The organism is Curtobacterium sp. Curtsp22 (genome assembly GCF_059492135.1).
This window is the reverse complement of record NZ_CP168519.1, coordinates 1,476,752-1,700,430: the sequence shown is the minus strand read 5'-3', so window position 1 is coordinate 1,700,430 and position 223,679 is coordinate 1,476,752. Positions and strand designations below refer to the sequence as shown.

Here is a 223,679-nt window from a genome sequence, read left to right as displayed (position 1 = left end):
CTCGGTCAGGATCGGCGTCAGGACGTCCGCCCAGGCGAGGTGCTTCTCGAGGTTGCGGGCGCGGAGCGAGGGCGTCGACATCATGACGCGGACCGACCGCCGACCGGACTCGGGGTCCTCGTCGGCGCGGACCATCATGCCGACGAACGCCTCGCGCAGCGCGGTCCAGGCCGGTTCGTCGTCCGGACGCTCCCGGAGCGCCTCCGCGAGCGCACCCCGGTGTCGCAGTGGATCGCCGATGACGGCGTCCTCCTTCGCCGGGAAGTACCGGTGGAAGCTCCGCGCCGAGATGCCGACCTCGGCCGCGATCTGCTCGACGGTGACGGCGTCGAACCCGTCGCGGTCGAACCGGGCGACGGCGACCGCCGCGATCCGCGCGCGCACGGCTTCGCGCGTGATGTCCCGCAGTCCGGTCCGCGCGCTCGTCTCACCCACGACGGCATCGTACCGAGGGAGGCGGAACATGACCAAGTTGTCAGAGACTGACAGAAAGGGCGTACAGTGTCATCCGCATCGCCAGACACGACGGAAGGACGGCACATGCAGCAGCGCACTCTCGGGACCCAGGGCCTCACGGTCGGATCCATCGGCTACGGCGCGATGGGGACGGTCTTCGCGTACGGGCCCGCCGACGACACCGAGTCCATCGCGGCGATCCGTCGCGCGCACGACCTCGGCGTCACCCACTTCGACACCGCCGAGATGTACGGGTGGGGTGCCGGGGAACGACTCCTCGGTGCGGCCTTGGCGCCCGTCCGCGACGAGGTCACCATCGCCACCAAGTTCGGCTTCACCGCGGACGACTGGGCGCCCGACTCCCGCCCCGAGCACATCCGCGAGGTCGTCGACCAGAGCCTGCGGAACCTCGGCACCGACTCGATCGACCTCCTCTACCAGCACGTCCACGATCCGGCGGTGCCGATCGAGGACGTCGTCGGCGTGATGGCGGAGTACGTGCAGGCCGGCAAGGTCAAGTACCTCGGGCTCTCGAACACCGACGGCGACCAGCTCCGCCGGGCCCACGCCGTGCACCCGATCTCGGCGTTCCAGACCGAGTACTCCGTGTTCGCCCGGGAGTCCGAGGAACTCTTCCCGCTCGTCGACGAGCTCGGCATCGGGCTCGTGGCCTACTCGCCGCTCGCGCGCGGCTTCCTGGGCGGGGCTGTCCAGCCGCGGTCTGCCTACCCCGAGGACGACATCCGGCACATGCTCGAGTGGTGGGCGCCGGAGCACTTCGACCAGAACGTCGCGGTCGTCCGGGCACTGACCGCGATCGCCGACGAGCACGGCGTCTCGCTCTCGCAGCTGTCCCTCGCGTGGATCCTGGCGCAGCGGGACGACGTCGTCCCGATCCCGGGGTCGAAGAACCCCGACCGGGTCGCGCAGAACGTCGCGGCGGCCGGTGTCGTCCTCACGGCCGACGACCTGGCGCGCATCGACGCACTCTCGCGCGACGTGCGTGGCAAGCGCATCGAGAGCCGGGTCTGACGGGCGTCGGTGGGCAGTGGGCGCGACCGGTGACGGACGGGAGGCGCGGTGCGGGCCCGCACCGTCCCTCCCGTCCGTCAGCCGAACAGCGCGAGGGCCTCGTCGACGACGTCCTCCGGGCGGCCCTCGCCGTGCGTCGCCCACCACGTGAGCGCCGTGCTCGCCGCCGCCGCGAGGGCGTGTGCGCGGACCCGCGTCGCGAGGTCGTCGACCGAGCCGCCGTCCCGCTCGGCCATGAATCGCTCGATCACCCCGGTCAGGGCCGTGGACGCGGCCTCCCCACCGCGCTCGAGGGAGGGGTTCGCGCGGATGACCCGCAGGCGGTGGCGGGTGATCTCGATCGTGTCGTCCGGGAACGTGGCACCGACCCGGTACGCGGCGCGGAGCGCGACCCACGCGGACTCGGACGCCGGTCGGAGGCGGAGCTCGTCGGTGAAGCGCACCGCGAACTCGTCGAGGCCGCCCCACACGAGCGAGGCCTTGCTCGGGAAGAGCCGGAACAACGAGCGGCGGCTGACCCCGGCGGCCGTCGCGACGTCGTCCATCGAGACGGCGTCGAAGCCCTGCTCGTCGAAGAGCCGCAGGGCCACGAGCGACACCGCGGCGGGGTCGATCGTCCGCGGGCGTCCGGTCGGCCGGTCGCTCGTCGAGCTCATGGATTCCTTTCGGCACTGAGTGCTACAACTGTGGTGGCGCAGCGAGCGCCTCTCAGTGAGGAGACGACATGACCGACACCACCGCCGGACGGTTCACCGGCAGGACCATCATCGTCACCGGAGCGGGTTCCGGCATCGGACGCGCCACGGCGACGCGCATCGCGAACGAGGGCGGGCGCGTGATCGCCACCGACGTCGTCGCCGAACGACTCGGTGCGTTGCACACCGAACTCGTGGACGCCGCCGGCCTCGACGTCGAGACCGTCGTCGGCGACGTCGCCGCGCCGGAGACGATCGACGCGCTCCTCGCCGCCGCGGGCGAGCGGGTCGACGGGCTCGCGAACGTCGCCGGCATCATGGACGCGTTCCTCCCGCCGAGCGAGGTCGACGACGCCACCTGGGACCGCGTCTTCAGCGTGAACGTCACCGGGCCGATGCGGCTCACCCGAGCGGTCCTGCCGCTGATGATCGCCGCCGGACGCGGTGCGGTCGTGAACGTGGCGTCCGAGGCGGCGCTCCGGGCGTCGGCCGCGGGTGCTGCGTACACGGCGTCGAAGCACGCGATCGCCGGGTTCACGAAGAGCGTCGCGTTCTTCCACGGGCCGCAGGGCATCCGCGCCAACGCCGTCGCGCCCGGTGCGGTGGCGACGAACATCGAGGCGCCGATGCGCAGCGAGTACGCGGCCGGACGGGTGGGGCCGATCATGCAGACGACGATCCCGCCGGTGGCGCAGCCGGAGCAGCTCGCGGCGGCGATCACGTGGTTGCTCAGCGACGACTCGGCGAACGTGAACGGCGCGGTGCTGCCGAGCGACGGCGGGTGGTCGGTGGTCTGAGCGGGGGAGTCGACCGCGAGGGGTGGTGCCTACGTCTCGCTGTCGCGGACGAACGCTGCGAACCCCGGGATCGTGAACTCGAGGGTGCCGCGGTCGGCGGGCTGGATGAGTCCCTTGTCGATCAGTCGTGCACGGGGCGTGGAGAGCTGGTTGCTGCCCGTGTTGAGCGATGCCGCGATCGCAGCGCGCGACACCGGCCCGTCCCCGTGTTCAGCGATGGCTGCGAGCATGCGTCGTTCCGACGGAGAGCACGCAGACCATCGTGCTCGGAACAAGGCATCGAGATCCGCCTGCATCGCGTCGCGTCCGTGCTCGACCGCGCTGAGCTCGATGGCGCTTCCCGGATCGGGCCGTCCTGCAGCCGTCCAGGCCGCATCCGCGATGAGTTGCACGAAGTAGGGGTATCCCTGCGCGATCGCGAGCGCACGGTCGACCGCGGGCTGCGTCCAGTGGACCCCGAGTGCGCGAGCGGGTCCGATGAGCGCGATCTCCTCGGCCTCGCGGTGGAGCGGCCCGAGCGGGCGGTACGCAAGCCGTTCGCTGAACGTGACGATCCCGGCGATGGTCTCGGGTGCGTTCGGGAGCCCTGCAGCGAACACGGCTGCCGGGACGTCCGCGCCTTCGGCTTGGAGATGCTGCCAGGCGTACACCAGTGTCCGGAGCCCCGAGGGATCTGCGGACTGGATCTCGTCGATCAGGATCACCAGTGGTCGCTCCGCGACGGCCGCCCGGATCACTGCCTCGAGAGCGCGCGCTCCGGACTGGTCCGGACGGTCACCGTCGGTCGGTGGTCGGAACGTGCTGGTCGCGGTCGCGATGCCGGGGACCCCGACCGAGAGCTGCAGTGTCTCGATCCGTTCCCGCAGCCCGGTCCTGACGTGCTCGGCCAAGCCGTCCGTGATGGTGTGGACACTCGCTGCGATCTGCGCGATGAGTCCTTGCTCCTCGCCCGCGGTCACCCACACCGTCGCCGCGCCGCGGGCCGACGCGCGCCGCTGGTACTCGCGGAGCAGCGACGTCTTCCCGAATCCTCGGGCGGCGTGGTCGACGCGGATCCGTCCGACGAGCCGCCCGAGGTCGATGAGGGTCGAGAGGCGTTCGTCGACCTCGGCGAGCTGCCGGGCGCGACCGGGCACGATCCGTGCGACTTCTCCGGGCGTGTACGGACTCGGCTGCATCAATCCTCGATCGTTTGTTATGAAACTGCTCTTTCATAACAGTGTATCGGCGCGGGTGACGCCGCCTACACTGCCGACATGACCGAGGTCCCCGACGCCCGCTCCGACTGGGGCCGGTTCGCCCCCGACTCCGTCGAGCGGCGGATGCTCGACGACACCGGGACCGCACTCGGGCTCGTCCTCCGTCCCCGCACCGTCGTGCTCGACCGTGCCCGGGTCGAGGTCGAGGGCATCGACGCCGATGACCGCGTGGTCGTGCAGCTCGTGGCGAACCAGGGCGCCTACAAGCCGGCCTGGCGCAACAAGGTGATGGCCGACCTGTTCAAGCTGCTGTGGCTGCGGCAGTCCGTCCCCGGGGCCGAGCGGGCCGTCCTCGTCGTCGCCGAACCGGCAGCGCGGGCGCTCGCCGGGTGGGTCTCGGTGGCCGCCGAGGACCTCGGGATCGAGGTGCTCGTCTGGGACGGGCGGACGGCGGCGCCCTCGCAGCGCTGACCCCGCGCAGTCGTTCACACGTTCGCAACACATGTGGCCCGACTCCGTAACACGAGCGTCCTAACCTCATCACCAGCAGCGGATTTCCGCGTCGCAGACGAACCCGAGCTCGCGACGCACGCTCTCCGCCATACGAGACCGAGCCTGCGGGCTCGCCGACGGTATGGAGGAACGGATGACCACAGCAGCGGTCCGGGTGGACGCGGTGCGCAAGGTGTACGGCAGCGGTCCGAGCGCCATGGTGGCCCTCGACGACGTCGAGCTGACGATCGAGCCCGGGAAGTTCGTGTCGCTCATCGGCCCGAGCGGCTGCGGGAAGTCGACGCTGCTGCGGCTCGTCGCCGGCCTCGAACCCGCCGACCGCGGCGACGTGCAGGTCCACGGCGTCACCCCGGCGCAGGCGTGCGCGGCGAAGCTCATCGGCCTCGTGCCCCAGACGCCGGCGCTGCTGCCCTGGCTCACCGTGCTGCAGAACGTCTCCCTCGCCGGACGGGTCAACCCCGGTGCCGGGCGTCGACGCGCCGCGATCGAGGACCTCGCGGAACGCGGTGCGGACAGCGGCCCGGACATGCGACAGCTGCTCCGGATGGCCGGGCTCGGCGAGGCGGAGGACAAGCTGCCCGCCCAGCTCTCCGGTGGCATGCAGCAGCGTGCGGCGATCGTCCGGGCGTTCGGCCTGCGGCCGGACGTGCTGCTCATGGACGAGCCGTTCTCGGCCCTCGACGAGTTCACCCGCGAGGCCCTGCAGGACCAGCTGCTCGACCTCTGGGACGAGCTGCGGACGACGGTGCTCTTCGTCACGCACTCGGTGTCCGAGGCGGTCCGGATGTCGGACACCGTGGTCGTGATGGCGCCGCGTCCCGGGCGCATCGTCGACGTCATCGACATCGACCTGCCGCGACCGCGGAACCAACGTCTGTTCGAGGAACGGCGCTTCCACGAGTACGAGGACCTCGTCCGCACGCGGTTGCACAGCGCGTGGCGTGCGACGGACGCGGCCTGAGGGAGACGACACGATGACGACCACCAGCACGACCTCCACCGCCTCCGCCACGACCACCACCGCCGAGTCCGAGGCCGCAGCGACCCGTCGACCACTCCCCGGTTGGATCCGCCCGACGGTCTGGGCGCCCCTCGTCGTGATGCTCGGCGTCCTCGCCGTGCTCTGGCAGATCGGCGCGACGACGATGCCGTACCTGCTGCCGCCGCTGCCCGCGGTGGGGGAGACCCTCGCCACGCAGCTGCCCTACTACCTGCAGAACGCCGGGATCACCCTCGTCGAGTCGCTCGTCGGCCTCGGCATCGGGTTCGTGGCCGCGTTCGTCCTCGCCGTGCTGACGAGCGAGCTGCCGATCGTCCGCCGCGCGGTGATGCCGATCGCGATCGTCCTCAACGTGACGCCGCTCGTCGCGATCGCCCCGGCCCTGGTGGTGGCGTTCGGGTTCGGCCCGCTGCCGAAGCTCGTGATCACGGCGCTCATCTGCTTCTTCCCGATCCTCATCAACACCGCGGCCGGGCTCCGGTCCGTCCCGCAGCCCGTGCTGCAGGTGTACCGGACGATCGACGCGTCCCGCCTCGAGATGCTCGTGCACCTGCGCATCCCGAACGCCCTGCCGTTCGTCTTCGCGGCGCTCCGCATCGTGTTCCCGCTGTCGATCATCGGCGCGGTCGTGGCGGAACTCTCCGCGTCGGGGTCGACGGGCGGGCTCGGCACGGTGATCAGCACGGCGTCGTCGATGAACCAGCTCGCCGTGGTGTACGCCGCGATCGCGATCCTCGCGGTGATGGGCGTGGTCCTGCTCGGACTCATCTCGCTCGTCGAGCGGCGGGTCCTCCGCTGGCACCGCACCGCGAACGACTGACGGCGACCGCCGCCCGACGCCCCGCCACCCGACCACCGCCCCGCCACCGCACCGCCCGGCCACCGCACCGCCCGGCCACCGCACCGCCCGGCCACCGCACCGCCGCCCCGCGGCCCAGCAGCACCACCCGTCGGCGCGAGCCTGCCCACGCGACGCCACCCGCGCCTCCAGGCCGACACCCGACGACCACCCCGACCCACACCCCGCCCCCGCCCCGCCCCCGCCCTGCACCACCCATCCCTTCCCACAGGAGTGACCATGCAGCACCGCACCCACCCGCACCGCACCCGCCCGCACCGCACCACGGCCGCGCTCGCGGCCCTCGCCGCCACCGCCGCCGTGGCCCTCGCCCTCACCGGCTGCAGCACCGGCTCGAGCGCGGGCACCGGCTCGTCCGAGGGCAGCGCCATCTCGGCCGAACGTTGCAAGGAGAACAAGGCCGCTGGCCCCATCACCTACCTGTCCGGCTACCAGTACCAGTCCTCGGCGTCGATCCTCGAGTACATCGCGGCCGACGAACTGGGCTACTTCAAGGACCTCTGCCTCGACGTCACCCTCAAGCCCGGGTCGGGCGACACCGCGCAGAACACCAAGCTCCTCGCGAGCGGCCAGGCGACCGTGTCGGCCGTCGCGGAGCAGGACCTCATCCAAGCCCGGGCAAACGGCATCGACATCACCGGCATCTCGTCCTACTCGAACGCCGGGCTCGACATCCTGATGACGAACAAGGACATCACGAAGCTCCCGCAGCTCGACGGGAAGGTCGTCGGCCACAAGGGCTACGTCCCCGCCTCCGTCCGGGCGATGATGGAGAAGGCCGGGGTGGACTGGGACTCGCTCACCCTGGTGAAGGAGGGCTACGACCCCTCGGTCCTGCCGCGCAAGCAGAACGGTCTCGAGGCCCTCACCGGCTTCGTGTCGAACGAGCCGAACCTGCTCAAGGCCGCGGGCGACGACGTCACCGTGTGGCAGCCCGTCGACTACGGGATCCCCTCGTCGATCGGCGCGATGGCCGTGAACCCCGCGTTCGCGAAGGCCCACCCGACCGCCGTCGAGGACGTCCTGCGCGCCGCCCTGCACGCGTACGACTTCTGCGCGTCGAGCGCCGCGAAGACCAAGCAGTGCGTCGGGTACGCCGCGAAGCTCTCCGGCGCGACCTACGACGAGGCGCAGAACGCGAAGATCTGGACGACCGAGACGAAGGTCATCGCGGACAACCCGACGCCGGGCCAGCCGCTCGGGGGGATCGACCCCGAGAACGTGTCGAAGCTCGTCGACATGCTGCACCAGTTCGACATCGTGAAGAGCTCGGTGACCGCGGACGACGCGAAGAGCTGGTTCACGAACGAGTACATCGACGCGATCACGAAGGACGGCGAGACCGTCTGGCCCGCGCCGTGACCACGGTGGGTCGCGCGGACGCGCGACCCACCCCGCACGACGTGACACGCACCGAGCAACGACCAGAGAGGCGGCGCACCATGCCCGCGAAGGAGTACGGGATCTTCCTCCCGATCGGCAACGGCGGATGGATGCTCTCCACCACCGCACCCCACCCCGAGGCGACCTACGCCTGGAACAAGCGCGCAGCCCTGCACGCCGAAGCGATCGGCCTCGACTTCGTGATGTCGATGGCGAAGTGGCGCGGCTTCGGCGGGAGCACCGACCACTGGGGACGCTCCCTCGAGTCGATGACGATGATGGCCGGGATCGCCGAGGCGACCGAGCGTGTGAAGATCTGGGCGACCATGCACGCGAACGTCCACAACCCGGCGGTCGCGGCGAAGATGTACACGACGCTGCAGGACCTCTCCGGGGGTCGGGCGGGCATGAACATCGTCAACGGGGCCTACGCGGCCGAGTTCGAGCAGTTCGGGATCTGGGACGCCGGCCTCAGCCACGCCGACCGCTACCGGATGACCGAGCTCTGGACCGAAGCGGTCACCCGCCTCTGGACCGAGGACAGCGTCACGATGCAAACGCCGTACTTCGACCTCGACGCCTGCGAGTCCCGCCCGCACCCGGCCAGCAGACCGACGATCATCAGCGCCGGCAAGTCCGAGGCCGCTCGCGCGTTCCAGGCGAAGTACGCCGACGGTGCGTTCCTCGCGGCGGACAGCCTCGACGAGATGCGCGACCTGTCCCGCGACGTCCACGACCGCGCGGCCGACGAGGGTCGGGTGTGCCGGACCTACTCGATGCTCACCGTCGTGCAGGACGAGACCGACGAGGCCGCGCAGCGGAAGGTGCGTGAGTGGGGTGCCGGCGTCGACCGCGAGGCACTGGCCTCGATGCGGGCGTCGTGGGGCGTCCCCGCCGAGCAGGCCCGTGCGTGGGCGGACGGTGCTGCGGGTGAGGACGCGTTCCAGACCGCGTACGTCGCCGGTTCCGCCGAGACCGTCACGGAGCACATCGAGTACATCGTCGACCGGGGCGAGCTCGACGGCCTCATGCTGATCTTCCCCGAGTACGACCAGGACATGGTGCGCTTCGGCGAGACCGTCCTGCCGGCACTCCGCCAGCACGACGCGGCGGTCGTCCGGTGACCGGCGGCAGCAGCGGGCTCGACCCGCGACTCGCCCGGTTGCTGGACGGACCCTCGTCGTCCGGTGCTGGTGGCCGCACGCCGGCGCTCGTCGTCGTCGACGTGCAGCGCGACTTCGGTGAACCCGCGCGCATCGCCGGCTACGGGCTCGACGACCGTGCGTTCGCCGCGGTGGACGCCGCGATCGTCCGGATCGGCGCCCTCGTCGACGAGGCGCGAGCCACCGGCGTCCCCGTCGTCTGGGTCGAGCTCGGCAGCGACCCGTCCGCCCCGTGGCACAGCAGCACGTGGCTGCGCGGCGGTGCGCTCGACGGACCGATGCCGGAGGACGAGCCCTGCCGCATCGGCACCGCCGGCGCCGAGTGGTACCGCACGGCGCCGGCGCCTGGTGAGACCCGCGTCGTCAAGCGCGGCTACAGCGGGTTCCTCGGCACGGACCTGGAGGCGCGGCTCACCACCGCCGGGATCGGCTGGCTGACCGTCGTGGGACTCACGTCCGAGTGCTGCGTCTTCGCGACGGCGCAGGACGCGATGCAGCTCGGCTGGCCCGTCGTGGTGCCGTCGGACGCCACCGCCGCCTACGACATCGACGTGCACGACGCCGCGCTCACGATGATCGAGCTCAACGTCGGTGTCGTCACGGACGCTGCCGAGACCACCGCGCTGTGGCAGGCGTGGGCGGCGTCGCCGGTGGCTGCCTCGTGAGCGGCATGCACATCGCCTACGACCTGTCCTTCACCCACACCGAGGGGCGCTGGGCGGCACCCGGCAGCTGGGTCGGCCAGGACTTCCCCGACGTCCGCATGTACATGGAGGTGGCCCGGACGGCCGAGCGCGCCGGCGTCGACATGCTGTTCTTCGGCGACGGCTCCGGCGTCCCGAGCACGTGGCGCGGCAGCATCGACCCGGCGGTCGAGTGGGGGATCCAGTGGCCCCGGCAGGACATGTCGCCGGTCATCGCGGCGATGTCGACGGTGACCGAGCACATCGGGTTCGGACTCACCTACTCGTCGACCTTCACGCACCCGTTCTCCACCGCGCGGCTGCTCAACTCGCTCGACCACGTCACGGGCGGCCGGATGGCGTTCAACGTCGTCGCGTCCTCGCGGGGTGCGGACGCCGCGAACTACGGCTCCGACCACCTGATCGACCACGACCTCCGGTACGAGCGGATGGAGGAGTTCATCGGCGTCTGCCGTGCGCTCTGGGACTCCGTCGCGCCGGACGCGATCGTCCGCGACCGGGCGACCGGGCGCTTCGCCGACCCGTCGCGCGTGCACCCCATCGACCACGACGGCCGGTTCTTCAAGGTGCGGGGGCCGCTCGCCAGCGTCCCGAGTCCGCAGCGCCACCCGGTCGTCGTGCAGGCCGGCAACTCGCCGCGGGGCATCGCCGCGAGTGCGTCGTTCGCCGACCTCGTGTTCGGGTTCGGGGCGAGCGTCGCCGGGCAGCTCCGACACCGGAACGCCCTCGACGCGGCACTGACGGACGCCGGACGGGACCCCGCCGGGGTCGGGATCCTCTGGGCGACCCAGGTGATCGTCGGCGCGACGGTCGCCGAAGCCCAGGCCCGACGGGACTCGCTCCTGTCGTTCTGGAACCGCGAGGCCGTCGGGACCTTCATCTCGCACAACGCCGGGTACGACTTCTCGACGCTGCCGGCCTCCTTCCGGCTCGGGGACCTGCGCGACGAGGTCGTCGCCGCCCAGGCGAGCCCGGCCGGACTCGTCGGCAGCCTGGTCGCCGAGTTCGGGGAGGACCACACGATGGACCGCGACGACTTCTTCGAGCACGGGTGGCGCGCGGCGACCGGCCTCGACCACATGCTCGTCGGCGACGCCGCGGGGGTGGCCGACGCGCTCCAGGAGAACTTCGCCGCCACCGGTGGGCGGGGCGGCTACATGCTGTCCAGTCCGCTCGGGATGCCGTCCGGGTTCGCCGACCTCAGCGAGCTGCTCGTGCCGGAGCTCCGCTGCCGCGGGGCCCTCGCGCCGCGGTACCCGGGGGCCACGCTCCGCGAGAACCTGGCGGTGTGAGGTGACCCCGGCCCGTCGGTGGCTCGCGCTCGGCGGGCTCTGCCTCGGCTTCTTCATGCTGCTGCTCGACAGCACGATCGTGTCCGTCGCCCTGCCCGACCTCGGGCGTGACCTCGGTGCCGACGCGTCGACGTCGGTGTGGGTGAACAGCGCCTACCTCTTCGCGTTCGCCGTCCCGCTGCTCGTGGCGGGCCGGCTCGGCGACCGGTTCGGACACCGGCGCGTGTACCTCGTCGGGCTCGCGGTCTTCACGATCGCCTCGGTCGGGTGCGCGGCCGCGCCCGGGATCGGCGCCCTCGTCGCCTGGCGTGCGGTCCAGGGCCTCGGCGCGGCGCTGCTCACCCCGCAGTGCCTGACCGTGATCCGGTCGCTGTTCGAACCGCCGAGGCTCGCCGTCGCGCTCGCCGTCTGGAGCGCCGGCGGCGGGGCGGCGACGGTCGCCGGGCCGATCGTCGGCGGGCTGCTCGTCGAGGCGTGGGGGTGGCCGTCGGTGTTCCTCGTGAACGTGCCCGTCGGGATCGTCACGGCGATCGCGGTCCTCCGCTTCGTGCCCGTCTCCCGGCGCATCGCGGTCCCGTTGCCCCTGTTCGCCGTCGTCGGCGTGACCGTCGGGGTCCTCGGCGTGGTCGTCGGCGTGCAGGGCACGGACACCGGGCTGCTCGCCGACCCGGCCGCCCGTGGCGGTGCGGTCCTGCTCGGCGCCGCGGTTGTGGCGGCCGTCCTCGTCCGGCAGCGGCGTGCCGGCGACCGCGCCCTCGTGCCGCTCGCCCTCTTCCGCGACCGCGGTTTCGTGACCGGGTCGTGGGGCGCCACGGCCGCGTCCTTCTGCGTCGGGTCCGCCCCGATCCCGCTCATGCTCGACCTGCAGCAGACCCGCGGGCTGAGTGCGGGATCGGCGGCCCTCGTGCTCGTGCCGATGGGGGTCGCGTGCCTCGCCTCGGCGCCGTTCGTGGGCCGCATGACGAACACCGCCGGCCCTCGGGCGACCGCGACGGTCGGAGCCGTCCTGCTCGTCGTGTCCGTGGCACTGACCGCGGTGCTCGTCGGTGCCGCGGCGCCCCTCTGGACGATCGCCGCGGCCTTCACCGGGTTCGGGATCGCGAACGCGTTCGTCTGGTCGCCGTTCTCCCTCGCCGCGGTCCTCGGCGCGGGGCCCGCGACGGTCGGGGCGGCATCGAGCGTCTTCAACACCGTGAAGCAGCTCGGCGCCGTGCTCGGCAGCACCGCGACGGCCGTGCTGCTCGCCACGGCGGGAGACGCGGTCGCGCTCGGTGCGCTCGCGCTCGTGGCCTGCGGTGCCGTGGTCGCCGCGCGTGCGCTGTCCGGCCGTCCGGGGGCCCCGGTCGTCCTGACCGGCGTGATCGTCCACGGTGCAGGGGTCGGGCACGACCTGGGGTTCCCCACCGCGAACCTGCGGCCCGAGGACGAGTCTGCTACTCCGGTCCCCGTCGACGGGGTCTACGTCGGATGGCTCGCGGCTCCCGTCGGCGCTCCGCCACGGCAGGCCCTCGTGTCGATCGGCAGCAACAGCACCTTCCCCGACCGACCGCGCACGGTCGAGATCCACGTGCTCGACTTCGACGGCGACCTGTACGGCTTGGTCGTCGATCTCACCGTCGGCCGGCGCATCCGACGCCAGCGCACGTTCCGCGGGCCGGACGCGCTCGTCACCGCGATGCGGTCCGACGAGCGTCGGGCCCGTGCGGTGCTCTCCCGCTCCTGACCGTTCGTCCCCGACCGCTCGTCCCCGACCACTCGTTCCCCGAGGAGGACCCCGTGCACGACCACTTCATCGAGGACCCGCTCGACATCCGTGAGGCCATCGCCGAGGTGCCCTCCGTCGTGGCCGCGATCGCCGCGTGCGTCGACGGTTCCCCCGTGGTCATGGTGGCGACGTCCTTCACCGTCGGCGTCTCCTACGACCCGCCGCTGGCGACGATCGCCGTGCAGCACTCGTCCACGACGTGGCCCGACCTCGCAGCAGCGCCGACGCTCGGCATCTCGGTGCTCGGCGACGGACACGGGCCGCACACGGCGCAGTTGGCGTCCCGGGACCGTGCGCGGCGCCTGCACGGCATCGAGTACGCCACCGCCGGGTCCGGTGCGGTCTTCCTCGACGGTGCCCACTCGTGGTTCGAGTGCTCGGTCGAGGGTGTCCACCGCGCGGGCGACCACGACATCGTGGTGCTCCGTGTCCTCCGGGTCGCGCGGGATGCCGCACGGTCGGCGCTCGTCTGGCACCGGCCGGCGCGCTCGGCCGATCACCCCCGGACGGGGGCGCGTGCCGGAGTGAGCACTCCTCCGTAAGATGAAACAATGTCAGCAGCGCCCGCAGGTTGGTACGACGACCGTGACCCAAGGTTCGTCCGCTACTGGGACGGGCAGGCCTGGACCGAGCACGTTCAGCTCAAGCGGTCAACGCAGGGGGACCCCGGTGCCCGTATTCCGGACGCTGACGATACGGCCGCGCCTCGGACCCGTCGGGACGCTCGAGCGGCCGATCGGTCGAGGCGAACAGAATCTCCCGGAGACGGGCCCAAACCGATCGACAAGCTGTCGAAACGTGAGGCGCGAGAGCGGTTGCGCGCCGCGGAGGAGCGAATCGAGGCTGGCGAAGCAGTCGTTGCACGCTACAAGATGCGCGCTTTCGACGATGTTGACGAATACCGGGCCGAGCAGGAACGCCAGATCACCACCCTTCGAGCCCAACTCGCGACTGAGCAAGCGGAAGCGCGCGACCTGTTGGCGAAGGAGCTTGCATCGGCTCGCGAGCGATTTGCGGCTGAAGAGGCGGTGGAGCGGCGCAAATCCGAAGAAGCGGTCACCAGCGCCGAGGACCGTGTCCGCGAGGCTGTTCGACAGGTTGCTGACGCCAAAGCTGCTCAGGAAAGGCTCAACGCGGACATCAGCGTTCGAAGAGCCGAACTCGTGGACCTCGACGCAGCAGTGGAACTACAAGAGGTCGGGCTCTTCGATTTCGACAACCCCGCCGCATCGTCGACGGAACTGGCAGCGAAGCTGGAGGCACTGCGCTACCGCATCAAGAACGCCGTCCGCGACAAGAGAGCGGTGACGACGGCGCCACGCTTCACGTTCAACAGCTCAGAAGCGCAGGGTCGAAAATTCATGACGGACATGGCGAAGGTGCTGCTGCGGGCGTACAACGCGGAAGCCGAAAACGCCGTGAAGGCGACTCGCGCAGGCAACCTGCACGTCGCCCAGACGCGACTGAGTAGGGCTGCGGAGCAGATCGCCAAGAGCGGCACGATGATCGACCTCCGCATCGAGCCGAGCTACCACCGGATGCGGCTTGAGGAAATTGCTCTTGCGAAGGAGCACCTCCGGACCGTGCAAGCAGAGAAAGAGCGTGAACGGGAGCGTCGAGCGGACCTCCGCGAGCAGCAACGAGCTGCTGCTGAGTTACAAGCCGAGCACGACCGCCTGGAGAAAGAACGTCAGCACTACTTGTCCACGCTCGCGGCCTTGCAAGCCAACGGTGACACTGAAGGTGCCGCTCGTGTTCGGGCCAGACTGGAGGATGTCGATCGCGCAATCACCGACGTGGACTACCGAGCAGCGAATGTGCGAGCCGGTTACGTCTACGTCATCTCCAACGTCGGCGCGTTCGGAGAACGCATGGTGAAGATCGGCATGACGAGAAGGTTGAAGCCGATGGATCGCGTCATCGAGCTCGGAGATGCATCGGTGCCGTTCCGCTTCGACGTGCACGCGTTGTTCTTCGCTGACGATGCGGTGGGGGTCGAGACGATGCTGCATCAGGCCTTCGCGAAGCAGCGGGTGAACAAGGTCAACCTGCGCCGTGAGTTCTTCTACGTCACGCCGTCGGAGGTTCTCGATGCTCTCAAGAGCCACTCGGTCGAGGTGGTTGAGTACACCGTTGAGCCCGCCGCGGAAGAGTTCCGTACGAGCGAACTTGCGGTGGACGCGTTCACGCCGGCGCTAGTGGAGAACGCGACGATGCGGAATGCAGCGTCAGTCGCTTCCACTGGAGACTGATGTTCGCATTGTGTTGAAGGGAAGTGCTCACCCGCCGATTCTCCCAGCCCCTGTGATGCCTCCGCGAGGTGCCATGAGGAGCTGGCAGGCGCGGGGCGTTGCGTGTCTTTCCGATGGTCCACGAATGAGAACGGAGCCGCATTGAACGCACTCCCACTCGTCCTCGGGCTCGTGCTGGTGGTCGGCGGATTGGCGTGCATCCCGTGGGTGGTGCAGCGGAATCGCAACCACCCGCCCTCCGACCGTGGACGGCTGATCGCAGTCGTGATCGCACTCGTCATGCTCGTCGCCGGCGCGCTGCTCCTCCGGTGAACGTCGTTGACTGACTCGCTGGCGCTCTGGGTCCTCGGCGGCGCCTTCGTGCTCCTCGGCTGCGCGACCGCGGTGTCGCCGGAGGCGATGCACGACTTCCTACAGCGGCAGATGCGCATCGTCCAGGGCAAGAAGGCAGCTGATCGTCACGCCCAGTTGCCCACGGCACTCTTCCGGGCCCTGGGCATCGCCATGCTCTGCGTCGGCATCGTGCTCGGCGTGTTCGCCGCGACGGGCGGCTGAGCGCCGCAGGACCCGCTCAGCCCCGCACGACCGCCGCCACCGTCGCCACGACGACCTCCCGCCGCCGCGCCGCCCCCACCTCGTCCGTCAGTCGGGCGTACTCCGGCGTCGCACCGCTCCACAGCGCAGCGGTGTGGATGACGATCCCGAGGAGCTCCGCCGCCGAGAACGTCGTCGGCAGCCGTCCGTCCCGCTGCGCGTCCTCGATCGCCCGGAGCTTGGCGGCGTTGCTCTGCACAACGGCGTCGATCGGGTGCGAGGTGTCGCCCCGCTCGAGCCGGTACCAGGTCGCCAGGCGCTGCACCCCGGGTCGGTGTGCGTAGGAGTCGTGCAGGCGTCCGGCGTACTCGGGCAGGTCGTCGGCGTCGATCGTGACCTCGTCGAGCGTCTCGGCGACCATCGCGTCGAAGACCGCGTCGAACAGGCCGTCCTTACTGCCGAAGTAGTGGTAGATCTGCGCCTTGTTGCTCGCGGCGGCGGCGGCGATCCGGTCCACGCGCGCGCCGGCGATCCCGACCGCGGCGAACTCGTCGCGGGCGGCGACGAGGAGTCGGGCGCGGGTGGCGTCGGCGTCGCGGGGCATCGGCATCCGCCCACGTTATCAACCGGGCGGTTGACAAGCGAGCGACGGAGGTATTCCATGGGGTGTATCTACCAACCAGTCAGTTAGGAACACCATGTCCGTCATCCTCGTCACCGGTGCCTCGCGAGGCCTCGGCCGCTCGATCGTCACCGCAGCCCTCGCCGCCGGTCACCAGGTGGTCGCCGGGGTCCGGGACCTCCACGCCCTCGACGACCTCACCAGCGCGGAGCTCGTCCCCGTCGCGCTCGACGTCACCGACCCCGACGCCGCCCGTGCAGCCGTCCGCACCGCGGTCGAGCGCTTCGGCCGGCTCGACGTGCTCGTGAACAACGCCGGGTACGCGAACCTCGCCAGCATCGAGGACGTCGACCCCGCCGACTTCCGCGCCCAGGTGGAGACCAACCTGTTCGGCGTGGTGACCCTCAGCCAGGAGGCCGTGCACGTCATGCGTGAGCAGGGCTCCGGGCACATCGTGCAGGTCTCGTCCGTCGGCGGGCGCATGTCGACGCCGGGGCTCGGCGCGTACCAGACCGCGAAGTGGGCCGTCGGCGGGTTCTCCTCGGTGCTCGCGAAGGAGGTCGGGCCCCTCGGCATCCGCGTCACCGTCCTCGAGCCGGGCGGCATGCGCACCGACTGGGCGGGGTCGTCCATGACGGTCGCGCCGGTCCGGCCGGAGTACGAGGCGACCGTCGGGGCCTCCGCACGGATGCACGGGGGCACGAGCATCGGTGCGAGCGACCCGGACCTGGTCGCCGAGCTCGTGCTGCAGGTCGTGGCGATGGACGAGCCGCCGCTCCGCCTGCTCGTCGGCCCGGACGCGTTCGAGCACGGGACGGCCGCCGGCCGCGCGCTCCTGGCCGAGGACGAGCGGCACGAGGCGCTCAGCCGGTCGACGCAGGCGGCCGATGCGACCCCGGAGCAGCTGGACCCGCTGGCACGCGCCTGAGACGCGACCACCTGACGGACGGGAGGCGCGGTGCGAGCCTGCACCGTCCCTCCCGTCCGACAAGCGGTACCGTCTCCACGCGCTGGGCGACAGTCCACGGGCCGGTGCGCGCGTGAACTGTCGATGAGCGCAAGAACACACCTGCGTGGTCGCTCCGCGACACGCGCCGTTGCGCGCCGCGGGGCGAGTGGCCGGCCGTCGGGTGCGGCCGGTGCGAGGAGCGTAGGCCGGCTTCGCACCCGGTGGGGGGAGTCCTGCGGGATGCCGAACCCGGCCTGCGGGTCCACGCAGGCAGACGTCCGGTCAGGCGGACGCGAGCGCACCCATCTCGCCGACCACGGCGCGCAGTCGGACCGCGAGCTCGTCCGGGCCGCCGACGGTCTCGCGGTGCGCCACCTCGGACAGCGCGGACATGACGAGGGCCACCGCGGTGCGGGCGGTCTGCTCGTCGGTCCGCGTACCGACCGTGGCGAGCAGGGACTGCCGGGACTCGGCCATCCACTGCATGACCATCGGGGCCATCTCCGGGCGGAGCACGAGCAGCTCCTTCATCCGGCGCCGGTCCTGCGAGAGCGGAACGGTCGCGGCGACGAGGCTGCACAGGTCGTCGATGAAGCGCCCCTCGGCGGTGGCGAACCAGGTCGCGGCGGCCGGCGGGACCTCGACGGTGTCGAGGCCGAGCGCCGCGTGTGCCTTCGAGGAGAAGTAGTTGAAGAAGGTCCGGGGGGAGACATCGGCGTCGGCGCAGATCTGCTCCACGGTCACCCCGTCGAGTCCGTGCGCCGACACGAGCGTCAAGGCGGCGTCGTGCAGCGCCGAGCGGGTCTGCTGCTTCTTCCGTTCACGCAGCGAGCACGGCTCCGTCGCCGTCGTCGTCGCGGGGGTGGTGGTCACGGTGGCTCCTGGTGCTGGTGGGGTGGGGCGCCCGTCCACGAAGGGGGACAGTGGACGGGCGCCCCGGTCGGTCATCGGCGCTGCGCGGGCTGCGTCGGGGTGGATCCGGTCATCGGGCCGGTGAAGGAGCCCGCCTCGGCGGCGGCCAGGCCGGCGGCCGTCTCGAGCTCGTCCTCCGCCGAGAGCCCGTCGTCGTCGGCGCGCTGCGCACCCGCGGCGTCCGCACGCTCCTGCAGCGCCGAACGCTGACGGAGCGGCGGCACCCGGAAGAACCAGGTGAGGACGAAGGCGAGCAGGATCACGCCGAGACCGACCCAGTAGATCGTCACGGACGAGGCGTTGAAGCCCGCCATGAACGGCCGGGTGAGCCGGCTGTCCGCACCGGTCAGGAACGAGGTGTCGTTCGTGCTCATGGTGCTCGACCCGGAGCCGCTGCCGTCGGAGACCTGCTTCGCCACGGCCGGGGTGAGCTCGCCCACCCAGTAGGACCGCTGCGCCGCGTCCGACCAGTCGACGACGAGCTTGCCGTCCTGCACCGATGCGTGGGCCTGGTCGGCTGCCGCGGCGAGGGCCTGGGCCTGCACGGCGGCCGGGGCGCTCGCGGTCGACTGCTGCACCTGGGCGGTGACGTCGTCGAGCGAGGCCTGCACGTTCTGCTCGATCGGGGTGACGATCGGCGTCCAGATCTCGTCCATGACGCCCCGGTTCGCGGGCGCGGTGGCCACGGTCGGGTTCGTCGCCGCCTCGAGGGCGGAGCGCAGGTCGGTGCGGTCCGCCGTGGCGTGCAGGATGTTCGACGGCATCACCGAGAACAGGATGGACAGGAGCACGGCCGTGCCGAGCGTCCCACCGATCTGGCGGAAGAACGTGGCGGACGACGTGGCGACGCCCATGTCCCGGGCCTCGACCGAGCCCTGCGACGCGAGGGTCAGCGACTGCATGACCGATCCGAGCCCGAGTCCGATGAGGAACATGCCGATCATCAGGAACCAGAGCGGCTTGTCGATGCTCATGAACGTCAGGACGACGTAGCCCGAGGACACCAGCGCCGTGCCGATCACCGGGAAGATCCGGTAGCGGCCGACCCGGGCGACGATCTGGCCGCTCGTGATCGACGCGATCATGAGCCCGCCGACGAGGGGGAGCGTCGCGAAGCCGGACTCGGTCGGGGTCAGGCCGACGACGATCTGCAGGTAGAGGGGGATGGTCAGCATGGCGCCGAACATCGCGAAGCCGACCAGGAACCCGATGACCGTCGCCATCGAGAACGTGCCGGAGCGGAAGAGCTTCAGCGGGATGATCGCGGCGTCGCCCATCTTCGACTCGATGAGCAGCAGCGCGACGAGGCCGACGACGCCGATGACGTAGCAGGCGATCGCGGCGGCCGAGCCCCAGCCCCAGGTGCGGCCCTGTTCGGCCACGAGCAGGAGCGGGACGAGCGTGACGATGACGGCGGTCGCGCCCCACCAGTCGACCTTCGGCTTCGCGGTGTCGCCACCGTGCACCTTCGGCAGGTGCAGGAAGACGAGCACCATGACGAGGGCCGCGATGCCGATCGGCACGTTGATGAGGAGCACCCAGCGCCAGCCGGTGATCCACAGGATCTCGGAGGAACCGGCGAGCAGGCCGCCGATGAGCGGGCCGATCACGGACGAGATGCCGAACACGGCGAGGAAGTAGCCCTGGTACTTGGCACGTTCGCGCGGAGCGAGGATGTCGCCCATGATCGCGAGCGGCAGCGACATGAGCGCACCGGCACCGATGCCCTGCACGGCGCGGAAGCCGGCGAGCATGAGCATCGAGGTCGACATCGACGAGAGCACGGCGCCGAGGATGAACACCACGATGCCGAAGATGTAGAGCGGCCGGCGCCCGAAGATGTCGGAGAGCTTGCCGTAGATCGGCGTCGCGATGGTCGAGGTGATGAGGTACGCGGTCGTCACCCAGGCCTGCTGGTCGAGCCCGTGCAGGTCGTCACCGATCGTCCGGATCGCCGTGCCGAACACCGTCTGGCCGAGCGAGGACAGGAACATGCCCGCCATCAGCCCGTAGATCACGAGGAGGATCTGGCGGTGGGTCATCAGCGGCTGCTGGCCGGGTGCGGCGGAGTCCGTGGGGACCCCGGCTGCGCGTCGGCCGTGCTGCACCGGGACGGGTGCGGTGGCGGTCATCGAGCTCCTTGCTTCGTGCTGTGTTTCCTGCTGTGAAAGTTTGCAGACCGCGCAACGATACATCCATTGCTTCCGACAAGCAACTAAATGTGGGCGCTACGCTGTCCGGCATGACCGAGGACCGGGACGACGCCGAGCGACTGCTGCGCGCGCAGCTCGACCGGCTGTGGGTCCGGCAGACCCTGCGGTCGTCGCTCATCGAGTCGCGCGGGGGACTGGACCCCACGGCGCGTGTGATCCTGCGGGCGGTCGACCACTTCGGAGCGGTCCGGTCGATGGCGATCGCGGACGCCACGGGGTTGTCGCGCCCGGTGATCAGCCGCCGCGTGGCGTCGCTCGTCGAGTCGGGGTACCTCGGCACCGAGCCGGACCCGGCCGACGGGCGCGCCAGCCTCGTCTCGATCGCCCCGGCCGGCCGGACGCTGCTCGACACGCTCGACGTCGCCGGCGCCGAGGTGTTCGACGACCTCACGGGGGCGTTCGCCACGGGGGAGCTGCACACCCTCGCCGGGCTCCTCGCCCGGCTCAACGACCGCGCCGACGCGGTCCTCGGGATCGGCGCCACGGACCGGCGCGACGCGTCCTGACCACGCGGCACGCGCCGAGACGTGACCGGGAGGCGGCCGGGAGGCGCGGTGCGGGCCCGCCCCGATCCTCCCGTTCGTCACTGCTCGCGCCGTATTCGAGATACCGTTTCCGCATGAGCACGGACACCGCCACCACCACTGAGACCCTCGACGACGGGCCAGTGGTGACCTTCGCCGACCTCGGCCTGAGCGATGCTGTGCTCAAGGCCGTCAAGGACATCGGCTACGAGACCCCCTCCGCCATCCAGGAGGCCACGATCCCGACCCTGCTCGAGGGGCGCGACGTCGTCGGCCTCGCGCAGACCGGAACCGGCAAGACCGCGGCGTTCGCGCTGCCGATCCTGTCCCGCATGGAGGCGGGCAGCAAGGTGCCGCAGGCGCTCGTGCTGTCGCCGACCCGCGAGCTCGCTCTGCAGGTGTGCGAGGCGTTCGAGCAGTTCGCCTCCCACATGAAGCACGTGCACGTCCTGCCCGTCTACGGCGGCCAGGCGTACGGCGTGCAGCTGTCCGCCCTGCGCCGCGGCGTGGACGTCGTCGTCGGCACGCCCGGTCGCATCATGGACCACATCGCCAAGGGCACGCTCGACCTGTCCGAGCTGAAGTACCTCGTGCTCGACGAGGCCGACGAGATGCTCAAGATGGGCTTCGCCGAGGACGTCGAGACGATCCTCGCCGAGACCCCGGACGACAAGCAGGTCGCGCTGTTCTCCGCGACGATGCCGGCCCAGATCCGCCGCATCTCGCAGCAGTACCTCACCGACCCGGCCGAGATCACGGTCAAGACGAAGACGAAGACCGCGGCGAACATCACGCAGCGGTACCTGATGGTGTCGTACCCGCAGAAGGTCGACGCGCTCACCCGCATCCTCGAGGTCGAGGACTTCGAGGGCATGATCATCTTCGTCCGCACGAAGAGCGAGACCGAGACCCTCGCCGAGAAGCTCCGCGCCCGCGGGTACGCCGCAGCGGCCATCAGCGGTGACGTCGCCCAGGCCCAGCGCGAGCGCACGGTGAACCAGCTGAAGTCCGGCAAGCTCGACATCCTCGTCGCCACCGACGTCGCCGCCCGCGGCCTCGACGTCGACCGCATCACGCACGTCGTGAACTACGACATCCCCGTCGACATCGAGTCCTACGTGCACCGCATCGGCCGCACGGGTCGCGCCGGCCGCTCGGGTGACTCGATCAGCTTCGTCACCCCGCGCGAGCGACGCCTGCTGTCCGCGATCGAGCGGCACACCAAGCAGCCGCTCACGCAGATGCAGCTGCCGACGATCGAGGACGTCAACGAGACGCGCCTCACCCGCTTCGACGACGCGATCACCGCGGCGCTCGAGCAGCAGGACCGCATCACCGCGTTCCGCGACATCATCGCCCACTACGTCGAGCACCACGACGTCCCGGCCGACGACGTCGCCGCCGCGCTGGCCGTCGTCGCGCAGGGTGAGGACCCGCTGCTGCTCGACCCGAAGGCCGACGAGCTGCGGAACCGCGTCGACCGCGACGGCCGGAGCAGCGACCGCCGCGACCGTGACGACGACCGCGGCGCCCGTGGCGACCGCGCCGACCGTGGCCCGCGCCGCTCGCAGCCGATGACGGCATACCGCATCGAGGTCGGGCGTCGGCACCGCGTCGAGCCGCGACAGATCGTCGGGGCCCTCGCGAACGAGGGTGGTCTGCGCCGTGACGACTTCGGGGCGATCCAGATCCGCCCGGACTTCTCGATCGTCGAGCTGCCCGCCGACATGGACGCCGGGGTGCTCGACCGGCTGACGGACACCCGGATCAGCGGGAAGCTCATCGAGATCAAGCCGGACCGCCGTGGTGGCGGCGGCGGGGCGCGCCGGTACGACCGCGACGACCGTGGGCCGCGTGCCGGTGGTCGGGACCGCGACGACCGCGGGCCGCGTCGGTACGACCGCGACGACCGTGCGGAGCGCAAGCCGCGTCACTGACGCGCGTTCTTTTCACGGGAGGCGCGGTGCCAGCTGGCACCGCGCCTCCCGTCGTTCCCGGGTTGCGGGATGACGCATGAGGGCCTGCACGGCCCGCACGATCCCGGCGCCGACGGGTCCGCGAGGTCCGACCGGTGCTCTGATGTCCGTAGTCGTGGCGCATGGACCACGGGACGAACAGGGGAACGCACGTGTTCAGAGCCGTACTGACCGCCGCAGCCGCGGTGGCGCTCGTCATCGGGGGAGCCGCGCCGGCGACGGCCGCACCCTCGTCGGTGCCCGGCGCACCGACCTCCGTCCGCGTCACCGGAGCCGCGGACAGCGCGACCGTGACCTGGGGGCTCCCGAAGTCCGGCGCGAAGGTCACCAGCTGGCGCGTCACCGTCTCGCCCGCGCAGCAGCAGCCGGACGCCGGCGTCGACCGGCTCCCGGCCAGCGCGCGGTCCGACCGGTTCGGCAACCTGACCGCGAGCACCGCGTACACGTTCTCGGTCCGTGCGGTCGGGACCCGGGGCACGGGCAAGGCCGTCTCGGTGCGGTACACCGCGCCCGGGTCGGTCCAGACCGTGCAGTCCCTGTTCGCCCTCGACGGCGCGGGCTCGGTCGTGCGGTTCCCGACCTCCGGCACGTCCGCCCCGACCACGATCGCGCCGAACGCCGCCGGCTTCACGGCGGACGACGTGGGCGACGTGTTCGTGCCGTCGGCGGACCGCACCTCGATCGTGATGTACCCGGCCGGCGGCGCCGCTGCCCGGACCGTGGCGACCGGCCTGCACCTCACGGCGGACCTCCGCTCGGACGTCGCCGGCAACCTGTACTGGGTCGACTCGGTCTCCGGTGCGATCACGAAGCTCCCGGTGTCCGGGGCAGCACCGACGGCGATCATCCCCTCGGCCGGCTCCGGCTGGGCGGTCGGACGCGACGGCACGGTCTCGGCCGTGACCTTCGGGACCCAGGGCGCCGCGACGAAGGTCGTCTCCGTGTCCCCGACGGGCGTCCGGACCACCCGGTCGATCCCCGAGACCGGCTACCGGATCTTCGCGGCGGTCATCGCGGACGGCGGCGGGAACCTCTACGTCAACTACCTCTCGACCGGCGCGTCCGGTGCGAGCGGCTGGGTGCTGCTGGCGAAGGGCTCGAGCGAGCTCGTGTCGGCCGAGTCCCGGATCGGCTTCACCTACGCGGCGACGAACGGCCGCGCGCTGGTGTCCGCCAAGTCCGCCGGGTGGTGCGCCGCGCCGAGCGAGGGCAGCCCCGGCGGCTGCACCGCCGACAAGACGATCACCTCGCTGTCCTCGCGGACGGCCGACGGGACGACCACCGAGCAGACCACGAGCGGCGTGACCGCCGAGGGCCGTGGCGTGTGGATCGGTGCGGCGGACGAGGCGGGCGACCTGTTCTTCGACGTGAGCGCCGGCCCGACGACCGGCCTCTGGCGGCTGGACGCCGCAGGCGGCGTGGCGCAGCGGCTGTCCGCCGGACAGTTCTCGCGGTTGCTGGTGATCTGAGGTCGGACCCGACCAGGTGACTGACGGGAGGCGCGGTGCGGGCTCGCACCGCGCCTCCCGTCATGCAGTGCGCAGCCGGTCAGGCGACGCCCTCGACGGTCCGTCGGCACACCTCGTCCCACGGGGTCGGCTCGATGCCGAAGTGGGCTCGGGCCGCCGAGTCGTCGACCACGTACGGGGCCGTCCACTGGTAGCTCATCTCGGCGATCTCGCGCATCATCGGTGAGAACAGGCCCATCGCGCGGAGCATGCCGGCGGGGAGACGCCGGACGGTCACAGGGGGCTTCCCCGCCGCGGCCAGCACCTCGGTGAGGGCCTGCACCTGCGACCGCGGGGCGTTGCTCGGCACCATCCAGGTGCGTCCGTGGGCGGTCTCGTCCGCCGCGGCCGCGACGAGCATCCGGGCGACGTCGAGCACGTCCGTGAAGGTGTGCGGCAGGTCGGTCCGGCCGATCATCGACACCGCCTTCCCCTGCAGCGCTGCCGGCAGGACGCGCGTGATGTGGCCGTTCTCGCCGATGCCGGCGCCGACGTAGTCCGAGGCGCGGACCTCGACGGCACGCACCCGGCCCGCTTCGTGCGCCGTGCGTGCGTCGGCCCAGAGCCGTGCCCGCAGGATGCCCTTGTGGTCCGTCGCGGCGTCCGGCAGGGTCTCGCGCATCGGTCCGTCGACGGGTCCGTAGGGGTAGAGGTTCCCGGTGATGGCGTACACCGCGCCGGTCCGCTCGGCGGCGGTGAGCAGCGCGGTCGCGAGCGGCGGCCAGGTCTGCTCCCACTGCGTGTAGTTGCCGGGGTTGGCGCAGTTGTAGAGGGCAGCGGCCCCCTCGGTCGCCCGGGTGAGCGCGTCGGCGTCCGAGGCGTCCAGGGCGAGGTGCTCGACGCCGGAGACACCCGTGTCCCGGCCGGATCGGGTGGCGACGGTGACCCGCTCGCCCCGTTCCGCGAGGAGTGCGGCGACGTGACGGCCCACCGGACCGGCACCGATGACGACGTGGTGCTGCGACATGGCTTCCTGCTTTCGTCTGTTTGCGAGAGCACCGCTCTCGGTTCTCAGCATGCACGAGCCGTCGCCGAATTGCAAGAGCAGTGCTCTCGATTGTGTGCAGTGCTCTCTCGTGTCATGGTGGAGGCATGACGGACAAGGCGCCCACCGCACGATCCCTCGCACGCGAGACCGTGCGGGCCGGCATCCTCGCCGCTGCCCGTGTCCGGCTCACCGAGGAGGGGCCGTCGCAACTGAGCCTCCGCGCCGTCGCCCGTGACGTCGGGATGGTGTCGTCTGCCGTCTACCGGTACTTCCCGAGCCGCGACGACCTGCTCACGGCGCTCCTCATCGCCGACTACGACGAGCTCGGCGGCGCGGTCGAGGCAGCCGAGGCGGCAGCGGGACCGGCACCCGGGGCTCGGTGGGTCGCGGTGTGCCGGGCGATCCGGACGTGGTCGATCGCGCACCCGGGGGACTTCGCGCTCCTGTTCGGCTCGCCGGTGCCCGGGTACGTCGCGCCGCGGTCGACCGTGGACCCGGCGTCGCGGACGACGCTCACGATCGTGCGGGTGGTCGCGGACGCGGTGGCGGACCCGGGGTACCGCGCACCGCTCCCGGCCGGATCGGGTCCGGGGCTCGTGGCTGCGGCGGTCGCGGACGGGGTGGCGTCCCTGCGGGCGTTCGGCACCGAGCTGCCGGAGGAGGTCCTCGTCCGCACGCTGATGGCCTGGACGACGGTGTTCGGCACGGTGTCGTTCGAGTTGTTCGGGCACTTCGTCGGTTCGGTGTCGGACGGTGCGGCGTACTTCGACGAGGTCGTCGCACGGCTGGCCGAGGGACTCGGGTTCGTCGCCGAGTTCGACTGACGGGGTCGCGCTGCGGGCTGCGTCGTCCGTCGGTCGCGGGTCGCGTCGTCCGTCGGCCGCGTCCTGTTGTCCCCAGAGCGGGGTGCCGGTCTGACAGAGGGCCCGTTCCTGCGGTAGACAGGTCGTGGGCCCCGGTCGTACCCGACGACTGAGCCCACGCTCGGGACGGCACACCTGGAGTCTCCCCGGACGGACCACCACCCTCGGGCGCGCGCCGCGGCCGGGGGCCGACGGATCAGGGAGGCTCGCTTGCGACGCAGCACGTTCGGCGACGCCGTCGTCGGGGGCACCCGGTGACCGCGCTCGACGTCAGCCGGCAGGACCGCCGCCGTCTCACGACCGGGACACCCCGGAAGCGCCTCGTCGCCGTCCGGACCGTCGCCCTGCTCGCCTCGATCGCCGGCGTGAACTACATCGTCTGGCGCTGGGCCGCCTCGGTGAACTGGCACTCGTGGTGGATCGCCGTCCCGCTGATCCTCGCCGAGACGTACAGCGTGATCGACTCGCTGCTCTTCGCGTTCGGGGCCTGGCGGCTCCGTGAACGCGGGGAACCGCCGGCCCCGCCGCAGGACCCCGTGACCGTCGACGTCTTCATCACGACGTACAACGAGCCCGTCGACCTCGTCGTCCGCACCGCGACGGCGGCGAAGGCGATCACTCACCCGCACACCACGTGGATCCTCGACGACGGCAACCGTCCGGAGATGCGCGCCGCCGCCGAGTCGCTCGGGATCGGCGTGATCACCCGGGGCGCCGACTGGATCGACCGGCCGCGGCACGCCAAGGCGGGGAACCTCAACAACGCCCTGCTCGCGACCCAGGGGGAGTTCCTCCTCATCCTCGACGCCGACCAGGTCCCGGAACCGTCGATCCTCGACCGCACGCTCGGGTACTTCAAGGACTCGCGGATGGCGCTCGTACAGACGCCGCAGTGGTTCGAGAACGTGCCCGAAGCCGACCTGCTCGGCAGCCAGGCGCCCCTGTTCTACGGGCCGATCCAGCAGTCGAAGGACGGGTGGAACGCCGCGTTCTTCTGCGGGTCGAACGCGATCCTCCGGCGCGAGGCGCTCATGCAGCTCGGGGTCACCCGGTACGTGCGCGAGGTCGAGGCGTCGGTCGCGCGGACGATCAAGACCTCCCGGAAGCTCCTCGCCCGTGCACGCGAGACGGAGACCGACCCGCGGGTGCTCGGGGCGCTCGACGAGGCCGAGGCCGTGGTCGACCGCGCCCGCGACCAGGTCCAGCGGGGCGAGCCGCTCGGCGACGTCACCTACGACTTCCAACGGGGCATCGACACGATCTCCTACCGGTTCGCCGCGTCCGACCTCGAATCGGTCCGCAACGACCTGCAGGAGCTCGCGGCGATGTCGACCGACGCGAACACCTTCGCGGGGCTCGACGACGCGGCGCTCGACGTCCTCGGCCGCCGCGATGCCTCACCCGTCGCCGCGATCGAGTCCATCGCCGTGCTCACCCGGGCGCTCGACGTCAACCGTGACGACGAAGCCCAGCCGATCATGCCCCTGGCGACGATCTCGGTGACCGAGGACATGGCGACCGCCATGCGCCTGCACGGCCTCGGCTGGAAGTCGGCCTACCACGACGAGATCCTGGCGAAGGGCCTCGCACCCGAGGACCTGCCGACCATGCTCGTGCAGCGGCTCCGCTGGGCGCAGGGCACCATGCAGGTCTTCTTCCGCGAGAACCCGCTCGTGCAGAAGGGCTTGTCGTGGGGGCAGCGGCTCATGTACTTCTCGACGATGTGGAGCTACCTGTCCGGCTTCGCCGCGATCGTCTACATCGCGGCCCCGGTGCTCTGCCTGTCCTTCGGTGTGGTGCCGGTCCAGGCGTACAGCGTCGACTTCTTCGCCCGGCTCATCCCGTTCCTCGTCCTCAACCAGCTGCTCTTCTGGGTGGTGGCGGCCGGCAGACCGACGTGGCGCGGGCAGCAGTACTCGCTGGCGTTGTTCCCGGTCTGGATCGAGTCCGTCACGAGTGCGTTCGAGAACGTGTTCCGGGGCAAGCCGCTGGGCTTCCGGGTCACCCCGAAGGTCCGTGACGAGTCCGAGCAGAAGCCGCGGTGGGACCTCGTGAAGCCCCAGCTCATCGCGATGGGGGCCCTGGTGGCGGCGCTGATCCTGATCGGCATCCGCTACCTGACCGGCCAGGCGTCCGGAATCGCGCCGCTCGTGAACACCGCGTGGGTCGTGTTCGACCTGTTCATCTTCAGCATCGTCATCCGGGCCGTGCTCTACCGAGGACCGGGCACGGCGCAGTCCGAGCACGAGTCGAGCACGGCCGGGGGACCCCTGTGAGCCCGGCGCGGGTCGAGTTCGACGTCCCGGCGGTGCCGGCGTCCCTCGACGAGGTGCAGGACCGCTTCGCCGCGTGGTGGGACACCCTCGGCATCGACGACGTCCGGCTCCGCTTCGGTCTCGAGACCGCCCTCGCCGAGATCGCCGCGAACATCGTCGAGCACACCCGACGCGCCGACCAGGAAGCCGGCCGGCGCTACACCGTGGAACTCGACGCGACCGACCACGAGCTCGTCGCCGTGCTCACCGACAACGGGCTGCCGGTCGACATCGACCTCGCTGCCGTGACGATGGTCGACGCCGACGAGGAGAGCGGTCGAGGCCTCGCGCTCGCGATCGCCGCGCTCGACCGGCTCGAGCACCGACACGAGGGCGGTCACAACGTCTGGACCCTGGTGTGCGCACGGTGAGCCGGACCGCTGCGCGGCTCGTCGCGTTCCTGGTGGTGCTCGCGACGTTCGCCCTGGGCGGCGCGCTGCCGGCGTCAGCGGTGCAGGCGGCCGCGACGAGCGGTGCGTCGATCGCGCCGTCCGACGGGAAGACGTGGTTCGGACCGGACATCGACTGGGGCGACGACGCTCCGGCCGGGTACGCGGGACGACTCGGCGCGACACCGTCGATGTACGGCGTGGAGATCCAGTACCCGCTCGACCGCAGCGCCCGCAAGGAGTTCCTCCGGGCCACCCGTGCTGCGGCGACGCAGGGCGCCGTCCTCGTGGTGAGCCTCGAGCCCGACCAGTCGCTCCGGTCCCTCACCGCGGCCGACGCCCGCGCGGCGAACGCCCTGCTGGAAGAGGTCCACCGCCAGTACGACACCCAGGTGCTCGTCCGGTTCGCCCCGCAGATGAACGGCACGTGGGTGCGGTGGGGGCAGCAGCCGACGCAGTTCGTCACGGCCTTCCGGGCGCTCGCGACCGCGGTCCACGGCGGCAGCTCGGACGCGCTCATGGTGTGGTCCCCGTCCTACGGTGCGGGCTACCCCTTCGGCGAGTCCGCCGGCCGGCTGCAGGACCTCTCCGCGACCGACGTCTCGAAGCTCGACACGAACGGCGACGGACAGCTCACCGCGGCCGACGACCCCTACGAGCCGTACTGGCCCGGGGACTCCTCGGTCGACTGGGTCGGGCTGTCGATGCTGTACTTCGGCAAGGGCAAGGCGACCGAGGCAGCCGGCCGGGACGTCCCGCTCACCCGGAACGACGTCCCCGAGGCCGGCGAGGTCACCGCTCGCTTCGACGAGACCTGGGGCTACGAGCAGCGACAGCAGGGGAGCTTCTACGAGCGCTTCGCCGTGGCCGACGACCGGCCGATGCTGCTCGACACCGGGGCGCTGTACGACCACTCGCTCCGGGGCGCCGACGAACTCCCGGTGAAGCAGGGCTGGTGGCGACAGGTGATCGCCGCCGTGCAGGACCGCCCGTTGATCCGTGGCGTGACGTTCCTCGAGACGAACCGCCGCGAACCCGAGGCCGGCAACCGCGTGGCCGACTGGCGCGACACCGCCGTGCCCGGCATCGCCGGCTCGTTCCGCACCGACCTCGAGCGCGCGGGCGACTTCGTGTTCGGACCGGTGACGGACGAGGTCACGCCACGGGACGGCGCCGCGGCGACCGACCAGCAGTACGACACCGGCGGCGACCAGATGGCCTGGATCGTCTGGTGTGCCGTCGGCCTCGCGGTCGTGTTCCTGCTGAGCGGCCTGTTCGGTCGGCTGCTGCCGAGCTGGCGCTACCCCGACGACGGCAAGCCCGGGCGCGACCTGCGGCTCGACCTGTTCCGCGGGTTCATCATCCTCGCCGTGGTGATCACCCACATCGAGATCGGCGGACCGTACTCGTACATCACGCTGCACGCCGTCGGCGCGATCACCGGCGCGGAGATGTTCGTGTTCCTGTCCGGCATGGTCCTCGGCATGACCTACCCGTTCGCCATCAAGAAGTTCGGCGAGTGGGCGGCCGCCATCGGGGCGTGGAAACGTGCGCGGAAGCAGTACCTCGTCACGCTCGGGGTGATCCTCGTCGTCTTCGCGCTGAGCTTCGTGCCCTTCCTGAACACCGACGCGATCACCACCTTCACCGACCGGGGGACCGGCACCGGGGGAGTCGGCGCCGAGGGGCGCGTCTACGACCTCTACCCGAACGCGATGCAGCTGCTGGCGTACCCGCCGCCCTGGTACGCGATCCGGCAGTTCCTGCTACTCGAGATGGGCCCGTGGCCGTTCAACATCATGGGCCTCTTCGTGGTGCTGAGCCTGTTCATCCCGGCGTTCATGTGGGTGATCCGCCGCGGGTTCTGGTGGGCCCTGCTCATCGTCAGCTGGGCGCTCTACGTCTACCAGGCGCTCAACCCGGAGTTCCGGCCGCTGAACTCCCAGTTCGAGGCCGTCTTCCCGCTCCTCACCTGGCAGGTCGTGTTCACCCACGGACTCGTGCTCGGGTACTACCGCCGGCAGATCATCGGCGCACTGACCGGTCGCCTCGGCAAGGTCCTCGTCGGGGTCGGCATCGGCGGGTACGCGCTGTTCCTGGTCTACGTCTGGGCGGGCGACCACTTCGGGTTCACTCCCGTGCCGTTCCCAGCGACGATGTACGACCAGCTGTACAACACCGCCTACCAGCGCGTCGACCTGCAGTGGGGGCGCCTGCTCGACATCGCCTTCTTCGCGATCGTGTCGTACGCGATCCTCACCGTGTTCTGGAAGCCGATCGCGAAGGCCATCGGATGGCTGTGGATCCCGATCGGGCAGGCGAGTCTCTACGTGTTCGTCTGGCAGGTGTTCTTCGCGCTGGCGATCGCGTCGATCCCGGGTGTCGACTGGGGCAACGGCTGGATCGGCTTCGCGACCCACACCCTGCTCATCCTGCTGGCCTGGTACATGGTGCGGAAGCGGTTCCTGTTCTCGGTGATCCCGCGCTGACGCGCTGCATGACGGACGGGAGGCGCGGTGCGGACCGGCACCGCGCCTCCCGTCCGTCAGCCGGTCGCGGTGCGCCCGTGTCTGGAAAGCTGGTCGTGTGGGGTTGATGAGACGGTGGCCGTGGTGGTTGGCTGCGCTGGCGCTCGCCGTCGCGTTCGGCGGCCTGTGGTTCCTGGTGACGATCGTCGTGATGCCGGAGCTCAACGTTGTCGAGCGAGCCGTGATCTCCGCCATCACGGGTTCCGCGTACGGCATCGTCATGGCGATCTTCCTCATCCGGCTGCGGCGCGGGTACGGCACCGTCCTGCAGGACGCGGGCTTCCGTCGCGCAGTCCGCCGCGGGGTCGTCCCGCCCGACGTCGACATCGAGGGATGGCGACGTGCGGTGCAGCAGCACCGGAACCAGTACCGCTCGCTGCGATGGGCGGCCCCGCTGCTGTACGTTCCGATGACCGGCCTCTCCGTCTGGCTCGCAGTGTCCGGACAACCGCTCTCCTGGATCTTCGTCGGCCTCTTCCTCGTCATGCTGGTCGCCTCCCTGATCGTTGCCCCTCGAGCGGTCCGCCGGACGGACGCGATGCTGACCGAACTCGACCGCCGTGCGCGGTCGATCCAGTGAGACGCGATGGGCGACCGCGACCCCCGCTAGCAGCGGGGGTGGTCCTGGTCGTGACCGTCCCACAGGTCGCCGCACTCGACGGGTTCCGCGCTCGACGACGCGAGCCACGGCCCGGCGCCGTGCGCGGGATCGTGGGACAGCGCGGCGACCAGCGCGGCGCGGTGCTCCGAGCCGACGACCACCGGGTGTCCCGGTACGCCGTGGTGGACCGCGCGGCGGAGCGCCGCCGGGTGGTCACCGTCGCCGATCACCCGCCGGACGGCCGACGCGGGGAGGCCGGGCAGGTCGACGAGGGAGACGCACGCCGTCGCCGGACCGGTGACGGCCGCGAGCCCGACGGCGAGCGACGCGCCCGGACCCGCTGCCCAGTCGTCCGCGACGACGACGGTGACCCCGTCCACGGCGGGCATGAGGACCCGCGCCCGGTTGGCGGCGGCGCCGAGGACGACGACGACCCGGTCGCAGCCGCCCACCAGGAGCGCGTCGACGCCGAGGTGCAGCCAGGGGGTGCCGTCCGGCTCGGCGACCAGCGCCTTCGGCCGCCCCATCCGCGTCCCCGCACCGGCGGCGAGCAGCACGCCCACCACGTCGGTCACACGAACGCCGGCACCGACGTCCACGCGGCCGGGGCCTCGGCGACGCCGTCGCGCACGACGGTGCCGGAGATGAGGCCGTAGGGCCGGTCGGCGGCGAAGAACACCTCGCCGGGGTTGTCCAGGCCGAACGGTGCGAGGTCGACCAGGAAGTGGTGCTTGTTCGGCATCGAGAACCGCACCTCGGCGATCTCCGGGAACGCCTCGATCGCCGAGCGGCCCATCGCGAACAGAGTCTGCTGCAGCGCCAGGGAGTGCAGCTCGGCGAAGGTCGCGAGCATCCGGTCGAGGACGCCCGCGTACACGGCGTCGTAGTCGATGCCCGCCGCCACCGCCTCGGGCGTGTAGCGCCAGCGGGCCGTCACCGAGGTCGCGAGGATCCGGTCGTCGGTCTCCGCGAGCGTCGTGTACCCGTCGCGCGGGAACCCGTGGAACTCGCTGCCCGTCGACTTCAGGACCGTCAGGTCGGTGACCCCGGCGAGCACGTGCACGTCGTCGCCGTCGACCTGCACCACAGCCGTGCGGGTCCCACGGCCGGCCCGGACGAACGAGTGGTCGTGCTCCCGGCCGTCGACGACGATCCGCTCCCACGTGTACTGCTCGGCGGACAGGGTGGAGCCGTCGTACCAGTCGAAGGCGGTGCTGAAGTGCCGGCCGAGTCGCAGGAGGAACTCCTCCGGCGTGCCCACCCCGTGCTCCTTCGCGAAGGCGTAGACCGTGTTCTTCTGCGTGTCCGTCGCGACGACCTTGGCGTTGTCGCCCTCGGTGTACGAGTCGGCGAGCGCCGCACCGCGCAACTGCGTCGTGACGGTCAGGTCCTCGATCTCGTGCCGGTCGGTGTCGCGCGTCACCCGGACGAGCCGGACCTCGGCCTTGCCGTACTGGTTCGCACCGAGGTGGACGGTCGTGGTGGTCGGGACTGGCTGGACGTCGGTGATCTCCATGGAGGCGACGATGACACCCGCGTGTTTCGGCGGTGGGTCGAACAGGTCACGAGCTCCGTCAGCGGCCACGGCCCGGTCGTGACGCAGCCGTCGAACGCCCGTAACCACACGGAAACACCCGTTCCATAGCGTTGCCGCCACGACGCACCCGATCGAGGAGGGCCCCGTGGCGCACACATCCGCACCCCGGCGGTCCTCGGCGTGGAACCGCGGGATGATCGCGCACGGACGACGGTCCGACGGCGCCACCGACACCCGTCCCACCATCCCGATCGGACCCTGCAATGGACCTCGTCACCGTCCGCACCGTGCGGACACCGTCGCACCGCGACGACCTCTCCTTCGGTCCCGGTGAGCATCCCCTCGCCGGTGGCACCTGGCTGTACTCGGAGGAGCAGCCGGGCCTGACCGGGCTCGTCGACCTCACTGCACTGGGGTGGCGCGACACCGAGCGCAGCGCCGGAGGGCTCCGGATCGCCGCGACGTGCACGATCGCGTCGCTGCTGCGCGTGGCGCCCGAGGACGACTGGCGTGCCTGGCCGCTCGTCGACCGGTGTGCCAACGCGTTGCTGGCGTCGTTCAAGGTGTGGAACCAGGCGACGGTCGGCGGCAACGTCGCGGTCGCCCTGCCGGCGGGGGCGATCACCGCGCTGCTCGTGACGCTCGACGCGATCGCGGAGGTCTGGACGCCGGACGGCGGGGAGCGCCGGGTCCCGGTGGCGGACCTGGTCACCGGGCCGCGGACGACCGACCTGGCGCCGGGTGAGGTCATCCGGGCGTTCGACGTGCCACGTGCGGCCCTCGTGGCGCGCACCGGGTTCCGCCGGGTGTCCCTCAGCCCGCACGGCCGGACCGGCGCACTCGTCACGACGCGGTGGTCGGCGTCGGGCTTCGTCCTCGTCGTGACCGGGGCGACCCCGCGGCCACTCGTGCTCCGTCACGCCGGGGTCCCGACCGCCGCGGAGGTCGACGCACGGCTCGAGGCACACGACGCCTGGTACGACGACCCGCACGGATCCCCGGACTGGCGGCGCGCGGTGAGCCGGCGGTTCGCGGCGGAGCTCGTCGCCGAGGCGCTCGGGACGACGGGCGGTGCGGCATGAGGTTCGAGGTCGACGGCGTGACGGTGGACGCCGAACCGCAGCCCGGTCAGGTCCTCCGCACCCTGCTCCGCGAGCACGGGGTGACGTCCGTGAAGAAGGGCTGCGACGCGGGCGACTGCGGTGCGTGCTCGGTGCTCGTCGACGGTGTGCCGGTCCACTCCTGCATCACGCCGGCGCACCGGATGGCGGGGCGTGCCGTCACCACGGCGGCCGGGCTCGGCACGCCGGAGGACCCGCACCCCGTGCAGCGCGCGTTCGCCGAGGCGCCGGGCTTCCAGTGCGGCTTCTGCACCGCCGGGTACGTCGTCACGGCCTCCACGCTCGACGAGGACGCGCTTGCTGACCGGCACCGCGCGTTGAAGGGCAACCTCTGCCGGTGCACCGGGTACCGGGCGATCGAGGACGCCCTGGACGGGGTCGCGAACACGGCGTGCGCGGCGGCCGGTCAGGCGATCGGCACGTCGGTCGCCGCCCCGGCCGCGATGGCGATCGTGACCGGACGCGAGGAGTACACGCTCGACGTGCGGCGGACCGAGGGTCTCCTGCACCTCGCGGTCCTCGGCAGCCCGCACCCGCACGCCCGCATCGTGTCGATCGACACGGCGGAGGCCGAAGCCCTCCCGGGTGTGCACGCCGTCCTCACCCACTACGACGACCCCGGCGTGCTGTTCTCCACCGGTCGGCACGAGTCCCGCCTGGACGACCCGGACGACACCCGGGTGCTCGACCGGGTGCTCCGTTTCCGTGGGCAGCGCGTGGCCGCCGTCGTCGCGGACAGCGTCCGGATCGCCGAGCAGGCCTGCGCCCTCGTGCGGGTGCGCTACGAGGTGCTGCCGAGCGTGCACGACCCGGACGCGGCCCGTGCCGCCGGTGCTCCGCTCCTGCACGCCGACAAGACGACCGAGGAGCACCGGATCGCCGAGCCGGGCCGCAACGTGGTCGCCGCCCTGCACGGCGAGACGGGCGACGTCGACGGAGCCCTGGCGACGGCCGCGGCCACCGTCGAGGGCACCTGGACGACGGGCCGAGTCTCGCACGCCGCGCTCGAGACCCACGCGACCCGCGGGTCCGTCGACCGGGACGGGCGGCTCGTGCTCCGGACCGCGACGCAGGTCCCGTTCCTGGTGCGGGACGAGATCGCGCAGGTGTTCGGCCTCGACCCGAGCCGAGTCCGTGTCATCGCGAAGCGCGTCGGCGGTGGGTTCGGCGGGAAGCAGGAGTTGCTGACCGAGGACCTGGTCACCCTCGCGGTGCTGCGGACCGGTCGCGCGGTGCAGTACGAGTTCAGTCGGCGAGACGAGTTCACGATCGCCCCGACCCGGCACCCGATGCGCGTGCGGGTCCGGCTCGGTGCCGACGCTGAGGGGCACCTGACGGCACTGCACGTCGACCAGACCATGGACACCGGCGCGTACGGCAACCACGGGATCGGTGTCATGTTCCACTCCGTCAGCGAGTCCGTCGCCGTCTACCGGTGCCCGTCGAAGCGTGTGGACGCGGAGTCCGTGTACACGAACAACCTGCCGTCCGGGGCGTTCCGCGGGTACGGGCTCGGCCAGGTCGTCTTCGCGATCGAGTCCGCCATGGACGAGCTCGCCCGGGAGCTCCGCATCGACCCGCTCGACCTGCGGCGGCGGAACGTCGTGGTCCCCGGAGACCCCCTGGTGGTCACGGACCCGGACGAGCAGGACGACCTGCGCTGGGAGGGCAGCTACGGACTCGACCAGTGCATCGACCTGGTGGAGGACGCCCTCCGCGCACCGGTGCCCGAGGTCCCCCGGATGGACGGTCCGCCGCTGGACGACTCGGGCGACTGGGCGTTCGGCACCGGGGTCGCCCTCGCGGCGATCGCCACGATGCCGCCGCGTGGGCACCACGCGCACGTGTCGGTCGAGGCCACGGCGGAGGGCCGGTACCGCATCGGCGTCGGCACGGCCGAGTTCGGCAACGGGACGACGACGGTGCACACGCAGCTCGTCGCCACCGCCCTCGGCACCACCACGGACCGGGTCGACGTGCACCAGTCGGACACCGACGCCGCCCGGCACGACACCGGGGCGTTCGGGTCCGCCGGGGTCGTCGTCGCCGGCAAGGCGCTGTACGCCGCGGCGCAGGCACTGCGGGAGGACATGACCGGGCGTGCCCTCGGGATCGTCGCCGCCCGGACGCCCCGGACCGCGTCGGGTCCGCTCGGGCCGGCGGTCTCGATCGGGCCGGACGGCGTCCGCGTCGGCGAGGAGCTCGTCGGGCACGCCGAGCTGCTCGCCGACGGCCCGCTCGTCGCGCACGGCAGCCACGACGGCACGCCACGGTCGCTCGCGTTCACCGTGCACGGCGCCCGGGTGGCGGTGCACCGGCCGACGGGTGAGGTCCGCGTGCTGCACAGCGTGCAGGCGGTGGACGCCGGCACCGTCCTGAACCCGGAACAGCTCCGCGGTCAGGTGGAGGGCGGCGCCGCGCAGGCGATCGGCTCGGCGCTGTACGAGGAGGTCGTGCTGGACGAGACCGGTCGGGTGACGACCGACGCGTTCCGGGCGTACCGGGTGCCGAAGATCTCCGACGTGCCCCGCACCGAGGTGCGCTTCGCCGACACGCACGACCCGCTCGGCCCCCTCGGCGCGAAGTCGATGAGCGAGGCGCCGTACAACCCGGTCGCGCCGGCCGTCGCGAACGCGGTGCGCGACGCCGTCGGCGTGCGCCCCCACCGGCTGCCGATGACGCGCGACCGGGTCTGGGCGATGCTCCAGGACGCGACCGACGACGGGGGTGCGTGATGTTCGAACTGGCACCGCGCCTCCTGGCCGCCCTCGACGCGGGGGACCCCGTGGTCGTCGCGACGGCCGTCGCGATGACGGGCAGCGCGCCGACCGGCGTCGGCTCGTCGATGGCCGTCCTGCCCGGCGGTCAGGTCGTCGGCACCATCTCCGGCGGGTGCGTCGAGGGGGCGCTGTTCGACACGGCGGAACAGGTCCTCGAGACCGGCGAGGCGGTGCTCGAACGCTTCGGGTTCGACGACGACCCGGACGACGTCGACGCGATGTGGGCACCCGCGCTCCGCTGCGGCGGTCGCGTCGAGGTCCTGGTCCGTCGCGTCAGTCCCGACGACGTCGACGTCGTGGACGCGCTCCGGCGCGCGGCGTCCGGGGTGCCGACGTCGCTCGGCCTCTCGCTCGACCCGGCGACGCTCGGCGCGGTCGTGCACGTCCCCGACGGCTGCGGCGGCCGGCTCTTCGTGGAGCGGGCCGACGTGCGGCCGCGGTGCATCGTGGTGGGCGCGGTGGAGTTCGCCGTGGCCCTGACGAACACGGCGGCGGTGCTCGGCTACGCCGTGACGGTCGTCGACCCGCGGCCGGTGTTCCTGACCGACGAGCGCTTCCCGGCCGCCGACGAACGCATCGTGGGCTGGCCGACGCGTGTGGTCGAGGCGTTGCCGGTGGACGCGACCACCGCCGTCGTGGTGCTCTCGCACGACGACCGGTTCGACGCCGCCGTGGTCGACTCGGCGCTCCGACGGGGTGCCGGGTACGTCGGGGCGATGGGCTCCCGCACGACGAACGCACGTCGGATGGCGGAGCTGCGGGCGCTCGGGACGCCGGACACCGACCGGCTGCGGTCCCCGATCGGGCTCGACATCGGTGCGACGACGCCGGCGGAGATGGCGGTCGCGATCATGGCCGAGGTGATCGCGGTCCGGACGGGCGCCGGCGGCGGTGCGCTCGTCGACGGCGCCGGTCCCATCCACCGCCGGGCGGTGTCCGCGAGCTGAGCCGGCGGCGCACGATCGGGTCAGGCGACGGCGGGTGTCCGGGCCAGTCGTTCGGCGAGCCGCGCGGCGATCTCCCGCTCGTCCGCCGCGACGAGCTCCCCGTCGCGCACCACCACGCGCCCACCCACGACGACGTGTCGGGGCCGCCGCCCGGGGGCGGCCCAGAGGAGTCCCGCGACGGGGTCGGCGACTCCCGCGTCCGCCACCCCGGAGACGTCCCACACGCACAGGTCGCCCGCGCTCCCGGCGCCGAGGTGCCCGAGCTCCGGGCGCCCGAGCCCCGCCGCGGAACCCTCCGTCGCCGCGCCGAGCACGTGTCGCGCCGGCAGCTGCGGCCCGACGAGCGCCGACACCTGCATGGCGAGCCGGGCGTCCGCGAGCAGGTGTCCGGCATCGTTGCTGCCGCCGCCGCTCGTGCCGAGGCCGACCGGGACCCCGGCCGCGGCGAGCCGTGCGACGGGAGCGATGCCCCAGCCCATCGGCACGTCGCACCCGGGTGCGTGCGTGGCGGTGACGCCCGCTGCCGCGAGCCGGGCGATCTCGTCGTCGGTGACGTCGCAGAGGTGCGCGATCGTGACGTCCGGCGCGAGCCACCCCCATTCCTCGAGCAGGTCGAGCGGACGACGGCCGTAGCGCTCGAGCGCGATCGCGGTGTCGACCTGTTCGTTGGCCTGGGTCCGCCGGCGGAGTCCGTGTCGCGCCGCCACCTCGCCGAGCGCGCGGAAGGTCGCCTCGCCGTCGGAGTGCACGCCGGCCGGACCGACAGCGACCTGGAGCCCGCCGTCCGGGTCCACGCCGCCGACGGCGTCGTCGTGCAGCAGTCGTGACGCGATCGCGTCCGCCGAGGCCGCCGCGCGGTCCGGGTCGTCCCGTGCCGAGCCGCGGACGAAGACGACCCGACCGCCGAGGCCGCGGACCGCGCCCACGGTGGCCGCGGCGAGCGCGACGGTGTCGTCCGTGGTCGCCTTCGCGGGCCAGTTCAGGTGGTGGTCGGCGATCGTCGTGACGCCGGACAGGAGGCCCTCCGCGGCTCCGGCGGACGCCGCCAGTGCGTACAGTTCGGGGTCGTGCCCCACCCGTCCGTACGCCGCGGCCATGGTCGCGAGCCAGTCCGCCATCGGCACGCCGCGGGTCCCGGGCAGGGTGCGGAACGCGGTCTGGAGGAGGTGGTGGTGCGCGTTGACGAGGCCGGCCGTGACGACGCACCCGGACGCGTCGAGGGTGGTGGCGAGGCCGCTGCCGTCGTCGACGACGACGTCGCCCTCCCGTTCGGTCCGGGGGTCGACGAGGACGCGGAGGGCACCGGTGACGGTCAGCATGGTGGTGTTTCTAGCAGTCCCCTGTTTCCGGTCCGTGACGGGGTGCGCTCGGACGGGGTGCGCACGGACGGCGTGGCTGCTCGGTCCCGGCGTTCCAGGACCCTCGGTCGGCATCGCGGGGTAACCGGGCGGAAACACCCGGGGAACACGCGGACCGTAGGTTCGCCCCATGACGCAGACCCTGATCCGCGCCGGATGGGTGCTCACCGCAGCACCCGACGGCGCTGCCACGCCCGCCGCGATCCGCGACGGAGCCGTGCTCCTCGACGGCGACCGGATCGCCGCGGTCGGCACGTACGCCGACCTCGCCGCGGCCCACCCGGACGCGCCGGTGCGCGGCGGTGCGTACGACATCGTCACGCCCGGCTTCGTGAACACCCACGGCCACTTCAGCGAGGGGCTCATCACCGGGATCGGTTCGCAGTACACGCTGTGGGAGTGGCTCACGGCGTTGATCGGGCGCGTCAACCCGGTGATGACCCGGGACAAGGCGTACGCGGGCACGGTGCTGCAGGGCATCCAGCTGCTCCGGAGCGGGGTGACGACGGCGAACGACATGTTCTGCGCCGACCCGGTGCCGGACGAACCGGCGACACCCGGCGTGGTGCAGGCGCTCGAGGACCTCGGGCTGCGCGGGGTCGTGTCGTTCGGCTCCGGCGACGTCGACCGCGACTTCGGCGCGACGCCCATCCTGGAGGAGTTCGAGGCCCTGCGCGAGGCCGCCGCCGCCAGCCGGTACAGCACGTTCCGGGTCGGCGTCTCGTCGATCGGGCGGTACACGGACGACACCTGGCAGGAGCACGTCGACTACGCGGTCGCCGGCGGCCACGGCGTGCACGTGCACTTCCACGAGGTGCGCGAGGAGGTCACCGCGGCCCGGCAGCGCACCGGACGGACGGCCATCGGGCACGCCGAGGCGACGGGCATGTTCCAGGTCCCGGTGATCGCCGCGCACAGCGTCTGGGTGGACCGCGAGGACCGGGAGCGGTACGCGGCCCACGGCGTCGGCGTGGCCCACAACCCGGTCGCGAACGGGATCCTCGCCAGCGGCATCGCCCCGATCGCGGAACTCCGTGCGCTCGGCGTCCCGGTGGGCATCGGGGTCGACGGCCCGGCGTCGAACGACTCCCAGGACTTCCTGCAGGCGATGAAGACGGCCGCGCTGCTCGCTCGGGTGCGGGACCTGCAGGCCACCGCGATGAGCGCCCGCGAGGCCTTCGAGATGGGGACGATCGGCGGCGCCCGTGCCCTGCGCATGGAGGACGAGATCGGCTCGCTGGAGCCGGGCAAGCGCGCGGACCTGGTCGTCCTCGACGGCGACTCCCCGACCCTCGCCAACGTCCACGACCCCTACCAGGCGGTGGTCTTCGTCGCCGGCAGCCGCGAGGTCCGCGACGTCTGGGTGGACGGCGAGCTGAGCGTCGCGGACGGCGACGTCACCCGGGTGGACGTACGTGAGGCGGTCGAACGGGCGCGCCCGCTCGCCCGGCAGCTCGTGGCCGAAGCGGGCCTGGAACGCCTGTCCGCGCTCACCGGCGGCCCGCTCGACGGCACCGAGCGTCCGTAGTCCGTCCGGTCAGAGTTCGAGGACCAGTCGCGGGCAGCCGCGCCGGGCGCGGGACACGCAGACCATCATGGTGCGGTCGTCGGCCTGCTCCTCGGGGCTGAGCACGGTGTCCCGGTGCTCGACCTCGCCCTCGAGCACGGGGGTCTCGCAGGTGCCGCACGTGCCCTCCCGGCAGGACGAGAGCACGAAGGCGCCGGCGTCCTCCGCGACCTCGAGCAGGGTCCGGTCGGCTGGCACCGTCACGGTGACGCCGGTGACCGTGAGCTCGACCTCGAAGGCCTCGCCGGGGGCGTCGACGTCCGCGGCGGGCTCGAAGCGCTCGACGCGGACGCTGCCCGCCGGCCAGTGCTCGGCGGCGGCCTCGACCGCGTCCATGAGCCCGCGCGGCCCGCAGCAGTACACGACCGCGTCGCGCGGTGCGGCGAGGAGCGCGTCGACGTCGAGCCGGACGCCCTCGTCGGCCGCCGCCACGACGACCCGGTCGGGGTGCGCGGCGACGAGCTCGTGCACGAACGCCATGCGGTCGCGGGACCGCCCCGCGTAGTGGAGCTCCCACGGGGTGCCGGCGCGTTCGGCGGCGGCGATCATCGACCGGATCGGCGTGATCCCGATGCCCCCGGCGACGAAGACCGCGGGGCGCGCCGGGTCGTGGCCGAAGTGGTTCCGCGGCCCGGCCACCACGACCTCGTCGCCGACCGCCAGGCCCTCGTGCACGGCGACCGATCCGCCGCGGCCGTCGGGCTCGCGGAGCACGGCGATGCGCCAGTGCCCGTCGGCCGTCGTCGTGACGAGCGAGTACTGCCGCTCGGTCCCGGGGGAGACCTCGAGGTCGACGTGCGCCCCGGGTTCCCAGTCCGGCAGCGCCGGGCCGTCGACCGGGGCCAGGTCGAGTGCGACGACGTCGGTGGCGACCTCGTGACGGGCGGCCACGCGCAGCCGCCGACGCTCCGGCACGGCGTTCACGCGATCGCTCCGGCGCGCGGGGTCTCCTTGACCACGATCATGTGGAAGCGGGTGCCGTCCGTGCTGCACCACCGGTGGCCGGTGCCGCCGCGGTAGTACGCCGAGTCGCCGGGCCCGAGGTCGAGCGGTTCCCGTCCGCGCAGGTCGAGGTGCACGCGGCCGGCGAGCACGGTGAGGAACTCGTCCTCGTGGTGCTCGAAGTACTCGCCGAGGTCCGTGTTGTCGCCGACCCACTCCAGCGGCTCGAACGCGTGCGGGCCGGCGTGCACGAGCAGCCGGGCCTCGCCGCTCGAGAACGGTCCGCGCGCGCCCTCGCCGGCACGGATCACCTCGGGCAGGCGGACTTCGTGCTCCGGTCGCTCGGGGGCACCGGCGGCGAGCAGTTCGACCTGGGTCGTGCCGAGCGCCGCGGCGATCTTCTCGAGGGACACCATGCTGGCGCGGGAGTGCCCGCGCTCGACCTGGCTGAGGAACGGGTGCGACAGCCCGGTCAGTTCGGCGACCTGCACGAGCGTCAGTCGTGCGGCGCGTCGGCGGGCACGGATGTGCTCACCGATCCGCTGGGTCTGGTCGTCGACGACGCGGTCGGTCTCGGTGGTGGTGCCGGTGCTCACGCGCACTCCTCTCGTCCTCGGTGGGGCCGTCCCGACCGGTTTGTCGGAACGCTCGTTCCCGCTCCCGGTCGCGTCGGGGCGGGCGTCACACACGGCAACCGCCTCGAAACGAGAGGGAAACACTGCCGCCCTAGCATCGGAGATGTTGATGCGATCAACATTCTCACACACGATCGAGAGGCTCCGGATGGACTCGTCAGTGCCCCGCCCGATCGCCCTCCTGCGCTCCGCGCTGCTGCCGGACGGCCGGTCGGTCGACGTCGCGATCGACGGCGAGACCGTCTCCACCGTGGCCCCGGCCGGCACCCTCGCGGCGCCGGCGGAGGAGACGATCGACCTCGGCGGCCGGCTGCTCCTGACCGCACCGGCAGAACCGCACGCCCACCTCGACAAGGCCCTCAGCGCCGACGTCATCCGGCCGCCGCTCGGCGACCTCGGTGCCGCGATCGCCTCGTGGACCGCGCACGCGACCACCATGACCGTCGAGGACATCGCCGACCGGGCCCGGACCGCCGCCCTCACCCTGCTCGCCGCCGGCACCACGGCCGTCCGGAGCCACGTCGACGTCCTCAGCGGCCGACACAGCGCGGCGGACCGGCCCGCCACCACGGAGCAGGCCCTGCGCGGCGCCCGAGCCCTCGTGCAGGTCCGCGACGAACTCGCCGACCTGATGGACATCGAGCTCGTCGCCCTCGCCGGCCCGCTCGCCCCCGACGAGCACGTCGAGGCGGTGCTCGACCTCGGCGTGGACCTGGTCGGCGGCGCCCCGCACCTCGCCGAGGACCCCCTCGCGGACGTCGACCGGCTCCTCGCCATCGCCCACCGACGGGGCCTCGGGGTCGACCTGCACGCCGACGAGAGCCTCGACGGTCCGGTGACCCTCGACCACTACGCCCGGGCGTCCCGCTCGCTGCGACGGGACCGGCAGTACTCCGCCGGGCACTGCGTCCGGCTCGGCACCCTGGGGCCGGAGCGGCTCGCCGAGGTGGTCGCCGACGTCGCCGCAGCCGACCTCGGGGTGATCACGCTCCCGATCACGAACCTGTACCTGCAGGGTTGGCAGTACCCGGTCGCCACGCCGCGGGGACTGACCGCGATCCAGGCGCTCCTCGACGCCGGCGTCCGCGTCGCCGCCGGCGCGGACAACGTCCGCGACCCCTTCAACCCGGTCGGCCGGAGCGACGCCTTCGAGACCGCATCGCTGCTCGTCTCCGCCGGCCACGTGACGCCGGACCAGGCGTACGCGATGGTGAGCGACACCGCCCGGAGCGTGATGGGCCTCCCGGCCGCCGGTCCCGTCCCCGGGCGTCGCGCCGACCTGCTCGCCGTGGCCGCGACGAGCGTCACCGACGCCGTCGCGAACGCCCCCGCCGACCGCATCGTCCTGTCCCGCGGGCGACTCGTCGCCCGCACCGAGGTGCGACGGACCGTCGCCGCGCCGTCCGCAGCAGCGGCCGCCGTCCCCGCCTGACCCCTCCGCCCGCCCGCACCGAGAACCCGAGGTGATCGTGACCACCACCGCCCCGCCACCCGTCGCCACGACGGACACGCTGCTCGACTTCCGCAACGTCGAGATGACCTTCCCGAACGGCACCATCGCCCTGCAGGGCGTCGACCTCACCGTGGACCGCGGCCAGTTCGTCTCGGTCGTCGGCCCGTCCGGCTGCGGCAAGTCCACGCTGCTCCGCATCGCCTCCGGCCTCGAGACCGCGTCGGACGGGTCGGCCGGTGTCGCGGCCGACCGCATCGGCTACGTCTTCCAGGACGCCACGCTCCTGCCCTGGCGCACCGTGCAGGGCAACGTCGAGCTGCTCGCCGAGCTCGGACACGTGCCGAAGGCCGAGCGAGCTGCCAAGGCCGCCCACGCCATCGAGCTCGTCGGCCTGAACGGCTTCGAGACGAACCTGCCGAAGCAGCTGTCCGGCGGCATGCGGATGCGGGTCTCGCTCGCCCGGTCGCTCACCCTCGACCCGGAGCTCTTCCTGTTCGACGAGCCGTTCGGTGCCCTCGACGAGATCACCCGCGAGCGCCTCAACGACGAGCTCCTCCGGCTCTTCGTCGAGCAGCAGTTCGCCGGGCTCTTCATCACGCACTCCGTGTCCGAGGCCGTGTACCTCTCCACCGAGGTGATCGTGATGTCCGGGCGCCCCGGCAGCATCGTCGGCCGGTTCGACGTGCCGTTCCCGATGCCCCGCGACCCCGACATCCGCTTCACACCCGAGTTCGCCGAACTGGTCGGCGAGGTCTCGCACGCGCTCCGGGAAGGACACCGCTGATGGTCACCCTGCAGGAGGCCGCCGAGACCCGCGCGGTCCGGGCCGCCGCCCGTCGCGCCGCTCCTCGGGCCCGCCGCGGCATCGCGTGGTGGCAGCCCGTCGTCGTCCTCGCCGTGCTCGTCGGCATCTGGTACGCCGCGGCCGCGTACTACGACCACGTCCGGGGCCTGGCCTTCCTCGTGCCGTACCCGCACCTCGTGGCGAAGGCGATCGTCGCGCCGACGATGCCGGACGGGTCGCCGTCCACGTTCGGCTCCGACCTCTGGTCCGCCCTCGGACGAACCACCGTCGTCTCGCTCACCGGCCTCGGCTTCGCGATCGTGATCGGTGTCGTCTGGGCGATGGCGATGGCGCAGGCGAAGTGGCTCGAGAACTCGCTGTACCCGTACGCGGTGGTGCTGCAGTGCGTGCCGATCCTCGCCCTCGTGCCGCTCATCGGCGCCCTGTTCGGCTACGAGTTCGTCAGCCGCGTGATCGTCACCGTGATGATCGCGCTGTTCCCGATGGTGTCGAACACGCTGTTCGGGCTGCAGTCCGCCGACCGCGCGCAGCGTGAGCTGTTCCAGCTGCAGCGTGCCGGCCGGTTCGCCCAGCTCGTCAAGCTGCAGTTCCCGGCCGCGCTGCCGTCGATCTTCGTCGGCCTGCGCACCTCCGCCGGGCTGAGCGTCATCGGGGCGATCGTCGGCGACCAGTTCTTCCAGCGCGGCAACCCCGGGCTCGGCGTCCTCATCCAGGTGACCGCATCGCGCCTGATGGGCCCCGAGCTGTACGCGACCATCCTGATCGCCTCGCTCTACGGCGTCGCCGTCTTCCTCGTGTTCGGCCTGATCGGCCGCCTGGCCGTCGGCCGCTGGCACGACTTCAGCTGACCCCCCCCGAACCCACACCCCTTCCCACCACAGCACCACGAGACCCGCACCACGAACGGAGCCTCCATGCGCACCACCTCCCGCCTCGGCGTCGCAACCGCCGCCCTCGCCGCCACCGCCATCGCCCTCACCGGCTGCGCGGCGGGGTCGTCCGGCAGCACCGGGACGACCGCCGCGACCTCGTCGACCGCCTCCGGGCCGAAGGTCGACCTCGCCGGCGCGTGCCCCGCGACCGTCGTCGTCCAGACCGACTGGAACCCCGAGGGCGAGCACGGCCACCTGTACCAGATGCTCGGCCCGAACCCGGTGATCGACTCCTCCGGCAAGACCGTCACCGGCGACCTCTACGCCAACGGCAAGAGCACCGGCGTCAAGCTCGAGATCCGTGCTGGCGGCCCGGCCATCGGCTACACCAAGGTCGCGTCGCAGATGTACCAGGACAAGGACATCACCCTCGGGTACATGTCCACGGACGAGCAGGTGCAGTTCTCCGGCAACCTGCCCACCACGGCGGTGTTCGCCGAGAACGACCAGTCCCCGATGTCGATCATGTGGGACCCGAAGACGTACCCGGAGGTCGACAGCATCAAGAGCCTCGGCAAGGCACTCGAGAAGGACGGCGGCGTCGTCCGCTACTTCAACGGTGCCGCGTACATGACCTACCTGGAGCAGTCCGGGATCCTGCCGAAGAAGGTCCTCGACGGCAGCTACGACGGCACCCCGTCGAAGTTCGTGTCCGCGGGCGGCAAGGACGCCCAGCAGGGCTTCGCGACCGCCGAGCCGTACATCTACCAGAACCAGGTCGCGGCCTGGGGCAAGAAGGTCGACTACGCGCTCGTCTCGAGCACGGGGTGGAACCCCTACCCCGAGGCGATGTCGGTCCGTACCGGTGACCTGAAGAAGCTCGAGCCGTGCCTGCAGAAGCTCGTGCCGGTCATGCAGCAGGCCGACGTGGACTACCTGAAGTCCCCGGGCGCCACGAACGACCTCATCACGAAGCTCGTGCAGCAGTACAACAACGGCTGGACCTACGACTCGAAGGTCGGCGCGTTCGCCGCGGCCCAGATGGTGAAGCTCGGCCTCGCGAAGGACACCGACGGCTACATCGGGTCGATGGACGAACAGCGGATGCAGGACTTCATCGCCAAGGCGACGCCCGTCTTCGCCGGCACCGGTGACGTCAAGAGCGGCCTGAAGCCCTCCGACCTGTACACGAACGAGTTCCTCGACAAGTCCATCGGTCTGGGTTCCTGACACCGGTCGGCTCCCGTCGAACGGGAGCCGACCAACAAGCGGACGGGAGGCGCGGTGCCACGCCCCGCGCGCCTCCCGCCCCTCGTCCCCGCACCACCCACCCACCAGGAGTGAGCATGACCACCGTCACCCCCACCTCCGTCGAGGCGCTGCGCGCCGAGCTCGTCGCACTGCTCGGTGAGCGCGGCGTGAGCGTCGACGAGCGCACGCGGGCCCGCGCCTCCGTCGACGAGGCCACCATGAGTCCCATCCTCAGCGAGCAGCTGCCCCTGGGCCTCGCCGACCTCGTCGCGTCGCCGGCCAGCGCCGACGACATCGCCGCCACCCTGCAGGCCGCGGTCCGGCACGGCGTCCCCGTCACCACCCGCGGGAAGGGCACCGGCAACTACGGCCAGGGCATCCCGCTGCACGGCGGCCTGGTCCTCGACACGTCGCGGGCACGCGCGGTCGTCGAGGTCGGCGACGGCTGGATCACCGCCGAGGCCGGTGCGTCCATGGTCGCCCTGGAGCAGGCGGCCGCCGCCACGGGCCAGCAGCTCTGGATGTACCCGTCCACCGCGCAGTCGACCATCGGCGGCTTCCTGTCCGGTGGTTCCGGCGGCACCGGGTCGATCGCGCACGGGTCGAACTGGCAGGGCTTCGTCACGGCGCTCGACGTCGCGCTCCCCGGCGCCGACGAGCTGCTGCACGTCGAGGGCGACGAGGCGCAGCCGTTCGTGCACACCTACGGCACCGCCGGCGTCATCGCCCGCGCCACCGTCCGGCTCGAGCCGCTGCAGGAGTGGCGAGCCGTCTACGCGGCGTTCCCCACCTTCGAGGACGCGCTCGTCGCCGTCCGCACGCTGCGCGGACTCGACCCGGTGCCGCGGCTGGTGAGCGCCGACCGCGCCGAGATCGCCGCGACGCTGCCGTCCGACCTGGCCGTCCCGGACGACCGGGCGAGCCTGCGAGCGATCATCGACGACGTCGTGCTCGACGAGGCGCGGGCACGCATCGAGGCCGCCGGCGGTGAGGTCCTCGACGTCCGCGAGGGCCTGCAGCAGACCACGAAGGTGTCGATGCTGTCGTACAACCACCCGATCTGGTGGCTGAAGCGGAACACGAGCGACACCGAGTACTTCCACGTCGAGGTCGGCGGTGAGGCGCTCATCGACCGGATCGCCGAGGTCGAGGCCGTCTACCCCGGCGGCATGCTCCACATCGAGGCCGCGCACGCCGGACCGATCGGGATGCTCACCGCGCCGTACACCGGGGCCGAGGACGTCTACGCCGGCTACCCGGTGCTCCGCGGACTCGGCGTCCGGGTGCACAGCCCGCACCAGTACTACGTCGACCACGGCGTCGAGGAGCTCGTGGCGCTGAAGCAGCGCACCGACCCCGCGGGGCTGCTCAACCCCGGGCACGTCATCGACCCGTCGCTCGTGGTCAGCGGTGGCTCCACCGCGTCCGCGCAGCCCGTCGTCCCCGGGTTCGGCAAGTGAGCGCCGGCATCGGCACGGTCCGCTCGCGTCGGCTCGCGGAACTGTCGGGTCCGGCCGTCGCGGCGGGCTTCGGACCGGACACGATCGTCGTGCAGCCCACCGGCGCCGTCGAGCACCACGGCCCGCACCTGCCGCTCCTGACCGACCACCTCCTCGCCGAGCACATCGGCGGGGCGGCGGTCGAGCAGGCGGCCGCCGAGGGGCTGGACGTCTGGCAGCTCCCGACGCTGTCGTTCACGAAGTCCGACGAGCACAGCTGGGCGCCCGGCACGGTGTGGCTCGACAGCGACACGATGTTCGACACCGCGGTCCAGATCGGCCGCGCGGTCGCCCTCACCGGTGCCGGCACCCTGGTGTTCGCCAACGGGCACGGCGGCAACGTCGCGCTGCTGCAGGTCGCCCTGCGTGAGATCCGGAAGCGCTACGGGTTGAAGACGTTCCTCATGCCGACCCTCGCCCGCGTCCCCGGCCCGGACGGCGAGGACGCGGACGAGCTCGGGCTGGGGATCCACGGCGGCGCCGCGGAGACGTCGATGATCCTGCACCTGCGTCCCGACCTGGTCGACATGTCGCTCGCGGAGCGATGGGTGCCGGAGCACATCGCCGGCTTCGAGAAGATCGCCTTCAACGGTGGCCCGGTGTCGTTCGGGTGGTTGTCCGACGACTTCGGGACACCCGGGGTCGTCGGCGACGCCAGCCGGGCCACGGCGTCGTACGGTGCCGTCCTGTGGGAGCACTCGGTCGCCGAGGCCGTGGCGTCGCTGCACGAGATCGCACGGTTCGACCCGGCGGTGAGTCGTCCGGCGGCGGCCCGCCCCGCCGACGCTTCGGTCTCGTGACCGTGCCGCGAGGGGTCGACGATGCGCCCGTGCCGACGGACCCGTTGGCCCTCGCGGCATCCTGGCTCCCTGCGGCGGCGGACGCCCCGGGTCCGACCATGACCCTCTCCACCGTCGGGCTCGACGGCTACCCCGACGCCCGGACGGTCCTGCTCTCCCTGTTCGACGGGGAGCGCCTGCACTTCCACACCGACTCGCGCAGCCGCAAGGCCGCCGAACTCGCGGCGGTGCCCCGTGCCGCGGTGACCCTGCACTGGCCGGAGGCCGCGCGCCAGCTCGTCGTGGTCGGTGACGTGGCGCCCGTCTCCGACCACGAGGCCCGCTCGGCCTACGCGGCCAGGACGCGGTACCTGCAGGTGCTCGCGTGGGTCAACGACCACGCGTCCGCTGCGGACACGCCGGCTCGGCGCCGGGAGGCCTGGGCGGCGTTCGGCCGCGAACGGGCCGGCACGGACCTCGAGCCGCCGAGCACGTGGGCGGGGTTCGCACTCACACCGGTGCGGATGGTGTTCTGGCGCGGGGCGACGGACGCGGCCAGCAACCGGCTCGCCTACCAGCGGCGCGCGGACGGGTCGTGGTCGCGGGAGTCCTGGCCGGGGTGACCACCCCTGTGTCGGGTGGAACCTTCCTAGCGAACGCTGGCGCTGGGCAGTGGAGACCACGCAGCGACGACGACGGCGGCCGCGAACACGACCGTCACGGCGAGCAGCGCGAAGCCGTCCCCGGTCAGGGTCACGAGGGCACCCCCGCCCACTGCTCCCACCGCCGCGAGCGTCCGATTCGCGCTGCGCATCGTGCCGTTCACCCGGCCGAGGAGGGCGTCCGGTGTGACGGTCTGGCGGAGGACCATCTCGTTCGCGTTCTCGCAGCCTGCTGCGGCACCGTGCAGGGCGAAGGCGACGAACAGGACCACGACCGTCGTCGGCCGTGCTGCACCGCCGGTACCGAGCGTCACGAGCGTGATGGCCGCCCAGGCGATCGGGTAGGCGGCTCGTGCGGCGATGATCGTCCGGCCGGCACCGAACCGGGTGCCGAGGCGTGTCGCAGCGGTCGCGCCGACGAGCATCGCGATCCCGCTGACGGCGATGACGGCTCCGTACAGCGCTGCGGGGAGCGCGAGCGTGCGGAGCGCGAGGGTCGCGAACACCGTCAGGCCGGCGGCGTTGGCGAGGAACCAGACGTGGGTGGACAGGGCCAGCGGCCTGAGCACTGCGTTGCCGTACGTCCAGCGCAGACCGTCCACGATGTCACTCCGGAGGCTCGTCCTGGCCGGCCGCGCCGGCTGGTGCTCGACGACGCGGACCCGGGCGATGAGGAACGCGTCGACGAAGTAGCTCACCGCGTCGAGCGCGATCGCGACCGGCGCCGTCACGATGCTGACCAGGACCCCGCCGAGCGCCGGGCCTGCCGTCTGCGCCGCCGCGTCGCTCTGGTCCACCCGCGCGTTCGCTGCCAGGAGGAGCGGGCGCGGCACGATCCTGGGGAGGAGCGACTGCGTTGCCGCGAACCCCACGACGGACAGGATGCCGAACACGAACAGCACCGCCGCAGTCGCCCACAGGTCCAGGATCCCGGTGGACCACAGCACCGGGATCGCACCGAGGCTCACGCCGCGACCGATGCTCGCCGAGATCAGCAGCGGCTTCCGCCGGAAGCGGTCGACGGAGGCGCCGACGACCAGACCGAACACGGCGTAGGGGAGGAACTGGGCAGCGTTCACGAGACCGAGCTCCAACGGACTGGCGTGCAGCACGGTCACCACGAGGACCGGCACGGCGACCGCGCTCACGACTGATCCGAACGACGAGACGGTCGCGGCCGACCAGTAGGGGAGGAAGCCCGGCACCCGACGGAGCGTGGTCACGTCGTCGCCCATGTCCCAACGCTGTCAGACCGTGACACCGCGAGCAAGGGCGTGGTCTCGTCTCCCCGCACCCGGATCCTCGTGGGCACGGAGCGAACGCGCGCATCTCACCCTCCCTGGGTGAGACCCGTGATGAGGTTGATGGCGACCGCGACCACGAACGTGCCGAAGAAGTAGGACAGCAGCGCATGGCCCATGGCGATGCGGCGGGAGGGAGTGGACGACTGGACGATGTTGCCCGGGCTGTAGGCCATCCCGATGGAGAACGCGGTGTACGCGAAGTCGCTGTAGGACGGGTCCTCGTCCTGGTCGAAGTCGAAACGGTGCCTGTCGTCGATGTAGTACATGCGCGCGTACTTGAACGCGTAGACGGTGTTCATGACCGCCCAGGCCGCCACGACTCCGACCACTGCGAGGATCGCGGCGGCCGAGCCGACCGCGTCGTGCTGCTGGCTCCGGAAGAGCGCGAAGACCACCAGGACCAGGCTGAGGAACGTCGCGACGATGATGAGCACGTCGACCATCCGTCGCGAGCGATCCTCGTGACGAGCGAGGGAACGGGTGCGTTCGGGGCCGGCCGGCCAGGCCGTCGACCACGCCCAGACGAGGAACACCAGCGCGGCGGTCGACCACCCGAGGAGCGCCGACAGGTCGGGGACACCGAGCAGCCCGGCGATCACCGCGACCGCGACGCCGACGACCACGGCGATGCAGGCCTTCACGGACAGGTGTGACATGACTCTTCCCTTCTGGACGGCGGCCGCTCGCGACGGTCCCGCTTGCGCTTCGGCTGCGCTGCGATCCGGTCAGCCGTGCCGTGATCCGGACAGGGGGACGTAGAGGCCGGCACGCTCGGCCCGGACGGCGGCGAGCGTGCGTGACGTGGCGTCGAGCTTGACCAGGATGTGCTCGAGGTGCGCGGCGACCGTGCGGGGAGCGATCCTCAGCGCCCGGGCGATCTCGACGTTGGAACACCCCTCGATCACGTGTCCGAGCACCTCGAGCTCCCGTGGCGTCAGCCCCCGCCGGTCCGGGGCCGACGACAGCAGCACCACACCGCGGACCACGGCGTGCGAATCGCTGCCGCAGCCCAGTACCGTCACCCGCTCGTAGCGGTCGGGCGACCGACGGCTCCCGAGCGGCCACAGGAACACCGCATGGTCCTGCCCGTCGTCGATCGCGTCCCTGGCCGCGTCGATCAGCGCCGAACCGGTGGTCAGGAGTCCGTCGTCCGACAAGCCCGGGAGGCGCATGACGCCGTGCCCGGGAAGGAGGACCGCCCCTGCTCGGGCCCCGTCGACGAAGGCCGCTGATGCTGCGAGCGTCCGCAGCGGGTCGAACCCCGCCGCGAGGACCGGGACGATGCGAGCGAGGCGTCGGCGGAGGGACCGTGCGGGCGGCTCCGGGCTCTGGAACAGCACGGTCATGAAGCCCACGTGTCGCCCCCGACGCTCGTACAGCGCGACGGACAGCGCCTCGTGGAACCCCGCGGACAGACAAGCGGCCCGACTCTGCAGGTCGCGGGACGACTCGGGAAGGTCCGACATGCTGGTGGGCGGCCGCTCACGATCGAGCCCGGCCATCTCGATGTCGCGTGCCATCTCGGGGCCGCTCATGTAGCGGACGCTCGACTCCGCGAGGTCGGTGCTCGCCACCGAGTTGTAGGCGGTACCGCCCTGTTCGGCCAGCGCCATCCACGCGCCGTCGAACGGGATCTGGGTGCGCACCTCGTCCAACATGGCCTGAGCCCGCTCGTGGACGGAGGACGGGCGCGCAGCGATGTCAGCGAGCTCGATCGCACCGGTGCGTGACACGGGACTCGACCACCTCAGGACCATCGCCAGCAGGAGTGAACGGAACTGTCCGAAAACGTCTTCCCTCGGTCTACCACCGTCGGTCGGTGGGGGTGCGTCCCGAGCCCGCCGGACGCATGGGCATGTCTGCCGATGGTGTGTCCTCGGTGCCAGGCGTGTCATGGCCCTGCCGAGCGGTCGACGGGACCGCGCGTGTTCGAGGCATCCGCACAGAGGAGACGATCATGAGGGCAGTTGTGTACGAGGGGCCGCGCAGCGTCGCGGTGCGAGACGTCCCGGATGCGCGCATCGAGCGCTCCACCGACGTGCTCGTACGGATCACGACGACGAACATCTGCGGGTCGGACCTCCACATGTTCGAGGGCCGCACCAGCTTCGAGACCGGACGGTGGTTCGGTCACGAGAACAGGGGTGAGGTGATCGAAGCCGGCGACGGCGTGGACAAGATACGGGTCGGTGACCACGTGGTCCTCCCCTTCAACGTGGCGTGCGGTCACTGCAAGAACTGCGAGCGCGAGTTGACGAACTACTGCCTCACCGCGCAACCCGTGCCGGAGTGGGCGGGAGCGGCGTACGGGTTCGCGGACATGGGACCGTGGGCGGGCGGACAGGCCGAGCTCCTTCGCGTCCCCTGGGCCGACTTCAACTGCCTCCGCCTGGGCGAGGACGCGGAGGAGAAGTCCGCCGACTACGTCATGCTCGCCGACATCTTCCCGACCGGTTACCACGCGACCGAGATGGCTGGGGTGGGGCCGGGGGACCAGACGGTCATCTACGGTGCCGGACCGGTCGGCTTGATGGCTGCTCTGTCCGCCACCATCCGCGGTGCGAGCAAGGTCATGGTGGTGGATCGGCATCCGGACCGCCTCCGCCTGGCTGAGTCGATCGGTGCGATCCCCATCGATGACTCGAAGGTCGATCCGGTGGAAGCCGTGCTGGAGCAGACGATGGGGCTCGGAGCGGACAACGGCTGCGAGTGTGTCGGGTACCAAGCGCACGACCCCGTCGGCGACGAGCAACCGAACCTCACGCTCAATCGACTGGTCCAGTCGGTGCGGTTCACCGGACGGATCGGCACCGTCGGCGTCTTCGTGCCGCAGGACCCGGGCGGACCCGACGAACTGGCGAAGCACGGGCGCATCGCGTTCGACATGGGACTGCACTGGTTCAAGGGCCAGACGATGGGGACCGGGCAGGCGCCCGTGAAGAAGTACAACCGTCAGCTCCGCGATCTCATCGCTGCTGGCAAGGCGAAGCCGTCGTTCATCGTGAGCCACGAGCTGCCGCTCGCTCAGGCGCCGGATGCCTACGAGCACTTCGACAACCGCGATGCCGGGTGGACGAAGGTCGTCCTCAAGCCCGGCGAGGCGGCGTGACCATGGCGGGTCGAACGGCCGCGGTCGTCGGTGTCGGCGTCGCGGGCATCGCGGCGGGCCTCGTCGCCCGGTCGCTCGTGAAGCGGGAACGGGAGTCGGACGGGGACGGAACACACCCGCAGGGGTGCAAGGCGGTCACCGTCCTGGGCTCGGCCGAGCGTTTCGAGAGCGGTGGCTACCCCGAGCCGTTGCAGCGCCTTGCTGGGCTGCTGGAGATCCGGATCGAGCCTGCGTCCGGAGGCAAGGGGTTCGAAGTGCACGCTCGCTTCCGGGACGGCGGCGAGGTCCCGGTGGACGGTGACCCGAACATGCTGTTGCGGGAGGCTCTGCGCGATGCCAAGCAGGTCTTCGAGACGGGCGAGGTGCTGCGTGCGACCCCACGGCCGCACGGACGTCGTCCGAGCACCCTGCTGGGGCGCGCGGTCGACACCGCGGAAGACGAGGCCAGGGGTGGGGGTGTGCTGTGAAGGCGCTGTGCTGGACCGGAGTGAACGAGCTCGCGGTGGAGGACGTGCAAGACCCTCAGATCCTCAACGCGCAGGACATCATCGTGAAGGTGACGCTGAGCACGACCTGCGGATCCGACCTCCACCTCCTCGGCGGATACGTCCCGACCATGCGGGCAGGCGACGTACTGGGGCACGAATTCCTCGGCGAGGTCGTCGAGATCGGGTCGGCGGTCAGGAAGCACGACGTCGGCGAACGTGTCGTGGTCTGCTCGTTCATCAGCTGCGGCAACTGCTGGTACTGCCGCCATGAGCTGTACTCGCTCTGCGACAACGGCAACCCCAACGCGGGCATACCCGAGATGCTCTGGGGCCAGGCACCCGGAGGCTGCTACGGGTACTCGCATGCACTGGGCGGGTGGGCGGGGAGTCATGCCGAGTACATCCGCGTGCCCTTCGCCGACCAGGGCGCGTTCACCGTGCCTGAAGGGGTGAGCGACGAGCGGGCGCTCTTCGCCTCTGATGCCGCTCCGACAGGATGGATGGGAGCGGAGCTCGGCGGCGTCCGTCCAGGAGACACAGTCGGGGTGTGGGGCGCGGGAGGCGTCGGACAGATGGCGGCACGCGCCTCGCTGCTGCTCGGCGCCGAACGCGTCATCGTGATCGACCGCTTCCCGGAGCGACTGGCGCAGGTGGAGCAGGTCATCGGCGCGGAGACCATGAACTACGAGACGAGCGAGGTGACAGCCGAACTCCGTGAGCTCACGGGCGGCCGCGGTCCCGACGTGTGCATCGAGGCGGTCGGGATGGAGGCACACCGCGACGGACCAGACTTCGCGTACGACCAGCTGAAGCAGCAACTGCGACTGCAGACCGACCGGCCCACAGCCGTGCGAGAGGCGATCTTCGCCGCACGCAAGGGCGGCAGCGTCTTCGTCCTGGGCGTGTTCGGGGGCTTCGTCGACAAGTTCCCCCTCGGGGCGGTGATGAACAAGGGCCTCACGCTCCGCTCCGCACAACAGCACGGGCACCGGTACATCCCCATGCTCCTCGAGCGGATGGCCCACGACGAGATCCTCACCGAGCACCTCGCCACCCACGTCATGCCCCTCGAGGAAGGACCGGGCGGCTACGCCATGTTCAAGGACAAGACGGACGGGTGTGTCAGGGCCGTGTTCCGTCCCTGACCGGCCGCGAGCCGCTCGAGGTTCCTCGCGCGTGGGCCAGACTGTCCGGTCCTAGGCTGGGGCTGTGTCGAAGGTGCTGATCACCGGGATGTCGGGAACCGGGAAGTCGTCCGCGCTGGTGGAGCTCGCGAAGTACGGCTACCGGGCCGTGGACACCGACGACCCGGGATGGCGTGAGTACCGCCCCTTGCCTGACCCACCCGACGAAGCGCACCAGGGCGAGTGGATGTGGGTCGAGGCGAAGATCTCCGGGCTCCTCGACGCGGCGGAAGACCGGTCGCTGTTCGTCCAGGGATGCGTGCGGAACCAGTCCGAGTTCTACGAGCGGTTCGATGCGATCGTGCTCTTGACTGCTCCGCTGGACGTGATGCTCGATCGGGTCACGCGCCGCACGACGAACCCCTACGGGAAGACCGCTCTCGAGCGTCGGATGATCGAGGCGGATCTCGTCGAAGTGCAGCCGCTGCTCCGCGCCGGATGCACGCACGAGCTCAACGCTGCTCGACCGCTGTCCGAGGTGGTGTCCGACTTGATCACCATCGTTTCATCCGCGGAGGGCGGCGGCGTCCGCCGCGCGTTCCGTGAGTCCGGGCCGCCATACTCGTGACATGACCCGTGCTCTCGTCCTCGTCGACATCCAGCTCGACTACTTCCCCGGTGGTGCGTTCCCACTCGTCGAGCCCGTTGCCGCGGCGACCGCTGCCCGAACCGTCCTCGACGCGTTCCGCAGGTCGGGCGAGCTCGTGATCCACGTCTTCCACGTCAGCACGGACCCCTCGGCCACCTTCTTCCGGCCCGGGACGCCGGGGCTGGAGTTCCACCCGTCCGTCCGACCCACCGCCGGCGAGGTCGTGCTCGAGAAGCACCATCCGAACAGTTTCACCGAGACCGGACTGCAGGGCATGCTTGACGATGCAGGGGTCACCGAGCTGGTGATCGTCGGGATGATGAGCAGCATGTGCATCGACTCGACCACGCGGGCCGCGCACGAGCTCGGCTACACGTGCACCGTCGTGTCCGACGCCTGTGCCGCTCCCGACCTGCGGCACGGGGACACCGTCGTTGCCGGTCCGGTCGTGCACGCCGCGTTCATGGCCGCCCTCGACGGCAGCTTCGCGACGGTGACCGACAGTGCCGTGATCGTCTGAGGGCGCTGGACGACGCGTGCCGATGATGCATGCGAGCAGGGTGGTCGCGAGGTCGTTCCTGGCGATGTCCGACGGGAGCCTGTCTGCGGCGTAGTGGGAGCCAGTCGGGCGCCCCAGCCCGGCCGTTGCTCGCGCCGCTGATGACCGTCCTCCGCCGGGACCCCACTCGGCCGGCATCGGTGACCGCCCGGACGAGACCGTTCCGGTGTGCCCGGTCCGTCCGTGGCCGCGCCCCCTTGACGCAGTCGCTCCGGCCTGCTTTGCTCTTTCAACAGGTGCAAACAAGTTGCATCAGATGAAATGACCCTCAACGGAGAGTGAGTCGCACATGGGTTTGGCCGTCTGGGCGTTGATCGCCTACATCGGCACGATCGTGGTCTGGAGCGTCGCGCTCCGCCGTGGGATCGGCGAGGGCATGGTCGTCGGTTTCCTCGTCGTCTGCGCGTTCGGCGGGACGCGGTTCCTCGAGCTGCTCGTGGTCGGGCTGCAGGACGCCTTCAACGAGGAGATCGTGTTCGCCGCGTTGGCCTTCACGTTCATCGGGTTCCTGCTGGCGTCGACCGGCGTGATCGACCGGCAGGTGGAGATCCTCAACTCGATGCTCGGCCGGCTCCCCGGCGGCGCCGGGTACGTCGCGACCGTCGGCTCGGCGCTGTTCGGATCGGTGGCGCACTCCGGATCCGCGAACGCGGCGACCCTCGGCACCGTCACCATCCCGTGGATGAAGCGCTCGCAGTGGCCCGCACCGGTCGCTGCCACCGTCGTGGCGGGGAACGCCGGCAACGGCACGGTGATCCCGCCAAGCGCCTCGTTCTTCATCCTCATCGGCACCGCGACCGTCGCGCCGCTCGTCACGGTCGGCGAACTCCTGCCCGCGATGTTCGTCGCTGCCGCATGGTGCGTGCTGTGGCGCCTCATCGTGATCGCGTACTTCGTCCGTCGGCACCGCATCCAGCGTGTCCCGGCTGCGGACATCCGCCCCTTCCGTCAGTCCTTCCGACACGGGTGGACGTCGCTGCTCGTGTTCCTCGGCATCCTCGTCCCGGTCTTCGTGACCCTCGGTCCGAGCGGTGCGTTCGTGACCGGTGCCCTCGGCGAGGAGGCGGCGGACACGATCAGCATCGTCGTCTGGATCCCCGTGCTCCTCGGGCTGCTGGCCCTGCTCCTCGGTCGGAAGAAGCTGCCGAAGGGTGCCCGCGGCTGGTACGACTTCGTTGCGAAGACCGCCCCGCGCTACCGCGACATCGGGGCGACGCTCGTCTTCGCCTTCGCCGGTGGAGCGGTGCTGACCGAACTCGGACTCGCGGACCAGCTCGCCGCCGTGCTCAACGGGCTGGACGCGTCCCCGGTGGTGATGAGCGTCATCGTCGCCGTCATGGTCGTGCTGGTCGCCGGGCCGCTCAGCTCGACCGCGACCATCGCCACGATCGGCGGGATCGGCTTCAGCGTCCTCGTCGTCGCCGGGGTCGACCCCGTGCTCGCCGCGTGCGTCGTGCTGGTGGCCGCATCGACCGAAGGTGCCTCACCGCCCGGGGCCTCGGCCATCTACATCGCGACCGGGATCGCGGGGGTGAACCCGGTGAAGACCTTCGTCCCGCTGGTCGTCCTGTACGTGATCCCGATCCTGCTCATCGCCGCGCTCATCGGGCCGGGCTGGCTGCCCGTCCCGCACTGAGCCCGGCCCCACCGATCGGAAGGACTGCACCTTGGCAGACTCCACGGGACCCGCGATGGGTCCGACCCGGCAGCGAATCGCCGCCGGCATGACGACGGTGTTCGTCGTCCTGCTCGTCTCGATGCTCGCGCTCGGCACCGTCATGGTGCTGCTGCAGCTCGTGGGCGTCCTGGTCCTGAACGCCGCGCTCGTCTCCGGCGTCGTCTCCGTCCTCGCTCCGTGGACGTTCGGTGTCGGCGGCGCCCTCGGGATCTGGACCCTGCTCCTCGCCTACGCACACGGATGGAAGTCGAACGAATGACCGAGCACACCCACCAGCCCGTGACCCCGGACGTCGTCCAGCGACTCGGCGCACTCCCGGTCGCGAACATCGGCGACGCCATGCAGCGCCTCGGGGTCGTCGAGGCCGAGATCGGAGCCGTCTGGCGCGGAGCGCGGACCGCCGGCACCGCCCGGACGGTCGAGGTCGCGGGTGGCGACAACGCCGGCGTCCACGAAGCGATCGAGACCCTCCGTCCCGGTGACGTGCTCGTGGTGAACGGCCACGGTGTCCGCGACCGAGCCCTGGTCGGCGAGCTCATCGCCGAGCGTCTCCGCGCACGGGGCTGCGTCGGACTCGTCATCGACGGCGCCGTCCGTGACGTCGGCGACCTCGAGGAACTCGGCTTCCCGGTGTTCGCCCGCGCTGTCACACCAGCCGGTCCCTACCGGAACGGACCCTTCCGCGTCGGGGTCCCGGTGGCGATCGGCGGTGTCGTCGTCCACCCCGGAGACGTCATCGTCGCCGACGGGGACGGTGTCGCGGTGGTGCCGGCAGCCGAAGCGGCCGCGGTCCTGGACCGCGCGGAGGCCAAGCACGCCGACGAGACCCGGATCCGGAACGAGATCGTCGCCTCGGCGAGGTCCGTGTGACGGTCCAGCAGGGCGGTCCGCCACAATGGCGTCATGGCAACCGACGGGCACACCACCCAGCCGACGGTCCGCAGCGTCGAACGCGCGCTCGACGTGCTCGAACTGCTGGAACGGAGCGACCGTCCGCTGCGTCTGGTCGACCTGAGCCGAGGCACCGGCTTGCACGCCGCGACCGCCCTGCGGATCGTCGGGGTGCTGCAGCGCCGCGGCCTCGTGCAGCAGGAGGGCGGGGAGTACCGGCTCGGAGCGGGGGCGCTCGGTCTGGCCCACGGCTACCTCGTCGGGGACCCACTGACGACCCGCGCACGCGCAGTGCTCCAGCAGCTCGCCGACTCGACACACCTGACCACGTCGCTCTACGTCCGGACCGGCCAGGAGCGCATCCTGACCGCGCGGGTGGACGGTCGGGATCCCCTCCGCTACCAGTTGCCGGTCGGTCGACGGCTGCCGCTGGTGGTCGGCGCCGGCAAGACGATCCTCGCGTTCACCTCGCCGGCGGAACGGGACGACATCCTCGCGCACCACGGCGACACGACGGACGGGAACGGACGCACGGTGAGCGCGGAGGAGCTGCGCTCGTCGCTCGACGAGATCCACCGGAACGGCTTCCACGTCTCCATCGCCGAGCGTGACGTCGCCGTCGCCGCGGTCAGCGCGCCGGTCTTCGACCAGCACGGAGCCGTGATCGGATCCGTGTCGGCGTCCGGACCGGCAGAACACAACGACAGAGCGGGACTGGAGGCACTGGTCCCGGAGATCCGTCGGGCCGCGCAGGCGGTCGGTCGGTAGGACGCGAGCCACGGCTCGCAGGAGAGGAACACCATGCGAGTCGGGTTCATCGGCCTCGGCGAGGCCGGAGCCATCTACGCGGCTGCTGTCGTCGCCGCCGGCCACCGCGTCCGCGGTTTCGATCCCGCTCCGACGCCGGCACCGAGCGGCGTCGACCGGCTCGCTTCGGTCGAGGAGGTCGTCGCCGCGAGCGAGGTGACGATCGTCCTGACCGGAGCCGCACTCAGCCGGTCGATCGCGGAGACCGCTGCGGGGGCGATCAGCCCCGGCGCGGTCTACGCGGACTTCACGACCGCCTCGCCGGAGGACATGCTCGCCGCCGAGGACGGCATCGTCGCAGCCGGAGGTCGCTTCGCGGACGTCGCGATCCTCGGACCGGTGCCGCTCAAGGGTGCCGCGACGGAGACGATCGTGTCGGGCGGCGCCGCGAACATCATCGGGGAGCTGCTCACCTCCCTGGGCTCCGAGGTCGAGTACGTCGACGGTCCGGCCGGCACCGCGACCTCCCGGAAGCTGCTCCGGAGCGTGCTCATGAAGAGCCTGGCGACCGTCGTCGTCGAGGCGCTCGAGGCCGGACGCGCCGCGGGGTGCGAGGAGTGGGTGCACGCCCAGATCGCGGCGCAGCTCTCCGGGGACGCGGACGCGAAGATCGAGCGGTACGAGTCGGGCAGCAGGAAGCACGCCGTGCGACGGGCGCACGAGATGCAGTCCGTGTCGGAGTACCTGGAGCGCCTCGGCGTCCGCCCCGAGATGTCCTCCGCCGCTCGCCGCGTGCTCGAGCGACTCGCCGCCGAGTAGCGGTCGCGGTGCACCCGTCGGTGCGCGAGCACTCAGCGCGACGCTGCCTCCGGCACCGTTCCACCCCACCCGTTGAACCCGCCGAACACGACCCTCACCGGGACGGCCTGCGCCCGGTCGGTCACGTACCGGTACACGCCTCCCGGACGGCCGAGCCACAGGACACGCGACGGCGTCGTGGTCGTCGCCGTCGTCCGGAGCTCGACCACGTACTGCCCGGAGGGGATCTGGAACTGGGCCGTCTGCTCGTCGTCGAGCAGCGTCGAGAACCGGGTCGAGAACGACGCCCCGCTCGTCGCCTCCGTCACCACGACGCTCGCGCCACTGAGCTGCGGCGACGGGGTGCGGGACGCCGTGTTGGCGAAGACGGCCAGGTCGTAGTCGCTGTGCGCGTAGTGCTGCGACAGCGTCACCTGCGATGCCGGGAGCGCCCCCCGCTGCTGGTACACCCGCGTCTTCCACACGGCGGGCGAAGCCGTGCCGCTGGCGTACGCCTCGATGCGGTACTGACCGGTGCTCAACCCGAGGAACCAGTACCGTCCCGCGCTGTCCGAGGTCGTCCGGAACACCTGCGAGGTGTCCTCGTTCCACGCGTACATCAGCCGTCCGGCAGCGGGACCCGAGGGGCCGACCACCCCACCCTGCACGGTGGCACCACGGACGAGCGGCACGGTCACCGCGACCGTCGTGCCACCGCGGACCGCGATGTCCGAACGGAGTCCGGGGGCGTAGGTCTCCGTCCCGCGCGGCGGAAGTTGCCGTGTGGTGACCGTCACGGTGTCCGGGGCGGGGATGCCGGCGAACGTCGCGGTGCCGTCGACGTCGGTGGTGGCGGTCCCGACGACGGCGTCGAAGCCGATCGCGGCGAGTTCGACGTCCGCCAACCGGATCGGGGTGCCGTCCGGCGTCGCGAGCTGCACGGCGATGGTGCCCGATCCGGCCGCGTTCGCCGGCGGCGCCACACCGATCAGTGCGGCCGCTGCCAGCGCCACGATGAGTGTCGTCCCGATGATCTGTCGCATCGCGTTCCCCGATCGCCCGCCAGCCCGGTGTTGCGTGGGACGGTACACGCACGGGAGGCGCGGTGCTGGTCCGACCCGCACCGCGCCTCCCGTGCCTCCCGCGCGCTCCGTCCGCGTCAGCGGACCGCGACCACCAGCGGCTGCGGGTCCACCGGGTCCGGCGGCACCGGCAGGGAGCCACGGACCTGGTTCTGCGCCTGGCACTGGCTCGTGCAGTTCGTCGCACCCTGTGAGAGCTCCACGGCGTCCTCGCCGAGCACCCCGCCCATGCGCCCGCCGGGCTGGACGGTCCACGTCGTCGTGGTCGCGGTCTGCGAGGTCTTCGTCGCGACCTGCGGGCTGTCCTTGCCGAGCAGCATCTGGTGCGCGCCGCTCCCGGAGGCCACCGCGGGGGTGCCGTCGCCGAAGTTGATCTTTCCCGTGTACGGGTTGGTGAAGTAGAAGAGCCCGGCGCCGAGCGTGTGCGTGAACGTCACCGGCTGGGCGAACTCGGTCTCCATCTGGAAGATGCCGCCTTGCGCGCCGTCCTTCGCCTGGACCTTGAGCTTGCCGGCACCGGTGGCGAAGATCGCGACGAGGGTGTCGTCCTTGACCTCGAGCGAGGACAGCTTCGTGCTGGCGAGCTGCGCTGCGGTCAGCGAGGGGACCTTCGACGCGAACACGACGGTGGGCTTCGTCACCATCCGCTGGGTGTCGGGCGCGCCGGTGAGCGTGTAGTCGTACACGCCGAGGTCGGCGATGCGGATGTCGAACCCGTTGTGCTTGCCGCGGACCGCGATGGTGCCCGAGACGGCGACGTCCTTGAGCTTGACGTCCTTCCCGACCGAGGGGTTGGTGGTGGTGCCGTTGACGGTGACGGCGTAGTCGCCGCCGGTCGAGGTCTTGCCGGATGCGTTCGCGGGGGCCACCCCGGCGAGTGCGACCGCTGCGACGACGCCGGCCGTGACCGCGGCGACGATGCCGATCCGCCGTCCGTGGCGCTGGTGCGTGCTGGACATGGTGTGCCTCCTGGTGTGCTGGGGTGCGTACCCCTCGACACCGATCGTCGCCGCCCGACCGGGACCGCACCATCGGACCTTGGTACTAGTACCCGTGGTCCCTGCCCCAGAGCGCCGCGCTCGTGCGGTCGGCCACCCCGATGCGCCGGAAGAGGCTGCCTGCGTGGACCTTCACGGTGCGTTCGGCGATCCCGAGTTCGGTGGCGATCTGCCGGTTCGACAGGCCCCGGGCGATCCGGACGAGGACGTCGCGTTCGCGTGGCGGCAGTCGGACGTCGGTGCTCGTGTCCGCCGTGCCCCCGGGGAGCAGGGCCCGGGCGACCCGGGGGTCGATCGGTGTCTCGTCGCGGGCTGCTGCGCGGACGGCGCGGACGACCTCGTCCGGGGCCGCGTCCTTGAGCAGGTACCCGGTCGCCCCGGCCGCGAGGGCAGCGCGGACCCGCCCGTCGTCGGCGAAGGTGGTGAGGACGAGCACCCGGACGTCGGGCATCGCCGACCGCAGCGCCGCCGTGGCCGCGACCCCGCCGGCACCGGGCATCGACAGGTCCATCACGACGACGTCCGGGTGGAGCTCCCGCGCGAGCGCGACGCCCTCCTCACCCGTGGCGGCCTCGCCGACGACCTCGCAGTCGTCCGTCGCCGCTAGCACGGCGCCCAGCCCGCTCCGGACGAGGGCGTGGTCGTCGACGACGAGGACCCTCACCGCAGTGCCTCGGTGTCGACCGGTACGGTCAGCCGCCAGGTGGTGCCGGCGCCGGGCTCGGTGTCGAGTTCGAGGGAGCCGCCGGTGTCCTGGGCGATCTCGCGCAGGAGCGTGGTGCCGAGGTGCCCCGGCCGGTCCTGGTCCGTCGCGCGCGTCGCATCGAACCCGACACCGTCGTCCGTCACGGTGACGACGAGCCCGCGGCCCGGAGCCGCGTCAGCGCTCGGGCCGGGCCCGGTGGTACCGACCTGCACGTCGACGACCGAGGCGTGTGCATGCGTCACGACGTTGGCGACCGCCTCGCGGACGAACCGCACGACGGCGAGTAGGGCTGCCGGCGATGCGTCGACCGACTCCGGCACGTGGACGCTCGTGGTGAGTCCGGCGGCGCGTGCCCGTGCGCACACGTCGTCGAGCGCCGCACCGAGGCCGTCCCGCTCGGGCGCCGCGGGCCGGATCGCGGACATCGAGCCGCGGAGCGAGGACACCGCCCGACGGAGCGCGGCCGCGGCGTCCGTCGTGGCGGGGTCCGCCCCGAGCGACAGGGCGAGGCCCGCGACGTCCTGCACCGGGCCGTCGTGCAGGTCGGCCGCCATCCGTCGGCGTTCGGCGGCCTCGGCGTCGAGCGCACGACCGAGCAGGCGCTCCCGAGCGCGCTGCCCGGACCGGATCCGGAGGAGGAGCCAGAGCAGCAGGGGCACGAGCAGCGCGAGCACGACGGCGACCGTCCCGAACGCGAGCGCGGCGAACGCTCCGCGGAGGTCGGCGGCCCGGGCGACCACGTCGTCGTACCGCTCGTACGCCTCGAACAACAGGGCCCGGCCGGACGGGGTGTGGACGGCCTGGTACGCCTCGAGCAGGGGACCGTGCCCGCGCTCGTAGCGGTTCTCGGGCTCGGTGAGGTCGGACACCTCGGCGTCGGACCGGTCGGTGTCGAGCGCCTGGAGGTCCTCGTCGCCCAGCGGGAACCGTTCGCCGACGAGCCGCGGTTCGTCGGACCACAGGACCGTCCCGTCCGCCGCCCAGAGCTTCATCCGGACCGCGGAGCCCGCCCGCAGCTCGCCGGCGACCGCGTCGGCCAGTCGTGCGCGCGCTGCGACCCGTTCGGACTCGGGAGCGTCGGGATCGGCGATCGCGTCCACCAGGGCCGGTTCGACGACGACCCGCGCCAGTGCGGCGGTGTCCGACGTCGCGTCACGGACGGCGAAGCCCTCCGCGATGCGCTGCGAGACGAGCGTGCCCGCCGTGGCGACCGCCGCGCCCCCGACGAGGGCGGCGATGACGACACCGACGAGGACCCGGCCCCACGGCGTCCGCCCGGTGCGACGGCGGGGGTCGGCCGCGACGAGCAGCAACGGGGTCCCCGCCGCTGGGGTGTCCGACGACCGTTGTCCACGCACACGGCCACCGTAACGGTGACGGGTCGCCCCCGGTGCGCACGGTGGACGGACGGGAGGCGCGGTGCGGGTCCGACCCGCACCGCGCCCGGCGCGACGGTCGCGTCGCGACCCGCACCGCGCCTCCTGGACCGCCTGCGTCGCTCAGCCGAGCGCGGCCGTGTCCGGCGACCCCGTCGCGAGCGCGCTGCGCACCGAACCCCACGACGCGAGCCGCTCCCGGATGGCTTCGTCCTGCTCGTCCTTGAGCGCCGTGGCGTGGGCCTGCTCGAGCACCTCGTCGATGACGATGCGCCGCCCCGTGCGGGCGGACGCGATCGCGGCGTCCACCATCGTGAGGCTCATCACGTTGCCGTGCACCTCGCCGTCGGGGCGCTCGCCGGAGCGGACAGCACGGACGAAGGACGCGAGGGCACCGGCGATCTCGTTGCCGACGCTCGGGGCCGCGTCCGGTGCGCCCGGCGTGCCGTCGAGGTCGCTCCACGGGTCGTGGTCGCCGTCCCACAGCGCCGTGCCCGCGGGTCCGGAGGCGCGCCAGTCGCCGTTCCACGAGGTCTCGGCACCCGGTGCGCACCACGAGCCGTCGTACACGTAGCGGACGTCGTCCTCGAACGTGAAGACCGCGGCGGCCGCGGCGTCGCCCCGGTACCAGGACCACGCCGGGTTCCACGACTCGCAGTACACCGACACCGGGTCCCGCTCGAGCACGTAGCGCGCGGAGTCGAACGCGTGGATCGCCATGTCGAGCAGGAGGACGTCGTCCATCTCCTCGCGGAAGCCGCCGAAGTGCGGGGCCTTGGCGAAGCGCGTGCTCAGCCCGCCGACGCCCCCGAGCCCACGGACGTGCTGCCGGAAGGCGACGAGGTGGTCGTTGTACCGCCGGGACTGCGACACCATGAACAGCTTGCCGGTGGCCTCGGCGGCGGCCGCGAGCGACAGCGCCTCGGCGACCGTCTGCGCCGCGGGCTTCTCGCCCAGGACGGGGAGTCCGGCGCGGAGGGCCTCGAGCGTGACGGGGTGGTGCGCGACCGGGACGGTGATGTCGAGGACGGCCTCGGCACCGGTCTCGGTGGCGAGGGCGGTGAGGTCGGTGCCGACGGGGATCGTCGGGTCGCCGGCGACCGCTGCTCCGGCCCGGGCGGCGTCGAGGTCGAGGTCGACGATGCCGACCAGCTCGACGTCCGGGTCGGCCGCGACGGTGGCGAGCCAGGCGCGGCCCATGCCGCCGGCGCCGACCTGCACGACGCGGAGGGTCATGCCTGTGCCCCTTCGTGCTCCTCGACCGGTGCGTCGTCGAACGGGCCGCGGTAGTGCTGGCCGTCGAAGTACTCGCCGAGGTCGTACCGGCGCAGTGTCGGGATCTCCCGCTCACGCTCCGGCCGCGCCCACTCGGTGGCGTTCGCGATCACGCGTCGGACGTCCTTGTGGTGGTACACGGGGAAGTCCTGGTCGCCGGGGGAGAAGTAGAAGATCTTCCCGAGACCGCGGCGGTAGGTCATGCCGCTCCGGAACACCTCGCCGCCGGTGAAGCCCGAGATGAACACGAGTTCGTCGGGGGTCGGGACGTCGAAGTACTCGCCGTACATCTCCTGCTCGGGGATGACGATCGGGTTCGGGACGCCGCGCGTGATGGGGTGCTGCGGGTTCACGGTCCAGACGAGCTCCTGGTCGTGCTCGCTGCGCCACCGGAGCGTGCAGGTCGTGCCCATCAGCTTCCCGAAGATCTTCGACCAGTGGCCGGAGTGCAGCACGACGAGGCCCATGCCGGACAGGACGTGCTTGTGCACGCGGTCGACGACGGCGTCGTCCACGTCCTGGTGTGCGGCGTGGCCCCACCAGGTGAGGACGTCGGTCTGGGCGAGGACCTCGTCGGTGAGGCCGTGCTCGGGCTCCTGCATCGTGGCGGTGCGGACGACGGCGTCCGGGAGGTTCTCGCGGATGCCGTCGGCGATGGCGCCGTGCATGCCGTCGGGGTACCGCTCGGCGACGTGCTGCTCGACCTGCTCGTGGACGTTCTCGCCCCAGACGGTGATGCGCAGCGGGGTGGTGGTCATGGTGTGCCTTTCTGGCTGGGGTTCGTGGTCGTCGCCGGCAGCCCGGCGTGGGCTGCCGTCACTTGACGGCGCCGCCGAGAGCGCCGGCGGAGATGTACCGCTGGGCGACGATGAGCAGCACGGCCGCCGGCAGCGACGCGAGGACCGACGTCGCCATGACGGGCCCCCAGTCGGTGACGTTCGAACCGATGTAGTTGTAGATGCCGAGCGTGATCGGCCGGACCGCGGTCGTCGACGTCAGGGTGAGCGCGATGAGGAAGTCACCCCAGGCGCCGAGGAACGTGAAGAGCGCCGCCGTGACGATGGCGTTCCGGCTGATGGGCAGGACGATCGAGATGAACGCCCGGAAGTCGTTCGCGCCGTCGACGAGCGCGGCCTCGACCAGGCTCGGCGGGATCGACTCCATGAACGCACGCATGAGCAGCACGGCGAACGGCACCTGGACGGCGCTGTCGGCCAGGATCAGCCCGATGTAGCTGTTCAGCAGCCCGACGTTGTTGAACAGCGTGTAGAGCGCGTTCGCGATGACGATCGCCGGGATCATCTGCGTGATGAGCAGCACGAGCAGGAACACCCGGGTGCCGCGCATCTTGAACCGAGCCAGCCCGTAGGCGGCCGGGGTCGCGATCGCCAGGGTCAGCACGACGGTGCCGAGGCCGATGATCATGCTCGACAGGAAGTTCTGCCCCTGCTGGGCGAACGCGGTCTCGTACCCGCGGAAGGTGGGGGAGAACGGGAACCAGGTCGCAGTGGCGGCCCCGGACGTGGCCTGCAGGCTCGTGTTCACCATCCAGTAGACGGGGAACACCATGATCGCGAGGAACACGCAGCCGAGGATCGTGAGCGGGATGCCCTTGACGCCGCGCTTCGGTCCGGGGACCCGTGCACTGCGCTTCGTGGTGATCGCCCGGGTGGCGGTGACGGTCTGGTTCGCGAGTCCGACGCTCATTCGTCGACCGCCTTCCTGGAGATCGCGATGTAGACCATCGCGAAGACGAACGAGACGACGATGAGCACGTTGCTCACGGCGGCTCCGATGCCGAACTGGAAGTTGATGAAGGACTGGTGGTAGGCGTTCGTGGCCAGGGTCTGCGTGGAGTTCGCCGGGCCGCCACCGGTGAGGCCGAGGATGATGTCCACGACCTTCAGCGTGTAGACGACCCCGAGCACGATCACGACGCTCACCACGCTCCGGATGCTCGGCCAGGTGATGTACCAGAACGCCTTGAAGCCCGTGGCGCCGTCGAGCGCGCCGGCCTCGTACAGCTCCGGCGGCACGGACTGCAGCCCGCTGTAGAGGATCGTCGTGTTGAAGGGGATGCCGAGCCAGACGTTCACGCCGATGACGGCGATGAGGGCGAGGCTCGGGCTGACCAGCCACGGCACCGGCGCGATGCCGACCACGCCGAGGAGCTGGTTGAGCGCGCCGCTGTCCTGGTCGAGGAGCCACTTCCAGACCGCGCTGGACGCGATCAGCGGGAGCAGCCACGGCAGGAGGAGCAGTCCGCGCAAGAACCCCGACAGCGGGAAGTGCCGCCGGAAGAACAGTGCGAGGGCGAGGCCGATCACGAACTGCAGGATGATCGAGCCGGCGGTGAACAGCGCGGTGTTCACGACGCTCGTCGCGAAGACCGAGCTCTGGAACACCTGGATGTAGTTGCCGAGCCCGACCCACGGGGCCTCGCCCGTGAAGAAGGTCTTGGTCGTGTAGTCCTGGAAGGACATGATGATGTTCTTCACGACCGGGTAGCCGAAGAACACGGCCACGAAGAGTGCGGCCGGGATGACGAAGAGCCATCGGGTGATCCCGATCCGCATGCGCGCGCGGCGCTGGCCGGGTCGTGGTGGTGGGACGGACGCCTGGGTCCGTGGTCGGGTCTGTGTCGTGGCGCTCATGCCGGAACCGCTCCTTCCGAGGGTGGGGAGGGAGCCGGCCGGGTGGCCGGCTCCCTCGTGCACTACTGGCTCTGGGACTGCGCCTGCTCGAGCGCTGCCTCGGGGTCGGCCTTGCCCGTCAGGGCGAGCTGGACGGCGGTGTAGATCTTCGTCGCGGCCTTGGGCCAGTCGGGTCCGAGCTCACCGGTGCGGGCACGGGCGGTCTTCACCGTCGTGACGAACGAGGCCACCTGCGGGTGGTCGGACGCCCATGCTGCGCCGGCCTCGAGGTTCGTCGGCACGTTGCCGCTCACCTCGGCGAGGGCCTTCTGCGTCTTCTGCGAGTGGAGGCAGCCGACGAACTTGGCGGCGAGCTGCATCTTGTCCTTGTCGCCGGTCTGCGGGACGGTGAACGCCTCGCCGCCGAGCGGTGCGACGGTCTCCGAGCCGGTGCGGGTCGGGATCGGGACGCTGTCGAACTCGAGGCCCTTCTTCGCGTTCAGGGCTGGCAGCTGCCACGGGCCGTTGATCATCATCGCGGCCTTGCCGGCGAGGAACTGGCTGTTCACGTCGGCCTGGGCCCAGTTGATCGAGCTCTTCGACATCGAGCCGTCGTTCTGCAGGTCCTCGACGAGCTGCAGGGCCTGCGCGGCCTCGGGCGTCGCGATGTCCTTCTCGTCACCGCCGTTCGACCAGAAGAACGGCAGGAACTGCCAGGTGCCCTCGTAGGTGTTGATGTTGCTCATCGCGAAGCCGTACGTGGACCCGGAGGTGAGCTTCTTCGCGGCGGCCTTCAGCTCGTCCCAGGTCTTGGGCGGCTGCACGCCGGCGTCCGCCAGCAGTTTCTTGTTGTAGTAGAGCGCGATGGAGTTCGTGTTCGACTGCAGGCCGTAGAGCTTGCCCTTGTAGGTGCTCGCCGCCTTCACGCCGGGGACGTCGCCCTCGGCGCTGAGGCCGTAGTCGCTGAGGTCGGAGAGTGCCCCGGAGGCCGCGATCTGCTGCACGTCGGGGTTGTCGAGCATGAGCACGTCGGGCAGGGTCCGCGAGGATGCCTGCTGCAGCACCTTCGAGATCAGACCGGCACCGGCGACGTGGTTGATCGTGACCGTCGCGTCGACGTCCTTCGCGCACTGCTTGTACACGGGGTTGTAGGTCGCGTCGTAGTAGTCCTCGATCGTCAGGGCCTTGCTCCCACCGGACGAGGCCGATCCGGAACCGGAGCACCCGGTGAGGACCAGGGGGATCGTGGCGAGCACGGCGACCGCGCCGACGAGGGCGCGGGTCCGGCGCGACGGGGAGGGGAATCTTTGCTTCATTGCAGAGCTCTTCTCTTGACGGATGCAGGGGGCAGGCGCGCAACCACGAATCCGCTGACGTCATCGTCGCTGTGTTCCTTGGGGCGAGAAGCTAACAGAAAAGCGCTTCACCTGTAAAGCGCTTTTTTCGCATCCCGGACGGTAGGCTGAGCGGCATGGCCACGATGCAGCAGGTCGCCGATCGGGCGGGTGTGTCGATCGCCACCGTGTCCTTCGTCGTGAACGGCACGAAGTACGTCACTCCCGCGACGACCGCCCGCGTGCAGGCGGCGATGCGCGAGCTGAAGTTCCGCGGCAACGTCGTCGCTCGGGCGCTCGCGAGCCGCCGCACCCGGATCATCGCGCTGCTGTTCCCGACCACCGGCAACCGCTTCAGCCCGACCACCTCGCAGTTCTTCATGAGCGCTGCCGAGCGGGCGTCCGAGCGCGGCTACCATCTCGTGCTCTGGCCGGTCGACCCCGCCGGCGACGATCTCGACGACCTCGTCTCCGGGGGACTCGTCGACGGTGTGATCCTCATGGAGGTGCGGATGGACGACCCCCGCGTCGCCGTCCTCACCGCGCTCGACGTGCCGTTCACGCTCATCGGCCGCACCCGGGACAGCAGTGGTCTGCCGTTCGTCGACATCGACTTCGAGACCACGATCGAGTCGAGCATCGACCACCTGCAGTCGCTCGGGCACCGGCGGTTCGCGCTCGTGCTCGAGGACCTCGAGGGCACGCCGATGGCCGGCTACGCGCCGCACCTCCGCGCCGAGGCCACCTTCCGGCAGGTGACGGCCGCGCGGGGGCTCGGCGGCACCGTGGTCACCGCGGGTCCGGGGAGCGACGGCGGGCGTGCCGCGGCGAGCGAGATGCTCGCCCTCGACCCCGGCGTGACGGCGGTGCTCGTGATGAAGGACGACTCCTCCGCCGGGCTGCTCGTCGGCCTGTACGCGGCCGGGCGCCGGGTACCGGAGGACGTCTCGGTGCTCAGCATCGCCTCGTCCGAGGCCAACGCCGACCAGCACTACCCGCGGCTGTCGACGATGGTGGCTCCGGGGCGCGAACTCGGGACCCGTGCGGCGGACGCGCTCATCGACCAGCTCGACGGGAAGTCCGACGAGCTGCCGCACTTCCTGCTGCCCTGCACCCTCCGCACGGCTGAGTCGACGGCACCCGCGCCCGCCTGACCGGCGCGCGGGGCGCGCAGGGCGCTCGGGGCGCTCGCCGAGTCTCGCCTGTGCGGACACGTTCGCGGCTCCGACACCGCGAACGTGTCCGCATGGCCGAGTCTCGGGGCCTCGCCGCGGCCGGCCGCGACCACCCGACGGACGGGAGGCGCGGGTCGGCCCCGCACCGCGCCTCCCGTCCGTCGCACCCACCGGGCACCCAGGGTCGGTTTGGTTGTGTGGATGTACAGGTTCGCACCAGGGGACGTCGAGGAGGACGTGATGGCGATCGACCGCAGGATGTTCCTGCTCGGGGGAGCGGGGGTGCTGCTGCTCGCCGGCTGCTCCACCCGACCCGAGCGCACCACGGTCCAGGAGTGGCCGACCGACCCTCCCGAGGGTGACGTCACGATCAGCTGGTGGGCCGGCCAGGTCGCGTCGAAGGACGGCGGGGACCTGCGGCGTCGGCTCATCGCCGAGTTCCAGAAGGAGCACCCGAACATCCGGGTGCGCATCGTGAGCGCCCCGAGCGACACCGACACGAACCGCACCAGCCTGACCACCCAGATCGCCGCGGGCAGCAGCACCCCGGACGTCTACCTCGGGGACGTCGCGTGGCCGGGGCAGTTCGCGAAGAACAAGCTCGCGACCCCGGTGAACGAGCTCGTCGGTGCGGACTTCTTCGACCAGTTCCCCGAGGGGCTCCGGCAGGCCGCGAGCGTCGACGGCACGTACTACATGTTCCCGCTCTACATCGACGAGTCGTTCTTCCTGTACCGGAAGGACCTGCTCGCCAAGCACTCCCTGCAGGTTCCGGGGTCGTGGGAGGAAGTGCGCGAGACCGCGGCGAAGCTCGTCGACACCGGCGACGTCAGCTACGGGTTCGCGTTCCAGGGCGACGTGTACGAGGGCCTCACCTGCAACGTCACCGAGTTCGTCGCGGACGCCGGCGGCTCGCTGCTCAACGACGACCTGACGAGACCCGAGACCACGAGCTCGGAGACGAAACGTGCGTTCGAGTTCATGCGGTCCCTGATCACCGACGGCGCCAGCCCGCGCGCCACCCTGACGTACCAGGAGCAGGACACGAACGACGCGTTCTCGGGCGGCCGAGCGGCGTTCCTCCGCAACTGGTCGTACGCGTGGGGCATCGCGAACGGGCCGGACAGCCAGGTCGCCGGCAAGGTCGGACTCGCCGCGCGGCCGACCTTCGACGGGCAGGACGAGCACCACTCGACCATCGGCGGGTGGGGCAACTACATCAACCCGCACACGCAGCAGCCCGCAGCGGCGCTGACGTTCGCGAGCTGGATGTCGAGCGAGACGGCGCAGCAGTTCCTCACCCGCGAGGGCGGGGTCCTGCCGGCCCGGAGCGAGTCGCTCACGAGCGAGGACGCGAAGCGCCAGCAGCGCCCGACGTACGACACCGCCGCGGGCATCACGCTCGTGCCCCGTCCGACGTCGACGGCGTACTACCCGAAGGTCTCGCAGGGTGTGTACCAGAACGGCAACAGCATCCTCGGCGGCCAGGCGTCCGTCGACGGCGGCACGAGCACGATGGCGTCGGCCATCGCGCTCGCCCTGAAGGGTGAGGCACTGTGAGCGCCGGCACCGCGACCCGGTCGTCGACTCGTCCAGGAGGCGCGGGTCGCCTCGACCCGCCGTCCCGCCTCAGCGGGCGGTCGCGTCTCGACCGCATCCGTGCGCGGGGCGCGTGGGGCTTCGCGGCCCCGGCACTCCTGGTCGTCGCGGCGGTGACGATCTTCCCGGTGGTCTACTCGATCGTCCTGAGCTTCGCGGACGTCGAGGTCGGCTACGAGGGGTTCACGATCCGGTCGTTCGGTCTCGGCAACTACGCGGCCCTGCTGCAGAGCGCGGACTGGTACCGGGCGCTCGGGTTCACCGTGCTGTACACGGTCGTGACGGTGTTCGTCGAACTCGTGCTCGGCATGCTCGTGGCCCTCGTGCTCGAGCGGCTCGGGGCGACCCGGGGCTGGATGCTGGCGCTGATGCTCATCCCGTGGTCGCTCGTCACGATCGTGAACGCGCAGCTCTGGAAGTACATCTACGACTCGACCTACGGCGTCGCGACCTGGTTCTTCGGGCTCTTCGGCGAGGCCCCGGTGATCCTCGGCGAACCGGTGCCCGCGATCACCGGGCTGATGGTCGCGGACATCTGGAAGACGACGCCGTTCGTGGCGATCATCCTGCTCGCGGGGCTCGTGCAGATCTCCGAGGACCACTACGAGGCGGCCGAGCTCGACGGCGCGAGCACCTGGCAGACGTTCTGGCGGGTGGTGCTCCCGCAGCTCACGCCGACCCTGACGATCGCGGTGCTGTTCCGCATCCTGCAGGCGTTCGGCGTGTTCGACCTGCCGTTCGTGCTGACGAACGGCGGTCCGGGCACCGCCACCCAGTCGCTCGCGATCATGGGCTACAAGGTGCTCTTCCAGGACATCAACATCGGCCCCGGTGCGGCGATCGCGACGTCCACGGCGATCATCGTCGCGGCGGGGTGTCTGCTGTTCCTCCGGGCGTTCCGGAACCAGGCGAAGGGAGGGGATGCCTGATGCCCCGTCAACGCGTCCGCAAGGGCTGGCGGAAGTGGGTCAACACCGTCAACGTCAGTGGTGTCGTCATCGCGGTGCTCACCGCGCTGCCGCTGTACTGGCTCGTGTCGACGTCGCTCAAGCCGGCGTCCGAGATCGGGCAGTCGCCGCCCACCGCCTTCCCGCAGTCGTTCACCCTCGACAACTTCGTGGTGGCCTTCCGCGACAACGCGCTCGGCCAGTACATGGTGAACAGCGTCATCGTGTCGGTGTCGACGACGGTGATCGTGCTCGCGCTGTCGTTCCTCGCCGGGTACGCGCTCGCCGGGCGGTGGATCCGCGGGCGGACGGCGATCATGACCTCGTTGCTCATGCTCTCGGTGTTCCCGGCGATCGCCGTGCTGACCCCGCTGTACCTGCTCGAGCGGAACCTCGGGCTGCTCAACTCCTACCCGGGACTGATCGTGCCGTACGTGGCGTTCAACCTGCCCTTCGCGATCTGGATCATGCGGAACTACCTCGTCGGGATCCCCTCGACGATCGAGGAAGCCTCCGAGATCGACGGCGCCGGAGCCTGGCGCACGGTGCTCTCCGTGATCCTGCCGATGGCGAAGCCGGGGCTCTTCACGGTCGGGGTGTTCACGTTCACGGCGTCGTGGAGCGAGTTCCTGATGGCGCTGACGTTCAACAGCGAGAACTCGTTCCGGACGATCCCGGTCGGGATCGCCCTGTTCGGGACGCAGTTCACCGTGCCGTTCGCCCAGATCTTCGCGGCGAGCGTGGCGGCGACGGTGCCGATCGTCATCCTCGTGCTGGTGTTCCGCCGGTCGATCGTGTCCGGTCTGACGTCGGGCGCGGTGAAGGGCTGAACCGGGCCCGGAACGGGACGGGAGGCGCGTGGCGGACCCGCCACGCGCCTCCCGTCCGACCGCGACCCGTCGTCAGCGGCGACGCGGGTCGCGATCGGTGTCGGTGAAGAAGTCCTCGTAGAGGCCCGCACCGTCTTGCAGCTCGCCGTACTTCCACCGCTTGCGCATCCGACGGAACGTCTCGATGCGCACCGGGTCGACGCCCTGCTGGGATTCGTACTTGCCCATGGTTTCCTCCCCGTCGTCCTCGTACCCCCGATCGGGGGCGTCCCCTCGTGACGGTACGGGCGAGAGCGTTCCGCGTCCGGCAAAGTAGGTCGGGAATTTACCTAAGTGCGCTTGGTGGACAAACGTTCGAGGTGCGCTCGCCAGCGCCCGTACTCTGCCGTCAAGGGGTCGGGGCGCCGAACTCGAGCGCCTGGATGACCCTGTCGATGACCCGGACGTACTTCGCCCGCTCCCGATCCGTGAAGGAGGACAACAGCTCGTGCAGATGCTCGTTCGTGCTGTCCATCGCCGACGCGTACGCACGCTCGGTCTCGGGGGTCAGCTCGATGTACCGGCTCCTGCCGTCGTCCGGGTTCGGGACACGGCACAGGTGTCCCGCCCGTTCGAGCCGATCGACCGTGCCCGTGACTGCCGGGCCACTCAGGCCGAGGTGCGACGCGAGGTCCTTCACCCGCACCTTCCGCTCGGCGGCCTCGGCGCGGGCGACGAACTGCAGCACGGTCAGGTCGGAGCCGGAGACCGACAGGTGTTCGCGGAGTCGACCGCGGAGCGCTCCCATCGCGGCTTCGAGCCGGGTGACGGCGGCCATCAGGTCGATCTCACTCACGCGGTCGCCCCTTCGGTGCGGATCGGTTCCGCGCAACGATACGCCGCGCTCACCAGACCAGCGTATCCAGATAACGAGGGGTGGCACGGAATCCGGACAACCGCAGTGCGGGAGGTTGCATGGCTGACCCGCTGACCGACGACTTCGGCGACGAGCAGACCGCGACACCTGCGACCGTCCGGTTCGAGGTGTCCGGCGGCCGTCCGGAAGACGCCGCGCGCGATCTCGGCGCGGTCTACCGCGGGGAGCGGTGGGACGCGCGAGTGACCGAGGCGCCGTTCGACTACCGGTACACGGCGATCGGCGACGCGGAGGTGACCATCCGCCGGTCCCAGTTGCGCGGCGCCCTCTCCGGGGTGGTGCCGGCCGGTGGCGACTACGTCGTGACCTGGATCAGCTCCGGCACCGCCGAGATCGAACGGTCGGGGGAGCGGTACGTCCTGCCGCTCGACGCCCCGGCGCTCTTCCCGCCGGACCACGACTACGCCTTCCGCACCGCGGACTACGACCAGCGGGTCGTGCACCTCGATCGAGCGTTCGTCCGCCGGGTCGCCGTGACGCGCACCGACGTCGGCGACCACGCGCTGCGCTTCGACGACCGGCACGTGCCGGGGTCCGAGACGGCGCGGCGCTGGCAGGGGGCGTTGACGGCGCTCGCACGGTCGCTGCGCGTCGGCGGCACGGACTCCGTCGCCTGGCAGGCCGCCAAGGTCACCGCTGCCGAGGTCTTCCTCGACATGTTCCCGCCGAAGCTCGACGACCTGCCCGCCGTGCTCGGGCAACCGCGCAACGCCCGGCTCCGTGCCGCGGTCGAGTACGTCCACGACCACGCCGCGGAGCCCGTCACGATCGGCGACCTGTCGGCGGCGTCCGGGTTGAGCGTGCGCTCCGTGCAGGAGTCGTTCCGTCGGGTGTTCGACGTGTCCCCGCTGACGTACCTGCGGCAGGTGCGCCTCGACCGGGTGCGCGCCGAGCTGCTGGACACCGATCCGCTCGCCGGGGCGGTCGGGGACGTCGCGCGCCGGTGGGGGTTCGCGCACCTCGGGCGGTTCTCGGCGGCGTACGCGGAGCGGTTCGGGGAGTACCCGAAGCAGACGCTGCGGCGCTGACGGTCGCGGTCCGCCGCTGACGGTGCGGCGTTGACGGTGCGGTCCGCCGCGCGGTGTCAGCGGTCCGCGGGCACCGGTCCGGTGCTCCGGCGCACGCGCAGGGTCGTCGGCAGCCGGACGTGGTCCGACGTCGGCTCGCCGCGCAGCATCGTGAGGAGCATCTCGACCGCCCGCGAGCCGAGCTCGACGAGGGGCTGTGCGACGGTGGTCAGCGGCGGCGTGGTGGTCGCGGCCTGGGGCACGTCGTCGAACCCGACCACCGACAGGTCCCCGGGCACGTGGAGTCCGAGCTCGGCTGCGGCACGGAGCACACCGACCGCCGACGAGTCGTTCGCCGCGAACACCGCGGTCGGACGGTCCGGTCCGGCGAGCAGGTCGCGGGCGACCTCGGCCGAGCGGTCCTCCTGGTAGCCGCCGTCGCGGACGAGTGACTCGTCCACCGACAGGCCCGCTGCCGCCAGTGCGCGCCGGTAGCCGGCCTCGCGCAGCTGTGCCGACGCCAGGTCCGGACGACCCCGGAGGTGCGCGATCCGGGTGTGCCCGAGCGCGACGAGGTGCTCGACGGCCTGGACGGCCCCGGCCTCGTTGTCGGAGTCGACCGTGGCGTGCCCCTCGGGGCCGGTGTGCGGGTCGATCGCCACGACCGGGATCGACGAAGTCGAGAGCGCCGTGCTCGGGGTCACCACGATCGCGCCGTCGATGAGCGTGCCGGACAACCGCGAGAGCGACCGGCGTTCCCATCCCTTCTGCTCGGCACCGGTCACGAGCCCGGCGTAGGCGAGCAGTTCGTACCCGGTGCCGGTCGTGGCGCCGGACACCCCGCGCAGGAGCTCGGTCGAGAACGGCTCGAACTCGGTGACGAGGATGCCGATGACGTTCGTCCGCGAGCTGCGGAGGCTGCGTGCGACGAGCGAGGTCTCGTAGCCGAGCTGCTCGACGACCTCCTGCACGCGCAGGATCGTCGCGGGGGCGACGCCGTCGCGTTGGTTGATCACCTTCGACACGGTCGGGATCGAGACCCCGGCAGCGCGTGCGACGTCCGCGATGGTGACCCGGCCGGCTCCGGGACGCATGCCGAGGGCCGTGTCCATGTGCACACCGTACCGCTGAGCTGACGCGCAAATTGGTAAAGAAAACGTTATCGATATCGATTGACATGGCTCGATGGCACCTGGCACGCTCTCCGCAGCGGCAGTCGATGCCGCTGATTGTCAACGACGACACTTCAGGAGATCCACGATGACGAGGAAGATCCGTGCCACGGCAGCCATCGCGCTGATCGGGGCGACAGCACTGGTGGCCGCAGGCTGCTCGGCCGGCAGCGACGCCGCCGGGGGCGACAGCGGCGACGGGAAGGTCTCGATGACCTTCTGGAACAACTCGACGACCGGGCCGGGCAAGGCCTTCTGGCAGGACACCGTCAAGGCGTTCGAGGCGAAGAACCCGAACGTCACGATCAAGATCCAGGCCATCCAGAACGAGGACCTGGACGGCAAGCTCCAGACCGCCCTCAACTCGAACTCCGCCCCGGACGTGTTCTCGCAGCGCGGCGGCGGCAAGATGGCCGCGATGGTCAACGCCGGCCAGCTGCTGGACATCTCCGACTCGATCGGCTCCGGTGCCAAGAGCGGGATCAGCGACGGATCGTTCAAGGCCTTCGAACTGAACGGCAAGACCTGGGCGATGCCGACGAACGTCGACCCCGAGGGCATCTGGTACAGCCAGGACCTCTTCAAGGAGGCCGGTATCGAGGGCACGCCGACCACGATGGACGAGCTGAACGCCGACATCCAGAAGCTCAAGGACAAGGGCATCCAGCCGGTCGCCGTCGGTGCGAAGGACGCCTGGCCCGCGGCGCACTGGTACTACAACTTCGCACTGCGGGCCTGCTCGTCGAACGTGCTCAACAAGACCGCGCAGGACCTGAAGTTCGACAACAAGTGCTGGAAGCAGGCCGGTGAGGACACCAAGGCCTTCTTCGACACGAAGCCCTTCAACGACGGCTTCCTGACCACCTCGGCCCAGCAGGGCGCCGGCAGCTCAGCCGGTCTCGTCGCGAACCACAAGGCCGCGATGGAGCTCATGGGCGCCTGGGACCCGGGCGTGATCTCCTCGCTCACCCCGGACGGCAAGCCGCTGCAGGACCTCGGCTTCTTCCCGTTCCCGGAGGTCTCCGGCGGCAAGGGTGCGCCCGGCTCGATGATGGGCGCCGTGGGCGGGCTCTCCTGCTCGGCGAAGGCCCCGAAGAAGGCCTGCACCGACTTCCTCAACTTCGTCACCACGAAGAGCGTGCAGGAGAACTACTACAAGGCGTTCAACTCGATCCCCGCGAACAAGGACGCGCAGTCGGTCGTGACCGAGCCGTACCTGACCACGGTGCTCAAGGCGTACAACGACGCCCCGTTCGTCTCGAACTACCTCGACACGCTCTACGGCCAGAACGTCGGCAACGCGCTCAACACCAGCGTCGTCAACCTGCTCGCCGGCAAGGGGTCCGTCTCGGACATCGTGTCGACCGTCAACCAGGCCGCGGCGAAGGGCTGAGACACATGACCACCTCCGTCGCACCGCGCTCGAACGAAGCGCCGGCCGGGACGGGGCGTCGCACGGGCGGGGCCGACGGTTCGCCGTCGGCCCCGGCCCGCCGGGCCTGCAAGGGCACCGACGTCCGCACCCGGGTCGAGATCGCCGTCCTCGCCGGTCCGGCGGTGATCATGTTCGTCGGGTTCGTCATCCTGCCCGTCGCACTCGCCGCCTACTACGGCTTCTACAAGTGGCAGGGCTACGGCGCCCCGGTCGACTTCGTCGGCCTGCAGAACTACACGGTGATCTTCACCGACCCCGACTTCCGGGCGGTGCTCTGGCACAACCTGTTCATCGTCATCGGCTCGCTCGTCGTGCAGGGTCCGATCGCGATCGTGCTCGCGCTGCTGCTCAACCAGCGCATCCGCGGCCGCGGGCTCATCCGCGTCCTCATCTTCCTGCCGTACGTCATCTCCGAGGTCATCGTCGGCACCGGGTGGAGCCTCATGCTCCAGTCGAGCGGTGCCCTGAACGACCTGCTGCAGAGCATCGGTCTGGGCGGCCTGCGCAACGACTGGCTGTCGAACCCGGACATCGCGCTGTGGACCCTGCTCGGGATCATCTCGTGGAAGTACATCGGCTTCGCGGTGATCCTCTTCCTCGCCGGCCTGCAGAGCATCCCCGAGGAACTGTTCGAGGCCGCGCAGCTCGACGGCGCGAGCTACTGGCAGATCCAGCGACGCATCACGCTGCCGCTCCTCGGACCGACGCTCCGCATCTGGGCGTTCCTGTCGATCATCGGGTCGCTCCAGCTGTTCGACCTCGTCTACATCATCTGGGGGCAGTACATCGCCTCGACCGCCGGGACCTCGACGATGGCGACCTACATGGTCGGCAACGGCCGCCTGTCCGGCAACTACGGGTACGGCAACGCCGTCGCCGTGGTGATCTTCCTCATCTCGCTGGTCGTCGCCCTCGTCTACCAGCGGTTCGTCCTGCGCCGCGACACCGCCGGCGCCCTGACCGAGAAGAGCGACCGATGACCGCCACCGCCTCCATCGTCGCGCCGAAGCGCCGCCAGCGTGACACCGGACCCGTCCGGCGTGAGCGCAACCTCGGCACGTACTTCATCGCGCTGCTGTTCATCGCCGTGTGCATCGGGCCGGTCGCGTACATCGTGCTCGGCGGGTTCCGCACGAACTCGCAGATCACCGCGAGCCCGGCAGGGCTGCCGAACCCGTGGCAGATCGGCAACTACGTCAACGTCCTGACGAGCGGCGTGTTCTGGCAGCAGCTCGGCAACTCGGTGATCGCCGGCGTCACCACCACCCTCGGCGTGGTCGTGCTCGGCCTCATGGTGAGCTTCGTGCTCGCCCGGTACCGGTTCCGGGGGAGCGGCGCGCTCTACTCGCTGTTCGCGGCCGGTCTGATGTTCCCGATCACGGTCGCCATCACGCCGCTCTACATCCTCGTGAAGGACCTCGGCCTGACGAACAACCTGGCGGGCGTGATCCTCCCGCAGATCGCGTTCGCCCTGCCGACGACGGTCATCATCCTGGTGCCGTTCCTCCGGGCGATCCCGGACGAGCTCGAGGAGGCGGCTGCCATCGACGGCGCGAGCAAGCTCGGGTTCTTCTTCCGCATGGTCGTCCCGCTGTCGCTCCCCGGCGTCGTGACGGTCGGCATCCTCGCGTTCATCGGCAGCTGGAACAGCTACCTCCTGCCGCTGTTCATCCTGAACGACGCGTCGACCTACACGCTGCCGCTCGGGGTCCAGGCGTTCGCGTCCCAGTACTCGGTCGACACCGCCCGGGTGCTCGCGTTCACGTCGCTCTCGATGATCCCGGCGCTCGTGTTCTTCGCGATCTTCCAGAAGCGCATCGTCGGCGGCCTGACCGGGGCGGTGAAGGGGTGACGGCGACGGACGCGACGCGGACCGTCGGGCGTCAGCCGCGCCTCCAGTCCGACCCGCGCCGTGTCGAGGACGCGACCGGCGCGGACCGCGCGACCGCCCTGCTCGCCGCCATGACGCTCGAGGAGAAGACCGCGCAGCTCGTCGGCTACTGGCTCGACCAGAACGGCGTGGTCGCCCCGATGCAGGGGGAGATGGCGGCGCACGACGACGCCGACGGCCGCACCCTGGCCGACGTCACGCGCCACGGCCTCGGGCAGTTCACCCGCGTCTACGGCACCCGCCCCGTCGAGCCGGACGAGCGCGCAGCGTGGTTGTGGTCGGAGCAGCGACGGCTCAAGCGCGAGACGCGACTCGGGATCCCGGCACTCGTGCACGAGGAGTGCCTCACCGGGCTCGCCGCCTGGAAGGCCGCCACGTTCCCCACGCCGCTGGCGTGGGGCGCCGCCTTCGACCCGGAGCTCGTCGAGCAGGTCGGCGAGGCGATCGGCGACTCGATGCGACAGCTCGGCGTGCACCAGGGCCTCGCCCCGGTGCTCGACGTCGTCCGCGACCCGCGGTGGGGACGTGTGGACGAGTGCATCGGCGAGGACCCGTACCTCGTCGGGACGATCGGCACCGCCTACGTCCGGGGCCTGCAGCGCGCCGGGGTGGACGCGACGCTCAAGCACTTCCTCGGGTACTCCGCGTCGCAGGCGGGGCGGAACCACGCTCCCGTGCACGCCGGGCCGCGCGAGGTCGCGGACGTCTTCCTGCCGCCGTTCGAGATGGCACTGCGCGACGGCGGGGCCCGGAGCGTCATGAACTCCTACGCCGAGGTCGACGGTGTGCCGGTCGCTGCGAACGGTGACCTGCTGACCGACCTGCTCCGCGGCCGCCTCGGGTTCGAGGGCACGGTGGTCGCCGACTACTTCTCGGTCGCGTTCCTCGAGGTCATGCACGGCGTCGCCGCCGACCGTGGAGAAGCGGCCGCACTCGCACTCACCGCGGGCATCGACGTCGAGCTGCCCACCGGGGACGCCTACCTCGCGCCGCTCGTCGACCGTGTCCGCTCCGGTGACGTCGACGAGGCGCTCGTCGACCGCGCGGTGCTCCGCGTGCTCCGGCAGAAGGAGCGGCTCGGGCTGCTCGACCCGGACGCGTTCGAGGACGAGCCGCCGACCGGGATCGACCTCGACACCCCTCGGCACCGGGCGCTCGCGAAGGCGCTCGCGGCGCGGTCGCTCGTGCTGCTGTCGAACGGACCCGAGGCCCCGGTCCTGCCCCTGGCCCCGGGGGCGTCGGTGGCGCTGATCGGGCCGAACGCCGATCGCGCCGAGGCCCTGCAGGGGTGCTACTCCTTCGCCAACCACGTGCTCGCCGCGCACCCCGACCTGCCGCTCGGCGTCGCCATCCCGACCGTGCGCGAGGCGCTGACGGAGTCGCTCGGGGCCGACACCGTCCGGTTCGCCGCGGGCTGCTCCGTGACCGGCGACGACCGCTCCGGGTTCGACGACGCGGTCGCGGTCGCGGAGCGCTCCGACGTCGCGGTGGTCGTCGTCGGCGACCAGGCCGGACTGTTCGGCCGCGGGACCGTCGGCGAGGGGAACGACACCGAGTCCCTCGACCTGCCGGGCGTCCAGCGCGAGCTCGTCAAGGCGGTGGTCGCCACCGGCACGCCGACCGTCGTCGTGCTCCTGACCGGACGGCCGTACGCCATCGGGTGGGCGCTCGACGGCGACGCTCCCCGTCCGGCCGCGGTGGTGCAGGCGTTCTTCCCCGGCGAGGGCGGTGGTCTCGCGATCGCGGAGCTCCTCACCGGCGCCGCCGCACCGTCCGGTCGCCTGCCGGTCTCGCTCCCGCGGGCTGCCGGTGCCCAGCCGTACACGTACCTGCACCCGCGCCTCGGCGGGCCGTCCGACGTGACCGCGACCGACTCGACGCCCGTCCGGCCGTTCGGGTTCGGGCTCTCGTACACCTCCTTCGCGTACGAGGACCTCGTCGTCGACCCGACCGTGTCCAGCGCGGGGGCCTTCGACGCGTGGGTGACCGTCCGGAACACCGGGGAGCGTGCGGGCGAGGACGTGGTGCAGGTGTACGGGCACGACGTGCAGGGGAGCGTCACCCGGCCGGTCGCCCAGCTGCTCGGGTACGCCCGGGTCGCGCTCGGCCCGGGGGAGTCCGTGCGCCTGCGGTTCAGCGTGCCCGTCCAACGCTTCGCGTTCACCGACCGCGCCCTGCGGAAGGTGGTCGAACCCGGGGACGTGGAGGTCTGGATCGCGTCCCACGCCGCGGCGTCCGGACCGACCGGTGGGGTGCGCGCCGACGGGATCGTCGCGGTGGGCGGCGGGACCGGCCCCGCGCCCGTCCCCGGGTCCGCCACGGCGCGTGCGGTCGTCCGCGTCACCGGGCCGGTGCGCGAGGTCGAGCCGTCCGACCGGCGCACGGTCACCTGGGAGCGGGTCTGACCGCACCGACGACGGGACGGACGGGAGGCGCGGTGCGGGCTCGCACCGCGCCTCCCGTCCCGTTCGTGGCCGGTGTCCGGATCAGAGCATCCCGGTGAGCACCCCGCCGTCGGCGCGGACCGCCGCCCCGTTCGTGGCGGACGCCCGCGGGCTGGCGAGGTAGGCGACGAGGTCCGCGATCTCCTCGGGCCGGATGAACCGTTCGAGCAGGGTCGTGTGGTTCTGCCCGATCACCGCGGCCTGCACGGCCTCGACCGGGGCGTCCTGCGCGGCCGCGATCGTCTCGATCGTGGCCGCGACCCCGTCGGACCAGGTCGGGCCGCCGAGGACGGTGTTCACGGTGACGCCGGTCCCGCGGGTCCGCTTCGCCAGGCCGTTGCCGAGCGCGATCACGGCGGCCTTCGTGACGCCGTAGTGCACCATGTCGACGGGCACGTTCACGCCGGACTCGCTGCCGACGAACACGATCCGGCCCCAGCCGCGCTCGAGCATCGGGTCGAGCAGTGCCCTGCACAGCCGGACGCCACTCATCAGGTTGACGTCGAGGTACCGCTGCCACTCGGCGTCGTCGACCGATCCGAAGTCGGCCAGGCCGAACAGTCCGACGTTGTTCACGAGCACGTCGACCTCCGGGAGCTGCTCGAGCAGCGCGTCCACCTGCGCCGGGTCGGCGAAGTCCGCCGGGATCCCGGACACCTCGGCGCCGGGAAGTGCCGCTCGCAACCGGGCGACGGCAGCGTCGACCCCCGTGCGTTCCCGTCCGTTCAGCACGACGCGGGCTCCCTCCGCCGCGAGGGCTGCTGCGACGGCGTACCCGATGCCCTGCGTCGAGCCGCTGACGAACGCCGTCCGGCCTCTGATGTCGAGATCCACGTCGTACTCCTGTCGTGTCAGTTCACTTGCCTGGGCAAGTCAATGTACGCAGGTTCACTTTCCTGAGCAAGTCATGCTGGTACGCTCTCCCCATGCTGGACGACGCCACCACCACCGGGCTCACCGCTGAGGAGCTCGAGGTCTGGGTCGCCCTCGCGACCGTGCTCGAACGACTGCCGACCGCGCTCGACGCGCAGCTGCAGCGTGACGCCGGCCTGACGCACTTCGAGCACGGCGTCCTGTTCGCCCTCGACAGCGAACCCGACCGGACGCTGCGGATGAGCGTGCTCGCCGCCGCCGCGAGCTGCACCCTGTCGCGGCTGTCCCGCGCGGTGACGCGGCTGGAGCAGAAGGGGTGGGTCCACCGCGTGGTCGACCCGACCGACGGGCGGTTCACCCTCGCCGTGCTCACCGACAGCGGGCACGAGCGGGTCGTGGCGTCCACGCCGGCGCACCAGGCGCTCGTCCGGCGGGTGGTCTTCGACGCGCTCACGCCGGCCCAGGTGCGGCAGCTCGGCGCGGTCAGTCGACGCATCGCCGAGGCCGTCGGCGGGACACCGGTCTGGTCCCCGCCAGCGCGGTGAGTCAGGGGCGCGGCGGAGCCGTGTAGGACCCGTTCCGGACGTCCTCGACGAGTGACCGCTCCGACGGGTCCCAGCCGTAGGTGGCCCGTGCCTTCGTCGCGAGGAGGTGCGTGGACGTCGTCAGCGTCCGGACCGCCGGGCCCATCTGCGCCTCGGCGACCTCGAGCGGGACGGAGACGCTCGGGGTGCCGGTGAGGGTGCCGATCGCCTCCGCGAGTTCCCGGAAGGTGAACGGCACCGAACCGACCGCGTTGACGACGCCGGCGACCGGGTGCTCGATCGCCCGGACGTACAGGTCGGCGAGGTCGTCGACGTGCACGGGGTACCAGGCGTTCGTACCGTCGCCGATGTACGTCGCGGCGCCGTTCGTGACCGCGGCCTCGATGAGGCCGGTGACGAGCCCGGTCCCGCCGCGACCGAAGACGAGCCCGGCGCGGACGGCGATCCCGGTGATGCCCGGCGCGCCGAGCACGATGCGTTCGGCCTGTGCCTTGACCGGCTGGGCGCTGACCTCGGGGAGCACTGCGTCCTCGGTGACGTCCGTCGGGTCGAAGCCGTAGACGAGTCCGGTGGAGGTGTAGACGACGGGCTTCGGGGCGGTGCCCGAGGTCCCGGTGGTTCCCGGCGTTCCGTTCGTTCCGGCGGGTTCTGCTGCTCCGGCGGTGACGGCGCGGACGGCCGCGAGCTCGTCCTCGGTCGACTGCGCGGTCGGTGCGTAGTCCGAGGCGGCGTACACCACCGCGTCGGCCGCCGCGGCTGCGGTGCGGAGCACCTCGGTGTCGGTGATCGAGCCGGCGACGGGTACTGCGCCGGCCGCTCGCAGGCGGGCGGCGCTCTGCTCGGAGCGGGCGAGCGCGGTGACGGAGTGGCCGGCGGAACGGAGGTGTTCGACGAGGACCGAGCCGAAGTAGCCGGTGCCGCCGATGACGAAGATCTGCATGGACGGCACGCTAAACTCTGACATCAGTGTCAAGGTCAAGCGAGGAGCAGCGACGATGCAGATCGGCGATCTGAGCCGGGCCAGCGGGGCGAGTGCGCGGTCGCTGCGCTACTACGAGCAGCTCGGGTTCATCCGACCGGAGCGCCGGGCCAACGGCTACCGCGACTACGACGAGTCCGACGTCGAGACCGTCGGCACGATCAAGATGCTCCTCGACCTCGGGCTGCCGACGGCGCTCATCGAACAGGTCCTGCCGTGCACCCGCGGCCGGAAGGTCGAGGACCAGTGCCCGGGCATCATCGACCAGGTCGTCGCGATCCGGGACGACATGGACGCGCGGGCGCAGCGGCTCCTCGCGACGAGGGACGCCCTGTCGGAGTCGCTCTCGCGCGTCGGACGCTGAACCGCTCCGCAGGCGGATTCCGCACGCGTGCAGCGACCGTCCCTAGGGTGACGCCATGCATGACGAACCTGACGGGGGCCAGCACCCGATCGTGCCGACCGAGCGCGGTGCCGTGCGACACGGTCGCCAGCGGCGCGCAGCCCGCACCCTCTTCCCGGCGATCGGCGGCGTCCTCGCGATGGCACTCGTGCTCACGGGCGGGTACGCGGCCTGGTCCTACGCGCAGCTCGACAGCGCCGTGACCAAGGTGCACGTGGCGCTCCCGCACCCCTCGGCGTCCGCCGACGTCGACGGGTCGGCCGAGAACATCCTGCTCGTCGGGGACGACCACCGTCCGGCCGACGCCACCCCGCAGGAGCTCGCCGAGCTCGGCACGCAGCTCGACGACGGGGCGACGAACACCGACACCATGATCGTGCTGCACATCCCCGCGGGCGGGGGCAGCGCGACGATGATCTCGTTCCCGCGCGACTCGTGGGTGCCGATCCCCGGCCACGGCACGTTCAAGCTGAACAGCGCGTTCTCGGACGGCGCGGCGAACGGCGGCGGCGACGCCGGGGGCATGCGCCTCCTCATCCAGACCATCGAGAACATCAGCGGCCTGCAGATCGACCACTTCGTGCGCGTCTCGCTGCTCGGCTTCTACCAGCTCGTGAAGGCGCTCGGGCCAATCCAGGTCTGCCTGAACGAACCCGCCCACGACCCGAACTCGAACGTCGACCTCCCGGCGGGGAACTCGACGCTGAACGCCTCGCAGGCGCTCTCCTTCGTCCGGCAGCGCGACGGGCTCCCGCGCGGTGACCTCGACCGCGAGGTCCGCCAGCAGTACTTCCTCTCGCAGGAGGCCCGCAAGGTCCTCTCCGCCGGCACCCTCCTCAACCCGGTGAAGGTGTCCGACCTGCTGCACGGTGTCGGGGACGCCGTGCAGATCGACGACGGCCTGAGCATCCCGAGCCTCGTCAACACGTTCCGCAGCATCGACCTGTCGAGCATCCGGTCGACGACCATCCCCACCGCGGGGACCCCGACCATCGACGGCTACTCGACGGTGGCGGTGGACTTCGGCGCGGTGCCGGCGTTCATCCAGGGCATCGTGGGCGCGCCCGCGGCGTACACGGCGGCAAAGGCGGCGTCCCCGTCGAGCGTGCACGTGTCCGTGCAGAACGGCGGCTCCCTGCCGGGAGGTGCGACGGCCGCCTCGGCAGCGCTCACGGCGAAGGGGTTCGTGGTCGGGGCGCCGAGCGACACCACCACCACGGCGGCCACGGTCGTCGAGTACCCGAAGGGCGCCGAGGCCGCCGCGAAGGCCGTCGTCGCGGCGGTCCCCGGAGCCACGGCGGTCCGCTCGACCACGGTGTCGGGGGTGACGCTCGTGCTCGGGACCGACGGGCGCACGGTCGGGGCCGCGGGGGCTGCCGGGTCCGGTTCCGGCGCGGGTTCGGGTTCGCCCGGCTCCGGCTCTACTGGCTCGGTTTCGGCTGGCTCGGGCGCTCGCTCCGGGTCGTCCGGCTCCGGCGCCTCCGGTTCGTCCGGTGCCGGGTCGTCCGCGCCCGCGGCCACCCCGTCGTCCACCCCGGTCGGCAACGCGTACGGCAAGCAGGGCACCTGCATCAACTGATCGCACCCCCGGCCACCGCGCCGTGTCAGCATGGAGCGTGCTGACCGTCGGGATCCTCGTCGTCGCGGGCGTGGTGGCCGGGGTGATCGGCACCGCCGGCGGCATCACATCGCTCGTGGCCTACCCGGCGCTGCTCGCCGTCGGGGTCCCACCGCTCGCCGCGAACGTCACGAACTCCGTCGCGCTGATCGGCAGCGGTGCGAGCTCCGCGTTCCGGGCTCGTCACGAGGTCCGCGCCGAACCCGCGGTCCTGCGTCGCTGGATGCCGACGACCGTCGCCGCCTCGCTCGCGGGCGCGGTGCTCCTGGTCGTCACACCGGCACACCTCTTCGACCGCATCGTCCCGTTCCTCGTGCTCGCCGGGGGACTGCTCCTGCTGCTGCAGCCGTTCATCGACCGTCGTCGTGCCCGGGCCGCCGGTGACGCCGCGGGTGGGCACGGCACCGCCGCAGCGGCCGGGATCGTCGGGGTCGGCGTCTACAACGGGTACTTCGGCGCCGGGTCCGGTGTGCTCATGATCGCCGTGCTGCTGCTCACCGGGGAGCCGTCCCTGCACCGTGCGAACGCCGTGAAGAACGTGCTGCTCCTCGCCGCGGACCTGTTGCCGGCGGTCGTGTTCGCGGTGTCCGGGCACGTCGTGTGGTCCGCCGCCGTGGCCCTGGGCGCGGGGGCGGTGGTCGGCGGTCTCATCGGACCGACCGTCGCCCGGCGGGTGCCGCACGGGGTCCTCCGCGTCGCGATCGCGTGCTGCTCGGTCGCGCTCGCCGTGTACCTGTTCGTCACGGTGGCGTCGTCCTGATCCGCGGGGACGGTGGTCGCTGACGCCCCGGGACGACCGTCCGGATCGGTACGGTGGTCGGCATGGCACGATTCACGCCCCCAGCCGCCGACGCCGTCCGCGCACGCCTCCTGCTCGCCGCGCGCGACGAGTTCGCCGCGGCGGGGCTCGTCGGCGGCAAGGTCGAGCGGATCGCCGCCGCCGCGTCGAGCAACAAGGCGCAGGTCTTCCACTACTTCGGCAGCAAAGAAGGGCTGTTCGACGCCCTCGTCGAGCAGACCGTTGCCGAGACCTTCGACCTCGTCCCGCTCGACACCGACGACCTGCCCGGGTTCGCCGGCCGGTTGCACGACTCGTGGACCGAGCGGCCCTGGGCCCAGCGGCTGGCGACCTGGCACCGGCTCGAGCGTGCGGCGGCCGCTCCGCTCGAGGCGATCGTCGAACGCCGGACCACGATGGTCGCCGAGGTCGAGCGGGCGCAGCGGGCCGGCGTCCTGCCGCGCAGCTACCGACCCGCGGTGCTGCTCGGCCTCGTGCTGCACCTCGCGGCGTTCTGGAGCGAGGCCTCCGCGGAGTCCGAGGCCCTGACGCGCGCGGTGGTGCCGACGCGGCGACGGCAGATCGTCGTCGACGCGGTCACGTCACTCGTCGGTAACTGACGGTCAGGAGCCCTCGCCGAACGGCAGGCCGAGGGCGAAGGGCACGCCCAACCCGAGGAAGCCGGACGCGGCGACGGCGGCCGGCAGCACGACCGTGACGAGCGTCAGCGTCGCGCCGATGAGCACCGCCGCGAAGGCGAGGCCGTCGCCGCGCTCGCCGGTGCGCCGGACCTCACGGCGGGCGATGAACCCGACGATGACCCCGCCGATCGGCGCGACGAAGGCGAGCGCGATGGCCACGACCGCGATGAGGCTCAGCGGAGCGACCGCGGTCGGAGCACCAGCGGTCGGCGCGGCGTCGGGTCGGGTGGCGGGCACGTGGGCTCCGGGAGCGATGTCGGTCACGGCGACCGAGCCTACGAGTGCGACGACCGACGGGGGAGTACCCAGTCCTGGTGGCGTGGAGGCACTCCGGTGTGCCACGCTCGGTCCGTGGATGACGGACTCCTCTACGACCTCTGCAGCCGGGCGCGGCGCGTGCAGATGCGAGCCGGCGGGTCGGAGCCGGCGCTCCGCGGGCTGACGGACTTCATCTCCGCCGCAGCCGACCCCCGGGGTACCTACTCCGACGCAGCCCTCGTGGCGCTCGTCGAAGCGGCGCCGGACCCGGTCGGGTTCCGGTGGGGGTTGGAGCGGCTCGAGGCGGTGAGCGCCATCCGGACCGTCCCGCCGTCGGACTACTCCGCCGACGAGGTGGCCGAGTACGAGGATGCCCAGGCGGCCCTGCTGCGCCGGATCGGCCGCGACAGCGGGGAGCCCACGTCGGGCCCGGTCCAGGTGGTGAAGAACGTCCTGGAGCAGTTCGTCCGCCGCTGGTACTGACCCGCGCGTCGCCCGGCCGCTCAGTCCCGCTCGCGCAGGAACGCCACCTGCCGCTCCCAGTGCGCGAACCCACCACCCTCGTGCCCGTTGTACGGGTACACCTCGATCGCCTTGTCCACCGAGCCGAGCGCGTTGTACGCCGCGAAGGTCGTCCGCGGCGGGACCACGTCGTCCATGAGCGCGACGGAGAACAGCGCCGGCGCGGTGATCCCCGCCGCGAAGTGCACCCCGTCGAAGTACGCGGCCGTGTCCCACACGGTGTCGATCGCGTCGCGGTGCACGGACAGGTACCGCGCGAGCTCGAGGTACGGACCACCCACGGCGACGGCGGTGCCGTTCTCCCAGTCGCTGAGGAACGCGACGTCCGGCAGGAGCGCCGTGATCGGGCCGACGTGGGCCTCGACGAGCGCGGCCGCGGCGATGGTGATCCCGCCGCCCTGGCTCCCGCCGGTCAGCGCGATGCGGTCCGGGTCGATGCCGGGCAGTGAGCGGACGGCGTCGACGAGTCGGACGGCGTCGGTGTACACGCGCCGGTAGTAGTGGTCGGCGGGGGACCCGATGCCGCTCGTCATCCAGCCGCCGATGTGCGGGCCGGAGCCGTGCGGGTCCGGGGTGTCGCCGCCGGAGCCCCACCCGCTGCCCTGGCCGCGGGTGTCCATCACGACGTGCACGTACCCGGCGAGGGCCCACGAGACGCGTTCGCCCGGCAGCCCGCGACCACCGTTGTAACCGAGGAACTCGACGACGACCGGCAGCGGCCCGGCGGCGTCGACCGGCCGCGAGACCCAGGCCCGGACGGGGTCGCCGGCGAAGCCCGGGAAGGTGAGGTCCTCGATGACGAGTCCGGTCACCGGGGTGTCGGCGGCGGCGAGGACGGGGTCGGTGCCCGACCCGGCGGCCCGGGCGTCGGCGACGGTCTCGGTCCAGAAAGCGTCGAAGTCGTCCGGCCGGCGGATGTCGGGTCGGTAGGCGCGCAGGGCGTCGAGGGGCAGGTCGGTGTACGGCATGTGGTCTCCTCCGGGGACGATGATGCCCCCGACGCCGTGGTGGACGGCGTCGGGGGCGGGAGTGTCCGCGAACGGACGAACGGACGAGCAGCCGCTCAGCGCGCGGCGGCCCGGTACTGCTCGAGAACCTCGGGGTGCGGGTCGCCGGCCACGACCGTGGTCGCCGTCTCCCACGCCGGCAGGCTCCCGGTGAACACCCACGCCGCCTGCTTCGCCGCGCCGGCAGCCACGTACTCGCCCGGCTCCGGCACGAGGACGTCACGACCGAACACCTGCGCAGCGACGACCCGCACGGCCTCGTTGCGCGCCGCACCGCCGATGAGCAGCAGCCGCTCGACGGTGACACCGGTGCCCTCGACCGCCGCGAGGCCGTCCGCGAGCGCGCACAGCATCCCCTCGACCGCGGCCCGGGCGAGGTGCGCCCGGTCCGTCGTCCCCGGCGTCATGCCGAGCAGCGACGCCGTCGCGTCCGGTCGGTTCGGCGTGCGCTCGCCGACGAAGTACGGCACGAGCACGAGCCCGTCGGCACCCGCCGGCGCCTGCAGCGCCAGCTCGCCGAGCGCGTCGTGGTCCACGCCGAGCAGGCCGCCGATCACCTCGAGCACGCGCGCCGCGTTGAGCGTCGTGACGATCGGGAGGCGCGACCCGCTCCCGTCGGCGAAGCCCGCCACGGTCCCGCTCGGGTCGCGCACCTCGGCGTCGGTGACCCCGAAGACCGTGCCGCTCGTGCCGAGGGACACCGCGACGTCACCCGGGCCGAGTCCGAGGCCGAGCGCTGCCCCGGCGTTGTCGCCGAGTCCGGCGCCGACGAGGAGCCCCGAAGGTGCCACGGCGTCGTTCGGCAGCTGGACGTCCGCGGTGAGCGTGCCCATCGCCTCGTCGGGCAGGACGACCCGCGGCACGACGACGGAGTCCGGGGAGCCCGTGGCTCCGGCGACGCGCATCGGTCGTCCGAGCGCCGACTCGAACAGCTCCGCGTCGTACTCGCGCCGCACCGGGTCCCAGTAGGCCGTGCCGCTGGCGTCGGAGCCGTCGGTGGCGAGGGCGTCGAGGTCGGGACCGAGCGGACTCTCGTCGGCCGGACCGTACCCGCGCAGCCGCCACGACAACCAGTCGTGAGGGAGGGCGACGGCCGCGACCCGGCCGGCGTTCTCGGGCTCCGCGTCGCGGAGCCACCGCAGCTTGGTACCGGTGAACGACGCCACTGGCACCAGACCCGTGCGGGCGACCCATGCCTCCTGGCCCAGCTCCGCGACCATCTGCGCGGCCGCGTCGGCACTGCGGACGTCGTTCCAGAGCAGTGCGTCGCGGACCACGCGGCCGTCCGCGTCCAGTGCCACCATGCCGTGCTGCTGCCCGGCGATCGCGACGGCGCCGACGTCGGTGAGCCCGCCGGCGTCCGCGACGGCGGTGCCGAGCGCGTCCCACCAATGGCGGGGATCGACGGACGTGCCGTCCGGGTGGGACGCGCGTCCCTCCCGGACGACGGCGCCGGTCACGGCGTCACGGATCGTGACCTTGCAGGACTGGGTCGACGAGTCGACCCCTGCGACCAGGTCAGCCACGAGCGCCCATGAGGTGCTCGATGGCGAGCTGCTGCAGCTTCACGAAGCCGAAGCCCTTGCCGCCGAAGTACGCGTCGGCGTCGAAGTCCTCGTACGCGGAGCGGTCCGCGAGGAACGCGTCGTACGACTCGCCGTCGTTCAGGGTGGGGGTGCTGAGCTCGCCGACCTTGGACGCCTCGAGCGCTGCCTGCACCTCGGGGTCGGCGCGGAACGCCTGCGCACGTTCCTTGAGCAGGAGGTACATGCGCATGTTCGCGGCCGCGGAGTCCCAGACGCCCGTGATGTCCTCGGTGCGGCTCGGCTTGTAGTCGAAGTGGCGGGGGCCGTCGTACGCCGGGCCGCCCTGGGGTGCACCGTGCTCGAGCAGGTCGACGAGCGAGAACGCGTTCTGCAGGTCGCCGTGCCCGAAGACGAGGTCCTGGTCGTACTTGATGCCGCGCTGACCGTTGAGGTCGATGTGGAAGAGCTTGCCCTGGTAGAGCGCCTGGGCGATGCCGGCCGTGAAGTTCAGCCCGGCCATCTGCTCGTGGCCGACCTCGGGGTTGATGCCGAAGAGTTCCGGACGCTCGAGCGTCTCGGTGAACGCGATGGCGTGGCCGAGGGTCGGCAGCAGGATGTCGCCGCGGGGCTCGTTCGGCTTCGGCTCGATGGCGAACCGGATGCCGTAGCCCTTGTCGGTGACGTACTGGGCGAGGAGGTTCACGGCCTCGCGGTAGCGCTCGAGCGCGGCCTGCACGTCCTTCGCGCTGTCGTACTCGGCACCCTCGCGGCCGCCCCACATCACGAACGTCGATGCGCCGAGCTCGGCGGCGAGGTCGATGTTGCGCAGGACCTTGCGGAGCGCGAACCGGCGCACCTGGCGGTCGTTCGAGGTGAAGCCGCCGTCCTTGAACACCGGGGCGGAGAAGAGGTTCGTCGTGACCATCGGCACGACGATGCCGGTGGCGTCGAGGGCGCCCTTCAGGCGGTCGATCTGCGTCTGGCGCTCGGCGTCCGTCGAGCCGAACGCGAAGAGGTCGTCGTCGTGGAAGGTCAGCCCGTAGGCGCCGAGCTCGTCGAGCTTCTCGACGGCCTCGACCACGTCGAGGGCGGGGCGGGTCGGGCCGCCGAAGGGGTCGGTTCCGTTGTAGCCGATGGTCCAGAGACCGAAGGAGAACTTGTCTGCACGGGTGGGCGTCGTTGCCATGGTGGTCACCGTTCGTCGTCGAAACAAAATGTTGCCGCGCCCAACATAAGCGGTAGTGTTGACTCTGGCAAGGACGTGATCGCAAGGGAGCGAGCGGATGGCACAGGACCGACTTCGAGTGGCCATGGTGGGCCACGGCTTCATGGGAGCCGCGCACTCACAGGGGTGGCGCACCGCACCGAGGTTCTTCGACCTCGGGGTCGAACCGGAGATGGCCGTCATCGTCGGCCGTGACCCGGAACGGACCGAGGCGGCGCGGCAGCAGTACGGCTGGCAGGCCGCGTCCACCGACTGGCGCGCCGTGGTCACCGACCCGGACATCGACGTCGTCGACATCTGCTCGCCCGGCTCGTCCCACGTCGAGGTCGCGATCGCGGCGCTCGAGGCCGGCAAGCACGTCCTGTGCGAGAAGCCCCTGGCCAACACCGTCGCCGAGGCCGAGGCGATGACCGCGGCGGCCGCCGCCGCACGGGCGGACGGCGTCCGCGCGATGGTCGGCTTCAGCTACCGCCGGGTGCCCGCCATCGCGTTCGCGAAGCGGCTGGTGGAGGACGGGAGGCTCGGCACCGTCCGACAGGTCCGCGCGCTCTACCTGCAGGACTGGCTCGCCGACGAGGACGGCCCGATGACCTGGCGCCTCGACAAGGCGCTCGCCGGCTCCGGCTCGCTCGGCGACATCGGCGCGCACGCGATCGACCTCGTCGAGCACGTCACGGGCGCACAGCTGTCGACCGTGTCCGGCACCCTCGAGACCTTCGTGACCGAACGTCCGCTGATGGCCGAGGGCGTCGGGCTGTCCGGCACCGCCTCGACCGAACGCGGGCAGGTCACCGTCGACGACGCTGCTTTCTTCCTCGGACGGCTCGCCGGTGGCGCTGCCGACGGGGCGATCGGCTCGTTCGAGGCGACGCGCTACGCGACCGGCCGGAAGAACGGCCTCACGCTCGAGATCAGCGGGTCGGCGGGTGCGATCCAGTTCGACCTCGAGTCGATGAACGAGCTGCGCTTCTACGACGCCACCGCACCCGCGGGCGAGCAGGGCTTCCAGCCGATCCTCGTCACCGAGCCCGAGCACCCGTACATGGCCGCCTGGTGGCCGACCGGGCACCTCATCGGGTACGAGCACACCTTCAGCCACGAGGTGAAGGACTTCGTCGAGGCGATCGTCGCGGGCACCGACCCGTCGCCGTCGTTCGAGGACGGGCTGCACGTGCAGCGGGTCCTCGACGCGGTCGAGCGGAGCGCCGCCGACGGCAGCGCCTGGACGGTGATCTGAGTGGCTCCGACGAAGCACGCCCTCGTCGTCCGCGGCGGGTGGGACGGGCACATGCCGGTCGAGACCACCGACGCGTTCGTGCCGTTCCTGCGGGACAACGGGTTCGACGTGCAGGTGTCGGACTCGACCGCGGTGTACGCCGACGAGTCGGTCATGGCGGACGTCGACCTGATCGTGCAGGTCGTCACGATGTCCACCATCGCCGACGACGAGTTCGCCGGGCTGCAACGGGCCGTCCTCGGCGGCGCCGGCCTCGCGGGCTGGCACGGCGGGATCGCGGACGCGTTCCGCAACACCGCCGACTACCTCCACATGATCGGCGGCCAGTTCGCGCACCACGCGGGCAAGCACCCGTCGGAGCGCACCGGCGAGCAGTCCGACAACTACATCCCGTACACGGTGCACATCACCGACCTCGGGCACGAGCACCCGATCACGCAGGGCATCGAGGACTTCGACCTCGTGACCGAGCAGTACTGGGTGCTCTCCGACGAGTACAACGACGTGCTGGCGACGACCACGCAGGAGGCGCGGGACTTCGACGCCTGGAACCGTCCGGTCACGGCGCCGGCGATCTGGACCCGGCAGTGGGGCGAGGGACGCGTGTTCGTCTCGGCACCCGGGCACCGGCTCGAGGTCGTCGAGTCGCAGCCGCTCCGCACGATCATCGAGAGAGGACTCCTGTGGGCAGCCCGGTGAACGGTCCGGCACTGCGGGTCGGTGTCGTGGGTGTCGGCAACATCAGCCAGCAGTACTTCGAGCACTTCCCGGCCCTGCCCGGCCTGGCGCTCACGGCCGTGGCGGACCTCGACGTCGACCGCGCCCGGTCGGTCGGCGACGCCCAGGGCGTCCGGGGCACGAGCGTCGACGAGCTCCTCGCCGCGGACGACGTCGACGTCGTGCTCAACCTGACGATCCCGGCCGCGCACGCCGAGGTGGCCACCCGGGCCCTCGACGCCGGCAAGCACGTCTACGGCGAGAAGCCGCTCGCACTCGCGACGGCCGAGGCCGCACCGGTGCTCGAGCTGGCCGCACGCTCGGGCCTGCGGGTCGGCAGCGCGCCGGACACCGTGCTCGGGACGGGGATCCAGACCGCGCGCGCAGCACTCGACGACGGGCTGATCGGCGACCCGGTCGGTGCCGCGGTGTCGTGGAGCGCCCCGGGACACGAACTCTGGCACCCGGCGCCAGCGTTCTACTACCAGCCCGGCGGCGGCCCGCTGCTCGACATGGGGCCGTACTACCTGACGAGCCTCGTGCAGTTCTTCGGCCCCGTCGCCCGGGTCAGCGGCAGCGCCACCCGGTCGACCCGTGAGCGGACCATCGCGACCGGCCCGTTCGCCGGCGCACCGATCCCCGTCGACGTCGACACCCACGTCGTCGCCGTGCTCGAACACGCCAGCGGAGTCGTCTCCACGGTCACCGTCTCGTTCGAGGTGTGGGCGACCCGGGCGCCGCTGTTCGAGGTGCACGGCACCGCGGGCAGTCTCGCCGTCCCGGACCCGAACCGCTTCTCGGACCCGGTGTCGATCGCGACGGCCGACGACCGCGAGTGGCGCGAGCTGCCCGTGTCGGCCGGGTACGCCGACGCCGGCCGCGGGTACGGACTCGCGGACATGGCGCACGCGATCGCGACCGACCGGCCGCACCGGGCGTCGGGGGACCTCGCGTTCCACGTGCTCGAGGTCATGGAGGCCGTCCAGACCGCCTCGCGGGAGCACACCGTCGTCACGGTGGCGTCCCGCGTCGACCGGCCGGAGACGGTCCCCGCCGGCGCGACCCCGGGATCATGGTGACCAGCACACGCAGCGAGGAAGGACGACGACGATGACGACGACGGACGGAACCGACGAGGCGGGGACGACCCGCGCCTCCAGGCCGGTCACCCTCTTCACCGGCCAGTGGGCCGACCTGCCCTTCGAGGAGGTGGCACGTCTCGCCGGCGAGTGGGGGTACGACGGCCTCGAGATCGCCTGCTGGGGCGACCACCTCGACGTCCGCCGCGCCGCGACGGACCCCGCGTACGTCGCGGACCGCACGGCGATCCTGGAGCGCAACGGCCTGCAGGTCTGGACGATCGCGAACCACCTCACCGGCCAGGCCGTGTGCGACGACCCGATCGACCAGCGGCACGAGGACATCCTCGCGCCGCACGTGTGGGGCGACGGCGACCCCGAGGGCGTCCGGCAGCGTGCCGCCGAGGAACTGCAGTGGACCGCGCGTGCCGCCGCGGCGCTCGGGGTCGACACCGTCACCGGGTTCTCCGGGTCCTCGATCTGGAAGACCGTCGCCGGCTTCCCACCCGTGCCCGCGTCGATGATCGACGCCGGGTACCAGGACTTCCACGACCGGTGGTCGCCGATCCTCGACGTGTTCGAGGAGGTCGGCGTCCGCTTCGCGCTCGAGGTGCACCCCTCCGAGATCGCCTACGACTACTGGACGGCGAAGCGGACGCTCGAGGTGTTCGCCGACCGCCCCGCGTTCGGGTTCAACTTCGACCCGTCGCACTTCGTCTGGCAGGACCTCGACCCCGCCGCGTTCCTGCTCGACTTCGCCGACCGGGTGTACCACGTGCACTGCAAGGAGTCGGTGAAGCAGCTCGACGGGCGCAACGGACGACTGTCGTCGCACCTGCCGTGGGGCGACCCCCGGCGCGGGTGGGACTTCGTCACCGCCGGGCACGGGGATGTGCCGTGGGAGCGGGTGTTCCGCGTGCTGAACCACATCGGGTACGCCGGGCCGACGAGCGTCGAGTGGGAGGACGCCGGCATGGACCGGCTCGTCGGCGGGCCGGAGGCACTGGCGTTCGTCCGGAAGCTGGGCACGATCGCGCCGCCCGAGGCCGCGTTCGACGCGGCGTTCTCGCGCTCGCGGTAGCGCGGCCCGCGGCGCCGAGACTCGGCCACGCGGACGGTTTCGCGGCGCGGAGTCCGCGAAACTGTCCGGCGGCCCGAGACTCGGGCCGGCGCCAACCCACCCACCACCGACCACGACGAGGGACCGATGACGAGCACGACCGCCGCGACGCCCGCGCCTGCGCCGGGCAACGCGGCGCGCGTCCTCCGGCTCGTCCACGAGGAGGGGCCGATCACCCGCGCCGAGATCACCCGGCGCACCGGCCTGAACCGCTCGACGACCCTCGCGCTCGTCGGCGAACTCGTCGACCGCGGCCTCCTCCACGAGGACCTCCCCGCAGCCGGTGCACCGGGGACCGGCGTCGGGCGGCCGAGTCCGGTCGTCCGGGCCGCGCCGGACGTCGTGGCGGCAGCGGTCACGGTCGAGGTCGACGCCGTCTCGGTCGCCCTCGTCGGGCTCGACGGCACGGTGCGGAGCCGCCTCGTCGAACCGCAGCACCGTCCGCCCACGCCCGCAGAGGCCGTCGCGACCGTCGCCGGGCTGCTCGACCGGATCCGTCCGGGGTCGGCCGGCACCGCGACGCTCCGGCTCGTCGGGATCGGGGTCGCCGTGCCCGGCACGGTCCGGGTGGAGGACGGGACCGTCCAGTACGCACCGCACCTCGGCTGGCACGACGCACCCTTCGCCGGGCCCCTCGCCGAACGGACCGGGCTGCCGGTGCGGGCCGCGAACGACGCCAACGTCGGCGCCTGGGCGGAACGGCTCGCCGGCAGCGGCCGGGGCGTCGACGACCTCGTGTACCTCAACGGCGGCGCGAGCGGCATCGGCGGCGGGGTCATCACGGCCGGCCGTCCGCTGAGCGGTGCCGACGGGTACGCGGGTGAGCTCGGACACACCTTCGTCGCGGCGAACGGCATCCGGTGCCACTGCGGTGCCGTCGGCTGCCTCGAGACCGAGGCCTCCCGTGACGCCCTGGCGACCGCGGCCGGGACCGCTCCGGACGACCTGGTCGCCCTCGCCGCGGCGCTCGCCGAGGACCGACCCGAGGTCGAACGGGTCGTGGACCGCCAGGTGGCAGCCCTCGCCACGGCCCTCCGCAACGCGATCCACACCGTGAACCCGTCGGTCGTCGTGCTCGGCGGTTTCCTCGGCGTGCTGCTCGACCACGTCGGCGACCGGATCCTCGACGACGTCCGAGCGCAGTCGATGACCGGCACCGCCGACCGGCTCCGCATCGTGCCGGCCGCGCTCGCGTCCGACGTGCTCGTGCACGGGGCCGCCGAGATCGCGTTCGGCGCCCTGCTGCGCGACCCGGACCGGATCACCGACGCGGTGCCGGCAACACCCACCCCCACGACCACCCCCCCGGCCGCCCGCCCCGCCGCGGCCGAGGAAGCGAGAACCGCATGACCTCCACCCAGCGCGTCAGCGTGCTGCTCGGCACCCAGGACCTCACCGTCGAGGACCGTCCCGTCCCCGCGGTCGACCCCGGCGACGTCCTCGTCCGGGTCGCCGCGGTCGGCGTGTGCGGCTCCGACGTGCACTACTACCGCCACGGCCGGATCGGGGACTTCGTCGTCGAGGCGCCCCTCGTGCTCGGCCACGAGCTCTCCGGCACGATCACCGCGGTCGGCGAGGGCGTCGACCCGTCCCGCGTCGGGGAACGCGTGGCGATCGAGCCGCAGCGACCGTGCCACCGCTGCGCCCAGTGCCTCGCCGGGCGGTACAACCTCTGCCCACACATGCGCTTCTACGCGACGCCCCCGGTGGACGGGGCGTTCGCCGAGTTCGTCACGATCGAGTCCGAGTTCGCGCACACGCTGCCCGACTCGGTGTCGTTCGAGGCCGGAGCCCTGCTCGAGCCCCTCTCCGTCGGCATCGCCGCGGTCCGCAAGGCCGGGATCGTCCCCGGGTCGAGCGTGCTCATCGCCGGGGCCGGTCCGATCGGCATCATCTGCGCGCAGGCCGCGAGGGCGTTCGGTGCCTCGCGGATCGTCATCAGCGACCTCGTCCCGGAGCGCCGCGAGCGCGCGCTCTCCTTCGGCGCGACCGAGACCGTCGACCCCACCGTGGTCTCCGTGGCGTCCGACCTGCCGCCGTTCGACGCCTTCATCGACGCCAGTGGTGCGCCGCGGGCCGTCTCCGACGGCATCAAGGCCGTGGGACCGGCCGGGGCCGCCGTCCTCGTCGGGCTCGGCAACTCCGAGATGACGCTGCCGGTCGAGCACATCCAGAACCTCGAGGTCACGGTCACCGGGATCTTCCGGTACACCGGCACGTGGCCGGTCGCGATCGAGCTCGTCGCGTCGGGGCAGGTGGACCTGGACTCGCTGGTCACGGGTCGCTTCGCCCTCGACGACGTCCGCGAGGCCCTCGAGAGCGACACCGACCCCGAGTCGCTCAAGTCGGTCGTCTACCCGGGCGGCGTGCCGTCCGCGACGTGACCGGACGACGGACGGGAGGGACGGGGCGGGCCCGCACCGTCCCTCCCGTCCGTCCTGGAGTCGCCACCAGGGCACGCGACCCGCGTCGGGACGCCCCCACTGGGGCCACCGCCGCGACACCCGGACGCGCTACGGTTCGCGCATGACGGCTTCACCCGCGGCTGCCGTGCCGCAGCGCACCGACCGCCGCGCCCTCGTGTCCTGGGCACTGTGGGACTGGGGATCCGCGGCGTTCAACGCGGTCGTCACGACCTTCGTCTTCAGCACCTACCTGGCGAGCCGCGCGTTCGTCGACCCGGCGCTCGTCGCCGACACGTCCGCCGCCGGGAAGGCGCTCGTCGAGCGGGAGCTCGCGCACAACGCGGCCGTCGTGTCGACGGCACTGACGATCGCCGGCATCGTCGTCGCGCTCGTCGCCCCGGCGGTCGGACGCCTGGCGGACACGTCCGGGCACCGGCGCCGGTCGGTGCTCATCGCCACGATCGGCATCGCGCTCTCGATCGGCGGCATGGTGTTCGTCGCGCCGAGCCAGCCGTACCTGCTGCTCGGTGCGGCCCTGCTCGGCATCGGGACCGTCGCCTACGAGATCGCGAGCGTCGGCTACAACGCGATGCTCGGACAGGTCGCGTCGGGGGAGCAGACCGGACGCGTCTCGGCGATCGGCTGGGCGGCCGGGTACTTCGGCGGCATCGTGCTGCTCGTCGTCCTGCTCGTGCTCTGCATCCAGGACTTCGGCGGGGGCGACGTCGCGGGGCTCCTGCAGCTCCCCGCGACCGTGGCCTCCGGGCAGTGGGACGTCCGCGTCGCGATCGGCATCGCCGCCGTGTGGCTCGCCGTGAGCTCGATCCCGCTGTTCGTCACCGTCCCCGAGGCCGCGCCGGACCGTTCGCGCGCCGGCAGCCTGCTCGGGGCGTACCGGGACCTCGGGCGGGACATCGCTCGGCTCTGGAGCGAGCGCCGGAACGTCCTGGCGTTCCTGCTGGCGAGCGCGGTGTTCCGCGACGGCGTCGGCGCCGTGTTCACCTTCGGCGGGATCGTCGCCGCGCAGGTGTTCGGCTTCAGCCCGTCGCAGGTGATCCTCTTCGCCATCGCGGCCAACGTCGTCGCGGGCATCGCCACGTTCCTGTCCGGCAGGCTCGACGACCGGTTCGGGTCACGCGCGATCATCACGGTGTCGCTCGTCGGGCTCGCGGTGTGCGGGATCGGCGTGTTCGCGGTGGGGAACGTCACCGCGGGCTTCTGGGTCCTCGGCCTGACACTGGCGCTGTTCGTCGGGCCGGTCCAGTCGTCCTCGCGGGCGTACCTGGCACGGTTGGCGACTCCCGGCCGCGAGGGCGAGCTCTTCGGCCTCTACGCCACGACCGGACGCGCGGCGTCGTTCCTCGCGCCGGCGCTCTTCGGGGTGGCGGTGACGGTCGGCGGGTCGACGCGGTACGGGATCCTCGGGGTCGTCGTCGTGCTCGTGGCGGGGCTGGTGCTCATGGCGTTCGTCAAGCGGGAGCCGGTGGGCGGGCGCTGAGTCCGAGCGTGTCGGAGACCGCGGTGCTATCGTCTCCGACGTCCACGGGGGAACGACGGGGGGAACACATGGGGGCCGCAGAACTGCGGATCGAGTCGGAGACGCTCGCGGCGGTCGCGACCGCGCTGACCGACGCCCGGACCGCGCTCGGTGCGGACACCGCCCGGTTCACGGGCCTCGACACCGGTTGCCTCGGCGTGACCGAGGTGGTCAGCCGCACCGCCGGCCTGTCGCTCGCCCACCAGGGCATGATCGACGCCGTCGACGCAGCCCTCGAGCAGGCCGCGACCTTCCCGCACGACCTCGGTGCGCAGGTCGACGCGCAGGAAGCCGCCCTCGCGAAGCAGGCGGACGGCAAGTGAGCGGCGAGGAGCCGGACGTCGGCGACCCCGCCGGCATCACCGCCCTGGGGAAGCACTGGCACGACCGGGCCGACGCCGTGCAGGACGCCCTGGCGAAGATCGCCTCGGCGTCCGACGTCACCGCATCGCCGACGTGGAAGGGCGACGCGCAGACCCGCTTCGCGGCACTGCTCGACGAGATGCGGCCGAGCGCGTCCGGCCTCGGGGCGCTCTTCGACGCCGCCGGGGATGCCTTCGACCAGTACGCGAAGGACGTCCAGCGCATCAAGGACGACGCGGACGCGATCCGCCTGCAGCGCGGGACCGTCGCGGCCGAGCTCGCCGGACAGCAGCTCACGCTGCCGACGCTCCGCTCCGCCGCGAAGGCCGACGACGCGACCGAGGCGGACGCCAAGAGCCTCGCGAACGCGGAGCGGGCGATCGCCGACGCCGGCGACCGGTCCGCGGCGCTCGACGCGCGGTGGGAGCAGCTCGTGCAGGACCGCACGACGGCCGACCAGGCGCTGCTCCGGGTGATCACCGGCCCCGAGACGCTCGGACGCCTCGGCAGCATCGAGGGACGTGGTGTCGGCGCGTCCGACGAGGACCTCGCGTCGATGCTCGCGGGCCTGTCGCCGACCGAGCTCGGCGCGCTCCTCATGCTCGACCGCAACCTCGCCGACCGCATCGCCGACATGTCGCCCGACGAGGTCGCCGCGCTCTGGAAGACCCTGGGCGGTGGGAAGGACACGACCGGCGCCGAGCACACCGCCGCCCAGGACGCGCTCATCGCATCGCTGCCCGCGGTCGTCGGCAACCTCGCGGGGCTGCCTGCCTGGGCGCGGGACCGGGCGAACCGGATGACGCTCGTGTCGGCCGTGGCCCAGGCCGAGCAGGACCTCGCGGGCGCGAAGAAGCGGCGCGTGGGGCTCGGGTGGCCGGCGTCGCAGGCGGCGGACCAGTCGATCGAGGCGGCGCAGGCGAACCTCGACGCGTACCGGAACATCGAGAAGACGCTGGCGTCGACGGCGAAGCCCGGTCGCGCGCTGCTCACGCTCGCCACCGACCACCAGCCGCCGCTCGCTGCGGTGGCGGTCGGTGACGTGGACACCGCCGAGAACGTGACGTACATGGTGCCGGGGATGGGGACCACCACGAAGGACACCTCGGGGTGGACGACCGGGGCGCAGAACCTCTGGCAGACGCAGGAGCTGTCGAACGCGGCTGGGACGTCGCACGCAGTCGTCGCATGGATGAACTACGAGGCCCCTCCGGTCCCGCCGGCATCGCTCGGTGTGCTCCACGGGGACGCCGCCAGGACCGGGGCGGATCGGCTCGCCGGCGATCTGCAGGGTTTTCGGGCTTCGCGGGACGAACAACCGGTCCTCAACCTGGTCGGTCACTCCTACGGCACGACGACCGCCGCGAACGCCCTCCACGATCACGGGGTCCACGTCGACGCCTTCGTGAGCGTTGCGTCAGCCGGTATCGAGAACTCGATCCACGGTGCGAACGACCTTGCTGCCGATCACGTCTACGCGGGGCAGGGCACTGACGGCATACCGTTCTCCGGCGACAAGCGCGACGACTGGGCAGGGACAGGTCGGATGCTCAGCGGTCGACAGGATCCGATGCAGCCGGCTTTCGGTGCTGAGACGTTCGGCACGAACGGCGGTGCGGACACCGACGGAGGGGGCGTCACGACGCACGATCCGCTCGGGTACCGTGGGGACACGGGGTACTTCAACATGAACACCGAATCGCTCCGCAACGTCGCTCGAGCGACGTTCGAGGACGGTCGAGGGATGACGTCCGCGGACGCAGCCCCGCCGACGGTGTTGGACGACTGGGCCAACACACCGGGTGGACCGAGTCTTGGAGGGCGTCGATGAGATCCAGGCCCGTGCTGACCGCGGTCGCCGTCGTCCTGACCGGGTTCGCCTTGGCGAGCTGTGCGACGAACCCACCAGGAGAGGAAACGTCCATGACCTCCGTCCCGACGGCCCAGCAGCAAGGCAGCGCCGCGGAAGCGTACGTCGAGAAGACGATGCGCGCTTCCGGCGCGAAATGGGACGAAGCCCAGAGCGAGTCGTACGCGCAGGACTGCGTGCTCGAGGGCGGGAGTCGCGGGGCGCTGTTCAACGTCACACGGGTCGGTGGGGGAGTGCCGGATCCGAAGGCCACGCAGCAGCTGGTCGGCGCAGCGTGGGAAGCGGACGGTCTCGACGTGCAGTACTCGACGGACTCCTACAACGACGGGAGCCCGCAGTACGTCGTCAGCGGAACCGGCGGTCGCGTGGCGAGTGTGCAGTTCGGCGCTGGATCGCACCGCAGTACGATCTCGGCTGTCTCACGATGCGGTACGGGAGATGCGGCAGATCTCGGCTGATCGCGCCGGCGCGCGGCCGTGGTGATCGGCACCGTGAGAGTGCGGGCATCCGTGCTGGTCGCTGCGGTCGTGGTGGCATCGATGACCGCCTGCGCCCACGGGCCGAGCGAAGGGGACACCGTGCAGGCTGCACCGACCGCAGAGCACCAGCGCCGACAGGCGGCAGACTACGTCGAGGAGACGATGCGCCGTTCGGGGATCGACTGGGACGCGGACCAGTCCGACGAGTACGCGCAGGACTGCGTCCTCGCGGACGGCTCGGCGGGCGCGCTCTCCAACATCGTCCGGACCGGTGCGGGCGTCGACGACCCGGAGGCCGTGACGAAGGCGGTGGGCACGGCCTGGTTGGCGGACGGACTGAAGGTGGAGTACTCGACGGACGAGATGACGTCGGGTGCGAAGCGGTACCTGTTGAACGGCGGCGGCGGCGCCGTCGAGCGCATCCAGTTCGGCGCTGCGACGACCAACCACCATGAGCGGCGTGTCGAAGTGCGGCACCGGGAACGCGGCGGACCTCGGCTGACCGCGCGCCTCGCAGCCGGACTCCTTCGACACCCGACGGGACCGAGACGGTGAGCGGACGCGCCCGAGGCGCGGCAGCGGGGACCGTGCTCGCCCTGACACTGACGCTCGCCGCGTGTTCCGCTCCGCCGACCGGCGGCACCCCGGTGCCGAGCACACCGAGCACACCGACCGTCCAGCACCAGCGCGATCTCGCTTCCACGTACGTCGCTGCGACCATGCGGACCTCGGGCGTCCTGTGGGATGACGCACAGGAGAACGCCTACGCCCAGGAGTGTCGACTCGGTGACGGCACCTCCGGAGCGCTCGACAACCTCACCCGCATCGGTGCGGGTCTGCCCGATCCGCAGGCCGCGGTGCAGACCGTCGGCCGGTCGTGGGCTGCGGACGGGCTGACCGTCCAGTACTCGGAGTCCTCGCTCAACGACGGCAGTCGACAGTTCGTCGTCAAGGGGGCCGGTGGCGACGTCGAACGCATCCAGTTCGGGGCGGCGACCACGCGCAGTTCGCTCGCCGCGGTCTCACACTGCGGCACGGGTGACGCGGCGGACCTCGGCTGACGCCTCCCGTCGGGCGGTGCCAGGAGGCGCGGTGCAGGCCCGCCTGCAGGCTGCGGTTCCGCGCACGGTTGCGCCCCTGGCGCGGTTCCGCCGGACTCCGCAGCGAGCGTGCGCCAGGATGGAGCCATGACCGACCAGCGCATCGCCGTCGTCGTCCTCGCCGCCGGGCAGGGCACGCGCATGAAGTCGTCCACCCCGAAGGTCCTGCACCGCCTCGCCGGGCTGCCGCTCATCGCGCACGTGCTCCGGACGGCGTCGTCCCTCGAGCCCGAGCACGTCGCCGTCGTCGTGCGGCACGAACGGGAGCTCGTCGCGGCCGAGGTCACGGAGCGTGCCCCCGACGCCATCGTGGTCGACCAGGACGACGTCCCCGGTACCGGCCGTGCGGTCGAGGTCGCGGTGCAGGCACTTCCGGCGGACTTCGACGGCGCCGTCGTCGTGCTGTCCGGCGACGTGCCGCTGCTCGACGCGGCGTCGCTCCGAGCACTCGTGGACGCCCACGTCGGCGGCGGCAACGGCGCCACCTTCGTGAGCGCGATCGCACCGGACCCGACGGGCCTCGGCCGCATCGTCCGCGACGCCGACGGCGCGTTCGTCGGGGTCGTCGAGCACAAGGACGCGACCGCCGAGCAGCTGACCATCACCGAGGCCAACGCGGGCATCTACGCCTTCGACGTCACGCACCTCCGTGCGGTCCTGCCGTCGCTCACCACGGCGAACGCGCAGGGCGAGAAGTACATCACCGACGCGCCGGCACTCATCGGAGCGCGGGGCGCGCGCATCGACGTCGTCACGCTGACCGACCCGTGGCTGGTCGCCGGCATCAACGACCGGGCGCAGCTCTCCGACGCCGCCCGGGTGCTGAACGCGCGCATCGTCCGTCGGCACCAGCTCGCCGGCGTCACGGTGCAGGACCCGGCGACGACGTGGATCGACCTCGACGTCTCGATCGAACCCGACGCCGAGGTCCTCCCGGGCACCCAGCTCATCGGCGCCACCGCGATCGCCTCGGGCGCGGTCGTCGGGCCGGACACCACCCTGCGCGACACCGAGGTCGGCGTCGGCGCGGTGGTGAACCGCGTCGACGCGACCCTCGCGGTGATCGGTGACGGCGCCTCCGTCGGGCCGTTCGCCTACCTGCGACCGGGCACGATCCTCGGCGACGGAGGCAAGATCGGCACCTTCGTCGAGACGAAGAACGCGACGATCGGCCGGGGCAGCAAGGTGCCGCACCTGTCGTACATCGGCGACGCCGAGGTGGGCGAGGACTCGAACATCGGCGCGAACACGATCACGGCGAACTACGACGGGGTACACAAGCACCGGACCGAGGTCGGCTCGAACGTCCGTACAGGGTCGCACAACGTGTTCGTCGCCCCGGTTAGGATTGGTGACGGAGCGTACACCGGCGCGGGTACGACCGTCCGCAAGGACGTCCCTGCCGGGTCGCTGGCGATCAGCTACGCCCCACAGCGCAACACCGACGGATGGGTCGAGGAACACCGACCCGGTTCGCCGGCTGCCGAGGCCGCTCGGCGCGCGAACGGCGAACAGATCTGACGGCTCTCGGGCCGATCAACACGGCCCCGCGGGGTCAGGGAGTGAGCACCGCACTTGTCCGGAATCAAAACGACCGGCCAGAAACGACTCGTCCTCGTCTCAGGGCGAGCACACCCGGCGCTCTCGGCCGAGATCGCCGAGGAACTCGGCGTGGACCTCGTCCCGACCGATGCACGGACCTTCGCGAACGGGGAGCTCTACGCCCGCTTCGACGAGTCGGTCCGCGGCTGTGACGCGTTCGTCATCCAGTCCCACACCGCGCCGATCAACGAGTGGCTCATGGAGCAGCTCATCATGGTCGACGCCCTGAAGCGCGCGTCGGCGAAGCGCATCACCGTCGTCGCGCCGTTCTACCCGTACGCGCGGCAGGACAAGAAGGGCCGTGGTCGCGAGCCGATCTCGGCGCGACTCGTCGCCGACCTGTTCAAGGCCGCTGGTGCGCACCGCATCATGAGCGTCGACCTGCACGCCGCGCAGATCCAGGGCTTCTTCGACGGCCCGGTCGACCACCTGTTCGCCATGCCGGTCCTGCTCGAGCGCTTCCAGCAGACCCTCGACCCGTCGACGCTGACGGTCGTCTCGCCGGACATGGGCCGCGTGCGCGTCGCCGACATCTGGTCGGAGAAGCTCGGCGCGCCGCTCGCGATCATCCACAAGCGCCGCGACCCGCTCGTGCCGAACCAGGTGTCCGTGCACGAGATCGTCGGTGACGTCTCGGGTCGCGTGTGCCTGCTCGTCGACGACCTGATCGACACCGGTCGCACCATCGCCAAGGCAGCAGAGGCGCTCAAGGCCGCCGGTGCCACCGGCGTGGTCGTCGCGGCGACGCACGCGGTGTTCTCCGACCCCGCGACGGAGCTGCTCCAGAGCGAGTTCATCGACCGGGTCGTCGTCACCGACACCCTGCCGCTGCCGGAGGACAAGCGCTGGGACCGCCTCGAGGTCCTGCCGATCGCACCGCTCATCGCCCGCGCCATCCACGAGGTCTTCGACGACGGGTCGGTCACCTCGATGTTCGACGGCGCCGCTTGACCGCACCCGTGCGCGACGCGCTCGCGGCCCGGCTCCGGGCCGCGGGCAGCGTCTTCGCCGAGGACGAGGCGGACCTCCTGCTCGAAGCCGGCGACGGTGACGCGGTTCGCCTGCGGGCGCTCGTTCAGCGGCGGCTCGGCGGCGAACCGCTCGAGTACGTGCTCGGCTGGGCGGCGTTCGACGGGCACCGCCTGCGCGTGACGCCGGGCGTCTTCGTGCCCCGGGCCCGCACCACCGTCGTCGTGGAGCAAGCTGCACGCCGGTTGCACCGCTACGACCGTGTCGTGGACCTCTGCTGCGGTGCCGGGGCGATCTCGGTCGCGCTGCTCGGTCGCGTCGGTGCCCTCGACCTCGTCGCGGCGGACATCGACCCGGCGGCGGTCGACGTCGCTGCGGAGAACATCGGCGACCGCGGGATCGTCGTCGCCGGGGACCTCTTCGCGCCCCTGCCCGACCGGTTCCGCGGGCTCGTCGGCGTCATCGCCGTGAACGCGCCCTACGTGCCGACGGGGTCCATCCCGATGATGCCGTCGGAGGCCCGTGACCACGAGCACCGTGTCGCGCTCGACGGCGGCGCGGACGGGCTCGACCTGCACCGGCGGATCGCGTCGGGGGCGGGGGAGTGGCTCCGACCCGGGGGTGCGGTCGTCATCGAGGTGTCGGCTGCGCAGGCACCGACGTCGGCGTCCGTCTTCGAGGCTGCGGGCCTCGTGGTGGCCGTCGAGTCCGACGACGAGGTCGACGGGACCTGTGTCGTGGCGACGCGTCCCGCCTGAGGTGACCCGCGTCGTCGAGGTGACCCGCGTCGTCGAGGCGGGTCGCGCCTCCTGGCCGTGACGGTGGACGGCCCGCACCGTCTCAGGCCGCGCGGACCTCGACAGTGTGCCATCCCGACGCCCCGTTCGGAGCCGGGGGCCGCTCGACGCTCGTCTGCACCTCGCCGTCCGCGCTCACCGCTCGCACCTGGATGCGGTGCGACCCCTTCGTCGGCGTCCACCGGTAGACCCACTGCCGCCACGTGTCGGCCGAGACGGAGTCCGCGAGGGTCGCCTCTTCCCACGCGCCGTCCCCGACCCGGACCTGCACGCCCTTCACCCCGGTGTGCGGCTGCCACGCGACCCCGGCGATCGCCACCGTCGAACCGGCGTCGACCGTCGCGCCCGTGCGCGGGGTGTCGATGCGCGACTCCAGCTTGACCGGACCGCGTTCCGACCAGCCGCGCGGCGTCCAGTAGCCCTGGGCGTCGGCGAACCGCGTGACCTCGAGCTCGGTGACCCACTTCGTCGCGGACACGTAGCCGAAGAGCCCCGGGACCACCATGCGCACCGGGAACCCGTGTTCCGGCGGCAGCGGCTCGCCGTTCATCCCCACGGCGAGCAGCGCGGCCGTCCCGTCGTCCTGCAGGACGTCGAGGGGCGTGCCCGCCGTGAACCCGTCGATGCTGCGGGACAGCACCATGTCGGCGCTCGCGTGGGGCACGGCACGCTCGAGCAGCTTCCGGATCGGGTAGCCGAGCCAGAGCGCGGTGCCGATGAGGTCCCCACCCACCTCGTTCGAGACGCAGCTCAGCGTCGCGTGGTGTTCCTCGAGCGGGAGGGCGAGCAGGTCGTCCCACGTGAGCTCGACCTCGTGGTCGACGGCTCCGTGGATGCGGAGCTTCCAGTCCGCGGTGTCGACCGACGGCACCCGCAGCGCGGTGTCGATCCGGTAGAAGTCGCTGTTCGGGGTGACGTAGGGCGTGATGCCCTCGACGTCGAGCGACGCCCCGGCCGGGACGGCGGGTGCGGTGGTCGCCGGGGCCGGCAGCCGGACGGCCCGGCGTGCGGCAGCGGTCGCCTGCGCGGCGGCGGTGCCCAGACGGGAGGCGCCGCCCACCACGACCGCGACGGCCGCCGCCGTCACACCCCAGATCAAGAAGGCGCGACGTTCCGCAGAGGCGGGTCTGGGTGCGGCGGAGGGCACGGCGGCTGCCGACTCCCACCGGCGGAGCCTGGCGGTGAGCAGCCGGAGCACGATGACGGCCGCGGCGACCCCGAGCACGGACGGAGCCCCGTCCAGCGTGCCGCTGCCGGACCGGGTGGTGACGGCCAGGAGCGAGAGGACACCGCCGACGGCGAAGACCAGGGCCCCGAACGGCGGGCGGGCGCGTTCGAGGATGCCCGCCCCGGCGCTGACCACGGCGACGATGACCGCCATGAGCACGAACAGCGCGACCTTGTCGCCGGTACCGAAGAGCGTGACCATGAGGTCCTTCGCGCCCGGGGGTGCGAGGTCGATGACCGCCGAACCGACCGCGACGAGGGGGCTGCCGGCACCACCGCGGACGAGGGCACCGAGTTCCGCGGCGGCGAAGAACGCGAGCGCGGCGACGATGCCCGTCGCGGCCGCGAGCAGGCGGGGGCGCGAGACCGCCACGGGGGCGGGCGCGAGGTCAGTGGTCACGGGCCGAGCGTAGGTCGACCGTGCCGCGTGTGTGCTGACAGTCGTGCATGCGGTGGACAGAGTCGGCGGTGTCCGGGCCCGTGGACGACCCGTACCCCGCACGAGCGGGTCCGCCGGTTCGTCGGGCGTTCACCGGTGCCGGCCAGCCGGTCGCGGGTGGAGCATGCGAGGATCGAGGGGTGCTGAGGCGTCCCGACCGTGTCCCGCGCTTCGGTCGCGCCCGGCGACGGGACCGCCACCCGATGTCGCAGGCACGACGTCTCCTGGTGCTGCGCTGGATCATCGTCGGCGTGTGGGCGGCCCTGCTCACGGCACGCATCATCGTGGTGTCCACCACGCCCGACGCCGACCTGACCTTCTTCGGCATCGCCGAGGTCGCCGTGATCGGTGTCGGCCTCCTCGTGATCGCCGGTGCCGTGCTGCGGGGCTGGTCGCTCCGACGGCGGCACGAGGACGAAGCCCTGGCCCTCGCGATCCGCCGGATCGACCCGACGGTGTGGCTCGTCCCGGCGGCCCCGACCCCGGAGCTCCGGGCATCGGTGGAGTCCGTCCGGCCGGACGTCGCGCTCGGGCATCGGGTGACGTGGGCCTTCGGTGCGACCGAGGCCTCGCTGTGGGAACTCGAGGAACGTCGTGCGACCCGGCTGCTCGTGATCCGGTGGAGCCGGATGGTGCACGTCGGGCTCGAGGACGTGCACGGCGACGGCCGGTCGTGGGCGATCGCCATGCACTACGTCCGGCCCGACGACACGACAGCGGTGGCGACGTTCTTCGTCCGTGCGGCGCCGGGCTCGCGGCGGATGCTGGGCCGGGGCCCACGGATGGAGCGGCTCGTGGCCGACCTCGCGCGCGAACGCATCGTCGCGTAGCGCGTAGCGCGTGGCGGGGAACACGGAGGGCCCCGCCGATCGGCGAGGCCCTCTCGTGGTGCGGTCGTCGCCGCTGCCTAGTGGGTCGACGGTTCCTGTTCGACCTCACGCCGGTCGTCGTCCGACCAGAGCGTGTGGAAGGTGCCGTCCTTGTCGATGCGCTGGTAGGTGTGCGCGCCGAAGAAGTCCCGCTGCCCCTGGATGAGCGCGGCGGGCAGGCGGTCGGAGGCGAGCGAGTCGAAGTACGACAGCGCGGACGAGAACCCCGGCGCCGGGATGCCCGACGCCGCCGCGATGCCGACGATGCGACGCCACGCGGCCTCGCCCTCCTGCACGGCGTTCGCGAAGTACGGGTCCACCAGCAGCGACTCGAGCGAGGGGTTCTTGTCGTACGCCTCGACGATGCGGTTGAGGAACTGCGCGCGGATGATGCAACCGCCACGCCAGATCTTCGCGATGTTGCCGAGGTTGATGTCCCAGCCGTACTCCTTGGCCCCGGCGATGATGAGGTCGAAGCCCTGCGCGTACGCGACGACCTTCGACGCGTAGAGCGCCGCGCGGACGTCGTCCTCGAACCCGTCCGGGACCTCGGCGATGGCGGGACGGTCCGGGAAGGCCTTCTGCACCGCAGCGCGCTGGACCGGCTTGGACGACACCGCGCGGGCGAACACCGCTTCGCCGATGCCGGAGACGGGGATGCCGAGGCCGACCGCGTTCTGCACGGTCCACACGCCGGTGCCCTTCGACCCGGCCTCGTCGCGGATGACGTCGACGAGGGCCTTGCCCGTGTCGGCGTCCTGCTGCTTGAGGACCTCGACGGTGATCTCGATCAGGTAGGACTCGAGGTCGCCGCCGTTCCACTCGTCGAACACCTTCACCAGGTCCTCGACGGACAGCCCGCCGACGCGGCGGAGCAGGTCGTACGACTCGGCGATGAGCTGCATGTCGGCGTACTCGATGCCGTTGTGCACCATCTTCACGAAGTGGCCGGCACCGTCGGTGCCGATGTGGGTCACGCACGGCTCGCCCTCGGCGACGGCGGCGATCGACTTGAGGATCGGGCCGAGGGTCTCCCAGGCCTCCTTCGAACCGCCGGGCATGATCGACGGCCCCTTCAGGGCACCCTCTTCACCGCCGGAGATACCGGTGCCGACGAAGTTGAGACCCTTGTCGCGCAGGTCGTGCTCACGGCGGATGGTGTCGTGGAAGTTGGCGTTGCCGCCGTCGACGATGATGTCGCCTTCCTCGAACCGTTCCGCGAGCTGCTCGATGACCGCGTCGGTGCCCTTGCCCGCCTGCACCATGATGATGGCCGTGCGCGGCTTGGACAGCGAGGCCACGAAGTCGTCGATCGACTCGGACGCGATGAAGCCGGCGTCCGCGTGCTCGTTCAGCAGTTCCTCGGTGCGGGCGTACGTGCGGTTGTAGACCGCGACGGTGTTGCCCTCCCGCGAGGCGAGGTTCCGAGCGAGGTTCGAACCCATCACCGCCAGACCGACCACGCCGATGTTCGCCTGTCCGTTGTTCTCTGCCACGAGGTCTCCTTCGTCCTGACGTTCGGCACCAACCTACGGTCCGCAGCCTGGGACCGCCCGGGTGTTACGGCAACTGGGGACGACTGTTCACCGGCCCAATACGGTGGAGGGATGACCGAGCGCGCTGTCCTCCCGCCCCTGCTCGTGATGGGGGTCTCCGGTTCCGGCAAGTCGACGATCGGGCAGGCCCTCGCCGACGCCCTCGCCGCCGAGGGGCAGCCCACGGTCTTCGTGGACGCGGACGACCTGCACCCCGCCGCGAACAAGGAGAAGATGCGGCAGGGGATCCCGCTCACGGACGATGACCGCTGGCCGTGGCTGGACGCCTGCGCCGCGCGGATCGCCGAGGTCGAGGACTCCGGCCACCGCTGCGTGATGGCGAACTCGGCGCTCAAGCGTGTCTACCGCGACCGGCTCCGCGCCTCGGCGCCGACCCTCGTGATCGCCTTCCTCGACGGCTCGCACGACCTGATCGCCGACCGCCAGGCGCACCGTCACCACGAGTACATGCCGAGCTCCTTGCTCGACTCGCAGTTCGCGACGCTCGAGCGACCGCAGCCGGACGAGGCCGCCGTCACCGTGTCGATCGAGGGCTCGGTCGACGAGACGGTGACGGCGATCCTCTCCGCGCTCTCGGTCACTTCCGGCTGAGCTCGGACAGCCGCGACCGGTACTCCTCGGCGTCGATGTCGCCGCGGGCGAACCGGTCGGCGAGCACCGCGCGGGCGTCCGACCGCGCCCGCCAGTTGCCGCGTCGGAGCACGCCGAACACGAGGAACACGACGAGGAACGCGACGAAGAAGAACGCGGGGAAGACGGGGAACGGGAACCCGCCGCCGTGCCAGTAGGGCGCGGTGGCGGCGATGGTGGTGAGCATGGGGACCTCCTGTGGTCGGTTCGGCGTCGCTGTCACGACCGTCCAAGACTCGGCCCAGGAGGCGCGGCGCGCGTCCGTCCCGCAGCCCCACTTCCGCCTGCTCCCGCAGTCGTAGTGCACGTCCTCCTCCACACCCGACTACTCCCGCGGGAGTAGTCCACAGGTCGTGCGCACGCCCGATGCCGCGGGCGGCAGCCGACCCTAGGCTCGAGCCATGGACACCACCCCGACCCTCGCCGACCCGGCGAGCGACGACACCCGCTGGGTCGGGCGCCGTCGCTTCGCCCGGGTCGGTCGGGTCCTGCCGGTGGCGTTCCTGCAGATCGTCGGGACGCTGCTCGCATCGCGCGTGCTGGTCGGACCGGGTGTCGGGACGGGCTCGGCCAGCCCACCCTGGGCACGGCACGCGTTCACCGGTGCGGTCGATCCGGTGCACCTCGGCCCGCTCGCGATCGGGTTCCTCGTGGCCGGCGTCGTGGTGCTCCCGTGGCGCTGGCGGTGGCCACGGTCGGTGCTGCTCCTGACCCTCGCGACCACGATCGGGTACGCCCTCGTCGTGAGTCCGCGCGGGCCGTTCGTCGCCGCGCTGACGATGGCGCTCGCCAACGCCTGGCTCCGCGGACACCGCTGGTGGGTCGTCGCCTCGGCGGCGCTCGCCGTCGTCGTGCTCCCGACCGCCGATGCCGTCCTCGGCCGCTCGTCCGTGCTCGACCTCAGCGCCGTGCTGCTCTGCATCGCCTGGGTCACGGTGACGATCGCCGTGTCCGAACTCGTCCGGGTCCGGCTCGAGCGGGTCGCGGAACGCCGTCGTCAGCGCGCCGAGGCCGACCGGCGTCGGGCCGCCGACGAACGGGTGCGGATCGCCCGCGAGCTCCACGACTCGGTCGCCCACAGCATGTCCCTCATCAACCTCCAGGCAGGGGTCGCCCTCCACCTCGGCGCCGACCTCCCGGACCAGACGCGGGATTCCCTCGCGAACATCCGCGACTCCAGCCGCGACGCCCTCGTCGAACTCCGCACGATCCTCGGCGTGCTCCGCTCGGTCGACGGAGCGCCCGACGGAGCGCCCGACGGAACGCCCGACGGAGCGCCCGACCGCGAGGGGGCGGAGCGCGCCCCGACCGCCGGCCTCGACCGCGTCGCCGACCTGGTGGAACGAGCGCGTGCCGCGGGCGTCGACGTCACCCTGGCCGTCGACGGCGACCGATCGGCGGTGCACGGCATCACGGACCGGAACGCGTTCCGCATCGTGCAAGAGTCGGTGACGAACGTCATGAAGCACGCCCCCGGACACCGGGCCGACGTGTCGATCTCGATCGGCCCGGACGTCGTGGACCTCGTCGTCGCCGACCGCCCGTCCCAGCCGCGGGTGGCCGACGTCGGCTCCACCGAGCCGCTCGCCCCGACCGGCAACGGGATCATCGGGATGCGCGAACGTGCGAACGCCGTCGACGGCACCCTGTCCGCCGGACCGACGACCGACGGCGGCTGGCGGGTGGCAGCGCGCCTTCCGGTGGTCGGCACCGACCCCGAGGACGCCCGATGACCACGGCCAGCATCGCCCCGGACCCGATCCGCGTGCTCCTCGTCGACGACCAGGTGCTCGTCCGCGCCGGGCTCCGCGCACTCGTCGACGCCGAACCCGGCATGACCGTCGTCGGCGAGGCGGGTGACGGCGACGCCGCGGTGGACGTCGCACGGCGGGAACGCCCCGACGTCGTCCTCATGGACATCCGGATGCCGGGCACCGACGGGCTCGCGGCGACGCAACGGATCTCGGCCGACCCCGAACTCGGGGGCGTGCACGTGGTCATCCTCACCACGTTCGAGGAAGACGACTACGTGTTCGAGGCGATCCGCGGTGGGGCTGCCGGATTCCTCGTGAAGGACACCGAACCGGCCGAACTGCTCCGGGCGATCCGGACCGTCGTCGCGGGGGAGTCCCTGCTCTCGCCCCGGGCGACCCGTTCCCTGGTCGAGGCGTACGCCACCCACGCGAAGCCGTCGTCCCTCGCGCCGGAGCTGGGCGTCCTGACCGACCGCGAGCGTCAGGTCATGCAGCTCGTGGCCGTCGGCATGACGAACGCCGAGATCGCCCAGCACCTCTTCGTCAGCCCGATGACCACGAAGACCCACGTCTCCCGGGCGATGATCAAGCTCGGCGCCCGCGACCGCGCCCAGCTCGTCGTCTTCGCCTACGAGACCGGCCTCGTGACCCCGGGCTGGCGCCCGTGACCAGCCTCCTCGCTGCAGGTATCACGAGTGATACCATCAACCGCATGGCCATGACGCTCCGACTCGACGACGACGAAGCGAGCGCGCTGCGGAAGCGCGCCGATCTCGAAGAGCGCTCGATGCAGGAGATCGCCCGGGCCGCGATCCGTGAGTACATCGAGCACCACAGCCGGAGCGACCTGATCGACAGCATCCTCGACCGCGAACTCCCGCGGTACGCCGAGGCGCTGGAACGGCTCGGTCGGTGATCCACCTCACCACCGACGAAGCGCTGCACATCGCTCGTCGGACGCTCGGCGACGGATTCCTCCTCCGCGATGTCGGGTTGCTCGAAGCCGCCGTCGCGCGGCCGGCGACATCGGTCGGCGGTGCTGATGCCTACCCGACCATCGTCGAGAAGGCCGCGGCGCTCGTGCACTCGGCGGTGCGGAACCACGCCCTCGTCGACGGCAACAAGCGCGTCGGGCTCATGCTCCTCGTCGTCTTCCTCAGCGTGAACGGACGGCGGCTGACCGCGACGAACGACCAGGCGTACGAGTTCATCGTCGCCATCGCGGAGGGACGCCTCGACGCAGTGCCCGAGATCGCCCGAGCGCTCTCCGAGCTCGTCGAGTCCGCCGACTGACCGGACCCGTGGCAACGGACGGCAACGACTGCCGGACCGCCGCACCCCGAGTTGCATGGACCCCATGTCGTTCACCGGATTCGGCGTCGTCGCCGGAGCAGCACTGACCGAGGCCGTCCGTCGCGCGGGCGCCGACCACGTGGAGCCGACGATCGCCGACAACCTGGCGATCCGGCCGAACGGCCACGGCGGCGGCCACGACCACGGCGGCGGCTGGGTGCTCGACGACGGCTACGCCGGCGACCGCTTCCCGTCCTTCGCGATCCTCGTCCCCGGTGACCTCCCGCTGCTGACCGCCGCCCCCGACGCGGTGCGGGGCTACTTCGAGGCCGTCCTCCCGATCGTCCACTCCGTCGCCGACCCGGGCGCGAAGATCGTGTTCGGCTCGGGGACCGCCCGCACGGCACCCGACGGCATGCCCGAGACCGAGGCCCACCGCCGCTTCGCCGAGGTGCTCCGCACGGCACGTGACACCGCCGCGGCGAACGACCTCCGCATCGTGCTCGAGCCGCTGAGCCGCTCGGAGACGAACGTCCTGCACTCCGTCGCCGAGACCGTCCGGTTCCTGGACGAGACGGCGGTCGACGGGGTGGACGTCGTCGCCGACCTGTTCCACATCCGGAACGAGGGGGAGTCGCTCGACGTCCTCCGGGAGCACGGCGCCCGCATCGGCCACGTGCACGTCAGCGATCGCGACCGTCGCCCGCTCGGTGCCGAGGGCGGCGACGACGTCTGGCGCGACTTCCTCGCGGCCGTGCACGACGGTGGCTACCGCGGTCCGGTCTCACTCGAGTGCAACTGGTCCCCGACTCCGGACGCGGCCGAGGCCGAGATCCGGCGGTCCCTCGACCTCCTCCGAGGATCGGGTGCCGAACTCGTGTGACACAGATCCGCACGGTGCGAGGTTCCGTGCTGCGTGCGACGCCGCGAGCGTCCCACCGATCACGGAACCTCGCACACAGCGGCCCGGCCCGGAGCCGCCGCCTCAGAGCTTGAACGTCGCCCTCGGGATGTCCGACACGATCCGAAGCGCCGTCCGCACCGCGTCCTCCTCGGACAGCTCGTGCGTGACCACGAGCGACGCCAGGTAGGCCGCGTCCGCTCGGCGAGCCATGTCGTGCCGCGCCGGGATCGAGCAGTACGCCCGGGTGTCGTCGATGAACCCCGAGGTCTTCGTGAACGACGCCGAGTCGGTGATGGCCGCCCGGTACCGGCCGATCGCCGCGGGGGTGTCGATGAACCACCAGGGAGCGCCGGCGTACACGGCGGGGTAGAAGCCGGCGAGCGGGCCGATCTCGCGGGAGAACACGGTCTCGTCGACGGTGAAGAGCACGAGGTGGAACCCCGGCGCGGTCCCGAACGACTCGAGCAGCGGCCGCAGCGGTTCGGTGAAGGACCCGACCGCGGGCAGGTCGTGCCCGGTGTCCGGCCCGAAGCGCTCGAGCGTGGGGGTGTGGTGGTTCCGCAGCACACCGGGGTGGAGCTGCATGACGAGACCGTCCTCGACGCTCATCTCGGCCCACCGGTAGAGCATGTCGTGGCGGTACGCGACGGCCTCCGACGCGGTCACAGCGGACGGACCCTGCATCGCGGCCGCGTGGATCCGCAAGCGCTCCGAGGCCGACAGCGGCGTCGACCCGGCGTCGAGGACCCCGGTGTCCGTGGCGGTGGCACCGTGCTGGATGAAGTACTGGCGACGTGCGCGCAGAGCCGCCAACAGCCCGTCGTGGCTTCCCGTGTCGATGCCGGCGGCCTCACCGATCGACGCGACCACGTGCCTCCAGTCCGACCCCGACGGGTCGAACACGGCGTCCGCGCGGAACGTGGGGACCACCCGGCCGGTGAAGGTGGGGTCGGCGGCGAGCCGCGCGTGCGCGGCGAGGTCGGCGGTGGGCGCGTCCGTGGTCGCGAGGACCTCGATGCCGAAGGCGTCGAACAGGGCGCGCGGACGGAACGCGGGCGTGGTGAGGAGCTCGGCGATGTGGTCGTACTGGGCGTCCGCGTTCGCGGCCGACGGCTGCTCCGTCAGTCCGAAGACGTCGTGCAGCTCCGTCTCGAACCAGTAGCGGACGGGGGTGCCGAGGAAGTCGTCCCAGTGCTCGGCCAGGTTCCGCCAGATGGATCGTCCTGGAGGCACGGTGCCGGTTCCCGACAGGTCGACGCGACCCAGCGCCTCCAGTCCGACACCATTCGCGTGCAGGAGCCGCAGGACGTAGTGGTCCGGCGTGATGAGCAGCGACGCGGGGTCCTCGAACGGTTGGTCGTCCGCGATGAGGGCGGCGTCGACGTGCCCGTGGGGGGAGATGATCGGCGCGTCCTTGACGGCGTCGTAGACCGTGCGGGCGACCGCTCGCGCTCCCGGGTCGGCTGCGAAGAGCCGGTCCGGGTGCGGGGCGAGCGGCGTGGCGGTGGTGGTCTGGGTCATCGTCGACTCCTTCATGACGCGTGGGGGACGGGTGCGGGACCGGTGGACTCGCGGACGGTGAGGTGGGTCGGCAGCGCGACCGCGCCGCTCATGTGCTCGCCGGGCAGTTCGTCGGCGGGGATCGCGCCGAGCCGGCCGAGGAGCATCCGGATCGCGACCCGGCCGGCCCGCTCGATCGGCGAGGTCATCGTGGTGAGCGGCGGGTTGCAGAAGTCGGCGCCGAAGATGTCGTCGCAGCCGACGATGCTCATGTCCTCGGGGACGCGGACGCCCCGCTCCCGGAGTCGGGCGAGCATGCCGATCGCGATCAGGTCGTTGAACGCGATGCAGGCGGTGGCACCGGCGTGCACCGCGGCGTCGGCGGCCGCTGCTCCGGAATCGACGAACGGCGCGTGCGGCCCGACGCGGCCGACCCGCACACCGAGGCGCTTGGCGACGCGGACGAGGGCCTTCCACCGGCGTTCGTTCGACCACGAGCTGTCCGGGCCGGCGACGTAGAGGATGTCCCGGTGGCCGAGGGACACCAGGTGCTGCACGGCCTGCTCGACCCCGCCGGGGGTGTCGATCAGCACGGAGGGGACCCCGGCGGGCCGGCGGTTCACCACGACGAGCGGGGTGCGTTCGGCGAACCGGGCGATCTGCGCGTCGGACAGTCGCGACGCGGTGAGCACGGCCCCGTCGGCCTTCCCGGCGATCGCGCTGAGGGCGGCCATCTCGGCGTCGGCGGACTCCTCGGTGTCGACGAGGAGCTGCGTCCACCCGGCACCGGCGAGCTGGTGCTGCGTCCCGCGGATGACGTCGAAGTAGAAGGGGTTCGTGATGTCGGACACGAGCACGGCGACCGCGCGGGTCCGGCCGGACGTGAGCGCCCGGGCCTGCGAGTTCGGGACGTAGCCGAGTTCCCGGGCGGCCTGCTGGATGCGCTGTTGCGTCGCCTGGTTCACACGGTCGGGCAGGGAGAGCGCCCGGGACACCGTGGACGGCGCCACACCGGTGGCGTCGGCGATGTCGCGGATGGTCACCCGCCGGGCGGTGTCGGTGTCGGTCACGCTTCCTCCGTCGTCCGGCCTGCGCCTCGGTGCGGTCTGCCGGTGCCTCGGTGCGCCGGTGCGGTCTGCCGGTGCCTCGGTGCGCCGGTGCAGCGAACGTAAACCGGTCTGGCAACAAGTGGCAACCGATTGCCGCATGTTGCCAACCGCGCGACAGTGGGTCGACCGGGCAGTGCCGCCCGGAGGAGGTCTCGAGGAGGAAACCCCCGTGAACACGCGAAGACTTCATGCCCGCACCGTGATCGGTGCCGCGGCCGTGGTCGCCCTCGCTGCGCTGTCCCTCCAGGGATGCGCCGTGGTGAACGGCAGCGGCGACGACCCGAACACCCTCCGCGTCATGATGGGCGCGGACACCACCTACCCCAAGGAACGCAAGCAGTGGCAGCAGGACGTCGCCGCTGAGTTCAAGCGCACCACCGGTGCGAACGTCCAGTGGGAGACGTACTCGTCCGCCCAGGAGGAGCTCACCGCCATCCAGACCAGCGTCATCTCCGGGCAGGGTCCGGACGTGTACGCGATCGGCAGCACGTTCACGCCGACCGCGTACGCCACCGGCGCCTTCGTGGAGATGGGCTCGAAGGAGTGGAAGGCCGTCGGGGGCAAGGACCAGTTCGACCCCGCGTCCTTCGGGATCTCCGGACCGAGCACCTCGAAGCAGATCGGCATCCCGTTCGCCAGCCGACCGTTCGTGATGGCGGTGAACAAGGACCTGCTCGCCGACGCGGGGATCACGGAGATGCCCACGACCTGGGACCAGCTGACCGAGGACGCGAAGGCCACCACCACGGGTGGCCGGCACGGCCTGGCGATCGCCTACGCCGACGGCTTCGACCCGTGGAAGTTCGTCTGGGGCATGGCGCAGAACGCCGGCAACACGATCGTCTCGAAGGACGGCAAGGCGGAGATCGACTCGAAGGCCGTCGAGAACGCCTACCGCACCTACTTCGACTGGGTCACCAAGGACGGCGTCGTCGACAAGGCCGCGATCGGGTGGAACAACGCCCAGGCCCTCGCGCAGTTCACCGAGGGCAAGGCGGCGTTCTTCCCGATGACGACCACCACCGCGATCAACTCGTTCAAGAACACCCCCGTCGACGGCAAGTACGAGTTCGCACTCCTGCCGACGGTGCCCCCGGGAGCCACGTCGCGTCCATCCGGCGGCATCGAGGCGGCGAGCATCCTCTCCGGCGACAACTGGGTCGTGGCCGACTACGGCAAGAAGCAGGACCTGTCGTTCGACTTCATCAAGCAGCTCAGCACGCCCAAGGCGCAGCTCGAGTACTACAAGCTCTTCGGCAACCTGCCGACGAACTCCGACGCCGCGGCCGAACTCGCGGCGGCGAACCCCCAGCTCAAGCCGATCATCGACGCCGGCAAGCTCTCGAAGCCGACCGCCTTCACCGGTGCCTGGTCGGACATCCAACTCTCCCTCGTGGACGTCGTCGTGCAGTCCATCCCGTCGCTCAAGAGCGGCGAGGTCACCGACGACCAGCTCCGGAAGCGTCTGCAGGACGCCCAGAAGGACGCCCAGTCCACGCTCGACCGGCAGAAGAACGGAGGCCTGTGATGACGCAGGTCCAGACCCCCGCGCCGCGCGCGACCGAGTCGCGTGACCGCGAGGTCCGTCCGCACGGCACGACCCCGCTGTACAAGCGGGAGCGTCCCCTCTGGATGCTCCTCCCAGGCGGCGTCCTCATGCTCGCCGTCATCGTGGTGCCGCTCCTCGTGGGCTTCTACATCGCGATGCTCGACCTCGACCAGTACACGCTCCGCCAGTGGTTCAGCGCCCCGTTCGTCGGGTTCGCGAACTTCGCCGAGGCGTTCACCGACTCGCCCCTGCTCCACTCGATCTGGATCTCGGTGTCCATCTCGGTGCTCGTCACCGCGGTCACCGTCCCGATCGGCGTCGCCGCGGCGATCTCGACGCAGAACCGGTTCCCCGGTCGCGGCCTCGTCCGGTCGATCTACCTCATCCCGTACGTGCTCCCCGCGTTCGTCGTCGGCACGTTCTTCCGGACGATGCTCCAGCCGCAGGGCGTCGTGAACTCGATCCTGCACACCGACGTGCTCTGGCTGAACGGCTCCGCGTCGTACTGGGCGCTCGCCGGCGTGATGATCTGGACGAGCTGGCCGTTCGTCTACCTGCTCTCCCTCGCCGGACTGCAGGCGGTCGACAACGAGGTGCACGAGGCCGCCGCACTCGACGGGGTGACCTGGTGGGCGAAGCTCCGCTACATCATCTTCCCGTACCTGCGCGGACCCCTGAGCCTCGCGGTGATCATCGCGATCCTGCACAACATCAACAACTTCACCCTCCCGTTCGTGCTGTTCGGCATCCCGCTGCCGTCGAGCGTCGAGGTGATGCCCGTCCTCACGTACATCGCGAGCTTCCAGTCGTTCCGCTTCGGCCTGTCCGCGGCGATGGCGATCTGCTCCCTCGTGATCGTCGCGATCCCGCTGTTCGTCTACCTGCGGGCCGTGAAGCTCGACACCGGTGACGACGCGGGCCCCGACCGCAAGCAGCGTCGTGCCGACCGGCGCACCCTCGCGGCAGCGACCCCGGCCGCTGCCGCCGACATCGACGGAGCCCGAGCATGAGCGCCTTCACCACCTCCACGCGGACCCGCCCCACGGCGACGCTGACCGAGAGCATCACCGCCGGCGACCGCGGCCGTCGGCACAAGCGCCCGTACGACACCGACGTCACCCGGCTCCTGCCGCGCTGGCTGCTCATCCTCGTGATCGCGGTGATCATCGCGTTCATCGCCGTCCCCGTGCTCTACATCCTGTTCGGGTCGGTCAACTCCGACGTCGCGGTCGCCCGGGGCGAGTACTTCCCCTCGGAGTTCACGCTCGCGAACTACGTGGACATCTGGTCGACGGTCGCACTCGGCGAGGGGCTCGTGAACTCGATGCTCACCGCCGGTGCCGTCGCCGTCGCGAGTGCGGCGCTCGCCGTCTCCACCGCGTACGTGCTGGTCCGGTTCCGCTTCCTCGGACGCCTGACGTTCCTCCGCGGCCTGCTCGCGCTGCAGTCGATCCCCGGCACGCTCCTGCTCCTGCCCGTGTTCGTGGTGTTCTCGAACATCGCGAGCGCCACCGGCGTGCAGATCATCGGCACCCGCTGGGGACTGTTCGTCACCTACCTGACGTTCGCCCTACCGTTCTCGACGTGGGTGATGGTCACGTACCTGCGCGGCCTGCCGAAGGAACTCGAGGAGGCCGCCCGCATCGACGGCGCGTCCAGCACCAAGATCCTCACGAAGATCGTCCTGCCGCTCTCGTGGCCCGGCATCGTCGTGTCGGCGATCTTCGCCTTCCTGCTCGGCTGGAACGACGTCCTGTTCTCGACGATCATGACGACCCCCAACACCCGCACGGTGGCGGTCGTCCTGCAGGTCCTCGGCACCACGCAGGAGGGCGGCGCCGTCCCGATCTACGGCCAGATGATGGCCGCCTCGATCGTCTGCGCGGTTCCGGTCGTGGCGCTCTACCTGATCTTCCAGCGCTACCTGGTCGGCGGTCTCACCGCCGGCTCCGTCAAGTAGCGCTGTGCAGTCCGCCGACTTGTCCACAGACTGCCTGGAGGCGCGGTGCCAGCCCGCCCCGCGCCTCCAGGCTGGTCGCATGAAGGGAATGCAATGACCCAGCCCAGTTGGGAACTCTCCGGTTTCGGCGACGAGATCGACGCCGATCCGGCGATCCAGGTCGCGGTGCTGCAGGCGCTCGGCGCCAGCGCCATCGAGGTCCGCAGCGCGTGGGGGGTGAACGTCGTCGACCTCGACGAGGACCAGCTCGCCGGCCTGCACCGTCTGTTCGAGGACCGCGGGCAGACCGTGTCCGCCATCGCCTCGCCGATCGGCAAGGTGTCGGTCGACGAACCCGTCGAGCACGAGGTCGGACGCCTCGGCCGCGCGATCGTCGCCGCGCACGCCCTCGGCACCACGAACATCCGGATCTTCTCGTTCTACTTCGAGGGCCGGCAGCCCGAAGCCGTCCGCGACGACGTCCTCGTCCGGATGCGCGCCCTGGCCGACCTCGCCGAGCGCGAGGGCGTCACGCTGCTGCACGAGAACGAGAAGGACATCTACGGCGACGTCCCCTCACGCGTGCTCGACATCGTCGAGAGCGTCGGCTCGCCCGCGCTCCGACTCGCCTGGGACAACGCTAACTACGTCCAGTGCGGCGTCAAGCCGTTCACCGACGGATGGGCACAGCTCGCGCCGTACGTCGACTACCTGCAGGTCAAGGACGCCCTCGCCGCCGACTCGTCGGTGGTCCCCGCGGGTGAGGGCGACGGCGAACTGCTGCAGACCCTCACCGCGCTGCGCGACGCCGGGTACTCCGGCTACGCCTCGCTCGAGCCGCACCTCAGCGACTTCACCCACCTCGGCGGATTCTCCGGCCCCGCGGCGTTCGGCCGCGCCGGTCGTGCCCTCCGGAAGCTCACCGACCAGATCGGAGTCACCCTGCGATGACCGAACCCACCCCGCTCAAGCTCGCCGTCGTCGGCGCCGGCGTCATCGGACGCCACCACGCCAAGGTCGCCGTCCACCACCCGGACCTGCAGGTCGTCGCCCTCGTCGACGCGATCCCCGCAGCGGCCACGAGCGCCGCCGACGAGATCGAGGCGATGGGCGTCACCCGCCCCATCACGACGTCCACCATCGAGGAAGCGATCGCGCAGACCGACATCGACGTCGTCGCGATCTGCTCGCCGTCCGGCATGCACGTCCAGCTGGCCGAAGCCGCCCTCGCCGCCGGCAAGCACGTCGTCATCGAGAAGCCCCTCGACACCACGATGCCCCGCGCACGGCAGATCGCCGCACTCGCCGCCTCCGCACGAGCGCGCGGACTGGTGACGAGCGTCATCAGCCAGCACCGATTCGACCCGGCCTCCGCCGCCGTTGCAGCAGCCGCCCACGACGGCGGGTTCGGCACCGTGACCTCCGGCCTCGCGAGCGTCGCCTGGTACCGCTCGCAGGGCTACTACGACTCCGGCGACTGGCGCGGCACCTGGGCGCTCGACGGCGGCGGCGCGGTGATGAACCAGGGCGTGCACACCGTCGACCTGCTCGTCTGGGCGCTCGGCCGTCCGGTCGAGATCTCGGCGCAGACCGGCCTGCTCGCGCACGACCGGATCGAGGTCGAGGACACCGCGGTCGCCACCGTCCGGTTCGCTGGGGGAGCGCTCGGCGTCATCCACTGCACGACCGCCGCGTACCCGGGCCTCTCCGCCCGCTACGCCGTCTACGGCACGCACGGGTCCGCGATCGTCGACGACGACCGCCTGGCGTACTTCCACATCGCCCCCGACGCGGCGACGCTCGAGTCCGCGTCCACCACCGCGAACGCCACGGCCGTCGCCGGCGCGGTCGACCAGAAGGACGAGGTCGTCCCGCCGGAGCACGTCGTCGGCGGCCCGGCCGAACCCGACCACTTCGCCGCCGGTCACGCCCGGCAGTACACCGACATCGTCGCGGCGATCCGCGACGGCCGCGAACCCGGCGTCACGGTCGACGCGGCCCTCGTGTCCCTCGCCACCGTCCGCGGCCTCTACGTCAGCGCGACGCTCGGCAAGCCCGTCCGGATCGACGACGTGATCGAGGGCGCGTACGACGACGTCGTCCCCGTCGTCGGCGCACCCGCAGCAGAAGGAGCCACCCGATGAAGTTCTCCGTGTTCACCGCCTCCACCCCCGACTGGACCCCGTCACAGGCCGCGCAGACACTCGCCGAGCAGGGCTGGGACGGCATCGAATGGCGCATCGTCGACGACCGTCCGGCCTCCGGCGAGACGGTGCCCGCCGGGCGTTCATTCTGGGCCGGCAACAACTCCACGTGGCAGTTCACCGGCATCGAGGACCAGGTCGGCGAGATCGCCCGCACCACCGACGCCGCCGGGCTGGAGTACTCCGGCATCGGCGGGTACCAGCAGGCGTCGAACCGTGACGGCGTCGACACCATGCTCCGCGTCACGAGCGAGCTCGGCGCCCGCCAGGTCCGCGTCTCGATGCCGATGTACCGGCAGGAGAAGGAGCGCACCGGCGAGACCTACACGCAGATCTTCGACCGCACCCGGGCGCACCTCGAGTGGGCCGTCTCGCGTGCGACCGAGCTCGGTGTGAAGGCACTCGTCGAGCTGCACCACATGACGATCACGCCTTCGGCGTCGGCGGCGCTCCGGCTCGTCGACGGCCTCGACCCGGAGCACGTCGGCGTCATCCACGACCTCGGCAACCTCGTGATCGAGGGGTACGAGGACCACCTCGCCGCGTTCGAGCTCCTCGGCCCGTACCTCGCCCACGCGCACGTGAAGAACGCCCGCTGGGTCGACACCGGCGACACCCGGGCCGACGGCAGCACGATCTGGCAGAACGAGTGGGCACCGCTGCGCACCGGCCAGGCGTCCGTCTCCGAGTACCTCGACGCGCTCCGCCAGGTCGGCTACGACGGCTGGGTCACGATCGAGGACTTCTCCACCGACCTCCCGCTCGAGGCCCGCACCGCCGACAACCTGGCGTACCTGCGGTCCCTCGTCCCGGTGTCGGCATGACCGATCGCCGACCCGGCATCGTGCACCTCGGGGTGGGTGCGTTCGCGCGCGCCCACCTCGCCTGGTACACGGCGCACGCCGCCGGCGAGCCGTGGGGCATCACCGCCTTCACCGGACGCTCGCCGGACACGGCCGACGCGCTGGACGCCCAGGGATGCCGGTACACGCTCGTCACCCGGGCCGCCTCGGGCGACGACGCCGAGGTGGTCGACACGATCGTTGCCGCCCACCCGGGCAGCGACTCCTCGACCTGGAGGCACGTTGTCGCGTCCCCGGCGACCACCGTCGTCACGCTGACGGTCACCGAGCAGGGCTACCGGTCCGGTTCCGACATCCCGGCCCGCCTGGTCGAGGGGCTCGAAGCCCGCCGCGCCGCGGGGTCGGGGCGCATCGCGCTCGTCAGCCTCGACAACCTGACCCACAACGGCGACGTGCTCCGTGACGCGGTGACGTCCGCCGTGTCCGACCCGGCGCTGCAGGACTGGGTCGACGCAAACGTCTCGTTCCCCTCGTCGATGGTCGACCGGATCACCCCGGCCACGACCGACGACGACGTGGCGGCGCTGGCGGAGCTCCCCGGTGCGCTCGACGGCGACCGGGTGCCCGTGGTCACCGAACCGTTCGCGGAGTGGGTGCTCGAGGACGGCTTCGCGGGGATCGACCGTCCGGCGTGGGAGACCGCCGGCGTCCGCATCGTCGACGACGTCACCCCGTACGAGCAGCGGAAGCTGTGGCTCCTGAACGGGTCCCACTCACTGCTGGCGTACCTCGGTCTGCAGCTCGGCCACGACACGGTCGCCTCCGCGATGGGCGACCCCGTCTGCCGGGCGGCCGTCGAGCAGCTCTGGGACGAAGCGGCGCTCGAGCTCCCGCTGCCCGCGGCCGAGGTCGCCGCGGCGCGCGACGCCCTGGTCGACCGGTTCGCGAACCCCCGGATCCGGCACACCCTCCGGCAGATCGCCGCCGGCGGCTCCGAGAAGCTCCCCGTCCGCGTGGTCGACGTGCTCCGGCGCCGGCTGGACCGCGACCCGTCCGCGGGCATCGGTCCCGGTGCCGCGACCGCCATCGCGGCGTGGTGGCTGCACCTGACCGAGCAGCCCGACCTGGTGAGCGACGACGGAGCCCCCGGGGCAGACTCGGACGTGCACGACGTGCTGCGCGTCATCGCCCCCGACCTCGACACCACCCCCGTCGTCGCGGCGATCACCGCCGCGGCCGACCGCATCCGTGCCGCGCGGGACACCGCGGAGCGCACGAGAACCGACGAAGGAGTCCACGCATGACCGACACCACGACGAACCCCGCGACCCCGGTGCCGGGTGCGACCGACGCCGGCGCGGCGACCGATCCGACCGCCGGACGTCCGGACACGTGGGCGTCGGCCGACCGTGGGCAGCTGATCGACCGCGCCGAGGTCATCGTCACGAGCCCGAACCGCAACTTCGTGACGCTGAAGCTCACCACCGCCGACGGCGTCACCGGGCTGGGCGACGCCACCCTGAACGGTCGTGAGCTCGCCGTCGCCACCTACCTGTCCGAGCACGTCGTGCCGCTGCTGGTCGGCCGCGACGCGAGCCGGATCGAGGACGCCTGGCAGTTCCTCTACCGCTCGTCGTACTGGCGGCGGGGTCCGGTCACCATGGCCGCGATCGCCGCGGTGGACATGGCGCTCTGGGACATCAAGGGCAAGGTCGCGGGGATGCCCGTGTACCAGCTGCTCGGCGGCGCCTCCCGGACCGGGCTGATGGCGTACGGCCACGCCTCGGGCAAGGAGCTGCCGGAGCTGTTCGACTCCATCCGTGAGCACCAGTCCGAGGGCTACCGCTCGATCCGCGTGCAGACGGGCGTCCCCGGCCTCGAGTCGATCTACGGCATCGCGTCGAACAAGACGACGACGGGGAACGAGGGCGTCCGCTACGACTTCGAGCCCGCGCAGCGCGGTGCGTTCCCCGCGATGGAGGACTGGGACACCCGGGCGTACCTGCGCCACGTGCCCACCGTGTTCGAGGCCGTCCGGAACGAGTTCGGCCCCGAACTGCCCCTGCTGCACGACGGCCACCACCGGATGACCCCGCTGCAGGCGGCGAAGCTCGGCAAGTCGCTCGAGCCGTACGACCTGTTCTGGCTCGAGGACTGCACCCCGGCCGAGAACCAGGAGGCCCTGAAGCTCGTCCGGCAGCACACCACGACGCCGCTCGCGATCGGCGAGGTCTTCAACACGATCTGGGACTTCAAGGACATCATCCGCGACCAGCTCATCGACTACGTCCGCGGTGCCGTGACCCACATGGGCGGCATCTCCCCGCTCAAGAAGACGATGGACTACGCCGCGATGTACCAGATCAAGTCCGGGTTCCACGGGCCGACCGACATCTCGCCGGTGGGCCTCGCGGCGCAGATGCACCTCGGGCTGGCGATCCACAACTTCGGCATCCAGGAGTACATGCAGCACGGCCCGAAGACGAACCAGGTGTTCCGGCAGACCTTCACCTTCACCGACGGGTACCTGCACCCCGGCGACGAGCCGGGCCTCGGGGTCTCGCTCGACGTCGACGAGGCGGGCAAGTACCCCTACGAGCAGGCGTACCTGCCCTTCAACCGCCTCGCCGACGGCACCGTCCACGACTGGTAGCGGGCAAGCTGGGCCGCATGGGGTTCGCGGACGTGGCGAGGGAACTGCTCCTCGTCGCGCCCGCGGACTTCGTCGCCGAGCGGACGGCTCGTCAGCGGGCGGTCCGGAAGGACGACCGTGCCCTCGCGACGGCGATCGGCGGCCTCCGGAAGCCGGCGCCGGCCGCCTGGGTCATCGACCTGCTGGCGCACGAGGGCGCACTGGACGAGGCCGTCGACCTCGGACCCGCCATCCGCCAGGCACAGGCGGACGCCGACCCGGCCGTCATCCGGAAGCTCCGGCGTCAGCGAGCGGGCGTGGTCGACGCGCTCACGCAGGCCGGTGCCGACCTCGCGTCCGATGCCGGGCACCCGGTGACGCCGGCCGTGCTCGACCAGGTGCGGGCGACGATCGAGGCCGCGATGGCGGACCCGCACGCCGGTGCCGCGGTGCGCTCCGGGCTCCTCGTCCGCGCGCTCGAGAGCGCCGGATTCGACGACGTGGACCTCGACGGGGCGCTCGCCGATCCCGATGCGGTGCCCGATGCGTGGTCGGGGAGCGGCGCGGCGCCGATCCCCATCACGGAGGGGAGACGCGCGGCGGGGACGACCCGCGCCTCCCGGAAACCCGACCGCAAGCCGGACCACGAGCCCGAGCCTGCCCCGGACTCCTCACGCGAAACCGACCCGGCCGCCGAACGCCGCGCAGCGCGCGAGGCCGAGACGGCCGCACGGACGGACTCCCGCGACGCCGACGCCGCACTCGACGCGGCCGAGGACGCCCTCGCGACCGCCGAGGCCCGCCGGACCGACCTCGAACGCCAGCTCGCCGACGCCACGGCCGAGGTCACGCGACTCGGGCACGCCCGTGACGATGCCGAGACCACGAGCGACCGAGCCCGCGAAATCCTCGCGGCCGCCCAGCAACACCGACGCGAGGTCGGCCGCTGACCACTGGCCGAGCCTCATCCACTCGGATGAAAGCCGCCTCCAGCGCTCGCTCCCCGCCGGACACCGCCCCTACGCTCGGCCGCATGCGCTTCTTCCTCCGTCGCCGTGCACGGCACCTCGTCGCCCCGATCGCCGGGGCCGTCTACCTCGTGCTGTGGCTCGTCGCCGAGGCCAGCCGCACGGACGCCGACCACGTCGTCGTCCTCGTCGCCTTCGCGGTCGCGATCGGGCTCGCGGCCTGGATGCCGGCGACCGCGCTCGGGATGATCGCCGGTGTGCCACTGCTGCAGGCGCTGCGGCTGCTCGCGCGCCCCGATGCGACGGTCTGGCCCGAGTACCTCGCGATCGCGATCGTCGCCGGCATCGTGGGGGCGGGACGCTCCGACCTCCTGCGGTGGCTCGCGATCCCGGCGCTCGGCGTCGGCAGCGCTGCCGCTGCCTGGGCGATGGTGGTCGCCTCCGCGGCGGACCAGGACGTGTGGGCGACCTGGACGGGGTCCACCGCGGGCACCCGCTCGGACCTGGTGTTCCTCGCGCTGACCATCGCCGGCGGCAGCGGGATCGCCTGGGCGGTCGGCGTGGCGATCGGAGCGACGTGGCGGATCGGCCTCGCCCGGGTCCGCACGGCGCGGGCCGAGCACGAGACCGAGGTGACGAGCGCCGAGTTGCGGGCCGAGCAGGAGCGCGCGCGGATCGCCCGGGACGTGCACGACTCGCTGGCCCACTCGCTCGCCGTCGTGGTGTCGCAGGCGCAGGGGGCGGCGGCGATCGCGGTGCGGGACGAGCACGCTTCCCGGGCACTGCAGGACATCGCCGAGGTCAGTCGTTCCGCACTCGGCGACGTCCGGGCACTCGTCGAGCGGATCCAGGGCGCCGGACCCGACGCGCCGCACGGGCTGACGGATCTGCCCGACCTCGTCGCCGACATGCGCGAGCTCGGTATGGACGCCGTCCTCGAGGAGCACGGCGAGCCCGGTTTCCTCGCTCCGGCCGCGCAGGGCGCCGTGCACCGGATCGTGCAGGAGAGCCTGACCAACGCGCTCAAGCACCAGGGACGCACGGCGACCGTCCGGGTCGTCCTCGACTGGCGGGGCCCCGGGCTCGGCGTGGTCGTCACGTCGACGGGGGCGGTCCCGCTCGTCGTCGCGGACGGTCGCGGTTCCGGCATCGCGGGGATGCAGGAGCGGGCCCGACTGGTCGGCGGGTGGCTGCGGGCCGGGGCCGGCGACGAGGAGCACGAGTTCGTCGTCACCGCGTGGTTGCCCGTGGCGGTCGTCGGCGAGCTGGAGGCGGCCCGGTGACCCCGGTCCGCGTGGCGGTCGCCGACGACCAACGACTCTTCGCGTCGGGCATGCAGATGCTCCTGGACGCACAGCCCGACATGACCTGCGTGGGGACCGCGGGGGACGGTGCCGCGGCCCTGGAATTGTGCGCGTCCGTGCAGCCCGACGTCCTCCTGCTCGACCTGCGCATGCCGGTGCTGAACGGCATCGAGACGCTCGCCCGGCTGGCTGCGACCGGCGAGAACCGGCCCCGGGTGGTCGCCCTCACCACGATCCGCCGCGACGACGCGGTGCTCGCCGCACTCCGGGGCGGGGCGGCGGCGTTCCTCACGAAGGACGCGCTCCCGGACGTCGTGACCGCCACGATCCGCGACGTGCACGAGGGGCGCCCGGCGCCGACCGAGGCCGAGGCGCTCGACCTCCTGCGCGCCCAGGGCGTGCCCGTCGAGACGCACCGACGTGACGAGGTCCTCGACGCCCTGACCGCCCGCGAGCGGGAGGTCTTCCTGCTCGTCGCGAAGGGGCTCAGCAACCAGGAGATCGCCGCTGCCGTGTTCCTCAGCGAGGCGACCGTGAAGTCCCACGTGCGCGCGGTGCTCACGAAGCTCGGACTCCGGAACCGCATCCAGGTCGTCATCACCGCACACGAACGCGGCCTCGTCCGCGCCTAGGGGAACCATGCGACTCACCATCCGTGCCGCGAAGACCGGCACCCTCGCCCTCGTGCTCGTCGGACTCGGCGCCGGCGTCGTGCACGCCCTCCCCGAACCGGCGGACCGAGCGATCGAGCCGACCGTCGAGCGGGACGTCGCCACGTGGGCGATGCCGTTGGACGGCTGGGTCCAGCCGGGGTCGGACAAGGCCTCCTACGGCGAGGACCTCGTCATGCAGCCGTGCCTGCGGAAGGCGGGCATCGACTTCCCGCCGCCGTGGGCGACCATCGACGGCCTCGAAGCGGCCTCGGATGCGGCGGAGCCCCCCGAGCGCGGCAACCCGGCCCCGGCGCTGTCGTCGACCCGCCCGCTCGACGAGGACACCGCGCGGACGCGGGGCTACCACGCGCCGTCGACCGTCGGCGCGAACCGGGACGGCCGCCGCGCGTGGGGTGACGACCCGGAGCGGAACGCCGCCTTCGCCGACGCCTCGCAGTCCGCCGTCACACGCTGTTTCCGCCAGGCCGAACGCACCGTCGGGACCGCCGACGCGGACGGCAGCGTGCAGAGCGCCTCGATGACCGCGAAGCGTCTGACGTTCCTCGCCGGGACGGCCGCGCGGAACGACGAGACGGTCGTGACGGCAGCGGCGCGCTGGCGGACGTGCATGGCGGACGCCGCCGTCGCCGACCTGCCCGGAGCGCCGAGCGAGATGCCCTCGCAGTCGATGCGGATGGACTACGGCACGAACCTGGTGTCGACGCCGGTGCAGGACGCCGAGGTCGCGATCGCCGAGCGGGACGTCGCCTGCCAGGACTCGTCGGGCTACCGCGAGGCGCTGTACGACGCCGAGTGGCAGCGGCTTCTGCACGTGACAGCCTCGGACGCCGCGGTCCTGCGCGCGGCGGAGCCCGATCAACGCGAGGTCGACCGGCACCTCGACGAGTTCATCCGCGACCTGGCACCGGCGGCGCCGTCCGACGTGGACTGACCAGTACTCTGCGAGCGGCCCCGGAGCCCACATCGTTACCCAACAGTTGTCGTTCTTGACGGACTGCGTTGGAGCGGTCTAATCTCGGGCACCATGCTTCGGGCCGGCGATGGTCCGCCGGGTCCGCCCCGACGACAGCACCGGGCGGCCCGGGTACAGGACTCGCATCATCGCCGACGCAGCACCCCACCCGCAGCCACTGCGCGGGCGAGGTGCTGCACGGCGCGCGGCGCACCCCGGAGACATGCCGCGATGCCGGGTCGAGCACTCCGGGACCCCTCCAGGAGAGACGACACATGTCGGAACCCCGCACCGCCCGCACCACCACCCTCACGCCGCCGAACGGCGTCACCGCACCCGAGTCCGGCACCGCCGCACCACCGCCGGCCGCCGCCGTCCGCGAGGGACTCCTCGCCCGCCTCGGCATCCCGCACCCGCTGCGCTGGGGCTTCCTCGGCGTCCTGGTCTTCATGACCGGCGACGGCATCGAGTCGAACTTCATCTCCCCGCACATCGCGGCGGCGCTCGGCTCCGGCGGGGTCGACAGCGCCGCGATGGTGATCGGCCTCTACGGCGTCGCGGTCCTCGTCGCGTCGTACTTCGCCGGAGTGCTGTCCGAGCTCTGGGGCCCGCGCCGGGTGATGACCATCGGCGCCGTGCTCTGGGTCGTGTTCCAGGTCGCGTTCCTCGCGGCGCTGCCCACCGGGTCGGTCGGCCTCATCGCGCTGACGTACTTCCTGCGGGGCCTCGGCTTCCCGCTGTTCGCGTTCTCGTTCCTCTGCTGGGTGAACCACACGGTCGCCCGCGAGCGGAACGCGACCGCCGTCGGCTGGTTCTACGTCGTGTTCACCGGCGGCCTGCCGACGCTCGGCTCGCTCATCGCGATCGGCACCATCCCCGCGTTCGGCGGCGGCCACACCGGGGAGACCTGGTCGATGGCGCTGTCGCTGCTCCTCGTCGCGGTCGGCTGGGCGATCGTCCGGTTCGGCGTGCACGAGCCCACCGGCCTCGGTCGGATCGCGCCGCGCTCGCACTCCGCTGCCCGGGTGATCGCGAGCGGCATCGAGGTCTGCGTCAAGCGCCCGAAGGTCCTGCTCGCGGTCCTCATCCGGCTCGTGAACACCGCCCCGGAGTTCGGCATGTTCGTGATCATGCCCGCGATCATCGGCACGGAGCTCGGTTGGGGCCAGTCGAAGTGGCTGACGATGACCGTGATCGTCTACGCCGGCAACATCCTGTTCAACGCGTTCTTCGGCGCCCTCGGCGACCGCATCGGCTGGATCCGCACCGTGAAGTGGTTCGGCATCGGCGCCTCGGCGATCGGCCTGCTCGCGTGGTGGTACGTCCCGCACCTCGTGCCGGCCGGCTCCGAGTGGGGCTTCTGGCTGGCGACCGCCGCCGGCACCGTCTTCGGCATCATGCTCGCCGGGTTCACGCCGATGGGCGCGATCGTCCCTGCCTTCGCCGGCGAGGAGCGCCGTGGCGCCGCGATGGCCATGTACGCCACCGCAGCGGGTGGTGCGACGTTCCTCGGCAACGCCGTCGTCAGCGCCGTGCTGCCCTGGGGCGGCCCCGGCGGCGTCGTCTGGACGTTCGTCGGCCTCTACGTGCTCGCGTTCGTGGTGCTGTCCTTCCTCAAGGTGCCGGAGGGCGCCGAAGCGGCGGGCCACTGACGCGACCACCTGCGTCCTGGAGGCGCGGTGCGGGCCCGCACCGCGCCTCCAGGCCGCCTGCGCCGACGTCCAGGGCACGGTGCGACACGCCCGGATCGGTCCTGCTAGACTCGGTGACTGACTTCGGCGAGGGCCGCGCATGCGCGGCCGTGATCGACGCGGTGGGAGACCCGGCCCAGCTTGGGAACGTTCCTCACGCGTGCACGCGTTCGAGTTGCAACACCACAGACCCCCACGATGCCGGCACCCCGGTGTCGTCCCCGAGACCAGGAGACACCATGGCCGACTACACCAAGCTCGCAGCGGAAGTCCGCACCAAGTTCGGCAAGGGCGCTGCTCGCAAGCTCCGTGCCGCCGACAAGATCCCCGCGGTCGTCTACGGCCACGGCACCGAGCCGAAGCACATCACGCTGCCCGGCCACGAGACCATGCTGCTCGTCCGTACCGCCAACGCGGTCGTCGACCTCGACATCGAGGGTGCGGCCCAGCTCGCCCTCGTCAAGGACGTCCAGCGTGACCCGGTGCGCCAGATCATCGAGCACATCGACCTCGTGGTCCTGCGCCGCGGCGAGAAGGTCACCGTCGACGTGCCCGTCGTCGTCGAGGGCGAGTCCTTCTCCGGCACCATCCACGTGCAGGACCTCAACACGGTCTCGCTCCTGGTGCTCGCCACCTCGATCCCCGAGCACGTCGTCGTCGACGTCGAGGGCCTCGAGGACGGCACGCAGATCCACGCCTCGCAGCTCCAGCTCCCCGAGGGCGCCGAGCTCGAGACCGACGCCGAGGCACTCGTCGTCGCGATCGTCACCCCGCGTGGCACCGCCGACGACGACGCCGCCGACGAGGCCGCTGCCGAGGCGGGCGCCGAGTCCGGCACCGAGGGCGGCTCCGCCCCGGCCGACTCCGAGTAACACCCCTCCACGGACATCTGGCCGACGCTGATGACAGGCAAGACGCTCGTCGTGGTCGGGCTCGGGAACCCCGGGCCCGGCTACGCGGGCAACCGTCACAACGTCGGCCAGATGGTCCTCGACGAACTCGCCGCTCGCATGGGCGCGACGTTCAAGAAGCACAAGACCCCGAACCAGGTCGCCGAAGGGCGCCTGGTTCCCGGGGGACCCCGCCTGGTGCTCGCCAAGCCCGGGTCGTTCATGAACACCTCGGGTGGCCCGGTCTCGAGCGTGCTCGGGTTCTACAGCGCCACCCCGGCCGACCTCGTCGTCGTGCACGACGAGCTGGACCTGCCGTTCGACACCGTCCGCCTGAAGGGCAGTGGCGGGCACGGCGGGCACAACGGCCTCCGCGACATCATCAAGGCAACGGGGACCAACGAGTTCACCCGCGTGCGGATCGGCATCGGCCGACCCCCCGGGCGCCAGGACCCCGCCGACTACGTGCTGCGTGACTTCTCGCCGACCGAGAAGAAGACGCTGCCGAACCTGCTGGCGGACGGCGCGGACGCGGTCGAGGCGATCGCGGACCTCGGGCTCCTCGCCGCGCAGCAGCGCGTGCACGCCCCGTCTTGAGCGGCGCTGCCCGGTGCCGTGCGTTCGCCGGTCGCGCACAGAGCGGCCGGTGTCAGTGGTGGCCGGTACCATCTCCTGAGTGACGATCTCGGGCATCATCCCTGCGCTCTCGCGCGCCTCCGCGTTCGATCGCGTCCTCCGCGCCGCACCCCGTGACGCCGACTTCTCGGTCGTCGACGGTCTGCGCGTGCCACTGCTCGGCGCCCTGCTGGCCGAACGCACCGGGCCACAGTGCGTCTTCGTGATCACGGCCACCGGGCGCGAGGCCGAGGCCGTCCGCGCATCGGTCGGCAGCTACCTCCCCGATGCCGAGGTCCTCGAGTTCCCCGCGTGGGAGACCCTGCCGCACGAACGGCTCAGCCCGAGCGCGCAGACCGTCGGCACGCGCATCGCGACCCTCCGGAAGCTCGCCGCGCGGCAGGACGCCCCCGTGGCCGAGCGCCGCACGACCGTGGTGGTGGCGAGCGTCCGGGCGGCGCTGCAGCCGATCGCGGGCAACCTCACCTCCCTCGCGCCGATCGCCCTCCGCACCGAGTCCCGCGGCAACGACCTCGGCACCATCGCCGGGCAGCTCGTGGACATGGCGTACGCCCGGGTCGACCTCGTCACCCGCCGCGGTGAATTCGCCGTGCGCGGCGGCATCCTCGACGTCTTCCCGCCGACGGCCGACCACCCGGTCCGCGTCGACTTCTTCGGCGACGAGATCGAGGCGATCAAGGCCTTCTCCGTTGCCGACCAGCGCACGACTGACGACGACCTCGGCTCCGTCGAGCTCACGGCCTCGCGCGAACTCCTGCTGAGCGACGACGTCCGGCAGCGGGCGCGCGAGATGCTGCACGAGTTCCCGAACCTCTCCCAGATGCTCGCGAAGATCGCCGAGGGGATCCCGGTCGAGGGCATGGAGTCCCTCGCCCCCGCGCTCGTGCAGGACCTCGTGCCGGTCACGGACTACCTGCCGGACGACTCCGTCATCGCGGTGTTCTCGCCCGAGCGGGTGAGCGGCCGCGCGCACAGCCTCGCCGAGACGAACACCGAGTTCCTGCAGGCCGCGTGGAGCGCCGCGGTCGCCGGTGCGCAGGCGCCGATCGACCTCGACGCCGGCAACTTCCTCACCGTCCAGCAGCTCAAGAACGGCCGCGGGCAGCGCACCTGGTGGACGGTCTCCCCGTTCGACTCCGGGCTGGACGAGGGCGACGCCGAGCGCGTGCTCACCGACGCCGAAGCCGTGGCCGAGGCGGGCGACTACATCCGCGTCCGGGCCGAGGCGATCCCGAGCTTCGCCGGCAGCGCGGACGGCGCGATCGCGCACGTGAAGCAGCTCACCGACGACGGGTGGGCCGTCGTGGTGACCGCCCAGGGCCAGGGACTGGTCGAACGGGCGGTGCAGGTGCTCGCCGACGCGGGGGTCGCCGCCCGTGCCGAAACCGTCACCGCGCCTCCCGAGCCCGGCGTCGCCGTCGTCACGACCGCCACCGTCGAGCACGGCTTCGCCACCCCGGATCCGCGCATCGCCGTCCTCAGCGAGGCCGAGTTCTACGGCCGCAGCGTCCAGCAGGGCGCGCGCACCGTCAAGAAGCTCGCGAGCCGGCGCAAGAACGTCGTCGACCCGCTGCAGCTCAAGCCCGGGGACGTCGTCGTGCACGCCACGCACGGCATCGGCAAGTTCGTCGAGCTCGTCTCGCGCGAGGTGAGCTCCGGCGGCCGCAACGCGGTGAAGACCCAGCGCGAGTACCTCGTGCTCGAGTACGCGCCGTCGAAGCGCGGGTACCCGGGCGACAAGCTCTTCGTGCCCACCGACCAGCTCGACCAGCTCTCGCGGTACGTCGGCGGCGAGTCCCCGACCCTGTCGAAGATGGGCGGCTCGGACTGGGCCTCGGCGAAGTCGAAGGCGCGCAAGGCCGTCCGCGACATCGCCGTCGACCTCGTGAAGCTCTACTCCGCGCGGATGGCGTCGAAGGGCCATGCCTTCGGCCCGGACACCCCGTGGCAGCGCGAGCTGGAAGAGGCGTTCCCGTTCGCCGAGACCGCCGACCAGCTCACCACCATCGACGAGATCAAGCGCGACATGGAGCGGCCGATCCCGATGGACCGCCTGCTCTCCGGCGACGTCGGCTACGGCAAGACCGAGGTCGCGATCCGTGCCGCGTTCAAGGCCGTGCAGGACGGCAAGCAGGTCGCGGTGCTCGTCCCCACGACGCTCCTCGTGCGCCAGCACATGGAGACCTTCCAGGAGCGCTTCGCCGGCTTCCCCGTGCACCTGCGCGCCCTCAGCCGGTTCCAGACCGAGGAGGAGTCGAAGGAGACGATCGCGGGCCTCGCCGACGGCACGGTCGACATCGTCATCGGCACCCACCGGATCCTGTCGCAGGGCATCCAGTTCAAGGACGTGGGCCTGGTCATCATCGACGAGGAACAGCGGTTCGGCGTCGAGCACAAGGACCAGCTCAAGAAGCTCAAGACGAACGTCGACGTCCTGGCGATGTCCGCGACGCCGATCCCGCGCTCGCTCGAGATGGCCGTCACCGGCATCCGCGAGATGTCCACCCTCGCCACCCCACCCGAGGACCGCCACCCGATCCTCACCTTCGTCGGGCCGCAGTCCGACCTGCAGGTCGCCGCCGCCATCCGCCGCGAGCTCCTGCGCGAGGGGCAGGTGTTCTACGTGCACAACCGCGTGAAGGACATCCAGTCCGTCGCCGCGCACCTCGCCGAGATCGTCCCGGACGCCCGCATCGCCGTCGCGCACGGGCAGATGTCCGAGTCGACGCTCGAGCAGGTGATGGTCGACTTCTGGGAGCGCCGGTTCGACGTCCTCGTCTCGACCACCATCATCGAGACCGGCCTCGACATCGCGAACGCGAACACGCTCATCATCGACAAGGCGGACAAGTACGGGCTGTCGCAGCTGCACCAGCTGCGCGGTCGTGTCGGCCGAGGGCGTGAGCGCGGGTACGCGTACTTCCTCTACGACGCCGAGAAGCCCCTGTCCGAGACCGCCCAGGACCGCCTCGAGACCATCGCCGCGAACAACGAGCTCGGCGCGGGCATGCAGGTCGCCATGAAGGACCTCGAGCTCCGCGGGGCGGGCAACCTGCTCGGCGGGGAGCAGTCCGGCCACATCGCGGGCGTCGGGTTCGACCTCTACCTGCGCATGATCGGCGAGGCCGTCTCGCAGTTCCGCGGCGACGTCGCCGAGGGGCAGACCGAGCTCCGGCTCGAGATCCCCGTCGACGCGCACATCCCGGACGACTACGTCGAGTCCGAGCGGCTCCGGCTCGAGGCGTACCAGAAGCTCTCCGCCGCCTCCGCCCCCGCGGCGCAGGCCGAGGGCATCGACATGGTCCTCGACGAGCTCACCGACCGGTACGGCCAGCCGCCGCAGGCCGTGCTCACCCTGGTCGAGGTGTCACGCCTCCGCCGGATGGCGCAGCAGGTCGGGCTCTCCGACGTCGTCGTGATGGGGTCGAACCTGCGGGTCGCGGGCAAGGAGCTCGCCGACTCGGCGCAGGTGCGGCTCAAGCGGATGTTCCCGGGAGCCCGGTGGTTCCCGCAGCAGGACGCGGCGAGCATCCCGCTGCCGAAGCCGCACGGTGAGACCCTGCCGGACGCTGCGCTCATCCAGTGGGTGGAGAGCATCCTGACGGCCGTGTACGGGGCGTCGAAGGCGCCGGCGGAGACGCCGGCGGCGTAGTCGGGCGGGCTGGCGTCGCGCGCCTGCGTGGCGACGGTGCGCGCGCGGGCGGGCGCGTGCGGGCGTGCGCGCTGTTCGGTGCGGACTCGATGCGACGTTGTCGATGTCGTACGACAGCGACAACGTCGCCCGAGCGCGCGTGCAAGAGTGCGCGCGCGCAACGGACGACATCGTGGTCGTCGTACGACGGCGACGATGTCGTTCCGGGACAGCACCCCGCGGGGCGCGCACGGACCCCGCGCGACCCCGCTACTCGGTCGCCTCGGCCTCGGAGAGCTCCCGCCGCGCCCGGTACCGACGCGCCCGCAGGCTGACCACGACGGCGGAGGCCACGATCGCGATGCCCGAGCCGACGAGGACGGCGAGCACACCCTCGTCGAGGATCTCCTCGTTGCGGGCGAAGGCGAGCTCGTTCATGAGCAGCGAGACCGTGAACCCGATCCCGCCGAGCACCCCCACCGTGACGATCGACCAGAACGACAGCGTCGAGCGGCCGGGCGCCCGGAAGATCCGGGTCGCGACCGCCCCGAACAGCGTGATGCCGATCACCTTGCCGACCGGCAGCGCGAGCACCACCGCCCAGAACGTCGGCGAGAGTTCCCCGATGCCGACGGCGGGCACCACCACCGCGGCCGACGCGAAGGCGAACACCGGCAGGACGATCGCGTTCGACCACGGCTCGACGTTCTCGTGCAGCGTGTGCCCGGGGCGGCGCGGCAGGACGAGCCCGAGCGCCACGCCCGCGATCGTCGCGTGCACGCCCGAGTGGTACACGAGCCACCACGTGAGGACACCGAGCACGACCATGCCCGCGATGACCCAGGCCTGGCCGGGACGCCCCGGGCGCAGGGCCTTGCCGAGCAGCCAGAAGAGCGCGAGCACGACGACGGCGCCGGCCAGCGCGAGGAAGTCGGTGTCGTGCGCGAACACGACGGCGATGATGATGATGGCGATGAGGTCGTCGAGCACCGCCAAGGCCAGCAGGAACACCCGGAGCGTCGAGGGCAGCCCGCGACCGAACATCGCCAGGACGCCGAGCGCGAAGGCGATGTCCGTCGCGGTCGGGATCGGCCACCCGTGCCCGTACGGCGTCCCCGTCGTCACGACGAGGTAGATGCCGGCCGGGACGAGCACCCCGCCGACCGCCGCGATGGCGGGGATGATCGCCGTCTTCGGGTTCGACAGCTCACCGGCGACGAGCTCGTGCTTCAGCTCGATCGCCACGAGCAGGAAGAACACCGCGAGCAGCCCGTCGCTGATCCAGTGCGACACCGAGAGGTCGATTCCGACCGCACCCCACGGGGCGTGCACGTGCAGGAGGTGCTCGAGGCCGGGGCCGAGCGGCGAGTTCGCCACGACGAGCCCGAGGACCGCCGCGGTGAGGAGTGCGATGGCGCTGAAACGAGGGGAACGGACGATTGCCGGCATGGAGCTCCGTCGGAGAAGGGTCGGGTGGGAGATCGTCGACCAGACTTCCCGACACGCCACGTACAGCATACCGGCCGCCCTTCCGCGGCGTCCACCGTGTGCTGCGTGGCACGATGACCGCATGACCGCCGTCTCGGACCTCGTCACCGTCGTCGACCGCCTGCTCGACCCCGCCGGAGGGTGCGTCTGGAACCGCGCCCAGACCCATGCCTCGCTGGCGCGGTACGCGGTCGAGGAGTCGTACGAGCTGGTCGACGCGATCGACTCCGGGGATGACGACGAACTCCGCGAGGAGCTCGGCGACGTGCTCTACCAGGTGGTCCTCCACGCGGGACTCGCGGAGTCGTTCGACCTCGAGGACGTGGCCGCCGGCGCCCGGGACAAGATGGTGCGCCGGCACCCGCACGTGTTCGGGGACGAGCGGGCGGACACCGAGGAGGACGTCGTGCGCGTCTGGCGGGCGGCCAAGGCTGCGGAGAAGTCCTCGCGGCGGAGCGTCTTCGACGGGGTCCCCCGGGCGATGCCGCCGATGGAGCGGGCCGTGAAGCTGCTGGAACGCCTGGAGGAACGGGGGGACTCCGACGCGGTCGTCGCCTCCGTCGTCGCGGCGGCGGGCGCGGGGGCGCGGTCGGGAGGCGCGGGTGGCGTCCCGGACGCTGGTACTGCGGGTGCGGGGGCGCGATCGAGGGCCGCGGGTGCGGTTCCGGACGCCGGTGCGGTTCCGGACACGGGTCCTGGTCGGGATGCGCGGGTGGAAGGCGCCGGTGGTGCCGTCGTGGACACCGGGTGGGGGACCGCCGTGCTCGCGATGATCGCGGAGGCGCGTGGCACCGGGATCGATCCGATCGCCAGTCTGCGTGCCGCGGTCGTGGAGCTGGAGTCGGCCGGCCGCGTCGGAGAGTGAGGCGACCTGCCGCGCCCGAGCGGTGCGGGTGCGCGGTGCGCGGTGCGAGTGCGGGTGCGCGGTGCTGGGGCCGCGGGCGAGGGAAGTGCGGGCGTCCTCCCAACCCGAAAAAAGGAGGACGCCCGCGAGCGGGCCGACGGCACCACCAGGGATGCGGTGCCGATGGAGCAGCCCACTCGAACCGCGGGGCACACTGCAGCACGTTGCCCACGCGATCGGTCCGTCGGATGGATCAGGCACCCGTCGAACCGAGGTTCTGGATGAAGAATATCAGTCGGTCGGACCGTGTGCAAGCCGGGGAGGTCGATCTGCCAGAATCGATCCATGGCTCCGACCGTGACGGCTCCCCGTGGCATGCGTGACTTCCTCCCGGCAGACAAGGCCCGGCGCGAGCACGTCCTGGGCGTGATCCGCGACGTGTACGCGCGCCACGGGTTCGACGAGATCGAGACCCCGGTCGTCGAGGACGCCGCCCGCCTGCACTCGGGCCTCGGCGGCGACAACGAGAAGCTCGCGTTCGCGGTCATGAAGCGCGGGCTCTCCACCGAGGACCTGCAGCACGCCGGTGCGCCGCTCGACCTCGCCGACCTCGGGCTGCGGTTCGACCTCACCGTGCCCCTCGCGCGCTTCTACGCCACGCACCGGGCCGAGTTGCCGTCGGTGTTCCGGTCGGTGCAGATCGCCCCGGTCTGGCGTGCCGAACGCCCGCAGAAGGGGCGCTACCGGCAGTTCGTGCAGTGCGACATCGACATCCTCGGTGAGCCCGGGCAGCTCGCCGAGATCGAGCTCATCCGGGCGACGACCGCTGCCCTCGACGCGCTCGGGGTCCAGGGCACCACGATCCGGATCAACGACCGCCGGATCCTCCTCGCGCTCCTCGGATCGTGGGGGATCACCGACCCGACCGCCGCCGACCGTGCGCTCATCACGATCGACAAGCTCGACAAGATCGGGCCGGACGGCGTCGCGGCAGAGCTCCGCGAGACCGTCGGCGTCGAGCTCCCCGGGCTCGAGGACACGATCCGCACGCTCGAGACCGCCGACTGGGACGCCGTCGGGGGAGCCACGTGGCTCGACGCCGACGCGTTCGAGGACCTGCAGCGGCTCCGTTCGGCGCTCCCGGGCGTCGACCTGCGCTTCGACCCGACACTCGTCCGTGGCATGGGCTACTACACGGGCACGATCTTCGAGGTCGCGCACCCCGACTTCGGCTACAGCCTCGGCGGTGGTGGGCGCTACGACGGCATGATCGGCCGGTTCCTCGGGCAGGACGTGCCCGCGGTCGGGTTCTCCCTCGGGTTCGAGCGGCTCGTCGACCTCGTCACGCTCCCGGAGTCCGCCGAGTCCGACGCCGTCGTGCTCGTGTACGACAAGGACGTCGACCCGGTCCGGCTCGCGGCGCTCAAGGCCGAAGCGCTCGAGGGGCACCGTCGTGTCCGGCTCGAGCGACGCACGAAGAACATGAAGAACCTGCTCGCGGGACTCGTCGCGCAGGGCTTCGACGCGTTCGCCTCCGTGGGTGCCGACACGCAGTCGCTCGAGGGTGTGGAGTTCCGCCCGCTGGCGTGAGTTCTCCACAGTCGCCCGTCATGCACGCCTCGTGTTCACCCGCGCCTCGCTAGGATCGACTCCGCAATCACCACAACCGAACGTGTAGGGAGTACCCCGTGGCCCAGATCGACGCCGTAGGCGCACGCGAAGTCCTCGATTCCCGAGGCAACCCGACGGTCGAGGTCGAGGTCCTGCTCGACGACGGGGTCGTCTCGCGCGCACTCGTCCCGTCCGGCGCCTCCACCGGTGCGTTCGAGGCGTACGAGCTCCGTGACGGCGACGCTTCCCGCTACGGCGGCAAGGGCGTCCTCAAGGCCGTCGACGCGGTCCTCGACGAGATCGGTCCGGCGCTCGAGGGCTTCGACGCCACCGACCAGCGCCTCGTCGACGCCGCGCTCATCGAGCTCGACGGCACCGAGAACAAGTCGCGCCTCGGTGCGAACGCGATCCTCGGCGCCTCGCTCGCCGTCGCACGCGCAGCCGCCGACTCGGCCGACCTGCCGCTGTTCCGCTACCTCGGCGGCCCGAACGCGCACACGCTGCCCGTCCCGCTCATGAACGTCGTCAACGGTGGCGCGCACGCCGACACCAACGTCGACATCCAGGAGTTCTTCCTCGTGCCCTACGGCGCCGAGTCGTTCTCCGAGGCGCTCCGCTGGGGCGTCGAGACGTACCACGCGCTCAAGGGCGAGCTGAAGAAGCAGGGCCTCGCGACCGGCCTGGGCGACGAGGGCGGCTTCGCCCCGGAGCTCGCGTCCAACCGGGCTGCGCTGGACTTCCTGCTCGCCGCGATCGAGAAGGCCGGCTTCACGCCGGGCAAGGACATCGCGCTCGGCCTCGACGTCGCCTCCACCGAGTTCTTCCACGACGGCAAGTACGCGTTCGAGGGCAAGCAGCTCTCCGGCGAGGAGTTCACGGCCTACTTCGCCGAGCTCGTCCGCGACTACCCGCTCGCCACGATCGAGGACCCGCTGGCCGAGGACGACTGGGCCGGCTGGTCGCACCTGACCGCCGAGCTCGGCGACAAGGTGCAGATCGTCGGTGACGACCTGTTCGTCACGAACCCGACGCGCCTGCAGCGGGGCATCGACGAGAAGGCCGCGAACTCGATCCTCGTCAAGGTGAACCAGATCGGCACCCTGACCGAGACGCTCGACGCCGTCTCCCTCGCGCAGCGCCACGGCATGACGGCGATCCTGTCGCACCGCTCCGGCGAGACCGAGGACACCACGATCGCGGACATCGCGGTCGCGGTCGACGGTGGTCAGATCAAGACCGGCGCCCCGGCCCGCTCGGACCGTGTCGCGAAGTACAACCAGCTGCTCCGCATCGAGGAAGAGCTCGGCGACGCCGCGGTCTACGCGGGCCGCTCGGCCTTCCCGCGCTCGGCTTCCCTGTAACCAGCGCCCTCAACGAGACGCCGTCCTCCCTCGGGAGGGCGGCGTCTCGTCGTTCGGGCGCCGAGGTCGCACGGCATGCCGCGCGCCGACCGTCGAGGTCGCACGAACTGCCGTCTCAGCCGGACGCGGACGACCGATCATGCGACCTCAGCGGATCGCCCGCGGCGTGTTGCGCGACTGCGTGCCGGGCGCTGGCAGCGTTCCGGGGGTGCGCCGCGCCTCCTGGATCGCCCGCTGAGAGGGCGCCGAACGGCCGCGTGCCGACCGCCAGCAGGCCCGCCGGCGGGTTATCGTCGGACCGTGCCCAGCCAGAAGCCCCGTGTCCGCCGCGTCCCCGTGGCGCTGCCCGAGGGCGGCTCGTCCGAGCAGCCGTGGTACCGCTCGATCCGGTTCTCCGGGTTCAGCCTGCTCATGCTGGCCATCATCGTGCTGTTCGTCGTCGTGCTCGCGCCGTCACTCCGGACCCTGATCCAGCAGCAGGAGCAGATCGCCCAGCAGCAGCGCGAGGTCGCGAGCCAGAAGGCCGACGTCGCCCAGAAGAAGAAGGACGTCGCGCGCTGGGACGACCCCGCGTACATCGAGGCGCAGGCTCGGGACCGACTGCTCTACGTGTACCCGGGCGAGGAGAGTTACCTCGTGATGGGCAGCGAGAACCGGAAGGCCGAGTCGACGCCGACGACCGATTCCGGCACGCCCGTGAGCTCGACGGTGCAGACACCGAAGGTCGACTGGGTACAGGCGATGCTGTCGTCCGTGCTGACCTCGGGGCTCACCGACGAGACCACGCAGCAGCTCGTCGCACCGGACGTCTCCGGCACCGGCGACACGAAGTAGGACGACGCGCGGGACTCCGGTAGGCTCACGTACCCGTGACGACCCCTCCCTTCGACCCGCCCTCCGAACGCGACATCCAGGTCGTCTCGGCGCAGCTCGGCCGACCGGCGCGTGACGTCATCGGGATCGCTGCTCGCTGCGTCTGTGGCAACCCCACCGTCGTGTCCACGAAGCCCCGGCTGTCGAACGGCACCCCGTTCCCGACGCTGTACTACCTGTGCCATCCCGCGGCCACCGCTGCGGTCAGCACCCTCGAGGCCAACCAGGTCATGCCCGAGCTGGCAGCCCTGCTCGAGGACCCGACCGTCGCCGAGCAGTACCGCGCGGCGCACGAGTCCTACCTCGCCGATCGCGAGTCGATCGAGCACGTCGACGAGATCGACGGCATCACCGCCGGTGGCATGCCCACCCGCGTGAAGTGCCTGCACGCCCTCGTCGGCCACGCCCTCGCCGCCGGACCCGGCGTCAACCCCATCGGCGACCTCGCGCTCGAGCGCGTGAGCTGGTCGCCCGCCCGGTGTGAGTGCCGGGCGTATGATGAGGGAGCAGACGCCGGAGTCGGGGCGGGTGGCGGCGAATTCTGACCAGCCTCCCGGCAACCACCCCACTCCAAGGAGATCATCCACCGTGCCCAAGATCCTCGTCGTCGGCGGCGGTTACGCCGGCTTCTACACCGCCTGGAAGCTCGAGAAGCACCTTCGTCAGGGCGAAGCCGAGGTCGTCATGGTCGACCCGCTGCCGTACATGACGTACCAGCCGTTCCTCCCCGAGGTCGCCGCCGGTTCCATCGAGCCGCGTCACGCCGTCGTCTCCCACCGCCGTCACCTCAAGAAGACGCGCGTCGTCACCGCCAAGGTCACGAAGGTCGACCACGCCAGCAAGACGGCGACGATCACCCCGGCCGAGGGCGAGGCGTGGGAGGAGTCCTACGACCAGATCGTCATGACCGCGGGTGCGGTCTCGCGTACCTTCCCGATCCCGGGCGTCGCCGACGAGGCGATCGGCCTGAAGACGATCGAAGAGGCCGCGGCGATCCGCGACAAGATCCTCACGAACTTCCACAAGGCAGCGACCCTGCCGGCCGGCCCGGAGCGTGACCGCCTGCTGACCGTCGTCGTCGTCGGTGGTGGCTTCGCCGGCATCGAGGTGTTCGCCGAGCTCCGCTCGTTCGTCTCCGACCTGCTCAAGAGCTACCCCGAGCTGTCGTTCGACGACACGCACTTCCACCTCGTCGAGGCGATGGGCCGCATCATGCCCGAGGTGTCGCTCGAGACGTCGCACTGGGTGCTCAAGAACCTCGCGCAGCGCGGCGCCACGGTGCACCTCGAGACGCAGCTGGCCTCGGCGGTCGGCGGCGTCTGCGAGCTCAAGACCAACGACGGCGCGATCGAGAAGATCGAGTCCGACCTCATCATCTGGACCGCCGGTGTCATGGCGAACCCGATGGTCAAGGGCACCGACCTCCCGCTCGAGCAGCGTGGCCGCATCCGCGTGCAGCCCGACCTGCGCGTGGTCGACGACAACGGCGTGATCGCCGACGCGTGGGCCTGTGGTGACGTCGCGGCCGTGCCGGACCTCACCGGTGGTGGCGTCGGCGGCTTCTGCGTGCCGAACGCCCAGCACGCCGTCCGCCAGGCGAAGCAGCTCGCGAAGAACCTCGTCGCGACGATCCGCGGCGAGGCGACGACCGACTACAAGCACGAGAACCTCGGTGCCGTCGCCGGCCTCGGTCTCGGCATCGGCGTCTTCCAGTCCGGCAAGTTCGCCATGAAGGGCTTCCTGGCCTGGGGCGCCCACCGTGGCTACCACGGCCTGGCGATGCCGTCGTGGGAGCGCAAGTGGCGCGTCATCGGCGACTGGGTCGGTGGCTTCTTCCTCGGCCGCGACATCGCGTCGCTCGACGACCGCGAGACCCCGCGCGCCGCGTTCGAGGCGTTCGCGTCCCGTCCGAAGCCCGCAGCCGAGGCCCCCGCGGCACCGGTCGAGGCGTCGAAGCCGACCACCGCTCCGGAAGAGGGCAAGCCCGCCGGTGCGGCCGGTCCCGCGTACGGCGAGCCCGCGAAGGACGTCTCGAACGACGCCGAGCCGGTGAAGGCCGAGGCGGACGCCAAGTAGCGACACGCTCCCGGCGAGGCGGTCACCCCACGGGGTGGCCGCCTCGTCTTCGTCGGTAGGCTGTTGCGGCCCGCCCCCGTGGCCCAATCGGTAGAGGCATGCGACTTAAAATCGCCGAGTTGTGGGTTCGAGTCCCACCGGGGGTACGACGAGCGGGAACCGACACCCGACTTACAATCGCCGAGTTGTGGGTTCGAGTCCCACCGGGGGTACGACAGGACGACCCGGCACTACGATCGAGTCTCGTGGTCGGATTCGGAAGCGCGCTCGCGAACCTGCGGAACGCCCTCGGCCGACCCGAGGCCCACGTCGAGGTGGTCGACGGCGAGACCGTCCCCACCGGCATGCTGCTCGGCACGCTGGGCGCCCTCCTCCTCGACGCCGGCAGCTCGGTCACCGACGTCCGTTCGGCGCTCGAGAAGGCCCGCGACGCCGCCGGGGTCGGGCCGACGCTCGCCGTCGGGGTCCTCCCCGCCCTCGTCATGGTGAGCGAGGTCGCCACCGGCGCCGCCACCATCGTCAACGCCGAGGGCGTCGAGCTCTCGAGCCGCCAGGCCGCCCGGGCGAACCGGCTCGTGCTCGGCCTCGAGAGCGGCTCGATCGCCCTCGCCGAGATCCCCGCACGCGTTCGTGCGATCCGCGCCGGGACCGTCCCACCGCCGGCACTGCCGTGGATCCTCGGCAACGCCCTGACCTCGGCCGGACTCGCGGTGGTGTTCCGCTGCCCGTGGTGGGCGATCCTCGTGGCACTGGCCGTCGGAGCCCTCGTCGGCGTGATCGGCCTCCTGCTGCGCCGCTTCCGCGAGGCCGTGGCGATCATCCCGTTCCTCGCGGCCTTCGTGTCCACGACGATCGTCGGGCTCGTCGCCGCCGGCACCGGGTTCGACCACGTCCCGCTCTTCGCCGTGTGCGCCCCCGTGGCCGTGTTCGTGCCGGGAGCCCTCATCACCAACGCCCTGCTCGAGCTCACGGCGGCCGACATCGTGACCGGGTCCTCGCGGCTCGTGCAGGGGCTCATCATGCTCGGGTTCATGGCGGCGGGCATCGCGTCGGGGAGCGCGCTGACCGGGCTGCACGTCGACCCGTCCTCGGCGGCACTCGTCGGCGAGGTCGCCGGCGTCGGCACGGACCGCGGCGGGTGGGAGGCCGTCCCGTCCTACTGGGTGTCGTGGGTCGCGGTGGTCGGACTGGCCGTCGGCCTCGGCCTGGTCTTCCGGTCGGGGTGGCGGCTCACGCTCGTGTCCGTCGCGGTCATGGTCACGGCCTACGCACTGGTGAGCGGGACGACGCCGCTGTGGGGGAGCGTCGTCGCGACCGGTGCGACCGCCGCGCTGCTGTTCGTCGCGACGCGGCTGCTGGAGCGGCTGGTGCCGGCGATCCCGGCGACGGTCTCGTTCTTCCCGGCGTTCCTGCTGCTCGTGCCGGGGACGGTCGGGCTCGTCGCGGTCGCCACGTTCGACCCGGAGGCGCTGGCGAACCCGCTCGCGACGTTCGTCAGTCTCTGCATCGGCACGAAGATCGGCGGCCTGCTGCCGGGGCTGTTCGCACGGAACGCACCGCACCGCGGGGCCGACGCGACCCAGTAGACGCGCGCAGCGCGGAGAGCGCGGCAGTCGCCGTGGACGCGACCCACTGCGGGACTGGAGGCGCGGTGCCGGCCCGCACCGCGCCTCCAGGCCGTCACGGCGCGAGCAGGCGCCCCGCAGCCTGGTCGTCCACAGCCGTCGCCTTCGCGAGGTAGTGCACCTTCTTGCCCGTGGCGTTGTACGGCAGCTCGGTGACGAACCGGTAGAGCCGCGGCCGCTTGTAGCGGGCGAGGCCGGGGTGCGACGCGGTCCACTCCTCGAGGGCGGCGGCGGCTTCGACGTCGTCCTCCGGCAGCCGCCCGGGCGCACGGACGACGTACGCCGTCACGACCTCGCCCCAGCGCTCGTCGGGGACCCCGACCACGATCGCGTCGGCGACGCCCGGGTGCTCCTGTAGTGCGGCCTCGACCTGCACGGGGTGGACGTTCTCGCCGCCGGAGATGATCATGTCGTCCTTGCGCCCGACGATCGTCACGCGCTCGTGCTCGTCCCACGTGGCGAGGTCGCCCGGGTAGAACCAGCCGTTCGCGAACTTCTCGGCCTCGAGCCCGGGGTTGCGGTACGAGTAGCCGGACTTCACGGTGCGGACCGCGAACTCGCCGATCTCCGAACCGTCCTTCGGCACGGTGTCGCTCGGGTCGGCGAGGCGGTCCTCGTAGACGCGGACCACGGCGACGTCGTCGTCGGTCGAGGCCCGGCCGGTCGAGCCGGCACCGTCGGGGAAGTCCTCGGGGCGGAGGAAGGTGTTCCAGAAGGTCTCGGTCGTGCCGTAGCCGTTGAAGATGCGGGGCGACAGGAGCTCCTGGTACCGGAGCGCCGCGGCCCGGTCCAGCGGTGCGCCCATCGTCACGATGCCGTTGAGCGAGGACAGGTCGCGGGGCCGCTGCTCCTGGGCGTTCGCGAGCTGCACGAGGTTCGGCGGGGCGCCGATGAGGAACGTCAGCTGCTCGGACTCGACCAGGTCGAGCACACGGTCGGCGTCGAAGTGCCGGAGCGTGGTGAGTTCGGCGCCGACGTAGAACACCGGGTTCGGGCCGCCGGAGTACAGACCGCCGCGGTGGAAGAGCGGCGACATGTTGAGGGTCTTGTCGAACGGGCTCAGCGGGAAGTGCATGATCACGTCGTGGGCGCTGAGGACCTCGACGAGGCTCGGCAGCGGCACGGGCTTCGGCCGTCCGGTCGTGCCGCTCGTGTACAGGCGCGTCGTCTCGTCGTAGGTGCTGCGGGGCTCGGACGCGGCGAGCTCGTCGGCGGTGACGGGGTCGCTGGTGAGGAGCGCGGCGAAGTCGACGTCGCCGGGTCGGGTTCCGTCGCCGACCACGACGACGTGCTCGGGCGTGTGGTCGGAGCTGGCGAGCGCGGCCGTGATGTCGGTCGAGCGGGCAGCGTCGTGGACGAGGACCACGGGGGCGGAGTCCTCGATGATGAACGCGACCTCGTCCGACGCGAGCCGGAAGTTGGTGGGGGAGAACACCGCGCCGATGCGGTGGGCCGCCAGGTACAGGATCGCGAACTCGGGGGAGTTGAACAGCTCGACCATGACCACGGAGCCGCGGCCGACCCCGTGGCGCACGAGCCACCCGGCGACGCGGTCGACGTCGGCGCCGAGCTCGGCGTACGTCCACGAGCGGTCGGTGTCGGGATCGCGGAGCGCCGGGCGGCCGGCGAAGCGGTGGGTGTTCCGGGCGAAGCCGTTGGCGTACGTGTAGCTGTGCTCGAAGACGTCGCGGAAGCGGGTCGGGTCGTAGTCGGATCGGGTCTCGGTCATCGTCGCTCCCAGCAGCGGTCGTGGTGCTGCACGCACCGTCCGTGGTACGGCGCGCTCCGTTCGTGATGTCGCGCGCACCGCTCGTCAGCGTATCCGTGATGCGAGCCTCGGCGGCAGCCCGATCCGAGCCCTGACGGTGCCACGTTCAGGCGCGCTGGTCGACCCGGGCCGCCCGCTGCCAGCACCAGACGGCGACGGCTCCGGCGGTGCAGACGGCGGCGACGACCACCAGTGCGACGGGGGAGACGTGCGTCCCGGCGGACCCGGAGTACACGGCGGCGGCCAACGCGACGGCGACCGCGGCGATGGCGGCGTACCGACCACGGGACCGCGCGAGCAGGGACTGCCCGGCGGACCCGGCCACCGGCAGCAGCGTCACGACGACGGCGCCGAGGCCGCCGACGCACAGGGTGATCGCGAACTCGGACACGAACGACACCCAGAAGCCGGTCCCCGGCGTGACGGAGTGCAGGACCCAGCCGGCCGCCGCCACGACGAGCAGCGCGATCGACCGCCAGGTGGCGCTGCGGGCGCCGGCAGCGATCGAGGAGCCGAGCCGGAGCGCCCGGGTGTCGAGGTCCGGTCGGCCGATCGGCACGAGGACGGCACCGACGATCACGGCGGGTGAGAGGTCGAAGGTCCGGGTGACGCCGCACGCCACGAGGGCGGCGAGCACCAGCCAGGGGGAGACCCGGAACCCGATGGTGCTGCGATCGGTGCCGGCTGCCCAGCGGGTGGCGAGGACGATCGTCGTCGTCAGGACGGCCACGCCGAGCAGGACCGCGATCGCCAGGCGGACGTAGCGGGCCTCGAGGGAGATGCCGACGCCGAGGAGCGTGCACAGCCCGACGACCAGCACCGCGACGGTGATCGAGGCCCAGGTCGGGAGCACGTCCTCGCCGCGGCGTCGCTCGTCACGGGGGCGGTTGCGACCGAGGAGCCCGGCGAACGGCGAACGGATCCGGCCCCGGGCGACGCCGGCGACGAGTGCGAGCGGACCCGCGATGAGCACGAGGAAGCCGGCGGCGACGGCCGTGGCGACGAGGACGGTGCGCCACGAGAACGCTGCCTGGATGGTCGGCACGGTGGTGTCGTACGCGGTGGAGGCGGTCCAGTCGCCGGCGGGGCCGGACCAGTCCAGCCCGCGGCCGTGCCCGCCCGTGGTGGTGCCGGCGCCGGATCCGCTGCCGCTGCCGGCGCCGGTGCTGCCGCCGGAGCCTCCATCGGAACCGGAACCGGAACCGGAACCGGAACCCGAACCCGGACCGGAGCCCGGACCGCTGCCGGGACCGGTGGATCCGCCGGTCGCGGTGCCGTGGCCGTTCGGGCCCGTCGACGTGCCGGTGCTGCCGGTCCCGGGACCAGGGGTCCCCGACGGCGAGCCGCTGCCGGTCGACCCGTCACCCGGCGTGCCCGGTGCCGCGGACGCACGGGAGACGACGACCCGGACGGCCGTCGAGGTCGGCGAGAAGTTGCCGGCGGCGTCGTGCTGCGTCGCCGTCACCGCCCGGGTGCCAGTGCCCAGCGTCGAGCCGGCCGTGGTGCAGGACCACCGGCCGGAGGCGGGCACCTCGGTCCGGCACACGGGCGCACGGTCGACGTACACGGTGAGCACTGCGCCCGCCTCGCCCGTCCCGCTGACGGTGAGGGGCTGGATGCGCACGCGGTCGCCGGACCCGGGCGCGGTGATGCGCGGTGCCGTCGGTGCGGTCCGGTCGAGCGTCACGGTCACCGGGGTCGACGCGGCGCTCCGCAGGTCGGACCGGTATCCGTCGGCCGTGCTCGCGGTCTGCGTGGCGGTGACGGAGAGCCGTGCGTCGCCGCCCGGGGTGCCGCCGCGGAGGGACACCGTCCACCGGCCGTCGGCACCGACCGTGGCGGTCCGGTCCGTCGACGACCCGGACACCGAGAGCGTGACGGTCGACCCGGCGTGTCCGGTGCCGGTCACCGGACCGTTCGTGGGCCGTGCGGTGGTGACGACCGGCGGGACGATGACGTCGGACGCCGGGGTGCGCGCCGAGCCGAGCCCGGGGAAGCTCTGGTCCGCCACGGTGAAGACCTGCTGCGGTCCGCTCCGGACGGTCGCGAGGCAGGCCCAGGCACCGTCGTCGTGGACGGTCGCGGTGCACCCGGTCGACCCGGTCGTCGCCGGACCGGTGACCCGCAGGGCGTGCCCGGGGGTGCCCCTGCCGCTGAAGCGCACGGTCCCGCTGGTGATGTCGCCGGGGTCGTCGATCGACGGGCGCACCGGAGGCCGGCTCGGCGACGTGGTCGGGGGTGCCGGGGTCAGGTGGTCCTGGGGCGCTGGCGTGGGGGTGGGTGTCGTGCCCGGATCGGGGTCCGCCCCAACGGCAGCACCGGTGGACGTCACGGCTGCGGACGTCCCGGCTGCGGACGTCACGGCGGTGGCCGGGGCCACGGCGAGGGCGAGCAGGCCCACGACCAGGGCGGCCCCCGCGGCGACGGCCAGCGTGATCCGGGTTCGGCGAACGGGGCCGTCGCCCCCGACAGCCCGGTCGTCCACGTTCTCCCCGCGCGCTTTCATCCGAGTCCATCCCACGTGATCGAGCCGCTCGGGTCAATACGTCGATCGGATGATGTCCGTGGACCGAGCGACACGCCGAGCAGCCCGAGCGCGCGGTGTGTGCGACTCGGGAATCGCCCGTGAACCGGGGCCGTGGACGAGAGGGCACCCCGCTGGTCGATACAATCGTCCTCGGCCGTGACGCCGGCCCGACGGCCCCGTCACACCGCGATCCCGACGCGCAAAGGAGTACGCCCTCATGGACACCGGACTCATCACGACGCTGATCGTCGTCGGAGTGGTGGTGGTCCTCCTCGTCGTCGTGGGGATCTACCTGTGGGTCACGTACAACTCGCTCGTCACGCTGAAGGTCCGCGTCGACGAGGCGTGGAGTGACATCTCCGTGCAGCTCAAGCGCCGCGCCGACCTCATCCCGACGATCGTCGAGACGGTGAAGGGCTACGCCACGCACGAGAAGTCCGTGTTCGAGGCCGTGACGAAGGCCCGTGCCGAGACGCTCAGCGCCGGGGACGCCTCGAGCGCCTCCACGGCAGAGGGGCACATGCAGAAGGCGCTGAAGAGCGTGTTCGCGGTGGCCGAGGGGTACCCGCAGCTGCAGTCCAGCCAGAACTTCCTGCAGCTGCAGTCCGAACTCGTCGACACCGAGGACAAGATCCAGTCCGCCCGTCGCTTCTACAACGGGGGCGTCCGCGAGCTGAACACCAAGATCCGGGTCTTCCCGAACTCGTCGTTCGCGAAGAGCCGTGGCTTCACCGAGGCGTCGTTCTTCGAGACCGCCGAGCCCGCGGCGATCGCTGAACCGCCGCGCGTCCAGTTCTGACCCGCCCGGCGACGGCTGCGACGTGTACAGCGCGATCGCGCGCAACAAGCGCAACACGGTCCTCATCGTCCTGGTCTTCCTGCTGATCATCGGGGCGCTCGGGTTCCTCGGCGGTTACCTCGCCGGCAACGTGTCGATCGGCGTGATCGTCCTCGTGGTCGCCCTCGGGTACGCGCTCGTGCAGTACTTCGCCGCGGGTCGCCAGGCCACGGCGATCGCGGGCGGCATCGAGATCGACCGGAACACCGAGCCACGACTCTGGCGCACGGTCGAGAACCTCGCGATCGCCACCGGGATGCCGATGCCGCGCGTCTTCGTGATCGAGGACCCGTCGCCGAACGCCTTCGCCACCGGCCGTGACCCCGACCACGCGATCGTCGCCGCGACGACCGGGTTGCTGGCGATCATGGACGACCAGGAGCTCCAGGGCGTCATGGCCCACGAGCTCGGGCACGTCCGGAACTACGACATCCGCGTCTCCACGATGGTGTTCGGGCTCGTGGTCGCGGTCGGTCTCATCGCCGACGTGCTCCTCCGCATCTCGATCTTCAGCGGGCTCGCCGGCGGTCGGAACCGGAACAACGACAACGGTGGCAACAACCCGATCCTGCTCATCGCCGGACTCGTGGCGGTCATCGTGGCACCGATCGCCGCGGCGGGCGTGCAGGCCGCGGTGTCACGGCAGCGGGAGTACCTGGCGGACGCGACCGGCGCGATGACCGCCCGCCACCCCGAGGGGCTCGCCCGTGCGCTCGAGAAGCTCGGCGCGTACGGCCGGCCGATGCAGACGCAGAACTCGTCGATGGCGCACCTCTGGATCGCCGACCCGATGCGGCCCGGCCTGATGGACCGGCTGTTCTCCACGCACCCGCCGCTGCCGGACCGGATCGCGCGGTTGCGCGGGAGTCTCGACCGGTTCTGACCCGACGGCGGGTGCCGGCGACCGGGGCGGCCCAGGAGGCGCGGGTCGGCCTCGCCCCGTACCACCGGCCCGTCAGACGGCCGGTTCCAGCGTCACGCTCGCGTCCGCGTCGTCGGCCGCGACGTGCGGCACCAGCCGCACGCCGAGCGCCCCTGCGACAGCAGCCGCGGCGGTTCCGCGATCGGTGACCTCGACCCCGTCGAGCCCCTGCCACGCTGCCGTCCGTCGGAGGGTCTCGGCGAGCCGCCCGGCATCGAGCCGCTCGCCCGGTTCTTCCCACGCCGTCCGCACGCGCAGGACCCCGCGCTGCCGGTCGCTCTTGAGGTCGACCCGCCCGACGAGCCGGTCGTCCTGCAGGACGGGCAGGACGTAGTAGCCGAAGACCCGCTTCGGTGCCGGCGTGTAGATCTCGATCCGGTAGTGGAACCCGTACATCCGCTCGGCCCGCCGCCGGAACCACACGACCGGGTCGAACGGACTGAGCACGGCGTCGGCCGTCACGTGCCGCGGGACCCGGGCGTCGGCGTGCATCCAGGCGCGCTCGCCCCAGGAGTCGACCCGCACCGGCACGAGCTCCCCGGCGGCGACGAGTTCGGCGATCGCCGCGGCGGTGTCGTCGGAACGGAGCCGGTAGTAGTCGGCGATGTCCGCGCGGGTGCCGACGCCGAGCGCCCGGGTGGCTCGACGGACCAGTTCGAGGACGGCCGCCGGGCGTGACGGCGCGTGGTCGAGCGTGCCGGCAGGCAGGACCTGCTCGGGGAGCGCGTAGACCCGCTCGAAGCCGGACCGTCCGGCGCTCACGACGTCGCCCCAGCGGAACATCTGCTCGAGCCCGAGCTTCACGTCGCTCCAGCCCCACCACGGCCCGCGGCGGACGTTCGACTCGTGCTCGACCGCGCTCGCCGGCATCGGCCCCTCGGCCGCGAGCAGCGCCCGGAGCTCGCGCCGGACCCCCTCGGTCCGCCGGACCCCGTCGACCCGGTTCGGCCACGAGTCTCGCTCGCGCAGCGCGTCCATCCGCCACCGGAAGAGGGGGAGGTCGGTGCGGTCGACGAAGGCGGCCTCGTGCGCCCAGTACTCGGCGTAGGGACCGCGCTTCGACATCGTCAGACGGTCGAGCGTGGACCGGTCGTAGGCGCCGAGCCGGGCGAAGAGGGGCAGGTAGTGGCTGCGTTCGAAGACGTTCACGGAGTCGATCTGCAGCAGGCCGAGGCGCGCGAACCCCGCGTTCAGCGCCCGGGTCGACACGGCGTCGGCAGGTGGCTGGCCGAAGCCCTGGGCAGCCAGTGCGACGCGGCGGGCCTCGGCAGCGGAGAGCGTGGTCCTGACCATGTCCGAAGGCTACCGATCGCCGCCGACACCCCGGGTCCGGTGACGTATGCCGTATCTGGTACCTGTCGGGCCGCACATCGGTACACTCGCGGTCATGGCATGGGGCAGAACGCAGCAACCGACGCATCCGGACCCCGTGGTCGAGGAGTCCGTCCCGACCGGCATGCGGATCGCCGGCGCGTGGTCGTGGCGGATCCTGGTCGTCATCGGGGTGATCGCGGTCTTCATCTGGCTGATGACGATCTTCAGCCAGATCCTCATCCCGTTCCTCGTCGGCATCGTCGTCTCGGCGCTGCTCGTGCCGATCTCGAACTGGATGCAGCGCCACCACGTGCCGAAGTGGCTCGCGGTCGTCATCAGCCTGCTCGGCGGACTCGCGGCGATCGGCGCGCTGGTGTGGCTCGTCGTCGACCAGATCATCGCGTCCTACCCCTCGCTCCGTGACCGCACGGTCGACCAGTACGCGAACATCAAGGACCTCGTCCTGAACTCCGGACTCGGCATCACGCAGAGCGACGTCAACGGCTGGCTCGACGACGGCACGAAGTGGCTGCAGGACAACAGCGCCTCGATCCTCTCCGGGGTCGCGAGCGCCGGCTCCGGTGCCACGCACGTGTTCGAGGCCCTCTTCATCATCCTGTTCACCACGATCTTCCTGCTCATCGACGGCAAGAACGTGTGGCGGTGGGCCGTGCGGCTCTTCCCGAAGAAGGCCCGTGCGACCGTCGACGGCGCCGGTGTCGCCGGGTGGATCACGCTGACCAGCTTCATCCGCGTCCAGATCTTCGTCGCGTTCGTGGACGCCGTCGGCATCGGGCTCGGCGCCTTCATCGTCGGGCTGTTCTTCGGCGGCATGCCGCTGGTGATCCCGATCGCGGCGTTCGTCTTCCTCGGTGCCTTCATCCCCGTCGTCGGTGCGATCGTGACCGGGTTCCTGGCCGTCTTCGTCGCGCTCATCTTCAACGGCCCGCTCGCGGCCGTCCTCGTCCTCGCGGTCGTGCTGCTCGTGCAGCAGATCGAGGGACACATCCTCCAGCCGCTCGTCATGGGCAACGCGGTGAAGGTCCACCCGCTCGCGGTGGTCCTCGGCGTCACGGCGGCCTCCGGGCTCGCGGGCATCGCCGGTGCCTTCTTCGCGGTGCCGCTGATCGCCACCGTGAACACCATGGTGATGACGATCGCGAGCGGCCGTTGGCGCGGTCTCGACTCGGAGCACGTGCTCGAGGCCACCCCGAAGCGCGGCCAGCACGGGCAGCTCCAGCTCCGGCGGGGCCGCCGCCACAAGATCGGCGACCCGGTGCCCGCACCCGGCAGCAAGCCGGAGCCGACGGCGGCTGAGGGCACTGCCAGCACCAACTGACGTCACGGGTTCGTCAGGAGTGCCGCGAGCGACGATGATGGACCCGTGACCGACACCACCACGCCGCTGATCCCCACGCTCGACGACATCGAGAAGGCACGTGTGACGATCGCCGGGGTTGCCCGTGTCACCCCGATGGAGACCTCGCAGTTCCTCGCCGAGGTCCTCGGGTCGCCGGTGCACCTCAAGTGCGAGAACCTGCAGCGCACCGGTGCGTACAAGGTCCGCGGTGCGTACAACCGCCTGTCGACCCTCACCCCGGAGCAGCGGGCTGCGGGCGTCGTCGCCGCCAGCGCCGGCAACCACGCGCAGGGGGTCGCCCTCGCCGCGCGCGAGCTCGGCATCCCCGCGACGATCTTCACACCGGTCGGCGTCGCCCTGCCGAAGCTCCAGGCCACGCGGCACTACGGCGCCGAGGTCGTCCTGCGCGGGCACTCGGTGGAAGAGGCACTGAGCGCGGCCAAGGACTTCGCGACACGGACCGGAGCGGTCTTCATCCCGCCGTTCGACCACCCCGCGGTCATCGCCGGCCAGGGCACGCTCGGGCTCGAGATCCTCGACCAGGTGCCCGACGCCGACACGGTCATCGTGCCGATCGGCGGCGGCGGCGTCATCGCCGGCATCGCCCTCGCCGTCAAGGGCATCGCCGAGCGCCTCGGACGCACCATCCGGGTCATCGGGGTGCAGGCCGAGAACGCCGCCGCCTACCCGAGCTCGCTCGAGGCCGGCGAACCCGTCACCGTCAGCACAAAGCCGACGATCGCGGACGGCATCGCCGTGGCGCGACCCGGCGACATGAACTTCCCGATCATCCGCGACCTCGTCGACGACATCGTCACCGTGTCCGACGACGACGTCGCCCGGTCGCTCCTGGTGCTGCTCGAACGCGCCAAGCTCGTCGTCGAGCCCGCCGGGGCCGTCGGTGTCGCCGCGATCATGTCGGGTGCTGTCCGCGACACCGGTCGCACCGTCGTCCTGCTCAGCGGCGGCAACATCGACCCACTCATGATGGAGCGCGTGATCACCCGAGGCCTCGTCGCGGCGTCGCGCTACATCGGCATCCGCATCATGCTGCCGGACCGCCCCGGTCAGCTCGCCCGCGTCTCGCAGGTCATCTCGGACGCCGGCGCGAACGTCGTCGAGGTGCTCCACACCCGGCACGGCCAGGGGCTCGTCATCAACGAGGTCGCGCTCGACCTGTCGATCGAGGCACGTGGTCCCGAGCACGCGCAGGAGGTCATCCACCGCCTGCACGAGGTGGGCTTCCAGCCGGAGCTGCTCGAGCACTGAGACGGGCGCTGAACCGAGCCGGAGACGGACAGGAGGCGCGGTGCCAGCCGGCACCGCGCCTCCTGTCCGTCAACGGCTCGCGTTTACGGCTCGTAGCGCTCGACCTTCGTCACCTCGACGGCGATCTCCTTGCCGTTGGGTGCGGTGTACGTGGTCTTCTCGCCGGCGCGCAGGCCGACGATGGCCGCGCCGACCGGGCTGACCGGACTGTAGACGGTGAGGTCCGAGCCCTCGCCGACGATCTCGCGGTTACCGACCAGGAAGGTCGACTCGTCACCGGCGATGACCGCGGTCACAACCGTGCCCGGTTCGACGGTGCCGTCGAAGTCCGCTTCGCCGACGGTGGCGTGCTTGAGGAGCTCGGTGAGCTGACGGATGCGGGCCTCGATCTTGCCCTGCTCGTCCTTGGCGGCGTGGTAGCCGCCGTTCTCCTTGAGGTCGCCCTCTTCACGCGCCGCCTCGATGCGGTCCGCGATCTCCTTGCGGCCTTCGCCGGAGAGCTGCGCGAGCTCGGCCGAGAGACGGTCGTGCGCTTCCTGGGTCAGCCACGTGACCTGGGTGTCGTTGCTCATGGTGGTTCCCTTCAGCAAAGAACAAGACCGGCCGGTGTGGCCGGTCTTGTCCGCGAATCACAGCAGTCTAGGGAACCCAGCAGTCGTGGATCAAGCCGGTCACGCCCCGTGACACGGTGTTCACAGGGGTGCTGATGCTGCGCACGCGCTGATCGGACGCCGGCACCCGGATCTCGCGCCAGCCGACGATCGTGTACGACTTGTCGAGGACCTGGACGGCGCACTTCGCGACCGTGCCCGGGTCGACGGAGATCTGCGTGTGCACGACCACCTGGTGGTCGGAGACGACCTGGTACCCGACGTCGTCGGTGTCGAGGCCGTGGCTGGTCTGCCCGGGACCGGCCCAGACCACCCAGACGATGAACACCAGGGCGACGGACGCGGCGGCGACGATCCCGATCAGCCGCGTGCGACGAGCGCGTCCGGGGGTGCGGCCGTAGCGGTCGTCCAGCGTCGCGGTGGTGCTGGCGGACGGCTGAGGTGCCGGTTGGTGCTGCGGTTCGGACAGTTCGGGGCTCCCGGGGTGATTATCCTGATCCCAGGGTAGTTCACGTGACACTGTGTGCTGCCACGCGATCAGTGAGGAAGACCAGTGCCGTACCGCTTGATGGCCGTCCACGCCCATCCCGACGACGAGTCGAGCAAGGGAGCGGCGACCGCGGCGAAGTACGCGGCCGAGGGCAACGAGGTCCTCGTGGTCTCCTGCACGGGCGGTGAGGCGGGGGACATCCTCAACGACCAGCTCGGCGAGCCCGCCACGAGCCGGGCGCACCGCGACATGGCCGGGTACCGCCGCACCGAGATGGCCGCGGCCCAGGCGGCGCTCGGCATCGACCACCTGTGGCTCGGGTACCACGACTCCGGCCTGCCCGACGCCGACAAGGGCGAGACGGTCCGCCCCGGCACCTTCTCGACGGTGCCGCTCGAGTACTCGACCGAGGCCCTGGTGCGGGTCATCCGGCGCTTCCGCCCGCACGTGCTCGTCACCTACGACGAGAACGGCGGCTACCCGCACCCGGACCACATCCGGACGCACGAGGTCTCGGTGGCCGCCTGGCGCGACGCCGCGGACCCCGAGAAGTACCCCGATGCCGGGCCCGCGTGGTCCGTCGCGAAGCTCTACTACGAGCGCACCATGAACCCCCGGCGCTTCCGGACGGTCTTCGAGGCCCTGCAGGAACGCGACCCGGACAGCCCGGCGGTCGAGCAGCTGCGCGAGTGGGTCGAACGGTTCGCCGACCGGCCCGACCTCGCCACGACCCACGTCGACGTGCACGAGTACTTCGACGCGCGTGACGCGGCGCTCCGGGCCCACGCGAGCCAGGTGCCGCCGGACAGCGCCTTCTTCTACTGGCCGAACGACCTCCTCGCGACGGTGTGGCCGACCGAGGACTACCAGCTCGTCGAGGCCCGCGTGCCGACCGAGCTCCCCGAGTCCGACCTGTTCGCGGGGATCCCTGCCGACAAGGACACCACTGCGTGAGCACCCTCCACGCGGCACTCGCCGCGACCCCCAGCCCGAGCCCGACCTCGAGCGTCCCGGACGTCGACGTGACGCCCGGCGTCGCGGGCTTCATCGCGATCGCGGTCGTGGCCATCGTGACGATCCTGCTCGTGATCGACATGACCCGGCGCATCCGGCGGACCCGCTACCGGGCGGAGATCCGGGAGCGGCTCGAGGCCGAGGCGAACGGCACCGCGGGTGGTGACGCGGTCGCGACGGACGAGCCGGAGCGGCGTGCGGCCGAGGACGGCCGGGCCGACGTCGGGGACGACACCGAGCGCGGCTGACGCCACGGGCGCGGCTGACGCGACGGGCGCGGCTGACGCGACGGGCGCGGCTGACGCGACCGGCGCGGTGGACCCGCGTGTGTGCGGGACGGGAGGCACGGTGCGGGCCCGACCCGCGCCTCCCGTCCGACGGACCGTCGCGGTCAGCGCACCGGGTCCAGCGCCACGATGAGGACACCCGCCCACTGGGCGGCGAACGCGACGACCGTGAGGGCGTGGAAGACCTCGTGGAAGCCGAACACCGTCGGCGACGGGTTCGGCCGCTTGAAGCCGTACACGAGCGCACCGAGGATGTAGGCCACGCCGCCGGAGAGCACGAGGACCGTCATCGGGACGCTCGCGGCGAAGAACTGCGGCAGCAACCCGAGCGCCGCGCAGCCGAGCACGAGGTAGATCGGCACGTAGAGCCACCGGGGCGCCCCGATCCAGAGGACCCGGAAGGCGATGCCGAGCGCCGCGCCGGACCACATCACCCAGAGCACCACGACCATCAGGGTGTGCGGCAGAGCGCAGATCGCCACGGGTGTGTAGGTGCCGGCGATGAGCAGCAGGATGTTCGTGTGGTCGATGCGCTTGAGCACCGCCTTGACCGTCGGGCCCCAGGGGAACCGGTGGTAGGTCGCCGAGACGCCGAACATCGCGAGCGACGTCGCCATGAACACGGCGCTGCCCACCTTCGCCGCGGGTGAGCCCGCGAGGACGATGAGCACGATGCCCATCGCGATGGCGAACGGGAAGGCTCCGAGGTGGATCCAACCGCGCCACGCGGGTCGGGCTTCGGACGCGCTGGCGGTCGTCCGTGCGGCGGTCGCGGTGCTCGCGGCCTCGTCGGTGAAGGGGACGTGGGGGAGGGTCCCGGTGTCGTGCTCGGCCTGCATGGTCCGACCGTAGGGGCCGATGCCGAACGAACGCCGAACACGGGCGGACGGCCCGGGGAACGCGGCTCGCTCCGAGGCACCGTGCACTATGTTCGTTCCGTGACCGGCAGGGTGGGATGGGCAGGACGAGGGATCCTCTACCGCGCCTACCAGAGCCGGATCCGCCGGCAGATCGACGGCTCGGCGATGCCGAAGCACGTCGCCATGATCGTGGACGGCAACCGCCGCTGGGCGAAGCAGCTCGGCCTCGAGTCCGCCGCGCACGGGCACCGCGCGGGCGCCGCGAAGATCCCGGAGTTCCTCACGTGGTGCGACGAACTCGGCATCGAGGTCGTGACGCTCTACCTGCTGTCGTCCGACAACCTCAAGGGTCGTGGCGGCGACGAGCTCGAGCAGCTCGTCGGCATCATCGCCGACCTCGCGGGGACCCTGGCCGACCACCGGGACTGGCGGGTCCAGCACGTCGGCTCGAACGAGGGCCTGCCCGAACCCCTCGTCGCCGCGCTCTCCGCCGCCGAGCAGCGCACGGCGGAGCACACCGGGCTGCACGTGAACCTCGCGGTCGGTTACGGCGGCCGGCGGGAGATCGCGGACGCCATGCGCAGCATCGTGCAGGCGCACGGCGAGGGCGGCGGCACGCTCGACACCCTGGCCGAGGTCCTCACGCCCGAGCTCATCGGCGACCACCTCTACACCCAGGGGCAGCCGGACCCCGACCTGGTCATCCGGACGTCGGGCGAGCAGCGGTTGTCGGACTTCATGCTGTGGCAGAGCGCGCACAGCGAGTTCTACTTCGTCGAGGCGCTCTACCCGGACCTGCGCGAGGTCGACTTCCTGCGCGCCGTCCGCGACTTCGGGTTGCGGTCCCGCCGGTACGGCGGCTGAGCGGTCGCGGCCGCGCCGGTGGGCCGACGACCGCCGTTCCCCGCACTGCGGCGGCTGTCGGCCGTTCATCCCAGTAGACTCACAGGGTTTTCGTCCCACGGAAGGTTGCCCCTGTGAACATCGCCGAGTATGCCTCAGGCTTCGCCGAGGAGCCCGGCTACCTCGACCACGCCGCGTTCGGTCCCGTCCAGACCGCGGTCCTCGAGGAGCAGCGCGTGCTGGGGACGATCCAGGAGCACATGCGCTTCGGCGCCATGGAGACGCTCGACGAGCAGGACGCCCGGGTCCGCACCGTCGCCGCACGGCTCGTCGGCCGGCGCGAGGACCAGGTCGTCTCGCAGACCGCCACGACGCCCGGGCTCCTGCACACCGCGTTCGGGCTCACCGGCGGCGTGCTCGTCTCCGCCGACGAGTACCCCTCGCTGCCGCTGGCTCTCGCGAGTGCTGCCTCGGCCACGGGCGGTCGCGTGCAGCCCGTCGTGATCGAGTCCGGCGCCGGGTGGATGACGCCGTCGCTCATCGAGTCGCGCCTGTCCGACGACGTCACCGCGGTCGCCGTCTCGCTCGTCGACTGGCAGACCGGCTACCTCGCCGACCTCGCCGCCATCCGTGAGGTCATCGGCGACCGCCTCCTCATCGTCGACGCCATCCAGGGCTTCGGCGTGGTCGACGCCCCGTACGAGCTCGCCGACGTCGTCGCGACCGGCGGCCAGAAGTGGTTGCACGCCGGGTGGGGGACCGGGTTCACCGCGTTCAGCGACCGTGCCCTGAACCGCCTCCGGCCCGCACTGTCCGGCCCGCACGGCACGACCGGGTGGCCGACCGAGGTCCCGTCGGTCCGTCCGGGTGCCGCCGGCTTCCAGATGACCCGCACCGACCCGGTGTCGCAGGCGCGCCTGGCGGTGTCGCTCGACCGGCTCACGGCCGTCGGCGTCGCCGCCGTGCAGGAGCGGGTCACCGACCGGGTCGAGCGGGTGTTCGACATCGCCGACGAGTTCGGCCTCTCCGTCGAGTCCAGCCGCGACCCCCGGGAGCGCGCCGGGATCGTGGTGCTCCGACCGCCGCAGGGACGGCTCACCGCGCTGTCCGCGGCGTTCCACAACCACGGCGTGACGGTCACGACGCGGCTCGGGGTCGCGCGGGTGTCGGTGTTCGCGTCCACCACGGACGAGACGCTCGACATGTTCCGCGACGCCTGCCTGTCGTACGCCACGATGCAGTAGCGGCCGCGTTGTTCACGTGACCGTAACTCGGGGAACCGCGTGTCGCTGGTGCCGTGTCGGGGGTCGGACGTAGCTTGTCCCCATCGGGCACCGCGCCCGATCGAAGCGGCCACAGTCGGTGCTTCGCAGACCCGCTCCACGGCCGCGTTCGAGGACATGGACCGGGCCGAGCGCGGCCCGGGGATGGAGTGGTCGTGACCTCTCAGAACGTCTCTCGCGGAACACAGCAGCAGCAGCACACCGCGGACTCGTCCACATCGGTCGCCCAGCGCACGTACGTGCTCGACACCTCGGTGCTCCTCAGCGATCCGCGGGCACTGTTCCGCTTCGCGGAGCACGCGGTGGTCCTGCCCGTCGTGGTCGTCAGCGAACTGGAGTCCAAGCGCAACGACCCGGAGATCGGGTACTTCGCCCGGCAGGCACTCCGACTCCTCGACGAGCTCCGGAGCGAGCACGAGCGGCTCGACTTCCCGATCGCGATCGGCGACGGCGGCTCGTTCCGGGTCGAGCTGAACCACTCGAACCAGTCCGTCCTCCCGTCCGGGCTGCAGCTCGGCGACAACGACTCGCGGATCCTCGCGGTCGCCTCGAACCTCAAGAACGACGGACTCGACGTGGTCGTCGTGTCGAAGGACCTGCCGCTGCGCGTCAAGGCGTCCTCGATCGGCATGGCGGCCGAGGAGTACCGCGCCGAGCTCGCGGTCGACTCCGGGTACACGGGCATCGCCGACCTGCAGGTGTCCGGTGAGCAGATGTCCGACCTCTACGAGAAGGAGGAGATCCGCTCGTCGCAGCTCGACGGCGTCCCGGTCAACACCGGCGTCGTCATCCACTCCGAGCGCGGCTCGGCCCTCGGCCGGGTGCACACCGCCGGCGCGGTGGCGCTGGTGCGTGGCGACCGCGAGGTCTTCGGCCTCCGCGGGCGCTCCGCCGAACAGCGGCTCGCGATCGACGCGCTGCTCGACCCGGAGATCGGCATCGTCTCCCTCGGCGGCAGCGCCGGCACGGGCAAGTCGGCGCTCGCGCTCTGCGCCGGTCTCGAGGCCGTCCTCGAACGACAGCAGCACAAGAAGATCATGGTGTTCCGCCCGCTCTACGCCGTGGGCGGCCAAGAGCTCGGGTACCTCCCGGGCGACGCGTCCGAGAAGATGAACCCGTGGGCACAGGCGGTGTACGACACGCTCGGCGCCCTGGTCTCCGACAACGTCCTCGACGAGGTCGTCGAGCGGGGCATGCTCGAGGTGCTCCCGCTGACGCACATCCGCGGGCGCTCCCTGCACGACGCGTTCGTGATCGTGGACGAGGCGCAGTCCCTCGAGCGGAACGTCCTGCTCACGATGCTGTCCCGCATCGGGCAGAACTCGCGGGTGGTCCTCACGCACGACGTGGCGCAGCGCGACAACCTGCGGGTCGGTCGGCACGACGGGGTCGCGTCGGTGATCGAGCGGCTCAAGGGACACCCGCTGTTCGCGCACGTGACGCTGACGCGCTCGGAGCGGTCCGCGATCGCGGCGCTGGTGACGGAGATGCTCGACTCGCCCGACCTGGTCTAGCGGCGGCGCGCGGCACGCGCCGGCCGAGACTCGGCCCAGCGGACAGTTACGCGGCATCTCGGCCACGAAACTGTCCGCGGACGCGAGTCTCGGCTGTCGGAAGCACCGCACTGACGGACAGGAGGCGCGGTGCCAGCTGGCACCGCGCCTCCTGTCCGTGACGGGGTGCGTCAGTTCGGGTGCGTCATGCTGAGCACGTCGAGGGCGCTGTCGAGCTGCTCCTCGGTGACCTCGCCCCGCTCGACGTGGCCGAGGGCGATCACGGCCTCGCGCACGGTGACGCCTTCCTGCACCGCGAACTTCGCGACCTTCGCCGCCGCCTCGTACCCGATCACGCGGTTGAGCGGGGTGACGATGGACGGCGAGGACTCGGCGAACGCGCGGGCGCGATCGAGGTTCGCCTCGAGCCCGTCGATCGTCTTGTCGGCGAGCACCCGCGAGCTGTTCGCGAGCAGGCGGATCGACTCGAGCAGCGCGGTGCCCATGACGGGGATCGCGACGTTCAGCTCGAACGCACCGGAGGCGCCCGCCCACGCGATGGTGGCGTCGTTGCCGATCACGCGTGCGGCGACCATGAGCGTGGCCTCGGGGATGACGGGGTTGACCTTGCCGGGCATGATCGACGAGCCGGGCTGGAGGTCCGGGATGTGCAGTTCGCCGAGGCCCGTGTTCGGCCCCGAGCCCATCCACCGGAGGTCGTTGTTGATCTTCGTCAAGCTGACCGCGATGACCTTGAGCGCCCCGGACGCCTCGACCAGGGCATCCCGGGCGCCCTGCGCCTCGAAGTGGTCGAGCGCCTCGGTGACGGGCAGCCCGGTGTCGCTCGCGAGCTGGGCGATGACCCGCTGCGGGAAGCCCTTCGGCGTGTTGATCCCGGTGCCGACGGCCGTGCCGCCGAGCGGGACCTCGGCCACGCGGGGGAGCGTCGCGTTCACCCGCTCGATGCCGAGACGGACCTGGCGCGCGTAGCCGCCGAACTCCTGCCCGAGGGTGACGGGCGTGGCGTCCATGAGGTGCGTGCGGCCGGACTTCACCGCGTCGGCCCAGAGCGTGGCCTTCGCCTCGAGCGACTCGGCGAGGTGCTCGAGCGCCGGGACGAGCGTGCGGATGAGGGCCTCGGTCACGGCGACGTGCACCGACGTCGGGAACACGTCGTTCGAGGACTGCGAGGCGTTCACGTGGTCGTTCGGGTGCACCGGGGCGCCGGCGACCTCGGACGCGAGGGTCGCGAGGACCTCGTTCATGTTCATGTTCGACGAGGTCCCGCTGCCGGTCTGGTAGACGTCGACGGGGAACTGGTCGTGGTGGGCGCCACCGATGATGGTGTCCGCCGCCTCGACCACGGCAGCGGCCAGGGTCGGGTCGACGATGCCGAGCTCACCGTTGACGATCGCGGCCGCCCGCTTGATCCGGGCGAGGGCGACGATCTGGGCCGACTCGAGCCCGCTCCCGGAGATCGGGAAGTTCTCCACCGCGCGCTGCGTCTGCGCCCGGTAGAGCGCGGACACCGGCACCCGGACCTCGCCCATGGTGTCGTGCTCGATGCGGTACTCGCCGGAGCTGTCGGTCACGGTGGTCGGGGTGGTGTCGGTCACGTCGTCGTGGTCCTTCCTGGGGTGCTCGCCGGCCGCGGTCGCGCCGGCTGGTGGGTGTCCCGATGGTGTCCGGGACGGGTCGTCGTGGCGGTCGGTCAGGCCTGGCCCACGACGGTGTCGACGGCGACCTCGCCCGTGGTGAGGTCGTAGGTCGCGCCGACGACGGCCAATCTACCCTCGGCGATCGCGTCCGAGACGGCGCCGGAGCGCTCGATCACCTGACGGAGCGTGGCTTCGAGGTGGGCGGCGCCGACGGATTCCTGCGGGACGTCGGCGTCGGTGGTGCGGACGCGCTCGACGCTCGGGGCGATGGCGTCGACGAGGGCCTGCAGGTGCGGGGCGGGGACGGGCTCGCCGGAGCGGGCGGCCGCGACGGCGCCGCACTTGGTGTGCCGGAGGACGACCACGAGCGGCGTGCCGAGCGCGACGACGGCGAACTCGATCGATCCGAGCACGACGTCGTCGACGATTTGGCCGGCGTTGCGGATGGCGAAGAGGTCACCGATGCCGGCATCGAACACGTGCTCGAACGGCACGCGGGAGTCCGAGCAGCCGAGGACGGTGGCGAACGGTGCCTGCGAGCCGGCGAGTTCCGAGCGGCGGTCCGGGTCGATCCGGCCGGTGCGGCGCTTGTCGGCGGCGAAGCGGGCGTTGCCCTCGACGAGGAGTCGGAGGGCGTCGGACGGGGTGGAGGCGGCGCGGTCGGGCATGGGGCTCCTCGGGTGCTTCGGGTGGTTCGGGTCGTGGTCGTGCTGCTGCTGCGGCGGGTGTTTGCTCGTCAGTTCGCGAACTGCTTGCTGACGGCGGTTGCGACGGTCCGGAACGAGGTGTCGTCGGCGGTGCCGGACAGGACGACGGTGCCCTGGTCGAACGTCGACACGAGCGAGTACGCCTGGTTGCCCGCGTCGTCGCCCTCGGCCCGACGGTCGTACACGGTCCACTTCGTCCCCGCGATCGTGCGGGTGCCCGTGGCGGCGTGCTGGTCGAGCTTGTTCGACACCCAAGTCGCGTTCGCGTCGATGCCCTGCTGCAGGCCGATGTACTGCTTGTCCGGCGTGAGCAGGCCGACGGTCCAGACGCTCACTCCATCCGACGTCTTGTCCTGGTAGTCGGCACGGTTGGACGAGAAGTCCCCCGGCAACGCGGGCGCGGCGAGCGTGACGCCCGGCACCTGGGCCTGCGAGGCCACCTGGCGGTAGTCGACCGTCCGGTCGCCGATCGTGGTGTCCGGACGCACGACGACCGCGACGAGGAACAGCACGATGCCGAGCGACGCGATGAGTGCGAGCACGAGGTTGAACGCGGTCTGGTGCTGCCGCCGGGCGGTGCGGGCAGCGTCCTTGCGCGCCCAGGTCTCCTCCGGTGTCTCGGGGCGGCCCAGCTCGGCGACGATCGGGCGGCCGTCGGCGTCGGTCATCGCGCTGCGCCGTCCTCGGACTCGGACGCGGCGCGTGCGGCGTCGAGCCGGGCCCGGGCGCCGACGAGCCACTCTTCGCACCGGGCGGCCAGGGACTCGCCCCGTTCCCAGAGGGACAGCGAGCGTTCGAGCGTGGCCGATCCCTGCTCGAGTTCGGCGACGACGCGCACGAGTTCGTCGCGCGCCGCTTCGTAGCTCAGCGACCGGACGTCGGGCTGCTCGGGTTCCTGCTGGGATGACACCCCTCGATCCTACCGAGCGCCCACCGACGTGCCGCTCCCGGGAGCGAACCCGTGGAGAACCCGCAGCCGGGTCAGGCCCCGTCCGGACCGGGACCGTCCGGCTCGAGCGTGCCGGTGGCGGTGCCCGCGCCGAGCGTCACGTGCACGGGCGTCGCACCGCTGAGGTCCTCCGAGCCCCGCACCACGCCGCCGTCGGCCGTCTGCACGATCGCGTAGCCGCGCCGCAGGGTGTCCCGCGGCGACAGCGCCCGGAGCCGGGCGGTGAGGTGCCCGACCTCGGAGTGGGAGCGTTCGAGCCGGCGGTCGAGGAGTTCACGGGCGCGGGAGAGGTCGCGCGCCACCTCTTCCGCGCGGGTGTCGACGAGCCAGGCGGTGGACGCCAGGGCGGGGCGGGAGCGCAGGGCCGCGATCCGGTCCGCCTCGACCGAGAGGGTGTGCGACAACCGGAGCCCGAGTCGTGCCCGCGCCTGCCGGACGTTGGCGAGTTCCTCGGCGACGTCGGGCACCACGCGCTTGGCCGCGTCGGTCGGGGTGGAGGCACGGAGGTCGGCGACCTCGTCGAGGATCGGCCGGTCGGCCTCGTGCCCGATCGCCGAGACGATCGGGGTGCGCGCAGCGGCCGCGGCACGGACGAGTCCCTCGTCGCTGAAGCCGAGCAGGTTCTGGAAGTCGCCACCGCCGCGGGCCACGATGATGACGTCGACGGTCGGGTCGGCGTCGAGCTCGAGGATCGCCGCGGTCACCTCGCTCACGGCGCGCTCGCCCTGCACGGCCGTGTGGACCGTCCGGAACTCGACCTGCGGCCACCGGAGCTGGGCGTTGCGCTTGACGTCCTTCTCGGCGTCGGAGTCCTTGCCGGTGATCAGCCCGATCCGGTGCGGCAGGAAGGGCAGGCGCTTCTTCAGGGACGGGTCGAACAACCCTTCCTCGGCGAGGGCGCGGCGCAGGCGTTCGAGCCGCTCGAGCAGGTCACCGAGTCCGACGTGCTTCATCTCGACGACCTGCATCGTCAGCGAGCCGCCCTTGACCCAGTAGTTCGGCTTGACGGCCGCGACGACCCGGTCGCCCTGCTTGATGTCCGCGGGGACCCGGGAGCGCACGCTCGACCAGATCGAGAACGACACCGTGGCGTCGACGTCGACGTCCTTGAGCTTGCCGTAGACGTTGCCGCCCGCGACGTTCCACTGGGTGATCTCGCCCTCGACCCAGGCGGTGCCGAGCCGGTCGATCCAGTCGCGGAGCTTCGCGCCGAGCAGCGCGACGGGCCACGGGTCGTCAGCCGTCGGGGGCCCCTGTTCGATCGCCAATGTCGTTCCTTCCACGCGGGACGTCCATGCTGCCCGAGACCGGTGACAGCGCGCTCCGGACGGGTTGTCCACAGGTCCGTGCGCGCTCAGCCCGCGCGCGTCCCGCTCACCTATCATCGGGGACGTGACGATCACCAACGGCCACACGGTCCCGCTCGCCCCGCCGCGGGTCCTCGCGGCGCGCGGCCGCCTGCGGGACGAACCGGTCGCCGGCACGAAGAAGGTCCTGCTCGCCGCCCCCCGCGGGTACTGCGCGGGCGTCGACCGCGCCGTCGTCGCGGTCGAGAAGGCGCTCGAGCAGTACGGCGAGCCCGTGTACGTGCGCAAGCAGATCGTCCACAACGTCCACGTCGTGTCGACGCTCGAGCAGCGCGGAGCGGTCTTCGTCGACGACGTCGCCGAGGTCCCGCGCGGTTCGCACGTGGTCTTCAGCGCGCACGGCGTCTCACCGGCCGTGGTGGCCGGCGCCGCCGACCGCGACCTGCACGCCATCGACGCCACGTGCCCCCTCGTCACGAAGGTCCACCGGGAGGCGACGCGCTTCGCGAAGGCCGACCGCACCATCATCCTCATCGGGCACGCCGGCCACGAAGAGGTCGAGGGCACCATGGGCCACGCACCCGACCGCACGATCCTGGTCAACGGGCCGGACGACGTCGCCGCGCTCGAGGTCCCCGACCCCGAGAACCTCGTCTGGCTCTCGCAGACCACGCTGAGCGTCGACGAGACGATGGAGACCGTCCGGCTCCTGCGCGAGAAGTTCCCCGCGATCGAGGACCCGCCCTCCGACGACATCTGCTACGCCACCCAGAACCGCCAGGTCGCGATCAAGAAGATCGCCCCCGGAGCCGATCTCGTGATCGTGGTCGGCTCGGCGAACTCCTCGAACAGCGTTCGCCTGGTCGAGGTCGCGCTGGAGCACGGCGCGAAGGCCGCACACCGCGTCGACTACGCCGCCGAGATCCAGCAGGACTGGCTCACCGGAGTCGGCACCGTCGGCGTCACGAGCGGCGCCAGCGTGCCGGAAGAGCTCGTCACCGAGGTCCTCGACCAGCTCGCGGACGCCGGCTACGCCACGGTGGAAGAGGTCGTCACGGCGCACGAGGACCTCATGTTCTCGCTGCCGAAGGAGCTCCGCACGGACGCGTCGGGCAACCCCACGCGCGCACTCGGCGGGCGTCGACGGTGAGCGGGGGCACGGACGGCTGGTCCGCGGTGCCCGCCCGCGAGCCGGGTCAGGTCGTCGATCCCTCCCCCGGCCAGGAGGCGCGGCGCACCCCCGCCACGTCGGCCGACGGTGACGCGCACGGTCGCGTCCACGGCCGTCCGGCACCGCAGTACGGCGAGTACGCGCCCGACGGTTGGGTGAACCCGGTGCTCGTCGAACAGGAGCGCCTCGAGCAGCAGGAGCGCTCGCTCGCCCGGCGTGACGGGACGGCCGAGGACGCCGGAAGTGACCGACGCCGGTCCGGGTCGCCCGTGGCACCGCGGCCCGCCGTCGTCGGCCGGAGCGAGGGGGAGTCTCGTCCGACCCCTCCCGCCGGTCGGTTCGGCGCAGCTCCCATCGACTTCGTGCTGACCGTCGGCCTGCTCGTCATCGGACTGTGGTCGGTCGTCGAGTCGCTGTCGATCGGCACCACCGCATCCACGATCCGCAGTGTCGTCGAGCAGCAGTACACCGAGTTGGCGAACCCGGCTGCGCTCTCGACAGCGGTGCTCATCCGGGCGTTCGTGCTGGTCGTGCTCTTCGTGCTGGTCGCGTGGTGGTCGGTCAGTCGCCTGCGCGCCCGTCGGTGGACCTTCTGGGTGCCGCTCGTCGGCGGTGTCGTCGCGACGCTGCTGGGCATGGTCCCGGTGCTGGTCGCCGTGTTCCAGGATCCCCGGATGCAGGAGGTCCTGCACCGGATGGCCGGCGGCTGATCACCCCTCGAACGTCGCACGCATCCGTTCGGCGACCTGGTCGAGGTGCTCGGTGAGCGGCGCGGTGTCGCCGTCGGCGAGCCACCGTTCGAGCGCGATCTCGAACAGCTCGACCGTCAACCCGCCGAGCACCCGCGCGGCGAGGGGTTCCTCGCCACGGTCGACGAAGCCCTGCGTGACGGCGTCGCGGAGGTCCGCCTGCTTTCGCAGGTCCCGCTCGCGGAGGATCGGTTCGGCGTCGATGATGCGGCGAGCGGACCGGATCTCGTCGCGCTGCGGCTCGAACCGTTCGACGGCGAGCACCCGGAGCCCGTGGGTCACGATCGTGAGCGGCGTCGTGCCGGCCGGAGCGCGCGAGATCGCCCCGGCGGCGATGCGCGGGATCTCGTCATCGCCGAAGAACACCTCGCGCTTGTCGCTGAAGTGCCGGAAGAACGTCCGTTTCGTCACCCCTGCGCGGAGGACGATGTCCGGCACGGTCGTCGCGGCGAAACCCCGCTCGGCGAAGAGCTCGAGCCCGGCGGCCCGCAGTCGTTCCCTGGTGTCCGGTGCCCATCTGGCCATGTTCCGAGCATAAGCGATGACACCAGGTGTCGTCAGCCAGTAGTGTGACGACACCACGTGTCATCACTCTGCAGAAGGGCACATCCGTGTCACAGCACTCCGCCGCCGTCCTCCGCACCTCCCGCGCACCCCTCGTCGTCGAGCCGGTCCCGGACCCCGAACCCGCCGCGGACGAAGTGCTCGTGCGGGTCCGAGCGGTCGCCGTGAACCCGGTCGACTGGGTGATCCAGGGCACGGGCTCGGTGACCTACCGGTGGCTCCGTCACCCGGCGGTGCTCGGGTCGGACGTCGCGGGTGAGGTTCTGGCAGTCGGGTCCGGGGTCACTCGCTTCAGCATCGGCGACCGGGTGTTCGGGCTGGCGACGGGCACCGACCGGGGACGTGACCCGATGCGCGAGGGCGCGTTCCAGGAGACGACGGTGCTGCTCGAGCGGTTGACCGCCGCGACACCCGCCGGCTTGTCGGACGCGCAGGCCGCGGTCCTGCCGCTCGGCGCATCGACCGCCGCCTGCGCGCTCTTCCAGCCGGCGCACCTCGGCCTCGCGATGCCGGGCGACCCCGGCGTACCCGAGGGTGAACGGGGCGTCGTCGTGGTGTGGGGCGGCTCGACGAGTGTCGGGATGAACGCCGTCCAGCTCGCCCGAGCCGCGGGCTACGACGTCGTCAGCACGGCGTCACCCCGGAATGCGGCGCTGGTCCGGTCGCTCGGTGCCGACGTCGTCGCGGACCACGGTGACCCGCACGCCGTCGAGCACCTCGTCGAGGCCATCGGCGGGCGCAGGGTCGTCGGTGCCGTCGCGCTCGGCACGACCTCGGCAGCGGCGTGCATCGAGGTGCTCCGACGAACCGGGGGCAGCGTCCTCGCGATGGCGAGCACGCCGGTCTCGCTCGACGGGCTCGCGGGACGCCGACGGCTGTTCCCGGCGATGCTGCCCGTCTTCACGCGGGTCGGACTGACCGTGGCGCGGCTCTCGCTGCGCGCACGACGGGCCGGCATCGCGTCGGCGTTCGTCTGGGGGAGCAGCCTGCGCGACGACGAGGTGGGTCGTCGACTCTGGAGCGAGGTGCTCGGAGCCGGCCTGGCCGACGGGACGCTCCGCCCGGTCCCTGAGGCGCTCGTGGTCGGCGATGGCCTCGGATCGGTGCAGACCGCGATCGACCGGCAGCGGGCCGGTGTGTCCGCGCAGAAGGTGGTCGTGACGCTGTAGCTGGTCGCCCGACCGCTCCGCCCGGCTCGGCTACCCGGCCAGGAACGCGGCGACGGCGCCGTGCAGGGACGCGAGGTCGTCGACGTGCACGAGCTCGCGGATCGAGTGCATCGACAGCAGCCCGACGCCGATGTCGATCGTCGGGATCCCGAGCCGGGTCGCCGCGATCGGGCCGATGGTCGAGCCGCCCGGGATCGTGTTCACGTTGACGAACGGCTGCCACGGCACGCCGGCGGCGGCACACGCGGTGGCCCAGACGGCCTCGCCCTTCGCCTCGGTCATGTAGCGCTGGTTCGCGCTGATCTTCAGGAGCGGGCCCGCTCCCGGACGCGGACGGTTCGTGGGGTCGTGCTTCTCCGGCTGGTTCGGGTGCACCAGGTGCCCGGCGTCGCTCGACAGCAGCCACGAGGCACGGAACGCCCGCGCGGCTTCGGAACGGGTGGCGCCGAGGTCCTCCTGCACGCGACCGAGGACGTCCTCGAGGAAGGGACCGCCGGCACCGGACGGCGTCGAGGACCCGATCTCCTCGTGGTCGAACGCCGCGAACACGGGGATGTGGTCGCCGTCGGCCGGGGCCTCGACGATGCCGCGGAGTCCGGCGTGCACGCTCGTCAGGTTGTCCATCCGGCCCGAGGCGAGGAACTCGCGGTCGATGCCGATGCGCGCGGGAGCCTGGGTGTCGGCGAGGAAGAGGTCCCACGACACGGCGCCGTCGCCGAGCCGGGCGCGCAGCCACGACACCACGTCGGTCCCGCCCGCATCGCCGTCGACCCCGACGATCGGCAGGGTGTGCCGCTGGCGGTCGATCTCCTTGCCGTCGTTCACGCCGCGGTCGAGGTGGATCGCGAGGTTCGGGATGCGGGCGACGGCGTCGGTGGACACCAGGCGGACCGTCCCGTCCGCGTCGACGACCCGGCCGGCGATGCGGAGGTCGCGGTCGAACCACGTGGAGAGGAGCGCGCCGCCGTAGACCTCGACGTTCAGCTGCTCCCATCCGCCGGTGCGCACGCCGGGGTTCGGCTTGATGCGGAACCCGGGGGAGTCGGTGTGTGCGCCGAGGATCCGGAACGGGGTGGTCGGGGTGGCCCCGGACGGCAGACGCCAGGCGATGACGGCACCGTCCCGGACCACCACGTACGCGCCGGGCGTCGTCGGCCAGGCACCGAGCTCGTCGAGCTCCTCGAACCCCGCGGCGACGAGGCGGTCCCGGACGGCCGCTGCCGCGTGGAACGCGGTGGGGGACTCGGTGACGAACTGGGCGAAGTCGGAGGCGATGGCGTCGGCGGTCACCCGACCATCGTGGCACGGCGGTTGAGGTGACCGGACGCAGAACGGGGCGCGTCCGTCGGACGCGCCCCGTTCCTCCAGGCCGTTGCTCGGGGTGTCAGCCCTTGGTGTGGCCGGCCGAGCCGAGCACCTTCGCGGCCTCGCCCACGCGAGCCGCCATGGCGGTTTCGGCGACCTTGCCCCAAGCGCGCGGGTCGTACTGCTTCTTGTTGCCGACCTCGCCGTCGATCTTCAGGACGCCCTCGTAGTTCCGGAACATCGAGTCGGCGATCGAGCGCGTGAACGCGTACTGCGTGTCCGTGTCGATGTTCATCTTGATGACGCCGTTGCGGACGGCCTCGTGGATCTCCTCGTCGGTCGAGCCGGAGCCACCGTGGAAGACGAGGTCGAGCGGGTTCTCGCCGGTGCCGTGCTTGGCCGCGACCGAGGCCTGGATCTCGCCGAGGAGCTCGGGGCGGAGCTTGACGTTGCCCGGCTTGTAGACACCGTGCACGTTGCCGAACGTGAGCGCGGCGATCCAGCGACCCTTGTCACCGAGGCCGAGTGCGTCGACCACCTTCTCGACGTCGTTCGGGGTCGTGTACAGGGCGTCGTTCGTGCCCTCGTGCTCGACGCCGTCCTCTTCGCCGCCGACGACGCCGATCTCGACCTCGAGGATCGCGTTGATGTTCCGCGTCTTCTCGATCATGGTCTTGGCGATCTCGATGTTCTCGTCGAGCGGCACGGCCGAGCCGTCCCACATGTGCGACTGGAAGATCGGGTTGCGGCCGGCGCGGACCTCTTCCTCGCTCGCTGCGATGAGCGGCAGGACGAAGCCGTCGAGGGCGTCCTTCGGGCAGTGGTCGGTGTGCAGCGCGACGGTGATGTCGTAGTTCTTCGCGACCTCGTAGGCGAACTTCGCCATCGCGAGGGCACCGGCGGCGCGGTTCTTGACGGTGTGGCCGGCGAAGTAGTCGGCGCCACCCGTGGTCACCTGGAGGATGCCGTCCGAGCCCGCCTCGGCGAGGCCCTGGAGGACCGCGTTGATCGTCTGTGACGACGACACGTTGACGGCGGGGTACGCGAACTTGCCGGCCTTCGCTCGTTCGATCATCTCGGCGTACTGTTCCGGCGTTGCGATGGGCACGTGGATCTCCTTCGACTTCGGTGGTGTCCTCGCCGATCGTAGTCAGCCGGACTGGAGGCGCGGCGCGGGTTACGCGGTCGGCCCGCGCCCGGCGTGCACATGCGTCCACGGGCCCGTTGTCCGAACCGTCGGTCGGCTGCCGGTCGGTAGGCTGGCGGTCGTGACTCCCACGACGGAAACCGGCTCCCTGTTCCTCCAGCCCGACCGCAACCTGGCGCTCGAGCTCGTGCGTGCGACGGAGGCCGCGGCGATCCGTGCGCAGCCGTGGGTCGGGCGTGGTGAGAAGAACCTCGCGGACGGTGCCGCCGTCGACGCGATGCGGAAGTTCCTCGGCACGGTGAACTTCGACGGCGTGGTCGTCATCGGCGAGGGCGAGAAGGACAACGCCCCGATGCTCTACAACGGCGAACACGTCGGCAACGGGCACGGTCCGGCCTGCGACATCGCCGTGGACCCCATCGACGGCACCTCGCTGACCGCCGCGGGTCGCCAGAACGCGATCTCGGTGATGGCCGTCTCGGACCGCGGCTCGATGTACGACCCGTCCGCTGTGTTCTACATGGACAAGATCGCCGCCGGCCCCGAGGGTCGCGGCGTCCTCGACCTCGAGAAGCCCATCGGTGACAACATCCGTGCGCTCGCGAAGGCGAAGGGCAAGGACCTCGAGGACATGCAGATCGCCGTCCTCGACCGTCCCCGCCACGACGAACTCATCCGTGCGATCCGTGCGACCGGCGCCGGCACCCGGCTCCTGCTCGACGGTGACGTCGCCGGTGGCATCGCGGCGGCGCTGCCCGGGTCGACGATCGACATGTGCGTCGGTGTCGGCGGCACCCCGGAGGGCATCATCACCGCGTGCGCGATCAAGGCGCTCGGCGGTGTGATCCTCGGCAAGCTCCAGCCGAAGGACGACGAGGAGCGCGAGAAGGCGATCGCCGCCGGACACGACCTCGACAAGGTCCTCGACCAGGACGACCTGGTCACGGGCGACAACACGTTCTTCGTCGCCACCGGTGTCACCGACGGTGTGCTCGTGGACGGTGTCCGCCGGTCGCGCGGCGTCATCCACACGGACTCGCTCGTGCTGCGGTCCCGCTCGAACACGATCCGCCGCATCCAGGCGGACCACCGCGCCGAGAAGTGGTTCTGATCCGCTGACGCCGCTGCGCGCTGCTGCGGCCGCCGCTGCTGCGCGGCGCAAATCGCGTTCGCACAACCGAAGTCCGTCCGAACCACGTTCCCGCGTGGTTCGGACGGACTTTCGTTGTGCGGGGCGGGGCGGGGCGGGGCGGGGCGGTGCGGTGCGGTGCGGAGCGGGGCGCGGCGCGGGGCGGTGCGGAGCGGGGCGCGGCGCGGCGCGGGGCGGCGCGCCGGCGCGCGCGCTCAGTCGTCGTCGAGGGCGCCGACGAGCTCCGGCGCGGTGAGCAGCCGCGGCTCGTCGGTGATCGTCGCCGGGTCCGCGATGACCTTCGACTCGTCGAGGAGCGACAGCCGCCGGGCACTTGGCAGGACCTGGCGTTCGAGCGACCCCACGAACCGGTTGTAGTCGACCACGGAGCCCCGGATCGACCGCCCGAGCTTGTCGACGTGTCCGGCCATGGTGGCCAGGCGGCCGTACAGCTCTCGGGAGACGCGGAAGAGCTCGTGCGCCTCTTGCGAGACGACGTCCTGCTGCCACGAGAACGCCACGGTCTTCAGCACCGACCACAGCGTCACCGGCGACGCGAGTGCGATGCGCTTGCGGAACGCGTGGTCGAGCAGCCCGGGGTCGGCGGCGAGGGCGCTCGAGATGAGCGACTCCGACGGGATGAACGCCACGGTGAGCTCCGGCGATGCGTCGTAGCCGGTCCAGTACTCCCGCGCGGCGAGGGCGTCGACGTGCGCCCGCAGTGCCTTGACGTGCTGCCCGATGAGCGCATCGCGCCGGGCCTCCTCGGCGCCGGTCGCGGTCGCCGGGATCTCGGCGGCCTGCAGGTAGGCGCTGAACGGGACCTTGGCGTCGACGGCGATGGTCTTGCCACCCGGCAGGTGCACGACCATGTCGGGGCGCGCGGTGCCGGCGGTCGTGGTGACGGAGGACTGCACGTCGAAGTCGACGCGCTCGAGGAGCCCCGCGGCCTCGACCACGTTGCGCAGCTGGGTCTCGCCCCAGACGCCGCGCGTGCTGTTCGACGACAGGGCGCTGGCCAGCGTGTCGGCGGTGGCGCGCAGCCGTTCCTCGGACTCGGCAGCGGAGCGCAGCTGTGCCGAGAGAGCCCCGTACTGCTCGCTGCGGGACTGTTCGAGCTCGGCGATCTTGGCGCGCATGACGTCGAGCGTCTGGGCGACCGGGCTGAGCGCGGAGAGCACCTTCGACTCGCCCTGGGTCCGGGCGGCGTCGGCGCCGTGCATGCGCTGGACGAGGTGCTCGAGTTCGGCGGCCCGGCGTTCCAGCGAGTCGACCTGCCGCCGGTACTGCGCGTCCTGCGCGTCGAGCCGTTCGTCGGCGTCGCGACGGACCTCGTCGAGGCGCGACCGGAGCGCCTCGGCGCTGGCGCGGGACGTGGCGGCGTCCACGCCGGCGCGGGACCGCGCGAGCGACCAGGCGACGACCGCACCGACGGCGACGCCGATCACGAGACCGATGACCAGGGCGAGGATCTGCATGTCGCGACCTTGGCAGGACCCACCGACACCGCGCCTCCTGGGCCGCCCGAATCCATGTCATGACATTAGGGCAAACAAGGTGTACAGTCGTGATCGTCCGCCGATGAAGCCGCACGGAAGGTCCCCCGCGTCGCATGACGAACCCAGCTCCCCACGCGTACGACGTGATCACGATGGGACGTGTGAGCGTCGACATCTACCCGCAGCAGACGGGGCCGCTCGAAGACGTCTCGACGTTCTCGAAGTCCGTCGGCGGCAGCGCCACGAACGTCGCGATCGCAGCAGCCCGGCACGGAGCCGACGCGGCGGTCATCACGCGCACGGGCAACGACCCGTTCGGCCGCTACATCGCCAGGACCCTGCCGGAGTTCGGTGTCGCGAACGCCTTCGTCGAGACGGTCGAGGGGCTGAACACCCCCGTCGCGTTCTGCGAGATCTTCCCGCCGGACGACTTCCCGCTGTACTTCTACCGGGCACCCAAGGCCCCGGACCTCATGATCACGGCGAAGTCCCTGCCGCTGCACGAGATCGAGCGGGCGAAGATCTTCTGGACGACGGTCACCGGCCTCAGCGAGGAGCCGAGCCGCCAGGCCCACCACGTGGCGTACGAAGCGCGCAGTGCCGCCGCGTCCCCGACCGCCCGGCACACCGTGCTCGACCTCGACTACCGGTCCATGTTCTGGTCGTCGCCCGAGGCCGCGACGCGCGAGGTCGCCGTCGCCCTCGAACACGCGACCGTCGCCGTGGGCAACCGCGAGGAGTGCGAGGTGGCCGTCGGTGAGACCGACCCCGTCCGCGCCGCCGACGCCCTGCTCGAGCGCGGGGTCGAGATCGCCATCGTCAAGCAGGGGCCGAAGGGCGTCCTCGCCAAGACCCGGGACGAGTTCGTCGAGTTCCGCCCGCACCACATCGACGTCGTCAACGGCCTCGGATCGGGCGACGGCTTCGGCGGGGCACTCACCCACGGACTGCTGCAGGGCTGGGGGCTCGAGCGGACCCTCGCGTTCTGCAACGCCGCCGGCGCGATCGTCGCGACCCGGTTCGAGTGCTCCACCGCGATGCCGACGAGCGACGAGATCGAGCAGTTCCTGCAGGACAACCCCACGGAGGAGGCCGTCAATGCCTGAGATCAGCACCGCCGACTTCGCGCGGCTGCGGGACGTCCGCGCCGGGCAGCCGGAGCTCGTGCGGGCCGCGCTCGACGCCCGACGCAAGCGCTCCCTGCTTGCCGACGACGGCAAGCTCTTCATCGTGGCCGCCGACCACCCGGCACGCGGAGCCCTGGCCGTCCGGAACGACGAGTCCGCCATGGCCGACCGGTACGACCTGCTCGAGCGGCTCGTCACGGCGCTTGGACGCCCCGGCGTGGACGGGGTGCTCGGCACGCCGGACATCCTCGAGGACCTCGCGCTCCTGGGCGCCCTCGACGACAAGGTCGTGGTCGGCTCGATGAACCGCGGGGGCCTCCGGGGCGCGACGTTCGAGATGGACGACCGATACACGGCGTACTCGGCGCAGGCCATCAAGGACTCCGGGCTGGACTTCGCCAAGCTCCTGGTGCGCATCGCCCTGGAGGACTCGGGGACCGCCCCGACCCTCGAGGCCACGGCCCGGGCGGTCAGCGAGGCGGCTGCGCTCCGGCTGCCGATCATGCTCGAGCCGTTCATGTCCGCGTGGCAGGACGGCCGGGTCGTCAACGACCTGACCGCCGACGCTGTGATCACCTCGATGGCGATCGCCGCGGGACTGGGGGAGTCGAGCGCGTACAGCTGGCTCAAGATCCCGGTCGTGGACGACATGGAGCGGGTGATGGCCGCGACGACGCTGCCGACCCTGCTGCTCGGCGGGGACCCGTCGACCCGTCCGCTCGAGACCTACGCCAAGTGGGCCGACGCGCTGGCACTCCCCGGGGTGCGCGGCCTGGTCGTCGGCCGCACGCTGCTCTACCCGCCGGACGGCGACGTCGCCGCGGCCGTGGACGTGGCCGCCGGGCTCGTCCACACCCAAGAGGCGCCTGAAGGCGCGTCCGGGGGGTCCGTCCACACCCAGGAGGCCCGGGCCGGGTTCTCCACAGAATCCCACGACCCAGCCGCTCGGCTCGCGGGCGCCACCACCATGGACTCGTCCATCCCGGAAGGAAGCAACGCATGACCACCACCGAGACCGCCACCACGACCATCGGGCACTGGATCGACGGGGCACGCGTCGCGTCGACCTCCGGCAACACGGCCCCGGTGTACGACCCGGCGCTCGGGGTCGCGACGAAGCAGGTCGCCCTCGCGAACGAGGAGGAGATCCAGGCGGCGATCGCGAGTGCGAAGGCGGCGTTCCCGGCGTGGAGCAACCTGTCGCTGTCAAAGCGCCAGCAGATCCTGTTCTCCTTCCGCGAGGTCCTCAACCGCGACAAGGCGGAGCTCGCCGAGATCATCACGAGCGAGCACGGCAAGGTCATCGACGACGCCCTCGGCGAGATCGCCCGCGGGCAGGAGGTCGTCGAGCTGGCGACGAACATCCCGAGCCTGCTCAAGGGTGAGTTCAGCGACCAGGTGTCGACCGGCATCGACGTGTACTCGATCCGTCAGCCGCTCGGTGTCGTCGGCATCATCAGCCCGTTCAACTTCCCCGCCATGGTGCCGCTGTGGTTCCTGCCGATCGCGATCGCCGCCGGCAACACGGTCGTGCTGAAGCCGAGCGAGAAGGACCCGAGCGCCGCGATCTGGCTCGCCGAGAAGTTCAAGGAGGCCGGACTGCCCGACGGTGTCTTCACCGTCCTGAACGGCGACAAGCTGAGCGTCGACGGACTCCTCACGAGCCCCGACGTCGAGTCGATCTCCTTCGTCGGGTCGACCCCCATCGCGCAGTACGTCTACGAGACGGGCACGAAGCACGGCAAGCGCGTGCAGGCCCTCGGCGGCGCGAAGAACCACATGCTCGTCCTGCCGGACGCGGACCTCGACCTCGTCGCGGACAACGCCATCAACGCGGGCTTCGGCTCCGCCGGTGAGCGCTGCATGGCGATCTCGGTCGTCGTCGCCGTCGAGCCGGTGGCCGACGAGCTCATCGAGAAGATCACGGAGCGCGCGGCGACCCTGCGCATCGGCGACGGTCGTCGCGGGTGCGACATGGGCCCGCTCGTCACGAAGCAGCACCGTGACAAGGTCGCCTCGTACATCGAGGTCGCAGAGCAGGACGGTGCGGTGGTTGTGGTGGACGGCCGCACCGTCCGACCCGACGGCGACGAGAACGGCTTCTGGCTGGGCCCGACGCTCATCGACCAGGTCCCGACAACGAGCCGCGTCTACACCGAGGAGATCTTCGGCCCGGTGCTCAGCGTCGTCCGCGTCGCCTCCTACGAGGAGGGCCTCGAGCTCATCAACAGCGGGGCGTACGGCAACGGCACCGCCATCTTCACCAACGACGGCGGCGCTGCCCGTCGTTTCCAGCGCGACGTGCAGGTCGGCATGATCGGCATCAACGTGCCGATCCCCGTCCCGGTCGCGTACTACTCGTTCGGTGGCTGGAAGAACTCGCTGTTCGGCGACCACAAGGCGTACGGCGCCGACGGCGTGAGCTTCTTCACCCGCCAGAAGGCGATCACGAGCCGCTGGCTCGACCCGTCGCACGGCGGCATCAACCTCGGCTTCCCGTCGAACGGCTGAGCGCTCGTGACGACCGACAACTGGTTCAACCCCGCCGGCTCCCGCCCCGAGGCGGGCTGGACGGACGTGATCGACGGCCGTGTCGCGGGGTGGACGCACACCGGTCTGCGGACCGGCGCGCTGACCGACGGGGACGAGCTGCGCCTCCAGGCCGACGCCGTGGAGCGCATCGTCGTGCCGCTCGCCGGATCGTTCCACGTCACGTACGCGGGCGCCGCCGTGAACGGCGACCAGGCCCTCGACGGACGTTCGAGCGTGTTCGACGGACCGACCGACGTCCTGTACCTCGGTTCGGGGACGGAGGCGCGGATCACCGGCACCGGTCGGCTCGCGGTCGCCGAGGCACCCACCGACACCGTCAAACCGACGACGTACGTGGCCCGGCAGGACGTGCCGGTGGAGCTCCGCGGTGCCGGGCAGTCCAGCCGGCAGGTGCACAACTTCGGCACCCCGGCGGCGCTCGACGCGGACAAGTTCATCGTGTGCGAGGTGATCACGCCGGCCGGCAACTGGTCGTCGTACCCGCCGCACAAGCACGACACGTCCGTGCCTGGCGAGGAGTCGAACCTCGAGGAGATCTACTACTACGAGTCCGCGGTCGCGCGCGGGGTCTCCGCACCGACCACCGCCGACCCGTTCGCACTGCACCGGACCTACGCGTCCGACGACCGCGCGATCGACGAGTTCCGGCAGGTGCGCACCGGCGACATCGCCCTCGTGCCGTACGGCTGGCACGGTCCCGCCGTCGCGGCGCCGGGCTACGACATGTACTACCTCAACGTGATGGCCGGGCCCGACCCGGAACGCGTCTGGAACATCACCGACGACCCGGCGCACGGCTGGGTCCGCCAGGTGTGGGAATCCGAGTCGATCGACCCGCGCCTGCCCTACGAAAGGAAGCTCGCGTGACCACCAACACGCGGAGGATGACCGTCGGCCAGGCACTCGTCGAGTTCCTGGCCAACCAGTGGACCGTCGACGGTGACGTCCGCGAACGCACCATCCCGGGGATCTTCGGCATCTTCGGGCACGGCAACGTCGCCGGCGTCGGCCAGGCCATCAAGCAGCTCCACGTCGAGCAGCCCGGCCTGCTGCCGTACCACCAGGCCCGCAACGAACAGGCGATGGTGCACGAGGCCGTCGGCTTCGCCCGCATGCACCGCCGCCGTGCCACCTTCGCCGCGACGGCGTCGGTCGGCCCGGGTGCCGCGAACATGCTCACCGCCGCGGCGCTCGCGACGACCAACCGGCTGCCCGCACTGCTGCTGCCGTCGGACACCTTCGCCACGCGCACCACCGACCCGGTGCTCCAGCAGATCGAGCTGCCGCACGACACCTCGCTGCAGGTCACCGACGCGTTCCGTCCGCTGTCCCGGTACTTCGACCGCGTCGAACGTCCGGAGCAGCTGTTCTCGATCGCGCTCGCGGCGATGCGGGTGCTCACCGACCCGGCCGAGACCGGCGCCGTGACCATCGCCCTGCCCGAGGACGTCCAGGCCGAGCAGCTCGACGTCCCCGTCGCCTTCCTGCAGCCGCGTGAGTGGCACATCCGCCGGCCGCTGCCCGAGCACGGGCCGCTGGCGCGTGCGGTCGAGGCCATCCGGTCGGCGAAGCGTCCCGTCATCGTCGCCGGCGGTGGCGTCCTGTACTCCGGTGCGGAGCAGGAACTCGCCGCCTTCGTCGAGTCGACCGGCATCCCGGTCGGCACCTCGCAGGCCGGCGGTGGATCGCTCGTCTGGGACCACCCGCAGTACCTCGGCGGCATCGGCGCGACCGGTACCGCCGCGGCGAACGCGATCGCCGCGCAGGCCGACGTCGTCATCGGGATCGGCACGCGGTACAGCGACTTCACGACGGCCTCCCGGACGGCGTTCCAGGACCCGGACGTCACGTTCGTCAACGTCAACGTCGCCGCGTTCGACGCCTACAAGCACGGGTCGCAGTTGCCGATCGTCGCGGATGCGCGCGAGACGCTCGTCGCGCTCGCCGAGCAGCTCGCCGCGTTCTCGGTGGACGCCGGGTACGCGGCCGAGATCGCGCAGCGGAAGCAGGAGTGGGACGCCGTGGTCGACCAGTCCTTCGCACCGTCCGGCCTGGCCGTGCCCGGTCAGTCCGAGATCATCGGCGCGGTGCAGTCCGCCACCGATCCGCGCGACGTCGTCATCCAGGCGGCCGGATCGCTGCCGGGCGACCTGCACAAGCTATGGCGGGTGCGGGACGCGCTCGGGTACCACGTCGAGTACGCGTTCTCGTGCATGGGCTACGAGATCGCCGGGGGCATCGGCGTCCGTCGTGCCGCGCCGGACCGCGACGCGATCGTCATGGTCGGCGACGGCAGCTACCTCATGCTGCACACCGAGCTCGTCACGGCCGTGGCCGAGGGCATCAAGATCGTGGTCGTCCTCATCCAGAACAACGGGTACGCGTCCATCGGGCACCTGTCCGAGACGGTCGGGTCCGAGCGGTACGGCACGAAGTACCGCTACCTCGACGAGACCGGCTCGTTCGAGGGCGACGACGTGCTCCCCGTCGACCTCGCCGCCAACGCCCGCTCGTACGGCGTCGACGTCATCGAGGTGCAGCCCGGGCCGAACGCGATCGAGGACCTCAAGTCCGCGGTGCGTCAGGCGAAGGCGAACGACCACACCACGCTCGTGCACGTCCACTCGGACCCGCTCGTCTACGCCCCCGAGGGCGACGGCTGGTGGGACGTCCCGGTCGCCCAGACCTCCACGCTGCCGAGCACCCAGCAGGCCCGCGCCGCGTACGAGCAGCAGGTCGCCGCGCAGCGTCCCCTGCTCGGCTGAACACCTCCCACCACACGCAGAAAGCAGACGACGACGTCATGACCGACACCGCCACCGCCACCGACGCCATCCGGATCGGCACCGCCCCCGACTCGTGGGGCGTCTGGTTCCCCGACGACCCGAAGCAGGTCCCGTGGCAGCGCTTCCTCGACGAGGCGACCGCGGCCGGCTACAAGTGGATCGAGCTCGGGCCGTACGGGTACCTGCCCACCGACCCCTCGCAGCTGCGCGACGAACTGGAGTCCCGCGGGCTCCAGCTGTCAGCCGGCACCGTCTTCACCGGGTTCCACAAGGGCGACGACCAGTTCCAGCGCGCCTGGGACCAGGCCGTCAAGGTCGCCGGTCTCGCCGCCGCGCTCGGCGCCGAGCACCTCGTGACCATCCCGGACCTCTGGCGCTCGGACGCCACGGAAGAGGTGCTCGAGTCGCGCACGCTGACGGACGAGCAGTGGGAGCGCCTCGGCAAGGGCCACGACCAGCTCGGCAAGGCGCTGTTCGAGGAGTTCGGCGTGCACCAGCAGTTCCACACGCACGCGGACAGTCACGTCGGCACCTACACGGAGACCGTGCGCTTCCTGTCCGAGACGGACCCGGCGTACACGAACCTCTGCCTCGACACCGGTCACTTCGCGTACTACGGCGGCGACAACCTGAAGCTCATCGCCGAGCACCCCGAGCGCGTCGGCTACCTGCACCTCAAGCAGGTCGACGCCGACCTGCTCCCCGACGTCCTGAAGAACGACGTCCCGTTCGCCACCGCGGTGGCGCAGGGGATCATGACCGAGCCGCCGCACGGCACGCCGGAGCTCGCGCCCATCATCGAGGCCGTCGCGACGATCAACCCGGACATCTTCGGCATCGTCGAGCAGGACATGTACGGCTGCTCCGTCGACGCTCCCGGCCCGATCGCCGAGCGCACGTTCCAGCACATCTTCGGCTCGACCGCCGCCGCCCGCGCCCTCTGACACCCCAGGAGAACCCAGCATGAGCACCACCGAGAACCTCCGCGTCGCCGTCGTCGGGGCGGGCGCGATGGGCAGCGACCACGTGCGTCGCATCACGTCGACGATCGCCGGCGCCGACGTCGTCGCGATCGTCGACCCCGACACCGCCCGGGCCACCGCCGCCGCGGCGAAGGCCCCGGGTGCGATCACCGCGTCGTCGTTCGAGGACGCACTCGACGCCACCCCGATCGACGCCGTCATCGTCGCGACCCCGGGCTTCCTGCACGAACCCGTCCTCGTGCCCGCGATCGAGCGCGGCCTCGCCGTCCTCTGCGAGAAGCCGCTCACCACGTCGGCCGCGGACTCCCTGCGGATCGTCGAGCTCGAGCAGGCGAAGTCTGCCCGCCCGAAGATCCAGGTCGGCTTCATGCGCCGGTTCGACAAGGGCTACCAGGAGCTCCGTGCGCTGCGGGAGTCCGGCTCGAACGGTGCCCTGCTCGCGCTGCACCACGCGCACCGCAACCCGACGACCCCGCCGAACTTCAGCGAGTCGATGCTCATCCACGACTCGGTGATCCACGAGATCGACATCATCCCGTTCATCACGGGGGAGCCGATCGTCGCCGTCGAGGTGAAGAAGCCGCGCAAGAACTCCCTCGCGCCGGCCGACCTGCCCGAGCCGCAGTTCGTCCTGTTCACCACCGAGTCGGGCACGATGGCGATCGTCGAGATCAACGTCAACGCCCAGTTCGGCTACCAGGTCACGACCGACGCGGTGTTCGAGTCGGGTGTCGCCTACATCGGCCGCGAGACCTCGCTGAACCTCGTGTCGCAGGGCGTGTCCGGCCAGGGCGTCACCCCGTCGTTCGTGGAGCGCTTCGGCGCCGCCTACGACGAGGAGGTCCAGCGCTGGGTCGACGCGGCCAAGACCGGCGGCATCGACGGGCCGAGCGCCTGGGACGGCTACACGGCGTCCGTCGTCGCCGAGGTGGCCGTGCGTGCGCAGCAGACCGGTGCGCTGGAGCAGGTCGCTTACGCCACCGCGAAGCCGGCGTTCTACGAGACGGCCTGATCGATGCCGAAGATCGCACTCGACCCGACGCCGTTCCACCACGACCTGTCGCTGCTGGAGTTCCCGCAGAAGGTCGCGGACCTCGGCTACGAGTACCTGCAGCTCACCCCGCACCAGGACTTCATCCCCTTCTACCGGCACCCGAAGGCCGACGACGACCTCGTCGACGCGTTCGCTGCAGCGTGCCGGAAGGCCGGGGTGCGGGTCGCGTCGGTCCTGCCGGTCCTCCGGTGGTCCGGGCCCGACCGTGACGCCCGCGAGGCCGCGGTGACGAAGTGGAAGCGGGTCATCGAGATCACGAAACGCCTCGGCGTCGACACGATCAACACCGAGTTCTCCGGCCGCCCCGAGCGCCCCGAGGAGTCCGAGGACGCCTTCTACCGCTCGATGGAGGAGCTCCTGCCGATCATCGAGGACGCCGGACTCCGCGTGCTCATCGATCCGCACCCGGACGACTTCGTCGAGGACGGCCTCGAGGCCCTCCGGGTCATCCGCGGCCTCAACTCGAAGCACGTCGGGTTCGTCTACGTCGCCTGCCACACCTTCCACTACGGCGGCAACATGGACGAGATCATCGACGCCGCGGGCGACTCGCTGCAACTCATCCACGTCGCCGACGCCTACGACCACCGACGGTCGCACGGCCTCCGCTACATCACGAACCCGCCGGGCAACCCCGTGCGCGTGCACCAGCACCTCCCCGTCGGGCAGGCGGACGTCGACTTCGACGCCTTCTGGGCCGCCCTCGACCGAGTCGGCTTCACGTCGCGCGAGGACACCGTCGCGGTGTCGAGCGTCTTCGCCGAGGACGAGAACGCCGACGAGGTCTCCCGCTTCCAGCTCGACACGATCACGAAGGGACTGAACCGATGACGACCGCCCTCGAGACCCCGACGCCCACCGGCACCGACGTCCGACCCGTCACCCTGCAGGCCGCGTCGCAGACCGTGACCGCCCTGTGGAACGACTCCGCCGATCCGCGCGAGCTGTCCACCGCGATCCACGAGTACGGTGCCGTCGGGGCGACCTGCAACCCGGTGATCGCGTACACCTGCATCCAGCAGGACCCCGACACCTGGGTCCCGCGCATCCGCGAGATCGCCGCCGAGCACCCGACCGCGGGGGAGTCCTGGATCGGCTGGAAGGCCGTCGAGGAGCTCTCGATCGCCGCTGCCGCGCAGCTGTTGCCCGCCTTCGAGGCGTCGGGTGGCCGCAACGGCCGGCTGAGCATGCAGACCGACCCGCGTCTCCACCGCGACCGGGACGCCCTCGTCGAACAGGCCGTGCGGTTCTCGCAGCTCGCGCCGAACATCATCGTGAAGATCCCCGCCACGAAGGTCGGCATCGCCGCCATCGAGGAGGCCGCGTACCGCGGTGTCTCGATCAACGCCACCGTGTCGTTCACCGTGCCGCAGGTCGTCGCCGTGGGCGAGGCCATCGAGCGCGCCCTCGACCGCCGTGCCGCCGAGGGTCTGCCCGAGCAGGAGTTCGGCCACGTCGTCACGCTGATGGCCGGCCGCTTCGACGACTGGCTCAAGACCGTCGTCAAGCGCGACCACGTGATGGTCGACCCCGGCATCCTCGAGTGGGCCGGTGTCGCTGCCGTGAAGCACGCGTACCGGGTGTTCCAGGAGCGCGGCTTCCGGTCGCGCGTGCTCGTCGCCGCCTTCCGGAACGCGATGCAGTGGTCGGAGTTCCAGGGTGGTGACCTCGTCGTGTCACCACCGTTCCAGTGGTCGAAGGACATCAACGACAACGCGTTCCCGTTCCGTCCGGACGCCATCCACGACGAGGTCCCCGCGCACGTCATCGACGCGCTGCGTGCGGCCACGCCGGAGTTCGCCCGGGGCTACGACGTCGACGGCATGACGATCGACGAGTTCGACCGCTTCGGCGCCACGGTGACCACGCTGCGCCAGTTCCTCGACGCCGACGCGAAGCTCGACGCCCTGGTCCGCGACATCATCGTGCCGGCAGCATGAGCGCAGCCGCGTCCGCCGACGTCGCCACCATCGGTGTCGGTCTCATCTCGGTCGGCTGGATGGGCCGGTTGCACTCCCGTGCCTACCGCGCCCTGCCCGACCACTTCCCGGAGCTCGGCGTCCACCCCCGGCTCGTCGTCGCCGCCGACCCGATCGAGGCCGCGCGCGACCAAGCGGTGACCCGCCTGGGCTACGAGCGGGCCGTCGCCGACTACCACGAGGTCCTCGCCGACCCCGAGGTCGACGTCGTCTCGATCTGCTCGCCGAACTTCCTGCACCGCGAGATGGCGGTCGCCGCTGCCGAGGCGGGCAAGCCGTTCTGGATCGAGAAGCCGATGGGCCGGTACGCCAGCGACTCCCGACAGATCCACGAGGCCGTGCAGCGCGCCGGTGTCATCACGAGCGTCGGCTTCAACTACCGGCACGCCCCGGCGATCGAACGGGCGCGCGAACTCGTCCGCAGCGGGCGCCTCGGCCGGATCACGAACGTCCGCGGGTCGCTCCTCGCCGACTACTCGTCCGACCCCGCGGCGCCGCTGACCTGGCGCTTCGAGCGCGAGCGTGCCGGCTCGGGCGTCCTCGGCGACCTGCTCTCGCACGGGCTCGACCTGGCGCAGTACGTCGTCGGCCGGATCGCGTCCGTGACGGCGCTCGCGGAGACCTTCATCGTCGACCGACCGCTCCCCGGCGCTGGCATCGTCGACCGCAGCGCTGCCGCGACGGGGGAGCGGAAGCCCGTCGAGAACGAGGACTACGCGGCCCTGCTCTTCCGTTTCGAGGACGGCGCTGTCGGCACGATGGACTCCAGCCGCGTCATGCGGGGGCCGCACGCCGAGTACACGCTCGAGGTGTACGGCACGAAGGGCTCGGTGCGGTGGGACTTCCAGCGCCTCAACGAGCTCGAGGTCTACCTCGACGGGCAAGAGGTCGACGGCTACGCCACCCACTACGTGGCCGCGGGGGACGGCGAGTTCGCCCGTTTCCAGCCGGGCGCCGGCACCGCCATGGGGTACGACGACCTGAAGACCGTCGAGGCCGCGCAGTTCATCGCGAGCGTCCGGCGCGGGGAGCAGCTCGCGCCGTCGGTCGCCGACGGCCTGGCGGCTGCGTCGATCGTGGAAGCGGCGGAGGCGTCGCTCGCGGACGGGGCGTGGCACGAGGTGGCGCGCGTCGACGGACCGCTCACCTACGCGGCGGCGACCCCCGTGCTCTAGACGCACGACCCGACGGACGGGAGGCGCGGTGCCAGCTGGCACCGTGCCTCCCGTCTGCTCTGTCCCGCGGTCGCGATCCATGTTAGTTTGTTAGGACAAAGTATCGACCTGCAGGAGGCACTATGCCGCTCGTCCGTATCGACCTCGCCACCGGCCGCACGCCCGAGGCCGTGCGTGCCGTCGCCGACGCGATCCACACCGCCATCGTCGACGTATACGGCATCCCCGCACGCGACCGGTTCCAGATCGTCACGGAGCACCCGGCGCAGCAGATCATCGCCGAGGACGCCGGACTCGGGTTCGAGCGCACCGACGGGGTCGTGATGATCCAGGTCTTCACGCAGCGCGGGCGCGACCAGGCCGCGAAGCAGGAGCTCTACCGCGCGATCCACTACAGCCTTGCCGGGGTCGGTGTCGCGTCCGAGGACGTCTTCATCGGGTACGTCGAGAACGGACCGGAGGACTGGTCCTTCGGCTTCGGCCGGGCGCAGTACGTGACCGGCGAACTCGGGGTCCCCTCGTTCGCCTGAGCGGGCCGCCTACTTGTCGACGAGCGTGACCTCGAACGAGTAACGGTCGGGGCGGTAGCAGTGCACGCCGTACTCGACCGCGCGGCCCGAGGCGTCGTACGCGGTGCGGCTCATCGTGAGTACCGGGTCGCCGTCCTCGATCTCGAGCAGGCCGGCCTCCTCGTCGGTGACCGCACGGGCGCCGATGCGCTGCTTCGCGACCCGCATGGTCACGCCGCGGCCGCGCAAGAGCTGGTACAGGCCATGGGTCTGCAGGTCGTCGTCGGTGATCTCGAGGAACTCCGGCGGCAGGTAGTTCTCGAGGATCGCCATCGGGACGTCCTCGGCGAAGCGCACGCGACGGATGTGGGCGACCGTGGTGCCCGGTGCGATGCCGAGCGCCTCGGCGACGGCGTCCGGGGCGGGCACGTCGTTGCGTTCGAGGAGCTTCGTCGCCGGCGCCTGCGACCCCTGTGCGAGGTCGTCGTAGAGGCTGGTCAGCTCGACCTTACGGGTCACCGGGCCGTGCACGACCTGGGTGCCGATCCCGCGCCGGCGCACGAGCAGGCCCTTGTCGACGAGGTCCTGGATCGCCCGGCGGATCGTCGGCCGGGACAGCCCGAGCCGCTCACCGAGGGCGATCTCGTTCTCGAGGCGGGCACCCGGGGGCATCGCGCCGGAGCGGATCGACTCCTCGATGCGCGAGGCGACCTGGAAGTACAGGGGCATCGGACCCGACCGGTCCAGGTCCATGAACAGGTCGGACGGCAGCTGGCCTTCGTTGGTCATCGCGGTCCTTCAGCAGTAGGGATTGTCGTGACAATACCACCGGGCCTGCGGCGGACCGGCCAGCGCGGCCGTGGGTCCGTCGCCGTCAGCGCTCCACGAGGGCCTTGAGCCGCGCGAGGCCCTTCTCGAAGTCCCCGCCGACGAACTGCTCCATGTTCATGAACAGCCCGACGATCCGCGACGTCACCGTCACCGGGCTCGTCATCGTCCAGACCACACGGGTGCCGTCCGGGACCTCGTGGAGCCGGAACGCGGTGGTGTTCGACGAGCGGAACGGCGCCGTGAACCGGAGTCCGATCTCCACGTCGTGGGGCTCGACCCGACGAACGACCATGTCGCCGCTGCCGGCCTTCCGGTTGCCCTTCCACGCGTACGTCGAGCCGACCGCTCCCGGCTCGCCGCCGTACTCGCGGTGCAGGTCGGGGTCGCGGCCCTCCCACGGCGACCACTCGACCCAACGGTGGAGGTCGGCGAGGTGGGGGAGGATCGTGGACGCCGGCGCGGCGATGACCACGTCGCGCTCGATGGTGGTGGTCGCAGCCATGCGCCGAGCGTAGTGGGCGGGCGGCGCCCCCGGGTCGTGCAGAGCGCCGTCAGGTCGTGCGGTGCGCTGTCGGGTCGCGCGGAGCGCCGTCAGTCGACGAAGATCATCGGGCGGTTCGACAGCCGGGGCTGCGCAGCCGTCCGCGGCTTCTCCGCACGGGCCCGCACCGGAGCGATGGCGACCCGGACGGCCGCGCCGAGCGCCTCGACCGTGTCCGTCCCGTGGTGCCCGGCCGCGTGCACGACGATCGCCGCGCACGCCTCGGCATCGGCGGCCGCGTCGTGGTGCTGGAAACCGTCGTACCCGGCGGCCCGCGCCGCCATCGGCAGTCGGTAGGAGTCGAGCGTGTAGGTCTTGCGGGCGACCTGCAGCGAGCACAGCGAGTGGTGTTCCGCGAGGTCGATCCCCGTCGCCGAGCACCCACCGGCGATCACGCCCATGTCGAAGCGGGCGTTGTGCGCCACGAGGACGTCCCCGTCGGCGAACGCCACGATGTCCGGGTACTGCTGCTCCCACGACTTCGCCCCGACGACGTCCGACGCGACGATGCCGTGGATGCGGGTGTTCCACTCGAGGAAGGCGTCGTGCCCGAGCGGCGGCCGGATGAACCACGACGCCCGCTCGACGACCCTGCCCGCGCGGACCTTGACGAGTCCGACCGAGCAGGCGCTGGCGGGCGAGCTGTTCGCGGTCTCGAAGTCGATCGCGGTGAAGTTCAACGGCACGGTCCCGATCGTCGCACGCGGCGCCGACATCGCCGCAGAGCCCCTCGGCGTTGCGGCCGGGCCGGCCGTGCCGGCCGTCGGCCGTCGGCCGTCGACGGTCGGCCGTCCGCCGTCCGCCGTCCGCCGTCCGCCGGCTGCGTCGGACTGTCGGACTGTCGGACTGGAGGCGCGGGTCGGCCCCGGCGGGCGGCCGCCGGTAGGCTGTCCTCCCGTGGCACTCACCATCGGAATCGTCGGTCTCCCGAACGTCGGCAAGTCGACCCTGTTCAACGCCCTGACCAAGAACCAGGTCCTCGCCGCGAACTACCCGTTCGCGACGATCGAGCCGAACGTCGGCGTGGTGAACCTCCCTGACCCGCGGCTGGACCAGCTCGCGACGCTCTTCAACTCCGAGAAGACCGTGCCGGCACCCGTGTCGTTCGTCGACATCGCCGGCATCGTCAAGGGCGCGAGCGAGGGCGAGGGGCTCGGCAACAAGTTCCTCGCCAACATCCGCGAAGCCGACGCCATCGCCCAGGTCGTCCGCGGCTTCACCGACGACGACGTCGTGCACGTCGCGAACAAGGTGTCGCCGAAGGACGACCTCGAGGTCATCAACACCGAGCTGATCCTCGCCGACCTCGAGACCATCGAGAAGGCGCTGCCGCGGTACGAGAAGACCGTGAAGCTGAAGCAGGCCGAGCCGATCGTGCTCGAGACCGCTCGTGAGGCCAAGGCAGCGCTCGAGCAGGGCACGCTCCTGTCCGCCACCTCGATCGACCTCGCTCCCATCGCCGAACTCGGGCTCCTGTCGGCCAAGCCGTTCATCTTCGTCTTCAACGTCGACGAGGCGATCCTCACCGACGAGTCCCGCAAGGCCGAACTGGCCGCGCTCGTCGCGCCCGCCCAGGCCGTGTTTCTCGACGCCCAGGTGGAGTCCGAGCTGATCGAGCTCGACCCGGCCGACGCCGCCGAGCTCCTCGAGAGCACCGGGCAGACCGAGTCCGGCCTCGACCAGCTGGCCCGCATCGGCTTCGACACCCTCGGGCTGCAGACCTACCTGACGGCCGGTCCGAAGGAAGCCCGCGCGTGGACGATCGGCAAGGGGTGGAAGGCACCCCAGGCTGCCGGCGTGATCCACACCGACTTCGAGAAGGGCTTCATCAAGGCCGAGGTCATCTCGTTCGAGGACCTCATGGCTGCCGGCTCCATCGCCGAGGCCCGTGCGCACGGCAAGGCCCGGATCGAGGGCAAGGACTACGTCATGCAGGACGGCGACGTGGTGGAGTTCCGCTTCAACAACTAGAGCCGGGCCCGATCCGCATCAGCGTGCGGATCGGGCGCTCTCGTTCGTCAGGGATTCGTCAGCAGAGCCGAGAACGGCCTCGACGAGCCCCTGAGCATCGGTGCGCGTCTGGTCCTCCGCGGACGGCCACAGGTGCGTGTACGTGTTCAACGTCACGGACGGGGACGCGGGACCAAGGGCGTGCTGCACGGTTGCGACGGAGCACCCGGCCTCAATCAGCCCGGACGCGTAGTAGTGCCTGAGGTCGTGCAGGACGATCCCCTTGAGGCCGGCCCTCGTGAGCGCGGTGTTCCAGGCGTACCCGACGGTGTTCTGGTGTGCGGGCTGCCCGTTCTCTGACGGGAACAACCAGGCGTCCGGTTGCCCCTGGAAGCCCCGGAGCGCGATGTGCGCGGAGATCTCCCGCAGCAGGCCGTCCGCGTCCACGGCGGGTACGTCCCTTTCGGAGCCGTGCTTCGGTGCGCGGATCTCGACGGCGCCGCCCTTGACGCGCTGCACCTGTCGACGGACCTCGATGCGCGGGTTCCGGAGGAAGTGCACGTCCCCGACACGGAGCGCGGCAGCCTCTCCGAGGCGGAGGCCGGCGAACGCGCAGACGGCGAGAAGCGCGCGCCAGTGCGGGTCCGCTCCGTCCAGCCAACGGCGGACCTCGTCGTGGGTCGGGATCCGCATCGCGACGTCGCGGCGGCGCCGGCGCGGCAGGCGCACGCCGACGGTGGGGTCGTGGGTGAGCTTCCGATCCGCGATCGCCGCGCGGAACACCGTGCGCACGTTCTGGACCCGGGTCGCGATCGTGCCGGGTGCCAGCCCGAGGGTGGCGCTGCGGCTCTCCGGCGGTCTGCTTCCCGCGGGGCTTGGTCTGCATCAGCTTGATCCACTCCTCGACGTGCGCCCGTACCGCGACTCCGTGCTGAGCAACCTGACGAAGTTCGACGTCACCAGCTCGAGCATGGGCGGCGGGCTCGTCGATCAGCTCACGGACCTGGTGTCGAAGACGAAGCTGTTCACCGCGACGATGTCCAAGCTGCGCAAGGCCGGCCTGGACGCCGCGTCCTACCAGCAGCTCATCGCGAAGGGCGTCAGCGCTCTGCCCCTGTCGCAGGATTTCCTCGTCGGCGGGAAAGGCCAGATCAAGCAGGTGGCGTCGCTGCAGGGGTAGCTGAGCAAGGCGTCGTCGTCGTTCGCGACCACCGCGGCGGATGATCTCTACGGCGCCGGCGTGAACGCTGCTCGAGGGCTCGTGAAGGGCCTGCAGTCGCAGCAGCGTGCGATCGCGAAGCAGATGTCCGGCATCGCTCGATCGATGGTCGCGACGATCCGGAGCGAGCTCGGGATTCACTCGCCGTCGAAGGTGTTCGCGAACGACGTCGGCCGGTGGATCCCAGCAGGAATGGCCGCGGGGGTCGAAGGTGCGTCGGGTGTGTACCGGTCCTCGCTCGACGAACTCGCGGGTTACGTCCCGTCGTCGAAGCTGTCGAGCGCCGCAGCCTTTGCGTCGACCACGGGTGTTCAGCCAGTCCTGGGCGACATCTACGTGCAGAATCCGGTGACGGGTGACACCTGATCGCGAAGATGGTCGACGTCGCGGACGTGCGGATCCAAAAGGCGGACCAGCGCATGGCGACGAGGCTGCAAGCCGGCCGCCGGAAGCGCTGACAGTCACGGAGCCCTGCAGGCGTGCCAGACGGCCGTCTGCGGGGCTTTCGTGCATCCTGGGGGCATGACTGACTGGCGACCCGATTACGAGCAGCTGGCTCGTCAAGCGCGGCAGCAGCCCGTGGTGGACACGGCACGCAACACCCGCGATGCTGCGCGGGCTCTGCACGAGACGGTCGGGCGCCTCGATCGCAGCGCGGAGCTTCAACTCGAGACGTTGCAGCAGACGAGGAAGGCCGCGACGGACTCGGACGCGTCGGCGCGCCGTGCCATGCGTCACTCGCTCATCACCGGCTACACGTCGGTGGGGTTGGGGCTCGCATCCCTCGTCGTCGCTGTCATCGCGCTGTTCGTGGCGAACGGCGCCTGATGGGCCGCGCTCACCGCAGGAACACGCCACAGAGAGCCGTCAAGCGGGCGAAGGAGCAGGACTACCGCGGCAGGCGGCGCCGTGCTGTAGCGGAGCGTGCGGAGTATCGGGAGCTCGCGGAGCAGATGCGACCGCTCGAGATGCCGGACGTCGAACTGGTCGCCGAGCTCTTGGTGCGCGCCGCCGCGGATGGCGACGAGAGCGCGCTGCGGATCCTGACGTGGCGGGAGCATCTGAACGCGCTTGGCGTCGTCTTCCCCGAGGACATCGACGAGCGGACCTGGGCGGCTGTGAAGGCCACGCACGACGGCCGTACGCCCCGCGTGACGGACGTTGCAGCATGAGCGACACCATCGCTGTCGCGCTGCTGACGGGCATCCTGACGATCGTCGCCAGCGCCGGGACCGCGTGGGTCACGCTGAGGCACCAGCGCACCGTGGCTCAGGACGACCGGAGGGAACGGCGCCGACTGGACGCCCGGGAGGTCATAGTCGAGATGCTTCCCGCGGCCCGCTCGTTCTCCCGGTCGTGGAGCGTGTGGGCGCCGACGATGGGAATGATGCAGTCGAAGGAAGAGGTGTTGAAGTTCCTGAGCGAGATCCTCGAGCTCGACACCGGCAAGGACTACGCGGCTCAGATGGAGAAGTTGACCCGGACGCTGACTCGGGCGAACCTGACGGTGTCTGATCCCGATCTGCGGTCTGCTGTTGCTGACCTGCGGTTGCTCGTGGAGGGTGTTTCGTCTGAGATCACGGGCAAGATCCTCAAGGCGGTCACTGCGGGCGGCGACACGATCCCGGTGATTGGCCAGTCGCTCGCCTACGTCGACTTGATCGGCAAGACGATCGACCGGGTGGAGGAGCGGGCCGGCGAGATCATGCGCGCGGAGCTGTGAGCGGCTGTCACAGAGCTCGCAGCGGGCCTCGTCGCACAACCGGTCTGACGCCGAGCCAGGTGTCGACGTCTGCGCGTCGGATGCGCCACTGTGCGTTGACCTTCCGCTGGTAGGCGACGAGCTCACCGGATCGGCAGGCATCGGTCATGGTGCGCCAGTGGCGGCGGGCATAGTCGGCGGCCTCTCGGGCGGTCATCCACTCGTTCAGCACCCCAGTCTCATGCTGTCGATGACGTCGGCAGTGCCGACCCATCGGAGTCGAGGCGGCCCGTTCGTCAGCACGACCGTTCTCAACCGACCACTGCCGTCATCGTCGGAGACCCAGAACCGCGGCGTTGCGCGGATCGCTAGTGCGTCCGTCAACTGCCAGTGGTAACACGGACGTTCCGCTTCAACAACTGAGCGAGTTGCCCCCGCTGCGGTCACGACCAGTACCGTCGTTCGCATGGGGACGGGATTCCAACTGATCGTCGGGGCCGTGGTGCTGCTGTGGGGCGCTTTCGTGGTGGTCTTCCCGCAGGTGATCATCAAGCTGGCGTTGGCAGCGGAGAAAGCTCGCCTCGCGTGGAATCCGCAGGCGAGGTGGGGAACCGCTTGGATTCGCATGCTGGGTGCTGTGCTCGGTGTATTCGGTCTCGTCATGGTCGTGACCGCACTGCTCGAGGTCCTCAGGAGTTGACGCCGTGCACGGCGAAGCGTGGGGGAGTTTCGTTCCACAATTCGTGGTGCACGTGCAAGGGGCAGAAGCGCCATCGGACCGCGTCGTCCGGGCCGCGCCGCTCATGTCCAATGGGGCTGGTCACTCGGTCAAGAGTGCCCGATCGGAGCATTTGCTCGGACTGTTGTGTACCGAGCAGGTCGCGATCACGAGGTTCAGGAGCCGTGTGTAGAACCGCTTCTGATCGAGATCGCGTTCATCGTGGACTTCGGACATGAGCTTGTTCAGCGCGGCGAAGACCCGGACGTTCTCCTCGCTCGAGTTGCTGCTCGCATACATCAGGGCAGTGAAGTAGGCGGCGTCGAAGTCCGCCTGGACCTGTTCGAGGTGTGGACCATCTGATGTTGGTGAGCTCCGCACGGCCATGTAAGCCGTCGACGTCGTGATGACCGCGTCGTAGGTCTCGATCATGCGGGCTCGGTTTGCTTCGTCGTTGGCATTCTGCTGGTTGACCGCACCGATCGTGAGGGGGATGAGGAGCGCACCGAGGAGAAACGTGTTCACCCATCGAAGGAACGGATTGGAGGCGATCCGACGCCATACCGAAGAAGCTTGCATCACGGACGCTATCGGCACGGTGAGCGCAAGCGTCAGCCACACGGTCCGCATCGCCGCGCGTGCGGACAGCAACGCGAATTGCGAACCGACTAGATTTGCGCTGAGTCCATCGCCGAGGAGGCCCCATGTCGTACGTCGTCGACTTCGAGCACGTGTCCACCGTGGGGTTGGAGTCCTCGCCGGTCGCCGACGCCCTCGCCGGACTCCGGGCGAACGAGGCCAGGTACTTCAAGAACAAGTACGACCACGTCTTCACCACCCACCCCGCCGAGGACGTACCCGACCTGGTCGACTACGTCACGAAGGTCCTGCACGACGAGCGGGGGCTGGTCATCGCCTCGAAGCCGCTCGAAGCCACCGAGGCCTTCGTCGACGGGATCCGCTGGACCCACGTCTTCTACGAGTCCGGACTCGCGGTCAACGTCCTCTACACGTTGGAGCCGGGCGGCAAGCGAGCGGTCGGGTTCAAGCTCTCGGACGGCATGGAAGTGCCGGAGGAGCTGGCGGACAAGTTCAAGTTCGCGCGGCAGAAGTCGAAGCTGGCGGGGACGATCCGCGGCTCGTACTTCGTCGTCAAGGGCGAGTACTGATCTGTCCCGCTCAGAGGGGCACCGCCTCAGCGATGAGGGCGGCGCTGCGTTCGACGAGCATCGGGGCACCTCCAGATCACCACCATCGGGGTGGGCAGTCGATCCGCCCGTACCTTCCGAATGTTCGCGGCGGTCGCAACGTCTGCGCGAGCATCGAGTGACTGCGATGGAGAGGACGGGACTTGCACGATGCCGATGAAGATCATGAGTGCGCTCCTGCACGGAGCGAGTGTCGGGCTGTCGGGCGACACCACCAGGCTGCGAGCGATGCGGACGATCTTGACGGAGCAGCGGAGAGCGGCGCTCGGTCGGGCTCCCGGGAAGACGGAGAGAACGACGTCTTCGCGGTAGCTGCTGCCGAACTGTTCAGCGGCCCCATTGCCTCCCCGCGAGCGCTCCGCGACTACGAGCTCGTGGTTGGGGGGTCAGCTCGGCAGCTGATCGACTGCCACCTCCGTTCCGAAGCCGTCGCGGCGGACGCGATCGAGCGCGTGAGCCGCGCGGAGTCCGCAGCAGTGGTGATCGGTGTCATCGGTGCGCAAGTACTGACGGTCGGTGCGCTCGCGGGCGCCGTCGTCCTGATCTCCGTGGGGTCGACGGCCGCAGGCCTGATCGCGATCGTGCCCGGAGTCCTGGCCGCGGCGTCACAGCTCGTCGCTGCCGCACGCCGGCGCGCCTGATCCGTCCGGTTTGGCCACAGAACGCGCTTGCTCGGCCCACGCGCATCACGCCCACCTACCGTCGAGAGGCTAGGAGGCAACGTGAAGTACATCCACTACGACGGCAGCCAGATCCTCACGGGGGACGCGATCGCCGATGCGGTCGCGGACTACGCGGCGATCCTCGGTGCCAACGGCAGGACCGACACCGTTGCGATCCCCGCGGTGGCCGACGACGGCTCGGTGACCCGGACGACGGTGCTGATCGGTCCCGCGAGCGAGCTGACCGTGAGCGCGGCGCCCGACGACGAACTCGAGCCCGAGGACCACGCGTTCATCCGGCGGCTGCGGGACGCTGCGGAGCGAGCGGGGACCGAACGGCCGGTGGACGTCGACGGCGGGCACCGCTTCGCCGACGCCGACGAAGCGAACACGGAGACCGCGACCGCGACCGCGGGCACGGCGACTGCGGACACGACGGACGCGGACACGGCGGCCGCGGACAAGACCGACTGACTCCACACACGACGAAGGCCGCCGAGCAGTGCTCGGCGGCCTTCGTGTGTGGCGTGCTGGGCTCAGGCTGCGAGTGCCAGTTCGCCGACGCGGACGGACTGCGCCTGCACGAGCCTGCGGCTCGCCTCGCCGCGCCACGAGCGACCGGGCACGGTCCAGCCGGCCTCGCCGTCGATGTCGACGCGGGCGCCACGGGTGATGAAGAGACCGAGGTCGTCGGCCGGGATGCGGACGAGGTACTCGCGCTGCGAGCGCTCGTCGCGCACACCGAACTCAGCGATGCGGTCGGGGGAGACGGTCGGCGCCGCGAGGGCGGTGCCGGTGATGGTGATTCGTTCGTTGCTGGTCATGGTGTTGCGGTACTTCCTGGTCGTTCGGCGCCCAGGGCGACTCGGTGTCGGCGGACGGCTGAGTCCGGCGCGACGCATCGAGTGCGGGGCGCGCACGTCGAGCTTCGACGTGCAGCTCGTCCGTTCGGATCGAGCGGTGGTCTCGTGGGAATGCGACTCGGGTGAGTCGGCTTCGAGACGGTTCGGTGTGCGCGAGTCAGATGGGTTCGCTGCAGTGCACCAAAAGAACACTCTACTCGACGATGCCCGGATTGTCCAGGAACGATGTCCAGCGGCTCCCACCGGCAGCGACGTTGCCCGAGCCGTCGAGTCTGGCGGCGGAGGACGACGGCTTGCGACCGGCCTGCTCGTGGATCAGCCCGTCGAACGCCTCGGAGAAGTCGAGGCGGGGGACTGCAGCGGTGACGGCGAGCAGGTCTGACGCCGTCCACCGGGCGAACCCAGCCCCGGAGACGTCGAGCGAGGTCGCGACCTCGAGCAGGTGTCCCTCGACGTCGAGCGCGGGGTCGACCGACGTCCACATGTGGAGCTCGATCACCTCACCGACCCGACGGGCACGGGCGGCGTCCCACCCGGCACCGAGGGCGAACACGCTGCCGACCGCACCGCCGGCGTCCTCGAACGGCACGGCGTGGGCATCGAAGGACGGCGTCACGCCGAGGTCGTGCAGCATCGTGGCGACGAACAGCAGCTCACGGTCCGGCTCGAGCTCGATGGTCGGAGCGAGGAGCGACGCCCACGCCCACGAGCGCAGGCAGTGGTGCACCAGCGCCGGCGGGGACCACGCACGCACGACATCGAGCGCCCGCGCGGCCACGGGGGAGGGCGGTGCGAGCAGCGCGTCGACGTCCAGGGTCATGGCAAGAAGGTATCGGAGGCGACCGACCGACGGACGGGAGGCGCGGTGCCAGCTGGCACCGCGCCTCCAGGCCGCCTGTTGGTTCAGTTCAGGGTCGGGGTGTCCTCCGGCACGACGCCACCGCCGTACAGGTCGGTCGCCAGGTCGCGCAGCGCGCGGAGCGCGACGCGCTGCGTGAGCGGCCCGTACGAGATGCGGGCGACCCCGAGGGCCTCGTACTCGGCGGCGGGCAGGGCGCCGGGCAGCCCGATCACGGACAGCTTGCCGCGACCGAGACCGTCCACGAGGCGCTCGACGACGTCGCGCTGGACCGCCCCCGGGACGAAGACGAGCGGGGCGCCGACGTCGAGGAAGGCCTTGCCGCGGGCGATCGCGTCGGCGATGCTCTCCTCGATCGGGCGGTCCCCGCCGCGGGCGATGGCGTCGGTGCGGGCGTTGAGCTGGAAGTCGATGCCCTCGGCCTCGACGGCGGCGGTGATGGCCGCGACCCGGGCGACGGCCTCGTCGAACGGGCGGAGGCGGTCCTCGACGTTCGCGCCCACGATCCCCGCACCGATCGCGCGGCGGATCGTCTCGGCCGGGTCCTCGTAGCCGTCGTCGAGGTCCGCCGTGACGGGCAGGTCCGTGGCGGCGGCGACGATCGCGGCGCCCGACAGTGCCAGGTCGAGCGGCATCCCGCCGTCGTCGTAGCCGTACGACGCGGCGATGGAGTGCCCGGCGGTGGCGATCGCCTTCGTCTCCGGCAGGTCGCTGACGACCCTCGCGCTGATCGCGTCCCAGACGTTGACGACGCGGAGGATCTCCGGTGCTTCGTGCAGCTGCTTGAGGGTGGTCGCCTTGTCGGCGGTGCTCGTGCTCATGACCCAGACAGTAGGCCGACCAGCCCGGGCAGGGATCATCGTGTCCGTCGCGCGACGTCACCGTAGCGTCGATGACACCACCAGGAAGGACACCGACATGGAGCGTTGGAACGAGGCGATCGCCGCGGTCGAGGAACACCTCGACGGCGGCCCGGACGACACCGTGCTCGACGTGGACGAGCTCGCACGCATCACCGGGACGAGCGAGTACCACTTCCGGCGGGTGTTCTCCGCGCTCGCCGGGATGCCGCTCTCCGAGTACGTCCGGCGTCGGCGGATGACGCTCGCCGCGGCCTTCATCGCCTCGGGGACGACGACCGTCTCGGACGTCGCCGCACGCTTCGGGTACGGCTCGGCCGATGCGTTCGGGCGGGCGTTCCGCGCCGTGCACGGCATCGGTCCGCAGGAGGCGCGCGAGCCCGGCGCCGTCCTCCGGTCGCAGGGTCGGCTGTCCTTCCGTCTCACCGTCGAAGGGAGCACTCCCGTGCACTACCGCCTCGTCGAGAAACCCGCCTTCCGTCTCGTCGGTCGCTCGACCCGTGTCCCGCTCGTGTACGAGGGGCCGAACGACGCGATCCAGGCGTTCGAACGCAGCATCACCCCCGAGGACCGGGAGCGCATCGCTGGACTGTCCGACCAGGAGCCGTCGGGCGTGCTGTCGGTGTCCGATGCGTTCACCGAGGGCCGCGCGGACGGCAGTCTCCTCCGTTACTCGGTGGTCGCCGCCACCTCGGTCGAGAGCGCACCGGGCCTCGACGTCATCGAGGTGCCGGCTGCGACGTGGGTCGTGTTCTCCGGCTCGGGACCGGTGCCCGGAGCGATCCAGGCGCTGTGGCCGCAGGCGTTCGGCGAGTGGTTGCCCGCCAACCCGTACCGTCTGGTGGCGGCGCCGGAGATCGCTCGTGTCCGGCTCGCACCCGGCGGCCGAACCGCGGAGGCCGAGCTCTGGCTCGCGGTCGAGCCCGAGCCCGCGGACGACGCAGGATGACGGCCGGACTCGCGCCGCGCCTCCAGTCCGATGCATGCTGGGACGCATGGCGCACGACGAGGAGGACCCGGTCGGCACTCTGCGAGGGGTCCGCACGAGCATCAAGTGGACGCGGTACGCGCCCGACGTGCTGCCCCTGTTCGTCGCCGAGATGGACCACGAGGTCGCGCCGGCGATCCGGCAGGCGCTCATCGAGCGGGTGCAGCAGTCCGACCTCGGGTACCTCGACGGGCCCGGGCCGCTCGCACCGGCGTTCGCCGCGTTCGCGAAGGACCGCTGGGGCTGGGACGTCGACCCCGCCCGGGTGTCCCTCGCCACGGACGTCAGTGTCGGGATCGTCGAGTCGCTCCGCCTCGCGCTGCCGGACGGCGGTCGTGTAGCGATCACGCCGCCGGTGTACCCGCCGTTCTTCGAGCTCGTCGAAGAGGCCCGATGTCAGGTCGAGGAGGTCCCGCTGCTCGAGCAGTGGGGCGTCTACCGGCTCGACCTCGAGGGCCTCGAGCGCGCCTTCGCCGACGGCGTCCGCGTCTTCCTGCTCTGCAACCCGCACAACCCCGTCGGCCTCGTGCACGACCACGACGACCTCGTGGCCCTCGCCGAACTGGCCGCACGGTACGACGTCCTCGTCATCAGTGACGAGATCCACGCACCGCTGACGCACCCCGGCGTCCGCTTCACCCCGTTCGCCGCGGTGGCCGAGCCCGCAGGTGCGCGGAGCATCTGCGTCACGAGCGCGAGCAAGGGCTGGAACCTCGCCGGGGTGAAGTGCTCGATCATCGTCGCCGGGGACGCACGGACGGCAGCGCTCCTCGACACGCTCTGGGAGGAGGTCGCCTGCCGCACGAGCATCCTCGGGTTGCACGCGAACCTCGCGGCGTTCAGCTTGGCGACGGACTGGCTCGACGACGTGGTCGCCCGGATCGTCGCGAACGAGCGGTTGCTCGGCTCCCTCCTCGCGGAGCACCTGCCCGGCGTCGTGTACACCCGGCCCCGCGCCGGCTACCTGGCGTGGCTCGACTTCCGCGGCATCGGGCTCGGAGACGACCCGGCCGTGCCGCTCCGGGAGCACGCCTACGTCGCGCTGAACTCCGGTCTCGGGTTCGGGTCGCAGGGGCGCGGCTTCGCGCGGCTCAACCTGGCGTGCTCGCCGGACACGCTGCGCGAGGCGGTGCTGCGGATCGCGGCGGCCTACCCGTCGAGTGCGCAAGAGGGGCTGGTCTGGCACGTCGCGTGAGCGGCGGGCTGGTGTGGGCCGTCAGCTGCTGGCTGTCGGCTGTCGGCTGTTGCCGTCGGCCTGGAGGCGCGGGTCGGCTACTCGGGTCGGGCGTCAGGCCACGTACTGGTTGCGTCCGACGACGCGGATCGTCAGGTCGACCTCGCGCGCGGGCACCTCTTCGGTGAGACCGATCCACTCGCGGGCGACGAACCCGACGGAGGGCCACCGGGTGACCTCGGTCACCAGGAACCCGTCGATGAACACCTGCCACGCGCCGCGTTCGCGGACGGCCTGCACCTCGTGTGTCGCCATGCCGCGAGCGTACCGGGTCGGTACCGCTCCCTGACGGCTCCGCTCAGAGGTCGAGCGCCATGTGGACGTCCGCGCGGGCGTAGGGGCTCGGCGCGACCTCGTCGTGGCCGAGGTGCCGGAACCCGAACGCCTCGTACAGGTGCACGGCACTCGCCAGCTGCGCGTTGCTCTCCAGCACCACGCGGTGCGCACCGATCGCCCGGGCACGTTCGAGCGCCGCGGCGATGAGCTTCCGGCCGGTGCCGTGCCCCTGGTGCTCGGGCGAGACGGCCATCTTGACCAGCTCGAACACCCCGGGCCCGACGGGCGCGATGCCGACGCAGCCGATGACCGGCCCATCCGATCCGAGCCGTGCGACGAAGGCGGCGCCGCCGGGCTCGACGATCTGGCCGAGCGGGTCGCCGAGGAGCTTCCGGTCCTCGTCCTCGAGCGTGAAGAACCGGCTGATCCAGGCCTCGTTGAGGACGCGGAACGCCTCGGCGTCGGCAGCGCAGGCGATGTCGGTGATGAGCACGGCGTCGGTGGTGGTCGCATCGGGCATGCACCCATCCTCGGACGCCGTGCCGAGTCCCGTCCAATACTCGTTCGCGCGGATCGATACGCTGAGTGCATGGATCGCGAGCCCGACGTCGACCTCCGGCAGCTCCGGGCGTTCCTCGCCGTGGCCGACGAACTGCACTTCGGACGTGCAGCCGAGGCGCTCCGGATCGCGCAGCCGGCACTGTCGCAGCAGATCCGGCGGACGGAACGGGCGCTCGGTGTCGACCTCTTCTCACGGACGAGTCGCAGCGTCGCGCTCACCCCGGCCGGGCGGGTGCTGCAGGGCCGGGCACGATCGCTCCTGCAGCAGGCTCGCCGGGACCTCGACGAGACCGTGCGGGTGGGCCGGGGCGAGGCCGGTCGGCTCGACGTCGGGTTCGTCGTCTCCGCGCTGCCGCTCGGTCCGATCGAACGCGTGCAGGTGTTCCGGGAGCATTACCCGCTCGTCCGCGTGGAACTCACCGAGGGCTACTCGTCGACCCTGCTGGCGCGGATCGTCCGCGGGGAGCTCGACCTGGCGATCGTGCGCGATCCCGATCCCGACCCGGCCGTGCGCTTCCTACCGTTCCGCAGCGAGCGGTTCGTGGCAGCGGTCCCGCGTGGGCACCGGCTCGCGGCGCGGGCATCGATCCGGGGACCGGAGTTGCTCGACGACCCGTTCGTGTTCTTCCCGGCGGAGGCCGGATCGGTCGCGACCGAACGCAACCTCGCCCCGGTGGTGTCCGGCGCCCGGCGACCCGTCATCGTGCAGGAGGCCACCACCTGGGCCACGGTGCTGCACCTGGTCGGCGCCGGCCTCGGGGTGACGGTCGCACCGGAGAGCGCCACGCTCGCCGCTCCGGACACCGTCGTGCTGCTGCCGCTCGAGGCGGACGACCACCGGAGCCAACTCGTCTGGGCCGCCCGCGCGGACGACGACCGCGAGATCCTGCGGAACTTCATCGCCGCGACGGAGTGAGTCCGCAGCGCCGGGCCCCTCACGCCAGCGGCAGCACCGGTGCCCGCTGGTCCCCGAGCTCGTCCACCCGCCAGGGTCGGGTGCCGCGCAGCGTCAGGCCGAGCTGCGCGAGCACGAAGCCCACGTGCGGTTCGACGTCCGGGTCCCACGGCCCCTCGACGCCGAGCCCGAACGCGCCGAGCTCATCGTCGGCCTCGTCGCGCAGGGTCAGGCGCCACCGGCCGTCCCCGAGCTCCTCGACGACGGCCCACCGGGCGGTGCTGAACCGGCTCACGCGGTCTTCGCCACGTCCTCGGTGAAGTTCCGCACCCGCTGCAGGAGCGCTTCGCCACGCATCGCGATCGTCGCCGGCGGGTTGAGGTGCGGCGGCGCGGTGCGGATCAGCATCGGGCACCCGAGGTCCTCGCAGATGTAGGAGCCGATGGTGTTGCCGTTCCGCCCCGACTCTCCGGCGCGCGCGGCCGAGAACAGGCGGACCTGCGTCGCCGGCTGCGGAGAGTGGCAGAACGAGCACATCGCCGCGATCCCGGGGCGGAGGGACCCACCGGCGGAGCGCACGACGATCCCGACCGGGCGGTCGTCGATCCACGACACGATGTAGCCGCGGCGGGCGGCCTGCGGGTCGCGCCACCCGAGGAACTCGCGCTCGTCCCACAGCGTCTCGTGCAGGCCGGGGATGGGCAGCTGGGCGAGTTCGTCCGGGGTGGCGTTGACGAACGACGAACGGATGTCTGCTTCGGTCAGTGGCTTCACGGTGCCATCACCATATGCCCCACCGCCGACACGCGTCAGGACCCCAGACGGGAGGCGCGGATCGCCCCGAGCGCGCTCGTCCCGTCCGCCACCAGGACGGCTCGCCGCAGCGCGTCGCGTCCGACACGTCGCGCCGCCGCGTCGTCGGCGGCGAACTCCACGAGGACGCGCGTCGAGCGCGCCATGGCGCGCGCACCGGGGATCCACGGGACCGCACGCTCGATCGACTCGGCGATCCCGACCGCGACCGCGTGGCGCTGGGTCAGGTGCGCGCGTTCATGGGCGACCACGGCCTCCAGTTCGTCGGTGCGCAGACGGTCCGCGAGCCCGGTGCTCACGAGCACGCCGCCGGCCCTGCCGGGGACGGCGCAGGCGAGTGCGTGGTCCGCCTCGAGGACGGACACCGGCGTGCCGTCGATCTCGCGGTGCGGTGCCGCACCGGAGCGCATCGCCTCGCGAACGGCCTCGTGCTCGGGGCCGGGCCGGACCCGGACCGCGATCACGAACGCGAGCACGGCGAGCAGGGCGACCCCGACGTTGAGGCCGTGCGTGGGGGAGCCGCCGAAGCCCATCGGGTCGGTGATCGGGCGGTTGGCCACGACGAGCAACGTGATGCCCGCGACGAAGCCGACGACGCCGAGCAGCACCGCCACCGACCAGCACACCAGCGCGGTGCGGGGCCGGTCGATCGTCCACGCGGAGCGGGTCAGGACCCGGGGCGCGAGGACCACGACCGCCAGGGCGAGCGCGATGAGGACGACTCCGGTGACGACCACGGCGGATCCGTCAGGAACGGGCTCGGGCGTCGAGGGCGCGGCGGATGACGTCGAGGTCGTCGGAGGCGAGCGAGCCGGTGAACTGCAGCAGGGCGGCTTCGCGGTCGCTCGCCGCGGCGAGGGCGTTCGACATGAGGGATGCGGTCTGCTCCTCCCTGCTGTTCGTCGCACGGAAGGTGAGCGGTGCGTCGTCGTGCTGCTGCCGCTCCACCCGGCCCTTGCGGCCGAGGCGGTCGAGCACGGTGAGCACGGTCGTCAGTGCGGGCCGGGGTTCCGGGAAGGCGTCGAGCACCTGGCGCGCGCTGAGCCCGCCGTCCGCCGACCAGAGCGCGTCGAGCACCGCCTGCTCGAGCTGCCCGCGGGGGCGTGATCGCTGACCTGCCATCCCCGCATTCTACGAGATGTCGAACCACCGGGTCCGTCACATGCCCGAAACGCGGGGTCGGTATGATCGGGCCGACAACTGAAGACCGGCCGTTCATCCGTCGCGGGAGACGTCGTGCGGTGCCCTGGGCACCCCGCACGGCACCGAAGGAGCAATCCCCCCGACAATCTCTCAGGTCCCACACCGCAGCGGACAGGCCACTCTGAAAAGCAGCCACGATGCCCCCACCGGGTCGGTCCGTGGCTCGCCCACGGTGAAAGCCGCCGGACCTCACGGGCCGCGGTGAAACTCTCAGGCCCATGACAGAGGGGGAGTTCCGCCCGACGACGGTCGTCGGGTCCTGCCGATGCCAGGAGAACTCCGCCCATGCCAACGTCCCCACTGCGCTCGTCGCCGCTGGAGCCCGCCCACGAAGCCGCCGGCGCCACCTTCACCGACTTCGCCGGGTACCGGATGCCCGTCCGGTACTCGTCCGACCTCGCCGAGCACCACGCCGTGCGTCAGGCCGCCGGTGTCTTCGACCTCTCGCACATGGCCGAGGTCGGCGTCACCGGTCCGCAGGCAGTGGCCTTCCTCGACCACGCACTCGCCGGGTCGTTCGGCGCGATGCCGGTCGGACGGGCGAAGTACTCACTCCTCCTCGCCGAGGACGGCGGCATCCTCGACGACCTCGTCGTCTACCGCACCGACGAGGACGTCTTCCTCGTCGTCGCGAACGCGTCGAACCGGCAGGTCGCGGTGGACGCCCTGACCGCACGGGCCGACGGCTTCGACGTCGAGGTGTCGGACGACTCGGACACCACCGCACTGGTCGCGATCCAGGGCCCGGCAGCTGCCGGGACGCTCGACGCGCTCGTCGTCGCCGACCGGCTCCAGCCGGAGAGCCCCCTCGACGAGCTCGGGTACTACCGGGCAGTGCACGCGGTGTTCGACGGCGCCGAGGTCCTCGTCGCCCGCACCGGCTACACCGGCGAGGACGGCTTCGAGGTCTATAGCGACCCGTCCGTCGCCGGAGCGCTCTGGGACGCCCTGCTCGAGGCCGGCGCCGACCGCGGGGTCGTCCCCGCCGGACTCGCCGCCCGCGACACCCTCCGGCTCGAGGCGGGCATGCCGCTCTACGGGCACGAGCTCGGCACCGACGTCCGTCCCGCCCAGGCCGGCCTCGGCCGGGTCGTGGCGAAGGACGGCGACTTCGTCGGCGCCACCGGCGTCACCCCGTCGGACGACGCCCGCGTGCTCGTCGGCCTGGTCACCGAGGGCCGCCGGGCCCCGCGTGCCGGGTACGACGTCGTGCAGGACGGCGTCGTCGTCGGCACCGTCACCTCCGGTGCGCTCTCGCCGACCCTCGGCCACCCCGTCGCGATGGCGTTCGTCGACCCGGCACTCGCCACCGAGGGACAGCTCCTCCACATCGACGTCCGCGGAACGGCCGTCCCCAGCACCGTCACCGCGTTCCCCTTCTACCGCCGCGCCTCGAAAGGCTGATGCAATGACCGACCAGACCGCACTCCAGTACACGGCCGACCACGAGTGGCTGCTCGTCGAGGGCGACACCGTCACCGTCGGCATCACCGACCACGCCGCCGAACAGCTCGGTGACGTCGTCTACGTCGAGCTCCCCGCCGTCGGCACCGCCACCACCGCGGGCGAGCAGATCGGCGAGATCGAGTCGACCAAGAGCGTCGGCGAACTCTTCGCCCCGATCGAGGGCGAGGTCGTGGCGATCAACGACGCCGTCGTCGACGCCCCCGACACCGTCAACCAGGACCCGTTCGGCGCCGGCTGGCTCGTCAAGATCAAGGTGGACGGCACCTCCTTCCCCGAGGACCTCATGGACCACGACGCGTACCGGGCGTCCATCGCATGACCGGCGACCTCCAGAACCTCCAGACGTCCTTCGCCGACCGCCACATCGGCACCACCCCGGTCGACCAGCGGACGATGCTCGACGCCGTTGGCCAGCCGACCCTCGACGCCCTCGTCCGCGCCGCGATCCCCGAGGCGATCCACGCGGCGCCGACCGTCCACTCGGGCATCCCCGCAGCGATCGGCGAGACCGAGGCGCTCGCCGAGCTCCGGGCCAAGGCCGCCCGCAACACCGTCCGTCGCGCCATGATCGGGCTCGGGTACCACGGCACCCACACCCCCGCGGTGATCCAGCGGAACGTGCTCGAGAACCCCAGCTGGTACACGGCCTACACGCCGTACCAGCCGGAGATCTCGCAGGGCCGGCTCGAGGCGCTCATCAACTTCCAGACCATGGTCTCCGACCTGACGGGCATGGCGACCGCCGGCGCCTCGATGCTCGACGAGGGCACGGCCGTGGTCGAGGGCATGCTCCTCGCCCGCCGGGCGTCCAAGGTCAAGGGCGACGCGTTCCTCGTCGACGCCGACCTGCTGCCGCAGACCCGTGCGCTGCTCGACCACCGGGCCGAGGCCGTCGGTATCGCCCTGCGCGGGTTCGACGCCGTGGCCGGACCGACCGACGAGCAGCTCGACGGTGCCTTCGGCGTCATCGTGCAGTACCCCGGTGCCTCCGGTCGGATCGTCGACCCGTCATCGGTCATCGAGCGCGTGCACGCCGGTGGGGGCATCGCGGTCGTCGCGGCGGACCTCCTCGCGATGACGCTCCTCGCCAGCCCCGGCGACCTCGGCGCGGACGTCGCCGTGGGCACGAGCCAGCGCTTCGGCGTCCCGCTCGGCTTCGGTGGCCCGCACGCCGGGTACCTCGCCGTCCGTGCCGGCCTCGAGCGCCAGCTGCCCGGCCGCCTCGTCGGGGTGTCCTTCGACGCCGACGGGCAGATGGCCTACCGCCTCAGCCTGCAGACCCGCGAACAGCACATCCGCCGCGAGAAGGCGACGAGCAACATCTGCACCGCGCAGGTCCTGCTCGCCGTGATGGCCTCGATGTACGCCGTGTACCACGGTCCCGAGGGGCTCCGCTTCATCGCGGACCGCGTCGGCCGGACGGCGTCGGCGCTCGCCGCGGCCGCCCGTGACGCCGGGCTCGAGGTCGTGCACGAGGCGTTCTTCGACACGCTCACGCTCCGTGCGCCCGGACGCGCCGAGGCACTCGTCGCCGCGGCCCGTGACGCGGACCGCCTGCTGCACCTCGTCGACGCCGACACCTTCCAGCTGTCCGTCGACGAGACGACGACGCCCGAGGACGTGACGGCCCTCGCCGTCGTGTTCGGTGCGGTCGACGCGAGCGTCCCGGCGACGGAGACCGCCGTGCGGGACGCGGCCACGCGCCTCCCGTCCGATCTGCTGCGGAGCAGCGAGTACCTGACGCACCCGGTCTTCAGCGCCCACCGCAGCGAGACCCGGATGATGCGGTACCTCAAGCACCTCGCCGACAAGGACTACGCGCTCGACCGCGGCATGATCCCGCTCGGCAGCTGCACGATGAAGCTCAACGCGGCGACCGAGATGGCGGCCGTGACGTGGCCGGAGTTCGCGAACATCCACCCGTTCGCGCCGCGCGACGACGTCGAGGGCTACCTCGACATGATCGGCGACCTCGAGTCCGGGCTGGCCGAGGTCACCGGGTACGACACGGTCTCCCTGCAGCCGAACGCCGGTAGCCAGGGCGAGCTCGCCGGACTCCTGGCGATCCGCGGGTACCACCGGTCCCGCGGCGACGAGTCCCGCACGGTCTGCCTCATCCCGTCGAGCGCGCACGGCACGAACGCCGCGTCGGCCGTCCTCGCCGGCATGCAGGTCGTCGTGGTCGCCTGCGACGAGAACGGCAACGTCGACCTCGACGACCTCCGTGCGAAGACCGAGCAGCACGGCGACCAGCTCGCCGCGCTCATGATCACGTACCCGTCCACGCACGGCGTCTACGAGCACGACATCCGCGAGATCTGCGCCGCCGTGCACGACGCCGGCGGTCAGGTCTACGTCGACGGCGCGAACCTCAACGCCCTGCTCGGCCACGCCCGGTTCGGCGACTTCGGCGGGGACGTCTCGCACCTCAACCTGCACAAGACGTTCTGCATCCCGCACGGCGGCGGCGGGCCCGGCGTCGGGCCGGTCGCCGCGAAGTCGCACCTCGCACCGTTCCTGCCGGGCCACCCGTTCGCGCAGGACGCCGACCGTCGCACCGGCTCCGTGCGCGCCGAGGGCTCCGACCGCGACGCGCACGCCGGTGGCCCGGTCAGTGCCGCGCCGTACGGCAGCCCGAGCATCCTGCCGATCACGTGGACGTACGTCCGGATGATGGGGCTCGAGGGGCTCACCCGTTCGACCGAGGCCGCGGTGCTCGGGGCGAACTACATCGCCGCACGCCTGCGCGACGCGTTCCCGGTGCTCTACACGGGGGAGTCGGGGCTCGTCGCGCACGAGTGCATCCTCGACCTCCGCCCGCTCCGGGACACGACGGGCATCACGGTGGACGACGTCGCGAAGCGCCTGGTCGACTACGGCTTCCACGCCCCGACGATGTCGTTCCCGGTCGCGGGCACGCTCATGGTCGAGCCGACCGAGAGCGAGGACCTCGCCGAGCTCGACCGTTTCGTCGACGCGATGCTCGCCATCCGTGCCGAGGCCTCGGCGGTCGAGCGTGGCGAGTGGCCGGCGGACGACAACCCGCTCGTGCACGCCCCGCACACCGCGTCGTCGGTGATCTCGGGGGAGTGGACGCACGCCTACACCCGCGAGCAGGCGGTCTATCCGCTGCCGGGCATCAGTGCCCGGAAGTACTGGCCGCCGGTGCGCCGGATCGACCAGGCGTACGGCGACCGGAACCTCGTGTGCGCCTGCCCGCCGGTCGAGGCGTTCGCCTGAGCCCGAGCCCGAGTAGCGTGTGCCCCGTCCGGTGTCCCGGGCGGGGCGCACTGCTGTGCGCAGGCAGGCAGTCGGCTTGCACAGAGTTGTGCACGGACGCAAGCATTTCGATGCGGTTGCAACAATCTCGCCCCGGCGTCCGCGATCCGCCCGAATCTTGCATCCTCTCGCAAGGATCGTGCAACTTGGTTTCCGATTTGTAACCGATCTCCCCTGGGCTTGGTGAGCACTCCCCACACTGCCTACAGTGCAAAGGTCAAACGTGGCGAGCAGGCACCCGTGCGCCCGCCGCGTCCCATGCACCAGGAGGAATCTTGATCAAGAAGCGCGCTGGGCTCGCAGCCCTCGCCGTGGTCGGGGCCACAGCAATCGCCCTGGCCGGCTGCTCGAGCAACAGCAGCAGCGGAGGTGACAAGTCGGGCTCGACGAACGCGTCCGGCATCGTCACCACCAACGGCAACGAGCCCCAGAACCCGCTCATCCCCTCGAACACCACCGAGGTCGGCGGCGGCAAGATCATCGACTCGATCTTCGAAGGCCTGGTGTCGTACGACGCCAAGGGCAAGCCGGTGAACGAGGTCGCGAAGAGCATCGACACGAGCGACTCGAAGACGTTCGACATCAAGCTCAACACCAACTACACCTTCACCAACGGCGAGAAGGTCACGGCCGAGTCGTTCACCAAGGCGTGGGACTGGGCCGCGAAGTACTCGAACAAGCAGAGCGCGAGCTACTTCTTCGAGAACATCGAGGGCTACGACGCCACGAAGGACTCGGACCTCACCGGACTCAAGGTCAAGAGCGACGACGAGTTCACCGTCACCCTCAAGTCGGCGCAGTCGGACTTCCCGCTGTCCCTCGGCTACTCGGCGTTCGTGCCGCTGCCCTCGGAGTTCTACAAGGACACCAAGGCCTTCGGTGAGAACCCGATCGGCAACGGCCCGTACAAGCTCGACGGCAAGGGTGCGTGGACGCACAACCAGTCGATCAAGCTCGTCACCAACAAGGACTACGAGGGCAAGCGCAAGCCGAAGAACGGTGGTCTGACGATCACGTTCTACACCTCGCAGGACACCGCGTACTCCGACGCCCAGGGCGGCAACCTCGACGTCCTCGACGCCGTGCCGGACAGCGCCTTCGCGAACTACAAGTCCGACTTCCCGGACTCGAACGTCAACCAGGCCGCCGCGATCTTCCAGGCGATCTACCTGCCCTACTACCTCGACCACTGGAAGGGTGAAGAGGGCAAGCTCCGTCGCGAGGCGATCTCGCTGTCGATCAACCGCAAGCAGATCACCGACAAGATCTTCGACGGCACGCGCACCCCGGCCAAGGACTTCACCTCCCCGGTGATCGCTGGCTGGAACGACGACCTCGAGGGCTCCGACGTCCTCGAGTACAACAAGTCGAAGGCCAAGGAGCTGTGGGCCGAGGCCGACAAGATCTCGCCCTACAACGACACCCTGACCGTCGCCTACAACGCTGACGGCGGCCACCAGGCCTGGGTCACCGCGGTCACCAACTCGATCTCGAGCACGCTCGGCATCAAGGCGGAGGGCAAGGCCTACCCGACGTTCGCCGAGGCCCTCGCGGTCCAGACGGACAACAAGCTGACCGGTGCGAGCCGGACCGGCTGGCAGGCCGACTACCCGTCGCTGTACAACTTCCTCGGCCCGACCATGGGTGACGGGTCGTCGAGCAACTACTCGCGCTACGACTCGACCGAGTACAACGACCTGCTCCAGAAGGGTCGTTCCGCCGCCACCGTCGAAGAGGGCAACAAGTACTTCGACCAGGCGCAGGAACTCCTCTTCAAGGACCTGCCGGAGATCCCGCTGTGGTACTCCAACGTGACCGGTGTCTGGAACGCGGACAACGTGTCGAACGTCAAGTTCGGCTGGAACTCGGTGCCGCTGTACTACGACGTCGAGGTCAAGAAGTAACACCAGTCTCCTCGTGAGACACATCGCGGACGGGTATCCTGCTCCGCGACCACCGGACGGGGGTTCGGGGGCCCACCCGCCCCGCTAACCCCCGTACCACGGCGGCAACACCTTCCCCCACCACCGCGGGCGCCGCCGCCCGCACCGGACCCCCGTGCCGACCCGCGGATCGTCCACCACTCACGACATGAACCTGAACGACATGCGCGTCCCGGACCAGGCAGCGATCTGATGGCCTGGTACCTCGGCAAGCGCCTCCTGCAACTCATCCCCGTGTTCTTCGGGGCCACGTTCCTCATCTACTTCATGGTGTTCTCCCTGCCGGGCGACCCGATCGCCGCACTGTTCGGCGACCGGCAACCGTCGCCGCAGGTGATCGAACAGCTCCGCCAGCAGTACAACCTCGACAAGCCGTTCCTGGTCCAGTACTTCCTCTGGATCGGCGGGGTGTTCCGCGGTGACCTCGGGCTGACCTACTCGGGGCTGCCCGTGAGCTCGCAGCTCGCGCAGGCGTTCCCGATCACGGCGCGCCTTGCGATCCTGTCGCTCGTCTTCGAGTCGATCGCCGGCATCGTCGTCGGTGTCATCGCCGGTCTCCGGAAGGGCAAGCTCTTCGACGCGACCGCGCTGGTCGTGAGCCTCCTGCTCATCTCGGTCCCGACGTTCGTGGTGGGCTTCCTGCTGCAGTACGTCTTCGGCATCAACCTCGGGCTCTTCCGGGTGACGGTGTCGAGCGAGGCGCCGTGGTCCGAGCTCGTGCTCCCCGCGATCGTGCTGGCGACGGTGTCGTTCGCCTACATCGTCCGGCTCACCCGTGCGAGCGTCGCCGAGAACATGTCGGCCGACTTCGTGCGGACCGCGACGGCCAAGGGCCTCCCGCGGCGTCGGGTCGTGGGCGTGCACATCTTCCGCAACTCGCTCATCCCCGTGGTGACCTACCTGGGTGTCGACATCGGCAACCTGATGGTCGGCGCGGTCGTCACCGAGGGCATCTTCAACATCCACGGCGTGGGTGGCACGGTGTTCCAGGCCGTCAAGCTCGGCGAGGGTCCGACCGTCGTGTCGTTCGTCGCCGTGATGGTCATCATCTTCATGCTCGCCAACCTCCTGGTCGACCTGCTCTACGCCGTCCTGGACCCGAGGATCCGCTATGCCAAGTAACACCGAACCCCGCTCGGCGACCCACTACGTCGCCCCGATCGAGGAGACCCCGCTCCAGGCGATCGACCAGGTCAACGAGGACGAGAAGACCCGTTCGACCTGGAGCGACGCCTGGGACGCGATGCGGGTCCGCCCGATGTTCTGGGTGTCCTCCGTCCTCATCCTGCTGATCATCCTCGTGGCGCTCTTCCCGGGCCTCTTCGCCCACGTCGACCCGCGTGCGGCGAACCTGGCGAAGAGCAACGAGGGGTCGGAGCCCGGCCACATCCTCGGCTTCAACCGTCAGGGCAACGACGTGTACGCCCGAACCATCTGGGGCACGCGCAACTCGCTCATCGTCGGTGTCGTCGCGACGGTCCTGGTGTCGATCGTCGGGATCGTGATCGGCGCCCTCGCCGGGTTCTTCGGCGGTTGGCTCGACACCATCGTGTCCCGCATCGGCGACATCTTCTTCTCGATCCCGACCGTCCTCGGCGCGATCGTGATCATGTCGGTGCTCCCGGCGCGCAACGCCCTGACGGTGTCGCTCGTCCTCGCGGCGTTCGCCTGGCCGCAGATCGCCCGCATCATGCGCGGCGCGGTGCTCAGCGCGAAGCAGTCCGACTACGTCACCGCCTCGGCGGCGCTCGGCGTGAGCCGGTTCACGACGCTGGTCCGGCACGTGGTGCCGAACTCGCTCGCGCCGGTCATCGTCGTGGCGACGGTGTCGCTCGGCACGTTCATCGTGGCCGAGGCGACGCTGTCCTTCCTCGGCATCGGTCTGCCCGACTCTGCGCTCAGCTGGGGGCAGGACATCGGCAACGCGCAGGCGTCGATCCGCACCGCGCCCTCGACGATCTTCTGGCCGTCGGCCGCACTGTCCATCACCGTGCTCTCGTTCCTCCTCCTCGGTGACGTGGTCCGCGACGCACTCGACCCGAAGGCGAGGGCCCGCCGATGAGCGAGACTCTGACCCAGCCGAACGCCAGCCGCACCGGCGGCACCGGCGCGCCGCTGCTCGAGATCACCGACCTCGAGGTCGGCTTCAAGACCCAGAACGGATTCGTCCAGGCGGTCCGCGGTGCGAGCTTCACCCTCGAGCAGGGCGAACGGCTCGCGATCGTCGGCGAGTCCGGCTCCGGCAAGTCGACGAGCGCCCAGTCGATCATCAAGCTCCTGCCTGGGACCGGCCAGGTCACCGACGGGTCGATCAAGTTCAACGGGCGCGAGCTCGTCGGCCTGACCGACAAGGAGATGTCGGAGATCCGCGGGAAGGAGATCGGCTACGTCCCCCAGGACCCGATGTCGAACCTCAACCCGCTGTGGTCGATCGGGTTCCAGGTCGAAGAGGCCATCAAGGCCAACGGCATCGCGACCGGCAAGCACGCCATCCGTGCCCGTGCGGTCGAGGTCCTGCAGGAGGCCGGCCTCGGCGACGCCTCGACCCGCCTGAAGCAGTACCCGCACGAGTTCTCCGGCGGCATGCGGCAGCGCGTGCTCATCGGCATCGGTCTGTCGAGCCGCCCGAAGCTGCTCATCGCCGACGAGCCGACGAGTGCGCTCGACGTCACCGTGCAGCGTGTGATCCTCGACCACCTCGAGACCCTCACCCGCGACTTCGGCACGTCCGTCCTGTTCATCACGCACGACCTCGGCCTCGCTGCCGAGCGCGCCGAGAAGCTCGTCGTGATGTACAAGGGCCAGGTCGTCGAGGCCGGGCCCTCGAAGGAGATCCTGGCGAACCCGCGGCACCCGTACACGCAGCGCCTCGTCGCGGCGGCACCGTCGCTCGCGAGCCGCCGCATCCAGTCCAAGGTGCAGCACCAGCGTGTCGACATCGCGGATGTCGGGAGCGACGACGCCGAGCTCCTCGCCCGCGCCCAGGAGCGCGAGCAGACGCCGGCGAAGGACCTCATCGTGGTGAAGAACCTCGAGAAGGTCTACAAGCTGCGCGGCAAGAACCTCGCCTCCCGCGAGCTGAAGGCCGTCGACGACGTCTCGTTCTCGATCCCGAAGGGCACCACCACGGCGCTCGTCGGCGAGTCCGGTTCGGGCAAGTCGACCGTCGCGAAGCTCGTCCTGCAGCTCGAGGACATCACGAGCGGCACGGTCCAGTTCGACGGCATCGACATCGGCGCGCTGAAGGGCAAGGACCTCTTCGACTTCCGCCGCCGCGTGCAGCCGGTCTTCCAGGACCCGTACGGCTCGCTGGACCCGATGTACAACGTCGGGAACACGATCGCCGAGCCGCTGCACACGCACAAGGTGGGTGACAAGGCGTCCCGCCGGGCCCGCGTGCTCGAACTGCTCGACCAGGTCGCGCTGCCGAAGTCGATGGTGAACCGCTACCCGAACGAGCTCTCGGGCGGGCAGCGGCAGCGCATCGCCGTGGCGCGGGCCCTCGCGCTCAAGCCCGAGGTCATCGTGCTCGACGAGGCGGTCTCCGCGCTCGACGTGCTCGTGCAGGGCCAGATCCTCGACCTGCTCACCGAGCTGCAGTCCGAGCTGGGCCTGACCTACTTGTTCATCACGCACGACCTGGCCGTCGTCCGCCTCGTGGCGGACAACGTCTGCGTCATGCGCAAGGGACAGATCGTCGAGAAGGCGACCACCGACGAGGTCTTCGCCAACCCGCGCGAGCAGTACACGAAGGACCTGCTGGACGCCATCCCCGGCGCCGGGTTCGAGTTCGGACGCTGATCCCGCTGGACACGAACGAGGCCGGACGCACCGTCGTCCTCCGCGCAGGCCGCGGAGGCGCGGTCGCGTCCGGCCTCGTCGCGTTCCTGGCGCTGTTCATGCTCGGCGACGCCGCGGTGCGGGGGAGCTGGGACGTCGTCCTGCACGCCGTCGGTCCCCTCGCCGCGCTCGTCTGGGTGCTCTGGGTGCTCACCTTCCGCCCGCACGTACGGATCACCGACGACGCGATCACGGTGGTGAACCCGCTCCGGTCCACGACGGTCCCGTGGGGCGCCGTCGAGGACGTCCGGATGCGCTGGCAGATCGTGCTCGACCTCGCCGACGGCCGCCGCCTCACCTGCTGGGGTGGTCCGTCGCTGCCGCGGCCGAAGCCGACCCGACGCGGGGAGCCCCGCGTGCTGCGGCAGCCGGACGAGTTCGTCGCGGTCCGCGACCGCTGGTCGGAACGGCACGGGCGCACGCCCGACGCCCCCGTCGTCCAGGGCTGGGACGGCCCCGCGGTCGTGTCCGGGCTCGTCGTGCTCGTGCTCTGCGTCGTCGCGCTGCTCGTCTGACACCGGCGCGCACACGCGACCGCGAGCGCAGCGTGCGAGGTCCCGTGCAGCGTGCGGGGCGAACGCGCTCGCACCGCGAGCGAGACCTAGCACACTGCTGAGAGGACGGACGGGAGGCGCGGTGCCAGCTGGCACCGCGCCTCCCGTCCCTCACACGGAACGTCAGTCGGTCACACCGTCGCCGACACCCGCTCGGTGAGCAGGTGGTTCTGGTCGGTCTGGATGCAGGCCACGCCGCGTCCGTGCACGTCCTGCAGGCGCGGGTCCACCGAACGGCACTGCTGCTGCCGGTCCTCGTCGAGGAGCTGGTACAGCGGGCAACGGGTGCGGAACCGGCACCCGTCGATCCGTTCCGTGGGGGAGGGGAGGTCGCCGTCGAGCAGGATGCGTCCGCGGGCGGCCTCGGCGAACGGGTCCGGCACCGGGACCGCGGACAGCAGGGCCCTGGTGTAGGGGTGCTGCGGATCGTCGAACACGCGGTCGCCGTCGCCGTACTCGACGATCCGGCCGAGGTACATGACCGCGACGTCGTCGGCGATGTGCCGGACGACCGAGAGGTCGTGCGCGACGAACAGGTAGGACAGGCCCAGGCGGTGCTTGAGGTCCTCGAGCAGGTTGATGACACCGGCCTGCACGGACACGTCCAGCGCCGACACCGGCTCGTCGAGCACGAGGATCTTCGGCTCGACGATGAGCGCGCGGGCGATGCCGATGCGCTGTCGCTGGCCGCCGGAGAACTCGTGGGGGTACCGGTCGATGTAGCTCGGCTCGAGACCGACGAGCTCGAGCGAGTCCCGCACGCGTCGGCGGATCTCGTCCTTCGGCACGCCCTGCACCGTGAGCGGCTCGCCGATCACGGACCCGATGTCGAGACGGGGGTCGATGGAGGCCATCGGGTCCTGGAAGACGACCTGGATGTCGCTCCGGAGCGCACGGCGGTCGGACTTCGACAGGGTGCCGGTGTCGACGCCGTTGACCGTGATGGTGCCCTGCTGCGCTCCGGCGAGCTCGAGGATCTCCATGATCGTCGTGGTCTTGCCGCAGCCGGACTCGCCGACGAGCCCGAGGACCTGTCCGCGCTTCAGCGTGAGCGAGATCCCGTCGACCGCGTGCACCTCGCCGATGCGCCGGCGGAACAGGGCGCCCTTCGTCAGCGGGAAGGTCTTCACGACGTCGTCGAGCTGCAGGACCACGTCGTCGCCGTGGTCGATCTCGGACTCGGGGACGTCCTCGGGGCGCGGGAAGATCTCGGAGCGGGCGAGCGTGCCGGCGGCGATCTCGTCGCGGCGGATGCACGCCGCGGTGTGCTCATCATCGAAGGCGCCGTTCGTGATGGTCGTCGTCGCACCGGTCAGGACCGGGTTGTCGTCGCTCGGTGCCACCGACGGGGCGATCAGGGCCGGCTCGCCCTCACGGCAGGCGTCGAGGACCGCGGGGCAGCGATCGGCGAACGGGCAGCCGGTCGGCTTCTGGGTGAGCAGCGGCGGGCGGCCGTCGAGCGGGACGAGGCGCTCCGAGCGTGCCGAGGCCATGTTCGGCATCGAGCGGAGCAGACCGATCGTGTACGGCATGACCGGCTCGCGGAAGAGAGGTTCGACCGGCGCCGTCTCGACGATCCGGCCGGCGTACATCACGGCCACGCGGTCCGCGTTGCCGGCGACGACGCCGAGGTCGTGCGTGATGAGGACGACGGCGGCACCGGTC

Annotated in this window: 219 protein-coding genes, 1 tRNA gene and 1 riboswitch (2 of these 221 running past the window's edge); of the genes, 150 read left to right on the top strand and 70 right to left on the bottom strand. The window is 71.4% G+C overall.

Features of this window, described 5'->3' with window-relative positions; all coding sequences use genetic code 11:
* Positions 1-435 carry the 5' portion of an acyl-CoA-like ligand-binding transcription factor gene (locus ACEN8D_RS08020; protein ID WP_229087305.1) on the bottom strand. It extends 165 nt beyond the left edge of the window, so 435 of the gene's 600 nt are visible here — the first part of the coding sequence; its start codon is at positions 433-435; the stop codon falls past the left edge of the window.
* 105 nt (positions 436-540) lie between these two features.
* Here ACEN8D_RS08020 and ACEN8D_RS08015 point away from each other — a divergent pair, with 105 nt between their 5' ends.
* Positions 541-1,488 (top strand): aldo/keto reductase, encoded by a 948-nt coding sequence (locus tag ACEN8D_RS08015; RefSeq protein WP_402736294.1) that lies wholly within the window; start codon positions 541-543, stop codon positions 1,486-1,488.
* Between the two features lie 77 nt (positions 1,489-1,565).
* Here ACEN8D_RS08015 and ACEN8D_RS08010 read toward each other — a convergent pair whose 3' ends face one another.
* Positions 1,566-2,144 (bottom strand): TetR family transcriptional regulator, encoded by a 579-nt coding sequence (locus ACEN8D_RS08010; RefSeq protein WP_413461795.1) that lies wholly within the window; start codon positions 2,142-2,144, stop codon positions 1,566-1,568.
* Between the two features lie 68 nt (positions 2,145-2,212).
* Here ACEN8D_RS08010 and ACEN8D_RS08005 point away from each other — a divergent pair, with 68 nt between their 5' ends.
* Positions 2,213-2,980, top strand: a complete 768-nt coding sequence (locus ACEN8D_RS08005) for an SDR family NAD(P)-dependent oxidoreductase (protein WP_413399608.1) — start codon at positions 2,213-2,215, stop codon at positions 2,978-2,980.
* A 29-nt stretch (positions 2,981-3,009) separates the two neighbouring features.
* Here ACEN8D_RS08005 and ACEN8D_RS08000 read toward each other — a convergent pair whose 3' ends face one another.
* Complete coding sequence (locus ACEN8D_RS08000; RefSeq protein ID WP_261645732.1) at positions 3,010-4,158, bottom strand: ATP-binding protein; 1,149 nt, start codon at positions 4,156-4,158, stop codon at positions 3,010-3,012.
* 78 nt (positions 4,159-4,236) lie between these two features.
* On the opposite strand from ACEN8D_RS08000, the gene ACEN8D_RS07995 reads away from it, so the two are divergent.
* From ACEN8D_RS07995 to ACEN8D_RS07940, 12 genes are all read left to right on the top strand, one after another.
* Entirely contained in the window at positions 4,237-4,650 is a 414-nt protein-coding gene (locus tag ACEN8D_RS07995) for a hypothetical protein (protein WP_070416859.1), read from the top strand.
* A 175-nt stretch (positions 4,651-4,825) separates the two neighbouring features.
* Positions 4,826-5,653, top strand: a complete 828-nt coding sequence (locus tag ACEN8D_RS07990; RefSeq protein WP_261645731.1) for an ABC transporter ATP-binding protein — start codon at positions 4,826-4,828, stop codon at positions 5,651-5,653.
* 13 nt (positions 5,654-5,666) lie between these two features.
* Positions 5,667-6,512: an ABC transporter permease gene (locus tag ACEN8D_RS07985; RefSeq protein ID WP_413461794.1), complete on the top strand. Its 846-nt coding sequence runs from the start codon at positions 5,667-5,669 to the stop codon at positions 6,510-6,512.
* Positions 6,513-6,770: 258 nt separating this feature from the next.
* Positions 6,771-7,913: an ABC transporter substrate-binding protein gene (locus tag ACEN8D_RS07980; RefSeq protein ID WP_495601223.1), complete on the top strand. Its 1,143-nt coding sequence runs from the start codon at positions 6,771-6,773 to the stop codon at positions 7,911-7,913.
* An 80-nt stretch (positions 7,914-7,993) separates the two neighbouring features.
* Positions 7,994-9,058 (top strand): LLM class flavin-dependent oxidoreductase, encoded by a 1,065-nt coding sequence (locus tag ACEN8D_RS07975; protein ID WP_413399799.1) that lies wholly within the window; start codon positions 7,994-7,996, stop codon positions 9,056-9,058.
* Positions 9,055-9,762 carry a cysteine hydrolase family protein gene (locus tag ACEN8D_RS07970; RefSeq protein WP_413399800.1) on the top strand — a complete coding sequence of 236 codons (708 nt, stop codon included), beginning with the start codon at positions 9,055-9,057 and terminating at the stop codon, positions 9,760-9,762. Before ACEN8D_RS07975 ends, ACEN8D_RS07970 begins: the two co-directional genes overlap by 4 nt.
* Positions 9,723-11,093, top strand: coding sequence for an NtaA/DmoA family FMN-dependent monooxygenase (locus ACEN8D_RS07965; protein WP_413399801.1), 1,371 nt, complete (start codon positions 9,723-9,725; stop codon positions 11,091-11,093). Before ACEN8D_RS07970 ends, ACEN8D_RS07965 begins: the two co-directional genes overlap by 40 nt.
* A gap of 1 nt (position 11,094) precedes the next feature.
* Positions 11,095-12,816 (top strand): MFS transporter, encoded by a 1,722-nt coding sequence (locus ACEN8D_RS07960; RefSeq protein ID WP_413461601.1) that lies wholly within the window; start codon positions 11,095-11,097, stop codon positions 12,814-12,816.
* 53 nt (positions 12,817-12,869) lie between these two features.
* Positions 12,870-13,400 (top strand): flavin reductase family protein, encoded by a 531-nt coding sequence (locus ACEN8D_RS07955; protein WP_309887730.1) that lies wholly within the window; start codon positions 12,870-12,872, stop codon positions 13,398-13,400.
* Between the two features lie 9 nt (positions 13,401-13,409).
* Positions 13,410-15,110 carry an SNIPE associated domain-containing protein gene (locus ACEN8D_RS07950; protein WP_413398766.1) on the top strand — a complete coding sequence of 567 codons (1,701 nt, stop codon included), beginning with the start codon at positions 13,410-13,412 and terminating at the stop codon, positions 15,108-15,110.
* 141 nt (positions 15,111-15,251) lie between these two features.
* Entirely contained in the window at positions 15,252-15,422 is a 171-nt protein-coding gene (locus ACEN8D_RS07945; protein ID WP_309778749.1) for a hypothetical protein, read from the top strand.
* Positions 15,423-15,428: 6 nt separating this feature from the next.
* On the top strand, positions 15,429-15,665 hold the full coding sequence (locus ACEN8D_RS07940) for a hypothetical protein (protein ID WP_070416854.1): 237 nt from the start codon (positions 15,429-15,431) through the stop codon (positions 15,663-15,665).
* 16 nt (positions 15,666-15,681) lie between these two features.
* Here the strand turns inward: ACEN8D_RS07940 and ACEN8D_RS07935 are convergent, their stop codons facing one another.
* Entirely contained in the window at positions 15,682-16,254 is a 573-nt protein-coding gene (locus tag ACEN8D_RS07935) for a TetR/AcrR family transcriptional regulator (RefSeq protein WP_413398767.1), read from the bottom strand.
* A gap of 88 nt (positions 16,255-16,342) precedes the next feature.
* Between ACEN8D_RS07935 and ACEN8D_RS07930 the strand changes: the two genes are divergently transcribed.
* Positions 16,343-17,194: an SDR family NAD(P)-dependent oxidoreductase gene (locus ACEN8D_RS07930; RefSeq protein ID WP_413398768.1), complete on the top strand. Its 852-nt coding sequence runs from the start codon at positions 16,343-16,345 to the stop codon at positions 17,192-17,194.
* 303 nt (positions 17,195-17,497) lie between these two features.
* On the opposite strand, the gene ACEN8D_RS07925 is transcribed toward ACEN8D_RS07930, so the two are convergent.
* A complete protein-coding gene (locus tag ACEN8D_RS07925) occupies positions 17,498-18,088 on the bottom strand; it encodes a TetR/AcrR family transcriptional regulator (protein WP_413398769.1) in 591 nt (196 codons plus the stop codon).
* Between the two features lie 71 nt (positions 18,089-18,159).
* Positions 18,160-20,259 (bottom strand): MDR family MFS transporter, encoded by a 2,100-nt coding sequence (locus ACEN8D_RS07920; RefSeq protein WP_413398770.1) that lies wholly within the window; start codon positions 20,257-20,259, stop codon positions 18,160-18,162.
* A 110-nt stretch (positions 20,260-20,369) separates the two neighbouring features.
* Here ACEN8D_RS07920 and ACEN8D_RS07915 point away from each other — a divergent pair, with 110 nt between their 5' ends.
* The 3 genes from ACEN8D_RS07915 (at position 20,370) to ACEN8D_RS07905 (ending at position 24,309) form a co-directional block, all read left to right on the top strand.
* The gene (locus ACEN8D_RS07915; protein WP_309778753.1) at positions 20,370-20,846 is read left to right on the top strand and encodes a MarR family winged helix-turn-helix transcriptional regulator; all 477 of its coding nucleotides are present in this window, start codon (positions 20,370-20,372) and stop codon (positions 20,844-20,846) included.
* 113 nt (positions 20,847-20,959) lie between these two features.
* Positions 20,960-22,801 (top strand): DEAD/DEAH box helicase, encoded by a 1,842-nt coding sequence (locus tag ACEN8D_RS07910; protein WP_071303103.1) that lies wholly within the window; start codon positions 20,960-20,962, stop codon positions 22,799-22,801.
* A gap of 191 nt (positions 22,802-22,992) precedes the next feature.
* Entirely contained in the window at positions 22,993-24,309 is a 1,317-nt protein-coding gene (locus tag ACEN8D_RS07905) for a fibronectin type III domain-containing protein (RefSeq protein ID WP_309778754.1), read from the top strand.
* A 79-nt stretch (positions 24,310-24,388) separates the two neighbouring features.
* Here the strand turns inward: ACEN8D_RS07905 and ACEN8D_RS07900 are convergent, their stop codons facing one another.
* On the bottom strand, positions 24,389-25,315 hold the full coding sequence (locus ACEN8D_RS07900; protein WP_309778755.1) for an NAD-dependent epimerase/dehydratase family protein: 927 nt from the start codon (positions 25,313-25,315) through the stop codon (positions 24,389-24,391).
* Positions 25,316-25,440: 125 nt separating this feature from the next.
* On the opposite strand from ACEN8D_RS07900, the gene ACEN8D_RS07895 reads away from it, so the two are divergent.
* The 5 genes from ACEN8D_RS07895 to ACEN8D_RS07875 all read left to right on the top strand — a co-directional run bounded on the left by ACEN8D_RS07895 (position 25,441) and on the right by ACEN8D_RS07875 (position 32,011).
* Positions 25,441-26,160: a TetR/AcrR family transcriptional regulator gene (locus tag ACEN8D_RS07895; protein ID WP_071295306.1), complete on the top strand. Its 720-nt coding sequence runs from the start codon at positions 25,441-25,443 to the stop codon at positions 26,158-26,160.
* Between the two features lie 293 nt (positions 26,161-26,453).
* The gene (locus ACEN8D_RS07890; RefSeq protein ID WP_413399085.1) at positions 26,454-28,475 is read left to right on the top strand and encodes a glycosyltransferase; all 2,022 of its coding nucleotides are present in this window, start codon (positions 26,454-26,456) and stop codon (positions 28,473-28,475) included.
* Positions 28,472-28,885, top strand: a complete 414-nt coding sequence (locus ACEN8D_RS07885; protein ID WP_309887746.1) for an ATP-binding protein — start codon at positions 28,472-28,474, stop codon at positions 28,883-28,885. The genes ACEN8D_RS07890 and ACEN8D_RS07885 overlap by 4 nt, the downstream gene beginning before the upstream one ends.
* The gene (gene opgC / locus ACEN8D_RS07880) at positions 28,882-31,392 is read left to right on the top strand and encodes an OpgC domain-containing protein (RefSeq protein ID WP_309887749.1); all 2,511 of its coding nucleotides are present in this window, start codon (positions 28,882-28,884) and stop codon (positions 31,390-31,392) included. The genes ACEN8D_RS07885 and opgC overlap by 4 nt, the downstream gene beginning before the upstream one ends.
* Positions 31,393-31,498: 106 nt before the next feature.
* A complete protein-coding gene (locus ACEN8D_RS07875; RefSeq protein WP_413461740.1) occupies positions 31,499-32,011 on the top strand; it encodes a hypothetical protein in 513 nt (170 codons plus the stop codon).
* Between the two features lie 26 nt (positions 32,012-32,037).
* On the opposite strand, the gene ACEN8D_RS07870 is transcribed toward ACEN8D_RS07875, so the two are convergent.
* Together ACEN8D_RS07870 and pucL are read right to left on the bottom strand one after the other, a co-directional pair.
* Entirely contained in the window at positions 32,038-32,607 is a 570-nt protein-coding gene (locus tag ACEN8D_RS07870) for a nucleotidyltransferase family protein (protein WP_413461741.1), read from the bottom strand.
* On the bottom strand, positions 32,604-33,548 hold the full coding sequence (gene pucL / locus ACEN8D_RS07865) for a factor-independent urate hydroxylase (protein WP_309887758.1): 945 nt from the start codon (positions 33,546-33,548) through the stop codon (positions 32,604-32,606). Before pucL ends, ACEN8D_RS07870 begins: the two co-directional genes overlap by 4 nt.
* Before the next feature lie 284 nt (positions 33,549-33,832).
* Here pucL and ACEN8D_RS07860 point away from each other — a divergent pair, with 284 nt between their 5' ends.
* The 3 genes from ACEN8D_RS07860 to ACEN8D_RS07850 are packed head-to-tail and all read left to right on the top strand — an operon-like array spanning position 33,833 to position 38,417.
* The gene (locus ACEN8D_RS07860; RefSeq protein WP_413399763.1) at positions 33,833-34,651 is read left to right on the top strand and encodes an FAD binding domain-containing protein; all 819 of its coding nucleotides are present in this window, start codon (positions 33,833-33,835) and stop codon (positions 34,649-34,651) included.
* Positions 34,648-37,425, top strand: a complete 2,778-nt coding sequence (locus tag ACEN8D_RS07855) for a molybdopterin-dependent oxidoreductase (RefSeq protein WP_413461742.1) — start codon at positions 34,648-34,650, stop codon at positions 37,423-37,425. The genes ACEN8D_RS07860 and ACEN8D_RS07855 overlap by 4 nt, the downstream gene beginning before the upstream one ends.
* A complete protein-coding gene (locus ACEN8D_RS07850) occupies positions 37,425-38,417 on the top strand; it encodes an XdhC family protein (protein WP_309780409.1) in 993 nt (330 codons plus the stop codon). Before ACEN8D_RS07855 ends, ACEN8D_RS07850 begins: the two co-directional genes overlap by 1 nt.
* A gap of 20 nt (positions 38,418-38,437) precedes the next feature.
* Here the strand turns inward: ACEN8D_RS07850 and ACEN8D_RS07845 are convergent, their stop codons facing one another.
* Positions 38,438-39,736 carry an amidohydrolase family protein gene (locus ACEN8D_RS07845; protein ID WP_413399724.1) on the bottom strand — a complete coding sequence of 433 codons (1,299 nt, stop codon included), beginning with the start codon at positions 39,734-39,736 and terminating at the stop codon, positions 38,438-38,440.
* Positions 39,737-39,905: 169 nt separating this feature from the next.
* Between ACEN8D_RS07845 and ACEN8D_RS07840 the strand changes: the two genes are divergently transcribed.
* A complete protein-coding gene (locus ACEN8D_RS07840) occupies positions 39,906-41,303 on the top strand; it encodes an amidohydrolase family protein (protein ID WP_309887765.1) in 1,398 nt (465 codons plus the stop codon).
* Positions 41,304-41,312: 9 nt separating this feature from the next.
* On the opposite strand, the gene ACEN8D_RS07835 is transcribed toward ACEN8D_RS07840, so the two are convergent.
* Both ACEN8D_RS07835 and ACEN8D_RS07830 read right to left on the bottom strand, forming a co-directional pair.
* Positions 41,313-42,266, bottom strand: coding sequence for a PDR/VanB family oxidoreductase (locus tag ACEN8D_RS07835; RefSeq protein ID WP_495601222.1), 954 nt, complete (start codon positions 42,264-42,266; stop codon positions 41,313-41,315).
* Entirely contained in the window at positions 42,263-42,880 is a 618-nt protein-coding gene (locus tag ACEN8D_RS07830) for a helix-turn-helix domain-containing protein (RefSeq protein ID WP_413400021.1), read from the bottom strand. Before ACEN8D_RS07830 ends, ACEN8D_RS07835 begins: the two co-directional genes overlap by 4 nt.
* A 187-nt stretch (positions 42,881-43,067) precedes the next feature.
* On the opposite strand from ACEN8D_RS07830, the gene ACEN8D_RS07825 reads away from it, so the two are divergent.
* The 7 genes from ACEN8D_RS07825 to ACEN8D_RS07795 all read left to right on the top strand — a co-directional run bounded on the left by ACEN8D_RS07825 (position 43,068) and on the right by ACEN8D_RS07795 (position 50,201).
* The gene (locus ACEN8D_RS07825; protein WP_495601221.1) at positions 43,068-44,351 is read left to right on the top strand and encodes an amidohydrolase family protein; all 1,284 of its coding nucleotides are present in this window, start codon (positions 43,068-43,070) and stop codon (positions 44,349-44,351) included.
* A gap of 37 nt (positions 44,352-44,388) precedes the next feature.
* Complete coding sequence (locus ACEN8D_RS07820; RefSeq protein ID WP_254789361.1) at positions 44,389-45,156, top strand: ABC transporter ATP-binding protein; 768 nt, start codon at positions 44,389-44,391, stop codon at positions 45,154-45,156.
* Positions 45,156-46,025, top strand: coding sequence for an ABC transporter permease (locus tag ACEN8D_RS07815; protein WP_071295296.1), 870 nt, complete (start codon positions 45,156-45,158; stop codon positions 46,023-46,025). Before ACEN8D_RS07820 ends, ACEN8D_RS07815 begins: the two co-directional genes overlap by 1 nt.
* Positions 46,026-46,091: 66 nt before the next feature.
* A complete protein-coding gene (locus ACEN8D_RS07810; RefSeq protein ID WP_070416834.1) occupies positions 46,092-47,279 on the top strand; it encodes a nitrate ABC transporter substrate-binding protein in 1,188 nt (395 codons plus the stop codon).
* Positions 47,280-47,395: 116 nt separating this feature from the next.
* Entirely contained in the window at positions 47,396-48,760 is a 1,365-nt protein-coding gene (locus tag ACEN8D_RS07805) for an FAD-binding oxidoreductase (RefSeq protein WP_413399986.1), read from the top strand.
* Positions 48,757-49,599 (top strand): creatininase family protein, encoded by an 843-nt coding sequence (locus ACEN8D_RS07800; protein ID WP_309778769.1) that lies wholly within the window; start codon positions 48,757-48,759, stop codon positions 49,597-49,599. Before ACEN8D_RS07805 ends, ACEN8D_RS07800 begins: the two co-directional genes overlap by 4 nt.
* A gap of 98 nt (positions 49,600-49,697) precedes the next feature.
* Positions 49,698-50,201, top strand: coding sequence for a pyridoxine/pyridoxamine 5'-phosphate oxidase (locus tag ACEN8D_RS07795; protein ID WP_413461668.1), 504 nt, complete (start codon positions 49,698-49,700; stop codon positions 50,199-50,201).
* 26 nt (positions 50,202-50,227) lie between these two features.
* On the opposite strand, the gene ACEN8D_RS07790 is transcribed toward ACEN8D_RS07795, so the two are convergent.
* The 3 genes from ACEN8D_RS07790 to ACEN8D_RS07780 all read right to left on the bottom strand — a co-directional run bounded on the left by ACEN8D_RS07790 (position 50,228) and on the right by ACEN8D_RS07780 (position 53,202).
* A complete protein-coding gene (locus tag ACEN8D_RS07790; protein ID WP_413399425.1) occupies positions 50,228-51,475 on the bottom strand; it encodes an MFS transporter in 1,248 nt (415 codons plus the stop codon).
* Positions 51,476-51,570: 95 nt separating this feature from the next.
* Entirely contained in the window at positions 51,571-52,200 is a 630-nt protein-coding gene (locus tag ACEN8D_RS07785; protein ID WP_309778772.1) for a DUF1345 domain-containing protein, read from the bottom strand.
* A gap of 69 nt (positions 52,201-52,269) precedes the next feature.
* The gene (locus ACEN8D_RS07780) at positions 52,270-53,202 is read right to left on the bottom strand and encodes a helix-turn-helix transcriptional regulator (RefSeq protein ID WP_413461669.1); all 933 of its coding nucleotides are present in this window, start codon (positions 53,200-53,202) and stop codon (positions 52,270-52,272) included.
* A gap of 299 nt (positions 53,203-53,501) precedes the next feature.
* Here ACEN8D_RS07780 and ACEN8D_RS07775 point away from each other — a divergent pair, with 299 nt between their 5' ends.
* The 10 genes from ACEN8D_RS07775 (at position 53,502) to ACEN8D_RS07730 (ending at position 61,608) form a co-directional block, all read left to right on the top strand.
* A complete protein-coding gene (locus ACEN8D_RS07775; RefSeq protein ID WP_413399423.1) occupies positions 53,502-54,653 on the top strand; it encodes a glutathione-independent formaldehyde dehydrogenase in 1,152 nt (383 codons plus the stop codon).
* Between the two features lie 2 nt (positions 54,654-54,655).
* Positions 54,656-55,120, top strand: a complete 465-nt coding sequence (locus tag ACEN8D_RS07770; protein WP_413399422.1) for a hypothetical protein — start codon at positions 54,656-54,658, stop codon at positions 55,118-55,120.
* 35 nt (positions 55,121-55,155) lie between these two features.
* Entirely contained in the window at positions 55,156-56,286 is a 1,131-nt protein-coding gene (locus ACEN8D_RS07765) for a zinc-dependent alcohol dehydrogenase (RefSeq protein ID WP_309887788.1), read from the top strand.
* Between the two features lie 64 nt (positions 56,287-56,350).
* Complete coding sequence (locus ACEN8D_RS07760) at positions 56,351-56,893, top strand: AAA family ATPase (RefSeq protein ID WP_413399164.1); 543 nt, start codon at positions 56,351-56,353, stop codon at positions 56,891-56,893.
* 1 nt (position 56,894) lies between these two features.
* Entirely contained in the window at positions 56,895-57,434 is a 540-nt protein-coding gene (locus ACEN8D_RS07755) for a cysteine hydrolase family protein (protein ID WP_413399165.1), read from the top strand.
* Positions 57,435-57,762: 328 nt separating this feature from the next.
* The gene (locus ACEN8D_RS07750) at positions 57,763-59,109 is read left to right on the top strand and encodes a TRAP transporter large permease subunit (protein WP_309778778.1); all 1,347 of its coding nucleotides are present in this window, start codon (positions 57,763-57,765) and stop codon (positions 59,107-59,109) included.
* Between the two features lie 31 nt (positions 59,110-59,140).
* Positions 59,141-59,410, top strand: coding sequence for a hypothetical protein (locus tag ACEN8D_RS07745; protein ID WP_309778779.1), 270 nt, complete (start codon positions 59,141-59,143; stop codon positions 59,408-59,410).
* A complete protein-coding gene (locus tag ACEN8D_RS07740; RefSeq protein WP_413461453.1) occupies positions 59,407-60,021 on the top strand; it encodes an RraA family protein in 615 nt (204 codons plus the stop codon). Before ACEN8D_RS07745 ends, ACEN8D_RS07740 begins: the two co-directional genes overlap by 4 nt.
* Positions 60,022-60,054: 33 nt before the next feature.
* The gene (locus ACEN8D_RS07735) at positions 60,055-60,810 is read left to right on the top strand and encodes an IclR family transcriptional regulator (RefSeq protein WP_413399167.1); all 756 of its coding nucleotides are present in this window, start codon (positions 60,055-60,057) and stop codon (positions 60,808-60,810) included.
* 33 nt (positions 60,811-60,843) lie between these two features.
* Positions 60,844-61,608 (top strand): DUF1932 domain-containing protein, encoded by a 765-nt coding sequence (locus ACEN8D_RS07730; RefSeq protein ID WP_413399169.1) that lies wholly within the window; start codon positions 60,844-60,846, stop codon positions 61,606-61,608.
* Positions 61,609-61,640: 32 nt separating this feature from the next.
* Here ACEN8D_RS07730 and ACEN8D_RS07725 read toward each other — a convergent pair whose 3' ends face one another.
* The 9 genes from ACEN8D_RS07725 to ACEN8D_RS07685 form a co-directional block, all read right to left on the bottom strand.
* Complete coding sequence (locus ACEN8D_RS07725; RefSeq protein WP_413399170.1) at positions 61,641-62,630, bottom strand: carboxypeptidase-like regulatory domain-containing protein; 990 nt, start codon at positions 62,628-62,630, stop codon at positions 61,641-61,643.
* 116 nt (positions 62,631-62,746) lie between these two features.
* Complete coding sequence (locus tag ACEN8D_RS07720) at positions 62,747-63,628, bottom strand: hypothetical protein (protein ID WP_413400126.1); 882 nt, start codon at positions 63,626-63,628, stop codon at positions 62,747-62,749.
* A gap of 85 nt (positions 63,629-63,713) precedes the next feature.
* Positions 63,714-64,331, bottom strand: a complete 618-nt coding sequence (locus tag ACEN8D_RS07715; RefSeq protein ID WP_309887803.1) for a response regulator — start codon at positions 64,329-64,331, stop codon at positions 63,714-63,716.
* The gene (locus ACEN8D_RS07710) at positions 64,328-65,731 is read right to left on the bottom strand and encodes a sensor histidine kinase (protein ID WP_495601220.1); all 1,404 of its coding nucleotides are present in this window, start codon (positions 65,729-65,731) and stop codon (positions 64,328-64,330) included. Before ACEN8D_RS07710 ends, ACEN8D_RS07715 begins: the two co-directional genes overlap by 4 nt.
* Before the next feature lie 141 nt (positions 65,732-65,872).
* Complete coding sequence (locus ACEN8D_RS07705; RefSeq protein WP_495601219.1) at positions 65,873-66,985, bottom strand: Gfo/Idh/MocA family protein; 1,113 nt, start codon at positions 66,983-66,985, stop codon at positions 65,873-65,875.
* A complete protein-coding gene (locus ACEN8D_RS07700) occupies positions 66,982-67,782 on the bottom strand; it encodes a ThuA domain-containing protein (RefSeq protein WP_070416827.1) in 801 nt (266 codons plus the stop codon). Before ACEN8D_RS07700 ends, ACEN8D_RS07705 begins: the two co-directional genes overlap by 4 nt.
* 58 nt (positions 67,783-67,840) lie before the next feature.
* On the bottom strand, positions 67,841-68,731 hold the full coding sequence (locus ACEN8D_RS07695; RefSeq protein WP_229086959.1) for a carbohydrate ABC transporter permease: 891 nt from the start codon (positions 68,729-68,731) through the stop codon (positions 67,841-67,843).
* The gene (locus ACEN8D_RS07690; RefSeq protein WP_374115124.1) at positions 68,728-69,678 is read right to left on the bottom strand and encodes a carbohydrate ABC transporter permease; all 951 of its coding nucleotides are present in this window, start codon (positions 69,676-69,678) and stop codon (positions 68,728-68,730) included. The genes ACEN8D_RS07695 and ACEN8D_RS07690 overlap by 4 nt, the downstream gene beginning before the upstream one ends.
* 62 nt (positions 69,679-69,740) lie before the next feature.
* The gene (locus ACEN8D_RS07685; protein WP_309778789.1) at positions 69,741-70,973 is read right to left on the bottom strand and encodes a sugar ABC transporter substrate-binding protein; all 1,233 of its coding nucleotides are present in this window, start codon (positions 70,971-70,973) and stop codon (positions 69,741-69,743) included.
* A gap of 155 nt (positions 70,974-71,128) precedes the next feature.
* On the opposite strand from ACEN8D_RS07685, the gene ACEN8D_RS07680 reads away from it, so the two are divergent.
* The 4 genes from ACEN8D_RS07680 (at position 71,129) to ACEN8D_RS07665 (ending at position 75,542) form a co-directional block, all read left to right on the top strand.
* Positions 71,129-72,145: a LacI family DNA-binding transcriptional regulator gene (locus ACEN8D_RS07680; RefSeq protein ID WP_175473725.1), complete on the top strand. Its 1,017-nt coding sequence runs from the start codon at positions 71,129-71,131 to the stop codon at positions 72,143-72,145.
* Positions 72,146-72,406: 261 nt separating this feature from the next.
* Positions 72,407-73,726 carry an ABC transporter substrate-binding protein gene (locus tag ACEN8D_RS07675; protein ID WP_309778791.1) on the top strand — a complete coding sequence of 440 codons (1,320 nt, stop codon included), beginning with the start codon at positions 72,407-72,409 and terminating at the stop codon, positions 73,724-73,726.
* Positions 73,723-74,694, top strand: a complete 972-nt coding sequence (locus tag ACEN8D_RS07670; RefSeq protein ID WP_309887813.1) for a carbohydrate ABC transporter permease — start codon at positions 73,723-73,725, stop codon at positions 74,692-74,694. The genes ACEN8D_RS07675 and ACEN8D_RS07670 overlap by 4 nt, the downstream gene beginning before the upstream one ends.
* Positions 74,694-75,542 carry a carbohydrate ABC transporter permease gene (locus tag ACEN8D_RS07665; protein ID WP_083295042.1) on the top strand — a complete coding sequence of 283 codons (849 nt, stop codon included), beginning with the start codon at positions 74,694-74,696 and terminating at the stop codon, positions 75,540-75,542. The genes ACEN8D_RS07670 and ACEN8D_RS07665 overlap by 1 nt, the downstream gene beginning before the upstream one ends.
* Before the next feature lie 72 nt (positions 75,543-75,614).
* Here ACEN8D_RS07665 and ACEN8D_RS07660 read toward each other — a convergent pair whose 3' ends face one another.
* Both ACEN8D_RS07660 and ACEN8D_RS07655 read right to left on the bottom strand, forming a co-directional pair.
* Positions 75,615-75,770: a hypothetical protein gene (locus ACEN8D_RS07660; protein WP_309778792.1), complete on the bottom strand. Its 156-nt coding sequence runs from the start codon at positions 75,768-75,770 to the stop codon at positions 75,615-75,617.
* A gap of 160 nt (positions 75,771-75,930) precedes the next feature.
* On the bottom strand, positions 75,931-76,377 hold the full coding sequence (locus ACEN8D_RS07655; protein WP_309778793.1) for a MarR family winged helix-turn-helix transcriptional regulator: 447 nt from the start codon (positions 76,375-76,377) through the stop codon (positions 75,931-75,933).
* Between the two features lie 119 nt (positions 76,378-76,496).
* Between ACEN8D_RS07655 and ACEN8D_RS07650 the strand changes: the two genes are divergently transcribed.
* A complete protein-coding gene (locus tag ACEN8D_RS07650; protein WP_309778794.1) occupies positions 76,497-77,486 on the top strand; it encodes a helix-turn-helix transcriptional regulator in 990 nt (329 codons plus the stop codon).
* Between the two features lie 56 nt (positions 77,487-77,542).
* Here the strand turns inward: ACEN8D_RS07650 and ACEN8D_RS07645 are convergent, their stop codons facing one another.
* The gene (locus ACEN8D_RS07645; protein WP_309887818.1) at positions 77,543-78,577 is read right to left on the bottom strand and encodes a LacI family DNA-binding transcriptional regulator; all 1,035 of its coding nucleotides are present in this window, start codon (positions 78,575-78,577) and stop codon (positions 77,543-77,545) included.
* A 148-nt stretch (positions 78,578-78,725) separates the two neighbouring features.
* Here ACEN8D_RS07645 and ACEN8D_RS07640 point away from each other — a divergent pair, with 148 nt between their 5' ends.
* The 4 genes from ACEN8D_RS07640 to ACEN8D_RS07625 all read left to right on the top strand — a co-directional run bounded on the left by ACEN8D_RS07640 (position 78,726) and on the right by ACEN8D_RS07625 (position 84,368).
* A complete protein-coding gene (locus ACEN8D_RS07640) occupies positions 78,726-80,030 on the top strand; it encodes an ABC transporter substrate-binding protein (RefSeq protein ID WP_070416820.1) in 1,305 nt (434 codons plus the stop codon).
* 5 nt (positions 80,031-80,035) lie between these two features.
* On the top strand, positions 80,036-81,052 hold the full coding sequence (locus ACEN8D_RS07635; protein ID WP_413398996.1) for a carbohydrate ABC transporter permease: 1,017 nt from the start codon (positions 80,036-80,038) through the stop codon (positions 81,050-81,052).
* A complete protein-coding gene (locus ACEN8D_RS07630) occupies positions 81,049-81,924 on the top strand; it encodes a carbohydrate ABC transporter permease (protein WP_309778797.1) in 876 nt (291 codons plus the stop codon). Before ACEN8D_RS07635 ends, ACEN8D_RS07630 begins: the two co-directional genes overlap by 4 nt.
* A gap of 110 nt (positions 81,925-82,034) precedes the next feature.
* Positions 82,035-84,368 (top strand): beta-xylosidase/alpha-l-arabinosidase, encoded by a 2,334-nt coding sequence (locus tag ACEN8D_RS07625; protein WP_413461332.1) that lies wholly within the window; start codon positions 82,035-82,037, stop codon positions 84,366-84,368.
* Positions 84,369-84,449: 81 nt separating this feature from the next.
* Here ACEN8D_RS07625 and ACEN8D_RS07620 read toward each other — a convergent pair whose 3' ends face one another.
* Complete coding sequence (locus tag ACEN8D_RS07620; protein ID WP_309887822.1) at positions 84,450-85,241, bottom strand: SDR family NAD(P)-dependent oxidoreductase; 792 nt, start codon at positions 85,239-85,241, stop codon at positions 84,450-84,452.
* A gap of 92 nt (positions 85,242-85,333) precedes the next feature.
* Between ACEN8D_RS07620 and ACEN8D_RS07615 the strand changes: the two genes are divergently transcribed.
* Positions 85,334-85,825 (top strand): MarR family winged helix-turn-helix transcriptional regulator, encoded by a 492-nt coding sequence (locus ACEN8D_RS07615; RefSeq protein ID WP_413399076.1) that lies wholly within the window; start codon positions 85,334-85,336, stop codon positions 85,823-85,825.
* 1 nt (position 85,826) lies between these two features.
* On the opposite strand, the gene ACEN8D_RS07610 is transcribed toward ACEN8D_RS07615, so the two are convergent.
* Positions 85,827-86,765, bottom strand: a complete 939-nt coding sequence (locus ACEN8D_RS07610; RefSeq protein WP_309887827.1) for an NAD-dependent epimerase/dehydratase family protein — start codon at positions 86,763-86,765, stop codon at positions 85,827-85,829.
* Positions 86,766-86,820: 55 nt separating this feature from the next.
* On the opposite strand from ACEN8D_RS07610, the gene ACEN8D_RS07605 reads away from it, so the two are divergent.
* From ACEN8D_RS07605 to ACEN8D_RS07590, 4 genes are all read left to right on the top strand, one after another.
* A complete protein-coding gene (locus ACEN8D_RS07605; protein WP_071303125.1) occupies positions 86,821-87,168 on the top strand; it encodes a MerR family transcriptional regulator in 348 nt (115 codons plus the stop codon).
* 55 nt (positions 87,169-87,223) lie between these two features.
* Positions 87,224-88,786: an LCP family protein gene (locus ACEN8D_RS07600; protein ID WP_309887831.1), complete on the top strand. Its 1,563-nt coding sequence runs from the start codon at positions 87,224-87,226 to the stop codon at positions 88,784-88,786.
* A 37-nt stretch (positions 88,787-88,823) separates the two neighbouring features.
* Complete coding sequence (locus ACEN8D_RS07595; RefSeq protein ID WP_309887833.1) at positions 88,824-89,585, top strand: sulfite exporter TauE/SafE family protein; 762 nt, start codon at positions 88,824-88,826, stop codon at positions 89,583-89,585.
* A 62-nt stretch (positions 89,586-89,647) separates the two neighbouring features.
* Complete coding sequence (locus tag ACEN8D_RS07590) at positions 89,648-90,223, top strand: TetR/AcrR family transcriptional regulator (protein WP_413399074.1); 576 nt, start codon at positions 89,648-89,650, stop codon at positions 90,221-90,223.
* Between the two features lie 3 nt (positions 90,224-90,226).
* On the opposite strand, the gene ACEN8D_RS07585 is transcribed toward ACEN8D_RS07590, so the two are convergent.
* Positions 90,227-90,568 (bottom strand): DUF4190 domain-containing protein, encoded by a 342-nt coding sequence (locus ACEN8D_RS07585; protein ID WP_309887837.1) that lies wholly within the window; start codon positions 90,566-90,568, stop codon positions 90,227-90,229.
* A gap of 87 nt (positions 90,569-90,655) precedes the next feature.
* Between ACEN8D_RS07585 and ACEN8D_RS07580 the strand changes: the two genes are divergently transcribed.
* Positions 90,656-91,045 carry a hypothetical protein gene (locus ACEN8D_RS07580; RefSeq protein WP_309887839.1) on the top strand — a complete coding sequence of 130 codons (390 nt, stop codon included), beginning with the start codon at positions 90,656-90,658 and terminating at the stop codon, positions 91,043-91,045.
* A 20-nt stretch (positions 91,046-91,065) separates the two neighbouring features.
* Here the strand turns inward: ACEN8D_RS07580 and ACEN8D_RS07575 are convergent, their stop codons facing one another.
* The 3 genes from ACEN8D_RS07575 to xylA all read right to left on the bottom strand — a co-directional run bounded on the left by ACEN8D_RS07575 (position 91,066) and on the right by xylA (position 94,803).
* Positions 91,066-92,052 carry an acetylxylan esterase gene (locus ACEN8D_RS07575; RefSeq protein WP_413399073.1) on the bottom strand — a complete coding sequence of 329 codons (987 nt, stop codon included), beginning with the start codon at positions 92,050-92,052 and terminating at the stop codon, positions 91,066-91,068.
* A 95-nt stretch (positions 92,053-92,147) separates the two neighbouring features.
* Complete coding sequence (locus tag ACEN8D_RS07570; RefSeq protein ID WP_413461330.1) at positions 92,148-93,617, bottom strand: xylulokinase; 1,470 nt, start codon at positions 93,615-93,617, stop codon at positions 92,148-92,150.
* Positions 93,610-94,803, bottom strand: coding sequence for a xylose isomerase (xylA, locus tag ACEN8D_RS07565; RefSeq protein ID WP_413399974.1), 1,194 nt, complete (start codon positions 94,801-94,803; stop codon positions 93,610-93,612). Before xylA ends, ACEN8D_RS07570 begins: the two co-directional genes overlap by 8 nt.
* A gap of 97 nt (positions 94,804-94,900) precedes the next feature.
* Between xylA and ACEN8D_RS07560 the strand changes: the two genes are divergently transcribed.
* From ACEN8D_RS07560 to ACEN8D_RS07490, 15 genes are all read left to right on the top strand, one after another.
* Positions 94,901-96,079, top strand: coding sequence for a Gfo/Idh/MocA family protein (locus ACEN8D_RS07560; protein WP_413461331.1), 1,179 nt, complete (start codon positions 94,901-94,903; stop codon positions 96,077-96,079).
* Between the two features lie 51 nt (positions 96,080-96,130).
* Positions 96,131-96,778 (top strand): ThuA domain-containing protein, encoded by a 648-nt coding sequence (locus ACEN8D_RS07555; RefSeq protein ID WP_070419197.1) that lies wholly within the window; start codon positions 96,131-96,133, stop codon positions 96,776-96,778.
* Positions 96,763-97,875, top strand: coding sequence for a Gfo/Idh/MocA family protein (locus ACEN8D_RS07550; protein WP_071295274.1), 1,113 nt, complete (start codon positions 96,763-96,765; stop codon positions 97,873-97,875). The genes ACEN8D_RS07555 and ACEN8D_RS07550 overlap by 16 nt, the downstream gene beginning before the upstream one ends.
* 31 nt (positions 97,876-97,906) lie before the next feature.
* The gene (locus ACEN8D_RS07545; protein WP_070416804.1) at positions 97,907-98,956 is read left to right on the top strand and encodes a sugar phosphate isomerase/epimerase family protein; all 1,050 of its coding nucleotides are present in this window, start codon (positions 97,907-97,909) and stop codon (positions 98,954-98,956) included.
* Positions 98,957-99,082: 126 nt separating this feature from the next.
* Positions 99,083-100,345: an ROK family protein gene (locus ACEN8D_RS07540; protein WP_495601218.1), complete on the top strand. Its 1,263-nt coding sequence runs from the start codon at positions 99,083-99,085 to the stop codon at positions 100,343-100,345.
* The gene (locus tag ACEN8D_RS07535; RefSeq protein ID WP_413400310.1) at positions 100,342-101,379 is read left to right on the top strand and encodes an NAD(P)-dependent alcohol dehydrogenase; all 1,038 of its coding nucleotides are present in this window, start codon (positions 100,342-100,344) and stop codon (positions 101,377-101,379) included. Before ACEN8D_RS07540 ends, ACEN8D_RS07535 begins: the two co-directional genes overlap by 4 nt.
* Before the next feature lie 142 nt (positions 101,380-101,521).
* The gene (locus ACEN8D_RS07530; RefSeq protein ID WP_413400102.1) at positions 101,522-102,898 is read left to right on the top strand and encodes an MFS transporter; all 1,377 of its coding nucleotides are present in this window, start codon (positions 101,522-101,524) and stop codon (positions 102,896-102,898) included.
* Between the two features lie 68 nt (positions 102,899-102,966).
* Positions 102,967-103,260, top strand: a complete 294-nt coding sequence (locus ACEN8D_RS07525; RefSeq protein ID WP_070416800.1) for a hypothetical protein — start codon at positions 102,967-102,969, stop codon at positions 103,258-103,260.
* Positions 103,257-105,131: an alpha/beta hydrolase gene (locus ACEN8D_RS07520; RefSeq protein ID WP_413461582.1), complete on the top strand. Its 1,875-nt coding sequence runs from the start codon at positions 103,257-103,259 to the stop codon at positions 105,129-105,131. The genes ACEN8D_RS07525 and ACEN8D_RS07520 overlap by 4 nt, the downstream gene beginning before the upstream one ends.
* Positions 105,132-105,142: 11 nt before the next feature.
* Positions 105,143-105,628, top strand: a complete 486-nt coding sequence (locus tag ACEN8D_RS07515) for a hypothetical protein (RefSeq protein ID WP_495601217.1) — start codon at positions 105,143-105,145, stop codon at positions 105,626-105,628.
* A gap of 120 nt (positions 105,629-105,748) precedes the next feature.
* Complete coding sequence (locus ACEN8D_RS07510; protein WP_413399200.1) at positions 105,749-106,204, top strand: hypothetical protein; 456 nt, start codon at positions 105,749-105,751, stop codon at positions 106,202-106,204.
* Positions 106,201-106,710, top strand: coding sequence for a hypothetical protein (locus ACEN8D_RS07505; protein WP_413399201.1), 510 nt, complete (start codon positions 106,201-106,203; stop codon positions 106,708-106,710). The genes ACEN8D_RS07510 and ACEN8D_RS07505 overlap by 4 nt, the downstream gene beginning before the upstream one ends.
* A gap of 126 nt (positions 106,711-106,836) precedes the next feature.
* The gene (gene glmU / locus ACEN8D_RS07500) at positions 106,837-108,270 is read left to right on the top strand and encodes a bifunctional UDP-N-acetylglucosamine diphosphorylase/glucosamine-1-phosphate N-acetyltransferase GlmU (RefSeq protein WP_261645683.1); all 1,434 of its coding nucleotides are present in this window, start codon (positions 106,837-106,839) and stop codon (positions 108,268-108,270) included.
* A 54-nt stretch (positions 108,271-108,324) separates the two neighbouring features.
* Positions 108,325-109,302, top strand: a complete 978-nt coding sequence (locus ACEN8D_RS07495; protein WP_022907051.1) for a ribose-phosphate diphosphokinase — start codon at positions 108,325-108,327, stop codon at positions 109,300-109,302.
* Positions 109,299-110,078, top strand: coding sequence for a putative protein N(5)-glutamine methyltransferase (locus tag ACEN8D_RS07490; RefSeq protein WP_413399202.1), 780 nt, complete (start codon positions 109,299-109,301; stop codon positions 110,076-110,078). Before ACEN8D_RS07495 ends, ACEN8D_RS07490 begins: the two co-directional genes overlap by 4 nt.
* 82 nt (positions 110,079-110,160) lie before the next feature.
* Here the strand turns inward: ACEN8D_RS07490 and ACEN8D_RS07485 are convergent, their stop codons facing one another.
* Entirely contained in the window at positions 110,161-111,744 is a 1,584-nt protein-coding gene (locus ACEN8D_RS07485) for a molybdopterin-dependent oxidoreductase (protein WP_495601216.1), read from the bottom strand.
* Between the two features lie 242 nt (positions 111,745-111,986).
* Between ACEN8D_RS07485 and ACEN8D_RS07480 the strand changes: the two genes are divergently transcribed.
* Positions 111,987-112,613 (top strand): hypothetical protein, encoded by a 627-nt coding sequence (locus ACEN8D_RS07480; RefSeq protein WP_139199359.1) that lies wholly within the window; start codon positions 111,987-111,989, stop codon positions 112,611-112,613.
* 77 nt (positions 112,614-112,690) lie between these two features.
* On the opposite strand, the gene gnd is transcribed toward ACEN8D_RS07480, so the two are convergent.
* Positions 112,691-114,148 carry an NADP-dependent phosphogluconate dehydrogenase gene (gnd, locus tag ACEN8D_RS07475; protein WP_083414028.1) on the bottom strand — a complete coding sequence of 486 codons (1,458 nt, stop codon included), beginning with the start codon at positions 114,146-114,148 and terminating at the stop codon, positions 112,691-112,693.
* Positions 114,149-114,259: 111 nt separating this feature from the next.
* Between gnd and ACEN8D_RS07470 the strand changes: the two genes are divergently transcribed.
* On the top strand, positions 114,260-114,799 hold the full coding sequence (locus tag ACEN8D_RS07470; RefSeq protein WP_309887868.1) for a gluconokinase: 540 nt from the start codon (positions 114,260-114,262) through the stop codon (positions 114,797-114,799).
* On the opposite strand, the gene ACEN8D_RS07465 is transcribed toward ACEN8D_RS07470, so the two are convergent.
* Positions 114,786-115,025, bottom strand: a complete 240-nt coding sequence (locus ACEN8D_RS07465; protein WP_413399574.1) for an SHOCT domain-containing protein — start codon at positions 115,023-115,025, stop codon at positions 114,786-114,788. The two genes, ACEN8D_RS07470 and ACEN8D_RS07465, sit on opposite strands and share 14 nt — an antisense overlap.
* Before the next feature lie 214 nt (positions 115,026-115,239).
* On the opposite strand from ACEN8D_RS07465, the gene ACEN8D_RS07460 reads away from it, so the two are divergent.
* From ACEN8D_RS07460 to ACEN8D_RS07440, 5 genes are all read left to right on the top strand, one after another.
* Entirely contained in the window at positions 115,240-116,571 is a 1,332-nt protein-coding gene (locus ACEN8D_RS07460) for a sensor histidine kinase (RefSeq protein ID WP_413461334.1), read from the top strand.
* Complete coding sequence (locus ACEN8D_RS07455) at positions 116,568-117,260, top strand: response regulator transcription factor (protein WP_261645677.1); 693 nt, start codon at positions 116,568-116,570, stop codon at positions 117,258-117,260. The genes ACEN8D_RS07460 and ACEN8D_RS07455 overlap by 4 nt, the downstream gene beginning before the upstream one ends.
* A 44-nt stretch (positions 117,261-117,304) precedes the next feature.
* Positions 117,305-117,508 (top strand): ribbon-helix-helix protein, CopG family, encoded by a 204-nt coding sequence (locus tag ACEN8D_RS07450; protein ID WP_305739221.1) that lies wholly within the window; start codon positions 117,305-117,307, stop codon positions 117,506-117,508.
* Positions 117,505-117,885, top strand: a complete 381-nt coding sequence (locus ACEN8D_RS07445) for a type II toxin-antitoxin system death-on-curing family toxin (RefSeq protein WP_309778827.1) — start codon at positions 117,505-117,507, stop codon at positions 117,883-117,885. Before ACEN8D_RS07450 ends, ACEN8D_RS07445 begins: the two co-directional genes overlap by 4 nt.
* Positions 117,886-117,949: 64 nt before the next feature.
* Positions 117,950-118,768 carry a sugar phosphate isomerase/epimerase family protein gene (locus ACEN8D_RS07440; protein ID WP_413398439.1) on the top strand — a complete coding sequence of 273 codons (819 nt, stop codon included), beginning with the start codon at positions 117,950-117,952 and terminating at the stop codon, positions 118,766-118,768.
* A 102-nt stretch (positions 118,769-118,870) separates the two neighbouring features.
* Here the strand turns inward: ACEN8D_RS07440 and uxaC are convergent, their stop codons facing one another.
* Complete coding sequence (uxaC, locus tag ACEN8D_RS07435) at positions 118,871-120,310, bottom strand: glucuronate isomerase (RefSeq protein ID WP_413398440.1); 1,440 nt, start codon at positions 120,308-120,310, stop codon at positions 118,871-118,873.
* Positions 120,311-120,321: 11 nt separating this feature from the next.
* Positions 120,322-121,359 carry a LacI family DNA-binding transcriptional regulator gene (locus tag ACEN8D_RS07430; protein ID WP_070416787.1) on the bottom strand — a complete coding sequence of 346 codons (1,038 nt, stop codon included), beginning with the start codon at positions 121,357-121,359 and terminating at the stop codon, positions 120,322-120,324.
* Positions 121,360-121,567: 208 nt separating this feature from the next.
* Here ACEN8D_RS07430 and ACEN8D_RS07425 point away from each other — a divergent pair, with 208 nt between their 5' ends.
* The 16 genes from ACEN8D_RS07425 (at position 121,568) to mfd (ending at position 141,292) form a co-directional block, all read left to right on the top strand.
* The gene (locus tag ACEN8D_RS07425; RefSeq protein ID WP_229086828.1) at positions 121,568-122,926 is read left to right on the top strand and encodes an ABC transporter substrate-binding protein; all 1,359 of its coding nucleotides are present in this window, start codon (positions 121,568-121,570) and stop codon (positions 122,924-122,926) included.
* Positions 122,926-123,957: a carbohydrate ABC transporter permease gene (locus ACEN8D_RS07420; protein WP_309778831.1), complete on the top strand. Its 1,032-nt coding sequence runs from the start codon at positions 122,926-122,928 to the stop codon at positions 123,955-123,957. Before ACEN8D_RS07425 ends, ACEN8D_RS07420 begins: the two co-directional genes overlap by 1 nt.
* Positions 123,954-124,907, top strand: coding sequence for a carbohydrate ABC transporter permease (locus ACEN8D_RS07415; protein WP_071303147.1), 954 nt, complete (start codon positions 123,954-123,956; stop codon positions 124,905-124,907). Before ACEN8D_RS07420 ends, ACEN8D_RS07415 begins: the two co-directional genes overlap by 4 nt.
* A 93-nt stretch (positions 124,908-125,000) precedes the next feature.
* Positions 125,001-125,837, top strand: a complete 837-nt coding sequence (locus tag ACEN8D_RS07410) for a sugar phosphate isomerase/epimerase family protein (RefSeq protein WP_309887883.1) — start codon at positions 125,001-125,003, stop codon at positions 125,835-125,837.
* Positions 125,834-127,030, top strand: a complete 1,197-nt coding sequence (locus tag ACEN8D_RS07405; RefSeq protein WP_413398441.1) for a Gfo/Idh/MocA family protein — start codon at positions 125,834-125,836, stop codon at positions 127,028-127,030. Before ACEN8D_RS07410 ends, ACEN8D_RS07405 begins: the two co-directional genes overlap by 4 nt.
* The gene (locus ACEN8D_RS07400) at positions 127,027-127,914 is read left to right on the top strand and encodes a sugar phosphate isomerase/epimerase family protein (protein ID WP_413398442.1); all 888 of its coding nucleotides are present in this window, start codon (positions 127,027-127,029) and stop codon (positions 127,912-127,914) included. The genes ACEN8D_RS07405 and ACEN8D_RS07400 overlap by 4 nt, the downstream gene beginning before the upstream one ends.
* Positions 127,911-129,197 carry a mannitol dehydrogenase family protein gene (locus ACEN8D_RS07395; RefSeq protein WP_413398443.1) on the top strand — a complete coding sequence of 429 codons (1,287 nt, stop codon included), beginning with the start codon at positions 127,911-127,913 and terminating at the stop codon, positions 129,195-129,197. The genes ACEN8D_RS07400 and ACEN8D_RS07395 overlap by 4 nt, the downstream gene beginning before the upstream one ends.
* Positions 129,194-130,546 carry a D-mannonate dehydratase ManD gene (gene manD / locus ACEN8D_RS07390; RefSeq protein WP_309887892.1) on the top strand — a complete coding sequence of 451 codons (1,353 nt, stop codon included), beginning with the start codon at positions 129,194-129,196 and terminating at the stop codon, positions 130,544-130,546. Before ACEN8D_RS07395 ends, manD begins: the two co-directional genes overlap by 4 nt.
* Positions 130,547-130,563: 17 nt before the next feature.
* Positions 130,564-131,475, top strand: a complete 912-nt coding sequence (locus ACEN8D_RS07385) for a hypothetical protein (RefSeq protein WP_413461336.1) — start codon at positions 130,564-130,566, stop codon at positions 131,473-131,475.
* Between the two features lie 83 nt (positions 131,476-131,558).
* Positions 131,559-132,776, top strand: a complete 1,218-nt coding sequence (locus ACEN8D_RS07380) for a sensor histidine kinase (protein ID WP_309887895.1) — start codon at positions 131,559-131,561, stop codon at positions 132,774-132,776.
* Positions 132,773-133,429 (top strand): response regulator transcription factor, encoded by a 657-nt coding sequence (locus ACEN8D_RS07375; RefSeq protein ID WP_309887897.1) that lies wholly within the window; start codon positions 132,773-132,775, stop codon positions 133,427-133,429. Before ACEN8D_RS07380 ends, ACEN8D_RS07375 begins: the two co-directional genes overlap by 4 nt.
* 7 nt (positions 133,430-133,436) lie before the next feature.
* The gene (locus ACEN8D_RS07370; protein ID WP_309887899.1) at positions 133,437-134,402 is read left to right on the top strand and encodes a hypothetical protein; all 966 of its coding nucleotides are present in this window, start codon (positions 133,437-133,439) and stop codon (positions 134,400-134,402) included.
* Between the two features lie 296 nt (positions 134,403-134,698).
* Positions 134,699-136,075 carry an RbtT/DalT/CsbX family MFS transporter gene (locus ACEN8D_RS07365; protein ID WP_309887901.1) on the top strand — a complete coding sequence of 459 codons (1,377 nt, stop codon included), beginning with the start codon at positions 134,699-134,701 and terminating at the stop codon, positions 136,073-136,075.
* Between the two features lie 278 nt (positions 136,076-136,353).
* Positions 136,354-136,986 (top strand): 50S ribosomal protein L25/general stress protein Ctc, encoded by a 633-nt coding sequence (locus ACEN8D_RS07360; protein WP_309778841.1) that lies wholly within the window; start codon positions 136,354-136,356, stop codon positions 136,984-136,986.
* A gap of 30 nt (positions 136,987-137,016) precedes the next feature.
* Positions 137,017-137,601, top strand: a complete 585-nt coding sequence (gene pth / locus ACEN8D_RS07355) for an aminoacyl-tRNA hydrolase (RefSeq protein WP_070416779.1) — start codon at positions 137,017-137,019, stop codon at positions 137,599-137,601.
* A gap of 79 nt (positions 137,602-137,680) precedes the next feature.
* A complete protein-coding gene (gene mfd, locus ACEN8D_RS07350; protein ID WP_413399146.1) occupies positions 137,681-141,292 on the top strand; it encodes a transcription-repair coupling factor in 3,612 nt (1,203 codons plus the stop codon).
* Between the two features lie 249 nt (positions 141,293-141,541).
* Here the strand turns inward: mfd and nhaA are convergent, their stop codons facing one another.
* Positions 141,542-142,720, bottom strand: coding sequence for a Na+/H+ antiporter NhaA (gene nhaA, locus ACEN8D_RS07345; RefSeq protein ID WP_413399147.1), 1,179 nt, complete (start codon positions 142,718-142,720; stop codon positions 141,542-141,544).
* A 121-nt stretch (positions 142,721-142,841) separates the two neighbouring features.
* Between nhaA and ACEN8D_RS07340 the strand changes: the two genes are divergently transcribed.
* The 8 genes from ACEN8D_RS07340 to ACEN8D_RS07305 all read left to right on the top strand — a co-directional run bounded on the left by ACEN8D_RS07340 (position 142,842) and on the right by ACEN8D_RS07305 (position 151,110).
* Positions 142,842-143,624: a MazG family protein gene (locus ACEN8D_RS07340; RefSeq protein ID WP_413461429.1), complete on the top strand. Its 783-nt coding sequence runs from the start codon at positions 142,842-142,844 to the stop codon at positions 143,622-143,624.
* Between the two features lie 324 nt (positions 143,625-143,948).
* Positions 143,949-145,193, top strand: coding sequence for a histidine--tRNA ligase (gene hisS, locus ACEN8D_RS07335; protein WP_229085141.1), 1,245 nt, complete (start codon positions 143,949-143,951; stop codon positions 145,191-145,193).
* Between the two features lie 98 nt (positions 145,194-145,291).
* A complete protein-coding gene (eno, locus tag ACEN8D_RS07330; RefSeq protein WP_071294716.1) occupies positions 145,292-146,575 on the top strand; it encodes a phosphopyruvate hydratase in 1,284 nt (427 codons plus the stop codon).
* 300 nt (positions 146,576-146,875) lie between these two features.
* Complete coding sequence (locus ACEN8D_RS07325) at positions 146,876-147,409, top strand: FtsB family cell division protein (protein ID WP_070416773.1); 534 nt, start codon at positions 146,876-146,878, stop codon at positions 147,407-147,409.
* 35 nt (positions 147,410-147,444) lie between these two features.
* Positions 147,445-147,993 carry a DUF501 domain-containing protein gene (locus ACEN8D_RS07320; RefSeq protein WP_229085142.1) on the top strand — a complete coding sequence of 183 codons (549 nt, stop codon included), beginning with the start codon at positions 147,445-147,447 and terminating at the stop codon, positions 147,991-147,993.
* A gap of 43 nt (positions 147,994-148,036) precedes the next feature.
* Positions 148,037-149,524, top strand: a complete 1,488-nt coding sequence (locus tag ACEN8D_RS07315; protein ID WP_070416771.1) for an NAD(P)/FAD-dependent oxidoreductase — start codon at positions 148,037-148,039, stop codon at positions 149,522-149,524.
* Positions 149,525-149,596: 72 nt separating this feature from the next.
* Positions 149,597-149,670, top strand: a tRNA-Leu gene (locus ACEN8D_RS07310).
* A 99-nt stretch (positions 149,671-149,769) separates the two neighbouring features.
* Complete coding sequence (locus ACEN8D_RS07305) at positions 149,770-151,110, top strand: threonine/serine exporter family protein (RefSeq protein ID WP_261645662.1); 1,341 nt, start codon at positions 149,770-149,772, stop codon at positions 151,108-151,110.
* 94 nt (positions 151,111-151,204) lie between these two features.
* Here ACEN8D_RS07305 and ACEN8D_RS07300 read toward each other — a convergent pair whose 3' ends face one another.
* Together ACEN8D_RS07300 and ACEN8D_RS07295 are read right to left on the bottom strand one after the other, a co-directional pair.
* Positions 151,205-152,878 (bottom strand): class I adenylate-forming enzyme family protein, encoded by a 1,674-nt coding sequence (locus ACEN8D_RS07300; protein WP_336698965.1) that lies wholly within the window; start codon positions 152,876-152,878, stop codon positions 151,205-151,207.
* A 145-nt stretch (positions 152,879-153,023) separates the two neighbouring features.
* The gene (locus tag ACEN8D_RS07295) at positions 153,024-155,423 is read right to left on the bottom strand and encodes a hypothetical protein (RefSeq protein ID WP_495601215.1); all 2,400 of its coding nucleotides are present in this window, start codon (positions 155,421-155,423) and stop codon (positions 153,024-153,026) included.
* Positions 155,424-155,661: 238 nt separating this feature from the next.
* On the opposite strand from ACEN8D_RS07295, the gene ACEN8D_RS07290 reads away from it, so the two are divergent.
* Complete coding sequence (locus ACEN8D_RS07290) at positions 155,662-156,243, top strand: LemA family protein (RefSeq protein WP_070416768.1); 582 nt, start codon at positions 155,662-155,664, stop codon at positions 156,241-156,243.
* A gap of 22 nt (positions 156,244-156,265) precedes the next feature.
* The gene (locus ACEN8D_RS07285; RefSeq protein WP_413399381.1) at positions 156,266-157,165 is read left to right on the top strand and encodes a M48 family metalloprotease; all 900 of its coding nucleotides are present in this window, start codon (positions 156,266-156,268) and stop codon (positions 157,163-157,165) included.
* Between the two features lie 72 nt (positions 157,166-157,237).
* Here the strand turns inward: ACEN8D_RS07285 and ACEN8D_RS07280 are convergent, their stop codons facing one another.
* Entirely contained in the window at positions 157,238-158,497 is a 1,260-nt protein-coding gene (locus ACEN8D_RS07280) for a winged helix-turn-helix domain-containing protein (RefSeq protein ID WP_309778854.1), read from the bottom strand.
* A 94-nt stretch (positions 158,498-158,591) separates the two neighbouring features.
* Here ACEN8D_RS07280 and ACEN8D_RS07275 point away from each other — a divergent pair, with 94 nt between their 5' ends.
* Positions 158,592-159,857: an AI-2E family transporter gene (locus tag ACEN8D_RS07275; protein ID WP_309778855.1), complete on the top strand. Its 1,266-nt coding sequence runs from the start codon at positions 158,592-158,594 to the stop codon at positions 159,855-159,857.
* A gap of 45 nt (positions 159,858-159,902) precedes the next feature.
* Positions 159,903-161,147: a threonine ammonia-lyase gene (gene ilvA / locus ACEN8D_RS07270; RefSeq protein WP_413399380.1), complete on the top strand. Its 1,245-nt coding sequence runs from the start codon at positions 159,903-159,905 to the stop codon at positions 161,145-161,147.
* 83 nt (positions 161,148-161,230) lie between these two features.
* On the opposite strand, the gene greA is transcribed toward ilvA, so the two are convergent.
* Both greA and ACEN8D_RS07260 read right to left on the bottom strand, forming a co-directional pair.
* A complete protein-coding gene (greA, locus tag ACEN8D_RS07265; RefSeq protein ID WP_305740419.1) occupies positions 161,231-161,719 on the bottom strand; it encodes a transcription elongation factor GreA in 489 nt (162 codons plus the stop codon).
* A gap of 67 nt (positions 161,720-161,786) precedes the next feature.
* Positions 161,787-162,278 carry a DUF4307 domain-containing protein gene (locus ACEN8D_RS07260; RefSeq protein ID WP_413461717.1) on the bottom strand — a complete coding sequence of 164 codons (492 nt, stop codon included), beginning with the start codon at positions 162,276-162,278 and terminating at the stop codon, positions 161,787-161,789.
* 33 nt (positions 162,279-162,311) lie between these two features.
* On the opposite strand from ACEN8D_RS07260, the gene mca reads away from it, so the two are divergent.
* Together mca and ACEN8D_RS07250 are read left to right on the top strand one after the other, a co-directional pair.
* Positions 162,312-163,202 (top strand): mycothiol conjugate amidase Mca, encoded by an 891-nt coding sequence (gene mca, locus ACEN8D_RS07255; protein ID WP_413400077.1) that lies wholly within the window; start codon positions 162,312-162,314, stop codon positions 163,200-163,202.
* Positions 163,199-163,510, top strand: a complete 312-nt coding sequence (locus tag ACEN8D_RS07250) for a hypothetical protein (RefSeq protein WP_413461718.1) — start codon at positions 163,199-163,201, stop codon at positions 163,508-163,510. Before mca ends, ACEN8D_RS07250 begins: the two co-directional genes overlap by 4 nt.
* A 143-nt stretch (positions 163,511-163,653) precedes the next feature.
* Here the strand turns inward: ACEN8D_RS07250 and trhA are convergent, their stop codons facing one another.
* Positions 163,654-164,388, bottom strand: coding sequence for a PAQR family membrane homeostasis protein TrhA (trhA, locus tag ACEN8D_RS07245; RefSeq protein WP_309887930.1), 735 nt, complete (start codon positions 164,386-164,388; stop codon positions 163,654-163,656).
* Positions 164,389-164,487: 99 nt separating this feature from the next.
* Here trhA and ACEN8D_RS07240 point away from each other — a divergent pair, with 99 nt between their 5' ends.
* From ACEN8D_RS07240 to phoH2, 3 genes are all read left to right on the top strand, one after another.
* Positions 164,488-165,273 carry an isoprenyl transferase gene (locus ACEN8D_RS07240; RefSeq protein WP_309778860.1) on the top strand — a complete coding sequence of 262 codons (786 nt, stop codon included), beginning with the start codon at positions 164,488-164,490 and terminating at the stop codon, positions 165,271-165,273.
* Between the two features lie 113 nt (positions 165,274-165,386).
* Positions 165,387-166,496 carry an aminotransferase class V-fold PLP-dependent enzyme gene (locus ACEN8D_RS07235; protein WP_071294707.1) on the top strand — a complete coding sequence of 370 codons (1,110 nt, stop codon included), beginning with the start codon at positions 165,387-165,389 and terminating at the stop codon, positions 166,494-166,496.
* A 188-nt stretch (positions 166,497-166,684) separates the two neighbouring features.
* Complete coding sequence (phoH2, locus tag ACEN8D_RS07230) at positions 166,685-168,049, top strand: RNA 5'-3' helicase PhoH2 (RefSeq protein WP_413399613.1); 1,365 nt, start codon at positions 166,685-166,687, stop codon at positions 168,047-168,049.
* Between the two features lie 170 nt (positions 168,050-168,219).
* Here phoH2 and ACEN8D_RS07225 read toward each other — a convergent pair whose 3' ends face one another.
* The 5 genes from ACEN8D_RS07225 to xseA form a co-directional block, all read right to left on the bottom strand.
* Positions 168,220-169,620, bottom strand: a complete 1,401-nt coding sequence (locus ACEN8D_RS07225; protein WP_092384906.1) for a class II fumarate hydratase — start codon at positions 169,618-169,620, stop codon at positions 168,220-168,222.
* Between the two features lie 119 nt (positions 169,621-169,739).
* Positions 169,740-170,354 (bottom strand): carbonic anhydrase, encoded by a 615-nt coding sequence (locus ACEN8D_RS07220; protein ID WP_070416758.1) that lies wholly within the window; start codon positions 170,352-170,354, stop codon positions 169,740-169,742.
* A gap of 68 nt (positions 170,355-170,422) precedes the next feature.
* The gene (locus ACEN8D_RS07215) at positions 170,423-171,061 is read right to left on the bottom strand and encodes a DUF4245 domain-containing protein (RefSeq protein WP_309778862.1); all 639 of its coding nucleotides are present in this window, start codon (positions 171,059-171,061) and stop codon (positions 170,423-170,425) included.
* The gene (locus ACEN8D_RS07210; protein ID WP_022906010.1) at positions 171,058-171,303 is read right to left on the bottom strand and encodes an exodeoxyribonuclease VII small subunit; all 246 of its coding nucleotides are present in this window, start codon (positions 171,301-171,303) and stop codon (positions 171,058-171,060) included. The genes ACEN8D_RS07215 and ACEN8D_RS07210 overlap by 4 nt, the downstream gene beginning before the upstream one ends.
* 71 nt (positions 171,304-171,374) lie before the next feature.
* Positions 171,375-172,610 (bottom strand): exodeoxyribonuclease VII large subunit, encoded by a 1,236-nt coding sequence (gene xseA / locus ACEN8D_RS07205; protein ID WP_413398896.1) that lies wholly within the window; start codon positions 172,608-172,610, stop codon positions 171,375-171,377.
* 124 nt (positions 172,611-172,734) lie between these two features.
* On the opposite strand from xseA, the gene ACEN8D_RS07200 reads away from it, so the two are divergent.
* Complete coding sequence (locus tag ACEN8D_RS07200; protein WP_413398897.1) at positions 172,735-173,799, top strand: 4-hydroxy-3-methylbut-2-enyl diphosphate reductase; 1,065 nt, start codon at positions 172,735-172,737, stop codon at positions 173,797-173,799.
* A complete protein-coding gene (locus tag ACEN8D_RS07195) occupies positions 173,796-174,530 on the top strand; it encodes a DUF6264 family protein (protein WP_413398898.1) in 735 nt (244 codons plus the stop codon). The genes ACEN8D_RS07200 and ACEN8D_RS07195 overlap by 4 nt, the downstream gene beginning before the upstream one ends.
* On the opposite strand, the gene ACEN8D_RS07190 is transcribed toward ACEN8D_RS07195, so the two are convergent.
* Positions 174,531-175,094, bottom strand: a complete 564-nt coding sequence (locus ACEN8D_RS07190; RefSeq protein ID WP_413398899.1) for a TetR family transcriptional regulator — start codon at positions 175,092-175,094, stop codon at positions 174,531-174,533.
* Positions 175,095-175,180: 86 nt separating this feature from the next.
* On the opposite strand from ACEN8D_RS07190, the gene ACEN8D_RS07185 reads away from it, so the two are divergent.
* Positions 175,181-176,302, top strand: a complete 1,122-nt coding sequence (locus ACEN8D_RS07185; protein WP_413398901.1) for a zinc-binding alcohol dehydrogenase family protein — start codon at positions 175,181-175,183, stop codon at positions 176,300-176,302.
* Positions 176,303-176,332: 30 nt separating this feature from the next.
* Here ACEN8D_RS07185 and ACEN8D_RS07180 read toward each other — a convergent pair whose 3' ends face one another.
* Entirely contained in the window at positions 176,333-177,592 is a 1,260-nt protein-coding gene (locus ACEN8D_RS07180) for a M18 family aminopeptidase (protein WP_413398902.1), read from the bottom strand.
* Between the two features lie 94 nt (positions 177,593-177,686).
* On the bottom strand, positions 177,687-178,715 hold the full coding sequence (gene fbaA, locus ACEN8D_RS07175; protein ID WP_413400068.1) for a class II fructose-bisphosphate aldolase: 1,029 nt from the start codon (positions 178,713-178,715) through the stop codon (positions 177,687-177,689).
* Positions 178,716-178,875: 160 nt separating this feature from the next.
* Between fbaA and glpX the strand changes: the two genes are divergently transcribed.
* Positions 178,876-179,865, top strand: a complete 990-nt coding sequence (gene glpX, locus ACEN8D_RS07170) for a class II fructose-bisphosphatase (RefSeq protein WP_079238384.1) — start codon at positions 178,876-178,878, stop codon at positions 179,863-179,865.
* Positions 179,866-180,098: 233 nt separating this feature from the next.
* On the opposite strand, the gene ACEN8D_RS07165 is transcribed toward glpX, so the two are convergent.
* Entirely contained in the window at positions 180,099-181,361 is a 1,263-nt protein-coding gene (locus tag ACEN8D_RS07165) for a DNA recombination protein RmuC (RefSeq protein ID WP_413398618.1), read from the bottom strand.
* Positions 181,362-181,495: 134 nt separating this feature from the next.
* Here ACEN8D_RS07165 and iolC point away from each other — a divergent pair, with 134 nt between their 5' ends.
* From iolC to ACEN8D_RS07110, 11 genes are all read left to right on the top strand, one after another.
* Positions 181,496-182,488: a 5-dehydro-2-deoxygluconokinase gene (gene iolC, locus ACEN8D_RS07160; RefSeq protein ID WP_495601214.1), complete on the top strand. Its 993-nt coding sequence runs from the start codon at positions 181,496-181,498 to the stop codon at positions 182,486-182,488.
* Entirely contained in the window at positions 182,481-183,512 is a 1,032-nt protein-coding gene (locus tag ACEN8D_RS07155) for a class I fructose-bisphosphate aldolase (protein ID WP_092384272.1), read from the top strand. Before iolC ends, ACEN8D_RS07155 begins: the two co-directional genes overlap by 8 nt.
* Entirely contained in the window at positions 183,509-185,020 is a 1,512-nt protein-coding gene (locus ACEN8D_RS07150; RefSeq protein ID WP_413398617.1) for a CoA-acylating methylmalonate-semialdehyde dehydrogenase, read from the top strand. Before ACEN8D_RS07155 ends, ACEN8D_RS07150 begins: the two co-directional genes overlap by 4 nt.
* A 6-nt stretch (positions 185,021-185,026) precedes the next feature.
* Positions 185,027-185,929, top strand: a complete 903-nt coding sequence (iolB, locus tag ACEN8D_RS07145; RefSeq protein ID WP_413398616.1) for a 5-deoxy-glucuronate isomerase — start codon at positions 185,027-185,029, stop codon at positions 185,927-185,929.
* Between the two features lie 17 nt (positions 185,930-185,946).
* Positions 185,947-187,827 carry a 3D-(3,5/4)-trihydroxycyclohexane-1,2-dione acylhydrolase (decyclizing) gene (gene iolD, locus ACEN8D_RS07140; protein ID WP_413398619.1) on the top strand — a complete coding sequence of 627 codons (1,881 nt, stop codon included), beginning with the start codon at positions 185,947-185,949 and terminating at the stop codon, positions 187,825-187,827.
* Between the two features lie 38 nt (positions 187,828-187,865).
* Entirely contained in the window at positions 187,866-188,792 is a 927-nt protein-coding gene (locus tag ACEN8D_RS07135) for a sugar phosphate isomerase/epimerase family protein (protein WP_413398615.1), read from the top strand.
* A 19-nt stretch (positions 188,793-188,811) separates the two neighbouring features.
* On the top strand, positions 188,812-189,843 hold the full coding sequence (locus ACEN8D_RS07130; RefSeq protein WP_413398614.1) for a Gfo/Idh/MocA family protein: 1,032 nt from the start codon (positions 188,812-188,814) through the stop codon (positions 189,841-189,843).
* Between the two features lie 3 nt (positions 189,844-189,846).
* Positions 189,847-190,716 (top strand): sugar phosphate isomerase/epimerase family protein, encoded by an 870-nt coding sequence (locus ACEN8D_RS07125; RefSeq protein ID WP_413398613.1) that lies wholly within the window; start codon positions 189,847-189,849, stop codon positions 190,714-190,716.
* Complete coding sequence (locus tag ACEN8D_RS07120; protein ID WP_413398612.1) at positions 190,713-191,825, top strand: transaldolase family protein; 1,113 nt, start codon at positions 190,713-190,715, stop codon at positions 191,823-191,825. The genes ACEN8D_RS07125 and ACEN8D_RS07120 overlap by 4 nt, the downstream gene beginning before the upstream one ends.
* Positions 191,822-193,039 (top strand): Gfo/Idh/MocA family protein, encoded by a 1,218-nt coding sequence (locus ACEN8D_RS07115; protein WP_309778877.1) that lies wholly within the window; start codon positions 191,822-191,824, stop codon positions 193,037-193,039. The genes ACEN8D_RS07120 and ACEN8D_RS07115 overlap by 4 nt, the downstream gene beginning before the upstream one ends.
* A 122-nt stretch (positions 193,040-193,161) precedes the next feature.
* Entirely contained in the window at positions 193,162-193,569 is a 408-nt protein-coding gene (locus ACEN8D_RS07110; RefSeq protein WP_413400007.1) for a tautomerase family protein, read from the top strand.
* 9 nt (positions 193,570-193,578) lie between these two features.
* Here the strand turns inward: ACEN8D_RS07110 and ACEN8D_RS07105 are convergent, their stop codons facing one another.
* The 3 genes from ACEN8D_RS07105 to ACEN8D_RS07095 form a co-directional block, all read right to left on the bottom strand.
* Entirely contained in the window at positions 193,579-194,337 is a 759-nt protein-coding gene (locus ACEN8D_RS07105; RefSeq protein WP_070416740.1) for a GntR family transcriptional regulator, read from the bottom strand.
* Positions 194,338-194,422: 85 nt separating this feature from the next.
* Complete coding sequence (locus ACEN8D_RS07100; RefSeq protein ID WP_309889339.1) at positions 194,423-194,881, bottom strand: SRPBCC family protein; 459 nt, start codon at positions 194,879-194,881, stop codon at positions 194,423-194,425.
* An 89-nt stretch (positions 194,882-194,970) separates the two neighbouring features.
* Positions 194,971-195,606 carry an exonuclease domain-containing protein gene (locus ACEN8D_RS07095; RefSeq protein ID WP_413400005.1) on the bottom strand — a complete coding sequence of 212 codons (636 nt, stop codon included), beginning with the start codon at positions 195,604-195,606 and terminating at the stop codon, positions 194,971-194,973.
* 211 nt (positions 195,607-195,817) lie between these two features.
* Here ACEN8D_RS07095 and ychF point away from each other — a divergent pair, with 211 nt between their 5' ends.
* Positions 195,818-196,891, top strand: coding sequence for a redox-regulated ATPase YchF (gene ychF / locus ACEN8D_RS07090; protein WP_070416738.1), 1,074 nt, complete (start codon positions 195,818-195,820; stop codon positions 196,889-196,891).
* Between the two features lie 18 nt (positions 196,892-196,909).
* Here the strand turns inward: ychF and ACEN8D_RS07085 are convergent, their stop codons facing one another.
* Positions 196,910-197,662 (bottom strand): tyrosine-type recombinase/integrase, encoded by a 753-nt coding sequence (locus tag ACEN8D_RS07085; protein ID WP_413399186.1) that lies wholly within the window; start codon positions 197,660-197,662, stop codon positions 196,910-196,912.
* Here ACEN8D_RS07085 and ACEN8D_RS07080 point away from each other — a divergent pair.
* The 5 genes from ACEN8D_RS07080 (at position 197,655) to ACEN8D_RS07060 (ending at position 199,812) form a co-directional block, all read left to right on the top strand.
* Positions 197,655-198,050 (top strand): hypothetical protein, encoded by a 396-nt coding sequence (locus ACEN8D_RS07080; RefSeq protein WP_495601213.1) that lies wholly within the window; start codon positions 197,655-197,657, stop codon positions 198,048-198,050. The two genes, ACEN8D_RS07085 and ACEN8D_RS07080, sit on opposite strands and share 8 nt — an antisense overlap.
* 60 nt (positions 198,051-198,110) lie before the next feature.
* Positions 198,111-198,455, top strand: a complete 345-nt coding sequence (locus ACEN8D_RS07075) for a hypothetical protein (RefSeq protein ID WP_413399184.1) — start codon at positions 198,111-198,113, stop codon at positions 198,453-198,455.
* A gap of 156 nt (positions 198,456-198,611) precedes the next feature.
* Positions 198,612-198,917 carry a hypothetical protein gene (locus ACEN8D_RS07070; protein ID WP_413399183.1) on the top strand — a complete coding sequence of 102 codons (306 nt, stop codon included), beginning with the start codon at positions 198,612-198,614 and terminating at the stop codon, positions 198,915-198,917.
* A complete protein-coding gene (locus ACEN8D_RS07065; protein ID WP_413399182.1) occupies positions 198,917-199,261 on the top strand; it encodes a hypothetical protein in 345 nt (114 codons plus the stop codon). Before ACEN8D_RS07070 ends, ACEN8D_RS07065 begins: the two co-directional genes overlap by 1 nt.
* Positions 199,258-199,812: a hypothetical protein gene (locus ACEN8D_RS07060; protein ID WP_413399181.1), complete on the top strand. Its 555-nt coding sequence runs from the start codon at positions 199,258-199,260 to the stop codon at positions 199,810-199,812. Before ACEN8D_RS07065 ends, ACEN8D_RS07060 begins: the two co-directional genes overlap by 4 nt.
* A 7-nt stretch (positions 199,813-199,819) precedes the next feature.
* On the opposite strand, the gene ACEN8D_RS07055 is transcribed toward ACEN8D_RS07060, so the two are convergent.
* Entirely contained in the window at positions 199,820-200,008 is a 189-nt protein-coding gene (locus ACEN8D_RS07055) for a helix-turn-helix domain-containing protein (protein ID WP_413399187.1), read from the bottom strand.
* Positions 200,009-200,257: 249 nt separating this feature from the next.
* Between ACEN8D_RS07055 and ACEN8D_RS07050 the strand changes: the two genes are divergently transcribed.
* A complete protein-coding gene (locus tag ACEN8D_RS07050) occupies positions 200,258-200,491 on the top strand; it encodes a hypothetical protein (RefSeq protein WP_413399180.1) in 234 nt (77 codons plus the stop codon).
* Positions 200,492-200,611: 120 nt separating this feature from the next.
* Here ACEN8D_RS07050 and ACEN8D_RS07045 read toward each other — a convergent pair whose 3' ends face one another.
* Positions 200,612-201,160: a hypothetical protein gene (locus ACEN8D_RS07045; RefSeq protein ID WP_495601212.1), complete on the bottom strand. Its 549-nt coding sequence runs from the start codon at positions 201,158-201,160 to the stop codon at positions 200,612-200,614.
* Positions 201,161-201,213: 53 nt separating this feature from the next.
* On the opposite strand from ACEN8D_RS07045, the gene ACEN8D_RS07040 reads away from it, so the two are divergent.
* The 3 genes from ACEN8D_RS07040 (at position 201,214) to ACEN8D_RS07030 (ending at position 202,853) form a co-directional block, all read left to right on the top strand.
* Positions 201,214-201,678 (top strand): DUF8821 family protein, encoded by a 465-nt coding sequence (locus tag ACEN8D_RS07040; protein WP_413399179.1) that lies wholly within the window; start codon positions 201,214-201,216, stop codon positions 201,676-201,678.
* A 413-nt stretch (positions 201,679-202,091) separates the two neighbouring features.
* Complete coding sequence (locus tag ACEN8D_RS07035; RefSeq protein WP_413399178.1) at positions 202,092-202,358, top strand: hypothetical protein; 267 nt, start codon at positions 202,092-202,094, stop codon at positions 202,356-202,358.
* Positions 202,359-202,439: 81 nt separating this feature from the next.
* Positions 202,440-202,853 carry a hypothetical protein gene (locus tag ACEN8D_RS07030; RefSeq protein WP_413399177.1) on the top strand — a complete coding sequence of 138 codons (414 nt, stop codon included), beginning with the start codon at positions 202,440-202,442 and terminating at the stop codon, positions 202,851-202,853.
* A 62-nt stretch (positions 202,854-202,915) separates the two neighbouring features.
* Here the strand turns inward: ACEN8D_RS07030 and ACEN8D_RS07025 are convergent, their stop codons facing one another.
* The 3 genes from ACEN8D_RS07025 to ACEN8D_RS07015 form a co-directional block, all read right to left on the bottom strand.
* A complete protein-coding gene (locus tag ACEN8D_RS07025; RefSeq protein ID WP_413400295.1) occupies positions 202,916-203,203 on the bottom strand; it encodes a hypothetical protein in 288 nt (95 codons plus the stop codon).
* A gap of 232 nt (positions 203,204-203,435) precedes the next feature.
* The gene (locus tag ACEN8D_RS07020) at positions 203,436-204,062 is read right to left on the bottom strand and encodes an HD domain-containing protein (protein ID WP_413400294.1); all 627 of its coding nucleotides are present in this window, start codon (positions 204,060-204,062) and stop codon (positions 203,436-203,438) included.
* An 83-nt stretch (positions 204,063-204,145) separates the two neighbouring features.
* Complete coding sequence (locus tag ACEN8D_RS07015; protein ID WP_413398311.1) at positions 204,146-204,922, bottom strand: isocitrate lyase/PEP mutase family protein; 777 nt, start codon at positions 204,920-204,922, stop codon at positions 204,146-204,148.
* Between the two features lie 97 nt (positions 204,923-205,019).
* Here ACEN8D_RS07015 and ACEN8D_RS07010 point away from each other — a divergent pair, with 97 nt between their 5' ends.
* A complete protein-coding gene (locus ACEN8D_RS07010) occupies positions 205,020-205,910 on the top strand; it encodes an AraC family transcriptional regulator (protein ID WP_413398310.1) in 891 nt (296 codons plus the stop codon).
* 46 nt (positions 205,911-205,956) lie between these two features.
* The gene (locus ACEN8D_RS07005) at positions 205,957-207,144 is read left to right on the top strand and encodes a MalY/PatB family protein (RefSeq protein ID WP_413398309.1); all 1,188 of its coding nucleotides are present in this window, start codon (positions 205,957-205,959) and stop codon (positions 207,142-207,144) included.
* Between the two features lie 93 nt (positions 207,145-207,237).
* Here ACEN8D_RS07005 and ACEN8D_RS07000 read toward each other — a convergent pair whose 3' ends face one another.
* Positions 207,238-207,438, bottom strand: a complete 201-nt coding sequence (locus ACEN8D_RS07000) for a hypothetical protein (protein ID WP_071294532.1) — start codon at positions 207,436-207,438, stop codon at positions 207,238-207,240.
* A gap of 43 nt (positions 207,439-207,481) precedes the next feature.
* Positions 207,482-207,979: a GNAT family N-acetyltransferase gene (locus ACEN8D_RS06995; RefSeq protein WP_413398308.1), complete on the bottom strand. Its 498-nt coding sequence runs from the start codon at positions 207,977-207,979 to the stop codon at positions 207,482-207,484.
* Positions 207,980-208,048: 69 nt separating this feature from the next.
* On the opposite strand from ACEN8D_RS06995, the gene ACEN8D_RS06990 reads away from it, so the two are divergent.
* The gene (locus ACEN8D_RS06990) at positions 208,049-208,936 is read left to right on the top strand and encodes a LysR substrate-binding domain-containing protein (protein WP_413398307.1); all 888 of its coding nucleotides are present in this window, start codon (positions 208,049-208,051) and stop codon (positions 208,934-208,936) included.
* 19 nt (positions 208,937-208,955) lie between these two features.
* On the opposite strand, the gene ACEN8D_RS06985 is transcribed toward ACEN8D_RS06990, so the two are convergent.
* Genes ACEN8D_RS06985 through ACEN8D_RS06970 form a run of 4 tightly spaced genes read right to left on the bottom strand, consistent with a single transcriptional unit; the run spans position 208,956 to position 210,850 of the window.
* Positions 208,956-209,210, bottom strand: a complete 255-nt coding sequence (locus ACEN8D_RS06985) for a hypothetical protein (protein WP_071294534.1) — start codon at positions 209,208-209,210, stop codon at positions 208,956-208,958.
* Positions 209,207-209,689, bottom strand: a complete 483-nt coding sequence (locus ACEN8D_RS06980; protein WP_070416724.1) for an FBP domain-containing protein — start codon at positions 209,687-209,689, stop codon at positions 209,207-209,209. The genes ACEN8D_RS06985 and ACEN8D_RS06980 overlap by 4 nt, the downstream gene beginning before the upstream one ends.
* A 35-nt stretch (positions 209,690-209,724) precedes the next feature.
* Positions 209,725-210,465, bottom strand: a complete 741-nt coding sequence (locus tag ACEN8D_RS06975; RefSeq protein WP_413461428.1) for a M56 family metallopeptidase — start codon at positions 210,463-210,465, stop codon at positions 209,725-209,727.
* A gap of 10 nt (positions 210,466-210,475) precedes the next feature.
* Positions 210,476-210,850 carry a BlaI/MecI/CopY family transcriptional regulator gene (locus ACEN8D_RS06970; protein ID WP_309889371.1) on the bottom strand — a complete coding sequence of 125 codons (375 nt, stop codon included), beginning with the start codon at positions 210,848-210,850 and terminating at the stop codon, positions 210,476-210,478.
* A gap of 93 nt (positions 210,851-210,943) precedes the next feature.
* A riboswitch (glycine riboswitch) is annotated at positions 210,944-211,046 on the top strand.
* Between the two features lie 170 nt (positions 211,047-211,216).
* On the opposite strand from ACEN8D_RS06970, the gene gcvT reads away from it, so the two are divergent.
* The 8 genes from gcvT (at position 211,217) to ACEN8D_RS06930 (ending at position 221,975) form a co-directional block, all read left to right on the top strand.
* Positions 211,217-212,335 carry a glycine cleavage system aminomethyltransferase GcvT gene (gcvT, locus tag ACEN8D_RS06965; RefSeq protein ID WP_413398305.1) on the top strand — a complete coding sequence of 373 codons (1,119 nt, stop codon included), beginning with the start codon at positions 211,217-211,219 and terminating at the stop codon, positions 212,333-212,335.
* Positions 212,336-212,339: 4 nt separating this feature from the next.
* Positions 212,340-212,717 carry a glycine cleavage system protein GcvH gene (gcvH, locus tag ACEN8D_RS06960; RefSeq protein ID WP_071294536.1) on the top strand — a complete coding sequence of 126 codons (378 nt, stop codon included), beginning with the start codon at positions 212,340-212,342 and terminating at the stop codon, positions 212,715-212,717.
* On the top strand, positions 212,714-215,638 hold the full coding sequence (gene gcvP, locus ACEN8D_RS06955; protein ID WP_413398303.1) for an aminomethyl-transferring glycine dehydrogenase: 2,925 nt from the start codon (positions 212,714-212,716) through the stop codon (positions 215,636-215,638). Before gcvH ends, gcvP begins: the two co-directional genes overlap by 4 nt.
* A 314-nt stretch (positions 215,639-215,952) precedes the next feature.
* The gene (locus ACEN8D_RS06950; protein ID WP_309778894.1) at positions 215,953-217,581 is read left to right on the top strand and encodes a peptide ABC transporter substrate-binding protein; all 1,629 of its coding nucleotides are present in this window, start codon (positions 215,953-215,955) and stop codon (positions 217,579-217,581) included.
* 231 nt (positions 217,582-217,812) lie between these two features.
* Positions 217,813-218,742 (top strand): ABC transporter permease, encoded by a 930-nt coding sequence (locus tag ACEN8D_RS06945; protein WP_309778895.1) that lies wholly within the window; start codon positions 217,813-217,815, stop codon positions 218,740-218,742.
* Positions 218,732-219,682, top strand: coding sequence for an ABC transporter permease (locus ACEN8D_RS06940; protein WP_309778896.1), 951 nt, complete (start codon positions 218,732-218,734; stop codon positions 219,680-219,682). Before ACEN8D_RS06945 ends, ACEN8D_RS06940 begins: the two co-directional genes overlap by 11 nt.
* Complete coding sequence (locus ACEN8D_RS06935; RefSeq protein ID WP_413398301.1) at positions 219,679-221,421, top strand: dipeptide ABC transporter ATP-binding protein; 1,743 nt, start codon at positions 219,679-219,681, stop codon at positions 221,419-221,421. The genes ACEN8D_RS06940 and ACEN8D_RS06935 overlap by 4 nt, the downstream gene beginning before the upstream one ends.
* Before the next feature lie 98 nt (positions 221,422-221,519).
* Positions 221,520-221,975: a PH domain-containing protein gene (locus ACEN8D_RS06930; RefSeq protein WP_413398300.1), complete on the top strand. Its 456-nt coding sequence runs from the start codon at positions 221,520-221,522 to the stop codon at positions 221,973-221,975.
* Positions 221,976-222,145: 170 nt separating this feature from the next.
* On the opposite strand, the gene ACEN8D_RS06925 is transcribed toward ACEN8D_RS06930, so the two are convergent.
* Positions 222,146-223,679: the 3' portion of a dipeptide ABC transporter ATP-binding protein gene (locus tag ACEN8D_RS06925; RefSeq protein ID WP_413399126.1), read on the bottom strand. It continues 611 nt past the right edge of the window; the window shows 1,534 of its 2,145 coding nt (coding positions 612-2,145); its start codon lies off the right edge, out of view; its stop codon occupies positions 222,146-222,148.

Coding starts and splice junctions, on each gene's coding strand:
- ACEN8D_RS08015 (WP_402736294.1), top strand. CDS start 541: ATGCAGCAGCGCACTCTCGGGACCCAGGGCCTCACGGTCGGATCCATC.
- ACEN8D_RS08010 (WP_413461795.1), bottom strand. CDS start 2,144: ATGAGCTCGACGAGCGACCGGCCGACCGGACGCCCGCGGACGATCGAC.
- ACEN8D_RS08005 (WP_413399608.1), top strand. CDS start 2,213: ATGACCGACACCACCGCCGGACGGTTCACCGGCAGGACCATCATCGTC.
- ACEN8D_RS08000 (WP_261645732.1), bottom strand. CDS start 4,158: ATGCAGCCGAGTCCGTACACGCCCGGAGAAGTCGCACGGATCGTGCCC.
- ACEN8D_RS07995 (WP_070416859.1), top strand. CDS start 4,237: ATGACCGAGGTCCCCGACGCCCGCTCCGACTGGGGCCGGTTCGCCCCC.
- ACEN8D_RS07990 (WP_261645731.1), top strand. CDS start 4,826: ATGACCACAGCAGCGGTCCGGGTGGACGCGGTGCGCAAGGTGTACGGC.
- ACEN8D_RS07985 (WP_413461794.1), top strand. CDS start 5,667: ATGACGACCACCAGCACGACCTCCACCGCCTCCGCCACGACCACCACC.
- ACEN8D_RS07980 (WP_495601223.1), top strand. CDS start 6,771: ATGCAGCACCGCACCCACCCGCACCGCACCCGCCCGCACCGCACCACG.
- ACEN8D_RS07975 (WP_413399799.1), top strand. CDS start 7,994: ATGCCCGCGAAGGAGTACGGGATCTTCCTCCCGATCGGCAACGGCGGA.
- ACEN8D_RS07950 (WP_413398766.1), top strand. CDS start 13,410: ATGTCAGCAGCGCCCGCAGGTTGGTACGACGACCGTGACCCAAGGTTC.
- ACEN8D_RS07935 (WP_413398767.1), bottom strand. CDS start 16,254: ATGCCGATGCCCCGCGACGCCGACGCCACCCGCGCCCGACTCCTCGTC.
- ACEN8D_RS07930 (WP_413398768.1), top strand. CDS start 16,343: ATGTCCGTCATCCTCGTCACCGGTGCCTCGCGAGGCCTCGGCCGCTCG.
- ACEN8D_RS07920 (WP_413398770.1), bottom strand. CDS start 20,259: ATGACCGCCACCGCACCCGTCCCGGTGCAGCACGGCCGACGCGCAGCC.
- ACEN8D_RS07915 (WP_309778753.1), top strand. CDS start 20,370: ATGACCGAGGACCGGGACGACGCCGAGCGACTGCTGCGCGCGCAGCTC.
- ACEN8D_RS07910 (WP_071303103.1), top strand. CDS start 20,960: ATGAGCACGGACACCGCCACCACCACTGAGACCCTCGACGACGGGCCA.
- ACEN8D_RS07900 (WP_309778755.1), bottom strand. CDS start 25,315: ATGTCGCAGCACCACGTCGTCATCGGTGCCGGTCCGGTGGGCCGTCAC.
- ACEN8D_RS07895 (WP_071295306.1), top strand. CDS start 25,441: ATGACGGACAAGGCGCCCACCGCACGATCCCTCGCACGCGAGACCGTG.
- ACEN8D_RS07875 (WP_413461740.1), top strand. CDS start 31,499: ATGAGACGGTGGCCGTGGTGGTTGGCTGCGCTGGCGCTCGCCGTCGCG.
- pucL (WP_309887758.1), bottom strand. CDS start 33,548: ATGGAGATCACCGACGTCCAGCCAGTCCCGACCACCACGACCGTCCAC.
- ACEN8D_RS07860 (WP_413399763.1), top strand. CDS start 33,833: ATGGACCTCGTCACCGTCCGCACCGTGCGGACACCGTCGCACCGCGAC.
- ACEN8D_RS07855 (WP_413461742.1), top strand. CDS start 34,648: ATGAGGTTCGAGGTCGACGGCGTGACGGTGGACGCCGAACCGCAGCCC.
- ACEN8D_RS07850 (WP_309780409.1), top strand. CDS start 37,425: ATGTTCGAACTGGCACCGCGCCTCCTGGCCGCCCTCGACGCGGGGGAC.
- ACEN8D_RS07845 (WP_413399724.1), bottom strand. CDS start 39,736: ATGCTGACCGTCACCGGTGCCCTCCGCGTCCTCGTCGACCCCCGGACC.
- ACEN8D_RS07840 (WP_309887765.1), top strand. CDS start 39,906: ATGACGCAGACCCTGATCCGCGCCGGATGGGTGCTCACCGCAGCACCC.
- ACEN8D_RS07825 (WP_495601221.1), top strand. CDS start 43,068: ATGGACTCGTCAGTGCCCCGCCCGATCGCCCTCCTGCGCTCCGCGCTG.
- ACEN8D_RS07815 (WP_071295296.1), top strand. CDS start 45,156: ATGGTCACCCTGCAGGAGGCCGCCGAGACCCGCGCGGTCCGGGCCGCC.
- ACEN8D_RS07810 (WP_070416834.1), top strand. CDS start 46,092: ATGCGCACCACCTCCCGCCTCGGCGTCGCAACCGCCGCCCTCGCCGCC.
- ACEN8D_RS07805 (WP_413399986.1), top strand. CDS start 47,396: ATGACCACCGTCACCCCCACCTCCGTCGAGGCGCTGCGCGCCGAGCTC.
- ACEN8D_RS07795 (WP_413461668.1), top strand. CDS start 49,698: ATGACCCTCTCCACCGTCGGGCTCGACGGCTACCCCGACGCCCGGACG.
- ACEN8D_RS07790 (WP_413399425.1), bottom strand. CDS start 51,475: ATGGGCGACGACGTGACCACGCTCCGTCGGGTGCCGGGCTTCCTCCCC.
- ACEN8D_RS07785 (WP_309778772.1), bottom strand. CDS start 52,200: ATGTCACACCTGTCCGTGAAGGCCTGCATCGCCGTGGTCGTCGGCGTC.
- ACEN8D_RS07780 (WP_413461669.1), bottom strand. CDS start 53,202: ATGTTGGACGAGGTGCGCACCCAGATCCCGTTCGACGGCGCGTGGATG.
- ACEN8D_RS07775 (WP_413399423.1), top strand. CDS start 53,502: ATGAGGGCAGTTGTGTACGAGGGGCCGCGCAGCGTCGCGGTGCGAGAC.
- ACEN8D_RS07770 (WP_413399422.1), top strand. CDS start 54,656: ATGGCGGGTCGAACGGCCGCGGTCGTCGGTGTCGGCGTCGCGGGCATC.
- ACEN8D_RS07755 (WP_413399165.1), top strand. CDS start 56,895: ATGACCCGTGCTCTCGTCCTCGTCGACATCCAGCTCGACTACTTCCCC.
- ACEN8D_RS07750 (WP_309778778.1), top strand. CDS start 57,763: ATGGGTTTGGCCGTCTGGGCGTTGATCGCCTACATCGGCACGATCGTG.
- ACEN8D_RS07740 (WP_413461453.1), top strand. CDS start 59,407: ATGACCGAGCACACCCACCAGCCCGTGACCCCGGACGTCGTCCAGCGA.
- ACEN8D_RS07735 (WP_413399167.1), top strand. CDS start 60,055: ATGGCAACCGACGGGCACACCACCCAGCCGACGGTCCGCAGCGTCGAA.
- ACEN8D_RS07730 (WP_413399169.1), top strand. CDS start 60,844: ATGCGAGTCGGGTTCATCGGCCTCGGCGAGGCCGGAGCCATCTACGCG.
- ACEN8D_RS07725 (WP_413399170.1), bottom strand. CDS start 62,630: ATGCGACAGATCATCGGGACGACACTCATCGTGGCGCTGGCAGCGGCC.
- ACEN8D_RS07720 (WP_413400126.1), bottom strand. CDS start 63,628: ATGTCCAGCACGCACCAGCGCCACGGACGGCGGATCGGCATCGTCGCC.
- ACEN8D_RS07705 (WP_495601219.1), bottom strand. CDS start 66,985: ATGACCCTCCGCGTCGTGCAGGTCGGCGCCGGCGGCATGGGCCGCGCC.
- ACEN8D_RS07700 (WP_070416827.1), bottom strand. CDS start 67,782: ATGACCACCACCCCGCTGCGCATCACCGTCTGGGGCGAGAACGTCCAC.
- ACEN8D_RS07695 (WP_229086959.1), bottom strand. CDS start 68,731: ATGAGCGTCGGACTCGCGAACCAGACCGTCACCGCCACCCGGGCGATC.
- ACEN8D_RS07690 (WP_374115124.1), bottom strand. CDS start 69,678: ATGAGCGCCACGACACAGACCCGACCACGGACCCAGGCGTCCGTCCCA.
- ACEN8D_RS07685 (WP_309778789.1), bottom strand. CDS start 70,973: ATGAAGCAAAGATTCCCCTCCCCGTCGCGCCGGACCCGCGCCCTCGTC.
- ACEN8D_RS07680 (WP_175473725.1), top strand. CDS start 71,129: ATGGCCACGATGCAGCAGGTCGCCGATCGGGCGGGTGTGTCGATCGCC.
- ACEN8D_RS07675 (WP_309778791.1), top strand. CDS start 72,407: ATGGCGATCGACCGCAGGATGTTCCTGCTCGGGGGAGCGGGGGTGCTG.
- ACEN8D_RS07665 (WP_083295042.1), top strand. CDS start 74,694: ATGCCCCGTCAACGCGTCCGCAAGGGCTGGCGGAAGTGGGTCAACACC.
- ACEN8D_RS07660 (WP_309778792.1), bottom strand. CDS start 75,770: ATGGGCAAGTACGAATCCCAGCAGGGCGTCGACCCGGTGCGCATCGAG.
- ACEN8D_RS07650 (WP_309778794.1), top strand. CDS start 76,497: ATGGCTGACCCGCTGACCGACGACTTCGGCGACGAGCAGACCGCGACA.
- ACEN8D_RS07645 (WP_309887818.1), bottom strand. CDS start 78,577: ATGGACACGGCCCTCGGCATGCGTCCCGGAGCCGGCCGGGTCACCATC.
- ACEN8D_RS07640 (WP_070416820.1), top strand. CDS start 78,726: ATGACGAGGAAGATCCGTGCCACGGCAGCCATCGCGCTGATCGGGGCG.
- ACEN8D_RS07635 (WP_413398996.1), top strand. CDS start 80,036: ATGACCACCTCCGTCGCACCGCGCTCGAACGAAGCGCCGGCCGGGACG.
- ACEN8D_RS07630 (WP_309778797.1), top strand. CDS start 81,049: ATGACCGCCACCGCCTCCATCGTCGCGCCGAAGCGCCGCCAGCGTGAC.
- ACEN8D_RS07625 (WP_413461332.1), top strand. CDS start 82,035: ATGACGCTCGAGGAGAAGACCGCGCAGCTCGTCGGCTACTGGCTCGAC.
- ACEN8D_RS07615 (WP_413399076.1), top strand. CDS start 85,334: ATGCTGGACGACGCCACCACCACCGGGCTCACCGCTGAGGAGCTCGAG.
- ACEN8D_RS07610 (WP_309887827.1), bottom strand. CDS start 86,765: ATGCAGATCTTCGTCATCGGCGGCACCGGCTACTTCGGCTCGGTCCTC.
- ACEN8D_RS07605 (WP_071303125.1), top strand. CDS start 86,821: ATGCAGATCGGCGATCTGAGCCGGGCCAGCGGGGCGAGTGCGCGGTCG.
- ACEN8D_RS07600 (WP_309887831.1), top strand. CDS start 87,224: ATGCATGACGAACCTGACGGGGGCCAGCACCCGATCGTGCCGACCGAG.
- ACEN8D_RS07590 (WP_413399074.1), top strand. CDS start 89,648: ATGGCACGATTCACGCCCCCAGCCGCCGACGCCGTCCGCGCACGCCTC.
- ACEN8D_RS07575 (WP_413399073.1), bottom strand. CDS start 92,052: ATGCCGTACACCGACCTGCCCCTCGACGCCCTGCGCGCCTACCGACCC.
- xylA (WP_413399974.1), bottom strand. CDS start 94,803: ATGGCAACGACGCCCACCCGTGCAGACAAGTTCTCCTTCGGTCTCTGG.
- ACEN8D_RS07560 (WP_413461331.1), top strand. CDS start 94,901: ATGGCACAGGACCGACTTCGAGTGGCCATGGTGGGCCACGGCTTCATG.
- ACEN8D_RS07555 (WP_070419197.1), top strand. CDS start 96,131: ATGCCGGTCGAGACCACCGACGCGTTCGTGCCGTTCCTGCGGGACAAC.
- ACEN8D_RS07545 (WP_070416804.1), top strand. CDS start 97,907: ATGACGACGACGGACGGAACCGACGAGGCGGGGACGACCCGCGCCTCC.
- ACEN8D_RS07540 (WP_495601218.1), top strand. CDS start 99,083: ATGACGAGCACGACCGCCGCGACGCCCGCGCCTGCGCCGGGCAACGCG.
- ACEN8D_RS07535 (WP_413400310.1), top strand. CDS start 100,342: ATGACCTCCACCCAGCGCGTCAGCGTGCTGCTCGGCACCCAGGACCTC.
- ACEN8D_RS07530 (WP_413400102.1), top strand. CDS start 101,522: ATGACGGCTTCACCCGCGGCTGCCGTGCCGCAGCGCACCGACCGCCGC.
- ACEN8D_RS07525 (WP_070416800.1), top strand. CDS start 102,967: ATGGGGGCCGCAGAACTGCGGATCGAGTCGGAGACGCTCGCGGCGGTC.
- glmU (WP_261645683.1), top strand. CDS start 106,837: ATGACCGACCAGCGCATCGCCGTCGTCGTCCTCGCCGCCGGGCAGGGC.
- ACEN8D_RS07480 (WP_139199359.1), top strand. CDS start 111,987: ATGTCGCAGGCACGACGTCTCCTGGTGCTGCGCTGGATCATCGTCGGC.
- ACEN8D_RS07470 (WP_309887868.1), top strand. CDS start 114,260: ATGACCGAGCGCGCTGTCCTCCCGCCCCTGCTCGTGATGGGGGTCTCC.
- ACEN8D_RS07465 (WP_413399574.1), bottom strand. CDS start 115,025: ATGCTCACCACCATCGCCGCCACCGCGCCCTACTGGCACGGCGGCGGG.
- ACEN8D_RS07460 (WP_413461334.1), top strand. CDS start 115,240: ATGGACACCACCCCGACCCTCGCCGACCCGGCGAGCGACGACACCCGC.
- ACEN8D_RS07455 (WP_261645677.1), top strand. CDS start 116,568: ATGACCACGGCCAGCATCGCCCCGGACCCGATCCGCGTGCTCCTCGTC.
- ACEN8D_RS07450 (WP_305739221.1), top strand. CDS start 117,305: ATGGCCATGACGCTCCGACTCGACGACGACGAAGCGAGCGCGCTGCGG.
- ACEN8D_RS07440 (WP_413398439.1), top strand. CDS start 117,950: ATGTCGTTCACCGGATTCGGCGTCGTCGCCGGAGCAGCACTGACCGAG.
- uxaC (WP_413398440.1), bottom strand. CDS start 120,310: ATGACCCAGACCACCACCGCCACGCCGCTCGCCCCGCACCCGGACCGG.
- ACEN8D_RS07420 (WP_309778831.1), top strand. CDS start 122,926: ATGACGCAGGTCCAGACCCCCGCGCCGCGCGCGACCGAGTCGCGTGAC.
- ACEN8D_RS07415 (WP_071303147.1), top strand. CDS start 123,954: ATGAGCGCCTTCACCACCTCCACGCGGACCCGCCCCACGGCGACGCTG.
- ACEN8D_RS07410 (WP_309887883.1), top strand. CDS start 125,001: ATGACCCAGCCCAGTTGGGAACTCTCCGGTTTCGGCGACGAGATCGAC.
- ACEN8D_RS07405 (WP_413398441.1), top strand. CDS start 125,834: ATGACCGAACCCACCCCGCTCAAGCTCGCCGTCGTCGGCGCCGGCGTC.
- ACEN8D_RS07400 (WP_413398442.1), top strand. CDS start 127,027: ATGAAGTTCTCCGTGTTCACCGCCTCCACCCCCGACTGGACCCCGTCA.
- ACEN8D_RS07395 (WP_413398443.1), top strand. CDS start 127,911: ATGACCGATCGCCGACCCGGCATCGTGCACCTCGGGGTGGGTGCGTTC.
- manD (WP_309887892.1), top strand. CDS start 129,194: ATGACCGACACCACGACGAACCCCGCGACCCCGGTGCCGGGTGCGACC.
- ACEN8D_RS07385 (WP_413461336.1), top strand. CDS start 130,564: ATGGGGTTCGCGGACGTGGCGAGGGAACTGCTCCTCGTCGCGCCCGCG.
- ACEN8D_RS07380 (WP_309887895.1), top strand. CDS start 131,559: ATGCGCTTCTTCCTCCGTCGCCGTGCACGGCACCTCGTCGCCCCGATC.
- ACEN8D_RS07370 (WP_309887899.1), top strand. CDS start 133,437: ATGCGACTCACCATCCGTGCCGCGAAGACCGGCACCCTCGCCCTCGTG.
- ACEN8D_RS07365 (WP_309887901.1), top strand. CDS start 134,699: ATGTCGGAACCCCGCACCGCCCGCACCACCACCCTCACGCCGCCGAAC.
- ACEN8D_RS07360 (WP_309778841.1), top strand. CDS start 136,354: ATGGCCGACTACACCAAGCTCGCAGCGGAAGTCCGCACCAAGTTCGGC.
- pth (WP_070416779.1), top strand. CDS start 137,017: ATGACAGGCAAGACGCTCGTCGTGGTCGGGCTCGGGAACCCCGGGCCC.
- nhaA (WP_413399147.1), bottom strand. CDS start 142,720: ATGCCGGCAATCGTCCGTTCCCCTCGTTTCAGCGCCATCGCACTCCTC.
- ACEN8D_RS07340 (WP_413461429.1), top strand. CDS start 142,842: ATGACCGCCGTCTCGGACCTCGTCACCGTCGTCGACCGCCTGCTCGAC.
- hisS (WP_229085141.1), top strand. CDS start 143,949: ATGGCTCCGACCGTGACGGCTCCCCGTGGCATGCGTGACTTCCTCCCG.
- ACEN8D_RS07300 (WP_336698965.1), bottom strand. CDS start 152,878: ATGACCGAGACCCGATCCGACTACGACCCGACCCGCTTCCGCGACGTC.
- ACEN8D_RS07295 (WP_495601215.1), bottom strand. CDS start 155,423: ATGAAAGCGCGCGGGGAGAACGTGGACGACCGGGCTGTCGGGGGCGAC.
- ACEN8D_RS07290 (WP_070416768.1), top strand. CDS start 155,662: ATGGACACCGGACTCATCACGACGCTGATCGTCGTCGGAGTGGTGGTG.
- ACEN8D_RS07280 (WP_309778854.1), bottom strand. CDS start 158,497: ATGGTCAGGACCACGCTCTCCGCTGCCGAGGCCCGCCGCGTCGCACTG.
- ACEN8D_RS07275 (WP_309778855.1), top strand. CDS start 158,592: ATGGCATGGGGCAGAACGCAGCAACCGACGCATCCGGACCCCGTGGTC.
- greA (WP_305740419.1), bottom strand. CDS start 161,719: ATGAGCAACGACACCCAGGTCACGTGGCTGACCCAGGAAGCGCACGAC.
- trhA (WP_309887930.1), bottom strand. CDS start 164,388: ATGCAGGCCGAGCACGACACCGGGACCCTCCCCCACGTCCCCTTCACC.
- ACEN8D_RS07220 (WP_070416758.1), bottom strand. CDS start 170,354: ATGCCCGACCGCGCCGCCTCCACCCCGTCCGACGCCCTCCGACTCCTC.
- ACEN8D_RS07215 (WP_309778862.1), bottom strand. CDS start 171,061: ATGACCGACGCCGACGGCCGCCCGATCGTCGCCGAGCTGGGCCGCCCC.
- ACEN8D_RS07190 (WP_413398899.1), bottom strand. CDS start 175,094: ATGGCCAGATGGGCACCGGACACCAGGGAACGACTGCGGGCCGCCGGG.
- ACEN8D_RS07165 (WP_413398618.1), bottom strand. CDS start 181,361: ATGCAGATCCTCGCCCTGGTCATCGGTCTCGTGATCGGCGTCGCCGTC.
- iolC (WP_495601214.1), top strand. CDS start 181,496: ATGACGAACCCAGCTCCCCACGCGTACGACGTGATCACGATGGGACGT.
- ACEN8D_RS07155 (WP_092384272.1), top strand. CDS start 182,481: ATGCCTGAGATCAGCACCGCCGACTTCGCGCGGCTGCGGGACGTCCGC.
- ACEN8D_RS07150 (WP_413398617.1), top strand. CDS start 183,509: ATGACCACCACCGAGACCGCCACCACGACCATCGGGCACTGGATCGAC.
- iolD (WP_413398619.1), top strand. CDS start 185,947: ATGACCGTCGGCCAGGCACTCGTCGAGTTCCTGGCCAACCAGTGGACC.
- ACEN8D_RS07135 (WP_413398615.1), top strand. CDS start 187,866: ATGACCGACACCGCCACCGCCACCGACGCCATCCGGATCGGCACCGCC.
- ACEN8D_RS07130 (WP_413398614.1), top strand. CDS start 188,812: ATGAGCACCACCGAGAACCTCCGCGTCGCCGTCGTCGGGGCGGGCGCG.
- ACEN8D_RS07125 (WP_413398613.1), top strand. CDS start 189,847: ATGCCGAAGATCGCACTCGACCCGACGCCGTTCCACCACGACCTGTCG.
- ACEN8D_RS07120 (WP_413398612.1), top strand. CDS start 190,713: ATGACGACCGCCCTCGAGACCCCGACGCCCACCGGCACCGACGTCCGA.
- ACEN8D_RS07115 (WP_309778877.1), top strand. CDS start 191,822: ATGAGCGCAGCCGCGTCCGCCGACGTCGCCACCATCGGTGTCGGTCTC.
- ACEN8D_RS07110 (WP_413400007.1), top strand. CDS start 193,162: ATGCCGCTCGTCCGTATCGACCTCGCCACCGGCCGCACGCCCGAGGCC.
- ACEN8D_RS07105 (WP_070416740.1), bottom strand. CDS start 194,337: ATGACCAACGAAGGCCAGCTGCCGTCCGACCTGTTCATGGACCTGGAC.
- ACEN8D_RS07100 (WP_309889339.1), bottom strand. CDS start 194,881: ATGGCTGCGACCACCACCATCGAGCGCGACGTGGTCATCGCCGCGCCG.
- ACEN8D_RS07070 (WP_413399183.1), top strand. CDS start 198,612: ATGACTGACTGGCGACCCGATTACGAGCAGCTGGCTCGTCAAGCGCGG.
- ACEN8D_RS07065 (WP_413399182.1), top strand. CDS start 198,917: ATGGGCCGCGCTCACCGCAGGAACACGCCACAGAGAGCCGTCAAGCGG.
- ACEN8D_RS07060 (WP_413399181.1), top strand. CDS start 199,258: ATGAGCGACACCATCGCTGTCGCGCTGCTGACGGGCATCCTGACGATC.
- ACEN8D_RS07055 (WP_413399187.1), bottom strand. CDS start 200,008: ATGACCGCCCGAGAGGCCGCCGACTATGCCCGCCGCCACTGGCGCACC.
- ACEN8D_RS07050 (WP_413399180.1), top strand. CDS start 200,258: ATGGGGACGGGATTCCAACTGATCGTCGGGGCCGTGGTGCTGCTGTGG.
- ACEN8D_RS07040 (WP_413399179.1), top strand. CDS start 201,214: ATGTCGTACGTCGTCGACTTCGAGCACGTGTCCACCGTGGGGTTGGAG.
- ACEN8D_RS07025 (WP_413400295.1), bottom strand. CDS start 203,203: ATGACCAGCAACGAACGAATCACCATCACCGGCACCGCCCTCGCGGCG.
- ACEN8D_RS07020 (WP_413400294.1), bottom strand. CDS start 204,062: ATGACCCTGGACGTCGACGCGCTGCTCGCACCGCCCTCCCCCGTGGCC.
- ACEN8D_RS07015 (WP_413398311.1), bottom strand. CDS start 204,922: ATGAGCACGAGCACCGCCGACAAGGCGACCACCCTCAAGCAGCTGCAC.
- ACEN8D_RS07010 (WP_413398310.1), top strand. CDS start 205,020: ATGGAGCGTTGGAACGAGGCGATCGCCGCGGTCGAGGAACACCTCGAC.
- ACEN8D_RS07005 (WP_413398309.1), top strand. CDS start 205,957: ATGGCGCACGACGAGGAGGACCCGGTCGGCACTCTGCGAGGGGTCCGC.
- ACEN8D_RS07000 (WP_071294532.1), bottom strand. CDS start 207,438: ATGGCGACACACGAGGTGCAGGCCGTCCGCGAACGCGGCGCGTGGCAG.
- ACEN8D_RS06995 (WP_413398308.1), bottom strand. CDS start 207,979: ATGCCCGATGCGACCACCACCGACGCCGTGCTCATCACCGACATCGCC.
- ACEN8D_RS06990 (WP_413398307.1), top strand. CDS start 208,049: ATGGATCGCGAGCCCGACGTCGACCTCCGGCAGCTCCGGGCGTTCCTC.
- ACEN8D_RS06970 (WP_309889371.1), bottom strand. CDS start 210,850: ATGGCAGGTCAGCGATCACGCCCCCGCGGGCAGCTCGAGCAGGCGGTG.
- gcvT (WP_413398305.1), top strand. CDS start 211,217: ATGCCAACGTCCCCACTGCGCTCGTCGCCGCTGGAGCCCGCCCACGAA.
- gcvH (WP_071294536.1), top strand. CDS start 212,340: ATGACCGACCAGACCGCACTCCAGTACACGGCCGACCACGAGTGGCTG.
- gcvP (WP_413398303.1), top strand. CDS start 212,714: ATGACCGGCGACCTCCAGAACCTCCAGACGTCCTTCGCCGACCGCCAC.
- ACEN8D_RS06945 (WP_309778895.1), top strand. CDS start 217,813: ATGGCCTGGTACCTCGGCAAGCGCCTCCTGCAACTCATCCCCGTGTTC.
- ACEN8D_RS06940 (WP_309778896.1), top strand. CDS start 218,732: ATGCCAAGTAACACCGAACCCCGCTCGGCGACCCACTACGTCGCCCCG.
- ACEN8D_RS06935 (WP_413398301.1), top strand. CDS start 219,679: ATGAGCGAGACTCTGACCCAGCCGAACGCCAGCCGCACCGGCGGCACC.
- ACEN8D_RS06930 (WP_413398300.1), top strand. CDS start 221,520: ATGCTCGGCGACGCCGCGGTGCGGGGGAGCTGGGACGTCGTCCTGCAC.